The following is a 228,893-nucleotide window of genomic DNA, read 5'->3' as shown; positions in this document are numbered from 1 at the left end:
GCGACTCTGGCTTTTGTCTTGCGTTTGAATGCCTCAGAAAACTACTGGGACTACCTGATCGACCCCTTACTGGCCTTCTACAGCCTGGGGGCGTTACTGAGCGCCGCCCTGGGCTGGCTGCTGGCACGCCGCCGGGCCGCTCTCGTATCTGACATAAGGACCACCGCATGAGTTGGCTGGGATCACGCCGCCTGCATTACCTGGTAGGCCTCACCGCTTTGTTGCTGGTTGTTTTCGTCAGTTTGCGGGCGCTGTTCGTGTTTGGGTTCTCTGGGGTGGAGAACCTCAGCGATCCGGACGTATTGCGCACCCTCGCCATTGGTGTGCGCTTTGACCTGCGCCTGGCTCTGCTGTTGATGCTGCCGGTTGGCCTGCTGCTGGCCCTGCCCAAATTGCGATTGGCACGCTTTCGCGCTGTGCGCTGGTTGATCCGCGGTTATCTGGGCCTGGCCATTGCAGCGCTGGGCCTGCTGTACATTATCGACTTTGGCCATTACGCCTACCTCGGCGTGCGCCTGAATGCCACCGTGCTGCGCTTTGTCGGCGATGCACAGACGTCAGCAGGCATGCTCTGGCAAACCTACCCGGTGCTCGGGATTACGGCAGCCTGGTTCGCGGGCGTGGCGCTTTGGCTATATGCCTTGCTGCGCCTGGAGCGCGTCACGCTGGATCGCCCCCAGGCGCGACAGGTTGGCGTATTGCCGGCGCTGGGGGAGCAGCGCTGGTGGGTGTGTTGGTGTTCTTTGGCTTGCTTGGCCGAGCGGCCGCGCTGAACCTGGAAAATCCGGTGCCACTGCGCTGGAGTGATGCCTTCTACAGCGGCAACAGTCAGGTCGCGGCCGTGGGCCTCAACCCGGTGCTGTTTTTCTACGACACTCTCAAGCTGGAACCCACCGCCTTTGATGAAGCCGCTACACGCGAGCATTACGATGTGGTGGCCGAATACTTGGGGGTGACTGCGCGCGACCGCGAGGCGCTGAGCTTCGTCCGTGAGCAAGGCGTGCAGCCGCACCGTCTGGTCACCGAGCGTCAGCCCAACGTCATTTTCGTCATGCTCGAATCGCTCGGTACCAGCGCCGTGGGGGCCTATGGCAACCCGCTTAATCCCACCCCCAATCTGGACCGTCTGGCTCAGGAAAGCTGGTTCTTCCGCCACTTCTACGTGCCCGTGACCGGCACTGCGAAAACCGTGTGGGCAAGCATCACCGGCATTCCAGACGTGTCGCGCCAGGAGACCGCCACACGCAACCCGTTGATCGCCCGCCAGCGCACGCTGATCAACGCGCTACAGGGCTACGAGAAGTTCTACATGATCGGCGGCAACGCCGGCTGGGCCAATATCAACGCGCTGATCCGCCAGAGCATCGATGGCGTGCAGCTCTACGAGGAGCGCCACTGGCAGTCGCCGCAGGTGGACGTGTGGGGTATCTCAGACTTGGACTTCTTTAAAGAGAGCAGTCGCATCCTCGGTGGCCTGCCCAAGGACCAGCCGTTCTTCGCCTACCTGCAGACTTCCGGCAATCACCGCCCCTTTACCATCCCCAAGGATAACGACGGCTTTGAGGCGCTCGACCTGCCGCTGGAGCAGGTGCAGCAGGCCGGTTCGCGTAGCGTGGAGCAGTACAACGCGGTGCGCTTGCTTGACTTCAACATAGGCCGCTTGATGGAGCTGGCCAAGGAGCAGGGCTTCTACGACAACACGATCTTTGTGTTCTTTGGTGACCACAACACCCGTATCAGCCAGATCCCGCACATGGCGCCAGCCTTCGAGCAACTTGGGCTCGAGAGCAACAACGTACCGCTGCTGATCCATGCGCCGCAGTGGTTGAAGCCACACACGTTTGATGAGGCTGTTGGGTTGTCTGACCTATTGCCTACTGTGGCTGGACTGCTGGGTGTGCCGTTCGAGAATGGCAGCCTGGGCCGCGATGTGCAGCAGCCAGCGCCGGAAGGCGAGCGGGTGGTACCGCTGGTGCTGCAAGAAGGCAGCTTCCCGGTAATTGGCGCGGTGACCCGTGAGTTCCTCTTGCAGATGCAGTACGACGGTGCGTCGCCGACGCTGCACGACCTGCGCTCGGTCACGCCGCGCGATAACGTGGCTGCCCAGCATCCTGCGGAGTTCCAGCGGCTGCTCGCTTTGAGTCGTGGTCTACACGAAGCCTCACGGCTGCAAATGTACCGTAACGTACGTGATGAAGACGGGCTCGCCAGTAGCGCGGACTAACGCTGCCACGTGGTGTTGGCGTGCGCAGGGCTCCTGAGCGCTGAGCACTGTCTCATCAGGCTCGAAAGCGACTGGGTGCTACACCGCTCCAGCGCTGGAAGGCATGGCGGAAACTGGCGGTTTCGCTGAAACCGAGGTGCTCGGCGATCCGGCAGATTGGCCAGTCTTCCTCGCTTAACAAGGTTTTTGCCCGCTCGAAGCGCAGCTCATCAAGCAGTTCCTGGTAGTGCGTGCCCTGCGCCTGCAGGTGCCTGCGCAGGGTGCGCGGCGAGCAATGCATCTGCTGCGCCAGCTGTTCTAAGCCGGGCGGTGCAGTGACTTGCTCAGCCAGCAATTGGTGGATGCGCCCGAGCCAGGCCTGGCGAGTGGTGAACTCGGTATTCTGCTTGCGGCAGCGGCTGAGCATTTCCCGGTGAGTGACCGCGTCGGCCAATGGCAAGGGGTGCTGCAGCAGATGCGCGGGGAAGGCGAACGCGTTGCGCGCGGCATTGAATTGCAGTGGGCAGGCGAAACTGTGTGGGTAGCGGTCGCTGTAATTCGGCTCGCTGTAGCAAAACTGCGCGGCACTCAGCTGTAGCGGCTGGCCGAGTAGGTCATCACTGATCAGTTTGAGCGAGGCCAGGCACATCTCCAGGTTGAACATCTCCAATTCAGGGCTGTGCTGGTAATCGCTGGCGCAGACCCAGGCCAGCTCGCCTTCGATGCACAAGTCCAGCTTGAAGTAGGTGCCGAGCAGTGCAGGGTACTGCAGCATCAGCCGCCAGGCGTCACCAAAGGTGGCACTCGACAGGGCGGCGTAACCGACCATGCCATAGGCTGATACATGCATGCGCCGGCCCAGCTCTAGGCCCAGGTCACTGCGCAGGTGCAGGGCATTGGCGCAGACTTGCAACTCCTGGGTGCGGGTGATGCGTGTATCGGCGCACGCCAGATCACTGGCCGCAATGGCACTGCCAGCCAGCAGTTGCTCGGTTAGCTCGGGCTGCTCGGCAAAGATCTCGAGAATTTGTGAGACCACATGCAGAGTGGTCAGGTGGGCATGCAACATCGTGATCGCTTCAGCAAGTGAGATGCCTGAGTAACGCAAAAACTATGCCGCATCATCGCGTTGGTCAGTGAGCAGTCGCCGTGTTGGCGCAGTGATTAGCTGCGCCGGTAAGCATGTTGAAAGATCGTTGGCGCGCTGAGTCGTTGTTGCACTTACGATGGCCTCAGGTGATTTATAAAAATAATAAATTATCATGGGCTAATAGTTCTGGCCTATTGAATTCATCCCTTGCTCTGCACATAGGCACGCCAGCCACCGTAGGCGCTGATATCTGTGGCACCTTCCAGCCCGTATGGCTCACAGATAAAACCGCTTTCCCAGACGCCGCTAGCCAGCTGTACTTTACCCAAGCCCAACGGTGCGGGAATGCCGGTGAGGAAGGAGCCCAACTCGCTGCTCGGTAGCTCCCAGACCTCCACGGGGATGGCCACGCCGTCCGCCGCGACGCGCACCATGCCCGGCCGAAACGGCGGGCCGCCGGCGAGGGCATACAGCTTGTAATCCGGCGAGCTTAGGGTCGCCTCGACCAAGTAGCCGCCGCGTTGCTTGAGTTGCCAGTTGAGCGGTAGGCCATCCAGATGCGCGCCGCAGACCACCACGCGGGCCATGTCGTTGCGTGCACTGCTGGCCGGTGCAGGCCCATTCAGGGTGCGTTCGCCGATGAGCGGCAACGCCTGCTGACGTTGCAGGGCATCAGCCAGACTCAGCAGGTATTGATCGGTAAACACCCGACCCAATAGGGTTACGCCCCACGGCAGGCCATTAGCCATAAAGCCGGCCGGCACCGCGACGGCGGCGTAATCGAGCATGTTCATAAAGTTGGTGTAATAACCGAGGTCGGAGTTGCGCTGCACGGGTTCGGCTTCTAGTTCGGCCAGGCTCACCGGGCGCGGATAAGCGGGTGTGAGTACACAATCCAATCCGGCCATGAGTTGATCGCATTGGGCTTTGAGGGCTTGCAGCTGGTACTGCGCCTCGAAGGTTTGCACGGCGCTAAAGCCGGCGGCTTTGCTCAACACATCTTTGATTACGGGCAATACAGCCTCTGGGTGCTGTTCGATCAGCGTCCCGGCCACGCTGTAGCGCTCGGCCACCCACGGCCCGGCATAGAGCAGGCGGGCGGCGGCGAGGAACGGCGCGAAGTCGATCTCCACTGGCTCACCGCCAAGGGCTTTTAGTTGTTCAATGGCATGGGCAAACAGCGCCGGGCTTTCTGGGCATCCAAGAAACTCCAGCTGCTCAGGCACGCCGAAACGAAAGCCTCGACGCGGCGCGCCAAAGGCGCTGGCATCGTTCCACAGTGGGTTGCTACGGCTGTATTGGTCTTGTGGGTCGAGCTTGGCGGTCAGGGCCAGCAATTGGCTGGCTTCCACTGCGCTGGCGGTGAAATAGGTCACGCAGTCTAGGCTGCGGCAGGCCGGTACTACGCCGGCGGTGGAGAGCAGGCCTTTACTGGCTTTGAGGCCGACTAAGTTGTTCAGCGCGGCCGGCACCCGGCCGGAGCCGGCGGTGTCGGTACCGAGGGCAAAGCTGGCCACGCCCAGCGCGACGGCCAGTGATGAACCAGCGCTGGAACCGCCAGATGGATAATCCGGGTGCACGCTGTTGCGGCAAGCGCCGTAGGGTGAGCGGGTGCCATTTAGGCCGGTGGCGAACTGGTCGAGGTTCGTTTTACCCAGCGGCACGGCTCCAAGTGCAATCAGTTGTGCGACCAAGGTGGCGCTGCGCTCGGGCGTATAGGCGTAGGCCGGGCAGGCCGCAGTGGTCGGGATGCCAGCCAGGTCGATATTGTCCTTGATCGCAAAGGGCACCCGAACAGCGGCAACTCGACCGGCGACTTGCCGTCCAGCGCGGTCAGATAGGGTTCCAGCTCGGCGGCGCTGAGCAGATGAATAAACAGATTGAACTCAGGATTCAGCGCGACGGCCTGTTCACGCAGGGCGAGAATCAGCTGGCGCGGGGTCAGGCTGCCGTCTGTGTAGGCGGTTTTCAGCGCGCCGAGGCGCAGGTCGAATGCGTGTTTCATAAACGCTTCCTTATGTAGGGTGGATGGCGCTTTATCCATCCACTGTCGATGCCGTGGTATCGCATATGGGTCGGCACGTTGGCCGAGTGTTAGGCCGGTCTGCGACCGGTTGGTAGGTCGGTAGAGCGTGACCCTCCCTACGATTTAACGCTCCTCCAATACCAACATCCGCTGGCCAGCACGGACCGGCGAACCGGGTTGCACGCGCACGTCGCGGACGATGCCGTCGCGCGGCGCGAGCAGGGGGATTTCCATTTTCATCGACTCGAGAATCACCAGCACATCGCCGGCTTTCACCACCGAGCCTTCCTCGACCTGCACCTGCCAGAGGTTGCCGGCGATATGGCTTTCGATGCTGTGCTGGCCGGCGCCCAGCGGGCTGTCTTCACCGATTTCCGCCGCTATTTCTTCGCTGTCGAAATGCGCTTGGCCGGAGGCGATCCAGCGTTGGCGTTCGGCGTCGAAAGCGCCCCGTTGCTGCCGGCGGAAGGCGTCGATAGCGTCCGCTTCCTTATCGAGAAAGCCTTGGTAGTCAGCCAGCGCCAGTTCGCTGTGTTCAATGCGCAAGTCATAACGCCCCAGCGGAAAGTCGCGGCGAATGTGCAGCAACTCTTCGGCAGACACCGGATAGAAACGAATCTGATCGAAGAAGCGCAGCAGCCACGGCTTGCCGTCGAACGCCGCGACTTCGCGGTAGCGGTTCCACATCTGCAGGGTGCGGCCGACGAATTGATAACCGCCGGGGCCTTCCATGCCGTACACGCACATATAGGCGCCGCCGATGCCCACCGAGTTTTCCGCAGTCCAAGTGCGCGCGGGGTTGTATTTGGTGGTGACCAGGCGATGACGCGGGTCCAGTGGCGTGGCCACGGGTGCACCGAGGTACACATCGCCCAAACCCATCACCAGATAACTGGCGTCGAACACGGTCTTGTAGACCTCATCGAGATTGGGCAGGTCGTTGATACGGCGGATGAACTCCAGGTTACTCGGGCACCAGGGCGCGTCTTTGCGCACCGTGATCATGTACTTGTCGATGGCAAGCTGGCAGGCCGGGTCGTCCCAGGACAGCGGTAGATGGACGATGCGCGAGGGCACGCGCAGGTCCTGGGCGTTGCACACGGCGTCCCACTCGCCGGCAACGATGCCGAGCAGTGCATTCAGGCTGAGGGTTTCCGGTTGATAGTGGACTTGCAGCGAGCGAATGCCGGGCGTCAGGTCGATCACGCCGTTGAGGCTCAATGCCTCCAGCGCCTGCATCAACGCGTGGCCACGAAAGCGCAGCACCAAGTCCAGCTCTGGCGCGCCGATTTCCAGCAGCAGGTGAGTGTCGCCGGATAGGCGAGCGACCAGGCGTTTATCGGCTTCACCGATGTCGAGAATGATCGGTGAGGTGAGGGCGGTCGTGGCTTTTGTGGGAGGGGCTTTAGCCGCGACATTGGTGGTGTCTGGATCGGGGCTGAAGCGGAGCGTCGCCCGGCTCCTCCCACAGAGATCGGCGCCCTCGAGATTTTTGGCTTTCGCCAACTGCCGTGCGACTTCGATGCTAACGGGGGCAAACCTGACTTTATCCCCAGCCTTAAGCTGCCCCAACTGCCACAGATCAGCCTCGATGATGGTCACCGGACAAACGAAGCCGCCCAGACTGGGGCCGTCGGGGCCGAGGATTACCGGCATGTCACCGGTAAAGTCCACTGCGCCAATCGCATACGGATTGTCATGGATATTGGAGGGGTGCAGGCCGGCTTCGCCGCCGCTGTCGCGCACCCACTCTGGTTTGGGGCCGATCAGGCGTACGCCGGTGCGGCTGGAGTTGAAGTGTACTTCCCAGTCGGTGGCGAAGAAGGTCTCAATGTAGTCCTCGGTGAAGTATTCAGGCGCGCCATGGGGGCCGTAGATCACGCGGATTTCGCGGACGGCGGGCAGGGCGCTGCACAGTTCGGCAGGTAGTTGCGCGCCGCTATCGAAGTTGTTCAGCGCCGGGATATGCAGCACATCACCGGCGCGCAGGGCACGGCCGCCGTGGCCGCCGAACTGGCCGAGGGTGAAGGTGCTTTTGCTGCCCAAATAGTCCGGCACTTGCAGGCCGCCGCGCAGGCACAGATAGCTGCGTGCGCCGCTGCCGGCGATGGTGCCGAGGCCCAGCGTGCTGCCGGCCTTGATCAGCAGCGCGCTGTTCATTGGTTGCTCGACGCCGTCCACACTGAGCGGAATGACTGCGCCGGTGACCGCAACCACCGCATCGGTGTTGAAGCGCAACAGCGGGCCGCTCATGGTGATTTCCAGCGCAGCGGCGCCTTCGTCATTACCCAGCAGGCGATTGCCTAGGCGCAGTGCACGATCATCCATCGGCCCCGATGGCGGTACGCCGACTGCCCAATAGCCGAGGCGGCCTGGGAAGTCTTGCACGGTGGTTTGGGTGCCGGCGCTGAGCACTTCGAAGGTGTCGGCCTTATACACCAAGCCTTCCAGGCAACGGGTCCAAGGGTTGCCGCTGGCGAACGGTGCATCGAGCAGAATCTGCCGCAGGTAATCACGGTTGGATTCCACGCCGTACAGCACTGAGTCAGCCAGTGCTTGGCCCAAGGCGGCGCTGGCTTGTTCGCGGGTCGGCTGCCAGCTGATCAGCTTGGCGATCATCGGGTCGAAGTAGGGTGGAATCTCGCAACCGGCTTCGACCCAGGTGTCGATGCGCAGGCTCTTGCCATCGGCAGTGGGGAAGTCCACGGCAGTCAGCAGGCCGGGGCTCGGCTGGAAGTCGCGGCCCGGGTCTTCAGCGTACAGCCGCGCTTGGATCGCGTGGCCGCTGGCTTTCAGGCCTTTGCCCAGCTCGCTCAGCGGGGCTAGATCGCCGGCCGCCAGTTCGATCATCCAGCGCACCAGATCGACGCCCCACACCTGCTCGGTGACGCCGTGTTCCACTTGCAGGCGGGTGTTCATTTCCAAAAAATAGAACTGGCAAGCGGCGCTGTCGTAGACAAATTCGACGGTGCCGGCGCTGCGGTAATTGACGGCCTTGGCCAGCTTGATTGCCGCCGCGCAGAGCTCTTCGGCCATACCGGCTGGCAGGTTCGGCGCTGGGGTTTCTTCCAGCACTTTCTGGTTGCGCCGCTGCACCGAGCAGTCACGCACGCCAAGGGCCAGCACGTCGCCCTGGCCGTCGCCAAACACCTGCACTTCGAGGTGGCGGGCGCGCTGGATGTACTTCTCGATAAACACGCCGCTGTCGCTGAAGTTGTTCTGCCCGAGGCGTTTGACTGCGTCGAAGGCCTCGCTCAACTCGGCAGCGCTGTTGCACACGCGCATACCAATACCGCCACCACCGGCAGTGCTTTTCAGCATCACGGGGTAGCCGACTACCTCGCCGGCGACCAGGGCGGCGTCGAGGTTTTCCAACAGCTCGGTGCCTTCCAGCATCGGCACCCCGTGTTGTTTGGCTAAGGCGCGGGCGGTGTGTTTGAGGCCGAAGACGCGCAGCTGCTCCGGCGTCGGGCCGACGAAGGCGATACCGGTGGCTTCGCAGGCTTCGGCAAACGCGGCGTTTTCCGATAGAAAGCCGTAGCCGGGGTGGATGGCGGTGGCGCCGGTTTGCTTGGCGATGGCGAGGATTTTCTCGACCACCAGATAAGTGTCAGCGGCCGGGCCTTCGCCGAGGCTGAAGGCTTCATCTGCTTGCTGGATATGCAGGCTGGCGGCGTCGGCCTCGGAGTACACGGCCACGCCACCTACGTGCAGTTCACGCAGCGTGCGCAGGATGCGGCAGGCGATGGCGCCACGGTTGGCGATCAGCAGTTTGTCGAACATGGATTTGCCCTCGGAAGGCAAGGCGGGCCGTCCCGCAGTATTCGGTCTGCACCACGGTCGTCCGTGGTCATGAATGTGTGCACGGTGCTGTTATGTTCTTCGTAGGAAGGGCTTTAGCCGCGATGCCTTCGTTCTAAGAACTCGCGGCTGAAGCCCCTCCTACGGTGTTGTGTCGCGCTTAGGCTTATCTTCCAACACCTGCCCCGAGCGGCTCTGGCACAGGTGAAACAGCCATGTGCGCAACGTGCGCAGGGCGGATAACCGCGAAGCGTTATCCACCGGGTGATCGATCAGTCCCATACCAGCACCTCGGCCGGGGTTGGGTTCCAGCCGTTGCACGGGTTGTTCAGTTGCGGGCAGTTGGAGATCAGTACGATGACGTCCATGTGCGCGACCAGTTCGACGTACTTGCCCGGTGCAGAGATGCCGTCCTCGAAGGTCAGGCCGCCGTCCGGCGTGACAGGTACGTTCATAAAAAAGTTGATGTTGGCGCCGATGTCACGCTTCTCCAGGCGGCCGTCGTGCAGGCTGGCGCGCAGGAAGTTATCGCGGCAGCTGTGCATATAGCGCTTATCCAGTGCGTAGCGAACGGTGTTGCTCTCCTGGGCGCAGGCGCCGCCGAGGGTGTCGTGGCGGCCACAGGTGTCGGCACTGATGGTCAGCAGCGGGTTGCCCAGGTTGGAGTAGAGAACGGTGCCGCTGGTTAGGTAGACGCTGTTCTGTTTGCGCAGGGTGCGTTGCGGGTCGAAACGCTCGCGTGGGTTGCGGGCGCTGAAGAACAGCGTATCGACCGCCTGATTACCTTCGAGGTCGAGCAGGCGTAAGGTTTGTCCGGCTTTGACTTCGCAGAGGAACGGTTCGCCGGCTGGGATTTCGTGGCGGTACAAAGCGGCTTCAGGCTGCAGAGGGCTTTCAATTAAATTCATGTGCGCAGCCCTCAGAGATACTGACGTTCGGTGTTATGGAAGCCACGCGCGTTTTCCGGGCGCGAAGTGCGGCAGAGCACGCTGATGCCGTCGCTCTCGACGCGGCTCCAGCGCAGTTGCACTGGCTTGGGCGCGTATTCGGGGTTGGGGTCCATGGGGTGTTGCAGGGCGGTGAGTACCACCAAGGTGTCCATCGGCGCGTATAGCTCGATGTAGTCGCCGGCCTTGGAGTTGCCGGGTTCGAAATGGAAGCGCCCATCCGCGTCGACGCTGACCTTGCTGAACAGGTTGAGGTTCATCAGCAGGTCTTGCAGGTTGAGGTTCCACTTGCCCATTTCCACCAGCAGGTTGTCCACGCCATTGCGGAAGAAGCCGTTGCGCAGTTCCTGGTAGCGCCCGGCGCCATATTTCTCGGCAACTTCAGCGGCGTTGAGTATGCCGCCGAAGCTGTCATGCCAGCCGCAGGTGTCAGCGGTGATGGCGGCCAGTACGCGGCCCATATCCGAGTACAGGCAATGGCCGGCGGTGAGCTTGGCGGTGTGTTGGCACTTGAGGGTGTCCGGTAGATTCAGCCGTTCGCTTTTCTCGCAGGCATTGAGCAGCAGCAGGCTGACGTTGGCGTTGCCTTCGAGGTCGGTGATGCGCAGCAGTTGGCCGCGCTTGAGGACGAAGGAGGTGTGGCCACCGCCGGGAACGAGTTCTTCATAAAGCGTGGGGCGCAGGCTAAGTGCGGCAGTCATGGGTTAACTCCTTGCAGGTGCGCGCCGAGATGCGCCGGCAGGCTGGCGACGGCGGCGCGGCGGTCGCTGTTCAGGGGAATGTCGTAGGTGATGCGCGCACCAAAGGCATTCGGTGCGTGCGGGTCGATGCGAGTCTTATCGAATACCAGTAGGCGCGTGCCTAGGCTGAAGCCTTCACTCAGGTCGTGGGTGACCATAAACACGGTCAGTTTGGTTTCGCGCCACAACTCCAGCAGCATTCGGTGCATGTCCTTACGGATACCCGGATCGAGCGCGCCGAAGGGTTCGTCGAGCAGCAGCACACGCGGCTGCATGATCAGCGCCTGGGCAATGGCCAGGCGTTGCTGCATGCCGCCTGAGAGTTGGCTGGGGTATTTATCCAGCGCGTGGCCGAGGCCGACTTTCGTGAGGATTGCTGCCGCCTGCTCGCGCGCTTCGCGTTTGGCGCTGCCGAACAGACGGCCGAGAAGCGGTGAGCGCGGCAGCTCCAGGCCGATGGTGACGTTGTTCAGCACGCTTAAATGTGGGAACACAGAGTAGCGCTGGAACACCACGCCGCGGCTGCTATCGGGTTCGCCGGCCAGCGGCTGTCCGGCGAGTAGAATTTCGCCACGGCTGGCGCGCTCCTGCCCCAGCAACAGGCGCAGGAAGGTCGACTTGCCGCAGCCGGAGGCCCCAACAAGCGTGCAGAACTCGCCTTCATTGATGCTCAGGTTCAGGCGCTCAAGTACCACTTGGTCGGCGTATTCCTGCCAGACGTTTTTCACTTCGATAAACGCGCTGCTTTTTAGAGTGCTCATGCCTTGCTCCCCTCAAACCAGGGGAAGCACAGCTGGGTCAGGCGGCGCAGCCCCAAGTCCATCAGCCAGGCGAGCAGGGTGATCCACGCCACGTAGGGCAGGATCACGTCCATCGCCATATAGCGACGTACGAGGAAGATGCGATAGCCGAGACCGTCCGTGCTGGCGATGGCTTCGGCGGCAATCAGGAACAGCCATGCGGAGCCCAGTACCAGGCGCAGGGCGATCAGCAGGCGCGGCAGCAGTTGTGGCAGTACCACACGCAGAATCAGGGTCCAGGTGCTGGCGCCGAGGGTCTGCGCCTTGATCAGGATTTCGGTAGGGATCTCGCGGGCGCGTTGTTCTAAGTCACGGGCCAGGATGGGGGTGATGCCGATCACGATCAGCATCACCTTAGACAGTTCGCCGAGGCCGAAGGTAATGAACAGAATGGGTAGAATCGCCAGCGGTGGGATCATTGATAACACGGTGAGTAACGGCGAAAGCGGTGCACTGAACAACGGCAAAATACCGGCGGTGATGCCTAGGCACAGCCCGGCTAGAGCAGCGATGCCGATGCCCATGCCGAGGCGCTTGAGGCTGGAGGCGCTGTCTTCCCAGAACAGGTACTTGCCGCTGCGCTTGTCCTCGGTGAAGGCCAGGCGATCAATTGCGCTGACCATTTGGCCGGCGCTGGGCAGCAGTTTGTCGTTGGGGTTTTCCGCCAAGCGCGCTGTTGAGCCTGCGAAGTAGGCAAACAGCAGCAGGGCGAACGGCAGCAGGATCAGCAGCAGGCGGCCGCTGCGATCCGGGTGGCGGTTGATCAGGCGCATAGTTATCTCGTCGTACGTAGTGCGTAGGGTGGATGACGCTTTTTTCATCCACCGTGGGGGCACCTCGTAGGGTGGATGGGGGAGGCGTCAGCTACGCGCCCCGATCCACCCTACGGGGTGCCGTTTACGCAAAAGCGCCTGGTTACAGCGTGCCGTCAGCCGCCATCTGCATATAGCTCGGGTCAAAGCGCAGCTTGAGGTTGGCCTTGTCGCCGGTGGCCACGCCTCTGGCAAAGCTCATGCCGATGGCGTCGGCACTCTTTGCACCTTCGCCGAGCAGGCCGTGGCCGAAGGAAAATTCCGCCACCTTGGTCATAGTCGCCGGCAGTTTCGGGCTGTTGGCGAAGGCCACGGCATCCTTGGCGCTGTAGAACATCTTGGTTGCGGCCAGTTGTGCGTCGTAGCCCGCGAGGTCGGTACCGGAGGCCTTGGCCATCTGCTCGCGCGCAGCAATGCCGGCTGGGGTATCGGCGCTCATGGTGGCCATGATTTCGTACCAGGCGCCGGTCAGCGCTTTGCCGAAAGCCGGGTTGTCCTTGAGTGTGTCGCTGTTGACCACCATCAGGTCGATGATTTCACCGGGGATCTGGCTGGAGTCAAACACCTTGGTGACGTTTGGGGTGGCTTCGATTTCCGCCAGCAGTGGGTTCCAGGTGGTCACAGCGGTGACGTCGTCGGTAGAGAAAGCAGCGACCAAGTCGGCGTCCGAGGTGTTGACCACGGTCAGGTCTTTTTCGCTGAGCCCGGCTTTTTCCAGGCCGCGCGCCAGCAGATAGTGCGACACGGACAGTTCGACCAGGTTGACGTTTTGGCCTTTGAGATCGCCCAGGGTTTTCTTCTCGCCTTTGACCACAATGCCGTCATTGCCATTGGAGAAGTCACCGATGATCAGTGCGGTGCTGTCCACGCCACCGGCCGCTGGAATGGTCAGGGCGTCCATATTGGTCATGGTGCAGCCGTCGAACTGCCCGGCGCTGTACTGGTTGATCGATTCGACGTAATCGTTGATCTGCACCACATCAATGTTGATGTCGTACTTTTTCGCCCACTTGTCGACAATGCCTTCTGCTGCGCCATATTCCCAGGGCATCCAGCCGGCGTAGATGGTCCAGCAGACGCTGAAGTCGGGCTTCGGCGCGGCGTGGCTATTGAGGCTGATGGCGGCAGCGAGGCCGGCGGCGAGCACTGAACACAGACGGGTCTTACGCATGGTGGAACCTCCAGTTCGAAATGAGCGGGCAGGAGTGCACTGCGGATCCCCACAAATGGGGCGCGTTCTCCCGGGCTTTTATCCCGCCGTGTAACCTCGAAGGAGGTCGCCAACTCTCGGACCAGTCATCCGCAGATCATTTGATCGCGGACCGGAACCCTAGTCGGCTATTGCAAATTGTGGTGCCGCTACCCCGAAGGGTTACTCCTGCATGTGGGAGTGGAAGCGAATTGCGTGCCAGTTCAATACATACCAGTTCTGTATCGTTTATCGCGTGAGCGGGGTGTGTGTAGAACGGAAGATGTGCGCTTTACTGGTGCGGTGCGCGATGCTTTGGTGCGTGTAGCGGGGCTGTAAGGTAGCCGCACCCGTGGTGAAGCTTTAAAAAGCTTTCGAGCTGTACCGCACCCTTTGCCTTACCGGAGGCAGAGTGGGAAGCCGGGACGACCAGCACGACGTGAGCGCCACCCAAGGAGGCTTTCGGCGGCACGGCGTAACAGACCATGCCATAGAGCGATACATGCAGTGTGGTCAGGTGGGCATGCAACATCAGTACGGCCGTAACGGTTCAGAATGCTCAGAACGGCGCAAGAATTATGCTGTGGGGTTGGCAGCGGCCCGTGATGCAGGCCACTGCCGGGGAAGGCCTAGCGGTTGCGCAGGAACGCGTTGATAAAATCGCCTTGGTTGGGGGCTTTTTCATGGGTGGTAAACACCAGGTTTGCATCCTTCTCGCGCAGCTTTAACGCGTCAGCAAAGCTGCACTGCACGCTGCTGAGCTGTTTGGCTTGGGTCTTGTAGTCAGCATTGTTTTCGCAGAGGTACGCCATCTGCCGCACGACTTCACCGCAGAAGCTCGGCACGCTGAGGCGTTTGAGCTTCTCGTCATCAAGCGCCTGCCAGTCAACCTGGGTGTGCAGCGCAGTGCCGCAGGTTTTCGAGGCGTCCTGATCGATTTGTTGCAATTGCGCGGTGAAGTCGGCCACGCGTTGTTCACGGTCAAAGCGGCTCAGCTGCTCCTGAATACCTTGTTTTTTCTGCTGCTCATAGAGCGCCAATAGGCTGGCCGGCTTGGCTGTCTTGCTCTTGTCTGCATCGAAGCCCAGCTCGAAACCGTCGGTATTCGGCAGGTAGAGTTTGACGCGCTCGCCACCCCAGTCTTGACGTTTGACCAGCATGTTGTAAGCGCTGCCATTGAGGGTGGTGCTGTAGTCGCGGTCATCGTTGCCGCGATCCTTGATGGTGGTGAGGATGACCACTTCATCAAGGGGGTGATTGATGCCGCTGACCTGAACCAGCGCCTGTGCGTTGTCGCTGCTGGGCGCCACGATGACGCTGATACCGTTGCCGGCATTGAACGCCTGCGGGTACTTGGCCAGTTCCATCGCGCTGGCGTTGAGGGTGAGCAGTGATGCACTGAGTAGCAGTGACAGCCTTGTCATGGTGGCGTCCTTGTTGGATGAAAAGGGCGCCCAGTATAGCCAGAGTCGTGCTGTCGATTTGTGCGCGGAGTCTGCTCGTGGTGCCTGCAAACGGGTGGTTTAGTGCACTGTGATGGGGTTCGGCGTGTGCTTCGACAAACGGTTGGCAGGGGTGCGCGCCTGCTGGGGCTTTACGGTATACTGCGCGGCCTTTGGCCGGTCGCACCGGTCGGAATTCGCACACAAGCCACGCCGGTTTTCCCGCGTGGCTTGTTGGTTTTTGCCGCGCCTGCGGGCGCATTTGAGAAGAGGCACGACGATGAGCGCACTGGTTGGCGTGATCATGGGCTCCAAGTCCGATTGGTCCACCCTTAGCCACACCGCCGAGATGCTGGATAAGCTAGGCATTCCGTACGAAGTGAAGGTGGTTTCTGCCCACCGCACCCCGGACCTGCTGTTCCAGTATGCCGAGCAAGCAGACGAGCGTGGCATTCAGGTGATCATCGCCGGTGCCGGCGGCGCGGCGCACCTGCCGGGCATGTGTGCGGCCAAGACCCACCTGCCGGTACTCGGCGTGCCTGTGCAAAGCGCTGTGCTCTCGGGTGTCGACTCGTTGCTGTCGATCGTGCAAATGCCAGCCGGTATTCCAGTCGCTACCTTGGCCATCGGCAAGGCAGGCGCGGTGAATGCGGCGCTGCTCGCGGCAAGCATTCTCGGTCACCAGCATCCGCAGTTCCACGCGGCGCTCAAGCAGTTCCGCCAGGAACAGACCGAAACCGTATTGGACAACCCGGACCCGCGTGAGGCCTAACCCATGAAGATCGGCATAATCGGTGGCGGCCAACTGGGCCGTATGATGGCGCTGGCAGGCACCCCACTGGGGATGAACTTCGCCTTCCTCGACCCCGCGCCGGACGCCTGCGCGCAAGCGTTGGTGAGCATATCCGCGCCGATTATGGCGATCAGGATCACCTGCGCCAGTTGGCTGACGAAGTCGACCTGGTGACCTTCGAGTTCGAGAGCGTACCGGCCGAAACCGTGGCCTTCCTCTCGCAGTTCGTCCCGGTCTACCCGAGCGCCGAAGCCCTGCGCATCGCCCGTGATCGCTGGTTTGAAAAGTCCATGTTCAAGGACCTGGGCATTCCCACCCCGGACTTCGCCGATATCCAGTCGCAAGCCGACCTGGATGCTGCCGTGGCCGCCATCGGTTTACCGGCGGTGATGAAGACCCGCACCCTGGGTTACGACGGTAAGGGCCAGAAGGTTCTGCGCAAGCCTGAGGACGTCACCGGCGCCTTTGCCGAACTGGGCAGCGTGCCGTGCATTCTTGAAGGCTTTGTACCGTTCACCGGCGAAGTCTCGTTGGTAGCGGTGCGCGCCCGTGGTGGTGAAACGCGTTTCTACCCGCTGGTGCACAACCGTCACGACAGCGGCGTGCTGGCCTTGTCGATCGCCAGCACCGATCACCCGTTGCAGGCGCTGGCCGAAGATTACGTCGGCCGTGTGCTGACTAAGCTCGACTACGTCGGCGTGCTGGCCTTCGAGTTCTTTGAAGTCGATGGCGGCCTGAAAGCCAACGAAATCGCCCCGCGCGTCCACAACTCGGGGCACTGGACCATCGAAGGCGCCGAGTGCAGCCAGTTCGAGAACCACCTGCGCGCCGTCGCCGGCCTGCCGCTGGGCTCGACCGCCAAAGTTGGCGAGAGTGCGATGCTCAACTTCCTCGGCAGCGTGCCGCCAGTTGAGCAGGTTATCGCTATCGATGGCTGCCGCTTGCACCACTATGGCAAGGCCTTCAAGGCCGGGCGCAAGGTTGGCCACGCCACCCTGCGCTGTGCGGATCGCGCCACCCTCGACAAGCAAATTGCTGCCGTCGAGGCGTTGATCACCAAGGCCTGAATCCGACTGACGCCGCCAGCGCGGCGGCGTCAGATGGAACCTTGGCGCATGATTTTCGTCTGATTGCCTAACGCCATTATTGGCATCCCTGTAACAGACGTGGAGTACAGCGTCATGAGCATTCTCGGCATTATCTTTATCGGCCTGATCGTCGGCTTGATCGCGCGCTTTATCAAACCTGGCAACGACAGCATGGGCTGGATCATGACCATCTTGCTCGGTGTCTGCGGCTCAATCGCTGCCACCTATGGCGGCCAGGCGCTGGGCATCTACAAAGTCGGTGAGTCTGCCGGCTTTATCGGCGCGGTGATCGGCGCAGTGGTGTTGCTGGTAATCTACGGCGCAGTCAAAAAGGGCTGATGCCCTTTCACTCCGCCGCCCTGTGAGCCCATCGATGCGTTATCTGTTGTTACCCTTGCTGTTTATCAGCACCCTGGCCTGTGCCGAGCTGCCGGAAACCGATTGGCTGGAGCTGATGCCGCCGCAAGACCGGGCGGCATTGGAAGCCATGCCGGAAATCGACCACCAGGGCGCCGAGCAAGACAGCGCGTTCTACAACCCCGGCGGCCTCAAACAGCAAGATAACAACCTACCCGCGGTGATGTACTCGACGAGCACCGTCGCCGCCCTGAATGGCAAAACGCTGCGCCTTGGCGGCTACCCCGTGCCGCTGGAAACTGACCGAGAAGGCCGCAGTACGCTGTTCTTTCTGGTGCCCTATCCTGGCGCTTGTATCCATGTCCCGCCACCGCCACCGAATCAGCTTGTACTCGTTCGCTACCCCAAAGGTATCGAACTGGAAGACATCTACGCACCGCTGTGGGTCAGCGGCACGCTGAAGGTCGAGCAGGTCAACAATGAACTGGCGGACGCCGCGTATGCCATGCAGGCGGACGCGGTCAGAGTGGTAACCGATGACGACCTATAAGCCTGGAGTTCCATCCATGAAAGCTGCTCTTGTTCTGCTGCTGTTCCTGATCTCTGCCAGCGCCATGGCCCTGGAAACCGGCGAGCGCCTAGCGCCCTGGACCCTGTTGGACCAGCATGACCAGGCCTACACCCTCGACAACCAACTGCAGGTGCTGCTGGTGGCTCAAAGCATGGGCGCCGCCAAACTGGTCGACGCCGCCTTGCAAGGCAAGCCCAAAGGCTATCTGGAACAGCGCCACACCGTCTTTCTCGCCGATATCAGCCGTATGCCCAAGGTGATTGCGACTCTGTTCGCCCTCCCCAAAATGCGCGACTACAACTACCGCATCCTCCTCGACCGCGACGCCCGCATCACCCCGCGCTACCCAGTAGACACCGCCAGCGTGCTGTGGCTCGACCTGCGAGACGGCAAGTTGCAGGGGCAGCGCAGCTTTACCGATGCTAGTGAGTTGGCGCAGGCGCTTGAAGCTGTAGCGCCGCAGTAAGCGTGGGCGGTCTTTGGCGTGTCATGTAGCTGACTACTTCAGCCCTCCAGCGGTTCAGCCCAGATACTGACGTTGAGCTGATGCTGTGCGCCTGCGGCCAGTAGGCAGATGTCGTCCATGACATTGGCGTGTTCGATACACAGCATGCCTTGCCAGGCATCGGCGGCAAATTGTGAGAGTCGTTGTGCCTTGTCGATCCAGGGGTTCCACAGCACCGCCGATTGCGAGCCGTGGCTATGCAGCTGAATGCGCCGTTGCCAGGTGGGGTCGAGGATGCTCAGTGATTCTGGCGTGTCTAGGTAGATGCGGTCGGTTTCGCGGTTGAACTGCAGCGGTCCCTCTTGCTGGCGAGTCTGCCAGTCTTCCAGGGTTTCGATATAGCGGCAGCCGTGCAGGCCCTCGACGCTGACCTGACGAATATCGCTGACGGCAAAATAGCTGTGCAGCGCCTGGCTGATGGCCAGTGGTGTGTCGCTCAGGTTGCGGCTAGTGAGTTCGAGGTGCAGGCGGCCATCCAGGCGAATACGCAGGTGCAGTTCAGCTGCGTGGGGCCAGTCAGTCAGTGGCTGATCTGCTGTGTTGAAGACAAAGTCGAGGCAGATACCGTCCTCGTTGCTATCAATCCCCTGTAGTTGCCAGTCGAGGCCTCGTATCAGGCCGTGGGCGGGTGCGTGTGCAGGTTGGCGGTGCATGGCCTGTACGGCCTGTGGATTGCGTTGCAGGCTGCCAAACCATGGCCAGCAAACGGGCACGCCGCCGCGTACGCCCTGGCCGCGCTTATAAGCGGCTTGCTCACTGAGCCAGATCAGCGGTGGTTGATCATCCTCCTGGTAGCTGAGGATCTGCGCGCCTTGCTGGCTGATCAGCAGTTCGGTACCCGCGTAGCGCGCGCGCCAGCCGGTCAGCTCATCCAGTTCGAGGCGTTCAACGTGGGACCTGGCCATTGGCATACTCGCATCAGAAGAAATAAAGACGGCTATTGGAGCCCAGCTTGCGCGCAGAAAGCAAAACGCCCGTCAGCGACGGGCGTTTTGTGATGGCGCATAGATTACTTACCGTAGACCTGCTCTGGCAGCCAGGTGATCAACCCTGGGAACTGGTAGGCGAGCACGAGCAGAAAGATCTGGATCAGGATAAATGGCAGCACACCCTTATAAATGGTGCTGGTTGGTACGGAGGCCGGGGTGACGCCACGCAGGTAGAACAGCGCGAAGCCGAACGGCGGGGTGAGGAAGGAGGTCTGCAGGTTAAGCGCGATCATCACGCCCAGCCATACCGGGTCCAGGCCCATGGCCAGCAATACCGGGCCGACAATCGGCACCACCACAAAGGTGATCTCGATAAAGTCGAGGATAAAGCCGAGCAGGAAGATCACCACCATCACCAGGAAGAACGCGCCGAGCACGCCACCGGGTAATTGGGCGAATACATCTTCGATCATCGCCTCGCCGCCGAAGCCGCGGAACACTAGGGAAAACAGTGACGCGCCAATCAGGATCATAAAGACCATGGCGCTGATTTCCGTGGTGCCAGAGGCCACTTCACGCAGTTGGCCGAAGTTCAGCTTGCCCTTGCAGAACGCCAGCACCATTGCGCCCAATGCGCCCAGCGCGGCGGCTTCGGTCGGGGTGGCGTAACCGGCAAGGATCGAGCCGAGTACTGCGCCGATCAGCAGCAGTGGTGGTACCAGCGCGTTGATCAGCTTGCCCCACTCAATCGGCCCGAGCTCCTCCTGTGGCAAGGCGGGCAGCTTCTTCGGCTGGAAGATCGCGACACCGATGATGTACACGATATACAGCCCCACCAGCAGCAAGCCGGGCAGCAGCGCGCCGACAAACAGGTCGCCCACCGAGACGGTCTTCGGCGAGAAAATACCCATCTTCAGCTGGGCTTGGGAGTAGGCGCTGGACATCACATCACCCAGCAGTACCAGCACGATAGACGGTGGAATGATCTGCCCTAATGTGCCGGTAGCCGCCAGGGTGCCGGTGGCAATCGCCGGGTCATAACCGCGCCGGAGCATGGTTGGCAGGGCCAGCAGGCCCATGGTTACTACGGTGGCGCCGACAATGCCGGTACTGGCGGCGAGCAGGGCGCCCACCACGCAGACGGAAATGGCCAGGCCGCCGCGCAAGGTGCCGAACAGCCGCGACATGGACTCCAGCAGGTCTTCGGCGACCCTGGACTTCTCCAGCATCACGCCCATAAACACGAACAGCGGCACCGCCAGCATCGTCTGGTTGTTCATGATGCCGAACAGCCGGTTAGGCAGCGCGCTCAGGTAGCTGCCATCGAAGGCGCCGATGAGGATGCCGATGCCGGCAAACAGCAGCGAGACGCCGCCGAGGGTGAAGGCCACCGGGTAGCCCGCCATCAAGGCTGCGCAGATACTGATAAACAGCAGAATTGCCATTAATTCAGCCATGGGTCACCTCCTCGGTAGGTAGGCGGCCGAGGAGGATATTGGCGAATTTGATCAAATCTGAAATGCCTTGCAAGACCAGGCTGATGATGAGGACCAAGATGATGCTCTTCTGCAAATAGACGAATTTCAGGCCACCAGATTCGCTGGAGCCTTCTAGGGTCGCCCACGAATTGCTGACGTAACCCCAACTGGCCCAGCCCAGAAACAGGCAGACCGGCAGCAGAAATAACAGCGTGCCGAGGCTGTCGACCAGGGCTTTACGGCGTGGGCTGAAGTTCTGATAGAAGATATCGACACGCACATGGCCGTTGCGCTGCAACACCCAGGCGGCGGCGCCCATAAAGACCAAGGCGTGGGCATACAGCACGGCTTCTTGCAGTGCGGTTGCACCGATGCCAAAACCGTAACGCAATACCACCACGATGGCGGTGCCGAGTACCAAAAACAGGGTCAGCCAGGCACAGGCTTTACCTAAATTGGCATTGAGTGAATCGATCAGACGAGCAAGGCCGAGCAGCAGAGGCGGTTTGTCGGACATCATAAGTCCTTATGGTTATGAGCTGTTTAAGCAGGCGGGGCGGCGATTTTAGGCAGGCCCGGGTATGTGCGGCAATGGCCCTGCAACTTTAGTCGTATCCGCTAGGCTTGAGAGGTTCTTAGGCCTATTTTAGTCAAGCGTGGTGGGTCCGCAGTGATCCTGTGGTCAAACCAATACAACAATAAAGGAGCATTGCATGAAACGTCGTCAAATTCTCGCAGCAGCAGGCGTAGGCCTCGCAGCCACCGCCCTGGCTGGCTGCAAGCAAGAAGCTGAAACTGCTGGTAAGCCCCAGGCAGGCGCTGACACTGAAACGTTTAACTGGAAAATGGTCACGTCCTGGCCGAAGAACTTCCCTGGCGTGGGTGTGGGTGCCGAGCGTTTCGCCACGCTGGTCAATGAAATGAGTAATGGCCGCTTGAAGGTCAAGGTGTATGCCGCGGGTGAGCTGGTGCCGGCGCTGGAAGTGTTTGATGCGGTCAGTCGCGGTACGGCCGAGATGGGCCACGGTGCACCTTATTACTGGAAGGGCAAAGTCCCGGCCGCACAGTTCTTCTGCGCCCTGCCATTTGGCCCGAATGCCCAGGAAATGAACGCCTGGCTGCACAAGGGCGGTGGTATGCAGCTGTGGGAAGAAACCTACAAGCCCTTCGGCGTACTGCCGATTGCCTGTGGTGCGACAGGCGTGCAGACCGCTGGTTGGTTCAATAAGGAAATCAACGGCGTTGATGACTTCAATGGCCTGAAGATGCGTACCCCAGGGCTGGGCGGCGAAGTGTTGACCAAAATGGGCGGTACGGTGGTTAACATGCCAGCGGGTGAAATCTTCACTGCGCTGCAAACCGGTGCGATCGATGCCACCGAGTGGATTGGCCCCTACAACGACCAGGCGCTGGGCCTGCACAAAGCCGCCAAGTACTACTACACCCCGGGCTGGCAAGAGCCGAACGTGACCTTCGAGTTGGATATCAACATCAAGGCCTGGGAAACCCTGCCGGCTGACTTGCAGGCCATCGTCCGTGCTGCTGCGCGCGATGTGAACGGTGACATGCTCGATGATTACAACGCCAAGAACATGGAAGCCATGGAGCAGCTCAAGAGTGAGGGCGTAGAGGTGCGCCGCCTGCCGGATGAAGTGTTGGCCAAACTTAAAGTGGTCGCCGCCGAAGTGGTCGACGCCAGCGCCGCAGCCGATCCAGTGGCGAGCAAGGTGTGGGCGCAGCAGAAGGCTTATCTGCAGCGTCTTTACGACTACGCCGAGTCGAACGAGAAGGATATCTACAACATTCGTGGCTGATTCTTAGCGCACAGCAAAACGCCGGCTCATAGCCGGCGTTTTTGTTTGCCATCTGCGCTCAGCGCCGTGCCGGAACTGGACGGGTACGGCCACTGCCATCGATGGCGACAAACACGAACACCGCTTCGGTGACCTTGCGCCATTCACTGGATAGCGGGTCATCGCTCCACACTTCAACCAGCATCTGGATCGAACTGCGGCCTACTTCCACGGTTTGCGTATAGAAGGACAATTGCGCACCCACCGCCACCGGCACCAGGAAGGCCATGCGGTCAATGGCCACGGTGGCCACGCGTCCGCCGGCCACTTTGCAGGCCATGGCGGTGCCGGCCAGGTCCATTTGCGAGACCAGCCAGCCGCCATAGATATCGCCAAAACCGTTGGTTTCGCGCGGCAGAGCGGTGATTTGCAAAGCCAGGTCGCCTTGCGGGATAGGGTCTTCCTGTTCGAAATCGTGCATCAGATAGGCTCACGGCGCGGTTGTTGTTATTGGCGCGGTGCGGGGCTTGGCGGTGGCGGCGAGTCAGGCTCTGCGGCTATCGCGGGGTCGCCCGCAGGCCCGCGGGACTGCGGGCGCAGCGAGTATAACGACTCAGCAGTCGCAGGGCGACCATCGCGCTTTGCTATTGGGTATCTGGTCTTTTCATCGGCACGGATAAAACATCGTGTCATTCATCTAACTGTCATATTGATTACATACAGTCGTCATGCGGCCTACAGATACTTGGCCCCGTTCAATCCAACACTAGTTTTTCAGGAGTAAGGCATGAAACTTAAGCGTTTGATGGCGGCCATGACTTTTGTCGCCGCTGGCGTGGCTACTGCCACTGCGGTTGCTGCTGTCGACCCGGCTCTGCCGAGCTACACCAAGACTTCCGGCGTATCGGGCAACTTGTCCAGCGTCGGTTCCGACTCCTTGGCCAACCTGATGACGCTGTGGGCTGAAGAGTTCAAAAAGGAATACCCAAACGTCAACATCCAGATTCAGGCTGCCGGCTCCTCTACCGCGCCACCTGCGTTGACTGAAGGCACCGCCAGCATGGGCCCGATGAGCCGTGCGATGAAGGATGCCGAGATCCAGGCGTTTGAAGAAAAGTATGGTTACAAGCCGACTGCCGTACCGGTGGCCATCGATGCCCTGGCGGTCTTCGTGCACAAAGATAACCCGATCAAGTCCCTGGACATGGCTCAGGTTGACGCCATCTTCTCCAGCACCCGTCTGTGCGGTGGCGCTACCGATATCAAAACCTGGGGCGATGTGGGCATGACTGGCGAGTGGGCGACCAAGCCGATCCAGCTGTTCGGTCGTAACTCGGTATCCGGTACCTACGGTTACTTCAAAGAAGAAGCCCTGTGCAAAGGCGACTTCAAGGCCAACGTCAACGAGCAGCCAGGTTCGGCTTCCGTGGTGCAGTCGATCTCCAGCACCATCAACGCCATCGGTTACTCGGGCATCGGCTACAAGACGTCCAGCGTGAAGACTGTGCCACTGTCGAAGAAAGGCGGCGAAGCTTTTGACGCCAACGAAGAAAACGCCCTGGCTGGTAAGTTCCCGCTGGCTCGCTTCTTCTATGTTTACGTTAACAAGGCTCCGAACAAGCCGCTGAGCCCGCTGGACGCTGAGTTCATCAAGCTGGTGCTGTCCAAGCAAGGCCAGGAAGTTGTCGTAAAAGACGGCTACATCCCGCTGCCGAGCAAAGTGGCTGCGAAAACCATGAAGGAACTGGGTCTGTAAGGACCGCTTAACTGGCAAGGACGCCAACAAATGGTCGCAAACCCTTTTTAACGTCGCGCAGCGACGGCCCGAAGGGTGATCGCCAGGGACGGCAGACCATTAAGTAATTCGCACGCCCACCTTCGTTTACGACAGGTGGGCGTTGCTTTGTCAAAGCGCTGTAACTTTTCTGTCATACAGTGGCGTTAGAGTTGGCGCCTCGTATAGCGACAGAACTCACTATGGCGCGCTCATGGCTGCGCAGAGGCGCTCTTACCTATGAATGACTTGGCTAGTGAAACCATGACCGCCACCTCTAAATCCCTCGGGCTGGACTTCAATACTCCGGCCTTGCAACGTAAGCGCCGTATCCGCGCGCTGAAAGATCGTTTCGCCCGCTGGGCGGTTTCCATCGGTGGTATGGCCGTGCTCGGCGCCATCACCCTGATCTTCTTCTACCTGGCCTATGTGGTGCTGCCAATGTTCCAGGGCGCCAGCCTGGACACTCGCAAGCCCGTGCAGGTTGCCTGGCTGAATGAAGCCGCCGCGCCGCTGCTGTTGACCCTGGAAGAGCAGAACCAGATGGCCATGCGCCTGGACCAGAGCGGCAAGGTGCAGTTCTTCGACGCGAAGAAGATGCAGCCGCTGAGCAGCGTGCAGCTGCCAATCCCTGCGGATGTGCGGATTGCTTCAGTCGGCCAGGACCAGCCCGGCAGCAACCGCGTCGCGCTGGGCCTATCCAACGGCCAGGTGCTGGTGTTCCAGCATGTTTACAAGCTCAGCTACCCGAATGATGTGCAAACCATCACGCCGAGCATCGAGTATCCGTTCGGCGAAGCGCCAATTGAACTCGACCCGCAGGGCCGCGAACTGGATCACGTGGGCGTCAGTCTGAACAGCGGTACCTTGATGCTCACTGGTTCCACCGGCACCGAGCTGCATGTGCTGAAGCTCGGTCGTGAAGAAAACATGATGACCGGCGAGGTAACCCTCAGCGAAGAGCGCGTTACCCTGCCGCAGATCGCCGAGCCAATCAAGGCGCTGATCATCGACCCTCGCCACCTGTGGCTTTATGTCGTCAATGGCCGCGCCACGGCCGATGTCTTCGACATGCGCAGCAACAGTCTCAACGGCCGCTACAAGCTGCTCGCTGATGCCAAGCTGGAAGTCAGCAACGCCACCTCGCTGCTCGGTGGTATCTCGCTGATGATCGGCGATAGCAGCGGCGGCATCGCCCAGTGGTTTATGGTGCGCCAGGAAGATGGCAAGACCTCACTGACCTCGATTCGCAGCTTCCAGCTGGCCGACAGTCCGATCGTGCAGATTCTCCCGGAAGAGCGCCGCAAGGGCTTCTTCGCCCTGGACGCCAAAGGCAACCTGGGTATCTTCCACAGCACCGCGCACCGCACCCTGCTGGTTGAGCCAGTAGCCGAAGGTCAGGCTCTGGCGGCCCTATCGCCGCGCGCCAACCGCTTGCTGGTGGAGAGCGATGGCCAGCTGCAGCGTTTGATCATCGACAACCCGCACCCGGAAATTTCCTGGAGCTCGTTGTGGGGCAAGGTTTGGTACGAGAACTATGACGCGCCTGGCCACGTCTGGCAGTCGACCTCTGCCAGCACCGACAACGAACCCAAGCTAAGCCTCGCGCCGCTGGCCTTCGGCACCCTGAAAGCGGCGTTCTACGCCATGCTCCTGGCTGCGCCGTTGGCCATTGCCGCCGCGCTCTACACCGCCTACTTCATGGCTCCGGTGCTGCGCCGCAAGGTCAAGCCGGTGATTGAGCTGATGGAAGCGCTGCCGACGGTGATTCTCGGTTTCTTCGCCGGCCTGTTCCTCGCGCCTTATGTCGAAGGGCACCTACCCGGCATTTTCAGCCTGCTGATCTTTACCCCGATTGGCATCATGTTGGCCGGCTACCTGTGGAGCCGCCTGCCAGAGTCGATCCGCCTGAGCGTGCCGGATGGCTGGGAGTCGGCGCTGCTGGTGCCGGTGATCCTGCTGGTGGGCTATGTCTCGCTGGCCATGAGTGGGCATCTGGAAAACTGGCTGTTCGACGGCAACATGCGCATGTGGCTGAGCAATGATCTGGGCATTCCGTTCGACCAGCGCAACGCCCTGGTGGTCGGCCTGGCCATGGGTTTTGCGGTGATCCCGACCATTTACTCGATTGCCGAAGACGCCGTGTTCAGCGTGCCGAAGAGCCTGACCTTTGGCTCCCTGGCCCTAGGTGCGACGCCCTGGCAGACCCTGACCCGCGTGGTGATTCTGACTGCGAGCCCGGGCATCTTCTCGGCGGTGATGATCGGCATGGGTCGCGCCGTTGGTGAAACCATGATCGTGCTGATGGCCACCGGTAACACCGCCATCATGGACATGAACATCTTTGAAGGTCTGCGCACCCTGGCCGCCAACGTGGCGGTGGAAATGCCTGAGTCGGAAGTCGGTGGTACTCACTACCGCGTGTTGTTCCTCTCGGCGCTGGTGCTGCTCGGCTTCACCTTTGTCATGAACACCCTGGCAGAACTGGTGCGCCAGCGTCTGCGCGTCAAGTACGCCTCGCTCTAAGGCTTGGGAAGGTATATGTCCGTGAAACAGAACAACCTGAAAACCTGGTTCAAGAGCGGTACGCCGTGGATCTGGATGAACGCCGGCGCGGTGTCGATCGCCGTGATCATGACCCTGGGCCTGATGATGGTGATCGCCGTGCGCGGCCTTGGCCACTTTTGGCCGGCGGATATCGTTGAGGCCGACTACCAGATCCCTGGTCAGCAAGCCAAGGTGATGGCCGGCGAGGTCACCCAGATCGAAGAAGTGCCGCGTGCGCGTCTGGCGGCTTCCGGCTTGCCGGTGGAGGCTGAAGGCGGCGAGTTTATGACCCGCGAGCTGTTCAAGGTGGGTAACCGTGACGTATATGGCGCGGACTTCACCTGGGTGGTCGGCGAATGGCTGAGCAACCTGCGCACCCCGGAAAACCTTACGGCCATTGAGCGTCGCGAGTGGGGCAACTTCTACGGCTATCTGGTCAACGTCAAAGAGGCGGGTGAGCTGGTGGCTGAAGGTGATGCCAGTTGGCCGGCCCTGCAAGAGCGCATCGAGCGTGTCGAGCAGCTGCACAGCCAGCTGGTGCGACTGGAGAAGAAGGACATCGGGCGGATCAACGCCGGGCTCGAACGTATTCGTCTACAAACCCGCCGGCTGGAGTTGCAGGGCAAGTTGGACGAGGTCGCCCAGGCCGAGCTGGATGCCGAGCGCGCGCAATGGGATGCTGAATATAAGGTCTTGGAAACCGAGTTGATCGCCCTCAACCAGGCGTTCAACCGTGACAGCGTGACGCTCAAGACGGTTGACGGTCGCGAAATCACCATCAGCCTGGGTAAAGTGGTGCGTGCCTTCCAGCCTAACGCCATGAGCAATCTGGACAAGCTGGGCTTCTACTTCATCAAGTTGTGGGAGTTTGTCAGCGACGACCCGCGTGAGGCCAACACCGAAGGCGGCATTTTCCCGGCCATCTTCGGTACCGTGATGATGACCCTGATCATGGCGGTGATCGTCACCCCGTTTGGTGTGGTGGCGGCCATCTACCTGCGTGAATACGCCAAGCAAGGGCCGCTGACCCGGGTGATCCGCATTGCGGTGAACAACCTGGCAGGCGTCCCGGCGATTGTTTACGGCGTGTTTGGCTTGGGCTTCTTCGTTTACGTATTGGGCGGCTCGCTGGATCAGATGTTCTTCCCGGAATCGGCACCGGCGCCGACCTTCGGTACGCCGGGCCTGCTCTGGGCCTCGCTGACCCTGGCGATTCTCACGTTGCCGGTGGTGATTGTCGCCACCGAAGAAGGCCTGGCACGGATTCCGCGTGCGGTGCGTGAAGGCTCGCTCGCCCTCGGTGCCACCAAGGTGGAAACTCTCTGGCGTGTGGTGCTGCCCATGGCTAGCCCGGCGATGATGACTGGCCTGATCCTCGCCGTAGCCCGCGCGGCCGGCGAAGTGGCGCCGCTGATGCTGGTGGGCGTAGTCAAGCTGGCGCCGAGCCTGCCGTTGGATGGCAACTACCCGTACCTGCACCTGGACCAGAAGATCATGCACCTGGGCTTCCATATCTACGACGTCGGCTTCCAGAGCCCCAACGTCGAGGCTGCGCGGCCGCTGGTGTACGCCACCGCGCTGCTGCTGGTGCTGGTCATCGTGGTGCTGAACTTCGCTGCGGTTTATATCCGCAACCACCTGCGCGAGAAGTACAAAGCGCTGGATCATTAATCACTTGTGCCCGCCCGGTCATTGCCGGGCGGGCAGGTACGAATTGTTAGCGTAGGGAGCATCCCATGCAGCACGAAGCACATACACACGGTATCGACATGGCGGCCCTGGGCCGCGAGCGCCAGGGCCTGAGCATGGCCAATGAGCAGGTGGCCATCGATGTGCCCGGCCTGAACCTGTTTTACGGCGACAAACAGGCGTTGTTCGACGTCAAAATGAGCATTCCCAACCAGCGCGTAACGGCGTTTATTGGTCCGTCCGGGTGCGGTAAGTCGACCCTGCTGCGCACCTTCAACCGGATGAACGACCTGGTCGATGGCTGCCGCGTAGAAGGCGAAATCAACCTCGACGGCAAGAACATCTATCGCAAGGGTGAGGATGTGACTGAGCTGCGTCGCCGCGTCGGTATGGTGTTCCAGAAGCCCAACCCGTTTCCCAAGAGCATCTACGAGAACGTGGTGTATGGCCTGCGCATTCAGGGCATTAACCAGAAGCGTGTGCTCGACGAAGCCGTCGAGTGGGCGCTGAAAAGCGCGGCGTTGTGGGACGAAGTTAAGGACCGCCTGCACGACTCAGCCCTTGGTCTGTCCGGTGGTCAGCAGCAGCGCCTGGTGATCGCCCGTACCGTGGCGGTTCAGCCGGAAGTGTTGCTGCTCGATGAGCCGTGCTCGGCCCTCGATCCGATTTCCACGCTGAAAGTCGAAGAGCTGATCTACGAACTGAAATCCAAGTACACCATCGTTATCGTGACCCACAACATGCAGCAGGCGGCGCGGGTATCGGATTACACGGCGTTTATGTACATGGGCAAGCTGATCGAGTTCGGTGACACCGATACGTTGTTCACCAACCCAGCGAAGAAGCAGACAGAAGACTACATCACCGGTCGTTACGGCTGATGGCCATGTCGGAGTGCGCTGGCCTGTGTCGGCGGAACTTGCCGTACTGATATGTACTGTCTGCGTTCCGCCTCCTTGGCCAGCACCTCCGCCAAAGTCCATCCACCTGAAAATTAGTAGGGTGCGCTGTGCGCACCATGGCCACCTGAGCCGGCAGCTTTCGCGGAGCGAATCATGATCAACAAAGAAAACCTCACCCAGCACATTTCCCAACAGTTCAACGCCGAGCTGGAGGAGGTGCGCAGCCACCTGCTGGCCATGGGCGGCCTGGTCGAGAAGCAGGTGAACGATGCGGTGACCGCGCTGATCGATGCCGACTCCGGTCTGGCTCAGCAGGTGCGTGAGATCGATGATCAGATCAATCAAATGGAGCGCAACATCGACGAAGAGTGCGTGCGCATTCTGGCTCGTCGTCAGCCGGCCGCGTCCGACCTGCGCTTGATCATCAGCATTTCCAAGTCGGTCATCGACCTTGAGCGCATCGGCGACGAAGCGACCAAGATCGCCAAGCGCGCGATCCTGCTGTGCGAAGAAGGCGAGGCCCCGCGTGGTTATGTGGAAGTGCGGCATATCGGTGATCAGGTGCGCCGCATGGTGCGCGAGGCGCTGGATGCCTTCGCACGCTTTGATGCCGACCTGGCGCTGTCCGTGGCGCAGTACGACAAGACCGTCGACCGTGAATACAAGAGCGCACTGCGTGAGCTGGTGACGTTCATGATGGAAGACCCGCGTTCCATCTCGCGCGTGCTCAACATCATCTGGGCCCTGCGCTCGCTGGAGCGCATCGGCGACCACGCGCGCAATATCGCCGAACTGGTGATCTACCTAGTACGTGGCACCGACGTGAAACACATCGGCCTGACGCGGATGAAGGAAGAAGTACAGGGCACTAAAAAAGACGACTGAGTGCAGCGGCTTTGGCCAGCGCGGGTACGCCCGCGCTGAACAATCTAGGTGGGCGCGACATTAGTTGTATTTGGGTTGGCCTTTGGCCAGTCGCCATGACTATGCTTAAAGGCATCAGAATGGGAGTGGCCGATGAGCAAAGTCAGTGTGCTGGTAGTGGACGACGCAACTTTTATCCGTGATCTGGTGAAAAAGGGGTTGCGCGACCACTTCCCCGGCATCCAGATCGAGGAAGCTATTAACGGGCGCAAAGCCCTGCAAATGCTGACACGCAAGCCGGTAGACCTGATTCTCTGCGACTGGGAAATGCCGGAAATGTCCGGCCTGGAACTGCTCAGTTGGTGCCGCGAACAAGACAGCCTGAAAATCGTCCCGTTTATCATGGTCACCAGCCGTGGCGACAAGGAAAATGTCGTGCAGGCGATTCAGGCCGGCGTCTCTGACTTTATCGGCAAGCCATTTTCCAACGAACAGCTGATCACCAAGGTAAAAAAGGCCCTGAGCCGCGCCGGTAAACTGCAAGCACTTGCCGCCAGCGCACCGCCGAAAATGCTCAGTACTGGCGCTTACGCCAACGATTCTCTATCGGCTCTGACTGGGGGTAAGGCCGATGCGCCCAAACCTGCGTCAGCCCCTGCCGTCCAAACTGTCCCTACGCCGGCAGCCAGTAAAACCGCAGCGCCAAGCGCGAGCAGTGGCCGTGGTCAGGGCCAGTTGCGTTTGCCGAGCGGCACCATGAGTTGCGTGATCAAGGCACTTAGCCTTAAAGAGGCCCTGCTGGTTGTGAAGCGCACCGAGGTACTGCCGCAGGTATTGGAAAGCGCGGTGCTCGATCTGGAGCAGGGCGAAGCGGCGGAAACTGCCCGGCTCAACGGTTATTTGCATGCGGTTGCTGCATTTGAGCCAAAGCCCGACAGTGAGTGGCTGCAGCTGACCTTCAAGTTTGTCGACCGCGACCCACAGAAGCTCGATTACCTCTCGCGGCTGATTGCTCATGGCACCGTACAGAAGCACTTCGTCCCTGGGGCTTGAGCGCTTCGCCATAACGACAACGGCGCCCTAGGGCGCCGTTGTGCATTCCGGGGTGCTGCTCAGCTCGCCAACATGCGCCCGCACTCTTCCAGGTTGATATGCCACTGCATGGCTTCGCGCAGGATATGCGGGGTATGGCCGCCCTTGGCACAGGCGCGCTCGAAGTAGTCATTCAGTTCGGCGCGGAAGTCCGGATGGACGCAGTTGTCGATCACCGCCCGGGCGCGTTCGCGCGGTGCCAGACCGCGCAGGTCGGCGAGGCCGATTTCGGTGACCAGGATGTCAACGTCATGCTCGGTGTGGTCGACGTGGCTGACCATCGGCACCACGCTGGAAATCGCCCCGCCCTTGGCGATCGACTTGGTGACGAAGATGGCCAGGTGCGCGTTGCGGGCGAAGTCACCGGAACCACCGATGCCGTTCATCATCTTGCTGCCGCCGACGTGCGTCGAATTGACGTTGCCGTAGATATCGAACTCCAGCGCCGTGTTGACGCCGATGATGCCCAGGCGGCGAACGATTTCCGGGTGGTTGGAAATTTCCTGCGGGCGTAGGACCAGCTTGTCTTTGTACTGCTCCAGGTTGCCGAACACGCGTTCGTTGCAGCGCTCCGAAAGGGTGATGGAGCAGCCCGAGGCGAAGCGCATCTTGCCCGCGTCAATCAGATCAAAGGTCGAGTCCTGCAGCACTTCGGAGTACATCACCAGGTCTTCGAACGGCGAGTTGAGCAGGCCGCACATCACCGCGTTGGCAATCGAACCGATGCCCGCTTGCAGCGGACCAAGGTTCTTCGGCAGGCGACCCAGCAGCACTTCGTTCTCGAAGAAGGCGATCAGGTGGTCGGCAATCCCCTGGGTCTCACTGTCCGGCGGGGTGGCCGTGGAGTAGGAGTCCGGCTGGTTGGTGATGACGATGGCAGCAATCTTCTCCGGCGGGATCGGAATGGCACCGCTGCCAATGCGCTGATCGGTCTGAACCAGCGGAATAGGCGTGCGGGTCGGCCGATAGGTCGGGATATAGATGTCGTGCAGCCCTTCCAGATTAGGGTTGTGCGCCATGTTGATCTCGACGATCACCTGGTCGGCGAAGATCGCAAAACTGGCGGAGTTGCCCACCGAGGTGGTCGGCACGATGTGCCCTTCTTCGGTGATGGCCACGGCTTCAATCACCGCGATGTCCGGCTTCTTCAGCTGCAGATTGCGAATCTGCTCGACGGTATCGGACAGGTGTTGGTCGATAAACATTACGTCGCCGGCGTTGATAGCCTTGCGCAGGGTGCTATCGACTTGGAATGGCATGCGCCGTGCCAGTACGCCGGCTTCGGTCAGCTGCTTGTCGAGGTCGTTGCCCAGGCTGGCGCCAGTCATCAGGCTGATCTGCAGCGGTTGGGTCTTGGCGCGTTCGGCCAAGGCGCGGGGTACAGCTTTGGCTTCGCCGGCGCGGGTGAAACCGCTCATGCCGACGGTCATGCCGTCTTCGATCAGGGCCGCAGCGTCGGCAGCACTCATGACTTTGCCCAGTAAAGCAGGCAGGCGAATGCGATCACGGTACATGGGGATCCTCGGGAAGGGGGTAGAGCGGCGCAAGAGTTTAGGCGTTGAACCGCGTGAGGCCAGTTCGACTAAGGTCGTATAGAGCTTGATTGAGCACTCCAGCCTGAACTCGGCTTAGACCGAAGCTGCTTCTGCGGCCTAGGCCACAGACCATTTCAGAGACGCTCGCGGAGAACAGGCTGGACTGCTAGTCTCGTTAGGTCAGCCATTGCACAAAAAATTAAAATTGAGTCGTTATGTTGGGGCGTTTATTGATCATTGGGACGTTGCTGTTTGCCAGTCAGGCCAGCGCGTTAACTATTTATAAGTACACCGACGCCAACGGTGTGGTCACTTATAGCGATCAGGCCGCGCCCGGTGCGCAAGTGTTTGTGTTTCGCGACCGCATGGTTGAGCGCCTGGATAACCAGGTAAAGCTGGAAACCAAGAAACACGAAGCTGGTGAAACGCTGCTGGTGCGCAACGACTTGTTCGCCCCCGTGCAGATCGAGTTACGCCTGCAAGCCACTGACAATATCACCGGTATTCCGGACGAGCCGATCAGTTGGGTGCTGCCGCCGCGCAGTAAAATTCGCTTGGTGACTCTGGCCCCGCGTGATGCCCGCAAACCCATGCGTTATACCCCCAAGCTGCGCTACGCCATGGGCGATCCGCGCTTGTTACCGACCCAGCAGCATTACCCGCTGCCTTGGCGCGGTGGACCCTTCCGTCTGACCCAGGGCGCTAACGGTAAATACAGCCATTTCACCCCCAAAGGCCGTTACGCCATGGATATCGCCATGCCTGAAGGCACGCCAATTGTCGCGGCGCGTGGCGGAATGGTGGTGAAAACCGAGAATCGGCAGAGTGGGCGCGGCAATAATCCGTCCGGCAACTATGTGCGCATCCTGCACGACGACGGCACCATGGGCGTCTACCTACACTTGATGCAAGGTTCGGTCGTCGTGCGCGAGGGCAGCCGAGTCAATGTTGGCAGCCTGCTCGCGCGCTCCGGTAACACCGGCAACAGCACCGGCCCGCACCTGCACTTTGTGGTGCAGCGCAACGTCGGATTAGCACTGGAATCGATCCCCTTCGACTTCGCCAAACCGGTTAACAGCCTGCCCAACTTTGCGGTAGGCGGCGAATAAACAACCTGTTGCCGACCTGCTTATAGTCGAGTGGGCAGCAGGTTTTTTATTGCCGGTGGCTCTGCGCGCTAACGGAAGGCCAGGTCGCGCAGCGTCGGTTAAATGCTGCGAGACCCATTATCTGCGCCTTAATCCAGCTTGAGCACCTTGGCCAGCACGACCTTCGGGCCTTTCATCTTTTTCACGATGATGCGCAGGCCGTCGACTTCCAGCACTTCCTCTTCTTCAGGCATGCGCTTGAGGGTTTCGTAGATCAAGCCGGCCAGGGTTTCTGCCTCGACATGATCAAGGTCGACCCCGAGCAGGCGCTCGACTTTGGCCAGCGGCGTGTCGCCGCGCACCAGCAGCTTGCCTGGCTGATAGGCGAGGATGCCGCGTTCGGTCTTGCGGTGTTCGTCCTGAATATCACCGACCAGGGCTTCCAGCACGTCCTCCATGGTCAGGTAGCCGATCACCTTGCCGTCCGCCTCTTCAACCAGGGCGAAGTGCGAGCCGCCCTGACGAAACTGCTCCAGCAGATTGGACAACGGCATATGTCGACCCACGCGCTCGATTGGGTGCATCAGGTCGGCCAGTTTCAGCGCCGAGGGCAGCATTTCCAGCAGGGACAGGTGCAGCAGCAGGTCTTTGATGTGCAGCACGCCGACAAATTCGCCGCTGGTGTCGTCATAGATCGGGTAGCGGCTGTACTTGTGCCGGCGGAACACGCCGAACACCTCATCCAGCGCGGCGCTCAGCGGTAGGGACACCAGGTCCTCGCGGGAGTTGGCCCAGTCCACCACTTCCAGTTCACCCAGTTCGACGGCCGAGGCGAGTACGCGCATGTCCTGATCGTTAGGGTCGCTGGCGCGCCGGGAATGCAGGATCAGTTTGAGTTCATCACGGCTGTAGTGGTGCTCATGGTGCGGCCCTGGCTCGCCCTGGCCGGCTACGCGCAGGATGGCGTTGGCGCTGGCGTTTAGCAGGAAGATCGCCGGGTACATTGCCCAGTAAAACAGGTACAGCGGCGCGGCTGTCCACAGCGACAGCAGCTCGGGTTTGCGGATGGCCCACGACTTGGGCGCGAGTTCGCCAATCACGATATGCAAGTAGGAAATGATAAAGAACGCGGTGAAGAAGGCGATGCCATGCACCAGCTTCGGCGACTCGATGCCGATAGCGGCCAGCAGCGGCTCGAGCAGGTGAGCAAAGGCCGGTTCGCCCACCCAGCCAAGGCCGAGGGAGGCCAGGGTAATACCCAGCTGGCAGGCGGAGAGGTAGGCGTCGAGCTGGTTGTGCACGGTGCGCAGGATATGCCCGCGCCAGCCATTCTTGGCGGCCAGGGCTTCAACCTTGGTGGCTCGCAGCTTGACGATGGCGAACTCGGCGGCGACGAAGAAGCCGTTGAGCAAGACCAGAAACAGGGCAAATAAAACCAGGCCGAAATCGGCGAAGTAAGTGGTAGCGGTGTAACTCGGGGAGGGGTCCATACAGGGTTCGGGTAGTGGATGAGCGCTACAAGGTGGGGGTTGATTGCCGGCTTTGCAAGTAGGGCGCGGCTACTGACCGCGGCGCACCATCTGCAAGGGCGGGAAGTGGCAGGTAAAGGTGCTGCCCTTGCCCAGCTGGCTGGTAATCGCCAAGCGGGCGCGATGGCGCAGTAACACATGCTTGACGATGGCCAGGCCCAGGCCGGTGCCGCCGGTGTTGCTGGCGCGGCTGGAGTCTACACGGTAGAAGCGTTCGGTCAGGCGCGGCAGGTGTTTGGCCTCGATGCCCAGGCCGGTGTCCTGCACGCTGAGGTGCGCGCCCTGTTCATCACTCCACCAGCGCACATGGATTTCACCTTCGTCGGGGGTGTATTTCACCGCGTTGAACACCAGGTTAGAGAACGCGCTGCGCAGCTCGGCCTCGCTGCCCTTGAGTTTGAGGTGCGGGTCTGCCTCCAGGCTAATGCGGTGGTGGCGCTCGCCGGACAGTGCTTGGGCATCGTTCTTGATGCTCAGCAGCAGCAGGTCAACCGCTATCGGTTGGTTGTCCGAGGGGTAATCGGTGGCTTCCAGCTTGGCCAGTAACAGCAGGTCGTTGAGCAGGTTCTGCATCCGCCCTCCTTGCTGCTGCATCTGTTGCAGGGCGCGCAGCCAGCGTGGATTAACGTTCTCGACGTTATCCAGCAGGGTTTCCAGGTAGCCGCTGATCACCGTGAGCGGGGTGCGCAGTTCGTGGGAGACGTTGGCCACGAAGTCTTTGCGCATTTGCTCCAGCTGATGCAGCCGGGTGATATCGCGCACCAGCATCAGGTGTTCACGGTTGCCGTAGCGGGTGATATGAAATTGCAGGCGCAGGTGGTTATTCACCGGCGATGGCAGCTCCAGCGGCTCGTTGTAATTGTGGTTGTCGAAATAGTCGATAAAGCGCGGGTCGCGTAGCAGGTTGGTGATTTGCTGGCCGCTGTCCTGTGGCGTTTGCAGGCCCAGGAGTTTCTCTGCGGCGATGTTCCACCACTCCAGGTTGCCGTCGCGGTCGAGCATTATCACCGCGTCTTTTAGCGCGGCCGTGGATTCTTGCACGCGGTCGATCACCGCCTGCAAACGCGCCCGGACTTTCTGGTCGCGGCGCTGCAGGTGATAAATGCTGTCGAGTACCTCGCCCCACAGGCCGTAGCCCTCCGGCGGTGCCTCATCACCCTCGCGGGTGCGCAGCCATTTGTGCAGGCGCAGCAGTTGCTGCAGATGCCAGCCGAGGTAGCCAGCCAGGCCGATTACCAAGGGCCAGGCGTATTCGCCGGTGATCAAGCCCAGTAGCAGGCAAACACCGCCGAGCAGTAACAATTGACGTATCAGGGAGCCGCGCCAGTCTTGATTCAATTCAAACTCATCCGCCAATCAATCCATGGTTGCCAGGTGCGAGTAGCGGCGCTGCCTAGCTTTTGGTGGAAAAACGGTAACCCGTGCCGCGTACAGTCTGCACCAGATTCTCGTAGACCTCGCCGAGGGCTTTGCGCAGGCGACGAATGTGCACGTCGACCGTGCGTTCTTCAACATAGACGTTGCCGCCCCACACCTGATCGAGCAATTGACCGCGGGTGTAGGCGCGTTCTTGGTGGGTCATAAAAAATTGCAGCAAGCGGTATTCGGTGGGGCCCATTTCAGCGGGTTTACCGTCGATGGTCACGCGGTGGCTGATTGGGTCGAGCAGCAGGCCGCCAACTTCGATCGGCCCTTCACTGTCAACGGGGCCTGCGCGGCGCAGCACGGCTTTCAGGCGCGCGACCAGTTCGCGCGGGGAGAACGGTTTGGTGATGTAGTCATCGGCACCGACTTCCAGGCCCTGGATCTTGTTGTCCTCTTCGCCCTTGGCGGTGAGCATGATGATCGGGATATCGTTGGTCAGCTCATCGCGCTTGAGCCGCCGCGCCAGCTCGATGCCGCTGGTGCCGGGCAACATCCAGTCGAGCAGAATCAGGTCGGGCTTGCGGTCGACAATGATGGCGTGGGCCTGCTGGGTGTTCTCCGCTTCCAGGCACTCGTAGCCGGCCATCTCCAGGGCCACGGCGATCATTTCACGGATCGGTGCTTCGTCATCGACGATCAGGATGTTCTTGCCAACCATGGATCAAACCTCAAGTCATCTCGCTGTAATGCACTGCATTAGATAACGGAATTATTGCAGCCATATGACAGTCGCGCGGCACCGCCTTGTAACGCGGCCCCTGCAGCGCGGTGTGCGCCCTCCTAGCCGCGCAAGGCGTAGTCGAGCACTAGGCCAAGAAAGATCGCCAGTCCGGCCCAGTGGTTGTGCAAAAAAGCATTGAAGCAGGCCATGGGTTGGCGGTTACGGGTGGCGTGGAATTGCCAGGCAAAGCAGCCGGCCGCTACAACTAGGCCGAGATGGAAGTACAGCCCCAGCTCAAAGCGCGCCGCCGCCAGCAGCAGGCAGAGCAGCGCCAGGCCTTGCAGGGTGAGGATGATTAAACGGTCGGCATCGCCAAACAGAATGGCGGTGGACTTCACCCCGATCTTCAGGTCGTCTTCGCGGTCGGCCATGGCGTAGTAGGTGTCATAGGCCACCGTCCACAGCAGGTTGGCGATGTACAACAGCCAGGCCTCGGGCGGCGGCATCTCTCCAGTCACCGCGCTGAAGGCCATCGGCATGCCCCAGGAAAACGCCGCCCCCAACACCACCTGTGGATAGAAGGTGTAGCGCTTCATAAAGGGGTAGCAGGCCGCCAGCGCCAGGCCGCCAAACGACAGCCAGATGGTCGTGGCATTGGTAAACAGCACCAAAACAAAGCTGGCCGCCACCAGGACGGCGAAGAGGATCAGCGCCTCGCGCGGCGTGACCTTGCCACTGGCCAGGGGCCGCGCTTGGGTACGGCTGACATGACCGTCGAAGTTGCGGTCGGCGTAGTCGTTGATCACGCAGCCGGCGGCGCGCATGAGGAATACACCGACGACGAAAATAACCAGGTTTTTTGCGCTCGGCACGCCTTCAGCCGCTACCCAGAGTGCCCACAGCGTTGGCCATAGCAGCAGATACATACCGATGGGTTTTTCCAGGCGCATCAGCTGGATAAAGTCCCAGGCGCGTGGGTGCAGGCGGTTGAGTGAGTGCAGCAGCTGGGTATACATCGAGCGCGTCTCCGTGCGGGTTGCGGCGGATTATACGGAGTCGGCGCGCGGGATGGGGTCAGGGTTGAGCTGTAGGATGGGTGGCACTGCTTATTGATGGGTTTTGCCTGCGGCTAAGCCCGCTTACGGCTCGATGGTCGCCGCTGCCCAGAAGGCTGGCAAGAACACTTCGGCCACCAGCACGTTCAGCGCGCCACGGCTAAAGCACGAGCGGCGCGCCCATAGGTTTTCCTCGCGCACCTGTTGCGGCAGCCAGGCGGCCGGGTAGTGGCAGGCTTGCAGCGGCCCTCGGGCGAAGGCGCGGTCGCTGAACAACAACTCGCCGAGGGAGCGGCTGCCAAGCTGGTCGAGGCTCATCTCGGAATCTTCCAGTGCGCTGCGTGCGGCCACGCTGCGGGCAAATACCCACGGCTGTTGATGGCCGCGCAGAAACACCTCGCGCACCCAGCCTTGGCTGCCTTCGGCAACATTCAAGGCGGCGCATTCATCACTGCGCAGGACCTGCCAGCCTTCGTTCAGCGGCAAGACGCTGAAGTGCTTGGCCGACAGTTCGACCAGGCGCTGGGTGAGCGAGTCCTGGTTGACGAACAACCAGCCGTAAACGCCTGCCGCCGGGGTCGGTTGCAATTGGCTGGCGCTGAGCCAGTGCGGCGGATAAGCGAGAGAGGCATCGGGCACGGTCGGGAAGTCACCACAAATCAAAGCGCGCGAGTGTAGCAAATGCCAGCGGCCATCCAGAGGGCCGCCATCAGCTGCTTGGCTCGATGTCGCTGGCGGGCCTGTTGGAACCGGGTCCTATGCCCAGCCTTCAAGGCGCATGGTCGCCCGAACCAGGCGTTGTTCTTCCTCTTCGATCTCCTTGAGGTTGTCGCGAATGCTGTGAATATGCTCGCGTGCCGCGCGTTGCGCCTGTTCTGGCAAGCGTTCGATCACCGCGTGGTAGAGCCGCGTGTGCTGGCGGTCGATCTGGCGTTTCTGCATGGGCCGGTGGTAGAGGTTGTTGACCGAGGCAAACACCGTACTGAGCATCAGGTCGGTCAACGATTGCAGCGTGTGCAGCAACACCGGGTTGTGTGACGCCTCGCAAACCGCCAGGTGGAAGGCGTGGTCGAGGCGTGCATGCTCGCGCGGATCGACCGGCACGGCCTGGCTGTGGGCGGCGAGCATTTCTTCGTAGCGCCGGGTGAGCAGAACGAAATCTGCCTCGGTGCCGCGCAAGGCGGCCAGGCGCGCCGATTCGGCTTCGAGCAGGGCGCGCACCTCAAGCAGGTCGAAGAGGGTGCGCGGCTGCGAGTTGAACAGGTGCATCAGCGGGCTGGCGTCGCGTGGGCCGTTGAGCGTGGCCACCCGCGAGTCGCGGCCCTGGGCGGTCTCGATGATGCCGCGACCGCGCAGCACCTTGAGCCCTTCGCGCAGGGCGGAGCGCGAGATCCCCAGTTTCTCGCACAGGCGGCGCTCCGAAGGCAGCGCTTGGCCGACCTTGAGCACGCCATCGACGATCAAACGTTCGATGCGTTCAGCGACCACATCACTGACCTGGCGGCGAATATCAGGTGTCTTTTCGAGCATGCTAAGTGCCTTTAATAACTGGTAGTACCAGTTGGTACGGGTCAACCATGTGCGTCTCAATATAGGTGTAAAGCGCCCTGTATGTAAGCCTCTTGGGCGGTTTTAGCTCGGTTGTGAATTTAAGAAACTGGTCATACCAGTGTGTTGATCGATAGACGTTGGGCGTGTAGGCCTCTACAACTACTGGATAACAAGCAGACCGGGTCGCTACCGGTGCTGCACAAGTTAGACAAAAGACAACGTCACGCGAGAACGCCTGCCATGAGTATTCTGTACGACGAGCGCGTCGATGGGCCGCTGCCCAAAGTCGATAAGCCAGCTTTGCTGGCTGCATTGCGTGAGCAGCTCCCCGATATGGAGGTTCTGCACACCGCAGAAAACCTCAAACCCTACGAATGCGATGGCCTTTCGGCCTACACCACCACGCCGATGCTGGTGGTCTTGCCTGAGCGCATTGAGCAAGTCGAGCAGCTGCTCAAGCTCTGTTATGAGCGCAATGTGCCTGTGGTCGCACGCGGCGCCGGCACCGGTTTGTCGGGCGGTGCGTTGCCGCTGGCGCAAGGCATTCTGCTGGTGATGGCGCGCTTCAAGCACATCCTCGAAGTGAATCCAGAGGGGCGTTTTGCGCGCGTCCAGCCGGGTGTGCGCAACCTGGCCATCTCCCAGGCCGCCGCCCCGTATGACCTGTACTACGCACCGGACCCGTCCTCGCAAATCGCCTGCTCGATCGGCGGCAACGTCGCCGAGAACGCCGGGGGTGTGCACTGCCTTAAATACGGTCTGACTGTGCACAACCTACTCAAGGTGGAGATTCTCACCGTCGAGGGTGAGCGCATGACCCTTGGCAGCGATGCCCTGGATTCACCGGGTTTCGACCTGCTCGCGCTGTTCACCGGCTCCGAAGGCATGCTCGGCATCATCACCGAGGTGACGGTCAAGCTGCTGCCCAAGCCGCAGGTGGCCAAAGTGTTGCTCGCCAGCTTCGACTCGGTGGAGAAAGCTGGTCGCGCAGTAGGTGAAATCATCGCGGCCGGGATCATCCCCGGCGGCCTGGAAATGATGGACAACCTGGCGATTCGCGCCGCCGAAGACTTTATCCACGCCGGCTACCCGGTAGAGGCCGAGGCCATTCTGCTGTGTGAGCTGGATGGCGTGGAAGCCGATGTGCATGACGAGTGCGTGCGCGTTGAAGCTGTGCTGACCCAGGCCGGCGCCACCGAAGTGCGCCTGGCCCGCGACGAGGCGGAGCGCATCAGATTCTGGGCCGGGCGCAAGAACGCCTTCCCCGCGGTGGGACGCCTGTCGCCGGACTATTACTGCATGGATGGCACCATCCCGCGCCGCGAGCTGCCGGGTGTGCTCAAGGGCATCAGCGACCTGTCTGAAGAGTTCGGTCTGCGCGTAGCCAACGTGTTCCATGCGGGTGACGGCAACATGCACCCACTGATCCTGTTTGATGCCAACCAGCCCGGCGAGCTGGAGCGCGCCGAGACCTTGGGCGGCAAGATTCTCGAACTCTGCGTCAAGGTCGGCGGCAGCATCACCGGCGAGCACGGCGTGGGCCGCGAGAAGATCAACCAGATGTGCTCCCAGTTCAACAGTGACGAGCTGACGTTGTTCCACGCGGTGAAAGCGGCCTTTGATCCACGCGGCCTGCTCAACCCCGGCAAGAACATTCCGACCCTGCACCGCTGCGCCGAATTCGGTTCCATGCATGTGCACCACGGCAAGCTGCCTTTCCCTGAACTGGAGCGTTTTTAATGGTTATGCGGCATGACGCAGATGCCAGTGCGGCGCTGCTGGAACAAGTCAATCACAGCCTCAACAGCTCGACTGCACTGCGCATTCAGGGCGGCAACAGCAAGGCGTTTCTCGGCCGTAAGGTTGAGGGCGAAGTGCTCGATACCCGCGCCCACCGTGGCATCGTCAGCTACGACCCGACCGAGCTGGTGATCACCGCGCGCGCCGGCACACCGCTGGCTGAGTTGGAAGCAGCACTCGATGAGGCCGGGCAGATGCTCACCTGCGAGCCTGCGCAATTCGGCGGTGCGGCGACCCTGGGCGGCATGGTGGCCGCCGGCCTGTCGGGGCCGCGTCGGCCCTGGTCCGGCGCGGTACGCGACCTGGTGCTGGGTGCGCGTCTGATCACCGGTATGGGCAAACACCTGCGTTTTGGTGGCGAGGTGATGAAGAACGTCGCCGGCTACGACCTGTCGCGCCTGCTCGCCGGCAGCTTCGGCTGCCTGGGGGTGATCACCGAAGTGTCGCTCAAGGTGCTGCCCAAGCCGCGCCAGTGCCTCAGCCTGCGTCTGGAAATGGACGCCGCCTTGGCCCTGCAAAAACTCGCTGAGTGGGGCCAGCAGCCGATTCCGCTGAGCGCCGCCAGCCACGACGGCCGGGCGCTGCATCTGCGCCTGGAAGGGGGCGAAGGCTCAGTCGCCGCCGCCCGTGAGCGCCTGGGTGGTGAGCTGCTCGACAGCGCATACTGGGCAGGCCTGCGCGAGCAGCGTTTGAGCTTCTTCGCCGATCCACGGCCGCTGTGGCGGTTGTCGGTGCCGAGCAGCACTGGCGTGCTGACGTTGCCTGGCGAGCAGTTGATCGACTGGGGCGGCGCACAGCGCTGGCTGAAATCCGATGCCGATGCGGCGCTGATCCGCCAGACCGTCGCCGCCGTCGGTGGCCATGCCACCTGCTTTACCGCCGGTCACTGCGACAGCCCCTTCCAGCCACTGGCCGCGCCGCTGCTGCGCTACCACCGCCAGCTGAAAACCCAGCTCGACCCCCAGGGCATTTTCAATCCTGGCCGCATGTATGCCGAGGTATAGCCGTGCAGACTAATCTGAGTGAACACGCCAAAAGTCTGCCGCGCGCCGAGGAAGCCGAACGCATCCTGCGCAGCTGCGTGCATTGTGGCTTTTGCAACGCCACCTGCCCGACCTATCAACTGCTCGGCGATGAGTTGGATGGGCCGCGAGGGCGTATCTACCTGATCAAGCAAGTGCTGGAAGGCAACGAAGTCACCGCCAAGACCCAGCTGCACCTGGACCGCTGCCTGACCTGCCGCAACTGTGAAACCACCTGCCCGTCGGGCGTGGAGTACCACAACCTGCTGGATATCGGCCGCGCCGTAGTGGATGCCGCCGTACCGCGCCCTTTGGCCCAGCGCGCGCTGCGTGAAAGCTTGCGCGCCGTGGTGCCGAACGCGGCTCTGTTCAAGGGGCTGGTTCAGATCGGCCAGGTGTTCCGTCCGATGTTGCCGGCGAGCCTCAAGAGTAAGCTGCCGCGCATCGCAAATGCCGCAAAGCCACGTCCTGCGCCGCGCCACGAGCGCCGTGTGCTGATGCTCGAAGGCTGCGTACAGCCTGGCCTGGCGCCCAACACCAATGCCGCCACGGCGCGGGTGCTGGATCGCTTGGGCATTAGCGTTACGCCGATCAATGAAGCCGGTTGCTGCGGCGCGGTGGACTACCACTTGAATGCCCAAGAGCAGGGGCTGCAACGTGCCCGGCAGAACATCGACGCCTGGTGGCCTGCCATCGAGCAGGGCGCCGAGGCCATCGTGCAAACGGCCAGCGGTTGCGGTGCCTTCGTCAAGGATTATGGGCACCTGCTGGCGCAGGATCCGGCCTATGCCGAGAAAGCCCAGCGCGTCAGTGAGCTGGCCAAGGACCTGATTGAAGTCTTCAGCGCCGAGCCCCTGGAGCAGCTCAATGTGCAGGCCGACAAGCGTTTGGCCTTCCATTGCCCCTGCACGCTGCAGCATGCGCAGAAGCTCGGCGGTGCGGTCGAGGGCGTGCTCGCGCGCCTGGGCTTCAACTTGACGGCAGTACCGGACAGCCACCTGTGCTGTGGTTCCGCCGGCAGCTACTCGCTGACTCAGCCGGAGCTGTCCAAGCAGCTGCGCGACAACAAATTAAATGCCCTGGAAAGCGGCAAGCCGGAGGTGATCGTCACCGCCAACATCGGCTGCCAAACCCACCTCGACGGCGCCGGTCGCACCCCTGTGCGGCACTGGATCGAACTCGTCGAAGAAGCCCTGAATTAATTGGAGAACAGCATGCTTAGCAAAGCCGTATTGAGCCAAACCGAAGTCAGCCGCATGCTCGCTGCTGCCCGCAGCGAGGCCGAGAAGAACCAGTGGGCCGTGACCATCAGCGTGGTCGATGACGGCGGTCACCCGCTGGCCTTGGAGCGCCTCGATGGTTGCGCGCCGATTGGTGGCTACATTGCCAGCGAAAAAGCGCGCAGCGCCGCCCTCGGCCGTCGTGAGACCAAGGGCTTTGAAGACATGGTCAACGGTGGGCGCACAGCCTTTTTGTCCGCACCACTGGTGACCTCGCTGGAAGGCGGCGTGCCGGTGATTGTTGACGGCCAAGTGGTTGGCGCAATCGGTGTGTCTGGGGTCAAGGCTGACCAGGACGCACAAGTGGCCAAAGCCGGCGTTGCCGCACTGAGCTGATTCGCCTCGCGAGGCGGTTCCTCAGTGAGCCGCCAGGCGCCTAGCGCCACACCTGTACTGATTTTTGGAGAGTGGGAAAATGACCGATCGCGTGAACTGCCAGCGCCTGCAAGTGGCCACCAATCTGCAACGTTTTGTCGACGAGGAAGTGCTGCCGGGCAGCGGTATTGAGCGCGAGGCGTTCTGGGCGGGTTTCGACGCCCTGGTACATGACCTGGCGCCGCAGAACCGTGCACTGCTGGCCGAGCGTGATGCCCTGCAAGTCCAGCTGGACACCTGGCACCGCGAGCATCCAGGGCCGATTAGCGACATGCCGGCGTATCGCACCTTCCTCGAATCCATCGGCTACCTGTTGCCGCAACCCGACAGCGTGCAAGCCAGCACCGCCAACGTCGACAGCGAAATCAGCAGCCAGGCCGGCCCGCAGCTGGTGGTGCCGGTGATGAATGCCCGCTACGCGCTGAACGCCGCCAACGCGCGCTGGGGTTCGCTGTATGACGCCCTGTACGGCACCGATGCGATCAGCGAAGACGGCGGCGCGCAGAAGGGCCCAGGCTACAACCAGGTGCGTGGTGACAAGGTGATTGCCTTTGCCCGTGCCTTCCTCGATCAGGCTGCGCCGTTGGCCAAAGGCTCGCACGTCGATTCGACCGGCTATCAAGTGGTTGCTGGTCAGCTGCACGTCAGTCTGAAAGACGGTAGCCAAACGGGCCTGGCTGAGGCTGCTAAGTTTGTCGGCTATCAGGGCGAGGCCAGCGCGCCGACCGCTGTGCTGCTGAAGAACAACGGCCTGCATGTGGAAATCCAGATCGATGCCAGCAGCCAGATTGGCGCCACCGACGCCGCTGGGGTCAAAGACCTGCTGATCGAGTCAGCGCTGTCGACCATTCTCGACTGTGAAGACTCCGTGGCCGCGGTCGACGCCGACGATAAGGTGGTGATTTACCGTAACTGGCTCGGCCTGATGAAGGGCGATCTCAGCGAAGAACTGGAGAAGGGCGGCAAGCGCATCGTCCGTCGCCTCAACCCGGACCGCACCTACACCGCCGCCGATGGTGGCGAGTTGACGCTGCACGGCCGTTCGCTGCTGTTCGTGCGTAACGTCGGCCACCTGATGAGCAACCCGGCGATCCTCGACGGCGAGGGTAACGAGATCCCAGAGGGCATTCTCGACGGCGTGATGACCAGTCTGTGCGCCCTGCATGACCTGCAGCGTCACGGCAACTCGCGCACTGGCAGCGTCTACATCGTTAAGCCGAAGATGCACGGGCCGGCCGAAGTGGCCTTTGCCGATCAGCTGTTCGGGCGTATTGAAGACCTGCTGCAGCTGCCGCGTCACACCCTGAAAATGGGCATCATGGACGAAGAGCGGCGCACCAGTATCAACCTCAAAGCCTGCATCGGCGCTGCCAGCGCGCGGGTGGCGTTTATCAACACCGGCTTCCTCGACCGTACCGGTGACGAGATGCACACCGCGATGGAAGCGGGCGCCATGTTGCGCAAGGGCGACATGAAAAGCAGCGCCTGGATTCAGGCCTATGAGCGCAACAACGTGCTGGTGGGTTTGAGCTGCGGCCTGCGTGGCCGGGCGCAGATCGGTAAGGGCATGTGGGCCATGCCGGACCTGATGGCCGCCATGCTGGAGCAGAAGATCGGCCACCCCAAAGCCGGTGCCAACACCGCCTGGGTACCGTCGCCGACGGCCGCCACCCTGCATGCCATGCATTACCACCAAGTGGATGTACAAGCGGTGCAGCGTGAACTGGAAGCCATCGACCTCAATAGCCAGCGTGACAGCCTGCTGAATGATCTACTCAGCGTGCCGGTGGCCGCCGAGCGTAACTGGAGCGCCAGCGAGATTCAGGAAGAGCTGGACAACAACTGCCAGGGCATCCTCGGTTACGTGGTGCGCTGGGTGGAGCAGGGCGTGGGTTGCTCCAAGGTGCCGGATATTCACAACGTGGGCCTGATGGAAGACCGTGCGACGCTGCGCATCTCCAGCCAGCACATTGCTAACTGGCTGCACCATGGGGTTATCGACGAGGCTCAGGTGCGCGAAAGTCTGGCGCGGATGGCCAAGGTGGTCGATCAGCAGAATAGCGGCGATGCGGCTTACCGGCCGATGGCAACCAACTATGCTCAGTCTGCAGCCTTCCAGGCCGCCAGTGATTTGGTATTCAAAGGGCGTGAGCAGCCGAGTGGCTACACCGAACCACTGCTGCATGCTTGGCGTCTGCGTTTCAAGCAATAAGAGGGCTGGCTAGACTCGATTAATTAACCGCCCCGTCAGGCTCAACCTGCCGGGGCGATTGAGCATTGATGCAGGTACGAGTTACTGCGTACCGGCATCAGGGGGGCTGCTTAGGGTTGGCTGAGCGTTGCTCGACCAACTCGGCAGGTCTACGTGCGTGGCGCCGGGTTTCCCGGGATATTCTGGTTCACAATAAAAAATAGGAACCAACACATGAGTCAAACACTGCTGTCGATACTGGCCTTTGTGCCGTTGGTGCTGGCGGGTGTGCTGCTGATCGGCTTTCGCTGGCCAGCCAAGTACGCCATGCCGGTGGTCTTTCTGCTCACCGCAATCATTGGCCTGACGGCCTGGGATATGTCCTTCAATCGGGTGCTGGCGTCCAGCCTGCAAGGCCTGATTCTCACCGCCGCGATCCTCTGGATCATCTTCGGCGCGATCCTGTTGCTCAACACCCTTAAACATTCCGGTGGCATTGCCGCCATCCGTCGTGGCTTCGCCACCATCACCCCGGACCGTCGGGTCCAGGCGCTGATCGTGGCCTGGCTGTTCGGCTGCTTTATCGAGGGCGCCTCGGGCTTTGGTACGCCGGCTGCCGTTGCGGCGCCGCTGTTGGTGGCCTTGGGGTTCCCAGCGCTGGCGGCAGTGGTGTTGGGCATGATGGTGCAATCCACACCGGTGTCTTTCGGCGCGGTGGGTACACCGATCCTGGTCGGCGTTGCTGGCGGTCTGGATCAGGCCGGTATGAGTGCGCAACTGGCCACAGTGGGCAGTAGCTGGGAGGTGTTCTTCCACCTGATCTTCTCGCGCGTGGCGATCACCCACGGCTTGATCGGCATCTTTATGCCACTGATCATGCTGTCGATCATGACGCGCTTCTTCGGCAAAAATCAGTCGTGGAAAGAAGGCTTGGAAATGGCCCCGTTTGCCATTTTCACCGGCTTGGCTTTCGTCATCCCTTACATCGCCGCCGGTGTCTTCCTCGGTCCGGAGTTCCCGTCGATGATCGGTGCGATGGTTGGCCTGGCGATTGTGATTCCAGCCGCCAAGGCAGGCTTCCTGCTGCCTAAGACCACCTGGGACTTTGCCCCGGCCAGCGAGTGGCCAGCCGAGTGGATGGGCAAGATCGAGATGAAGCTCGAAGACATCGCCGGTAAAACGCCGATCTCCGTGCGCATGGCCTGGGCACCTTACGTGCTGCTGGCGATCTTCCTGGTGGCGTCGCGGGTCTTCCCTGAGCTGAAGGCGGCCCTGCTGTCGGTCAGCATCGGTTGGATCGACATCCTCGGTGAGACGGGTATCTCCGGCAAACTTGAGCCGTTGTACCTGCCGGGCGGCATCCTGTGCATGGTGGTGCTGGTCACCGCACTGCTGCACCGTATGCGTCTGTCCGAGCTGGGGGCTGCGATCAATGAGTCGAGCCGTACCTTGCTGGGCGCGGGCTTCGTGCTGATCTTCACCATTCCGATGGTGCGGATTCTGATCAACTCCGGTGTCAACGGTGCGGACCTGGTGTCCATGCCAGTGGCCATGGCGCAGCTGGTGGCAGACAGCGTGGGCGGGGTTTATCCGTTCTTCGCGCCGGCCGTGGGTGCCCTGGGGGCCTTTATCGCCGGCTCCAACACCGTGTCCAACCTGATGCTGTCGCAGTTCCAGTTCAACGCGGCAGGCCTGCTTGGGGTTTCGGGCGCGATGATGGTGGCCGCGCAGTCGGTGGGTGCGGCGGCAGGTAACATGATTGCCATTCACAACGTGGTAGCGGCTTCGGCCACTGTGGGTCTGCTGGGGCGCGAAGGGATCACCCTGCGCAAAACCATTCTGCCGACCCTCTACTACCTCGTAGCGGCTGGCAGCATCACCATGATTGCCATGTACGGCATGGGGATTGGTGATCCGCTGATGCACGCGGCGGGTTAATACCCCATGTTCTGCCCGTCATGTGGCGGGCAGACGCTTATTTTGATTGGCCGCCCGCGAGGCGGCCTTTCTCGTCCTGCGGCTTGGCGCACCTGCGTATATACGGTAGTTTCCGCAGCGCGATAGCCGTGTGATCTCCTGAGGTAGTTATGAAGAAGTGGCAATGTGTAGTCTGTGGACTGATTTACGACGAGAGCCAGGGTTGGCCGGATGACGGCATCGCCGCCGGTACGCTGTGGCAGGATGTCCCCGAAGACTGGCTGTGCCCTGATTGCGGCGTCGGTAAGCTGGATTTTGAAATGATCGAAATCGGCTAATAGCCCTCTTCGATCTGCTGCGCGTCGGCGCTGCAGCGTTAGGAATGGCCTCGCGCGGGTTCGCGAAATCTGAAGCAGGTTCTAAGTTAAGGCTGCGCGTCGGCGACCTAAGGGTCGCCGTTTTGTTTAGTGAGTGCCCATACTGATTACCTCGAACGAGCTGGATGAGCGGCGAGGTGGTTATGCGTCAGTGGCAGTGTGTGGTGTGCGGTTTTTCTATGACGAAGCCCTCGGTTTACCCGCAAGGGCATCGCCCCTGGCACCGCCTGGCAGGACATTCCCGCCGACTGGCTGTGCCCCGATTGCGGCGTCGGCAAGCAGGATTTCGAGATGATCGAAATCGCCTGATAGCCCGTGCATGATCCGCTGTGCGTCGGCCTGCGGCCTTAACAACGAACTTGCAGGACTCTCGCTCGCCAGATCATGAGCAGAGTTTGATCGGCACGTTCGAAAATCAATTATGGCCGCCGCCCTGCGCCGGTCCGTGTGAGGAATGCAACATGAGCGCACCTGTCGTCATCGTCGGTACCGGCCTGGCCGGCTACAACCTGGCCCGTGAATTTCGCAAGCTGGACAGCGAAACCCCGCTGTTGCTGATCACCGCCGATGATGGCCGCTCGTATTCCAAACCGATGCTGTCCACCGGCTTTGCTAAAAACAAGGACGCCGATGGCCTGAGCATGGCCGAGCCGGGCGCCATGGCCGAGCAGCTCAAGGCGGAAGTGCGCACCCACACCCGCATCAGCGGGATCGACCCCGGCCACCAGCAGCTGTGGATTGGTGAAGAGGCTGTACCGTACCGCGACCTGGTGCTGGCCTTGGGGGCCGAGGTGGTTCGTGTGCCGGTGCCCGGTGATGCTGATGATGCGATCTTCTCGATCAATGACTTGGAAGATTACGCGCGCTTTCGCACGGCCGCGGCCGGCAAGCAACGGGTGCTGCTGCTGGGTGCCGGGCTGATCGGCTGCGAGTTTGCCAATGACCTGACCCTAGGCGGCTATCAGGTTGAGCTGGTGGCGCCTTGCGAGCAGGTCATGCCCGGTTTGCTGCATCCGTCTGCTGCCGCCGCCGTGCAGGCCGGGCTGGAGGGCTGGGCGCGCGCTTTCACCTTGGCCCCGTGCTGGCCAGCCTGAATCACCAGGGCGATGGGCTGGCAGCGCACCTGTCCAACGGCACGCTGATCAACTGTGATCTGGTGCTGTCGGCGGTGGGTTTACGACCACGCATCAACCTGGCGGCAGCTGCCGGGCTGGCAACCAATCGTGGCGTGGTAGTCGATCGCCAACTGCGCACGTCCCACGCCAATATCTATGCCTTGGGCGACTGCGCCGAGGTGGATGGGATCAACCTGCTCTATGTCATGCCGCTGATGGCCAGCGCCCGCGCGTTGGCCCAAACCCTGGCCGGTAACCCCAGTGCGGTGAGCTATGGCCCCATGCCGGTAACGGTTAAAACCCCGGTTTGCCCATTGGTGGTGTCGCCGCCACCGCAGGGCTTGCAAGGCGAGTGGAGCGTTGAAGGCAGTGGCGCGGACATCAAAGCGCTGTGCCATGACAGCAGCGGCGCACTGCTTGGTTACGCGCTCACCGGGGCGGCCGTTCAGGAAAAATTGGCCTTGAATAAGCGCCTGCCGGCGCTATTGGCTTAAACGGCGGCTGTTCTGTCGGGTATGCCATAAAGTTGCGCGGCTTAACTGTCTGACAAGGCTGGCGCAGGGCCCAATGCCATGCCATTCTCCCTCAGTCTGCCGCAGCCTAGAGCTGTTGCGGCGCCTTGGTATCTGCTCGCGCAGAGCAGCCCGGACACAACAACAAAAAACCGTAAAGAGGCATTTATGCGTAAACCGGAACTCGCCGCCGCCATCGCCGATAAGGCGGATCTGACTAAAGATCAGGCAAACCGTGTACTTAACGCGGTACTCGAAGAAATCACCAACGCCCTGAACCGTAAGGACAGCGTTACTCTGGTGGGCTTCGGTACATTCGTGCAACGCCACCGCGGTGCTCGCACCGGTAAAAATCCTCAAACGGGTGAACCGGTACAAATCAAGGCCAGCAACACCGTCGCTTTCAAACCGGGTAAGTCCCTGAAAGATGCTGTAAATTAAACAGAGAGTGTTTCATTTTCTGTGGATAAGTTCTGCAAAGCCCCGTGATTCGGGGCTTTGTACTATCTGAGGTAAGTGAAAATATCGAAACAGTGTTTCATTAAGTATTTAAAAGAAAAAGTGACCGCATTGAAGCAGTAGCGTTTCATTATTGACGCCCATTTAGCCTGTCTATAGGCTTCCGTGCTCGTGAAAAAAGCGCGGTGTTTCATTTGAAGAATTCAGTCTTTTCGCTCACTACCGTCGTCTTCGATAAATTGGGCGGGGCGGTTGCAGGGGCTGAGTGCAACACGGTTATTGAATTGAAGCAGGCGCATCATGCCGCATAGCCATGGCTTCCTGCATCACTTTGCCCATAACTTCAATTGGGCATTTGAAGTCGAAGCGCTTACGTGGGCGCATGTTCAGTTGCAGTGCGATGGCATCCAGTTCTTCCTGGCTGTGTACCGACAGGTCTGTGCCTTTGGGCAGGTACTGGCGGATCAAGCCATTGATGTTTTCGTTGCTGCCGCGCTGCCAAGGGCTGTGCGGGTCGCAGAAGTAAATGGCCACCCCGGTCTGCTGAGTGATTTCAGCATGCCGCGCCATTTCTCGGCCCTGGTCGTAGGTCATGCTCTTGCGCATCGCCAGCGGCATGCCATTGAGCGCTGCACTGAAGCCTTCCATCGCCGAGGTCGCCGTCGCGTCGTTCATCTTCACCAGCATCAGGTAGCCACTGGTGCGCTCCACCAGCGTACCTACAGACGAGGCGTTGGCCTTGCCCTTGATCAGGTCGCCTTCCCAATGCCCTGGCATCAGCCGGTCTTCGATCTCCGGCGGACGTACATGAATACTGACCATCTCAGGGATCTGACCGCGCCGATCCACACCGCCAGAGCGCGGCCTGCGCGTCGTCTTGCTTTGGCGCAGGCAGATGATCAGCTCCTTGCGCAGTTCACCGACCGGCAGGGCATAGATCGCGTTATAGATCGTCTCACGACAGACGTAGGCCTCTCTGAGGCTGGGAATGTTCATGCTGCGCAGCTTGCCGGCAATCTGCTCGGGAGACAAACGCTCACGCAGCATATGAACCACCAGCTCAAAGCGCTCGCTACCCGGCAACAGCTTTCGCATCGGTCGACACACCTGGCGGCGGGCTTGCATCTGCTGTTGGGCTACACGGGCCGAGTAGCCACCACAGGCATCTCGATTGCGGCGCAGCTCCCGGCTGATGGTCGAAGGGGATCGGTTGATCAAGCAGGCAATCCCACGCAGGCTGAAACCTTGGGCATGACCGATTTGAATGGTGGCGCGCTCTTCAACGCTGAGTTCGGTATAAGACATGGGGGCAGCACCGTACCGGAAAGGTCAGGTGTTGCACTCAGTTTTTGCCGCCGCCCGGTATAAAACTAAAGTTAGTAACTGAAAGTAGCCAGGTTGATATATTTGCCGGCGCGTATGCTTTGCAACGATTCGACAATGGCTCGAAGCCAAATACCATACGAGTTGATCAGAGTTCAATTCTGATCCTATATCGGTTCTGTGAAATTCAAAAAGTAGATTTGATTGAGCGCATCGCAAATCTTAATCCGCTTACTATCGGTGAAATTGAGTCTTTCTCATCGTATTGCGGCTTTGCTCAGCAGAGCGGCGAGCAGGTTAATCCGAATTGGTATGGTGCCCGCATGCGAGGCGCTAAAAAATTTATAGATTACCTATGGCTGTTCTATGAGGGGCGGTGCGCTCGAAACTTGGAGCAACTTAAAATTGCTAAGCGTTCGTATGAGAGGATGACTGCCGGCTTCAAGTTGTATATGAAAGCCCCTTACAGGGGCGATAAAAAAGACAGGGTCGGCCTTACTCCTGCGCTTCAGGCTAAGTTCATTGCTATTATTGACCCTGATGAGAGCAATAATTTAAATCCTTGGAAGATTTATAAGGTGCGATGGAGAAATTATATTCTCCTGCTTCTATTGATGTTGGGCGGAAATCGTAAAGGTGAGACGTTACTGTTGAAGCTGAATAATTTCCAGCTTACAGGAATGCGAAAATATTACGACATCGTCAAGAACAAAGATGTGATTGATTATCCTCGCGCTGAGTCCCCCTCAGTTAAAACACTCGGCCGGCAGGTGGTGTTGCATGATCAACTGGCCGCATTAGTTGAACACTACATTGTGAATGTCAGAAAAGAATTCATCGGCTGGCAGTCAACAAGCTATGTCTTCCTGTCTTACCGGGATGGGCGTCCTCTCTCAGTGCAGACTCCTAATTCAATCCTGAATGAACTTATAAAACAATATCCAGAGTTTGTGGGTCTTCTCAGCCCCCATCGCCTTCGCAATACGTTTCATGATCTTTTGAATCAGGCACTGGATAGAAAGTTTAAGGGTGAAAGTGGTTTAAGTCGTAAGATTTTAAAAGCACCTATTCAGGAAGCGGCAGGCGGTTGGGCTAAGAATAGTAATATGCCTGAGCATTATGCTAAAGGATCGATACAAGCCAAAGTTGCCGAGTTACAAGCCCTACTCCAGCAAGAAGCCCTTAAGCCACAACTGGTTGATTAAATGAAAGAACTCCAGATTCAGAGGGTGTTGTCCGGCAACGATGAACATTCATATTTTTTGCCGGGAGGCACTTTTGTAAAAAGTCGATTGGGCTATGACATCGAATTATTTGATGAGTATGGTGGCTTTCGATCTGCAATAAAATTGCCGGATGATACGGGTGAGTTTGTTTATCTTACATCACAGTATCTTAATCTGTTGGATTTTGAGTTAAGAGAGATTGCGAGGAGTTATCTAAGATATATCTTGGAGAGATATCACGCTTCAACTGTTAGAATTAAATATAAATTTCTTGATTTGTTTGCCCGTGAGATGTCCAAAGGAGTTCATATCAACGACTTCTTGGAAAGTCTTTCTGTGCTTGAAAATAAAGAAAAGGCAGCATATATCTCTGCTTGTAAGGAATTTTTGAAGTTTCTATTGCTTTGCGGCTATGAAGATCTTTCACTTGAAGTGTATGAGGATTTCCATAAGCTTCGAAATTATTCAGGTAAAGAAAATGCCTATTTAGCTCTATTTGTAATGGATGATGCCAGAGGACCATTTACTAGAGAGGAAGTTTCCGTACTGTCAGGTCAGGTTAATAACCAGGCACTTCCGTTGGAATTTCGCTTGGTGTTAGATCTGTGTTTGTGTTTTGGGTTGAGACCAATACAAATTTCTTTATTGAAAAGAAAAGATTTTATTAAAGATAGTAAGAGCGGATTATATTATCTTAACGTGCCGCGTGTGAAGCAAGATTCGCGAAATCGGCGAGTTCAATTCAGCTCTCGAATACTCACGGAAAGAACTGCAAGTCTTATTCAGTCTTACATAGATTCTGCAAAAAATCCCGATGGTATTGATCCTGCAGAGCTACCACTTCTTATTAACTCAAAATCGATAGATTTAGAAAGAGACGGAAATTCCTTAGGAAGTCACTACTGGGAAGATGCAGAGCGGTTGTCAAGTGACTATTTCTCAGATGAGTCAAAGCGGGCCATACTCTACCAAAAGTCGAGTGGCAAAATTAATTATATCCTTTGGGGAAATGAACATAGGCTGCCATTATCCCCTCGTACCGGAAAGAAATTCAGTTTATGTGCATATAGATTTCGTTACACGGTTGGCACGCAAGCAGTAATGTCCGGTTGTTCGCCAGAAGAGCTTGCCGATTTACTCGATCACAATGATACGAATAGCATTAAACACTACTTCAGGTTCACTCATGAAATGTGGGAGATTCTAGAAAATGCCACGTTGAGTCGCATTGAACAGAAGCAATTCACAGCTGCTTGGATGAGAGAAGGTGACCTTGTAAATAATATATATAGTCACGTATGTGAGCCAAGAAATTTCAATGTCATAGGAAAGTGTGCGTCTCAATCTATATGCTTCGAGGAACCGGCGGTATCTTGCTATTCGTGTGACAGATTTTGTCCTAATAAAGATGTTGTAGCACATGAAAGTGCTTTGGAGGGTTTGGTAGAGCGAAAAGATCGCTTGCTAACCGTCAGCACCGCTAATGTGGTTTCAGTTATAGACCAAGCCATAGCTGGTTGCCGTGCTGCAATCGCCTACTCTGAAGGGCAGGACGTGGTTCTAATTAATGTGAAGGAAGTCTGAGTGCAAAATATAATGGCACAGGATATTTTGCATGAGGAGCTTCGGATTAAGCTAAGCCGCCTTGCCAGCAAAGCCGAGCAGAGATTCTCAAAACTCAGTTGTTTCAATGGGTCAAAGTGGGAGGATTTATCTTGGTTATATAACGGAAGGCATAATATTTATTTGCTGGCTCGTGGAGAAACTAATGCAGAGTTAATGTTGCTTAATAAGGTCTTCTTGGTAAGTTATCTCTGGGACAGAAGGGCGGACCACAAGATGGTATCAGCCGGTCGAGTTATGGACTTATCGGCTGCGATAAAGTATATGGCTGCCCAGGGTGTTGTTAACCTTAGAGGGCTTGATCAATCTTCCTACATGACAACTTTTAAATACATTAAAACACGCTATAAATCACCTGCTAGTGCATGTAGATCGCTAAATTATTTTATCAGATTCATCTTTAATTCTTCCTTGGCCGTTAGCAATTTTGACCTCATCGGTACGCAGGATCTTCAAGAGAAAGATAAGTATGGCCGTGTTGCCCTTGGAGATAAACTGCCGCTTCCAGAATTGGTCAAAGCAATCATAGCGTTGAAGTGGGCAGTGCAAGACCAGTGGGATGGCAGCTTTCGTGCTCAGATGGATATGTTGTCGGTTCTGACTCAGGCATTTCAATATGGATTAGGCCTAAGAATCGGGGAGGTCCTGCGGTTACCTAAGAACTGCTTAGTTACAATAAACGGTGAGTTATATTGTCGAGTATGGACAGAAAAAGGTGCGGAGCCAATCGCTAGGTATGTCCCTACGATCTGGAGAGCCGCCCTCTGTGAAGCGGTTCTCCGAATTGATGCCATCTGCGAACCCTACAGAAAAAGGGCTTTGAGCATTGAAGATGGTTCCTATGCCGAGACTCTCGATTATCGCTTTCAGGGAAGAATAGAAGCAATTGGTCGGCATGTTGAATCTGCCCTAGACTGTCTATCTAAGAAAATAGAGTCTAATGTTTCAGCGTCTGAAAGACATTTGCGCCTCCTGAAGTATCTGCCGGATGAAGAACTTGTTGAGCTCAAGAATTTGCGTGAGTACTTACCATTTGCCTCAAATTCACACGACTCAACCTCACTCCTTAAGTTCTACAAAAAAAACGGTTTTAAGATAACTTCAAAATCACTCGGAAAGGTAAAGTGCATTTATTATGTACGAGGATTTGATGTTAAGCAGCGACTTGCTCAATTGATAGAGTTTCGCCGCAATATTGTTTTATATTCTGAGTTTTTTGAAGTGCTCCATAATCGACCACCTGTAGGAAGTCGTTCTAAGGATGTACATGCTCTAAAAGATAGGTTGCAGTCGCAAAGTCTGGCTTCTTTGGAAGCCTTTGCCTTGACGGGGGAGTCGTGTCTTTATGGCGCGAGGATAGTATATCTTAGTCGTGAAGATGCAGTTGCCGCAATAAGAACTATTGTCAGTGGTGGGTATAATTATCGCGCTTACATTCCGATATTAGATGCTGAGGAGCTTTATCCAGAGCTGTTCAACCAGAAGACCATGACCTACATTGCTAATGCAAATGCAGCTGGGTTCTACTCATTTCTTAGAATCTCGGAAGAACGAATCAATTTTTATAGACCGGTCACGAAAAGCAATAGAGTTAAGCATTCTGGCGTATCTGGGTTCTTAGTTGAACAGGCCAGCATTAAAAGTGCCGTCGTAGATGCTTTTGTTTCAGTTAATACGAAAGTTAAGTCTGAACTAATTCAGGAAATTAAAGAGGAGCTTCTAGCGGATGGAGTAGAGATTGGTTCGGCCACATTTGGGATAAATCAAAAGGTCTCTGATTATTTATTTGTTGTTCCAAGCAATCTTGGTGGTGTGTATAACGAACAAATTCCATCTATCCTTGGTTATTTCTCTGTTCTATATGCGATAAAACCAGCTAAGCAGGGGCAGTCAGCGTTTCTCCGTTACGGTGTTGTAGCCAATGAAGAGACTGTAAGTACGTTTCAGACCCACAAGGGACGACATTGGCAAACTAATTCACTTTTTCGGGCCGGCTTAGCTGCAAGTATTGTGAATAAGTGGATGGGAAGATCTGATAGTCAAGGTGATCATTACGATCATCAGACTGCTAAAGAACGTGCTGAGAAAGTCGGTGAGCTTATGCTCTCTGAGCAGTCCCGCTTTATTGGTGATCTGGCGAATAAGGTCAAGGCTTGGACTGACAACGATATCCCGACCCAGAATGTGCAGACCTTGTTGACTGATATGCTGCAAACCGTACATTACGGTCCGCTTGGACATTGTTTTCGTGATATTAATTTGAAGCCCTGCGAATTTCATCTGAAGTGTCTGACCGGAAATTCAGGAAAGGGCTGTAGAGAGTTCGTTGTAGATCTCTTAGATCCAGTTCAAATAAAGCAAGTCGAGTCAGAGCGTAATAGATCAGAAATTGAGTTGGCGCGGCTTTTTGAAGCCTTGAATAGACCCGGTATCCCGGTAGAGTCTGTTGAAATGCATATCGAACATCAAATGGCGATTTTTAGAAATTCTTCTTATATTTTAGATAATTCTGAGGTGGTGCTTAACGACATTCAAGTTGAAAAGAGTAAGGACTATCAGCCATTTAGGACCGATGGCTCTGTTCCAAGCGACTGTGTATTCCAATGTGGAGTAGCTTGATTGTGACTACGTCTACTGAGCAATGGGATAAAGCTTTTTCGGTATTGCAACAATTTGAAAGGCAGCTGATAGATCCTTCAAACTTTGGGTGGAAGTATATTACCGATAAGTCTGGTGTGTCTAAGCCGACTCTGTGGCGAAACAAAGAATTTGAAAAAGAGTTTCAACGTATTAAGGAAGTTGTCAAAAGTTATGCTCGTGGTGAGAAACAGTTCGATCAAGAGACTTCACTGAAAGCGGCCAGAGATCGTGATCGAGATCACCAGATCGAGGTGCTCAAGGCACAGGTTCAGGAGCTGACGAAGCAATTAAATAGGGAGCGAGAAAGACTCATTTACGCCTCTATGATTGCTCGCCGTAAGAATATCGATCCTGCGGAATTCTTAGATGAGAGCCCAGTGTTTCGTAAGCCTGCCAAAGGCGGCTCGGTGGTCAAGCTGCCGTCAAAGGGGGGCTAGCCAATGTCGGTTGCTATCAACTGGCGTTGTACCGGCTTTTAATGCCTGCATGAGCCGCCGCCGAATTGACTGGCATCAATTTACCGATTGATGATTCTAGGTAACATGAGAGGATTCAGTTATCGTTCGGCCAGTCTCCAGAGTGGCATATCGCATGCGTCGACTTGGTTTTGTTCTAGCCCTGATTGTCAGCTTTATGCTCCCTTCTTTTGGCAGCATGGCTTCTGGCATCACGATGGAGCCTTGTCCGATGCAAAGCGCCATGGCCGATATGGATCATGCCGGCAGTGAGCCCCCTTGCTGTGAGGACATGAGCGACACTTCCAGTTCAGGCAACAAATCCCCCTGCAAGTCCGGCCAGGAATGCAAAACCAGTGGTCTCCTGCAAACGGTGGCGATCAAACCCTTCGCTCAATTGCATGCTTCCCCGCAAACAGCGCTGATCCAGCGGCTACTTCAACAAGAGTCTGCCGGTCTTTGGCGTCCACCCCGCGTCTCCTGATGCTCTGATCTGAAATGCGCTCCGCTAAGTGAGCGCTTTATTGCCGTCTGCATTTAGGCGGCATCGATCAACGTCATTGGAGACGAAAGCATGCCTGCTTTCCTTTTCGCACGCCGTGGTTGTTCGGGCGTGCTGGTTGTCGTGCTGTGGGTGAGTTCCTTTCTCACCGCGCAGGCGGAGCCACTTACGTTCGCCCGTGCTCAAACCCTGGCCGAACGTGCGGCCCCAGAGAATGTTGCCAGGCAGGCCCAAGTCGAGTCGGCACAACAGGCTGTGCTGCCGTCGGATGCCCTGCCCGATCCCAAGCTGATCCTGGGCGTGGATAACCTGCCGATTGAAGGCCCGGATCGCTACTCGCTTAATCGCGACTTTATGACCATGCGCCGCATTGGCCTGATGCAGGAAGTGCCTAACAGTCATAAGCGCCAGGCTCGCCGGCAACTGGCTGAGGCCACTGTTACCCGTGCCGAAGCGGAGCAACGCGCGATGCTCTTGGAGACCAAGCGGCAGACGGCGCTGAGCTGGCTCGATGTCTATTACGCCGAGCGCCGTGTTGAACTCTTCCATCAGTTGGATGAGCAGATCACCCTGCTGCGCTCAGCTGTTCAGGCCTTGATCGCCGGCAGTTCCGCGCGATCCAGTGAGCTTCTTCAGGCCGATCAGGACGCCTTAACGCTTGAGGACCGACGCGATGAGTTGGACCGTGATGTTGCGATTGCACGCGCCACGTTACGCCGCTGGGTAGGCGATGATGCGAGTCAGCCACTGGCCGGGACTCCACCTGTGCTTAGCTTGGAAGTACCGCACCTGCAGCATCGTCTGGGGGAACATCCAGATCTGCGGGCTGCGGCCGCCCGTGTGGGCGAAGCTAATGCTGAGCTGGCCGAGGCAGTTTCCGAGAAGAAGCCCGACTGGGGTGTGGAATTCGCCTACAACAACCGCGATAACCAGTTCGGTGACATGGTGATGCTGCAGTTCACCTTTGACCTGCCCATGTTCGTCGGCACTCGTCAGGGACCCAAGATCAACGCCAAGCAACACAGCGTGGCCCAGGTGGAGGCCGAACAGGAGGTGCTGCGGCGCACTCACCAAGCCGAACTGGAAAGCGGCCTCGCCGAGCTGGAGCAACTGCGCAAGACGTTGAACCGTACCGAACAACACCTTATCCCTTTGTCGAGTAAGCGCGTGGATCTGGAGCTTGCTGCCTACAAAGCGGGCAACAGTCAATTGGCAGCTGTGATCAATGCCCGTCGTGACTTGATTGAGGCAAAACTGCGGAAAATCGAACAACAGCGCCAGCTCAGCCAGCTCTCCGCAAGTTTGTATTACACCTATGTGGAGGGCCTGAAATGAAAGCGTCCGCTCTGAAGTATTGCCTAGTCGGGCTGGCCATTGCGGCAGCTGGAACCGCTGGTGGATTCTGGCTGGGCCAGCAAGGCTCATCCCATGATCAGATGCCAGCAGCAAAATCAGAAGATCGTCAGGTGCTCTACTGGTACGACCCGATGGTGCCGACTCAGCGCTTCGAGCAGCCAGGCAAGTCTCCCTTTATGGACATGGAACTGGTGCCCAAGTATGCCGGCACTGAGCAGGATACGACTGCTCTCAGCGTGCCTACGCAAGCAATTCAGAACCTAGGCATGCGCACTTCGACGGTCGTACGGCAGTACTACCGTCCGGTATCGATGCGGTAGGTTCACTGGCCTACAACCAGCGCGAAGTCGCTACTTTGCAGGCGCGCTCTGCCGGCTTTGTCGAGCGGGTATATGGCCGTGCCCCCGGAGATGTACTGCCTGCAGGAACTCCGTTGGCTGACCTGCTGATACCCGAGTGGTCTGCTGCCCAGCTTGAGTTCATCGCGGTATTGCAGAGCGGTGATGCTCGGCTGGTCGACGCCGCGCGTGAACGCCTGCGCCTGCTGGGTATGCCCAAAGGGTTGATCGATCATGTGCAACATACCCTTAAACCGAAGGCATTGCAGACATTGGTCACCCCAATTGGCGGTGAGTTGCTGTCCCTGGAGGTACGCGCTGGCATGGCGGTTTCGGCAGGCCAAGACCTGGCACGCCTCAATGGGCTGTCGAGCATCTGGCTCGACGCGGCCATCCCTGAGTCCCAGGCCGCAGCGGTTCAGCTTGGCGCGCAGATCAGTGCAAGCCTGACTGCTTTTCCAGGCCAAACTCTCAAAGGCCGAGTGATTGCACTATTGCCGAGTGCCGACGTGCAGACACGAACGCTGACCGTGCGCAGTGAGCTGCCCAATCCAGAAGGCAAGTTACGCCCCGGTATGTTTGCATCGGTGCGGCTCAATAGCGCAGACGAGCAGCCGGTGCTGCTTATTCCTAGCGAGGCGGTGATTCGCACCGGTAAACGCGCTCTGGTCATGCTAGCTGAAGGTGAAGGACGATACCGTCCTCATGAGATCCAGGTCGGGCGGGAAGCCGATGGCCGCTTCGAAGTGCTTGCGGGCCTCTCTGAGGGGCAGGCGGTGGTGACTTCAGGGCAGTTCCTGATTGATTCGGAAGCCAGTTTACAGGGGGTGATGGCACAGGTAGGCGACCCTGTTCCCGTGCAGGCCCCGCTGCATGAGTCCCAGGGTGTGATCCGCGAACTTGATGATCAAACGGTCACGCTGGAGCACGGCCCTTTCGAGAGCCTCGGTATGCCAGGCATGACCATGGTTTTTGATTTGGCCAAGCCAGAAGTCGCGGTTGGATTGAAGATAGGCGACGCCGTCCGCATTGGAGTACGACAAAGCGATGCCGGATTATTCGTTGAGCAGCTCAATAAACAAGGAGCGAGCCAATGATCGCGCGCTTGATCCATTGGTCAATTGGCAACCGCATTCTGGTCTTGTTGGCGACCCTGTTTATCACTGCCTGGGGCATCTGGTCTTTACGTAGCACACCGCTAGATGCCTTACCGGATCTCTCCGACACTCAGGTGATCATCCGCACCAGCTTCCCAGGCCAGGCCCCTCAGATCATCGAGAACCAGGTGACCTACCCGCTGGCTAGCACCATGCTTTCTGTGCCTGGGGCGAAGACCGTGCGTGGTTATTCGTTCTTCGGCGACTCGTTTGTCTACGTGTTATTCGAGGACGGCACAGACCTTTATTGGGCGCGTTCCCGCGTACTGGAGTACCTCAACCAGGCGCAGGATCGACTGCCTGAAGGGGTCACCACCACCCTTGGTCCCGACGCCACTGGCGTGGGCTGGATCTACCAATACGCCTTGGTGGATCGCAGCGGCAAACATGACCTCTCGCAGTTGCGCTCAATCCAGGATTGGTTTCTTAAGTACGAGCTGAAAAGCCTACCTAGCGTAGCGGAGGTCGCCACGTTAGGCGGCATGGTCAAGCAGTATCAGGTCGTGCTCGATCCGCAGAAGATGGTTGCCTACGGTGTGACTCAGCGGGAGATCGAGGTGGCGTTGCAGGGGGCGAATCAGGAAACCGGGGGGCCGTCCTTGAGTTAGCCGAGCGTGAATACATGGTGCGTGCCTCTGGCTATCTCGAAAGCCTGGAGGACTTTCGCAATGTACCGTTGCGTACGTCACAGACCGGCATACCGATTTTGCTTGGCCAGGTAGCAAGCATTCAGCTCGGCCCGGAGATGCGCCGTGGCATAGCCGAGCTAGATGGTGAAGGCGAAGTGGTCGGTGGTGTGGTGATCATGCGCTCGGACAAGAACGCTCGCGAGGTGATCAGCGCAGTAAAAGAGAAGCTGGACAGCTTGCGCGCAAGCTTACCCGCGGGCGTCGAGTTGGTGACAACCTATGACCGCTCCCAGTTAATTGACCGGGCCATAGACAACCTCAGCTTCAAGCTGCTGGAAGAGTTTGTGGTCGTCGCCCTGGTCTGCCTGATCTTTCTCTGGCACCTGCGCTCCTCGCTGGTGGCGATCATTACCCTGCCGCTCGGCATCCTTATGGCTTTTATCGTCATGCGTCATCAGGGCATCAACGCCAACATCATGTCCTTAGGTGGCATCGCCATCGCCATTGGTGCCATGGTCGATGCGGCCGTGGTGATGATTGAGAACGCCCACAAGCACATCGAAACGTGGAAAGAGCAGCATCCGAACGAGCGCCTGCAAGGCGACACGCATTGGCAGGTGATCGGCAAGGCGGCTGCTGAGGTTGGCCCTGCGCTGTTCTTCAGTTTGCTGATCATTACCCTGTCGTTTCTCCCGGTGTTTACCCTCGAAGCCCAGGAGGGCCGGCTGTTTGGTCCGCTGGCATTTACCAAAACCTATGCCATGGCTGCTGCTGCCGGGCTGTCAGTCACTCTGGTACCGGTGCTAATGGGCTACTGGATACGCGGACATATACCCAATGAGCAGAAAAACCCCCTGAACCGTTGGCTGATCGCGGCCTATCGGCCTGTACTTGAAGCGGTGCTGGCATGGCCGAAGACCACTTTGGCATTGGCATTACTGGTCTTCGTCTCCAGTCTCTGGCCGCTAAGTCGGCTTGGCGGTGAGTTTCTGCCAGCGATGGACGAAGGCGACCTGCTCTACATGCCCTCGGCATTGCCCGGCCTTCCAGCAAGTAAAGCAACTGAGCTGCTGCAACAGACTAACCGCATGATTCTCAGTGTGCCGGAAGTGGCGCAGGTGTTCGGCAAAGCAGGCCGAGCAGAGACCGCCACCGACCCCGCGCCACTGGAGATGTTCGAAACTACGGTGCAGTTCAAACCACGCGATCAGTGGCGCGATGGCATGACAGCGGAGAAGCTGATCGATGAGCTTGATCAAGCGGTAAAAGTCCCCGGGCTTTCGAACATCTGGGTACCACCGATCCGCAACCGCATCGACATGCTCGCCACCGGTATAAAGAGTCCTATCGGGGTGAAGGTTGCCGGCACTTCGTTGGTCGATATTGAGCGCATCACCCGTGAGATCGAAGGGGTGGCCAAACAGGTGCCGGGGGTGAGTTCGGCGCTGGCTGAACGACTGACTGGCGGGCGTTACGTGGATATAAAAATCAATCGCCTGGCCGCAGCGCGTTATGGCCTCAACGTCGATGAAATCCAGGCGGTGGTGTCAGGTGCTATTGGTGGCAGCAACATCGGTGAAACCGTAGAAGGGTTGGCGCGCTATCCGATCAATCTGCGTTATCCCCGCGAGTGGAGAGACAGCCCCGAGGCGTTGCAACGGCTGCCCATCCTTACGGCGGCAGGCCAGCAGATCACGCTCGGTTCTGTGGCCGACATAAGCCTGAGCGAAGGACCACCGATGCTGCGCAGCGAAAACGGGCGTCTTTCCGGTTGGGTCTATGTCGATGTCCGCGACCGTGACCTGGCGTCGACCGTACGTGAGCTCCAGCAGCGGGTGGCCGAGTCTGTGCAGCCCGATGCGGGCATGACCATTTCCTACTCCGGGCAGTTCGAGTTTTTGGAACGCGCCAATGCACGCCTAACCTGGGTGGTTCCGGCGACACTGCTGATTATCTTCGTGCTGCTCTATCTGACCTTCAATCGTTTGGCCGAGGCCTTGCTGATCATGGCCACCTTACCGTTCGCCCTGACAGGCGGTGTCTGGCTGCTCTACTGGCTGGGTTTCAACCTCTCGGTGGCCACTGGCGTCGGCTTTATTGCGCTGGCGGGAGTTTCGGCAGAGTTTGGGGTGATCATGCTGATCTATCTGCAGAACGCCTGGCATTCCCGAGTTGAAGCAGGGCGCACAGATAATCCTGCTTTGCTTGAGTCCATTCGAGAGGGGCGGTACTGCGCGTGAGGCCGAAGGTGATGACGGTCGCGGTGATCATTGCCGGACTATTGCCGATCCTCTGGGGCGATGGAGCGGGATCTGAAGTCATGAAGCGAATTGCCGCACCGATGGTCGGCGGGATGATCACCGCACCGTTGCTGTCGATGCTGGTGTTGCCGGCTGCCTACTGGTTGATGCGGCGCAAAGGGGAGGAGCATGATGTAGCAGGTCTGGGGATGACTCGGGGTAACTGGAGAGGAAGTCTGAGTTGCCCCTGTCATTTAATATTTTTGGGTATACGGATTTAATGGTTGATGGGGCACCTTCACCCCATCAATCTGATACCACCCTCAGATGGTTGATAGATCGACTCCGTAGTTGAGTTCCTCTGCGAAGTCCGGCAGTCCGTAACCGATGGTTTTCTTGTAGAAAGGAGAGACCTTCGCAGTCGGTGCCTTCTTCTTGTGCTTCGTGGTGTAGAGCATTCGTGCCCGCATCACCTCGAAGGAGTAACCGCGCCCTTCACGGTTCTTGTCCTTGGCCAGTCGGTTGATGGACTCCGTGTAAGCGTTGGTGACGGGCATGTCCGTCTCGAAGTAGGTCATGGTCTCTTCGCGCCAGTTTCCCACTGCCCTGACCAGATCGCTCCAGACTTCCTTTTGGCCCTTCGGGATGGTGGCTATCCACTCGTCCAGGGCGGCTTCTGCCTGGAGCCGTGTGGTGGCGTCCCAGATGCCGTAGAAGCGCTCCTTGTGCTCGTAGGCGGCCAGCAGTTGCGGGAACGCGCCTGTCCAAGTCTCCATGATGAGGCGCTCCCGGTCTGAGACTTCGTGAGCGCGTTTCAGCAGGATTTTCCGGTCTCCCTTGAGAGTCCGGCTCTGGGACGGTTTCAGCTCCTTTCTGAGGCCCTTGCGCACTCTCTCTAGGGCATCGTTGGCCATGCGCACCACATGGAACTTATCGACCACGATACGGGCCTGGGACAGCACAGCCTTGACCGCTGCCCGGTAGGGGTTCCACATGTCCATGCTGACGATCTCGACCTTCTGCCGGTCTTTCAGCTTCATCAGGTAGTTGGTCACCACGTCCTGGCGGCGGGTGGCCAGCAGGTCGAGCAGGGTTCGCTCCTCAATGTTGGTCAGAATGCAGCGGTAGCGCTTGTTCAGGTATAGCTCGTCAATGCCCAGGATGCGGGGCGTCTCGAAGCGGTGCCAGCGCCCCAGGAACTCGGCGCGGGCGTTGAAGATGTCGCGCACCGTCTTCTCGTCCAGGCCGGTCTGTGCCGCCACAAAGGTGTAGGGGTGGTTGAAGGATTCCTTCTCCACGTACTCATGCAGCCGCAGTGTCATACGGAATCCGTCCACCATCTCCGGTAGCTGGGGCCTGAATGTTGTCTTGCAGGCCCGGCAGGTGTATCGGCGGCGGACCACCCAGAGAGTGACCCGCTTGCCGTGGATGGGCAGATCACGATAGGGAACGTCACGCTTGCCGAACCGTACGAACTCACCCTGCACGCCGCATTCCTCGCAGGCGATGGGATCGGGCACGTCCACCTGGAAGTGCATTTCGTCGTCGGTAGATTTGCAGCCCAGTACTTGGTATTGCGGCAGGTGAAGGATGTTGTCGGGAAGTTCGGTCATGGTGTTGTATAGGCGTAGGTGTCAGTCAGATCCATCCGACTCGGCATTGGTGTTTGCTTTTTTACCCAACAAGCTGCTGGAAACTAAAAGTAAGGCACCGAGGACAATTGCAATATCAGCCAGGTTGAAGGCCGGCCAATGCCAGTCTCGCCAATAGAAATCAAAGGAATCCACAACATAGCCGCGAAAGACCCGGTCAATCAGGTTGCCCATGGCGCCACCGAGGATAAGACTGTAAGCGATGGCTTCTCCTTTATGACGATTTTCAAGGATCAGCTTGATCAGAAAAATCGAGACCACTACCGCGATTCCGATAAAAAAGTAGCGCTGCCAGCCTCCACCATTCGCAAAAAGACTGAATGCGGCACCGGTATTCCATACGTGTACCCAGTTAAAGAATGAGGTCACTGAAATAGACTCGCCATATGCCATTGATTGTTGCACCAGCCATTTTACGGCCTGATCAGACGCTGCCAGCAGGCCGGAGATGGACAACAGAGCGTACGGTGACAGATGTTTGCCAAAAATGGACATTGCTTAATCCTTGAGCGCCAGAATGCGTCTAGCACCGTTAAGCACAATTACCCCCGCGATGGTGCCGATAATCAGATCCGGATAATTGGACCCGGTCCACGCGACCAGAGCGCCGGCGGTGATGACCCCCAGGTTGATCACCACGTCGTTGGCCGAGAATATCCAGCTTGCCTTCATGTGCGCCCCGCCCTCCCGATGTTTGGATATGAGCAGCAGACAACTGGTATTGGCAATCAATGCGACGAATGCGATAGCCATCATCACCAGCGATTCAGGCTCACTACCGAATACAAAGCGTCTCACCACCTCTATGAGTACGCCCACAGCCAAGATCAGTTGCAGTACACCAGCAAGATGCGCGGCACGGGTAATCCCCCCTGAAATCAGTGCTCGTCAGAAGTAGAATTTTCTCCTAATCGGATCAAGGAAATTTTGCGTGAAGACATCGCGTTTTTCGGACAGCCAGATCATCGCCATCCTCAAGCAGGCCGAAGCCGGCAGCCCAGTTCCGGAGCTGTGCCGCGAGCATGGCATCAGCTCGGCGACCTTTTACAAGTGGCGCGCCAAGTTCGGCGGCATGGACGCCTCGTTAATGGCCCGGCTGCGTGAGCTGGAGGAGGAGAACCGCCGTCTCAAGAAGATGTATGCCGAAGAGCGCCTGAAGGCCGAGATCATTCAGGAGGCGATGGCAAAAAAGTGGTGAAGCCATCTCGGCGGCGAGAGATGGCGCAGCGTGCAGTTCGCTCGGGCCGGATCAGTATCAAGCAGGCGTGTCTGGCCTTCGAGGTCAGCGTCACCTGCTATCGCTACCAACCGCGGTTGTCCTCGGAGAATGCCGAGATCGCCGATCATCTGATCCGGCTTACGCACAGCCAGCGCAACTGGGGTTTCGGTCTGTGCTTCCTGTACCTGCGCAACGTGAAAGGTCACCGCTGGAATCACAAGCGGGTGTACCGGATCTATCGGGAGCTGGAGCTGAACCTACGAATCAAGCCGCGCAAGCGCATCGTGCGTGAGAAGCCCGAGCCACTGGCGGTGCCGGAAGCGATCAATCACTGCTGGTCGATGGACTTCATGCATGATCAGTTGGCCGATGGTCGCAGCTTCCGCCTGTTCAACCTGATCGACGACTTCAACCGTGAAGCCCTGGCCATGGATATCGACTTGTCTCTGCCGGCGGAACGTGTGGTGCGCGCACTGGATCAGGTCATCGAGTGGCGTGGCAAACCACGGGCCATTCGCAGCGACAACGGGCCGGAATACATCAGCAGCAAGCTCGTGCTGTGGGCAGAAAAGCATGGCATCCGTCTGGAACATATCCAGCCCGGGAATCCCCAGCAGAATGCCTACGTCGAGCGCTACAACCGCACGGTGCGTTACGACTGGCTTGGGCATTACCTGTTCGAATCCATCGCCGAGGTGCAAGAGCACGCCACTCGATGGGTCTGGACATACAATCACGAACGGCCAAATATGGCCCTGGGAGGCATCACCCCCAAACAGAAGTTGGCTCTCGTGGCCTGACCTCTACTTCTGGCAAGTACTAAAAATGGGGGGATTACCCACGTACCTGCATTTTCACGCTATGTCCAACCGCATAAAGGGCAAGCCCGTACACCGCCGCATCGGCAAAATTGTCCAGGGATTCTCCAATCAGGCCGGTGGACCGGGCGATCAGACCGGCAGTCATTTCCACCACGAACAGAAGTGCATTGATGCCGAGCAACCAGCGCAGGGTCCCGGATTCTTGCTTAGCAGAAGCTGCCGAAAACTCGGCGGCCTTGATGGTCTCCGGATTTGCAGCGACGGTTTCCTGAAGCGAGGCGCCTAGCCCCAAGGTCTTCAGTTTCGAGGTGACGGGCTCGACCTCGCCGTCATGCACGACCTTCAGCCGGCGGTTCGACAAGTCGAAGGACAGTGCCCGAATCCCCTCAACGCCGTTCAGGGCCAGGCGAATCATGCGCTCTTCTGATGGACAGTCCATCTTCGGCACGGCATAAACACTGACCCATCTCCCTGGCGCCTCGGAGGAGGCCTGTATATCGGTATCCGCTGCGGACGTTGCATCACCGCCACAGGCGCCACCACAGGATTTGCTCATGATACGACTCCACTTGAACAATGTTGTGGTGCCATTTAAAACTATAAAGCTACTATAAGGTCAATAGAGTAAAGAATCCGTTGGGGAGGAGGCTGATGCGCATTGGTCAGTTGGCGCAGTTGGTAGGGGTCGAAACACAGACGATCCGCTTCTATGAACAGCAGGGCTTGTTGCCGCCGCCTGATCGGCAGGACAACGGTTACCGTGTCTATACCGAGAAGCATGGTGAGGGGCTGGCCTTCATCCGTCGCTGCAGAATCCTGGGCCTGTCACTGGCTGAGATTCACGAACTACAGAGCTATCAGGACGACCCTCATCAGCCTTGTACCGCCGTCAACGCCTTGCTCGATGATCACATCTCTCATGTGCGGTCGCAGATAACCGCTCTGCAAGCGCTTGAGAAACAACTCGTTTCACTGAGAGCGAGTTGCAACGATGACCGGGAAGTTGAGGCGTGTGGGGTTCTTGCTGGAATTAGCGAAGGAAACATGCACCAGCAGTAGGTGAAGCATCAACCAGATAATCCGATGAGATGCCGGTCTGTCTCACTCTCATGCAAAGGTAAGATCAACCATTTAATCCGCTTACCCATATTTTTGAGCTACTAAAAAGCTCCCTAATACTGCAATTACGAAGATGTAATTTTCGCTTCACTTTGATGACAGGTGCCTACGTTTATATTTTCACTACAACCTAAGTAGAGGAATTAAACGTGAACATTCTTAAAGCTGTCTTGGCGGTATCTATTCTTTCTGCATCGTCCCTGGTTATGGCCGAAGGCGGCGGTGACCGCGTCTATGGTCGAATGATTCAGGATAATGAAAGAGCGATGCAGGAATACGCTGCTGCTCGTGGCAAGACTCCACCCGAGGTGACTCACTATCGCTACGGCATGAAGCTGGACATCGCGAAGGTTGTACATACGAGTCCTACAGGCTCTGGTTGCGAGGTAATGCCGGCTCAGATGACCTATGAGGACTCCAGCGGCGATTTGCAGACTATTGAATATCGGGCAATGGGTACAGCCTGCCGGAATCAAAACTGAGCTACATAGGAGCTTACAGGTCACTGACTTAAAAGTAATTTTCAAGTCACCCTGACGTTATTTGGCGTGTGGAAGTATGGCGTGAGCGCGCACGGGCGATGCCTGGCGCGCTACGGCAACTACTACAAGAAATCTCACCGAGATAAAACTGCCAAATAATTCAGGAGTGTCACATGAATAACCCCTTTTTTGCTTATCGCTGATAGCTCTGAGTATCGGCACCGGACAGGCTGCAATTGCCGCCGAAGAAAAGGCCGAAGGCTTCGTCGAGGGCAGCAGCCTCACTATTCTGAATCGCAACCTCTATTTCAATCGCGACTTTCGTAAGGGTCAGTCGAGCGGCACAGGTAATGGTTACTCGGAAGAGTGGGCCCATGGAATCATCGGGCAGTTTGAGTCTGGATTCACCGAGGGTACCGTTGGCTTTGGTATCGACGCGTTTGCGATGCTGGGCCTGAAACTCGACTCTGGTGATGGGCGATCTGGCGCAGGTGGCTCCGTTGATGTGATGCCTTACAACAGTGCAGGGCAACCCGAGGATGACTACTCCAAGGTGGGAGGTGCGGTTAAAGCCAGGTTCATGGATACAGTTATCAAAGCTGGCGATGTTTTCCCTGTCAGCCCCGTCGTTCAATACGGCGACTCGCGACTCCTGCCCGAAAGCTTCCGCGGTATCACCGTGGCCAACAACAGTATTGACGGCTTGGCCCTGCAAGGTGGCCGCCTGCATTCAATGAGCGAGCCCAACTCAAGCAGCATGCGCGATGGCTTCGCAACGTTCTATGCGGGCTCCGTCGACGCCCCCTGGATTGCCTATTTTGGTGGTGATTACTCGGTCAACGACAACGTCGGCATCAGCCTCTATACCAGCCGTCTCAAAGATGCTTGGAACCAGTACTACGCTGGTACCACGTTGAGCTATCCGCTCTCCGACGATGTTGCCTTGATCGGTGGACTTAATTACTACAAAGCTGTCGATGAGGGAAAACAGCATCTGGGCAGCTTCGATAACAACATCTGGAGCGGTAAGGCTGGAGTACAATTTGGTGCCCATACCGTCATGGTTGGCATTCAGCGCAATAACGGCGATGACGATTTCGATTACCTGCGTCAATCCGACTCGATCTACCTGGATAATTCCATCCAGTACAGCGACTTCAACTCGCCCAAGGAAAAGTCCTGGCAGGTGCGCTATGACTTGGACATGGAGCCTTTTGGTGTACCCGGCCTGAGCTTCATGACCCGCTACGCGCAGGGCTGGGATGCTGACTACACCAACGCCAACGAGGTTTACATGCGGCGCGGCGATGATGGTAATCCGCTGACCGATCAGAAACGGTGGGAGCGCGACATCGAAGCCAAGTACGTCGTGCAAGCCGGATCACTGAAAGACATGTCCTTCCGCATTCGCCAGGCAACGACCCGTGCAACCGACTTCGAGTCAGATTTGGATGAGGTTCGTCTCATCGTCGAGTACCCACTCGAAGTGCTTTAAAGCGTCATCGGCAAGTGCCCTGCGGCCCTCGCCTCGCTTCACTGCTGTCCCCTGTATTGCTCCTTTGGTTTGGAGACAGCCTTCGGCACCCTCGGGTGCCTTTTTTCATACGGATCTATGCGGCTAGTTGTGTTGCTAGTCGTAAAGGGCTGTATTGAGGGGAACAGAGGGCGCAGGAGTGAGAAATCGTTATTCCGAGCACTCACCTTTAAATGAAAAGTCTGAGTGCTCGGTTCTAGCTGGGAATATTACTGCGCGGGGTAGTCGGCAATAACTTGGTCAGTACCCGCCTTGGTCAACCCGATAACCTGATAGGAATGCTGCGTACCACCAACTTCCATACCAGGTGAGCCTGCCGGCATGCCGGGAACGGCGATACCAGCCAGATCATCACGTTTGGATAGTTCGATGATTTGCGCTGCTGGTACGTGACCTTCGACGAATTTGCCGTCGATCACGGCGGTGTGGCAGGACGCCAGTCGTGGTGCAACACCGAGTCGTTGCTTCACCGAGGTCATATCGCGCTCGACATGGTCGATGACGTTGAAGCCGTTCGCTTCCAAGTGCGAGATCCACTTCTTGCAGCATCCGCAATTTGCATCACGGTGTACGTCGATTGTCAGGGCATCAGCTGAATGAACTGCCGAGGTCATAAACAAGACGGCCAGCACCGTCACTCGCGCTCCGTTACGTTTAGCTGTCATGAAGGTGCTCTTTGCCATCGGCATGGGTGTGAGTGTTGGGAGTAGCGGCCGGGATCTGCTCCTTTTGAGCTGGCTCTGTTTCGTGATGACCAGCGCCACCTTCGGCTGTTGGGCCATCCGTCGCATGATGGTCTGCGCCGCTGCCTGATGGCGTCATATCTGCTGCGTGATGATCTGCACTGCTCGACGAATCACCGTGATGATCGGCACCTGCGTTCGCCTTTGAACTATCCGAAGCATGATGATCTGTCGCAGCCTCAGGCTCGGCGTGATGATCCGCCTTGGCGCTTCCATGTTGACCTTCGTGGTTATGCATCTGGGTCTCACCGCCGCCATGATCGTGACCGCCGCTCGATGCAACTAGGGCTTGATACTGCCCGGCATCCATTTTCGGCAGTTGATCGAGGAACGCGACCATGCCCCAGATGTACTGATCACCCATGCTCTTACCCCAGGCCGGCATGCCTGTGGCCTTGATACCGTGCTTGATCACCCAAAATGCAGCGGCTGGATTGCCATCGATGCCAACCTTGGTCAGGTTCGGCGGAGCGGGATACAGCGATTGGCTAAGTTCTGTTTCAGCAACACCCGGTGCCAAATGACAGCCGATGCACATAGAGTTGTAGTTGCCAGCCCCGGCTTTGATAAGCGCGTCATCATTGAGGTTGGGCACTTCTATATCTTTGGACCGCACTTCGATAGAGCGGTCTCTGGCCATTGTCAGGAAAGCATGTACTGCCGGGAAGTGAGGGTCATCGGCACCCACGTTGACCAAGCCCAAGTAGGCACCACCAACTAATGCAGCGCTTCCGACGACACCTGCTGCCACTAAGGTTTTAATTGTTCTTTTCATGTCAGGCTCTCAAAACCACATCCGAATACCGGCAACGAAGCGTGCCTCCTCAACATCATCACCCTCATCTCGCACCAAATCGGCCGTGTTGCCGAAGGAGCGACTCCAGGAAACGCCGATGTAGGGTGCGAACTGGCGAATGATCTCGTAACGCAGTCGCAGACCGACCTCGGCATTGGCCAGGCCGGAGCCGATGCCTCGCTCGGGATCGTTCTTGCCGTAGAAATTCACTTCAGCGGTCGGCTGAAGGATTAGGCGATTGGTCAGCAGGATGTCGTACTCGCCCTCTACGCGCGCAGCCGTCTGGCCGTTCTCGCCGACAAAGGCAGTGGCCTCCGCCTCGAAGGCATACAGCGCCATACCCTGGATGCCGAATGCGGCCCAAGTCTGTGGCGACTCTGGCTTGAAGTCTTGGCGAACGCCCGCGACTACATCCCACCAGGGACCAATCGAGCGGCCGTACAAGGCCTGCAATTCAGCATCCTCAGTGACGCCATTGGTGCGTTCACCTTCGGAGCGAAGCCAGAGACGATTGATGTCTCCGCCAATCCAGCCGGACGCATCCCAAGCCAAGGTGCTGCCTTCATCGGCATCTTGGTATTCGAGCTGGTCGAGCAGGAAAAAGCTGTTGATGGCGCTGTCGTGAACCTTGTGGCCTGGCAAAGGCGGGAACGCTGCTTCACGATCCGCATCTGTCAGCACTGGGATAGGCGTGCGACTGGTCGTTCTTGGGGCTTCAGCGGAGCCATGGTTCATCTTTGAATGATCCATACCTCCCATCTGCCCCTGCATAGCGCCGTGACCCATCTTGCTGTGGTCCATTGCCGGAGCCTTTTCTTGGCTCTGGCTATGGCCCATCTGGCTATGATCCATGCCCTCCATCGGCTCTTTGGCAGAACCGTGGTTCATCTTGCTATGGTCCATCGGCATGGAACCGTGGCCCATTGCCGAATGATCCATTTCTTCCGCAGCGAGGGTGAGCCCGCTGCCAAGCATGCTCAGCGACACTGCCAGTGCTGTTAGGGACGGACGTAAAAACCTAGTGGTCATGGTTCGAACCTGCTTCGGCTTCGGTGCCGCCATGCTTATCCATCATGCTTTCATGGTCCATGCCGCCATGGTTCATGTCCCCGTGATCCATCTGCTGACTAGCAGCCGTTTCCTTCGCTTGTGCGGCCTTCTTGTCAGGTACCGATTTGGGAGCCTGTGTCTCAGTAGCATGTTGTTCGTGCTCACTGTGATCTTTACCGGCCAACAACACCGGAGCATGCAGGGCAGCCAAAAGGCTCAACACGGTAGCGCTGCCAACCAGGGCCTTCCGCTTCATAAAAGTGCTCATCAAATATCTCCTTTACTCATCCACACGAACTTCACGGAACATGCCCATTTCCATGTGGAGTAGTAGGTGGCAGTGGTAAGCCCAGCGCCCCAATGCATCGGCAGTTACTCGATAACTGCGTTTGGAACCTGGCGGCATGTCGATGGTGTGTTTACGAACCATGAAGTTGCCGTTCGCATCCTCCAGATCACTCCACATGCCGTGAAGGTGGATGGGGTGAGTCATCATGGTGTCGTTGACCAGCGTGATGCGGACACGCTCGCCGTACTTAAGGCGCAAAGGCTCGGCATCCGAGAACTTGATGCCGTCGAAGGACCAGGAGAACTTCTCCATGTGCCCGGTGAGGTGCAGCTCAATAGTTCGGCTGGGTTCGCGGCCATCTGGGTCGGGGAAGATGCTTTTCAAGTCTGAATAGGTCAGCACGCGACGACCATTGTCGCGTAGGCCGATACCTGGATCGTCCAGCTTGTGGGTCGGAGTCATGGTTTGCATGTCGACCAGCGGGTTATTGGTTTCAGAGGCCGGATGCGATTGCATTGCTGCGCCCATACCCGCCATACCTGAATGGTCCATGCCGGCCATTTTGCTGTGGTCCATACCGGCCATATCACCTTGCATTCCGCCAGCGTCCATCCCGGCCATCTTGCTGTGATCCATGCCGCTCATGCCGCCTTGCATGCTGCTGTGGTCCATGCCCGCCATGCTGCCGTGATCCATACCCATGTCGCCCATGGCGATCAGGGGACGAGGATCGGTTTCGGGTACTGGCGCGCTCAAACCTTCACGTGTAGCCAAAGTGCCGCGGGCATAGCCGGTGCGATCCATGGACTGGGCGAAAATCGTGTAAGCCTCTTGGTCCGCGAGCTCGACAATCACGTCGTAGGTCTCGGCCACGGCGATGCGCAGCTCATCGACGCTGACTGGCTTGACGTGCAGGCCATCGGCCGCAACCACCGTCATCTTCAGGCCTGGAATTCGCACGTCGAAGTAGGTCATGGCCGAGCCGTTAATGAAGCGCAAACGGAGTTTTTCACCCGGTTTGAAGATACCTGTCCAGTTCCCATTAGGTGCCTGGCCATTCATCAGGTAGGTGTAGGTATAGGCACTGACGTCGGCAAGATCGGTGGGGCTCATCTTCATCTCGGCCCACATCTTGCGATCAGCAACTGCTGCCGACCAACCTTGCTCGCTCACGTCATTGATAAAGTCGCCTACGGTGCGCTTGTGCTGGTTGTAGTAGTCCGACTGCTTCTTGAGCTTGGCCAATAACCGGGTTGGGTCTTCATCCGTCCAATCAGTCAGCATCACCACGTAATCACGGTCATAGCTGAACGGCTCAGGCTCTTTGGCATCGATGACCAGGGCACCGTAAACGCCGATTTGCTCCTGCAATCCGGAGTGGCTGTGGTACCAGTAGGTACCATTTTGATTGACCTTGAATTTGTATTCGTACATGCCATCGGGCGCGATGCCGTGGAAGCTCAAGCCAGGCACACCGTCCATGTTCGCGGGCAAAATGATGCCGTGCCAGTGGATCGAGGTGTCTTCGGCTAAACGGTTTTTCACGCGCAGCGTGACGGTATCGCCTTCCCGCCAGCGCAAAATTGGCCCTGGAATGGACCCATTAATAGCCATCGCGGTCCGGGCTGCTCCGGTAATGTTCACTGGCGTTTCACCAATGAATAAGTCGAAGTCGGTGCCAGTCAATACGTTGGGCTGACCTGGGCTGGTCACCGCCCAAACGGGAGTGCGCCACAAGCCAAGGCCTCCGAGAATGCCGGTGGCGGCCAGGCCTTTAACGAAGGTTCGTCTTGAGGTTTTGCAGTGCATACCGTTATGTCCAATCAGTTGGAGGAACCAGGGTAAACAACCGTGAATTCAGGATGATTGTCAGCTTCATCCTGGGAGGGTTTCCCTATTAGCCTTGCCCACTGCCGTGACTTTTCAAATCGGTTCGACAGCGAGCTTGAGAAATTGCCATATCTCAACCGGCTAAGTGATTACATTTCTGTCAGGTTGGCCGTGTACTAGCAGTCGGCGTGGTCGGCTGTTTGGGTTTTATTACTTGCAACCGGCGACTCTTTTTTCTGTTGCTGGGCCAATTGATAGGCTTCCATCGATACCTTGCTGGCCTGTTCCATGCGAGCAAAAGTACGGTCGGCACCGCCTTCGGCCATCGCCAAAGAAGAAGCGGTAAGCGCGATAACCACGAACAGGGTTTTGATTGATTTCATCTGGAAAGTCCTCGATTTAGTTCAGTTAGCCTAGTGACCCTGAGTGGGTCGCCATCAGGCATTGAGCTTCAGGCTCGAAGTAACCTTAACCAGAGTGCCCTGTCATAAACCTGAGCTGAACATTACAGTTCTGTCAGGTTGCTACTTCTTTCTTGTGGAGACTCTGCAGGGCTCTGTAGTGTCTGTTCATGCCCGCTAATGAAGCCTGTGCGGATTCGTTTTATGGCATGCCTGGCAGCGATGCCTACGCTTCTTCGGGTCAGAGGCACTAAATAGTCCTGACCTCCACATAACGCTCAAGAGAGATTGCCACTATGTCGACCAAAAATACCGTTGCTACCGGTGCTGCATTGGCACTCGTTGCCGCCAGCCTATTTGCCACCCTGCCTGCACAAGCGGCTCAGGATGCAAAAACTGCCGAAGTAAAATGCTTTGGTGTGAATGGCTGCAAAGGTCAAAACGATTGCATGACTGCCAAGAACGCCTGCAAAGGCCAGGGAGAATGTAAAGGTCAGGGCTTCAACTTGATGACCCAAGAAAAATGCGATGAGGCCGGCGGTAAAACCAGCGAGTAAGCCCATCCAAGGGAGTGCAAGTCACTCCCTTGACTCGGAGTCCTAATGAGTAAAAGCAACATGCTGGGCTTTGGCCTGGGCTTGCGTAGCGACTACTACCAGCAGATTCTGGAGCAACGCCCCGCAGTCGACTGGTTCGAGATCATTTCCGAGAACTACATGGTCGGCGGGGGAAAAGCCCTCTACTTCCTCGATGCGATCAAAGAGCAATATCCGCTGGTCATGCACGGGGTTTCCCTGTCGATTGGCGGTCCTCATGAGATCGACGCTGAGTACTTACGCCAATTGAAAAATCTAGCCGACCGAGTTCAGCCCCGCTGGGTAGCTGACCATCTGTGTTGGAGCCGGGGTAGTGCTCACCAGCTGCATGATCTACTTCCAATGCCATTCACCCAGGACAGCCTGCTGCATGTGGCATCAAGGGTTCGGCTGGTTCAGGATGTGTTGCAGCGGCCCTTGGTGCTTGAGAACGTGTCGGCCTACGTGCAGTGGAAAACGTCCTGCATGAGCGAGTCTCAGTTTCTAGCCGAACTGAGCAGCCTGACCGGCTGCGAGCTGCTGCTCGATGTGAACAACGTCTACGTCAGTTCAAAAAACCAAGGGTTCGACCCTTGGCAATTCATCATGGAGTTACCCCGTGAGCGGATTCGCCAGATCCACCTGGCCGGCCATAGCGACTACGGCCACTACCTCATTGATACCCACGATCAGCCGATTGCTGACCCGGTCTGGACCCTGTATGGCAAAGCACTGAGCTACCTAGGTGCTACTGCCACCTTGATTGAGCGAGATGATCATTTCCCGCCCTTTGACGAGCTATTAGCGGAGCTGTCCAAGGCGCGCTCTATCTCCGCCAATGCTCTAAGGGCTGCCGCACCATGCGCCTGAGTGCTCAGCAGGAAGCGCTGGAGCGTTACCTGACCACAGGCGATACCGTTATCCCTCCTGAGCTGTTGGAGCAGATTCAAGGTAGCAATACGCTGCCTGCCGCAGATGGCCTGATGATTTACCAAAACGCTTATCGCGCCAGGCTTCTTTCCGTCATGAGGGAAGACTTCCCAGCGTTGCATCGCTGGATGGGTGATGAGTCATTTGCACAGTTGGCCATGGCTTATATCAGCGCGTGGCCATCGAGACATTTCAGTTTGCGCTGGTTAGGCGAGAAGCTGCCGGAGTTCATCCGCGGCTATATTGCCGAGCCGCAACGTTCCCCGATGATAGAACTCGCCACACTTGAATGGGCCTTTACCCTGGCCTTCGACGCACCTGATACAGAGCCACTGTCGCTGGAAGTGATGAGTCGTTTTTCAGCTGATGACTGGGTCAATCTGCGGGTATACCTCACACCCTCGGTTCGTTGGTTGCAGCTACAGTACAACACCGTGGGCATGTGGGTGGCTGCCAAGGCCGAGGCCGATATTCCTGCTGTCGTTACGTTATCCGCGCCCCTGGATTGCTTGGTTTGGCGACATGAGTTGGTCTGTCAGTACCGTACTCTGGAGCCGGATGAAGCTTCGGCTTTGCGGTTACTTAGCGATGGAGGCTCGTTTGCTTCAATGTGCGAGAACCTCGTGGGTCAACACGGTGAACAGGCACCTCTGCGAGCGGCTACCTGGCTGAAGCAGTGGGTCGGTGAGGGACTGCTTCAGCGTCGATAAATAGTGCCGTGGATGTGCAGGGCGTGGTGCCATTGGCTGAGAGTTGCCTCTTCCGCCAGCTGACGGAAGAGGCAAAAACCTTAAATCACGCGTTTGACGCTCAGGTACTCGCCCTTGGTCTTCAGCGTGATGGTCACGTCGCTGTTGCTGCGGTTGCGCCAGAACCAGCCGTGGGTGCCGTCAAAGATGGCGGTGAACTCGCCTTTATCCCCCTTGATCTGTTTACCCTTGCTGTAGCTGTGGTAGTAGCCCTTTGGGCCGTTGTAGGGCTCGCCGTGGGTGTCGTGGTTGACCGGAATACCATTGGTCGTCCACTCGTAGCTGACAGTGGCCTTGTCCAGCATTTCCAGCTTGATTTCACTGGCTTCGCCCGGCTTCAGCGTGACAGTCACTTCATCCGACTTCAGGGCTGGCTCAGGCTCAGCTACGGGTTCGGCCACAGGTGCTGCTGCAACAGGCTCTTGAACTACCGGCTGAACAGGCGCGGGAGCTTGAGCGACTGGAGCCGCAGCTGGCTGAACCGCTGCATCCGCTACCGCTTCTTCGGCCAGGGTTATCTTCATTTCGCCCATCTGGGTCAGGCCGAGTACGCGACCAACACCCGTCGGGTCGATGGCGTACTCCGAAGGCATCACCACGGTGACCAGTAATGCTGCGGCAACACCCACGGCAATCACAGTGGAGCGCAGCAGTTGGCGGCTGGTCGGCAATTCATTGATGGTCGGAAGCTTGGTATTGAACATGCTGAAAATTCCTTACTGAGAGACGATCAGGCCGGTGAGCTGGTAACCCATCAAGAGGAAACCGGCGCTCATCATGGCGACGTTGGCGGTGTAGGCATGACGCCAGAAGCTGGCGGTGCGTCGCCAGTAGCCCATGACAATCAGGATGGCGCTCAGGGCCAGGAGCTGGCCGATTTCGACGCCGACGTTGAAGGCGATCAGGTTGGTGATCAGGCCGTCTGCCGAGATCTCGTACTCCTGGATCTTGGTCGCCAGACCAAAGCCATGCAGCAGGCCGAAAATCAGCGTGGCCGCTTTGGTGTTCGGCTGGTGGCCGAACCAGCGCTGGAATGCGCCTAGGTTATCCAGCGCCTTGTACACCACCGAGAAACCGATGATGGCGTCGATCACATAGGAGCTGATGTTGATTTCCGCCAGTACGCCCAATAGCAGCGTCACGGTGTGACCCAGGGCGAACAGGGTGACGTAGAGCCCCACGTCCTTCAGGCGGTAGAGAAAGAAGATCACCCCGAAGAGGAACAGCAGGTGGTCGTAGCCGGTGATCATGTGCTTAGCGCCCATGTAGATGAACGGCAGCACCATCACCCCGGAGCTTTCCTGGATAAAGCCCTTGTCGCCCTCGGCAACAGCGTGGGCCAGCGCATCAGGCATGCCGAGAAACAGCAATGCCGTGAACAGCAGCAGCAGTAGTAACGAGCGATTCGGGCGCACGACAGATGCGTCCATTGCGCCCATAGATAGCGAATGCATGGTTGAGTCCTAAATTAAAGGGGTCTTGGGCCGCACAGCGGCCTGTGTCAGAGCACGAATGTGGCGCGCGGTGGCCGCTCGATCAGAAAGATCGGGCTTGGAGGAATGGAGTAGCGAGGGGCGGGTATCGGCTGCGCACGTTCTGGCAGCGTGCTGATGCTCAGCAGCGCAGTCAGGTGTGGTGTTTCATGCAGATGGTCGGCGGTCAGCGGCGAGTGGCAGTGATCCCCGTACGCAGCACAGGCCAGCGTCTCGTCACCATGCGCATGCGAATGAGCACCGTCATTGCCACTCAAGGAAGGCTGGCTCGATCCCATAAACAGCGCAGAGGTATGTCCAGCCCAAGCCATCAATATGGCGAGAGCAAGGGCAAAAATCACCTTGGTGCTGATGGGATTGCTGAGCATGTTGTGGTTCTTTCGATGCCTAAGCGGGTGGCTTTTCTGGAGGGGTGGTCGGTTTGACCATATCCCCCCTGGGGGATAGCATGCGAGCGTAATTCATCGACGCACGAGACTCAAGACATGAGCGATCACGAACACGGCCACCAGCACCAAAGTCATGGCGACATCATCAAAAGGTTGAAGCGTGCGGAGGGCCACCTGCGCAGCATCGTCACCATGATCGAAGACAGCCGTGCCTGCGTAGACATCGCCCAGCAGCTGCATGCCGTGGAAAAAGCCGTCTGCCAGGCCAAGCGTGTGCTTATCCAAGACCATATCGACCACTGCCTGGAACATACGGTCGAAGCGCTTGCGATAGGCGAGCGCGCATCACTCGAAGACTTCAAGCAAATCACCAAGTACCTCTAGGCCCCTCCCATGTCGAGTTTCGCCGAACTGCTGCAACAGGGGGCCTCGCAGGCCTGGCTGTACTTCCCCAGCGCCATCCTGCTGGGTGCCTTGCACGGCCTGGAGCCTGGGCATTCGAAGACCATGATGGCGGCGTTTATCGTGGCCATTCGTGGCACGGTGAAGCAGGCCATTCTGCTGGGACTGGCCGCAACGCTTTCGCACACCGCCGTAGTCTGGCTGGTGGCCATGGGCGGCATGTACCTAGGGCAGAATTTAGATGCCGAAACTACCGAGCCTTATTTCCAGCTCGCGTCCGCCGCCATCATTATCACCATCGCCCTGTGGATGCTCTGGCGCACCTGGCGTGGCGAGCAGATGTGGCGCTTCGAGGAAGGTGATGAGCATCAACACGAGCACCACCACGATGAAACGCAGCGCATCGATACCGGGCACGGGCGTATCGAGCTGTCGATCTTCGAAGAAGGCATCCCTCCGCACTGGCGTCTGAAGGCCTTGAGTGGCCATGTCTGGCCGGCTGCCGAAGTGAGCCTGCTGACGACTCGCCACGATGGGTTGGCCCAGCAGTTTCGCTTCGTCGACCGGGGTGACTACCTGGAGTCACTGGACGAGGTTCCCGAGCCCCATGAGTTCACTGCGCGCCTGAGCCTCGGCCATGCTGATCACTCCCACGACTATGACCTGGAGTTCCGCGAGCACAGCCACGGTCATGAGCATGATCATTCCGAGTTGGAGGGACTGGAACTGTCGCTGGAGGGCTACCAGGATGCCCATGAACGGGCGCATGCCAACGACATCCGCAAGCGCTTCAGCAACCGCAATGTCACCACCGGCCAGATCATCCTGTTCGGTTTGACGGGCGGACTGATTCCCTGCCCGGCAGCGATCACCGTGCTGCTGCTCTGCCTGCAAGTGAAAGAAGTCGCCCTGGGTGCCGTCCTGGTGCTGTGTTTCAGCATCGGCCTGGCCATAACTCTGGTTACCGTTGGTGCTGCCGCTGCTATCGGCGCACGCCAGGCATCCAATCGTTGGCCCTGGCTGGGTGCTGTGGCGCGTCGCGCCCCTTACCTATCCAGCGTACTGATCATTGGTGTGGGGATTTACGTCGGCTTCCACGGCTGGGTCGGCCTGAACGCCTAGCCGATGTGGGCGTTATCCGGTTATTTCGGCCTGTTCCTCGCCGCCTTCGTTACTGGCATAGGACTGCTGGTACTTGGTTTTACTGGTAGTGCCCGCCTCGCTGGAGAACTTTGATTTTGTAGCCGTCGGGGTCCTGAATAAAAAAGGAGCGGGCCAGCAGCTCGTCTCCTCTTTTAAACTCCTTGATGGGTGCAGGCTTTAAACCGAGGTTGCAAAGCTGTTTGAAATGCAGGCCCAGATCGTCGACGACGAACGCGACCTGACCGTAACAACTGCCGTGGCTGTATTCGGCCTGTCCGCTGCTCCAAGTGAGTTCGATTTCAGCCTCGCTCTCGAAATTGCGCAGATAGACGAGGGAGAAATCGTCAAACTCAATGCGATGGGTTTCCTTGAGTCCAAAGGCTTGCTGGTAGAACCGCAGTGAAATATTGATATCCGTCACCCGGATCTCCGTGTGAATAAGTTTCGGCATGCAGTTCCTTCCTTAACCTGTATTGGTGTTCAGTGCAGAGGTGCTTCGGGCCAAGATCAGTGCTCGGACACCCGGCGTGACTTGGTCGATACCGCCAGGTTTACTGAGTTCGCGGTGCTGGTTTCGACCGTCATAGGTGCCCGGAAACGTTTGAGTCGGAGCGCGTTGCCGAGCACGAAGACACTGGAGAAGGCCATCGCGGCAGCAGCGAAGATCGGCGAAAGCAGCGTGCCGTTCACCGGGTAGAGCGCGCCCGCCGCGACCGGAATCAGCACGGCGTTGTAGGCGAAGGCCCAGAACAGGTTCTGCTTGATGTTGCGGATCGTTGCCTGGCTGATCGCGATGGCGTTCGGCACGCCACGCAGGTCGCCCGACATCAGTACTACGTCAGCTGCCTCGATCGCCACATCGGTTCCCGTTCCGATGGCCAGCCCAACGTCCGCTTCTGCGAGTGCCGGCGCGTCGTTGATACCGTCACCCACGAAGGCGACTCGCGCGCCATTGATCCGGAGCTTCTTCAGTGCTGCGACCTTGCCGTCGGGCAAGACCTCGGCAGCGACTTCATCGATGCCGAGCTGCTTGGCGATCGCCGCGGCTGTAGCTGTGTTGTCACCGGTGATCATCGCGACTTTGAGGCCGAGCGCGTGCAGCGCCTTAATCGCCGCGGGCGTCGTTTCCTTGATCGGATCGGCGACCGCGATAACCGCCGCCAAGCGGCCGTCGATCGCGGCATAGAGCGGACTCTTGCCTTGCTCGCCAAGACGCCGGGCGGTTGGCAGGAAACTCGACACATCAAGGCCGAGCTGCGTCATGAACCGGTCCGCGCCGACAGCTACTGTCCGACCGGCGACCTTTGCCGACACGCCGAAGCCTGGTGTCGCGTCGAAGCTCTCGATGGGTGCGAGCGTGAAACCCGCCTGCTTTGCGGCTGCGACGATCGCTTCGGCGATTGGATGCTCGGAGCGGGTCTCGACCGCCGCAACGAGAGCCAGCACTTCGTTGTATTCGAAACCCTCGGCGGGAACGAGGTCGGTGAGCTCGGGGCGTCCTTTAGTCAGTGTGCCGGTCTTATCGAGAGCGATCACGCTCACATCGCGCAGCGCCTGCAAGGCTTCGCCCTTGCGGAAGAGAATGCCGAATTCGGCCGCGCGGCCAGTACCGACCATGATCGAGGTCGGCGTGGCCAGCCCCATGGCGCAAGGACAGGCGATGATGAGAACCGCGACCGCATTCACGAGCGCGAAGGTCAGCGCCGGGTCCGGACCGAAGATCAGCCAGATCAGGAAAGTCAGCGCGGCCGCCGCCATCACGGCCGGGACGAACCACATGGTCACCTTGTCGACCAGCGCCTGTATCGGCAGCTTGGAACCCTGCGCTTCTTCGACGAGGCGGATGATCTGCGCGAGCATCGTGTTCGCGCCGACCTTGGTTACGCGGAAACTGAAAGCGCCCGTCTTGTTGATCGTGCCGCCGACGACCTCTGCCCCCGCTCCCTTCGACACGGGCACCGGCTCGCCGGTGATCATGCTCTCGTCAACATAAGAGGTGCCCTCGACGACCTCGCCGTCGACTGGAATCTTCTCGCCCGGACGAACGAGCACGACGTCACCTGTCGCCACTTGATCGAGCGCTATTTCGATCGTCTCGCCGTTGCGCTCGACGCGCGCGGTCTTGGCCTGAAGTCCGATTAGCCGCTTGATCGCCTGCGACGTTCGCCCCTTGGCGCGCGCCTCCAGCGTTCGTCCGAGCAGGATCAAGGTCACGATGACCACGGCAGCTTCGAAATAGACGTTGGCGGTACCTTGCGGGAGTACTTTGGGGATAAAGGTCGCGACCACCGAATAGCCGTAAGCAGCCGCAGTGCCGAGCGAGACCAGCGAGTTCATGTCGGGTGCAATGCGCAGCAACGCCGGTACGCCCTTGCGGAAGAAGCGCAGGCCTGGACCGAACAGGACCAGGGTGGCAAGAGCGAACTGGATATACCAGCTCGCCTGCTGACCCAGGACCCCCATCACCCAATGGTGCAGGGCGGGAATGAGGTGAGAGCCCATCTCAAGGATGAAGACTGGCAGGGTGAGGATGGATGCAACAAGCAGATCGCGCCGCAGCGCCCGAGCCTCACTCTCGCGACGCTCGGCGTCCTGATCGCCCGCAGTCGGCGTTTCGGCGGACAAGCGTCGGGACTTGTAACCCGCCTGTTCGACCGCTGCTTCAAGGTCGGCCGTGGAGGCGACACCGGCAAGGTGGCGCACCCGCGCGCGCTCTGTCGCCAGGTTGACAGTGGCCTCAAGCACGCCAGGGACTTTTGCGAGCGCCTTCTCAACCCGGCCCACACATGATGCGCAGGTCATGTCCTCGATCGCGAGCTCGGTGGTCTCTTCGCGAACGGTGTAGCCGGCGCTCTCGATGGCGTGTACAGCCGCCTGCGGGTCGGCCAACCCCGTGAAAGTGATGTCGGCGCGCTCGGTGGCCAGATTGACCGAGGCCATCTGCACGCCGGTGACCTCTTTCAGCGCGCGTTCGACGCGGCCGACACACGAAGCACACGTCATGCCTTCGACGGGCAGGCTCAGGCGAGTGACTGAGGACATGGATGGATTGACGTCTTGTTGGGCAACGGAAGCCATTGAAATATCCCTTGAATGTTTCTGTTGAAGAGAAGTTTCAAGCTTCCCTGTGTGGGAAGGTCAAGGCCTGTGGGCGATTTATTTCACGACGCTCCAGTTCGAACTGCCGCCGGCACTGTCGCAACCCGTATCAGCCTCTGGGCTGAGCCCGCACGCTAAGAACTTTTGGGTGACAGCTGCTCGCGCCTGTTCCACATGCGCGAGCAGCTATGCCGCTTTAGCCGTCGCACCGTTGTGACGTTCAGCGCGGCCTGGAACACCAGTAGCTCAATGAGAAAGAGCCGGTTAGCCCAACCCTGGGGATAGAAGATGAACGGCTGTTGCTCAAATGTCAGAAATATAATTAAATATCTGACATTGATATGAGCCGAGCTTTCATATGCGATCGATCCCGCAAGCGATCTTGGAGCGCAGCCAATCCCTAAGCGAGGGTGGAGTTCTTGCGCCCAAGGAATTTCTTCACCTTGGTAGTCGTGCGGCGGTTGATCAGGCGTTTTGTCGCTTGGCTAAAGCCGGGCAACTGATGCGAATAGCGCGCGGTATTTACGTTGCGCCGGTGCGTGAAAAAGACCAGGCCAGAGCCCCGTCGGCAGAGTCATTGGTGAAATCAATCGCCGCTCAGGGCAAGCAGTGCATCTCGCTCGATGGCGCACAGGCCGCGAAATCAATGGGGTTGACGCGAGTTGCTTCGAGTAAAGAGGTGTACCTCACCACAGGACGCAGTAAGCGGTTGGTAGTCGGCTCACGGACAATTTACTTCCAGCACGCACCCTACTGGCTGTTCTCCTTGGGGGCGACGCCAGCTGGGGATGCGCTCAGGGCGATGGCCTGGGTGGGTGAAGATCAGGCTGAAAATTCGGCCCAGAAACTTCGGCGGCACTTAGCGAAGGTGGAGTGGGAAAGCCTAGGTTCGGTCCGTGCGAGCCTTCCCAGCTGGATGGCCACCGCCCTTGGCAGGGCCGCGGTGTTAAATGAATTGCGTTGAACTCAGGCCAGACACTGATTGCTTGTGTGAATAAAAGTTGACGTATTCAAGGTCAGAAGCGGGTCTTAACGATTAAACTAACCCCTACGGGAAGGTAGAAACCATGGCTAGCGGCGAACAACTGAAAGCGCTTCTGCGCTCGCATATCAAGGGAGATGACACGCATTTCCTTGCCGTTGCTATGCAGATGGCGGCCCATGAGGCTAAGCAGGGTCACGGGAAGCTTGCAGAGGATTTGCGGGCCATAATTGATTCGGCCAAGAAAAATCGTCTGCCTTCCGGGCAGCCGGTGCCCATCGGCCAGCCTCGCGGCGAGCTGAGTAACCTACTGTCAGTAGCTCTTCCAAAGACCCGCTTCTCGGAAATGATTCTGGACGAGGCCACTCATGCCCGTCTTGGAAGAATCATCAATGAGCAGCGCAACTTCGAGAAGATTCGTGCACACGGCCTCTCCCCTCGCCGCAAGCTGCTTTTGGTTGGGCCACCTGGTACCGGCAAGACCATGACCGCCTCGGCGCTTGCCGGCGAGCTCGGGATTCCGCTGTACATCGTCCGCCTTGATAGCCTCATCACCAAGTACATGGGTGAAACCGCAGCCAAGCTGCGTCAGATTTTTGATGCCATTCGCGATACTCGCGGCATTTATTTCTTCGACGAGTTCGATGCCATCGGTTCCCAGCGTGGTCTTGCCAACGACGTGGGCGAAATCCGTCGCGTCCTGAACAGCTTTCTGCAGATGATCGAGCAGGACCAATCCAACAGCCTGATCATCGCTGCCACCAATCACCCTGAAATTCTTGACTACGCCTTGTTCCGACGCTTCGATGATGTTATCGAATACGGACTGCCCAATCAGGAACAGACCAAGGCTGTGCTCAAGAATCGACTAGCGAACTTTTCCAAGTCGATTCGCAGCTGGGACAAACTCTGCAAGGTCGCAGAGGGGCTCAGCCATGCAGAACTTGCGAGGGCGGCAGACGACGCGATCAAGGACACGATCATTCATGACCGTACCGAGATGGCGGTCAAGGACGTGGAAAGGCACCTTGAAGAACGGAAGACTTTCCACGGGAGACGGCACTCCTAACGTAGTTGAGCATTTAGATGACGGAATCGATCAACGGACAACGGCCTCACTTTCATCTCCAGGGACAGGGACTACCCGAACGGTTCCGATCCACAGCATCAGCAACACGAGACCCTCGCTACCCCACGCCAAATCGAGGGGCTCATGGCGGAAAGCTACTCGCTCAACTCCAACATGTAAGCGGTCAGATGGCCTCTGCAGTTCAGCTGCAGCGCGAAGCATCTGAAAGGCAAATGCGACAAGGAGACAGGCCCGAAGGTGGGTACGGCCTGCAAATCGAATTTCGGAGTGAGCCGGGTTACGCGCTTGCATTCGAAGGCCTTGCCCGAGGCGCTCAGCGCATTGAGCTCATGAACCTGCGTCATGACCCCGCCACGAATACTGACTTCGCCACGGTATTCGTTCCAGATGGTCAGCTCAAAGCCTTTGAGAACCTCGTCAGGCAATACCTGGAGGTGGAGACCTCCAAGGGGAGTCCGCGCAACGCTCCGCTCCTGAATCCAATCCAAGAAATCCGAGTCGCAGCTTTCAACGCCCTGTGGACTGATGATCCCGCAGTGTTGCCGCCAGATGAAAACGAAACCATTTGGTGGGAATTCTGGTTGCCTATCAGGGAAGGCCGTGAAGCAGTGCTGAACCGCTTTAAGTCGGTTGCCGAAGCATGTGGCTTTCATACATCCGAAAAAGTGCTGAAGTTTCCTGAGCGGACAGTCCTCAACGTCTACGCCTCGCGAGCAGCCATCACTCGGTCACTCTTGCTGCTCAACGAAGTCGCCGAGATTCGTAGAGCCAAGGACACCGCCGAGTTTTTTGATGCCCTTGCGCCGCTAGAACAAAGAGAATGGGTCGAGAACCTGCTTGAGCGAACCACCCCCGCAGGGGACGACAGTATCCGCGTCTGCCTTCTAGATACCGGCGTCAATCGGGGCCACCCACTCTTAGCTCAGCACATTGACGCGAATGACCTTTACACCGTCAACCACAACTGGGGTGTTGCGGATACTACGGGTCATGGCACACAGCTCGCAGGAATCGCCCTTTATGGTGATCTGTTTGACCCTCTCAATGGGCAGAACCCGATTTCGATCGAGCACCGCCTTGAGTCGGTGAAATTGCTCCCCGCTGCCCAGGGAAATCAAAAGGAGCCCTACGGCGCGTTGATGACCGACGCCGTAACCCAGCCGGATACCGCCAAGCCGGAAGTGCGCAGGGTCTACAGCATGGCGATCACCAGCCTCGACGACCGAGATCGCGGCCGCCCTTCTGCATGGTCAGCTGCAGTTGATGAACTCGCATCCGACGTATTGGGAGAGAGAGCTAACCCTCGACTGATCGTCGTGTCCGCCGGCAATGCGGACAAGAACCAGGCCACGCACTACCCGCATAACACCACCACCGACGGAATCCATGATCCGGCCCAGGCCTGGAACGCATTGTGCGTAGGCGCTTACACCCAGAAGGTCACTATCGACCCTCCCAACCCTGGGTTGCGCCCGATCGCTGCCGCAGGCAGCCTCAGCCCATACAGTACGACTTCGGGGACCTGGAGCAACTCGGCTTGGCCCTTGAAACCCGATGTAGTGTTCGAAGGAGGCAACCTGGCCACAGACGGGCAACAAGCCTACACCGAGCCTTGTCTTTCCCTTGTCACCACGGCACACGAACCAGAACAACGGCTTTTGACGACGACCAGCGCCACCAGCGCAGCATCCGCGCTAGCAGCTCGCATGGCCGCACAAGTATCGACGAACTACCCACAGTTATGGCCCGAGACTGTACGAGCTCTAATCGTGCACTCAGCTGAGTGGCCTGATCGTATGAGGCAGGATTTCCTTGCTGCTGGCACCAAGGCAGGCTACGAGAATCTGGTTAAACACTGCGGCTTTGGCGTACCAGATCTGAGTCGTGCCCTATGGAGTGCCGGCGACTCTTTGACCATGATTGTCGAGGACCATCTCAGGCCGTTCATGAGGCAGGGAACCAAGCCGCCCACCGCGCGGGATATGCATCTTCATCTGCTTCCCTGGCCGCAGGAGGAACTGCTCAACCTAGGCAACATCGAGGTGGAAATGCGAGTGACACTTTCCTACTTCGTAGAGCCAAACCCCGGCATAGCCGAGCGCGGTATCAAGGGGCGCTATCGGTACGAGTCGCACGGCTTACGCTTCGATGTCAGCCGCCCAAACGAAGATCGTGACCAGTTCCGCCAGCGCATCAACAAGCGTGCACGGGATGAAGAGGAAGGTGGTTACCAGGGCGGCGGCTCAGATCCGAACTGGCTGCTCGGAACCCAGACACGGCATCGAGGCTCTCTACACTCGGACATCTGGCGAGGCACTGCAGCTGAACTGGCAGGACGGGGAATGCTTGGTATCTATCCCGCACTGGGGTGGTGGAAAACGCTTGTTAAGCAGCAGCGATATGACGACACCGTAAGGTACAGTCTGGTGGTCTCGATCAAAACTCAGCAAACGGAAGTTGACCTCTATGCGGCAGTTGAAACTCTGATCGAGGCACAGACAGCGGTACTGGTCTGAGATCAAGGGTTTCAAATGAGGTCATGGCCCTGAAGCCATGACCTCATCGCTCGCAAAAGCTCGGATTGAGGGTGTCAAAAGGAGTCGATCACAACTCAGTCGGCTCTTACGGGCTGACCTGCGCGGTATAGCCCAGATCCTGAATCACCTTGCGGATAGATTCCGCGGGTTCTTGGCTGTCTACCGATACCTTACCGGCAGCACGGTCAATCTCCACTTTTGCGGTTTCATCTACCGCCTGAATTGCCTTTGTGATCTTGCTGACGCAACTGCCACAACCCATTCCTGATACCTGTAGAGCGAACATAAATCACCTCGTTGGTTAGGCGGCATAGATGCCGTAACCTGAGCATCGACCTTGACACGATGGTAAGGTCAAGCTTGTTTTTTAGCGCTGGTAGATGTCCTTTCGGAGTTGATGGAATTACTGATACCTGTCAACTGGCTTTAGATTCACGTTCATTTCAGTCGATGCGGATTTTCCGCAGTCTCAATGCGTTGAATACAACCGATGCTGAACTGACGCTCATAGCCAATGCCGCAATCATGGGCGACAGCAAGTGGCCAGTCAGGGGATAAAGCACCCCTGCTGCTAGTGGAATTCCCATGGCGTTATAGATGAAGGCAAAGGCTAGGTTCTGCCGCATGTTTTTTACCGTGGCCACGGACAATGTTCTTGCCCGTAAGATGCCCATCAGATCACCTTTGACTAAGGTCACCTGAGCACTGTTCATCGCCACATCTGTACCGGTTCCCATCGCGATACCCACATCGGCACGAGCCAGCGCAGGGGCGTCGTTGATGCCATCGCCAGCCATGGCTACTCGGCGGCCATAGCTCTGCAGATCGGCAACCAACTTTTCCTTGTCCTGAGGTTTAACCTCGCCATGGACTTCTTCGATACCCAACTCCCTGGCTACAGCCCTTGCGGTTGTAAGTCCATCGCCAGTGGCCATGATGACTTTCACATCGACCTCTTGAAGCCTGGTGACTGCTTGTTTGGAGGTTGGTTTGATCGGATCGGAGACCGCCAGAAGTCCTGCTAGAACGCCATCCACCGCCAAGAAGACAATGCTGATGCCCTCCAGGCGGAGCTGCTCTGCCCGGTTACTCAGAGGTGTGGCATCTACTCCGGCGTCTGCCATCAATGCTGTATTACCCAATTGCAGCTGCCGACCTTCCACTTGGCCGCGCACACCGATGCCGGAGCCCGACTCGAAAGAGTCCGGCTTGGCCAACTCAATACCCTGGGTGCGGGCGTAATCAACGATCGCATGGGCCAGCGGATGCTCACTGCCTTGATCAAGGCTTGCAGCCAATCGCAGCACCTCGTTCGGTTCGAATGGGCCGGCACCCTCTGCGCTGTGGAATACAGGCCGTCCCTCGGTCAGCGTGCCGGTTTTGTCGACGATCAGCGTATCGATCTTGCACAGGTTCTCTATGGCACTGGCATCGCGGAACAAGACACCACTGGTTGCAGCCTTGCCAGTCGAAACCATCACCGACATAGGGGTCGCAAGACCCAGTGCACAGGGACAGGCGATGATCAGTACGGCAACCGCGTTGATCAGACCAAATACCCAGCCCGACTCCGGACCGAACAAGCCCCAGCTGAAGAAGGTGAGGATCGCTATAGCGATCACGCCAAGCACGAAGTAGCCCGCCACGGCATCAGCCATACGCTGCATGGGTGCCTTGGAGCGCTGTGCTCTGGCGACCATCTGCACGATCTGGGACAGCATGGTATCGGCGCCCACCTTCTGCGCTTGCATGACCAGGCTGCCGTGGGTATTCATGGTCGCGCCAATCAGCGTATCGCCAACGCGCTTGGTCACCGGTAGCGGTTCGCCGGTCAGCATGGCTTCATCGACGGCGCTTTCGCCTTCGAGAACAGTACCGTCCACCGGGACTTTCTCGCCGGGGCGTACTCGCAGATGGTCGCCCAGGTGCACATGGGTCAATGGAATATCTTCTTCCTGGCCGTCAGGCTTGATGCGCCGCGCGGTTTTGGGTGCCAGGCCCAATAGCGATTTAATAGCGGCTGAGGTTTGTGAGCGAGCCTTGAGTTCGAGCATCTGGCCCAATAACGTCAGGGAGATGATTACCGCCGCAGCCTCGAAGTAGACACCAATGCGCCCGTCTTGGAAGAAGGCTTGGGGGAACAGCTGTGGGGCCAGGGTTGCGGCAACGCTGTAGAGGTAAGCTGCCGCTGTACCCAGGCCAATCAGTGTCCACATATTGGGGCTGCGATGACGGACTGAGTCGATGCCTCGGGCAAAGAATACCCAGCCGCCCCACAGCGTTACAGGCGTTGCCAAGGCAAGCTCCACCCAGTTCTGCGTTGCGCCATGGAATAGCGTTAACGAGTGGCCGGCCATAGCCAATACAGTCACGATGATCGTGAGAGGGAGCGTCCACCAGAAGCGCCGGGAGAAATCCTTGAGTTCTGAATTCTCCTCTTCCTCTAATTCCGGGATCACTGCCTCCAGGGTCATGCCGCAGATGGGGCAATTGCCAGGTTGTGGCTGACGTATTTCCGGATGCATCGGGCAGGTGTACTCCGCAGATCCAGAGGCTCCAGGTGCGGTAAGCGGTGTTTCATGATGTATATGTTCATCATGCTGGGGACGGTGCACGTAGCGGGTAGGGTCTGCGCGAAACTTCTCCTGGCATTTCGCGCTGCAGAAACGGTATGTCTGACCTTCGTGGCTCTCACTGAATGGGCTGTCTGGTTTGACGGCCATGCCGCACACCGGATCGTGCTGACTTCCATGCTGGTCTTCCTGATGCTTGGAATGCTCATGGTCGAGATGGCACTGGGTGGTGGGCATTAGGCTTACTTCCTATTGTCGTCCTTGGGAATATCGGTCTCGCTGCGATGGGAATGCCCGCCGTGGTTGTGGCCGAACATGTGCATCAGCGGGCACAGCAGCAGAATCAAGTAAGGCAGTACCTGGGAGATGTGGCCAAAATGCTCGCGGGCCACATAAAAAACGCCGATGACAGCCAGCATGATCAGCGCAATGCCAGTTTTGCGTTTCCAGAATGGCAATTCAGAGCCTGGGTGGTGGGAGTGGTCCATGGCTCGATCCTCGTTTGAGTTGAGGCAGTATTGGTGGGACAGCAAATGACAATAGTCTCTACTGCGTCCCAGCAATTGACGTATATCAATCCGAACTCAATGATTAGCGTACGTTCACTTTGCCGACCATTCCCGATTGATAATGGCCTGGGATGTTGCAGGCGAACTCAAGCCCCGTTGCGTTGGTAAAGGTCCATACCAGTTCTTCAGTGGCCCCCGGCTCGATCAAGACGCTGTTTGGATCGTCGTGTTTCATGCCGACCATCTTCATCCCGCCCATGGCATGATCCATGTTGCTCATGTCCTGTGCTCCAGTTGGAGAAAGCGTGCCGTTCTGAAACATTGCTGCCATTTCTTTTTGATGGGCGGCATGTGCGGCTGCCATGCCCAAGTTGAACTCGTGCAGCAGCGAGCCCTCATTCTTGAGTACGAAGCGGACGGTTTCTCCTGCTTTGATATCAATACTCTTCGGCTCGAAAAAGATATCGCCCATCCTGATTTCGATGGTTCGATCCGCTTTTGTGGAGCCCCCAGGCTGACCGATATCGCTTTTACTATGGTTCGGGCTAGCCATGGCTATAGAGGCGGAAAAAACCAGGGTTGTGGTAATAAACAAAGAAGCGAGTTTGGCTTTCATAATAAATCTCGAAAATGGAGTTGTTGGGAACGAGATTGATGTTAATCAGGCGGTGCTGTTAGTAGCCTTACGCGAAAACTACATATCTGAAAGATTCACTAAAGCCAGGTGCGGCCCGGCATTTGCCGGGGCACCGGCTTTTGATTCAACGCATGACGAACTCACCGACCATCCCTGCCTGATAATGTCCTGGGAGGGTGCAGGCGAAGTTGAGGTTAGCCGTGTCGTGGAAGGTCCAGACAAATTCCTTGGTAGTTCCGGGCTCAACAAGGATGGCGTTGGGATCATCATGTATCGCTTGAACGACTTCAGGAATGCCCGGTGGATTGGAGTCCCCTAAGCCTGATCGTTCACGCCAGACAATTGACGTTGCTTTGCCTGTTGGCGTCAGTGTGCCGTCTTTGAACAAAGCAGCCATTTCGCGTTGATGCTCCAGTTGCGATACGGCTTTACCGATATTGAATTCGTGCATCAGCGCTCCTTCATTCTTCAACACGAAGCGGACAGTTTCGCCAGGCTTCACATCGATAGATTTCTGGCCGTAGCTGATGTCATCCATCTTGATGAAAACGGTACGCGTAGCGGGGGTCGCTTGGGCCTGCTGGCCAATGCTGGGTGCGCTGCTGGAAGTTTGCGCAGAGGCTTGAGCTACAGCTGCGAAGAGAAGTGCTGTGACCAACAGTTGTGGGCGTGAACGTTTCATGATGAGACCTCACTGAGGTGGTTGGAAACCTCATGCTATTCCCCGCATCCTGCCGGGGGGCTTACCCCAAAACTACAAATTAGTCAGCTTGAAAAAAATGCGGCACCGTCAAGGTGCCGCTAGGCCAAAGGAGCAATCATGAAGGCCTTGAAGATGGGGAATCCTATGGATGGCACTCTTTATCAGCCATCATCAGCTTGTGCTCACGCATCATTTGCGCGAGGACGTCATCAACCAATTTGTCGTGCCGTTCCATCCACGCGAGATGTTCCTCCGTAGATATGCCGGGAGCAGGATGCTCGTTGTGAAGCTGGCTCATCATCTCGTCGAGCATTTTCATGTGCTCCTTCATATGCACATGGCGCTCGCTGGCGGGAGCCTTTTCCGCCTGAATCAGCACCGCTTCGGCTTTGTCGCGCATGCTCTCGATGCGTTCGAAGATGCGGTCGCTCCCTCCCTCTGCCAGAACAGCTGAAGAAAGCAGGAGCGAACCAGCCAGAAATAAGGGTTTAAGCAGTTTCATAGGGCAGTCTCCTCAGTTGACGCTGTGACTGGGCACCTCTGGTTGTTATTCATTCGAGGGCCAAGAGCACAACCTAGTGCTCATGTCTGCACCCTAGACAAGGCATCCTGACAGAGAGCTGAGGCTAGGATTACATTTGCGTAAGCTTCTGGTTGGGAGGGGGATTTGACTGCACACTCAGGCCACTCAAAATTTGGGAACAGCCCGCATGAAACTTCTGGTCGCTGAAGACGAACCAAAAACAGGCATTTACCTGCAACAGGGTCTCACTGAGGCTGGATTCAACGTCGACCGTGTTATGACGGGAACGGATGCGCTTCAGCATGCACTGAGCGAAGCCTATGACCTGCTGATTTTGGACGTAATGATGCCGGGTCTGGATGGCTGGGAAGTGCTGCGGATGATCCGGGCCGCAGGGAAGGATGTCCCGGTGTTATTTCTGACGGCACGTGACGGTGTTGAGGATCGTGTCAAAGGTCTAGAGCTGGGGGCGGACGATTACCTAGTCAAGCCATTCGCCTTCTCTGAGCTGTTAGCCCGCGTCAGGACATTGCTCCGCCGCGGTAATAGTTCGCCCACGCAGACCACCATGAAAATAGCCGACCTTGAGGTTGATCTGCTGAAGCGCCGTGCCGTACGCAGTGGCAAGCGAATTGACCTGACGGCGAAGGAGTTCGCGTTGCTCGAACTACTGCTGCGCCGGCGCGGCGAAGTCCTTCCGAAATCGTTGATCGCTTCCCAGGTTTGGGACATGAATTTCGACAGCGATACCAATGTTATCGAAGTTGCTGTCCGGCGCTTACGGGCGAAAATTGACGATGAATTCGAGCTGAAACTGATTCATACCGCTCGTGGCATGGGTTACATGCTTGATGCTCCGGAGTCGGAATGAAGCACCTGTCACTGACCGCGCGCATGAGCTTGATGTTCATGCTTGCGGTGATTGCAGTCCTCACAGTGGCAGGCCTGAGCTTCAATGAGCTCAGTCGACATCACTTCATGATGCTCGACCAGCAAACACTGGATGAGAAGCTCGAATCGACTCAGCAGATTCTGAGTAATACACGGAGTCATGCAGACCTTGAAGGAGTGCTGCCTCAGCTGAAAGCGCTATTAGGGGCTCACCACGATCTGGCGGCAGTCATCTTTGCAAACGACGGCACTGTACTTTTTGCCGAGCCACAGGCGTTCAATGTTCCAGAAAAGTACCGCCTCAACCCTGATCACGGTATGTGGGAGTGGGAGGAGAACGGGCACATGTACAGAGGTATGACTGCGCAGGTTTCGACCCCTGATCAGCCCGCGTTCCTTACGGCCCTATTGATCCTTGACGTGACCAATCACGTGCATTTCTTTGAAACGCTGCAGCGGTGGTTCTGGCTTGGCTTGGTCATTAGCGCATTGGTCAGCGCTGCGTTGGGCTGGGTTGTTGCGCGTAGTGGTTTGAGACCCCTGCGACAGGTGACCCTGGTTGCTACGTCAATGTCGGCGAGGTCGCTGAAAGAGCGTATCCCACTGGAGCCCGTCCCCCTTGAACTTCAGCAGTTGGTTACTTCGTTTAATGCGATGCTTGCCAGGCTCGACGACGCATTTGTTCGACTCTCAAATTTCTCTGCCGATATCGCTCATGAGTTACGCACACCTCTCAGCAACCTGATGACGCACACCGAAGTGGTACTCACCCAAAAACGCAACCTCGAAGCCTATGAAGAGAACCTCTACTCGAATCTAGAAGATCTGAAACGCATGTCGCGCATGATCGATGACATGCTGTTCCTGGCTAAATCGGACAACGGCTTGATCATTCCCGAGCAGACGCGCATTGAGTTCAGCGAGGTAGTCACCAAGCTGTTTGAGTACTACCACCTAATAGCTGATGAGCATGGCATCCAGTTGGTTGTGACCGGTTCAGGCAGCGTGCTGGGTGACAAGCTGATGCTGGATCGGGCGATCTCGAATCTGTTGTCGAATGCACTGCGCTATACACCTGCCGGGAAAACGATCTCGGTAACGATCAAGTCGACTGCAAGTGCTATCACGCTCATCGTCGAGAACCCCGGCGAAACCATCAAGCCGGAGCACCTGGATAAACTGTTCGATCGTTTCTATCGAGTAGACCCGGCTCGCCGTGAAGGCAGTCCGAGCAATGCCGGGCTTGGCTTGGCCATTACTCGATCAATTGTTGAGTCCCACAAAGGAAAGATCTGGTGTACCTCCGGCAATGGCATCACTGCCTTCCACATGGAATTTCCCCAGCAACCATCATAGGGGCGTCATGACCAAAGACGAGTTAAGAGCCGAACTTGAGCGACAAGCACAACGCTTTGTCGCTACCGCGGGCGGTGAAATTGTGTTGTACGCCGCGCAGCGCAAGCCTGACCGCCAGCCATGGCGCAAGAAGCCGAGCCTGCTCGATGAGGCTTTTCAGGCCGAAATCCGCAAAATCGAACATCAGCACGACACAAAGGCCTGAGGCGCTTAAATGGCCATTCCCGAGGGTGTCTGCTGGCGTGGAAAAGCTTGGGTGTCGCCAGGGCTGGGGATCTTCTTGGGGCACGCCGGCAGCCATGACCTACATCGACACATGGCGCACCAAGTGACCATTGGCCTTAGCGGTCAAGTGACGGTGCGTGGGCCGTGTCAGGCGCTTACTGCTCCGGCCATCTGCATACAGGCCGGCACGCTGCATCAGATTGAGGGCGCTGAAGTGCTTTCGATATACCTTGATGCGCTGTCGGAAGAGGCACGCGCCATGAGCTGTATATCGGCCGCTCAGTTGGTCTCGATTTCTGTCGGCAATACGTTTGCCATCGAGCGGGTACTTGAAACGCCGGAGGTATCTGCTCATCTGGTTCGTGAGGAGGTTAGGCGACTGCTGGGCCTGAAAACACCGCAGGCAGCTGAACCGCGTATGCGGGCAGTGCTTCAGGCGCTGGAGGAGCGACACGATGATCGGATACGACTGGCCGAGCTTGTGCATCTGTCGCCCACCCGGTTTTCTCATTGGTTCGTTGAGCAAACTGGTCTTCCACTGCGTAGCTATCGCAAGTGGAGCCGGCTAGTCGTGGCGCTACGGTTTGTGTCTATCGGCCACAATCTGACAGAGGCTGCCCATGCTTGCGGATTCCACGCCATTCGGACACTCAGCCCACGCTGATCCGGACACCTGTTCCACGATCATTCGGACAGGCAGTCGGAGCGCAGCGACGCAGGGGTTGCATTGTTAGTCTGAGGCGCCCGGCGCCGTCAATTTCTTCACCCGCTTTCTCATCGACTCGCCCTTGAGGTTGATCCGGTAGGCGTTGTGCACCAGGCGGTCGAGGATGGCATCGGCCAGGGTTGGATCGCCGATCAGTTCGTGCCAGTTGTCCACGGGCATTTGGCTGGTCACGAGGGTCGAGCGCTGGCCGTAGCGGTCGTCCAGTAGCTCCAGCATGTCGCGGCGCTGTTCGGCGGTGAACGGGGCCAGGCCCCAGTCATCAAGGATCAGCAGGTCGGTCTTGGCATAGCCGCTCATCAGCTTGGCGAAGCGCCCGTCGCCATGGGCTAGGCCCAACTCTTCCAACAGGCGCGGCAAGCGCAGGTAACGCACGCTGTAACCCTCTCGGCAGGCCTGGTGTGCCAGGGCGCAGGCCAGCCAGGTTTTACCCACGCCGGTGGGCCCGTTGATGATCAGGTTGAGTCCGTCGCGTAACCACTGACCGCTGCTCAGCTGGAGGATCAGCGCTGTTGCCGCTGACCGAAAACTGACCCAGTAGAGGCTGTTCTGCCGACTGAAAACTGACCCAGGTGTTCAACTGCTTCTGCTCAATTTTTGAGCAGGAGAACACAGGGTGATCAGTATGGAAATGATGGGCAAAATCCGCCGGATGTATTTCCGCGACAAGCTGTCGCTGCATGAGATAGCCAAGCGCACCGGGTTGGCGCGCAACACGATTCGCAAGTGGGTCAGAGCACCTGAGGCCAAGCCGCCGGTCTACCAACGCCGCGCGATCTTCAACAAACTCAGCCCTTTTCACGCCACGCTGGAGCAGGCGCTAAAAGCCGATTCGCTGCGGCCCAAGCAACAGCGGCGCAGTGCCAAGGCGCTGTTGGCGCAAATCAAAGCCGAAGGTTATGACGGTGGCTACAGCCAGCTCACCGCGTTTATCCGTGCCTGGCGAGGGGGACAGGGCAAGGCGTCGCAGGCCTTTGTGCCGCTGACCTTTGCTCTTGGCGAGGCGTTTCAGTTTGACTGGAGCGAGGAAGGCTTGCTGGTCGGCGGCATTTACCGGCGTATGCAGGTGGCACATCTGAAGCTGTGTGCCAGCCGTGCGTTCTGGCTTGTGGCGTATCCGAGCCAGGGCCATGAGATGTTATTTGACGCCCATACACGCTCGTTCGGCTCCTTGGGCGGCGTGCCGCGCCGGGGCATCTACGACAACATGAAGACCGCCGTCGACAAGGTCAATAAGGGCAAAGGCCCCCCGGTGTCAGGCTAGTTGTCGCCTGAGCTGATTTATCAAAACGATAGATCGGGGGCGTCAAAGAGAGCTGTAATGTCGAGCTATTCACCTGAGCGTAAAGCGGCCCTTATCCGTAAATTACTGCCGCCGCAAAACATGTCCGTGGCCGAGTTGTCGCGCCAAGAAGGCATCTCCCAAGCCACCCTGTATGCTTGGCGCACAAAGCTCAAAGCAGGAGGCGCGGTAGTGCCCGGAGACAAGAACAACGCCGATGACTGGCCGGCCGAAGCTAAGTTTGCGGCTGTGCTACATGCCGCTGCCTTGAGCGAGATCGAGCTCAGCGAATACTGCCGCAGCAAGGGCTTGTACCCCGAGCAAATCAGCGCGTGGCGCCAAGCCTGCATCACGGGCCAGATGTCCGCCAAAGCGCAGCTCAAGGCAGAGCGAGATCAAGCACGGGCCGACAAGAAACGCATTACCGAACTGGAGCGCGAGTTGCGGCGCAAGGACAAGGCGCTGGCGGAAACCGCCGCCATATTGGTACTGAGAAAAAAGATGAATGCCTTCTGGGGAAACGACAGCGAGGACGTTTGACCTCGCTGCCAGAACGGCAACAACTCGTTGAACGCTTTAACCATGCCGTCGCCTCTGGCGCGCGCAAGGCGGTGGCCTGCGCAGAGATTGGCCTGTCGCTGCGCAGCCTGCAACGCTGGGCGCTGATGCCTGTTATACAGGCCGATGAGCGCACGACCACGCTACGTCCACGGCCGCTCAACGCCCTGAGTCCTGATGAGCGCCGCGCCATTCTGGAGGTGTGCAACAGCCCGCCATTCGCCAGCTTGCCGCCGAGCCAGATCGTGCCAAGGCTGGCCGACCAAGGCCGTTACCTGGCCTCAGAGGCCACCTTTTACCGTGTCCTCAAGGCCGCCGATCAGCAGCACCAACGCGGCCGCAGCCATGCGCCGCAGAGGCACGCCGCGCCGACCACGCACAGTGCAACGAAGAGTAACCAGGTCTGGTCATGGGACATCACCTATCTGCAATCGCCGGTGCGCGGGCAGTATTACTACCTGTATTTGATCGAGGACATCTACAGCCGCAAGGCCGTGGGCTGGGAGGTTTACGAGCAAGAAAGCGGCGAGCGTGCGGCCGAACTGATGCAGCGTACCGTGCTCGGCGAGCGCTGCGTGGGCCAACCCTTGGTGCTGCACTCGGACAACGGCGCGCCGATGAAATCGGTGACACTGCTGAGCAAGTTGTACGATCTGGGCATCACCCCCTCGCGCGGACGACCGCGGGTGAGCAACGACAATCCCTACTCAGAATCGCTGTTTAGAACCCTGAAATACTGCCCGCAATGGCCGCAGGATGGCTTTGCCGATTTGGACGCAGCACGCAGCTGGGTGCGCGACTTTATCCGCTGGTACAACCATGAGCACCGCCACAGCCGCATCCGCTTCGTGACCCCGGCGCAGCGCCATCGTGGAGAGGATCAAGAGGTGCTGGCCAAGCGTCATGTGCTGTATCAGCAAGCCCGTTTTAAACACCCGCATCGCTGGTCAGGTGCAACGCGAAATTGGCAACCAATCGGCACCGTCACACTCAACCCGGAAAGGGAGCAGCCGGCACTGAAAATAGCAGCTTAAAAACACGGCTGACGCGACAACTACCTTGCAAAACGCCGAGGCCGGGCGGTGAATGCGCGCTTTGCGGTGATGTGCGCGCATTACCTGTTCGATCCGGACTTCTGCAACGTCGCCGCTGGTTGGGAAAAGGGCATCGTTGAAAAGAACGTGCAAGACAGCCGCAGGCGTATCTGGCTAGACGCCCAGGACTGCCAGTTTCACTCCTTCGAGGAACTCAATGCCTGGCTGGGCCAGCGCTGCCGCGCGCTTTGGAACGAGCTGACGCACCCTCAATACAGCGGGCTCAGTGTGGCCGAGGTACTGGAGTTGGAGCGCGCCGAACTGATGCCTGTGCCAGCGCCATTCGACGGTTACGTCGAGCGGCCTGCGCGGGTCTCCAGCACCTGCCTGGTCAGCGTCGGGCGCAACCGTTACTCGGTGCCGTGTGAGTACGCGGGTAAGTGGGTCAGCAGCCGTTTGTATCCGACCCGCATCGAGGTGGTGGCCGATGATGCGCTGATTGCCAGCCATGCGCGCTTGCTGGATCGCGAACAGGTCAGCTACGACTGGCAGCACTACATCCCGCTGATTGAGCGCAAGCCCGGCGCGCTGCGCAACGGAGCGCCCTTTACTGATCTGCCAGCGCCGCTGCGTCAGCTTAAGCACGGTCTGGGGCGTCATGCCGGCGGTGACCGGATCATGGCGCAAGTCCTGGCTGCCGTACCGGTCGCCGGACTCGATGCCGTGCTGGTAGCCGTTGAGCTGGTACTGGAGAGCGGCAGCCTGAGCGCCGAACACATCCTCAATGTCGTGGCACGGCTGACAGCATCCGAACCACCACCCAGCGTCGAAACCCACTTGTCGCTCAAGGAAGCCCCCGTCGCTAACACGGCGCGCTACGACCGCCTGCGTGGCCAGGCCGAGGAGGTCGGTCATGCGTGATTTGATGGCGGAACTCAAGGAGCTGCGCCTGCACGGCATGGCCACGGCCTGGGCGGAGTTAACTGCACAGGGTGAGTCGAACACAGCCTCGTCCAAGTGGCTGCTCGAACACCTGCTGGAACAAGAGCACACAGATCGCGCCATGCGCTCGGTGAGCCACCAGATGAACATGGCCAAGCTGCCGATGCACCGCGATCTGGCCGGCTTCGACTTCAGCGCCTCCAGCGCCGACGCTCGCTTGATCAGCGAGCTGGCCAATCTGAGCTTTACCGACACCGCGCAGAACGTGGTGCTGATCGGTGGGCCAGGCACCGGTAAAACCCACCTAGCCACCGCGCTGGCCGTGTCCGGCATCACCCGGCACGGTAAGCGCGTGCGCTTCTACTCCACGGTCGATCTGGTCAATCTGCTGGAGCGCGAAAAACACGACGGCAAAGCCGGGCGGATCGCCCAGGCACTGCTGCGCATGGATCTGGTCATCCTCGACGAACTGGGTTATCTGCCGTTCAGCCAGGCTGGCGGTGCGTTGCTGTTTCACCTGCTGTCCAAGCTGTACGAACACACCAGCGTGGTGATCACCACCAACCTGAGCTTCGCCGAATGGTCGAGCGTGTTCGGCGACGCCAAGATGACCACCGCCCTGCTGGATCGGCTGACCCACCACTGCCACATCGTCGAAACCGGTAACGAGTCCTATCGACTGCAACACAGTAGCTTGGCGGCCCAGGCCAAGATCAAATCACGGGAGCGAAAGCGTAAGGGCGGCCAAGAACCGGAGGACGATGAGCCGTTCTGATTTCATGGCGACGACGGCCTGCTACATGGCTGCATGTGGCAGGTCTTAAACAACTGAACTGGGCTAGCGAAGGAGTGGGGGCAACAGCAGCTGCGCTGGTAGACTTATCCACAGTTGCTGGTAACAAAATCAGCAATCCGCCCTGGGTCAAATTTCAATCGGCAGGGTGGGTCAATTTTCCATCAGCGCCAACAATCTGTAGTGTTTCAAGTTGAGGCTGTCCCGCTTGAGTCGTCAGCCAGTGCGGATCAGCATCTGGAAGCGCTCCACAAAGAAATCCGCTTGGACTTCCTGTCTTCAATGGGAGAGGCGGAGCGATTCAAGCTGCTCCTAGAAGACATGCCGCATTTGCGGGATAAGGTCGAAGACGAGTACCTGGAGGCCAGGGATCGCAGTTCACGTCTACTCGGACATCTTCGGGCCATCGAAAAGACCCTCAAGACGCTTGCTGCACGATGACCAGATCGCTACGAGACTGGCAACTCAGCTGCATCGACACGGCATTGGAGCACTTTGCCACTACACCGCACTTCTTCTGCCAGGCGACGCCGGGAGCTGGGAAGACACGCATGGCGGCAGAGTTAGCTAGTAGGTTGCTTAAGCAGGACAAAATCGATCTGGTGATGTGCTTCGCGCCATCCTGCCAGGTTGTCGATGGCTTCCGCTCAACCTTTGCAGAGGTACTTGGCAGGCGGCTGGATGGCCAGATAGGCGCTGTGGGAACGGCGTTTACCTACCAGGCCATGGAGCACCGAGATGAGGGGTTCTGGCAGCTTCTTGATGATTACCGTGTGCTTGTGGTCTTCGATGAGATTCACCATTGCGCTGGCCATGATCCGCTTCTCAGCAACGCCTGGGGGCAGCAGATATTGCATCGGATACAAGACCGCGCAGCCTTCACCTTGGCGCTCTCCGGTACGCCATGGCGCTCAGATGACCGGGCTATTGTCTTGGCCCGGTACTCGACGCCAGAAGGGCACTTGATCTGTGACTACCGATACGGACTGAAAGAGGCCATTGCCGATGCGGTATGCCGTTCTCCTCGTATTGTCTTGCTCGACAATCAGAAGGTAAAACTGACCGAGGAAATGGGTCCTGAGAGTACAGTCAGGATGTTTCCCAGCATTGCCAAACTCTTGGGGGAATCGCCTGTCACCTACGAAGAATTGCTGCGCCATGACGACGTGATCAATCAGCTACTCGATCTTGGCTGTAACAAGCTCAATGAGCTTCGCCAAATCAAGCCGAATGCTGCCGGTTTGGTTGTTGCCACTGACATTGAGCACGCTCAGCAAATTGCCCAGGCTCTGGAGTCCAGGGGTGGGGTTTGCTGCATTGTGACCAACAAAATCCCGGATGCGCAGCAGGTGATCAATGCCTTTAGGCAGAGCGCCTCTCCCTGGATTGTCGCTGTCGGAATGATCAGCGAAGGAACGGACATCCCCCGGCTTCAGGTGTGCTGCTATCTCAGCCGCATTCGCACCGAGTTGCATTACCGGCAAGTGCTTGGGCGAGTGCTTAGGCGTACAGGTGAGTCCGATGATCAAGCTTGGCTGTTCATGTTGGCGGAGCCGACGCTGCAGTGTTTGGCTGAGAGAATTGCGGATGACTTGCCGGAGGACTTGGCGGTACTAAACGAGGTACAGATGCCAGCTTCCACTTCAGGCTCAACGCCGAGCTCGATCGAGGCTGCGGACAATATCAATAATCTAGATAACAGTATTGGATGTGGCAAAGAGCAGGCTATTGGGGCTGGAGCTACGAGCACCATTTCACTAGAGGGCTTTTCAGTCGAGCCAAGTCATCAGGTGAGTTTTTCCCAGCATTACAGGCAGCAGTTGTTGGCTTGTTTTTGAAGTGTTGACGCCTAATGGGTCAGGTGAAGTGGGAGTTGCGAGTGTGTGGTTGACCATGTCATCGACTAAGAAATTAGGGGGCGTGGGCATTGATGTTAGGACTCAGACGTTGAGGCATGACTGATAAACGGATCTGCGACGGTTGCAGCGCTGTTGCGCGTGTTGCTTCGATCGGGTGCATGTACCGATTGCGAGGCTTGGTAGATGTTTACGCGCGCACATATGCCGAGGATTAACCTGATGCAAAAGAGAAAGACCCACAAGTATGCCTTGATAGCTAAGCTCTCAGACGAAGCGGTACGCTTGATGACGCCCACGCCAGAGTGGCAGCACAATATGTTCCGCGTTGCGGCGACTAAAGGACGGGAAAATGAGCCTGTTGGCTTCTTGGCCGAGGGCGCTCACCCAGGCAATATGGACACGCCCGGTCGTTAGGGTCGTCATCGTTCATAACGATCATGGGCAGTTTGACAGCCTTCACCTCATTGAGAAGGGCATCCCGGTCAGAAGAACCGTCTAAGCACTTCCTGCCCTCAGCGTATTAAGTAACGAACAAGTCATCGTTAAATTCGAAGAAATACCTTCATCACCAAGTCCGGCACCCATAGTCGGTGATAGGTGTACTAGGATGTTTTAAACGTTTAATTTGATAAAGTAAATCCGGTAAAGACGCGGCTTTCAATCCCGATATTTCGTAGAGGCTGGATTTTTAGAGCTTCAGAAAATTAACATTTTTTATCGAATTCTGTATTTGGTTAATGGAAGCTCTATACCCAACGCCTCGAACAGATTTTATACTCACATTTGATTCTTCGGCGCGTAGTCTTTTACGTAAATGAAAAACTAAGGACTCTACCGCATTATAAGGATTTATTGGCGGGCTCTTGTGTGAATATAGAACGTCTACGAAACATGCTTTGCTCACAACGCGAGGTGAGTTGCTGACAAGAGCATGAAGCACAATCATCTGTTTAAAAGGAAGGTTGAATTTTGTGAGGTTAATTCCTGTTGTCCCTGCCAATGCGTAGGCTGCGGGGCATACAAGCCTTAAATGCTCGATCTCAACAGAGGTCTTTATTAATTGATGTACATGCTTGGCTAGAGCGCTAGGTTTGAAAGGCTTATACAAGTAATCATCTAAGGCTGTGTTGAAATCTTTATCCGGCTTTCGAATAACCCGAGTTGTTGCAAGTACTATGCACGGGATATTAGAGTTTCCAGTAGCGCTCCGAGCGGAAAGTGGAGATGCAGCCTCATAATCAGCCATATCGTTATCGACAATTATTCCTGCGAAGGTGCAGGTATGCATGATTGCGATAGCCTCTCTACAGCTACCTGCTTCAACCACCGTGTATCCGGATGACTCCAGATGCTTGCGAGCCTGGGCGCGGAGGACGGGATGTTCGTGTATTACAAGCAGCTTTGGAGGCACCGATTTATCAAAACGTATCATTTTCTGGCAGCTCATAGATCGTGTTGGGGGAGTCACCGAGCGGTCGCTGTTTCAAAATCACGGCGATCCTGATCCCTCCGCAACGAATCTAGGGGGCTGAGGGGTTGAATTGAAACGATTAGCGCAGTAGCATGGATTTATACATTGTAAGTGCATGATTATGAATAAATAAATTGCAAAACGTGAATTTTGAAACGGTTTTCTGCGGGTTATTGAAAGACGCGGTTAACTGAGACCTCGAACCCGGGGCCATCGGCCCCGGACGACTGCGCCCAAGCCCGCGTGCTCACGCCCTTCTTGCGGCCAGATGTAGTCCCTGCGACAAACCGCTACAATGCGCCGCCTTTTCCTGACTCTTTGCGAGGCCTCGCGCATGAAATTCCGTTTTCTTCTGTGGATGCTGGGCCGCCTGATGGCTAAGGCCAGCCGTGAAAACCCGGCGTTCCAACAGCAATTGGTTGACCGCGACATGGTCTTCCAGCTGCACACCCTGGACGGCAAAGTAGCCCGTCACTTCATCGTTAAAGATCAGCGCATCACCAGCAAGCGTGGCCCTGTCAGCGAGCCAGCATTCGCCCTCGGCTTCAAGGATGCGGCTTATGGTTTCGCCACCATGAGCGCGAAAAACAAGCAGCTGGCCTTTATGCAGGGTATTCAGAACAAGGACATCCAGATCCAGGGCAACCCGGCGCTGGTGATCTGGTTCCAGGGCTTGACCAAATACCTGATGCCGAAGAAGAAAGACGCCGCCAAAAAAACTGCCTGATCCGCAGCTGTGCGCGTCGGCACTGGCCGCCGCGCATGCCTTTCGCTAGGCTGGGCGTAGCCATAATGAGAGCTTGCCCATGCGTTTGTTGCTGATCGCCCTGTTGTTTTCCTCCCTTGCCCACGCCGCGCCCCAGAAAACTGCAGCCTTTGCAGCGGTATTTGAGCTGGCCGGTATCCGTTTGCTCTGCGAACAGGCTGCGCCGCTGGTGCAGCGCGGTCTGCCGGATAAACAGCACGCGCAGTTGGCCAAGGTGTTTGCCGCTGATGGGCTGTGCTTGGACCTGGCCAAGCGCCTGGCCGATAAGCTCGAACAAGCCCAGTTGCAACAGGCTAAGAACCTACTCGAAAGCCCACTGGCGCAGGGTTTTACCGCCGCCGAGCGTTCTGTCGGGGAGGGCGGTGCAGAAGGCCTGGCGGCCTATCGCAAACAACTGGGCGAGCGTCCGCCGCGCGAGGAACGCATGGCTCTGGTACGGCGTCTGGATGCTGCCGCACACACCACCGCCCTGGCCACCCTGTTGCGCTATGAAGCCGGTAAGACCCAGGCGTTTCTGGCCTTGCAAGGCCGTGGCGAAAGTATCGACGAAAAAGCCCTGAGCACTCAGACCAAGACTCAGCAAGACGCGCTGCGCGCCTCCAGTGCCGAAGCTGTGGGGTCTTTTATGCTCTACGCCTACCGGCAGATGCCCAGCGAGCAACTGGCTGAATATGCGGCGTTATATGAGCAGCCCGCCGTAGCGCAGTTGCTTGATAGCAGCGCGCAGATATTGCCTGAGCTGTTCGCCGCACGACGTGCGCAGCTGAAAAAGTAGTCCTCGACTGAAACGGAAAAGGGGCCCGTAGGCCCCTTTGTGTTTTCTGCCGCTTTAGTGCGCGGGATGAAATTGCGCCGCCAGTTCGCGCAGCGCGACTTCGGCGGCCAGCACCTTGCTCACCGCGTCTTCGGCTTTTTCACGGCTGATCCCCAAATTATCGAACAGACTTTGCGGGATCTCGCTCTGCGGGCCGGCGCCGATGCCGCGGTTGCGCAGCAGGCTGACCGACAGGCACACCAGGTTTGGATAGGCCGCATGTGCGCCGGTGTACTCCGGGTCGTGCTGGAAGCGCAGGGCACTGACCAGCTCTTCCGGCATGTCCCAGTAGCGCATCAGCCAGGCGCCGATTTGCTCGCGGCTGATACCCAGCAGATGTTGCTCGATATAGCTGTGCGACAGGTGCGGGTTGACCTCCAGGTGGCGACAGATCAGCGAAAAATGTGGCGGGAACACATGCGCCAAGACCAGGTAGCCGAAATTATGCAGCAGGCCGGCGAGGTAGCTCAGGCCTGCTTCCGGGCGTTGCGCGCGAGGGATGGCGCGGGTTAGGCCTTCGATTACGGCAGCGCTATAAATCGCCTGTTGCCAGTAGGGCGTAGCGTGTTGTGGCTGGTCTTTGGGCAGGCTGAGGGTTTTACCCAGGGCCAGGCCCAGGGCCAGGTTGATCACCAGGTCAAAGCCCAGCACGCGGACGATGGCGTCTTCCACCGAACGGATTTTGCCGGGTGCGGCGTAGTAGGGCGAGGCTGCCCAGCTGACCACCTGAGCGGCCAGTGCCGGGTCGGTTTCGACCACGCCGGTGATGTCATCGACGGTGGCGTCCGGGTCGACGCGCAGCTTGATGATCTTCTGCGCGGTTTCCGGCAACGGTGGAATCTCGATGGTTTCTTCCAGCCGTTGCTGGATCCGCCGGGCGGTAAACGCCTGGACCGCCTGGGTGATTTCCGCACGGTCGTCGTCCGGGCGGTCGAGGTTCAGGTGAATATTACTCAGCGGCTCGCCGAAGCGTGCGGCGCTGGCCTTGCTCAGCAGGCTCTTGAACGTGTCGCTGGCGAGTTCGAGAAGAACCCCGGGCTGGCCTGAGGCGATATACAGGCTGGGGACGTCTAGCAGGCGCTCGTCATACAGGCACGGCGAGCTGGTCAGCGGCGGCAGGCCGGGTAGCGTTTTCAGGTTGTGCTTGCCGAGCATGCGCTCCAGGCGATCCGGTTTAACCGCCACCAGCTGGCGCCCGGTGAGTTCGGTCAGACGGTTGAGATCGAGCAGCTGATTTTGTGGATAGAGCACCAGCAGCGCACCCACGGCATCGTCGAGCAGCACCGCCTGCAAGCGTTGCGCGCTCGGTAGGCTCGGCTGGTCGTGGCAGATGCGGTACGGCAGGCCAAGCTTATCCAGCAATTGCAGAATCACCGCAGGCGGGTGCGGAGCAGTTTCGGGGGCAAGGGCAAGTTCAGTCATGGCGGTTTCCGGCAGAGGCGGCATTAAGGCGAGTATAAACAGCCGACTGGCGAAAATGCGGCACAGGTAGCAGTTGTCTTGTGCGCTGGGTCACACTTGCCCGTATTGTTGGCCGTGCCGTAGCCAGCGCTCAAGTAGCGGGCTGACATGCTGCGGCCAGTGTTCCAGCAGTGCTTGTGCGGCGTCGCGCACGGCGGGCAGCAGGTCGGCATCGCGCATCAGGTCTGCCACCTTGAACTGCAGCAGGCCGGTTTGGCGGGTGCCGAGCATCTCGCCGGGGCCGCGTAACTCCAGGTCTTTTTCGGCGATGACGAAGCCATCGCAGGTCTCGCGCATGATCGCTAGGCGCTGGCGACCCAATTGTGACAACGGTGCGTGATAGAGCAGCAAGCAATGGCTGGCGGCGCTGCCACGGCCGACCCGCCCACGCAGTTGGTGCAGCTGCGCCAGGCCCAGACGCTCAGGGTTTTCGATGATCATCAGACTGGCATTCGGTACGTCGACGCCCACCTCGATCACCGTGGTGGCGACCAGCAGCTGCAGCTGCCCCTGTTTGAACTGGTCCATCACTGCGGCTTTTTCCGCCGGTTTCATCCGCCCGTGGATCAGCCCGACATTCAGCCCGCCGAGCGCGGCGGTCAGATCTGCGAAGGTGGTTTCGGCGGCTTGGCAGGTCAGTTCTTCGGATTCCTCGATCAGCGTACACACCCAGTAAGCCTGGCGGCCTTCATTACAGGCCAGGCGCACGCGTTCGACCACTTCCAGGCGGCGGCTGTCGGCGATCACCAGGGTATTGACCGGGGTCCGGCCGGGCGGCAGTTCGTCGAGGATTGAAGTGTCGAGGTCGGCGTAGGCGCTCATCGCCAGGGTTCGCGGGATGGGCGTGGCGGTCATGATCAGCTGGTGCGGGCACATGCGCCCGCCGATACCTTTTTGGCGCAGGGCCAGGCGCTGCTGCACGCCGAAGCGGTGCTGTTCATCAATGATCACCAGGGCGAGCTTTTGGAACTGCACTTCATCCTGAAACAGCGCGTGGGTGCCGACCACCATAGGCGCGCCGCCAGCGATCTGCTCCAAAGCGCTGGCGCGGGCCTTGCCCTTGAGTTTGCCGGCCAGCCAAGCAACCTCCAGGCCCAGCGGCGCCAGCCATTTGCTGAAGTTGATAAAGTGCTGCTCGGCAAGAATCTCGGTAGGCGCCATCAGTGCCACCTGATAACCCGCTTCCAGCGCTTGCAGGGCGGCGAAGGCGGCGACCACAGTTTTGCCGGCACCTACATCGCCCTGCACCAGGCGCAGCATGGGCTCGTTCTGGCTGAGGTCGTAGGCGATTTCCGCGCCGACTCGCTGTTGCGCACCGGTGGGCGTGAAGCCCAGGTTGGCCAGGTATTGCTGCGGCAGGTTTTGCGCCAGGGGCAGTGCCGGTGCCTGCTGTGCACGCACGCTTTCGCGCAGGCGTTGCAGTGACAGTTGATGGGTCAGTAATTCCTCGAAGGCCAGGCGGTGTTGCGCCCAGTGACGGCCTTCGGCGAGTTCTTCCAAGTCGGCATCCGGTGGGGGGCGATGCAGGTAGCGAATGGCCTGGTCCAGTGGGCTGAGCTGGTAATCGTCAGCCAGTTCGCGCGGCAGCCAATCCGGCAGGCTGTGTGGGCCGAGGCGCGCCAGGGCCTGTTCGCTGAGCTGGCGCAGGCGCTGCTGGGTCAGGCCTTCGGTGGTCGGGTAGATCGGTGTCAGGGTCTGCTCGACGGCAATCGGCTCGCTGCCGGATAGCGCGCGGTATTCCGGGTGGTAAATCTCCAGCCCGGAGGAGCCGGGTCGTACTTCGCCGTAGCAACGCACCTGGGTGCCGCGCTTGAGGCCTTCTTTCTGCGCCTGGCTGAAATGGTAGAAGCGCAAGGAGAGGGTGCCGCTGCCGTCCTGCAGGCGCACCAGCAGACTGCGGCGGCGACCCATGACCACATCTGCGCCAGCAACTATGCCTTCAACCACCGCGTCCTGACCGGGGCGCAGGGCGCCAATCGGCACAATACGGGTACGGTCCTGGTAGCGCAGCGGCAGGTGGAACAGCACATCCTGCAGGGTTTCCAGGCCGACCTTGGCGAGCTTTTCGGCCAGGGCCGCACCCACGCCTTTCAGCGCTGTGACAGAAACCGCCGCCAGCTCGGTCATGGCCTGCCTTAGCTGCTCTTGGGCAGTGGTTTGGCCACCGAACAGAGGCGGATCGAGTCGGTCAGCACTTCGATGGCATTCGGGCGTGGGAAGCTGGCGCGCCAGGCGATGGCTACGGTGCGGAATGGTGCGGGCGGGCTGAGCGGGCGCACTTCAATCACGCCGGGAGCGTAATGGTGGCTGTCGACTGCGGAGAACGGCAGGATCGATACGCCAAGGCCCGAGGCGACCATATGGCGGATGGTTTCCAGTGAGCTGGATTCCACCGTGGTGTGCTTGGCGCTGTCTTCGCCACCCTTGCGCAGGGTCGGGCAGGCTTCCAGCACCTGATCGCGGAAGCAGTGGCCTTCGCCGAGCAGCAACAGGCTCTTGTCATTCAGTAGCTTGCTGTCGATTGTCTTCAGCTCAGCCCAGGGGTGGCCGGCCGGCAGTAGGGCGTAGAACGGCTCGTCATACAGTGGCTTGGTCAGCACATCGGCTTCGTGGAAGGGCAGGGCGATGATGATCGCGTCCAGCTCACCATTGCGCAGCTTGTCGCGCAGCACGTGGGTGAAGTTTTCCTCGATATACAGCGGCATCTCGGGTGCGACGCGGTGCAGTTGTGGAATCAGATGCGGGAACAGGTAAGGGCCGACGGTGTAGATCGCGCCGATTTTCAGCGGCGCAGCCATCTGGTTTTTACCGGCTTGGGCCAGCTCACGGATGCCCTGAGCCTGCTCCAGCACTTTCTGCGCCTGGGTGACGATGCCTTCCCCGACTGGCGTCAGGCGCACTGCGCTCTTGCTGCGCTCGAAGATCAGCACACCCAGTTCATCTTCGAGTTTCTTCACCCCGACCGACAGTGTCGGCTGGCTGACATGGCAACGTTCGGCCGCGCGGCCGAAGTGCTGCTCTTGAGCGAGGGTGACTATGTAGCGCAGTTCGGTGAGGGTCATAGTCTTTATCCATTGAGATGCAGCCAAGCATAGCGGCTGTCTTCAATGGAACCAACTGTTGATCCGGTTCCATGGCTGTGGCTGAGGGGTTAGAATGGTTTGGGTAATTGTCTACAAGTTAATGTCGCTTTGTAGACAAAAAATAATTAGTTACTAATGTGTTGTGCGCATAGAATTGCGGCCATACTTTGTCGGCGCCCCCAGTTGGGTTTTGCACGCGCCTCAATAAAACCATACAAGCCGTCCCTTTACCCAAGGAGTACCGGCATGCCTGATGCGGTAACGACCATGTCCCATAACTGGGCTTTTGCTGTGTTTTTGCTCGGAGTATTCGGGCTTATCGCCTTTATGCTCGGCCTGTCCAGCCTGCTGGGAAGTAAAGCCTGGGGGCGCAGCAAGAACGAACCTTTTGAGTCCGGTATGTTGCCCGTAGGCAGCGCGCGCCTGCGCCTGTCAGCTAAATTTTATCTGGTCGCGATGCTCTTCGTGATCTTCGATGTTGAAGCCCTCTTTCTCTTTGCTTGGGCCGTCTCGGTGCGCGAAAGCGGCTGGGCTGGGCTAATCGAAGCTACAGTCTTTATAGCAATTCTGTTGGCAGGTCTTGTCTACCTTTGGCGGATCGGGGCGCTCGATTGGGCACCTCAGGGACGTCGCGAGCGGCAGGCGAAGCTAAAACAATGAGGCTTTGGCAATGCAATACAAACTTACTCGGATCGATCCGGATGCGCCCAATGAGCGCTATCCGGTCGGCGAGCGGGAGACTGTTTCCGACCCGCTGCTAGACGATCAAGTCCACAAGAACATCTACATGGGCAAGCTCTCGGATGTTCTTAATGGCGCAGTGAACTGGGGGCGCAAGAACTCCCTATGGCCCTATAACTTTGGCCTGTCCTGCTGCTATGTGGAAATGACCACCGCCTTTACCGCGCCGCATGACGTTGCGCGTTTTGGTGCGGAAGTGATTCGAGCCTCCCCGCGCCAGGCAGACTTTATGGTCATTGCCGGCACCTGCTTTATCAAGATGGCGCCGGTCATCCAGCGTCTGTATGAACAGATGCTGGAACCCAAGTGGGTGATCTCCATGGGTTCGTGCGCCAACTCTGGCGGCATGTACGACATCTACTCGGTGGTCCAGGGTGTCGACAAGTTTCTGCCGGTCGACGTCTATATCCCCGGCTGCCCACCGCGTCCTGAGGCATTTCTGCAAGGCTTGATGCTGTTGCAGGAATCCATTGGCCAGGAGCGCCGGCCGTTGTCCTGGGTGGTTGGCGATCAAGGTGTTTACCGTGCCGACATGCCTTCGCAGAAAGAGCAGCGTCGCGCCGAGCGCATCGCCGTAACCAATCTGCGCAGCCCCGACGAAGTGTAAGCCTGGGCTCGCTTGAGCCCGCCTACTGACGCCGTTGACCGATAGCGACCGAGACCATGACTGCAGACAGCATTCTGTCCATACCGCCGTACAAGCCTGATGACCAAGATGTGGTCGTCGAACTGAATTCCCGTTTTGGCGCTGACGCCTTTACCGCGCAAAGCACTCGTACCGGCATGCCGGTATTGTGGGTGGCCCGCGAGCGGCTGGTCGAAATCCTGACCTTCCTGCGCCACCTGCCACGCCCTTACGTCATGCTGTATGACCTGCATGGCGTCGATGAGCGCCTGCGCACCCAGCGCCGTGGCTTGCCCGGTGCGGATTTCACCGTGTTCTACCACCTGATGTCGCTGGAGCGGAACAGCGACATCATGCTCAAGGTGGCGCTCAGTGAGCGTGACCTGAATATGCCCAGCGTCACCAGCATCTGGCCCAACGCCAACTGGTATGAGCGCGAAGTCTGGGACCTCTACGGCATCCATTTCACCGGTCACCCGCACCTGACCCGGATCATGATGCCGCCGACTTGGGAAGGTCACCCGCTGCGCAAGGATTACCCGGCGCGCGCAACCGAGTTCGACCCGTTTAGCCTGACCCTGGCCAAACAGCAGCACGAAGAAGAAGCGGCGCGCTTCAAGCCGGAAGACTGGGGCATGAAACGCGGCGGCGAGCACGAGGACTACATGTTCCTCAACCTTGGCCCGAATCACCCATCGGCCCACGGTGCGTTCCGCATCATTTTGCAGCTCGATGGTGAAGAGATCGTCGATTGCGTACCGGAGATCGGCTACCACCACCGTGGCGCCGAGAAGATGGCCGAACGGCAGAGCTGGCACAGCTTTATTCCCTACACCGACCGCATCGATTACCTCGGTGGGGTGATGAACAACCTGCCGTACGTATTGGCCGTGGAAAAGCTCGCGGGCATCACCGTGCCGCAGCGAGTCGACGTGATTCGCATCATGATGGCCGAGTTCTTCCGCATCACCAGCCACCTGCTGTTCCTCGGTACTTATATTCAAGACGTCGGTGCGATGACGCCGGTGTTTTTCACCTTCACCGACCGCCAGCGCGCTTATAAGGTGATCGAGGCCATTACCGGCTTCCGTCTGCACCCGGCGTGGTATCGCATCGGCGGCGTCGCTCACGACCTGCCGCGCGGCTGGGATCGTCTGGTCAAGGAATTCGTCGACTGGCTGCCCAAGCGCCTCGACGAGTACGAGAAAGCCGCGCTGAAGAACAGCATTCTCAAGGCGCGGACCATCGGTGTGGCGCAGTACAACACCAAAGAAGCGCTGGAGTGGGGCACCACCGGTGCCGGATTGCGTGCCACCGGCTGTGATTTTGACCTGCGCAAAGCGCGGCCGTATTCCGGTTACGAAAACTTCGAGTTCGAAGTGCCGCTGGCGGTCAATGGCGATGCCTATGACCGTTGCATGGTGCGAGTGGAGGAGATGCGTCAGAGCATCAAAATCATCGACCAGTGCCTGCGCAACATGCCGGCTGGCCCATACAAGGCGGATCATCCGCTGACCACGCCGCCGCCGAAAGAGCGCACGCTGCAGCACATTGAAACCCTGATCACCCACTTCCTGCAGGTTTCCTGGGGCCCGGTGATGCCGGCCAACGAGAGCTTCCAGATGATCGAGGCGACCAAGGGCATCAACAGTTATTACCTGACCAGCGACGGTAGCACCATGAGCTACCGCACGCGCATTCGTACGCCAAGCTTCCCGCACCTGCAGCAGATCCCTTCGGTGATTCGCGGCAGCATGGTGGCTGACCTGATCGCGTATCTGGGCAGTATCGACTTCGTTATGGCTGACGTGGACCGCTGATATGACCCAGACAACCAACAGCAGCACACTTATTCAGACTGACCGTTTTGCCCTGAGCGAAACCGAGCGCTCGGCCATCGAGCATGAAATGCATCACTACGAAGACCCGCGCGCGGCGTCGATCGAAGCGTTGAAAATTGTGCAGAAAGCCCGTGGTTGGGTGCCGGACGGCGCGGCGGATGCTATCGGCGAGATCCTCGGCATCCCGGCCAGCGACGTCGAAGGTGTGGCCACCTTCTATAGTCAGATCTTCCGCCAGCCGGTGGGGCGGCACATCATCCGCGTGTGCGACAGCATGACCTGCTATATCGGCGGCCATGAGTCGATTGTCGAGAGCATTCAGCAACAACTGGGTATTGGCCTCGGCCAAACCAGTGCAGACGGCCGCTTTACCCTGCTGCCAGTCTGCTGCCTAGGCAACTGCGACAAGGCGCCAGCGGTGATGATCGACGATGACACCTTTGGCAATCTGCAGGCCGACGGCGTCGCCAAACTGCTGGAGGCTTACGCATGACTACGCTGACGTCCATGGGGCCGGCTAACACCATCGCCCGCAGTGAAGAAACTCACCCGCTGACCTGGCGCCTGCGTGACGACGGCCAGCCGGTGTGGCTGGAGGAGTACCAGCAGAAGAACGGCTACGCCGCTGCGCGCAAAGCGCTGAGCGAAATGGCCCAGGCCGATATCGTGCAAACGGTGAAAGACGCCGGCCTCAAGGGTCGCGGTGGTGCGGGCTTCCCCACTGGGGTGAAGTGGGGCCTGATGCCCGCCGACGAGTCGATGAACATCCGCTACCTGCTGTGCAACGCGGATGAAATGGAGCCCAACACCTGGAAAGACCGCATGCTGATGGAGCAGCTGCCACACCTGCTGGTAGAAGGCATGCTGATTTCTGCGCGCGCGCTCAAGGCCTATCGCGGCTATATCTTCCTGCGCGGCGAGTACGTCGATGCGGCGGCGAATCTGAATCGCGCTATCGAGGAAGCCAAGGCCGCCGGCCTGCTGGGCAAGAACATCCTCGGCAGCGGTTTCGATTTCGAGCTGTTCGTCCACACCGGCGCCGGCCGTTATATCTGCGGTGAAGAAACTGCGCTGATCAACTCCCTTGAAGGCCGCCGCGCCAACCCGCGTGCCAAGCCGCCGTTCCCGGCCGCCGTCGGCGTATGGGGCAAGCCGACCTGCGTAAACAACGTCGAGACCCTGTGCAACGTGCCGGCCATCGTTGGCAATGGTGTGGATTGGTACAAGAGCCTGGCCCGCCCGGAAAGTGAAGACCACGGCACGAAGCTGATGGGCTTCTCCGGCAAGGTGAAGAACCCCGGCCTGTGGGAGCTGCCCTTTGGCATCAGCGCCCGGGAGCTCTTCGAAGACTATGCCGGCGGCATGCGCGATGGCTACACCCTCAAGTGCTGGCAACCCGGCGGTGCCGGCACCGGCTTTCTGCTGCCCGAGCACCTCGATGCGCTGATGTATGCCGGCGGTATCGGCAAGGTCGGTACGCGCATGGGCACCGGCCTGGCATTGGCGGTGGACGACAGCGTCAGCATGGTTTCGCTGCTGCGCAATATGGAAGAGTTCTTTTCGCGTGAATCCTGCGGCTGGTGCACCCCGTGCCGTGACGGCCTGCCGTGGAGCGTGAAGATTCTGCGTGCCCTGGAGCGCAAGCAAGGCACGCAGCAGGACATCGACACGCTGCTCGGTCTGGTCAACTTCCTTGGCCCCGGCAAAACCTTCTGCGCCCATGCACCGGGTGCGGTTGAGCCGCTGGGCAGCGCGATCAAGTATTTCCGTTCGGAGTTCGAGGCTGGCGTGGCCAGCTCGGCGGCTCCGGCAACGACGGGGCAATTCGTCCCCGCGTAAAAATTGGCGCTCTGGCGGCCACTGACCTGGCCCCGCAGCACACCGTGATTCCATTAGCCAAGCCCGCTTCGGTGGGCAAAGAAGAAACCTGAACCATGGCCACTATCCACGTAGACGGCAAAGATTTCGAAGTCGATGGGGCGGACAACCTGCTGCAGGCCTGCCTGTCCCTCGGTCTCGATATCCCTTACTTCTGCTGGCACCCGGCGCTCGGTAGCGTCGGCGCCTGCCGCCAGTGCGCGGTCAAGCAGTACACCGATGAAAACGATACGCGCGGGCGCATCGTCATGTCGTGCATGACGCCGGCCACCGACAACACCTGGATCAGCATCGACGATGAAGAATCCAAGGCGTTCCGCGCCAGCGTCGTCGAGTGGCTGATGACCAACCACCCGCACGACTGCCCGGTGTGTGAAGAAGGCGGCCATTGCCACCTGCAAGACATGACGGTGATGACCGGCCACAACCAGCGCCGTTATCGCTTTACCAAACGCACCCACCAGAACCAGCAGCTCGGGCCGTTTATTTCTCACGAGATGAACCGCTGCATCGCCTGCTACCGCTGTGTGCGTTATTACAAAGACTACGCCGGCGGCACTGACCTCGGTGTCTATGGCGCGCACGACAACGTGTACTTCGGCCGGGTCGAAGACGGCGTGCTGGAAAGCGAGTTCTCCGGCAACCTGGTCGAGGTCTGCCCGACTGGCGTGTTCACCGACAAAACCCACTCCGAGCGCTACAACCGCAAGTGGGACATGCAGTTCTCCCCGAGCATCTGCCACGGCTGCGCCAGCGGCTGCAACATCAGCCCCGGCGAGCGCTATGGCGAGCTACGGCGCATCGAGAACCGCTTCAACGGTGATGTGAACCAGTATTTCCTCTGTGACCGTGGCCGTTTCGGTTACGGCTATGTCAACCGCGCTGACCGTCCGCGTCAGCCGCTGCTGATCAGCGCCGATGGCAATCAGCAACTGGGCCTTGATGCGGCCCTAGACAAGGCCGCCGAGCTGCTCAAGGGCAAACGGCTGATCGGCATCGGTTCGCCGCGCGCCAGCCTGGAAAGCAACTTCGCCCTGCGTGAGCTGGTTGGTGAGGCCAACTACTTCAGCGGTATCGCCGCTGACGAGCTGGAGCATATTCAGCTGATCCGCGACATCCTGCAGAACGGCCCACTGCCCGTGCCGACCCTGCGTGAAGTGGAACAGCACGACGCGGTGTTTATTCTCGGCGAAGACCTAACCCAGACTGCTGCACGCCTGGCCCTGGCCCTGCGCCAGACGGTCAAAGGTAAAGCCACCGAGATCGCCGCCGGGGCGAAGATTCAAGAGTGGCATATGGCGGCGGTGCAAAACGTCGCGCAGGACGCGCTGAATCCGCTGTTTATCGCCAGCGTTACGACGACTCGCCTGGATGATATTGCCGAAGCGTGCGTGCATGCAGCGCCTGCCGATCTGGCGCGTATTGGTTTCGCTGTGGCCCATGCCATCGATCCGAGCGCCCCGGCTGTTAACGGTCTGGATGCAGACGTGGTCGAGTTGGTGGAGCTGATTGCCGAGGCCTTGCTCGAGGCCAAGCGTCCGCTGATCGTCTCTGGAGCCTCGCTGGGCAGCCGGGAAATCATCGAAGCCGCGGCCAATATCGCCAGCGCGCTGAAAAATCGCGAGAAGAACGCTTCCATCAGTTTGGTCGTGCCGGAAGCCAACAGCATGGGCTTGGCCCTGCTGCTAGGCGAAACCTTCGCCGGTAAGTCCGTCGATGACGCGCTGCAGGCGCTGACGACTGGTCAGGCTGACGCCGTGATCGTGCTGGAAAACGACCTCTATCGCCGCGCCGATAGCGCCAAGGTGGATGCCGCACTGGCCGCCGCCAAACTGGTAATTGTGGCGGATCACCAGATGACCGCCACCAGCGCCAAAGCCCATTTGCTGTTGCCTGCGGCCAGCTTTGCCGAAGGCGATGGCACCTTGGTCAGCTTCGAAGGCCGCGCCCAGCGCTTCTTCCAGGTGTTTGAGCCGAGCTACTACGACGGCAGTATCCTGATCCGCGAAGGCTGGCGCTGGCTGCATGCGCTGCACAGCACCCTGCAGGGCAAGCCGCTCGACTGGACCCAACTGGATGCGGTGACCGCTGCCGTTGCTGCCAGCAACAGCTTGCTGGCCCGCATCGGCGAAGCCGCGCCCAACGCCACCTTCCGCATCAAGGGCCTCAAGCTGGCCCGTGAGCCGCACCGTTACAGCGGTCGCACCGCCATGCGCGCCAATATCAGCGTGCACGAGCCGCGTCAGCCGCAGGACCAGGATTCGGCGTTTGCCTTCTCCATGGAAGGCTATTCCGGCAGCAAGGAAGACCGTCAGCAGATTCCATTCGCCTGGTCGCCGGGCTGGAACTCGCCGCAAGCCTGGAACAAGTTTCAGGACGAAGTCGGCGGCCACCTGCGTGCCGGCGACCCTGGAGTGCGCCTGCTCGCAGGCAACGGCGTTGCGCTGCCCTGGTTCAACATACCGCCAGCCTTTAACCCGGCTCCTGGCACGCTGCAGGCTGTAGCGTTGCATCATCTGTTTGGCAGCGAGGAAACCTCGGCTGGGGCTGCGCCGCTGCAGGAGCGCATTCCCGCCCCTTACGCATTGCTGGCCAAGGCCGAAGCGGATCGCTTGGGCGTAAATGACGGTGCGTTGCTTAGCCTGACAGTCGCTGGGCAGACTCTGCGCCTGCCGCTGCAGATCACCGAAGAGCTGGCCATCGGTGTGGTCGGCCTGCCAGTCGGTTTGGTGGGCATGCCGGCGCTGATCGCAGGTAGCGTGGTCACCCGCATTGAGGAGGCCGCGCAATGAGTTGGCTGACCCCCGAAGTGCTGGACGTGCTGATCGCCGTACTCAAGGCCATCGTGATTCTGCTGGTGGTGGTGGTCTGCGGCGCGCTGCTGAGCTTTGTCGAGCGGCGTTTGCTCGGTTGGTGGCAGGACCGCTACGGCCCGAATCGCGTCGGCCCGTTCGGCATGTTTCAGATCGCGGCTGACATGATCAAGATGTTCTTCAAGGAGGACTGGACGCCGCCGTTCGCCGACAAGTTCATCTTTATCCTGGCGCCGATGATCGCCTTCGCCGCCATGTTGATGGCCTTTGCGATCATCCCGATCACCCCGAACTGGGGCGTGGCTGACCTGAACATCGGCATCCTGTTCTTCTTCGCCATGGCTGGGCTGTCGGTGTATGCCGTGTTGTTCGCCGGCTGGGCGAGTAACAACAAGTTTGCCCTGCTCGGTGCGCTGCGCGCCTCGGCGCAGACGGTGTCCTACGAGGTGTTTCTGGCGCTGGCGCTGATGGGCATCGTCGCCCAGGTTGGCTCGTTCAACATGCGCGATATCGTCGATTACCAGGCGGAAAACCTCTGGTTCATCATTCCGCAGTTCTTCGGCTTCTGTACCTTCTTTATTGCTGGCGTGGCTGTGACTCACCGTCACCCCTTCGACCAGCCGGAAGCCGAGCAGGAGCTGGCGGACGGTTACCACATCGAATACGCCGGGATGAAATGGGGCATGTTCTTCGTCGGTGAATATGTCGCCATCGTCACCGTATCGGCGTTGCTGGTAACGCTGTTCTTCGGCGGCTGGCACGGCCCGTTCGGCATCCTGCCGCAGATCCCGTTCTTCTGGTTCGCTCTGAAAACCTGCTTCTTCATCATGATCTTCATCCTGCTGCGCGCCTCGATTCCACGGCCACGGTATGACCAAGTCATGGCCTTCAGCTGGAAGTTCTGCCTACCGCTGACCCTGATCAACCTGCTGGTGACCGGCGCAGTTGTGCTGGCTACGGCCCAGTAAGGAGAACCACAGAATGTTCAAATACATATGGGATGTGCTGGTCGGTACTGGCACCCAATTGCGCAGCATGACCATGGTGTTCAGCCACGGCTTCCGCAAGCGCGACACCCTGCAATACCCGGAAGAGGCGGTTTACCTGCCGCCGCGCTACCGCGGCCGCATCGTGCTGACCCGCGACCCCGATGGCGAAGAGCGCTGTGTGGCGTGCAACCTGTGTGCGGTGGCTTGCCCGGTGGGTTGCATCTCGCTGCAGAAAGCCGAAACCGAAGACGGTCGCTGGTATCCGGACTTTTTCCGCATCAACTTCTCGCGCTGCATTTTCTGCGGTTTGTGTGAAGAAGCCTGCCCGACCACGGCGATTCAGCTCACCCCGGATTTCGAGATGGGCGAGTTCAAACGGCAGGACCTGGTGTACGAGAAAGAAGACCTGCTGATTTCCGGTCCAGGCAAGAATCCGGACTACAACTTCTACCGCGTCGCCGGTATGGCCATTGCCGGCAAGCCGAAAGGCGCTGCGCAAAACGAAGCCGAACCTATCAACATCAAAGGCCTACTGCCCTAAGGAGCCCGTTTAATGTCTGCTGCGCTTGCTGATACTGCGTTGAAAACAGACTCGGAATGCTCATGTACAAAAGTACACTGCGCTTCCTCGCCTGTTTTCGCCTTGTCTCACCTGCGCTCGCGACGCCCTTAAACAGACTCCTGCGGAGATAAAGGATCTATATGGAATTTGCTTTCTACCTCGCCGCCGGCGTTGCCGTGGCGGCCACATTCAGGGTGATCACCGCGAGCAATCCGGTACACGCCCTGTTGTATCTGATTCTCTCGTTGTTGGCCGTGGCCATGACCTTCTTCGCCCTCGGTGCGCCGTTTGCCGGGGCGCTGGAAATCATTGTCTACGCCGGCGCGATCATGGTGCTGTTCGTGTTTGTGGTGATGATGCTCAACCTCGGCCCTCCAGCGGTCGAGCAAGAACGTCAGTGGCTGACGCCTGGCATCTGGACTGGCCCGGCAATTCTCTCGGCGCTGCTGCTGGGGCAATTGCTCTATGTGCTGTTCCAGTCGCCCAGTGGTGCGGCCCTCGGTTTGCAGACCATTGATGCCAAGGCCGTCGGCATTGCCCTGTACGGGCCTTACCTGCTGGCGGTGGAGCTAGCTTCGATGCTGTTGCTTGCCGCGTTGGTCGCGGCCTATCACCTCGGCCGTCACGATGCCAAGGAGCCAACTGCATGAGTGCGATTCCCATGGAACACGGCCTGGCATTGGCCGGCGTGTTGTTCAGCCTTGGCCTGATTGGCCTGATGGTGCGGCGCAACATCCTGTTTGTGCTGATGAGCCTAGAAGTGATGATGAATGCCACCGCCCTGGCCTTTGTGGTGGCCGGTAGCCGTTGGGCTCAGCCTGATGGCCAGGTGATGTTTATTCTGGTGATCACCCTGGCAGCCGCAGAGGCCAGTATTGGCTTGGCGATCCTGTTGCAGCTGTATCGCCGCTTCAACACCCTCGATGTCGACGCTGCCAGCGAGATGCGCGGATGAACCTTCTATTTCTGACTTGTGTGTTCCCGCTGCTGGGCTGGTTTCTGCTGGCCTTTTCGCGCGGGCGTTTCTCCGAAAACCTCTCCGCACTGATCGGTGTCGGCTCGGTGGGCCTATCCGCCCTGACTGCGGCTTGGGTGATTGTGCAGTTCAACCTCAACCCGCCGGAAAACGGCGTGTTTACCCAGGTGCTATGGCAGTGGATGAGCGTGGCCGGTTTTGCGCCGAGCTTCACCCTGTACCTGGATGGCCTGTCTGTGACCATGCTCGGTGTGGTGACTGGCGTAGGCTTCCTGATCCACCTATTCGCCAGTTGGTATATGCGCGGGGAGGAGGGCTATTCGCGCTTCTTTGCCTACACCAACCTGTTTATCTTCAGCATGTTGCTGCTGGTATTGGGTGACAACCTGCTGATGCTCTACTTCGGCTGGGAAGGCGTGGGGCTGTGTTCTTACCTGCTGATCGGCTTCTACTTTAAGCACACCGCCAACGGCAATGCGGCGCTCAAGGCGTTTATAGTCACCCGCATCGGCGATGTGTTTATGGCCATCGGCCTGTTTATCCTGTTCCTGCACCTAGGCACCCTGAATATTCAGGAACTGATGGTCCTGGCCCCGCAAAAGTATGTAGAAGGGGACAGCTGGCTGTGGATCGCCACCCTGATGCTGCTCGGCGGTGCGGTGGGTAAGTCCGCCCAGCTGCCGCTACAGACCTGGCTGGCGGATGCGATGGCCGGCCCGACCCCGGTGTCCGCCTTGATTCACGCTGCGACCATGGTCACTTCCGGTGTCTACCTGATCGCGCGGACCCACGGCCTATTCCTGCTGACCCCGGACATCCTCGAACTGGTCGGCATCGTTGGTGGCGTTACCTTGGTGCTGGCCGGCTTTGCCGCGCTGGTGCAGACCGACATCAAGCGCATCCTCGCTTACTCGACCATGAGCCAGATCGGCTACATGTTCCTTGCTCTGGGCGTGGGTGCCTGGGATGCGGCGATCTTCCACTTGATGACTCACGCCTTCTTCAAGGCGCTGCTGTTCCTTGCCTCCGGTGCGGTGATCAATGCCTGTCACCACGAGCAGAACATCTTCAAGATGGGCGGCCTGTGGAAAAAACTGCCACTGGCCTATGCCAGCTTTATCGTCGGCGGCGCGGCTCTGGCGGCATTGCCGTTGATCACTGCGGGCTTCTACTCGAAGGACGAAATCCTCTGGGAGGCCTTTGCCAGTGGTCACCAATGGCTGCTGTATGCCGGTTTGGCGGGCGCTTTCCTGACCTCGCTCTATACCTTCCGGTTGATCTTTGTCGCCTTCCATGGCGAGCAGAAGACTGAGGCCCATGCCGGTCATGGCATCGCCCACTGGCTGCCGTTGGTAACCCTGATTGTGCTGTCGACCTTTATCGGCGCGCTGATCAGCCCGCCGCTGGCCGGTGTGCTGCCGCAGAGCGTCGGGCATGCCGGTGGTGAAGCCAAACACAGCCTGGAGATCGCTTCCGGGGCCATCGCTATCATCGGCATCGTCCTGGCCGCGCTGCTGTTTCTCGGCAAGCGCCGGTTTGCCACAGCGGTGGCGCAGAGTGCGCCGGGGCGCTTCCTGTCGGCCTGGTGGTTTGCTGCCTGGGGCTTCGACTGGCTCTACGACAAGCTGTTTGTGCAGCCGTACCTGTTGCTTTGCCGGTTACTCGGGCGTGACCCGATTGACCGCAGCATTGGCTTGATTCCGTTTCTCGTGCGCGGTGGCCACGCGCTGCTGGCCAGTAGCGAGACGGGCCAGGTGCGCTGGTATGCCACTTCGATTGCCGGGGGCGCCGTGCTGGTGCTCGCCGTCCTCCTGTTTCTGAATTAAGGAAAATAGCCCGTCATGATTCTGCCTTGGCTAATCCTGATCCCCTTTATCGGTGGCCTGCTGTGCTGGCAGTGCGAGCGCTTCGGCAACCTCCTGCCGCGCTGGATCGCCCTGCTGACCATGGGCCTGTTGTTCGGCCTGGGCCTGTGGCTATGGGCCACGGGTGACTTCAGCCTGGCCCCGGCGCCTGGCGCGGCGCCGCAGTGGGCGGCCGAGTTCCAGGTGCCGTGGATCGAGCGTTTCGGTATCAGCATCCACTTGGCGCTGGATGGCCTGTCGGTGTTGATGATCAGCCTCACCGGTCTGCTTGGTGTGCTCTCGGTGCTTTGCTCGTGGAACGAGATCCAGAACCGCGTCGGCTTCTTCCACCTCAATCTGATGTGGATTCTTGGCGGTGTGGTCGGGGTATTCCTCGCCATCGACCTGTTCCTGTTCTTCTTCTTCTGGGAAATGATGCTGGTGCCGATGTACTTCCTCATCGCGCTCTGGGGGCATAGCGGCAGTGATGGCAAGACGCGTATCACTGCAGCGACCAAGTTTTTCATCTTCACCCAGGCCAGTGGCCTGATCATGTTGCTGGCGATCCTCGGCCTGGTCTTTGTGCACTTCGACCAGACTGGCGTGCTGACCTTCAACTACGCCGATTTGCTCAATACCAAGATGGCTGCCGGCACCGAGTACATCCTGATGCTCGGCTTCTTTATCGCCTTCGCGGTGAAGTTCCCGGTGGTGCCGTTTCACTCCTGGTTACCGGATGCGCATGCTCAGGCACCGACCGCCGGCTCGGTGGATTTGGCCGGTATCCTGCTGAAAACCGCAGCCTACGGCCTGATGCGCTTTGCCCTGCCGCTGTTCCCCAATGCCTCGGCCGAGTTCGCGCCGATTGCTCAGTGGTTGGGTGTTTTCGCCATCATCTACGGCGCGCTGCTGTCGTTCGCACAGACCGATATCAAGCGCCTGGTGGCCTACTCCAGCGTGTCGCACATGGGCTTTGTGCTGATCGCCATCTATTCCGCCAGCGAGATCGCCCTGCAGGGTGCGGTGGTGCAGATGATGGCTCACGGTCTTTCTGCGGCGGCGCTGTTTATCCTCTGCGGCCAACTGTATGAGCGCCTGCACACCCGTGACATGCGCGAGATGGGCGGCATCTGGGCGCGCATGCCCTGGCTGCCGGCGCTGAGCCTGTTCTTTGCCGCTGCGGCACTGGGTCTGCCGGGTACGGGTAACTTTGTTGGTGAGTTCCTGATTCTGGTCGGCAGCTTCCAGGCCGCGCCATGGGTCACCGTGTTGGCCGCCACGGGCCTGGTGTTTGGTTCTGTCTATTCGCTGATCATGATTCACCGCGCCTATTTCGGCCCGGCCAAGGCGGATACCGCATTGCCAGGCCTGCAGTTACGCGAGCTGAGCATGGTGCTTGGCCTTGCTGTACTACTGATCCTGCTTGGGGTTTACCCGCAGCCGGTGCTCGACACCTCTGCCGCCAGCATGCAAGGCGTGCAGCAGTGGCTGGGTAACGCCCTCAATCAACCTGTTCTGGCCCGGTAAGCGGCTTAATGGAAAGTCATGCTATGCAACTGACGACTCAACATTTCATCGCGCTGCTGCCGTTGCTGATCACCAGTGCCACGGTGGTGCTGGTGATGCTGGCCATCGCCTGGAAGCGCAATCACACCCTGACCTTCGGCCTGTCGGTGCTGGGCCTCAACCTGGCCTTTCTGTCGCTGCTGCCGGCTTTGGGGGTAACGCCTATCGAGGTTACGCCGCTGTTGCTGGTGGATAAATTCGCCTGCTACTACATGGCGCTGGTGCTGGCCGCGACGCTGGCGTGCGTCACGCTGACTCACGCCTATTTGGGCGGCGAGTCGGGCAAGGGTTATCCGGGCAACCGTGAAGAGCTGTACCTGCTGATGCTGCTGTCCGCTGCCGGTGGGTTGGTATTGGTCAGCGCGCAGCACCTAGCGGGGTTGTTTATCGGTTTGGAGCTGTTGTCGGTGCCGACCTACGGGATGATCGCCTACGCCTTTTTCAACAAGCGCTCGCTCGAAGCCGGTATCAAGTACATGGTGCTGTCAGCCGCAGGCTCAGCGTTTCTGCTGTTCGGCATGGCGCTGTTGTATGCCGAGTCGGGCAACCTGACCTTCGCCGGCATCGGCGCCCAGCTGGCCGCTGATGGCCTGCCGAGCATGCTCGCGCAGTTAGGCGTGGGCATGATGCTGATCGGCCTGGCGTTCAAGCTGTCGCTGGTGCCGTTCCACCTGTGGACGCCGGACGTCTACGAAGGCGCACCGGCGCCGGTGGCGGCGTTCCTCGCCACGGCCAGTAAGGTCGCGGTGTTCGCTGTGCTGCTGCGTTTGTATCAAATGTCGCCGGCTATGGCTGGCGGCTGGCTGAGTGACCTGCTGACACTGATTGCCATAGCCTCGATCATCTTCGGTAACCTGCTGGCATTGTTGCAGAACAACCTCAAGCGCCTGCTCGGTTATTCCTCCATCGCCCATTTCGGCTACCTGTTGGTGGCGTTGATTGCCAGTCAGGGCTTGGCCGTGGAAGCGGTTGGCGTGTACCTGGCGACCTATGTGCTGACCAGCCTCGGCGCGTTCGGCGTGATCACCTTGATGTCGACGCCCTACAACGGTCGTGATTGCGACGCGCTGTACGAATACCGCGGGCTATTCTGGCGCCGTCCGTATCTGACGGCCGTACTCACGGTGATGATGCTTTCGCTGGCCGGCATTCCGCTGACCGCCGGCTTTATCGGCAAGTTCTACGTGGTCGCTGCCGGCGTGCAATCGCAGCAGTGGTGGCTGCTCGGCGCGCTGGTGATTGGCAGTGCCATTGGCGTGTTCTATTACCTGCGGGTGATGGTCACCCTGTTTATGGTCGAGCCAAACCTGCGTCGTCACGATGCCCCGTTTGACTGGGCGCAGCGTGCCGGGGGCATCATGCTGCTGGTGGTGGCCGTGTTGGCCTTCGCCCTTGGCGTGTATCCGCAACCGCTGCTGGAGCTGGTGCAGCAGGCTGGATTAGTCGCCGTATTGCCATGATCGAGCTCAATAAGGAATGCGCATGACGCTGGGTAAAACGCTGCTAATCGCCGGCTGCGGTGATGTCGGTGGCCGTCTGGGGCAGCAGCTTAATGCTGATGGTTGGACGGTTTACGGTCTGCGCCGCAGCGTCGCCTTGCTCCCTGAAGGTATTCGCCCGGTTGCCGGTGATCTGCAGACGGATGCTTGCCCCTCTGCCTGGCCGAGTGAGCCGCTGGATTACCTGGTGTATTGCGCGGCAGCCACCGAGCGCGACGAAGCGGGCTATCGCGCCGCCTATGTGGACGGCTTGCGCCGTGTGCTGGGCTGGCTTGCGCAGCATGGGCAACAACCCAAGCGTGTGCTGTTTGTCTCCAGCACGGGTGTATACGGCCAATTGCAGGGCGAGTGGGTGGATGAAGCATCCCCTGCCGCAGCCGACAGCTACTCAGGCCGCATCATGCGTGAGGCGGAGCAGGTGGCCTTGCACAGTGGCCTGGAGGCCAGCGTGGTGCGCCTGACCGGGCTTTATGGGCCGGGGCGCGAATGGTTGCTGGGCCAAGTTCGTCAGGGCTATCGGGTCGCCAGCGAGCCGCCGCTGTACGGTAATCGCATTCATGTTGATGATGCCGCCGGGCTCTTGGCCTTTCTGCTGCAGGCTGATGCCCGCGGGGTGGCGTTGCAGGACTGCTATATCGGCGTCGACGATGAACCTGCGCCGCTGCACGAGGTAGTGGCCTGGTTACGTCAGCAGCTGGCGATCGAGCACTGGTCTGAGACCGCCACTGTGCGCCGCGCTGGCAGCAAGCGTTGCAGCAACGCCCTCGCCAAAGCCCTGGGCTGGCAGCCTCAGTACCCAAGTTATCGTGAGGGTTACCGGGCGATTCTGGCGCAGCTGTAAAGATGAGCGGCAATCGACTGCTCGCCAAAGCGTGGCTACCCGGTGTCGAGCTATTTCATGCCGATTTTTCCGGGCAGGCCTTCGGTCGCCATAGCCACGACGCCTTTGCTATTGGTGCCATTTTGCAAGGCGTAGGGGGTTATCAGTGCCGTGGTCAGCGCCATGCTCTGCCGGCCGGTACGCTGTCGCTGATGAATCCGGAGGAACCGCATACCGGTCATGCTGACTCCGCGCGACTGGTCTATCGCATGCTCTATGTCGAGGAGTCGCGCCTGCCGGCGTTGCTCGGGCGAAAACGCCTGCCTAGTGGCTTCCGGGCGCTTAATCCGAACGACGATGGTCAGGTGGCTGCGGGCCTGGCGCGCCTGGCGACTGAGTTCGAGCGTGGCGATGCGTTGACCCTGGAAAGTGAATTGCTCGCCGTGCTGGAGCTGGTATTTGTGCGCCATGGCGGGCTTCGCATCGCCTGTCCTGCCGCGCGTGATGGCGGCGTGACAGCCTTCTTGCGTGAATATCTGGAGGCGCACTACACGCAGGCGGTTAGCCTGGAACAGCTGGCCGGTTTGGTTCAGCGTCATCCGCGTCACGTGATTGAAGCTTTTCGCCGTGCCTATGGCGTGCCGCCACATACCTATCTGCTGCAGCGTCGCGTGCGCGAAGCTAAACGCCTGTTGTTAGGTGAGCAGGCTCCGCTGGAGGTGGCGCTGAGCTTGGGTTTCTATGACCAAGCGCACTTCTCCGGCACGTTCAAACGTTTCACCGGCGTCACCCCAGGCCAGTTTCGCCGTGGCGCGGTGACCTGAGTTTTCTCCAAGACCTTACAAGGCTGCTGCAGGGAAACTGACCTCCACCTTGGATGGAGGTCGATTGCCGATGCTTGGGTTATTTTTGCTGGTCGCCAGCACTCACTTTGCGGCCCTGCTGTCGCCAGGGCCGGATTTCTTTCTGCTGATCCGCACGGCGCTGACCCAGGGCAGGCGACAGGCTGACGGCTGTGCCGGAGGCATTACCCTGGCCAATCTGCTGAGCATGCTACTGGTGTTACTGGCGCTGGGGTTGCTGCCGGGCGACGGAGGTGTGTTGTGGCCGCTGCTACAGCTAATAGGTGGCGCCTACTTTGCTTGGATTGGGTTGCAGGCACTGCTGTCGCAGCGTGATCTTAATCTGCCTGTGGGCGAGCAAAGCATGACGGGGAGTTGGTGGTACGGGCTGCGCCAGGGGTTGCTGGCCAGTAGCTTCAACCCCAAGTTGCCGCTGTTCTATGCCGGGCTGTTTGGCGTCCTGCGTGAGGCGGCCGTGCCGAATTGGGGGCTGGCGCTGGCAATGCTGTGGATGACGATGGTGGTTTGGGTGTGGGACTTGGCGTTGGTGCGCCTGCTGGGTCATCGGCGCTGGCGTGCCTGGTTGCAACAGCAAATCCGCTGGTTGGATCGGGGCTGCGGCGCGTTGCTGCTGGCCCTGGGTGGCTGGTTGCTTATAAGTGCGCTGAAGGCCCTCGGGTGATGCGGACCCTTTTAACGCGTCAGCTTAGCGACGCTTGAGTAGCCAGCGCTGCTGACCCTTATAGAAGTCGGGCATTTCATCAATCTGCGCACGATTCAGGGCTTCAAAGACGCGCAACTGGTTACCTTCGCGCTCGAAAATCCAGCTCTGTCCCTGTTCGCCCAATTGCAGCCAAAGGCTATCGAACTCGCCGCTCATGGCGGCACAGTCGCCGGCCAGGCACAGGGCATAGCGTTCTGCGCCTGGTAGGCCTTGCACGCTGCCATCAGCGTTGAATAGCACCAGACCGCCTTCGCCCAAGCCTTCTTCGATCAACCAGGTGCCGCCTAGGTAGGCGCTGTACAAGGCGTGTTCGAAGCTGCTGCCGAGTGGCGCAAGCGGTGCGGGTGCTGCAGGTGCGCGGACAAAGCGTTGTTCCGGCCAGGTAGCGCTTTGTGCCTGCACCAGTTCGCTGCCGCTAAGGTTAAGAAACTCCTGAACATCACCGTAGTAATCTACGCGTAAGCGGCCGTCGGCCTGACGTTCAAACGTGCCCTCATCGCGCTCATAACCGTTGCTGAAACTGGCTAAACGGTGCTGGCTGTCAATCTGCCATTCCAGATTGGGCCCATAGGCGAGCAGGGCTTCGCGAAGGTTGCCACCTGCAGTGGCGGCATCAATGGCCGCTTGGTTGATCCACGTACCGCTAGGGTCGGACGGAGGGCTGGCGCAGCCACTGAGTAAGGCGCAGAACAACAGAGCAGCAGATAGGCTACGCATAGCGCGTCCTCGCAAGGAGAGGGCGGGGCAGCGGCCCCGCCAAGGGACTTATTCAATAACCAGAATAGCGTCCATTTCTACCTGCGAGCCGCGCGGCAAGGCGGCAACGCCGATGGCGGCGCGGGCTGGGTAAGGCTGCTCGAAGTAACGGCCCATGACTTCATTCACTTTGGCGAAGTGCGAAAGGTCAGTGAGGAAGATGTTCAGCTTGACGATGTCTTTGAACGAGCCGCCGGCGGCTTCGGCAACGGCTTTGAGGTTTTCGAATACTTGCACGGTCTGGGCTTCAAAGCCTTCCACCAGTTCCATGGTTTTTGGGTCCAGTGGAATTTGCCCGGACATGTAAACAGTGTTGCCCGCTTTGATGGCCTGGGAGTAAGTGCCGATAGCGGCCGGTGCTTTGTCGCTGGTGATAACGCTCTTGCTCATGGGTGCTCCTAAAGACGGTTGAGGGAAATCATGGGCGGCGCATGGCTCGCGCTGCCTGTTAGGCCGCCTAGGGTGGAGGAAAGCCACAGGCACTGTCAAAGTTCAGCTAACAGGCGTTGGGTGTGATCAGTTTTGCTCGCGCATCAACCGCGGGCGCGGGTGATGCGGATGACCCCGATCAGGCCGCGCAGCTTCCTGATCACGCGGGCCAGGTGTACGCGGTCATGTACGCTGACGACCAGCTGAACCACGCTGATGCGACCATCGCGTTCATCCATGCTGATTTTCTCGATATTGCCGTCGGCTGCATTGACGCTGCCGGCCAGTAGCGCAATCAGGCCGCGCTGGTGCTCCAGTTCGACGCGCAATTCGACATTAAACTCGCCGGTGACATCCTTGGCCCAGGACAGTTGGATGCATTTTTCCGGGTTATGGCGGATTTCGCCGATGTTCTTGCAGCTATCCAGGTGAACCACCATGCCTTTACCGGCAGACAGGTGACCAACAATCGGGTCGCCCGGAATCGGTGTGCAGCACTTGGCGTAACTCAACACCAAGCCCTCGGTACCACGGATTGCCAGCGGGCCTTCGCTGCTCGGCTGGGCTTCGCCATTGTCACTGAGCAGGCGGCGCGCCACCACGTAGGCCATACGATTGCCCAGGCCGATGTCTTCGAGCAGGTCTTCGAGCACGTCCTGATGGTATTCGGCGACGACGGCCTGAATCCGCTCAGCGGGAAGTTTGTCGAGATGGCTGTCGAAGCTGACGAGTACCTTGTTCAACAGGCGCTCGCCGAGGCTGATGGATTCCGAGCGACGCTGCAGTTTGAGCGCATGGCGGATGTGCGTACGGGCCTTGCCGGTGACCACGAAGTTCAACCAGGCCGGGTTAGGGCGGGCACCTGGCGCGCTGACGATTTCCACGGTTGAGCCGCTTTCCAGGGCTTGCGACAGCGGGGCCAGGCGGCGGTTGATACGACAAGCAATGCAGGTATTACCGACGTCGGTGTGCACCGCGTAGGCGAAATCGACCGCGGTAGAGCCTTTCGGCAGCTCCATGATACGGCCCTTGGGCGTGAACACGTAGACCTCGTCGGGGAACAGGTCGATTTTCACGCTTTCGATAAATTCCAACGAATTGCCGGCGCGTTGCTGCATTTCCAGCACACCCTTGACCCACTGGCGCGCGCGCGCGTGGCTGCCCTTGGGTTGGTCTTCCTCGTTGGATTTGTACAGCCAGTGTGCGGCAATACCGTTGTTGGCCAACTCTTCCATTTCACGAGTACGGATCTGGATCTCGATCGGTACGCCGTGCATGCCGAACAACGTGGTGTGCAGCGATTGATAGCCGTTGGCCTTGGGGATCGCGATGTAATCCTTAAAGCGCCCCGGCAGCGGTTTGTACAGGTTATGCACGGCGCCTAGCACGCGGTAGCAGGTGTCGACTTTGTCGACGACGATGCGGAAGGCGTAGACGTCCATGATTTCGTTGAACGCCCGGCGCTTGCCGCGCATCTTCTGATAAATGCCGTAGAGGTGCTTCTCGCGGCCCGAGACCTCGCCTTCCATGCCTTCGCGAGTAAGGCAGTGGGTAATCGACTCTTCGATCTTGTTGACGATTTCCTTGCGATTGCCCCGGGCGCGCTTGACCGCTGCGCGGATACGCTCGGAGCGCATCGGGTGCATGGCCTTGAAGCCCAGGTCCTCGAACTCGATGCGCATGCTGTGCATGCCCAGACGATTTGCGATCGGTGCGTAGATTTCCAGGGTTTCCTTGGCGATGCGCCGGCGTTTCTCGCCGGACAGCACTTCCAGGGTGCGCATGTTGTGCAGGCGGTCGGCCAGTTTTACCAGGATCACGCGGATGTCGCGCGCCATGGCCATGGCCATCTTCTGGAAGTTTTCCGCCTGCGCTTCGGCCTTGGTCTCGAAGTTCATCTGGGTCAATTTGCTGACCCCATCGACCAGCTCGGCCACGGACTCACCAAACTGGGTGTCCAGGGCTTCCTTGGCAATGCCGGTGTCTTCGATTACGTCATGCAGCATTGCGGCCATCAGGCTCTGATGGTCCATGTGCATATCAGCCAGGATGCATGCCACCGCGAGGGGATGGGTGACATAGGCTTCGCCGCTGCGGCGGCGTTGGCCGTCGTGGGCTTGTTCAGCGTAGAAATAGGCGCGACGAACCAGGTTTACCTGGTCGTCGTCGAGGTAGGTCGAAAGCCTCTCGGCGAGTACATCTATGCTCGGCATGGGAAACTCCCCTGCCGGTTCAGATGACCTTGCGCCTGACGACGTCGACCCGGCATAGGCTTACAGAGGCTCGTTAGCCTCTTCCTCGAATGCAGCAAACAGTGGCTCTTCCTCGACGATATCGTCTTGAGCGATGACGTCATAGCTCATCAGGCCCGCGGCGATTTCACGCAGCGCAACGACGGTCGGCTTGTCATTTTCCCAAGCGAGCTTCGGCTCTTTGCCACCGGTAGCCAGTTGGCGCGAGCGCTTGGTGGCGAGCATGACCAGTTCAAAGCGGTTATCAACGTGATCCAGGCAATCTTCGACTGTAACGCGGGCCATGGTGTTCCTCGTAGCAAATGCGTAATAGAGCTGGGCCCAAATGGGCGAGCGGACTGAATAGTCTAAAAAATCACCAGCCTTAAGGGAAGCATTGATTTACCAGTGCACGGTAAGTCAGACCAGTAACTCACTGAGCAACCCGCTGTGGCGTTGCTGTTGTGGGCCTTGCAGCAGCTGATTAGAGCGGAAAATAGCCTTTAGGTCGCTCAGCGCATGGGCAAAGTCATCATTGATCAGCAGGTAGTCATATTCGACGTAGTGGCTCATCTCGCTGACGGCTTCACGCATGCGCTGTTCGATGATCTCGCCGCTGTCCTGGCCACGATTGGTCAGGCGATGGCGTAGGGCTTCCTGGGTCGGCGGCAGAATAAAGATCGATTTCGACTCGGGCATCAGGCGGCGTACCTGTTGTGCGCCTTGCCAGTCAATCTCCAAAATCAGGTCGAAGCCTTCGCGTAGCGTTTGCTTAACCCACTCCTGTGAGGTGCCGTAGAGGTTGCCGAATACTTCTGCGTGTTCGAGGAATTCAGTCTTGTCGAGCATGGCGTGGAACTGCTCACGGCTGGCGAAGTGGTAATTCACCCCGTCCACTTCACCCGGACGCATGGCGCGAGTGGTGTGCGAGACGGACACGCGAATCTGCGCCTCGCTGTCGATCAGCGCCTTGACCAGGCTGGTTTTGCCCGCGCCGGAGGGGGCGGAAATAATGTACAGGGTACCGGTGGTGATGGTCATGGATCAGTCCTGAAGCGCGTTGTTCGAAGAGTAGCAGTAGCGGTTTGGCTTATTCGATGTTCTGTACTTGTTCGCGCATCTGTTCAATCAGCACTTTCAGGTTAACGGCGGCCTGAGTGCTGCGCGTGTCAAAGGCCTTGGAGCCGAGGGTGTTGGCTTCGCGGTTGAGCTCCTGCATGAGGAAGTCCAGGCGTCGGCCCGCTGCGCCGCCACTTTTTAGTACGCGGCGAACTTCACTGACATGGGTGACCAGTCGATCGAGTTCTTCTGCCACGTCGCTTTTCTGCGCGAGCATCACCAGCTCCTGCTCCAGGCGCTGCGGGTCGAGGTCGGCCTGCATCTCGGCGCAGCGGTCGAGAATCTTCTGGCGCTGGGCGGCGAGCATCTGCGGTACGAGTTCGCGCAGGGCGACGACTTCGGCAGCAATGCTGTCCAGGCGCTCGTTGAGAAGCTTGGCCAGTTCTGCGCCTTCACGTAAACGGCCTTGTTTCAGCTCGTCCAGTGCTTGGGTGAAGAGCGCCAGTGCGGTTTTATTGAGCGCCTGCGGGTCTGCGGCATCAGCGACCAGCACACCGGGCCAGCCCAGTACTTCTAGCGGGTTGAGTGCTGCGGGTTGCTTGATCAGGCCGGCAATGCTTTCGGCGGCGGCGACCAGCTGTGCGGCGCGCTCTAGGTCGACTTGCAGGGCTTTGCCGGCATTGTCATCACTAAAACGAAGGGTGCATTCGACTTTGCCACGGGAAAGACCATTGCGCAGCGCTTCGCGCACCGCGCCTTCGAGGTCACGGAAGGCTTCCGGCAGGCGCAAGTGCGGTTCCAGGTAGCGATGGTTGACCGAGCGCAGCTCCCAGCTCAGGGTGCCGTTGGCGCCTGCCTGTTCGGCGCGGGCGAAGGCAGTCATGCTGTGGATCATGGGGCGAACCTCGCGAAAAGTCGTAACGAAAGGCGCAGGATTGTAGCGCAGTGCGTCAGTGGCTCCCAATTCGGCATGTCACCACAGGCTTACGCCCCTATAATGGGCGGCAGATTTTTATTCAGAGTAGGTATTCCTAGATGAAACGTCCCAGTGGCCGCGCCGCCGATCAGTTGCGCTCGATTCGTATCACCCGCAACTACACCAAGCATGCCGAGGGTTCGGTGTTGGTGGAGTTTGGCGATACCAAAGTGATTTGCACGGTCAGTGTTGAGTCGGGCGTTCCGCGCTTCTTGAAAGGCCAGGGCCAGGGTTGGTTGACCGCCGAATACGGCATGCTGCCGCGTGCCACCGGTGACCGTAACCAGCGTGAAGCCAGCCGCGGCAAGCAGGGCGGTCGTACTCTGGAAATTCAGCGTTTGATTGGCCGTTCGCTGCGCGCGGCGCTGGATATGTCGAAACTGGGCGAAAACACCCTGTATGTCGACTGCGACGTGATCCAGGCCGATGGCGGCACCCGCACTGCCTCTATTACCGGTGCCATGGTGGCGGTTATTGATGCGCTGAAAGTGATCAAGAAGCGTGGCGGCCTGAAAAACGGTGATCCGCTCAAGCAGATGATTGCTGCTGTCTCGGTGGGCATGTATCAAGGCGAGCCAGTGCTGGACTTGGATTATCTGGAAGACTCCGCCGCTGAAACTGACCTCAATGTGGTGATGACCAACACTGGTGGTTTCATCGAAGTGCAAGGCACCGCCGAAGGCGCGCCCTTCCAGCCGGCTGAGCTGAACGCCATGCTGGCGTTGGCGCAGAAAGGCATGACAGAGCTGTTCGAGCTGCAGCAAGCGGCTCTGGCTGGCTGACTGATTGAGCTTTGCTGTAAGTCGATAACGCAAGGAGAAGCATCATGAGTGCCGAGACCCAAGTGCCACAGCCGGTTCCCGGCCCTGAAGCCCGCCAGTGGGCCATGTTGTGCCATTTCGCAGCTTTTGCTTGGGTTCTCGCGCCTATGGTCGGCAATGTTATCGGGCCGCTTATCGCTTGGCAGCTGAAGAAGGATCTCGACCCGTTTGTCGATCAGCAGGGCAAGGAGGCGCTGAATTTCCAGATCACTGTGAGCCTTGCATTGATGATCTGCGGTTTGCTGGCCTGGATACTGATCGGCTTTCCATTGATGCTGCTGGTCAGCATTGCTGCGCTGGTGTTGACCATCATCGCTGGAATCAAGGCCAATGAAGGCCAGGCCTATCGTTACCCCTTTGCCTGGCGCTTGGTGAAATAGGCGCTCCACAGCGGCTGCCATGGATGGCAGGCCACAAAAAAGCCGGCAGTTAGCCGGCTTTTTTATGTTTGCTGATCAGGCTATACGCTGAGAGTCCAGTCGTAATCGACGATCAAGGGCGCATGCTGCGAGAAGCGCGGCTGATGCGGCAAGCGGGCGCTGCGAATGCTGCGGCGCATGCCGGGGGTGAGCAATTGATAGTCGAAGCGGTAGCCCAGGTTGAGCAGCTCGGCCTGCTCGCTGTCTGGCCACCAGCTGAACTGGTCGCCTTCGCGGCTGACTTCGCGCAATGCATCGACATAGCCCATGGAGCCAATCACTTCATCCAGCCAAGCCCGCTCTGGGGCGAGGAATCCCGGTGATTGCTGGCAGTCGCGCCAGTTCTTCACGTCGAGCTTCTGGTGCGCCACGTAGAGTGAGCCGCAGTAGATGTACTCGCGGCGCTTGCGGCGCTGCTTGTCCAAATAATGGGTGAAGTCGTCCATAAACTTGAATTTCTGATTCAAGTTCTCGTCACCCTGCTGTCCCGAAGGCATCAGCAAGGTTGCAATACTTACTTTGTCAAAATCAGCTTGCAGGTAGCGCCCATAGCGATCAGCCATTTCAAAGCCGAGACCGCTGATTACCGCCTTGGGTTGCAACCGCGAATACAGCGCCACACCACCTTGGGTTGGCACTTCTGCATCGCAGGCATAGAGGAAATAGCCATCCAGTTGGAAGGCTTGGTCATCCAGTTCAAAGGCGGAGGCGCGGGTGTCCTGCAGGCAGATGACGTCGGCATTCTGTGCTTGCAGCCAACTGAGCAAACCGCGCTCGACTGCCGCATGAATACCATTCACGTTCACACTGATGATCCGCATAAATGGCCCCAAAAATCACGTGCGTGTATGATACCCGAGCTCGTGTCTAATGAGTAACTTCCTAGTAAAACCGTGCCGTTCGGGACTTTTTCATGCAAGCGTATCAGCGCGATTTCATCCGTTTTGCCATCGAGCGTGGGGTTCTACGCTTTGGTCAGTTCACGCTGAAATCCGGGCGCGTCAGCCCTTATTTCTTCAATGCAGGCTTGTTCGACAGCGGCCTAGCGCTGGCGCAACTCGGGCGGTTTTATGCTGCCGCAGTAGTGGACAGTGGTATCGACTTCGATGTGTTGTTCGGTCCGGCCTATAAAGGTATTCCGTTAGCCGCCACCACCGCCGTGGCGCTGGCTGAGCATCATCAGCGCGATATGCCTTGGTGCTTTAATCGTAAGGAGGCTAAGGATCACGGCGAAGGTGGTACGTTAGTCGGTGCACCCCTGGCCGGTCGCGTACTGATCATCGATGACGTGATTACCGCAGGTACTGCGATTCGTGAGGTGATGCAGATCATCCAGGCGCAGGGTGCACAGGCGGCTGGCGTGCTGATTGCGCTGAACCGTCAGGAGCGCGGCAAGGGTGAGCTGTCGGCGATTCAAGAAGTTGAGCGTGATTACGCGATGCCGGTGGTGAGCATTGTGTCACTCGAACAAGTACTGGAATATCTGGCAGAGGATGCTGAACTCAAGCAGTATCTCCCAGCGGTACAAGCCTATCGTGCCGAGTACGGAATCTAACCTGCTGATAAAGGTGCTGCATTGTGCATAAATCTGCCCTGACCCGCTGTTCGCTGTTGCTTGGCCTACTGTTGCCGGTTGTGGCAGGTGCAACTGAGTTGTACCGCTATGTTGATGACAGGGGCACCACGGTGCTCAGTCGCCAGGGCGTGCCGCCAGAGCACATCGGCAAAGGCTATGAGGTGCTGAACGATCAGGGGCGGGTGGTAAAAGTTATCCCGCCGGCCCCCAGCGCCGAAGAGATGAAGCACATTTTGGCGGAGAAGGCGCGGGCCAACTCTGATGCACAGCTGTTGCGCTTTTACAGCACCCCGGAAGACGTCGAGCGTGCGCGCCAGCGCAAGTTGGCCGAGCTGGATGGCCTGATTGGCGTGGCACGCGGCAACCTGCAGTCCGTTCGCACTCAGCAAGCCAACTTGCAAAGCCAGGCGGCCAATCATGAGCGCGCCGGGCGTGCAGTGCCGGCGAGCCTATTGGCGCAAATTGACAGCCAAAAGGTTGAGCAAGAACGCCTCAAAAGCGACATCTTGCGTTATCAAGCCATGCGCAAAGCGGCGGACAGCAGTTTCAATGCGGACCGTGATCGACTCAAGGTCCTGATGGGTCGCAATTAAAAGCCTATGTTTGCGGCGCGCAGCGCTCAAAGGCCAAAATCCTGTCTCTCAGCCATGCCGGCAGTGGGCTGCTGCTGCGGGTTATGTTGTCTGCGTGTACGTAAATCACTTCTCCGGCGGTCAGCGCCTGCTCCCCACACCAGATGCCCATGGCAAAGCTCAAGCTAGAGCCGCCCAGGCGGGCGACACGAATGCCAATCTGCAGTTCATCATCAAAACGAGCGGGAGCTAGGTACTCGAGCACGGTCTTGATCGCGAAGAAGTCGCCGCCGTCACGGCTTAAGTCATCAGGATAGCGAATGCCCAGCGCGCGGAAGTATTCGGTGATGGCGACATCGGCATAGGTCAGGTAATGACCGTTGAATACGATGCTTTGCGGGTCGACCTCTGCCCAGCGCACACGCAGCATATGGAAAAAACTGAAAGCTTCGCGAGAAGGCGCAGCTGGCATGGCGTACACCTCGGGCGTGCAGTGTGGGTTCACTGAGCTTCGGGCTAAGGCAGCCTGCTGCAAGGCTTGCAGCAGGCTATCACACGGGCGAATCAGCCTCGATCAACGGGGTGAGTCGCCCTGCGCATAGGTGCTAGGGGAGTTCGCGGTTGCAGATCAGGGTGCCTACGCCGCTGTCGGTGAAAATTTCCAGCAGTACGGCATTGGGCACTCGACCGTCAATAATGTGCGCGCTGGTTACGCCACCTTGTACCGCTTCTAGCGCGCAGCGAATTTTCGGCAGCATGCCGCCGTAGATGGTGCCGTCGGCGATCAGGCTGTCGACTTGCTCGGTGGTCAGGCCGGTGAGCACTTCACCCTGCTTGTCCATCAGGCCGGCGATGTTGGTCAGCAGCATCAGTTTTTCGGCCTTCAATGCTTCGGCAACTTTGCCAGCTACCAAGTCGGCATTGATGTTGTAAGACTCGCCGTTGGCACCGACGCCAATCGGCGCGATGACGGGGATAAAGTCGCCCTTGACCAGCATGTTGAGCAGGTCGGTATTGATTCCGGTGACTTCACCCACATGACCAATGTCGATGATTTCCGGCTGGGTCATCTCCGGTGTTTGTCGGCTGACCTTGAGCTTCTTCGCGCGGATCAGCTGAGCATCTTTACCGGTCAGGCCGATGGCGCTGCCGCCATGCTGGTTGATCAGGTTGACGATGCTTTTGTTGACCTGGCCGCCGAGCACCATCTCCACCACGTCCATAGTGGCGGTGTCGGTGACGCGCATGCCGTCGATAAAGTGGCTCTCGATGGACAGGCGTTTGAGTAGGTCACCGATTTGCGGGCCGCCGCCATGCACCACCACGGGGTTAATGCCCACAGCCTTCATCAGTACGATGTCACGGGCGAAGCCTTGCTTGAGTTCTTCGCTTTCCATGGCGTTGCCGCCGTATTTGATCACCAGGGTCTTGCCAACAAAGCGGCGGATATAGGGCAGCGCTTCGGACAATACCTTGGCGACGTTGGTGGCGGCATCACGTTCGAGGGTCATGCGGGGCTCCAGTAGAAAATTCACACATCAATCAGAACGGCAGGTCGAGGTCAGGTACGGCGCTGTAAAGCTGGGCGCGGAATACTTCTTTAATCCGTTCGAGTTCCTGTTCGGTTTCCGCCTCGAAGCGCAATACCAGCACTGGTGTGGTGTTGGACGCGCGCACCAGACCCCAGCCTTTGGGGTAGTCGACGCGTATGCCGTCGAGGGTGGTGATATTGCCTTCACCCCATATGCCATCGCGCTGCAGCCGTTCGATGATGCTGAACTTGCTCTGCTCGGTCACCTCGATATTGATTTCCGGGGTGGAAATATCATTGGGGAAGGCGCTGAACACGTGATCGGCGTCACGACGGTCCTGGCTGAGAATCTCCAACAGGCGGGCGGCGGCGTAGATGCCGTCGTCGAAGCCGAACCAGCGCTCCTTGAAGAAAATATGGCCACTCATTTCGCCTGCCAGCAGTGCGCCGGTTTCCTTCATTTTTTTCTTGATCAGTGAGTGGCCGGTTTTCCACATCACTGGACGACCACCGTAGCCGCTTATCAGTGGGGTCAGGCGGCGCGTACATTTGACGTCGAAAATGATGTCGGCACCTGGGTTACGCGAGACCACATCCTTAGCGAACAGCATCAGCAGTCGGTCTGGGTAGACGATGGCACCGGTATTGGTCACCACACCGACGCGGTCGCCATCGCCATCGAAGGCCAGGCCGATATCGGCGTTCTCGCTTTTCACCTTGGCGATCAGGTCTACCAGGTTTTCTGGCTTACCGGGGTCCGGGTGGTGGTTGGGGAAGTTGCCGTCGACTTCGCAGTACAACGGGATCACCGAACAGCCCAGCGCTTCGATCAGTTGTGGGGCAATCACCCCAGCTACGCCATTGCCGCAATCGACCACCACGCGCATGGGCTTGGCCATGGCGATGTCGTCGCGGATCTGCTTGAAGTAACGATCCAGCACATCAACCTGCTCGACCGTACCAACGCCGCTGGCCAGGTCGTTGTTGTCGATGCGTGCTTTCAGGGCCTGGATTTGTTCATTGGCGAGGGTGTCGCCGGCGATCACGATCTTGAAGCCGTTGTAGTCGCGCGGATTATGGCTGCCGGTGAGCATCACCGCTGATTTACCGGTGAGGATATGCCCGGCGTAATACACCACGGGCGTTGGAACCATACCTACATCGCTGACGTAGCAACCGCAATCGAGTAGGCCTTGGATCAGTTGTTGCGCCAGCTCTGGGCCGGACAGTCGACCATCACGGCCGACGGCGATGTTTGGTTCGCCCTGGGCAATGCTCTGCGAGCCGATGGCGCGGCCGATCCAGTAGGCGGTTTCGGCGTTCAGGGTGCGGCCAACCACGCCACGAATATCGTAGGCGCGGAAGATGTCAGCCGGTAATTTTGGCGCAACTTGCGGAGTATTCATCACGGGGGGTTGCTCCAGTCCCAGGAGATCCTGGTCTTCATCGAGAATATCGATATCGAGAATATCGGTGTCTTGAAACAGTGGATCAACCAGGCCTGCCGGTGTCGTTTGCAGCATATCGGGGTTGTTATTGGTGGTTTCCGCGGGTGGGCGGGCGATATTGTCACTGGCCCGGCGCGGCATTCGCGCCAGTGCGTGGGCCAAGCTGTCGAGTGCTGGAAGGCTCAGGCTGAAAGCTTTGACTGCTTTGCCCGCGGAGAGTTCTTTGATCAGTTGTGCCAGCTGGTTCACGTCCTGGAGCAGGCGCCGCTGCAGTTGGCCCTGCACTAAATACATGCCCAGCAATGCGCCGACCAGTACGATTAATCCGGCAACGGCCAGCAGCAGTGGCGAGAACACCGGGTTGGTCAGTGACGGGCCGGGGGTAAAGCTGACCGTCCAATTGGGGTTGCCGGTGTTGAATGATTGCGCTGCTGCACCGTCGGCCTGGCCGCGTTGGGCGAGCACCTGTGGGGCGGTGTTGTTGAACTGCTGGATCAGCTGAATCTGGCCGATTTCGGCGGGCATCACCGGCAGGCTGGCGAGCAGGCGCTCAAGGTCCACGGCCAGTAGCAGCGTGCCATGCAGCGGCTCACCGTCGCTCAGGCGCAGCGGCGCTGCGCTGTAGACCAGCCAGCGTTGGCCGACCTTGTAGGCTTCAGGCGCTGGCATTTGACCGTTTTCGGTGCGGCGCAGCATGTCCAGTGCGGCAAAGTTCATGGGCGCGCTGCGGCTCGTGTCTTGCACCGCCTGGTTGCGCGGATTGAGGTGGGCGTCGACTACACCGTGCCAGTAGGTGAGATTACGTTCGGCCGCACGAATTTGATTGATGTCCTGGCTTTGCAGGGCTTGCAGAAGTTGTGGGTTGCGCGCTGCTGCTTGAGTGTCAGCGCTGAGTTGTTGCAAGGCTTTCTGCAGTACGGTCGCCTGGCCGCCGCCCCAAGCCTGGCTGAGTTGCCGCAATTGCTGCTGATAGGCGCTGTCGAGCGGGCCAAACCAGAGCAGTGCGCCGGCCAGGATGATGCCGGCAACAGCCGCCAGTAACCCTGGTAGCAGGTTGTTGAGGTTGCTTTTGGCCGTTTTCGGTTCGGCGGGAGCACTGCTCATTTGGGCGCTAGGGGTTAGTACGTCAGCGTCCTTGGCCGTGCGGGTGAAGAGTTTCATGCCGCGTCTCCTCGAAATTCATCCTGGTACTAGGTTAGGGCGATCAATGGTTGCCGGAGTGGCCGAAGCCGCCTGCGCCGCGCTGGCTCTCATCAAATTGCTCGACCAGCTCGAAGTGTGCCTGCACCACCGGTACGAGGACCAGTTGGGCGATACGCTCACCGATGGCAATGGTGAAGGCGTTTTGTCCTCGGTTCCAGCAGGACACCATCAGTTCGCCCTGGTAGTCCGAATCGATCAGGCCGACGAGGTTGCCGAGAACAATGCCATGTTTGTGGCCCAGGCCCGAGCGCGGCAGGATCATCGCTGCGAGACCGGGGTCGCCAATGTAAATCGACAGGCCGGTGGGGATCAGCACGGTTTGCCCAGGCTCGAGAACCAGCTCTTGTTCAAGCATGGCGCGTAGATCGAGGCCCGCAGAGCCTGGGGTGGCGTAGTGCGGCAAAGGGAATTCGTTGCCCAGGCGTGGGTCGAGGATCTTGGCTTGTAAGGCGTGCATATCAGGCTCTGTAGTCGGTGAGTATGGCGTCAGTTGTGCGCCATGCGTTCGGCAATAAAACTCACCAGTTGGCGAGCAATCTTGCTTTTGCTGGTCTGCGCGAAGCTGCTCTGCTGGAGCTCACGGTCGATAATGGTGATGGCATTTTCTTCGCTGTTGAAGCCGATGCTGGGGTTAGCCACGTCATTGGCGACGATCAGGTCGAGGTTCTTGTCGCGCAGCTTGCGCGAGGCATATTCCAGTAGGTTCTCGGTTTCGGCGGCAAAGCCGACGCTGAACGGGCGGTCGCTGCGGCTTGCCAAGGTGGCGAGGATATCCGGGTTGCGCACCATTTGCAGGAGTAGACCGTCACCGCTGGCGGGGTCTTTTTTCAATTTGTGCTGGGCGACCACTTCCGGGCGGTAATCGGCCACCGCGGCGGCGGCAATCAGCAGGTCGCACGGCATCTCAGCCTCGCAAGCCGCGAGCATATCGCGCGCGCTGATCACGTTGACGCGGGTAACCCGCTCGGGCGTGGGCAAGTGCACCGGGCCACTGATCAGGGTGACCTTGGCGCCGGCTTCGGCGGCGGCTTCAGCGAGGGCAAAGCCCATCTTGCCGGAGCTGTGATTGGTGATGTAGCGCACCGGGTCGATGTTTTCTTGGGTTGGGCCGGCGGTAATTAGCACGTGCTTGCCGGTCAGCGCTTGATGCTGGAAACAATCCGCTGCGCATTGCACCAACTGCTCGGCTTCAAGCATGCGGCCCAGACCGACATCGCCGCAGGCCTGGCTGCCAGCCGCCGGCCCGAACAGGTGCAGGCCGCGGCTGGTGAGCAGTGCGGCGTTAGCTTGGGTGGCCGGGTCGCGCCACATCGCCTGGTTCATCGCTGGGGCCAGGGCAACGGGTGCATCGGTGGCCAGCACCAGGGTGGTCAGCAGGTCATCGGCCACGCCTTGGGCCAGGCGCGCCATCAGGTCGGCGGTGGCGGGAGCAATCAGAACCAGATCGGCCCAGCGCGCCAGTTCAATATGGCCCATAGCCGCTTCGGCCTCGGGGTCGAGCAGGTCAAGGTGAACCGGGTGCCCGGAGAGCGCTTGCAGGGTGAGCGGGGTAATGAACTCACGGCCGCCTTTGGTCATGACCACACGCACATCGGCGTCTTGGTCTTTGAGTCGGCGAATCAGCTCTGCACTTTTATATGCGGCAATACCGCCGCCTACGCCAACAATGATGCGTTTCCGATACAGCCGCTGCATAGGCCTGCCTTTTATAAAAATGGATTCACCGCCGCGCCGGCACCTCCCCAGGCCAAGCGCAGCGCAAAAGTTGGGCTACGATAGCACAGAGCCTGCACTCGAGTAGTACTGCCAAACGCTTGCCAGGCTTGGCTTTGCGGTGCATAGGTGAGGCGGTTTGCCGCGTCTGATAACACAAGGAGGTGTGATGAGTATTCGTGACTGGCCGGCGGCAGAGCGCCCGCGGGAGAAACTTTTGGCTCAGGGTGCCGGTACCCTGACCGATGCGGAATTGTTGGCCATTTTCCTGCGCACGGGGGTGGCCGGCCAAAGTGCGGTCGACTTGGCGCGCCATCTGCTCGGCGACTTTGGCAGCCTGCGCGCGTTGTTGCAGGCGGATTTGCCCTCGTTCAGCCAGCGTCTGGGATTGGGCCCGGCCAAGTTTGCCCAGTTGCAGGCGGTGCTAGAGATGGCGCGCCGACATCTGGCCGAACAGTTGCGCCGCGATTCGGCGCTGGAAAGCCCGCAGGCCGTGCGTGATTACCTAAAAGCGCTGTTACGCCATGAGCCCCACGAGGTGTTCGGCTGCCTGTTTCTCGATGCCAAGCACCGCGTGCTAGCGTTTGAGGCGCTGTTCCATGGGTCCGTTGACAGCGCCAGCGTCTATCCCCGCCAGGTGGTTAAGCGCGCGCTTGCACACAATGCGGCGGCGCTGATCTTGACCCATAACCATCCGTCAGGCGTCGCCGAACCCAGCCAGGCCGACCGGGTGCTGACCCGGCGCCTGAAAGAGGCGCTGGAGCTGGTGGATGTGCGCGTACTCGACCACTTTATCGTCGGCGATGGAGAGCCGCTGTCGATGGCCGAATACGGCTGGCTCTAAGTGTCAGGGGGTTAGGCGTACCTTGGCAAAGTCCTGGCGTCCGAAGGGGCTGACTTGATAGCCCTCGACCTGTTTGCGCGTTAGCGCGTAGGCCGTTGGATGAGCCAACGGTAGCCAAAGCGCTTGCTGCTGGATGATCTGCTGCGCTTGCTTGTACAGCTGGCTGCGTTGCGCCTGGTCGCTGGTGCGTTTGCCATCACTGATCAGCTTATCCAGTTGCGGGTCGCAATAGCGGGCGAAGTTCAGTCCGGACTCGACCGAAGCGCAGGAAAACTGTGGCGTGAGGAAGTTATCTGGGTCGCCGTTGTCACCCGCCCAGCCCATAAACAGCAGGTCATGCTCGCCGGCTTTGGCGCGGCGAATCAGTTCGCCCCACTCGATCACGCGGATCTCAGCCTTGATGCCAACATTGGCTAAATCGGCCTGCAGCAATTGCGCGCCGAGGCTTGGGTTGGGGTTGAGCACACTGCCGCTGGGGCGCGTCCAGATGGTGGTGCTGAACCCGTCGGCCAGACCGGCTGCGTTAAGCAGTTCTCGGGCCTTTTGTGGATCGTAAGCGTAGCCAGGTAGCTCGGCGGCGTAGCTCCACGTATTAGGCGGGTAGGGGCCATTGGCAGCCTCGGCGCTGTTTTCAAACACCGCTTGCAGGTAGCTGTTTTTATCAAAGGCCAGGTTGATCGCCTGGCGAACCGCAGCCTGGTCGAGTGGCGGGTGCTGGCTGTTGATAGCCACGAAGGCGCTCATAAAGGCGGCCGTGTGCACGCTCTTTAGGTTGTTATCACCGGCGATTGCCGTTACATCCTGCGGTTTGGGTGACAGGGCGATATGGCACTCGCCGCGTCGCAGCTTTTGCAGGCGTACGTTGGCGTCTGGGGTGATGGCAAAGATTAGGTTGTCGACCGCCGGTTTGCCGGCGAAGTAGGCTGGGTTGGCGCTGTAGCGCACGCTGGCATCTTTCTGGAAACGCTTGAAGATAAATGGACCGCTGCCAATTGGCTGGCTGTTGAGCTTTTCTGGCGTGCTGGCGGCCATGAGCTGCGCCGCGTATTCGGCAGAATAAATAGAGGCGAAGCCCATGCTGAGTGTCGCGAGGAAGGTCGCGTCGGGACGGTTTAGGGTAAAGCGCAGGCTGTGCTCGCCGGTTTTTTCAAGGCTTTTGATCAGGCTTGGCAGTTGCATTGACTGCGCATGCGGATAGCCACTGGGGGCGACCTTGTACCAGGCATGGCTCGGATCGAGCATGCGCTGGAAGCTAAACAGCACGTCATCGGCATTCAGCGTACGGCTGGGGGTGAAATAGTCAGTGCTGTGGAGGCTCACATCGGGCCTAAGGGTAAAGCTATAGCTCAGGCCGTCCGAGCTGACTTCCCAGGTTTGTGCGAGGCTTGGCTGCAGGGTGCCGCTGGCTGCGTCGAAATCCACCAGGCGATTCATTAGCACGTCAGCCGAGGCGTTGGTGGTGGTCAGGGAGTTGTACTGCACCACGTCGAAGCCGTCTGGGCTCGCTTCGGTGCAGACGCTGAGTGTGCTGGCCTGGGCCAGCGCAGGAGCCAATAGCGGGGCAAGCAGCAGCGGGAGAACGGCGAGGCGCATAACAAACTCCAGAGTCAGGTGGCGCGTTGGCGAAGGCTTTACCCTAGGCCATTACTCGGCAGCAGGGCAATGGATCTTGGCGACGAGCGGTTGATCTCTGCAATCCCTACCAATAGCTGGCTTTGCGGGGGTAAACGACGGCACAGCTTGGTTGAGGAAAGAACGTTTATTCTTGTTGCGCCTTAGGGTTTCTGGTATAAAGCAGCGCTCTTTTGTAGGGGCCCGGTTCTTGCGCTTTCAGGTACGGCCGGTAAGACCCTCGAGATACGCGGCGCTGCGCGCCAAGATTGAATATTAGCGGCCAACCCATGCCGGGTTGGGCATGTGGTTTTAGAGGGCTGAGGCATGTCGAGAGTCTGTCAAGTTACCGGTAAGGGTCCGGTAACTGGGAATAACATTTCCCACGCAAACAACAAAACCCGTCGTCGTTTCCTGCCGAACCTGCAGCATCACCGCTTCTGGGTCGAGTCTGAGAACCGTTTTGTCCGTCTGCGCGTTTCTGCTAAAGGCATGCGTTGCATCGACAAGCGTGGTATTGACGTCGTTCTGTCCGAGCTGCGTGCTCGCGGCGAAAAGGTTTAAGGGGAAAGTCATGCGTGAATTGATCCGTTTGATCTCGAGTGCCGGTACTGGTCATTTCTACACTACCGACAAAAACAAGCGCACCACTCCGGACAAAATCGAAATCAAAAAATTCGATCCGGTTGTGCGTAAGCACGTGATCTACAAGGAAGGCAAGATCAAGTAATTGATCAAGCGCCTTGTCGAAAAAGCCCGCCTTCTGGCGGGCTTTTTCTTGCCTGGGATTTAACCGAGTAAGCACCCAGGCATTAAAAGATTGCCTAGAGCTATTTTTAACCGCGCGTGGCGACGCCCTAAGGGTACGCCATGGAGGGCAGGCGATAAAAAGCCCGCGCAAGGCGGGCGAAGGGAGGGCGTATAAATTGCGCTTAGTGACTGGCTTGCTCGAAGATCACATAGACCTTGCGGCACGTTTCCAGTACTTCCCAGGTGCCGGAGAAGCCGGCTGGGATGACGAAGCGGTCGCCGGCGCGCAGGGTCTTGGCGTTGCCGTCCTGGTCACGTAACACCGAGACGCCTTGCAGAATTTCGCAGTACTCGTGCTCGGTGTAGTTAATGTTCCACTGGCCAACTGCACCCTCCCATATCCCCGCGTTGAATTGCCCGCATGGGCTGCCGTAGTGGTTACGCACGCTCTGTTCAGGGTCACCCTTGAGGACTTTTTCCGCGGCTGGGCGGTAGTGCTCTGCTGGGGTGGTGGCTTGGGCGAAGTCGACGATCTGCTCGATGTTCATAGGAGGGTCCAGTCAGGCGTGTGGTCAGTTGAGTGGCAATTTCGGCAGTCTATGTTTAATAAAGCGCACATAACAAGGTGGCTTTGCCGCTATTTGTAAAAAATATTGGAACTGTGCAGGCCGCTGGTTTAGTGTTGCCGGCACGATTGGGTTTGCTGACCCATGCACAATAATTGATAGCGCGTGCGGCCAAACTGCGGCGCCTTACTTGCGATAGAGGATGTTCGAATGACTAGCCTGACTCGTGCCGATTGGGAACAGCGCGCCAAAAACTTGAAGATCGAAGGGCGCGCCTTTGTTCATGGCGAGTACCGTGCGGCGGTTTCGGGTGACACCTTTGAGTGCATCAGCCCGGTTGATGGCCGTGTGCTCGGCCAGGTGGCCAGCTGTGATCTGGCCGATGTCGAGCTGGCTGTGGCAGATGCTCGGGCCACCTTCGAATCGGGTGTTTGGTCACGCATGGCACCGGCGCAGCGCAAGCGTGTGATGATTCGTTTCGCTGACTTGATGGATGCCCACGCCGAAGAGCTGGCGCTGCTGGAAACCCTGGACATGGGCAAGCCAATCAGCGACTCCCTGGGTGTTGATGTGCCGGGCGCTTCCCGCGCGATTCGCTGGAGCGGTGAAGCGGTCGACAAAATCTACGACGAAGTCGCGGCCACGCCGCATGACGAGCTAGGCCTGGTGACCCGTGAGCCGGTGGGGGTTGTCGCGGCCATCGTGCCGTGGAACTTCCCGATGATCATGACCTGCTGGAAGCTTGGTCCTGCGCTGTCCACGGGCAACTCGGTGATCGTCAAACCGTCCGAGAAATCGCCACTAACCGCGCTGCGTCTGGCCCAGTTGGCCCTTGAGGCCGGTATCCCGGCTGGCGTACTCAACGTGCTGCCAGGTTATGGCCACACCGTGGGTAAAGCGCTGGCGCTGCACATGGATGTCGACACCCTGGTGTTTACCGGTTCGACCAAGATCGCCAAGCAGCTGATGATTTACGCGGGTGAATCGAACATGAAGCGCGTATGGCTGGAAGCGGGCGGCAAGAGCGCTAACATCGTCTTCGCCGATGCACCAGACCTCAAGGCCGCAGCCGAGGCGGCCGCAGCGGCCATCTGCTTTAACCAGGGCGAAATGTGCACCGCCGGCTCACGCCTGCTGGTGGAGCGCTCGATCAAGGATCAGTTTATGCCCATGGTGGTTGAAGCCATGCAGGGCTGGAAAGCCGGCCATTCGCTGGACCCCGAGACCAAGGTTGGCGCGCTGGTCGATGCCGGCCACCTGAATGCCGTGCTCGGTTACATCGACGCCGGTCACAAGGATCAGGCCAAGTTGCTCTGCGGTGGTAAGCGTACCTTGGAGGAGACCGGTGGCCAGTATGTGGAACCGACCATTTTCGATGACGCGCACAACGCCATGCGCATTGCTCAGGAAGAGATCTTCGGCCCAGTGCTGACCGTCATTCCATTCGACAGCACCGAAGAAGCCATCCAGATCGCCAACGACAGCATCTATGGCCTGGCCGCCGCCATCTGGACCAGCAACCTGTCCAAGGCACACCTGGCCGCTAAAGCCCTGCGCGTTGGCAGCATGTGGGTCAACCAGTACGACGGTGGCGACATGACGGCGCCGTTTGGCGGTTATAAGCAGTCGGGCAACGGCCGCGATAAGTCGCTGCACGCCTTCGACAAGTACACCGAGATCAAGGCGACCTGGATCAAGTTGTAAGTCGAGAACACTCGGTCGGCCAGTGGCCGGCTTAGCAGAAGCAAGCCTGCGGCCGGGCTCCTCGTCAGGAGTCCGGCCGTTGCTTTTCTGCCGTGTTGCAGTGAGCCATTAGCGCCAAGGGATGGGGGTTGAGTAAATGAAATGGGCAACCTATTTCGCCGTCAGTGCGGCGGTGGTCGTTGTCGGGCTGGCGCTGGGGGTGACCCTGCCACTGGTGTCGTTTCGCCTAGAGTCGTGGGGCTATGGCCCCTTTGCGATTGGCGTGATGGCGGGCATGCCGGCTGTCGGTGTGTTGCTCGGTGCGCGCTTGACCGGGCACCTGGCCGGCTGGTTCGGTACGCCGCAGACGCTGCGGCTGTGCCTGCTCGCCAGTGCTGCATCGGTGGCTTTGCTCAGTGTCATGCCCAGCTATCCGTTGTGGCTGCTGTTGCGGTTGTTGATCGGCATCTCCCTGACCGTGGTGTTTGTACTCGGCGAAAGCTGGATTAATCAGCTGGTCGAGGACCGTCTGCGCGGCCGTTTAGTGGCCCTGTATGGCACCGGTTTTGCGCTCAGTCAGCTGTGTGGGCCATTGCTGCTGACCTTGCTGGGCACCGACAGTGACCGCGGCTTCTGGTTTTCGGCAGGCTTGTTGATCTTCGGCAGCCTGCTCCTGCTCGGTCGCGACGGGGCGCCCAAGGTTGATGCGCAAAGTGCCTCCGGGCGCGGTGTGCTGGCGTTTTGCCGAGCGTCGCCGGCGATTGCCTGGGCGGTGGTGCTGTTTGCCGCTTTCGAGGCCATGGTGCTGACCCTGCTGCCGGTGTACCTGGTGCGCGAAGGCTTTGCTCAGCAACTGGCGTTGATCATGGTCAGTGTGGTGGTGGTCGGCGATGCCGCGCTGCAGTTGCCGCTTGGCTGGATGGCCGACCGGGTGCCGCGGCAGATGCTGTTCCGCTGTTGTGGGGTGGTGTTGCTGATATCCAGCCTGAGCATTCCGCTGCTGCTGCACACGCCGCTGATCTGGTCTGTGTTGCTGTTGTTCGGTGCGAGCGCTGGCGGGTTGTACACCCTGTCGCTGATTCTGGTCGGTCAGCGCTACCGTGACGATGCCCTGGTGCGGGCCAATTCGCATATCGCCCTGCTCTGGGGGGCGGGCTGCCTGCTGGGGCCGCTGTCGACCGGGGCTGCTAGTCAGTGGGGCAGCGGCCATGCCTTGCCGATGCTGATGGCAATAGGCGCGGCTGGGTTTGTTTGGCTGGCATTTCGGCGGGGGGCGTTTAGCGAGGTGGCGGTGACGCGCTGAGCTGTTGGAAAGGGGCGTGACGATGGGTGTCGTCACGCCCCTTGGTCGTTAGACCAGTTCTTTCAGGCGGTGCCAGAGCATGCCTAGGGCCAGCAGGGGCGAGCGCAGGTGTTTGCCGCCCGGGAAGGTCATGTGCGGCACCTTGGCGAACAGGTCGAAGCCATTGCTTGCTTGGCCGGCAATGGCCTCGCCCAGCAGCTTGCCCGCCAGGTGCGTGGCGTTGACGCCGTGGCCCGAGTAAGCCTGGGCGTAAAACACGTTGGGCTGGTCTTTGAGGCGGCCGATTTGTGGCAGGCGGTTGGCGCCGATGCCGATCATGCCGCCCCACTGAAAGTCGATGCGCACGTCTTTCAGGTGCGGGAACACAGCCAGCATTTTTGGTCGCATATAGCCGGCGATGTCTGCCGGATCGCGACCAGAATAGTGGCAGGCACCACCGAATAGCAGGCGGCGATCGGCCGACAGGCGGTAATAATCGAGCGCCACGCGCTGGTCGCACAAGGCCATGTTCTGCGGGATGATCGCCCGCGCTTCGGCCTCGGACAGCGGTTCGGTGGCAATCACATAGCTGCCCGCAGGTAGCACTTTGCCGCCCAGGTTGTTGTTCAAGCCATTCAAATAAGCGTTACAACCCAGTACCAGGTTGGCCGCGCGCACCACGCCCCGGGCGGTGTGCACCTTCACCTCGTTGCCGTAGTCGATGCGCATAACTGCGGAATCTTCAAACAACTGCACCCCCAGGCTCTGCGCTGCTGCGGCTTCGCCGAGCGCCAGGTTGAGCGGGTGCAGGTGGCCGGAGCCCATGTCGATCATGCCGCCGACATAACGGTTGGAGCCGACCACTTCATGCATTTGCTGGGGTTGCAGCAGGCGCATTTCGTGGCGATAGCCCAGTTGCTTGAGTTCGGCCATGTCCTCGGCGAAATCGTCGAGGTGGCTGGGTTTGTTGGCCAGGTCGCAATAGCCCCAGGTCAGGTCGCAGTCGATATTGAAGTGCTCGATGCGCTGGCGGACGATTTCCACCGCTTCCAGGCCCATCAGTTTCAGGTCGCGTACGCCTTGGCTGCCGATCACCGACTCGAATTGTTCAACGCCGTGGCCGACGCCGCGAATTAGTTGCCCGCCGTTGCGCCCGCTGGCGCCCCAGCCAATTTTGTGGGCTTCCAGGAGCACCACCGAGAGGCCTTTCTGCGCCAGTTCGATGGCTGTGTTGAGGCCAGAGAACCCCCCGCCGACAATGCAAACATCAGCACGCAGCTCGCCCTCCAGGGTGGGGTAGGCCAGTTGGCGATTGCTGCTGGCGGCGTAATAGGAGTTGGCGTGTTGGCTGCTATGAGCGGGCTGGTGAACGCGGGCGTTCATGTGTGGAATCCTGATTATTATGTTTGGAAAATTTTACGAAGAATAAGCGCGGGGTTTAGCAAACGCCAAGAGGTAATCGGCAATTAACCGGCTTTTTGTCGATTAATCGGCCCCGCTTCCTCGAAATGGGCTGTCGTGCGGTTACTATGCCGGCCACTGTTTTAGGACCCTGCCCATGAGTTGCACCCGCCGCAAAATCGACCAGCTGCGTTTGCAGATTCCCAGTTTCGCCTGTGTGCCGGGTTGTCACGACTGCTGCGGTCCGGTGACGGCCTCGTCCGAAGAAATGTCGCGCCTGCCGGTAAAAAGCGACGCCGCGCACGACGCCGCCTTGGCCGAATTCAATTGCGTGCACCTGGGCCCGCAAGGCTGCACGGTATATGACCAGCGGCCGCTGATCTGCCGGCTGTTTGGTACCACGGCCAGCCTGCCGTGCCCGCGCGGCCAAGGCCCGGAGCAGATGATTGAGCCTGCAGTAGAGCGGCAGGTGCACAACCTGATTGCCAGCACGCGCCAGGTGCTGGTGTAGGTTGGGTTGAGCACAGCGATAGCCAAAAGCGCTAGATGCAACTTTGCAGGGGCGGCGCTACTCGGCAATCGGCAGGCTCAGGCTCTCTTTCACTTCTTCCATGACGATGTAGCTCTTCGACTCGCGCACGTGCGGCAGCTTGAGCAGGATGTCGCCGAGTAATTTGCGGTAGCTGGCCATTTCGTTGATCCGTGCCTTCACCAGGTAGTCGAAATCCCCGGACACCAGGTGGCACTCCAGCACGTGCGGCAGCTTCAGCACGGCGCGGCGGAACTCCTCAAAGGTATCGCCAGATTTGTAATCTAGGCTGATCTCGACGAACACCAGCAGGCTGGCCTTGAGCTGCTGTGGGTTAAGGCGGGCGTGGTAGCCCATGATGATGCCTTCACGCTCCAGACGGCGCACACGCTCGGTACAGGGCGTGGTCGACAGGCCAACCCGCTCGCCCAGCTCGGTAAAGCTGATACGCCCATCTTCCTGCAGGATGCGCAGGATGTTGCGGTCGATTTTGTCCAGTTCACGACGGCTCTGATGCTGAGTGCGCACGGTGGATACCCCTCTGTAGAAGGCGATATTACCAAGAATTGTCGCCAAATATAGCTATTTATATAGTGAAAAGCACTGCTGATCTCTTCCTATACTGCGCTCAATTATGATCTCAAGAATTATCCGTCGCGCTGGGTCGCGGCGAGGAGAGCGGCATGCGGGTTCTAGTTCTCGGTAGCGGTGTGATCGGTACAGCCAGTGCGTATTACCTGGCGCGTCAGGGCTTTGAAGTGGTGGTGGTCGATCGGCAGAACGCGCCGGCCATGGAAACCAGCTTCGCCAACGCCGGCCAGGTGTCCCCAGGTTACGCCTCGCCGTGGGCTGCGCCTGGCGTGCCGCTGAAAGCCATCAAGTGGTTGCTGCAGAAGCATGCGCCCCTGGCGATCAAAGCCACCACCGATATCGATCAATACCTGTGGATGGCGCAGATGCTGCGCAACTGCACTGCCAGCCGCTATGCGGTGAACAAAGAACGCATGGTGCGCCTATCCGAGTACAGCCGCGACTGTCTCGACGAACTGCGTTTTGAAACCGGCATCGCCTACGAAGGCCGTAGCCTGGGCACCACCCAGCTGTTCCGCACCCAGGCGCAACTGGACAACGCAGCGAAAGACATCGCCGTGCTGCAGCAATCCGGTGTGCCTTATGAAATGCTCGATCGCGCGGACATTGCCCGTGTTGAGCCGGCCCTGGCGGCTGTGACCCATAAGTTGGCCGGGGCGCTGCGCTTGCCCAACGACCAGACCGGCGACTGCCAGATGTTCACCACCAAACTCGCCGAGATGGCCAAGGCGCTGGGTGTGGAGTTCCGTTTCGGTCAGGACATTCAGCGCATTGAGGCCGTGGGCGACCGGGTTAATGGCGTTTGGATCGACGGCAAACTGGAAACCGCCGACCGTTACGTGTTGGCGCTCGGCAGCTTTAGCCCGCAACTGCTCAAACCGCTGGGGATCAAGGCGCCGGTGTACCCGCTCAAGGGCTACTCCTTGACGGTGCCGATCACCGACGCAGCCATGGCCCCGACCTCGACCATCCTCGATGAGACCTACAAAGTCGCCATCACCCGTTTCGACAACCGTATTCGCGTGGGCGGCATGGCGGAAATTGCCGGTTTCGACCTGAGCCTTAACCCCGTCGCCGTGAAACCCTGGAAATGATCACCGCCGATCTTTACCCACAAGGTGGCGATCTGACCCAGGCCGAATTCTGGACCGGTTTGCGGCCGGCCACCCCGGATGGCACGCCGATCATTGGGGCCACCCGCCTGCGTAATTTGTTCCTTAACACCGGTCACGGCACACTGGGTTGGACCATGGCCTGCGGCTCCGGCCGCCTGCTTGCTGATCTGATGGCGAAAAAACGTCCGCAGATCAGTGCCGAAGGTCTGGATATTTCCCGTTACAGCCGTTCCCAGGAGACTCACAAGCATGTCAGTACAGCGCCTGCTCACTGAAACCCGTCACAGCGAAATCGTTATCCATAACGGCACGGTCTACCTGGCCGGGCAATTGGCCGACGATTACAGCGGCGACATCGTGCAGCAAACCCGCGAAACCCTGGCCAGTACAGACCGTTTTTTGGCTGAGGCCGGCAGCGACAAGTCGAAAATCCTCTCCGTGACCATCTACTTAAAGGATATGGCGCGCGACTACGCGGGCTTCAATCAGGTCTGGGATGCTTGGGTCGCCCCTGGCGCTGCGCCAGCCAGGGCATGCGTGGAGGCGAATATGTACAAGCCTGAGGTGTTAGTCGAAATCACCGTGGTGGCAGCGCTATAGCGCCTGTTGCCCGAGACCGCCTTACGGGCCATTGCGGCGCAACGCTAAAATGGCTCCCGATCATTTTTAAGTCTGAAACCTGCTGACAGCCGAGAACCCCATGCGCCCCGCCCGTGCCCTGATTGACTTGCAAGCCCTGCGTCACAACTACCAGCTGGCCCGGGAGCTGAGCGGCGCGCGCGCCCTGGCAGTGATCAAGGCAGATGCCTATGGCCATGGCGCGGTGCGCTGTGCACAGGCACTGCAGGCGCAAGTGGATGGCTTTGCCGTAGCCTGTATCGAAGAGGCACTGCAGTTGCGCGAGGCCGGTATTGGCGGGCCGATTCTGTTGCTGGAGGGTTTTTTCGAGGCCGACGAGCTGCCGCTGATTGAACAACACGGGCTTTGGTGTGTGGTGCATTCGTGGTGGCAGCTTGAAGCGATTGAGCGCAGCACGCTGAGCAAGCCGCTGACGGTCTGGCTGAAAATGGACAGCGGCATGCACCGGGTCGGCTTTCACCCGGCGGAGTATCAGGCGGCGTATCAACGCCTGTTGGCCAGCGGCAAGGTGGCGAAGATCGTCTTGATGAGCCACTTCGCCCGCGCCGATGAGCTGGACTGTCCGCGCAGCGAGGAGCAGTTGGCGGTGTTTCAGCAGGCGCGCGAAGGGATTGCGGCCGAAGTCAGCCTGCGCAACTCGCCGGCACTCTTGGGCTGGCCAAGCGTGCCAAGTGATTGGGTGCGTCCCGGCATCATGCTCTACGGTGCCACCCCCTTTGAGCAGGCGCAGGCCGTGGCGGCGGGTTTGCAGCCGGTAATGACCCTGGAGTCGAAGGTGATCAGCGTGCGCGAACTGCCGGCCGGCGAGCCGGTGGGTTATGGCGCCCGCTTTGTTAGCGAGCGGCCGACCCGGGTCGGGGTGGTCGCCATGGGTTATGCCGATGGCTACCCGCGGCATGCGCCGACGGGCACGCCAGTGGCCGTGGACGGTCAGCTGACACGGCTGATCGGCCGGGTGTCGATGGACATGCTCACCGTTGACCTTACCGACTTGCCGCAGGCTGGCCTGGGCAGTCGGGTTGAACTCTGGGGCAAACAGGTGCTGGCCAGCGACGTGGCTACCCAAGCTGGCAGCATTCCCTACCAGCTGTTTTGCAATCTACGCCGGGTGCCGTTGCTTTACCTCGGGGACTAAGCGCCTGTTCAAAGGCTGCTGCGCGTCGGCCCTGCTGCTGTCCTCTAAACAGGCTCGGCAAGCCGCTAGTGGCTTGCGCACTCCGGTGCGGCCCAGCTGTTGCGCCAGGTTTCTCGCCTGTCTTTGCCGTGCATGGCTCTGCTCGCGAGCCTTTGAATAGGCTCTAACGCGTGCGCTGTAGACGAGTTTGAACGCGAGTGTTGTAAATTCTGAACGCTATGCCATGATACGGCCACATTTCCGTATCTTCCCGAGGGGGACTCCAGCATTGGACGTCGGTGTTCGACTGCAATCCATTCGTAAACTCAAAGGCCTTTCCCAGCGTGAACTCGCCAAGCGGGCAGGCGTCACCAACAGCACCATTTCGATGATCGAGAAGAACAGCGTAAGCCCCTCGATCAGTTCGTTGAAAAAGGTGCTGGCGGGTATCCCCATGTCGCTGGTGGAGTTCTTCTCCCTGGACGCGGAGCAGGATACCCAGACCCAGGTGGTCTATCGGGCCGCTGAACTCACTGATATCTGCAGCGGTGCCATCACCATGAAGTTGGTGGGTAAGGCGCACCCGAGCCGGGCCATTTCCTTCCTCGATGAAACCTACCCAGTGGGTTCAGATACGGGCGACGAGATGTATGCCCACGAAGGTGAGGAGGCGGGCATGCTGGTCTCCGGCCAGTTAGAACTGACCGTCGGCAGTGAGGTATTTATCCTCGAGCCGGGTGACAGTTACTACTTCGAGAGCAGTAAACCGCATCGCTTCCGTAATCCGTTCGAGCAGCCTGCGCGGTTGATCAGCGCGACTACGCCGGCCAACTTCTAAATAACACTGCGGCAATCTGGGCTGTTTCAGCGTTCGCGGCTTGCCGTTATACTGCGTTCTGCTCGCGAAACCGTGGCCGCGAGCGTGACTAGCCACGAAGAGGGTGTACCGTGAACCTGATTAAAAAAATCCTGGTAGCCCCTGCTACCGTATTGGCCCTGTGGGCAGTGACTGCTCAGGCCACGACCGACGATGCCATTGCCGAGCGACTGAAGCCGGTTGGCCAAGTCTGTGTGATGGGTGAAGAGTGCAAAGGTGTGGGTGCTGTCGCTGTTGCCGCTGGCGGCGGCGCGCGTACTGCCGATGACATCATTGCTAAGCACTGCGGTGCCTGCCATACCCCAGGTATTCTGGGCGCGCCGAAAATTGGCGATACCGCTGCATGGAAAGAGCGTGCTGACACCCAGGGCGGCCTCGACGGCATCCTGGCTAAGGCAATTTCCGGCATCAACGCCATGCCGCCTAAAGGCACCTGCGCAGATTGCTCGGATGACGAGCTGCGTGGTGCAATCCAGAAGATGTCTGGCCTGTAATACGCCTGACACTGCTGTAAAAAAGCCGCCTGATCAGGCGGCTTTTTTGTGCGTGCCATCCATGGCGGGTCATCCTGCAAGCCGTCGCACGCGACGGCGAAAATGACGCTCGGCCACGTTTATGGCGCGCAGTTGTTACTCGATAAAACTGACCTGACCATCCTTGAGCGAGCCGATGCGGGCCAGTGACTCAATGCGATAACCTTTTTCGTCCAGTTCAGCGCGGCCGCGCTGGAACGACTTTTCAATCACCACGCCAATGCCGGCGATGCTTGCGCCCGCCTGACCGATCAGGTCGATCAGGGCGTGGGCTGCATGGCCGTTGGCGAGAAAGTCGTCGATCAGCAGCACGTGATCATCGGCGCTCAGGTGCTTGGCCGAGATCGCCAGGGTGCTTTCGGTCTGCTTGGTGAAGGAAAACACCTTGGAGGTGTAGAGGTTGTCTGTGAGTGTCAGTGATTGGTACTTGCGGGCGAAAATCACCGGCACGCCCAGTTCCAAACCAGCCATAACCGCCGGGGCAATGCCGGAGGCTTCGATGGTGACAATCTTGGTGATGCCTAGGCCGGCGAAGCGCTTGGCAAACTCGTGACCGATCTGTTGCATCAGTGCCGGATCAATCTGGTGATTGAGAAAGGCATCGACCTTGAGTACGTGCTCTGAGAGCACGGTGCCTTCATCGCGAATCTTCTGTTTCAGCGCTTCCACGCGGTAACCCTCTTCAGTGATGTGGTGCCCGATGTGTCGAGCTGTATAGGTTGGCTTGAGCCGCGCCGCGGCGAAGCTCACGCTAAAAATTGACAGGTCGGTGAGCTTCGCGGTGCTGCGCGCCAACTGACCTGGTGGTTAATTACTTGTTTAACAGTGCGCGCATATTGGCCAATGCCGAGTTGCCGGTAGCCGCTTTAACCTCTGGGGGCGCGTCTTCCAGGCCCTCCCAAACCAGGTCTTCGGGCGGCAGTTCATCGAGAAAACGACTCGGTGAGCAGTCGATGATTTCGCCGTACTGCTTACGCTTGGCGGCGAAGGTCATGGTCAGGTTGCGCTTGGCGCGGGTGATGCCCACATAGGCCAGGCGCCGTTCTTCTTCGACCGTATCGGCCTCAATGCTGGAGCGGTGCGGGAGGATTTCCTCTTCTACGCCGAGGATATACACCGAGGGGTATTCCAGACCCTTGGAGGCGTGCAGCGTCATCATCTGCACACCCTCGGCGCCGTCTTCTTCCTCCTGCTGGCGTTCGAGCATGTCGCGCAGCACCAGTTTGCCGATGGCGTCCTCGATGGTCATGTCGCCGTCTTCGTCGCGCTCCAGAGTGTTCTTCAGCGCCTCGACGAGGAACCAGACGTTGCCCATCCGCGCGTCAGCGACTTTGTCGTTGGAGGCGTTCTGCCGCAGCCAGTTCTCGTAGTCGATGTCCATCACCATGCTGCGGATCGCGGCAATGGGGTCGTTCTGCGCACATTCCTGGCGCACCCGGTCCATCCACTTGGTGAAGCGTGCCAGGCGTTCGGTGTAGCGCGCGTCCAGGCTCTCGCCCAGGCCGATTTCGCCGGCGGCAGCGTACATGCTGATCTTGCGCTCGGTGGCGTAGTTGCCGAGCTTTTCCAGGGTGGTCGAGCCGATTTCGCGGCGCGGTACGTTGATCACCCGCAGGAAGGCGTTGTCGTCATCCGGGTTGACCAGCAGGCGGAAGTAACTCATCAGGTCCTTCACCTCCTGGCGGGCGAAGAAGCTGGTGCCGCCACTCAGGCGATAGGGAATCTGATGGTGCTGAAGCTTCAGCTCCATCAGCTTGGCCTGGTAGTTGCCGCGATAGAGGATCGCGTAGTCGCTGTAGGGGCGCTCGGTGCGCAGGTGCTCGGTGAGAATTTCCAGGGCTACGCGCTCGCACTCGGCGTCTTCGTTGCGGCAACGAATCACGCGGATCTCGTCGCCCATGCCCATTTCGCTCCACAGCTGCTTTTCAAACTCATGCGGGTTGTTAGCGATGAGGATGTTGGCGCACTTGAGGATGCGGCTGGTCGAGCGGTAGTTCTGCTCCAGCATCACCACCTTCAGCGACGGGTAATCCTCTTTCAGCAGCATCAGGTTTTCCGGGCGCGCGCCCCGCCAGGCGTAGATCGACTGGTCGTCGTCGCCAACCACGGTGAACTGATTGCGCATGCCCACCAGCAGCTTGACCAGCAGGTATTGGCTGGCGTTGGTGTCTTGGTATTCGTCGACCAACAGGTAGCGGATGCGGTTTTGCCACTTCTCCAGGATGTCTCGGCGTTCCTGGAACAGCTTCACCGGCATCAGGATCAGGTCGTCGAAATCCACCGCGTTATACGCCTTGAGCGTGCGCTGGTAGTGCAGGTAGACGATGGCCGCCGTCTGCTCTTTGGGATTGCGCGACTCGGCGAGGGCCTGTTCAGGTAGGACCAGGTCGTTTTTCCAGCTACCGATGTAGTTCTTGATCTCATCGATGCCGTCGTCGCCGGCATATTCCTTTTGCATGATGTCCGACAGCAGCGCCTTGATATCGCCCTCGTCGAAAATCGAGAAACCCGGCTTGTAGCCCAGCGCCGCATATTCCTTGCGGATGATGTTCATGCCCAGGTTGTGGAAGGTCGATACCGTCAGGCCGCGCGCCTCAGGGCCTTTGAGCAGCGTGCCGACACGCTCCTTCATCTCGCGCGCCGCCTTGTTGGTAAAGGTCATGGCGACGATGTGGCGGGCCTGGATGCCGCAGTTCTGCACCAGGTGAGCAATCTTGCGGGTGATCACGCTGGTCTTGCCGGAGCCAGCACCGGCGAGCACCAAAAGAGGGCCGCCGACATAATTCACGGCTTCCTGCTGCCGGGGGTTCAGTCGGGACATCAAATCATTCGTCAGGGGAAATGGGCGGGCATTTTAACAGGCCTGAGGCTTTCTGCCGTGACCATCTGGAAGTGTGTTGCAGTGCACGTAATGGCTAACCGCCAGGCTTGGCTAATTTGTGCAATCCAGTACTCTGGTGCCACTTCTGGCACCTTGCCTGGCCGCAGGATGCGCCGCAGACACATGGATGTGCGTAATTAGACGTCGATTACGACGCATTCGAGCGTTATTACTGCTCTTTATTTGTGCTGTGGGGGAAGTTGTTTGTCCGTGTTCGTCGAACCATTACGCCTGCTCCTGTTGGCGGAAACGCCCGCCTGGGCGCAGACCCTGCGCGAGCGCCTGAGTGCCTTGGGCAGTGGCTATGCGTTGATTACCGCGCCGTCTTGGGATGCGGCCAGCGCGCTGTTCGATAACCCCCATAACGCGTTGCTGCTGACCACTGCCGCCTGTCTGCCGGCCGCAGGGCACTGTGCCCTGCCCATTATCCTGCTGCTGGATAGCGAACCCAGTGCTGTGCCTGAGGGCGTGTGCGATTGGCTGGTGCACGACCAGCTCAGTGTCGAGGTGCTGCGCCGCTGCCTGCGCTATGGGCGCGAACGCGGTCGCCTTAACGCCGCCGTGCAGCGACTGGCTGAACAGGATGCACTGACCGGGATTGCCAATCGTCAGGGGTTTCAGGCCCTGCTCGCCGCTCGCTTGAGTGAGCAAGGTGGTCAGGGGCTAACCCTCGGCCATCTCGACCTGGATAACTTCCGCCGCGCCAACGATGCGCTTGGCTATCAGGGCGGGGACAGTTTGATTCTGCAGGTGGTGGCGCGGATCAAGGCGCAGCTGCAAGACACTGATCGGGTGGCGCGCCTGGGCAGTGATGAATTTGCCTTGTTGCTCGACAGTCGCCGCGACCCGCAGCGCGCCGAGCGCCTGGCCATGCAGCTGACTGAAGCCCTCGGCGAGCCTTACTGGATCAATGGCGAAAGCCTGCTGATTGGTTGCAGCTTGGGTCTGGCCCATTCCCGCCCCGGCAGCAGTGCGGACACGTTGATGTGGCATGCACACATCGCCATGCAACAGGCCAAAAGTCAGCAAGGCTGCAGCTTTTATTTATATGACGAGCGGGTCAACCGCAGTGCACGCAACCAGGCCGACCTGGAAAGCGAGCTGCGCCGTGCGCTGCGTCGCGATGAGTTGGAGCTGCACTACCAGCCGCGTTTGTGTTTGCAGAGCGGGCGCATCGTCGGCCTAGAAGCGCTGGTACGCTGGCAGCACAGCGAGCATGGCCTGTTGGCGCCCAACGAATTTATCCCGCTGGCCGAGGAAAGCGGGCTGATTGTGCCGCTGGGTTACTGGGTTATTTCGCGCGCCTTACGTGACATGCAATGGCTGCTCGGGCGGGGTGTGCCGCCGCTGCACATGGCGATCAACCTATCATTCCATCAGTTTCAGGACAGCCAGCTGCTACCCACGCTCAGCCGTCTGATCGAAGAGCGTGGCGTCGACGCACAATGGTTGGAGTTCGAACTGACGGAAACCGCCGTGATGCGCCGCAGCGATCAGGTGCAGCAGACCATGCTGGCCCTCGGGCGCCTCGGTGTGCGGTTCTCGCTCGACGATTTCGGCACCGGCTTCTCCTCCTTCGTGCACCTCAACAACCTGCCCATCACCTTGCTGAAAATCGACAAGAGTTTTGTCGGCGGTATGGATGAACGCGCAGAGAACCGTCAGCTGGTGCGGGCGATGATCAACCTGGCGCACAACCTTAATCTGCAGGTGGTCGGCGAGGGCGTGGAAAACGCCGAGCAGCTGGCGCTTCTGCGTGAGTATGGCTGTGATCAGGCGCAGGGTTATCTGATCAGTAAGGCCTTGCCGCTCAGCGAGCTGGCGCGGTTTTTGGTGTTTGGCCTGCGCCAGCCCCTGCTGGGTGGCATCTTGTAGGCTAACTGCTGCTACAAAGTTGCCCGCTTTTCGGTTACGCCATGCACCCAAGAGCACCAAAAGACCTTCCTGAACATTCAACGTCTGCCCAGTAGAAAGGCCAGGTATACGTTGCAGCGCTATCCCCATCCGTGAGTTTAAGGTGCCTGGCTGCCTCGGCGAGATGTAACGACAGTGCTTGTTGAGGGCTAAACGCTGCTCCCTCGCGCATTGTGCAGCAAGCGCTAGACTTCGCATTAGATTGCTCGTTGCTTTGTTTGGTCGGGGTGGCGGCGCTGCCAACGCTCTCCCTGAGGGTGAATATTTATAGCCTTAGTAATTTGCTCAAGTATTCTCCGCGTTCGCCGAATTAACCAAGACGAATACGCCGTTTATTACCCCATAACAGCCACTTTATGCCTTTGGAGGCATGTATGACCTCCCCACGTTCTCGAATTGCCTGGCAGTTGGCCACGGCATTGGCTCTGGTGCTGGTCCTTTTGATCAGCGTCAGCACCTTATTCGCTCTGCGCTCGTTGAGCGATGCCAACCTGGCCACACGGCAAGAGCATCTGGGCAGTGAAGCGCGCCTATTAGCCGATCAATTGAGCACCTTTCACGACAGTCTGCGTGAGAGCACCCAGCGTCTCGCGGGTTTGTTCGAGCGGCGTTTCAGCGGTGGTTTGAGTGTTCAAGCTGCCGAGCGGATAGCCGTGGCAGGCATGCAGACACCTGCGCTGTACCTGGGTCCTGCCCTGCTAAACAACAATTTTGACGAGGTCGATGAGTTTCGCCAGCTGACCGCAGGCGTGGCCACGGTCTTCGTGCGCGATGGCGATGAGTTCGTCCGTGTCAGCACGTCGCTGACCAAGCCAGATGGCACGCGTGCTATTGGCACGGTACTCGACCATCAGCATCCAGCCTATAACCGCCTGCTCGGAGGTGACGGTTATGTGGGGCGTGCGTTGCTGTTTGAGCGCTTCTACATGACTCAGTACACACCCGTGCGTGACGCCAGTGGCCGAGTGATTGCGGTGTTGTTCGTCGGCTTCGACTACACGGACGCACAGAACGGGCAGTTTGATAACCTCAAACGCTTTCGCATTGGCGCCACTGGCTCTTTGGCGCTGCTCGATGAGCAGGGCAAATGGTTGGTGCCTCCGGCTGGGGCGCGTGAGCCTGAAATAATCGTTGGCGGGCTGACTGATGTGTTGGCTGAGCCCGGTCGTGGGGCGTTCTGGAGTGACGGTGTCGAGGAGTTCTTCAGCGTAGCCATGCCATTTTCCGGCGGACCCTGGCAGGTGCTGGCGAGCATGCCGCGCGAAGAAATTCAGGCGGTGACCTGGCGCGTGGGCAGTCAGTTGGCTATCGGTAGTCTGGTGACGTTGTTGCTGGCTGTAGCGGCCGTGATCTGGTTGTTGCGGCGCAAGCTGCGCCCACTTGGTGATTTGGTGGCGCAGGTGCAGGCGTTAGGCGCTGGTGATTTGAGTGCGCGCCTGGACGTTACCAGCCAGGATGAAATCGGTGAGCTGGCGCGCAACTTCAATCAGATGGGGGACGCATTGTCGACCATGGTGGCGCGCATTCGCGGCGCCGCGCACAACGTCAGCAGCCGTGCTCAGGCTTTGTCTGGTTTGGCCAGTGGTGCCTATGAAGGCATTGAGCAGCAGTCTGGCGAGATCAGCAGCATGGCGGGTGCTGTGGAAGAGTTCAGTGCCACGTCGCTAGATATCGCCGATAACATGCGTAATACCGAGCGCTTGGCCAGCGACAATGCTCAGCAGACGCGTATTGGCCGCAGCGCGATGAGTGAAGCCTCTGGCGCCCTGGAGCAGATTGCCAACTCTCTCAATGACACGTCCGTCGTGGTCAACACCCTCGGTCAGCGCTCGCAGGAAATCGGTGGGATTGTCAGCGTGATCACCTCGATTGCCGACCAGACCAACCTCCTTGCACTCAATGCCGCTATTGAGGCCGCCCGCGCGGGTGAGCAGGGCCGTGGTTTTGCAGTGGTCGCCGATGAGGTGCGCAGCCTGGCTTCGCGCACCCGTGAGGCGACCAACGAAATCTCTGCAATGATTGGCAGTATTCAGGGTGAGACCAACAGTGCGATCAGCACCATGGAGCAGGGCAAACTGCTGATGCAGGATGGCCTGCAGCGCAATGCCAATGTTGCTGCTGCGCTGGGGCAGATCGCTGAGCAGAGTAATGCGGCGGGTGAGCAGTTCACTGCCATCACCACAGCCACCAGCGAGCAGAGCAGTACTGCGACGTTGCTCAGCAGTAACTTGCAAAGCATCGCACTGGCCAATAGCGAACAGCGCGAAGTGGTTGCCAATCTGGCACAAACTGCCCGCGAGCTTGATCAACTGGCTGAAGAGCTGCGCCAGGAGGTCGGGCGCTTCCAGTAACTCAATGGATACTAAAGCTGCGGTTACTCTCTGCTACGTACCGCTGCGTCACGAGCCGTGTGTCCACCTACGGAATCAACGTGTCGTCGATCACCCCGTAGGTGTACACCACTAGATGCAGGGTATTTCGTCTGGATCAAAACCACTGGGTGCGGTGCCGAGCGGCTGTGTTTATCCAGAGCACCCTACTGCGCCGCCATGGCCTTGCGTTGTGCCAGTTTCTCCTGGCGGTAGCTGATAGCGGCCGGCGGCACGGCGGTGACTTTGCCGGTTTCCAGCCAGCGCTTGAGGCGGTTGGCGTCGGCCATGTGGGTGTATTTGCCGAAGGCATCGAGTACCACGAACGCTACGGGGCGCTTGTTCATAACGGTGTTCATCACCAGGCAGCGGCCGGCCTCACCGGTGTAGCCGGTCTTGCTCAGCTGCACGCTCCAGCCGGGCTTACGCACGAGGTTGTTGGTGTTGCGAAACCCCAGGGTGTAGTTGGGTTTGCGGAACGCCTGGGTTTTTTCCGAGGTGGTGGTGAACTGGCGGATCAGCGGATATTGGTTCGCGGCCTTGAGCATCAGCACCAAGTCGCGGGCGTTGGAGACGTTGTGCTCCGAAAGCCCGGTCGGCTCGACGAAGTGCGAATGAGTCATGCCCAATGCTTTGGCCTTGGCATTCATCGCCGCGACAAAGGCCGTGTGCCCACCCGGGTAGTGGTGCGCCAGGCTCGATGCAGCGCGGTTCTCCGAGGCCATCAGGGCCAGCAGCAACATGTCGTGGCGGCTCAGCTCGCTGCCAATGCGCACGCGGGAGAACACCCCACGCATTTCCTGAGTATCGCGGATCATGATCGGCAGCATTTGCTTCAGCGGCAGCTTGGCGTCGAGGGTAACCATGGCGGTCATCAGTTTGCTTACCGAGGCAATCGGCACCACGCTGTCGGCATTCCGCTCGTAGAGCACCTGATTGGTCTGCAGGTCGACCAGCAGGGCACTGCCGGCTGCCAGGTCCTGTTGTTTTGGCGCGGCGGCCTGGGTATTCGATGCAACTACAACGCTGCTGCAGATCAGCAGCAGGCTTACGAGCGAATGGCGGATTTTCACGGAGGGCTTCACGGGCAGTTTGAGGGAGCGTAGCGCTGCCAAGTATACGGAAATCCGTGCCTGCGCTTGAGTGGCAGCAGCGTTAAATTGTCATCCGTGCGCGTTATAGTGCGCGCGCTTTTATGTGTGTGAGTTGCCCCCATGTCCGAGTCATCAGCCCCTACCCTGCCACCCGCGGTCAGCCTGCGCGAAGCCTTCTGGTTTTGGCTCAAGCTCGGCCTGATCAGCTTCGGCGGGCCGGCCGGGCAGATCGCGATCATGCACCAGGAGTTGGTGGAGAAACGCCGCTGGCTGTCCGAGCGGCGTTTTCTGCATGCGCTGAACTACTGCATGTTGCTGCCGGGGCCGGAGGCGCAGCAGTTGGCCACTTATATCGGTTGGCTGCTGCACCGCACCTGGGGCGGGGTGATTGCCGGGGTGCTGTTCGTGCTGCCGTCGCTGTTTATCCTCATCGGCCTTTCGTGGCTGTATATCGCCTTCGGCGATGTGCCGCTGGTGGCGGGGATTTTTTACGGGTTCAAGCCGGCGGTTACCGCGATTGTGCTGCAGGCGGCCTGGCGTATTGGTTCGCGGGCACTGCAGAACAACTGGCTGTGGGGGATTGCCGGGGCGTCTTTTGTGGCGATCTTTGCCTTCAACCTGCCGTTCCCCTTGATCGTGATTGGCGCGGCGCTGCTCGGCTACCTTGGTGGTCGTTTGCTACCTCAGCAGTTCAGCCTGGGTGGCGGGCATGCAACTCAAAACACGTCGTCCGGCCCAGCGTTGATTGATGACAACAGCCCGCCGGCGGCGCACACGCGCTTTAGCGCTTCGCGGCTGGCGCTGTTGTTGCTGAGTGGTGCGCTGCTCTGGTTGCTGCCGATGGGCCTGCTGACCTGGCTGTATGGCTGGGACGGCACGCTGACGCAGATGGCCTGGTTCTTTACCAAGGCCGCATTGCTGACCTTCGGTGGTGCCTATGCAGTGTTGCCCTATGTGTACCAGGGGGCCATCGACCATTACGGCTGGTTGACGCCGACGCAGATGATCGATGGGCTGGCGCTGGGGGAAACCACGCCGGGGCCGCTGATTATGGTGGTGGCGTTCGTGGCGTTTATCGGGGCGTATTTGCAGCCGGTATTCGGTGGCGATTCGGGCTTTGTCAGCGGCGCGCTGGCCGCGGCGCTGGTTACCTGGTTTACCTTTCTACCGTCGTTTCTGTTCATCCTCGCTGGCGGGCCGCTGGTGGAGTCGACCCACGGTGAGCTGAAATTCACCGCGCCACTGACCGCGATTACCGCTGCCGTGGTGGGGGTGATTCTTAATCTGGCGCTGTTCTTTGCCTACCACGTGCTGTGGCCGCAAGGCTTTGCTGGCGTTTTTGACTGGCCCTCGGCGCTGATCGCCTTGGCCGCGGCGCTGGCGTTGCTGCGCTTCAAACGTGGGGTGATGGAGGTGCTGCTGTTGTCGGCACTGGCTGGTCTGGCGGTGCATCTGCTGCGGTGAAGTCGCACAGGCACGAACTCCCCGTAGGGTGGGTTAGGCGCTTGTTGCGATTGGGGGCTATACGATCGACGCTGCGCCGTAACCCACCAAGACCACAACGCCAGCTAACGCCGGTGGGTTTGAGCCGCCGCGCCTGAGGGTGCGAAGCAGGGTGTCGCTAACCCACCCTACGAATTTTCACTACGACATGGCTGCGCTATCCGTTACAGAAACCAGCGGTACTCCCGCGCACTGACTTCCTGCATAAAGGCCAGGTGGTCTTGGCGCTTGTTCTCGCAGTAGACCATCACAAACTCTTCGCCTAGCCCTTGGTTGACCACTGGGTGCTCGCGCATGGCGGTGACGGCGCTGAGCATGTCCTGGGGGAAGTCGATGCCACTGCTGCGGTCGTCGTTAAGTGGGGTGATCGGCTCGTTGCCGGCAGCCAGGCCATGTTCCATGCCAATCAGAATCGCGGCGAGAACGAGGTAGGGGTTGGCATCGGCGCCGGCCAGGCGGTGTTCGATGCGCAGGTTTTTACCGTCCGATTCGGGGATACGGATGCACGCATCGCGGTCCTCATAACCCCAGCTGGCACGGCTGGCGGCGTTGACCATGGCGCCGTAGCGGCGGAAGGCATTGTGGTTGGCAGAGAAGATCGGCATGCAGTGCGGCAGTAACTCCAGGCACCCGGCCACCGCATGGCGCATTGGGCGCTGCTCGTCGGCGGCCAGCAGGTTGTTGCCGGCGGCGTCATACAGGCTGACGTGCACATGCATGCCGCTGCCCGGTGCGTGCAGGTAGGGCTTGCTCATAAAGCTGGCGCGCTGGCCGTGCTTGAGCGCCACGCCACGGGTGCTGCGGCAGAATAAAGCGGCCCAGTCGGCCGCGCGCAGGCCGTCGTCGCTATGGCCGAAGTTGATCTCGAACTGGCCGGGGCCGAGTTCGGCGGTGATCACGTTGGCGTCCACACCCTGTTCGTTGGCTGCATCGACAATCTCGTGCAGCACATCGGCGAAACGCGACAGACGTTCGATGTGCATATTCGGCTGGTCGTCTTCATCGCCGCACAGCGGGTCGCGGGGGAACTGCGGCAGGCCGTCTTGCAGCTTGCGGTCGAACAGGTAGAACTCCAGCTCGAAGGCTACCACCGGGCGAATGCCGCGTGCTTCGAGGCGTTTGAGCACACGGGCGAGCACTTCACGTGGCTCGAATTCGATCGGTGCCTCGGTGCCGTCGGAGCTGATCAGCATTTGCCCCAGCGGCTGGCTTTCCCAGCGCACCGGCTTCAGTGTGCCGGGGATCAGTCGGCGTGGCGCATCCGGGTCGCCGTCGTTGAAGCAGTAATCGCCAATCGGGTGCAGGCCGCCCTGTACGCCGAGCAACACACAGTTTTGCGGGATTTTCAGCGGGCTGCCGGCGGCCACTTTTTCGAGCATGTCGATGGGGTAGCGCTTGCCGTAGAAATGCCCGGGTATATCCAGGCTGATCAGGTCGACATAACGCACGTCTGGGTGCGCGGCGCGGAAGGCGCGGACTTCGCTAAGCAGGTCGGGGAATGCGGTTGTTATTGTCATGGCGGTATCTGCGCGGGTCAGTTGAAGACCCAGAGCACTCTGGTGAGGGAATCGGTTAGGTTGGCGTAGCGGAACTGCGCATGCGGCGGTAGCTGAAAGCTGTCATTGGGGCCGAGGGTGACCGGCTCGGCGTTGTCGCCGTACCAGATTGTCAGTTCGCCTTCGAGGACAAAGCCGCCTTGCTCGTCGCTGTCGTTGAGGTGGCCTTCGCCGCTGCTCGCCCCCGGTTGCAGGAAGCTTTCGAGCATGGAGAAACCGGCCGAGATGCTGGGGGAGGCCAGCACGTCGGTGATGCCGCCGGCGTAGTAGAGGGTACGGCGCTCATCTGGGCGGGTTACCCAGGGCACGGCGCGGGGTTTGCTCAGGCTGTAGAAATAGGTGGTCGGCACGCCCAGAGTTTCGCTGATGGCGGTGAGGTCGGCCACGGTAGGGCGTGACAGGCCGCGCTCGACTTGCGAGAGAAAACCCACCGAGCGGTCGATGCGTGCGGCCAGGTCACCGAGGGTGAGGTTTTTGTGCTTGCGCAGGTCGCGGATCAGGATCGCCAGACCTTCGACTTCTTCCTGCATGTCCATGGGTGTTCCTTATGGCGTAGCCCGGATGTAATCCGGGGAGGGTGGTCCCGGATTGCATCCGGGCTACGGGTTCAAATCACATCGCGCAGGCGATACCAGGCTTTGCCCACGGCTTCGATTGGCGCAGCCAGCAGGTCGCCACCCGGGAAGCGTGGGTTGCTCAGGCCCTGATACAGCTCAAGCAGGTCGCTGTCGCCGAGGATTGCATCGCTGACTGCGCGGGCGGCGGCTAGGGTCGGCAGGATGCCGTGGCCGGAGAAGCCCTGCAGCCAGTATTTCTGCCCATTGCGGCCGACATCCGGGGTGCGGTGCATGGTGCAGTCGATATGCCCGCCCCAGCCGTAGTCGATCTGCACGCCGCGCAGTTGCGGGAACACCCGCTCTAGGTAGGGGCGGGTAGCAGCGGGGACGTCGCTAGGGATGCCGCCGAGGTAAGTGCAGCCGCCGCCGAACAGCAGGCGGTTGTCCGGGGTGACGCGGAAGTAGTCCGGCACAAACTGGTTGTCGATGGTGCAGGTGCCGCGCGGGAACAGCGAGCGGGCCAGCTCAGGATCGAGTGGCGCGGTGGCCACTTGATAAGAGCCCACCGGCAGCAGGATTTTCGCCAGCGGCGGGTCGAGGCGGTCGATATAGGCGTTGCAGGCCAGTACCAGCACGTCGCTGCGAATCTCGCCTTCTTCAGTGCGGGCCACATAACCCCCAGCGGCCTCGTGGTAGTCCAACGCTTTGCTCTGCTCGAAAATCTGCCCGCCCGCCGCTTCGATGGCTGTCGCCAGGCCCTGAGCCAGTTTTAGCGGGTTGAGGTGGGCGGCACCGCTGTCATGCAGGGCGGCCAGGTAGCGCGGGCTGGCGATCCACTCGGGCAGTTCGTGCTTGGGGATAAAGCTCAGCTGCGAGTAGCCGTATTTCTGCTCGGCTTCTTCGAGGCTTTCTTGCAACTGCTTCACGCGGCGCGGCAACACGGCGGTGTAGATCGCGCCGGTGCGGTAATCGATATCGAAGTTGTGGCGCTGAGGCAGTTCGCGCATTTCCTCGGCGGCCCAGACCATGCTGTCCCATAGGCGGCGGGCGCGTTCCAAGCCCAGGGCCTTCTCGAAGGGCGGCATATCGCAGGACCAACCCGGCAGTGCCTGCCCGCCGTTACGCCCGGAGGCGGCCCAGGCCAGGCGGCTGGCTTCTAGTACGACGATCTTCTTGCCGGCCAGCGCCAGGCGCAGCGCGGTGTGCAAACCGCTGAAACCACCACCGATAATCAGTACATCGCACTGCAAGGCGGCCTGCAGGCGCGGGCGCAGCGGGATCGCCCCGGGGTAGGTGGCGGCATAGTAGGTGCCGATATGCTGGGCGGATTGCTTGAACATGGCGCGCCTCGTGAAATTATATTTAAATATTTTCATGAAAACTTACGCTATAAATTTCACAAAGCCAAGCTTGAGTGGTGTTCAGGGCTCACCCAATAAAAAGGCCGCCCCTAAAAGGGGCGGCCTTCGTGTGTTTCGCGAATGGCTAAGCCAGCTGTTACTTGGGCAGCACCACCGAGTCGATGACGTGAATCACGCCGTTGCTGGTCTCGATATCTGCCGCGACGACCGAGGCACCATCGACGCTGACGCCGTTGCTGGTATCCAGCATCAGCTCACCGCCTTGTACAGTTTTTAGCGCGGACTTACCGGCCAGGTCAGCCGCCATCAGCTTGCCTGGGACGACGTGGTAAGTGAGCACGGCCGTGAGCTTTTCCTTGTCGGCCAGCAAGGCGTCGAGGTCAGCCTTGGGAATCTTGGCGAATGCCGCATCATTGGGTGCGAAGACGGTGAAAGGCCCCTCGCCCTTGAGGGTTTCAACCAGGCCCGCGGCGGTTACGGCGGTGACTAGGGTGTTGAACTGGCCGGCGGCGACAGCGGTGTCGACGATATCTTTTTTATCACCGTGCATATCGGCAAAGGCCGGCATTGCCGCAACGGTAAGGGTGGCTGTCGCCAGCATCAGCGTGCGCTTAAGGCGTTGGGTGGTCGAACTGAGTTGAGCAAACATAAAAATCTCCTGATACAGGGTTATTTGTTTTGCACAACGTTTGTACAACAATTTTGCGCTGAGTTCCGGCTTCGACATGATTTGTAAAGCTTGAATGGCGCGCGCAGATGCCGGCAAACACTTTGCCAGCAGTCTTATGGGGCGCGGATTTAGGCTCGGCAGGCCGTTGGTTATAGGCCTAACGCACCTGATTACGGCCGCCATGTTTGGCGGCGTAAAGCGCTTGGTCGGCCTTTTCCAGCAGTTCGCTGGCGCTCGCGGGTGCAACTTCGGTGGAGGCGATGCCGGCGCTGAGGGTGACCGAGAATTCACTGCCGCCGGCGATAAATTTCAACTCGGCGAAGCGCTGGCGAATTTCATCGAGCACTCGTAGGGCTTGCTCTGCCGTGCAGTCAGGCAGCACCACGAGAAATTCCTCGCCGCCATAGCGGCCCAGGCTGTCGATACGGCGTAGGCGTTGGCGCAGCAGGTTGGCCAGAGCACGGATGACGTTGTCGCCGGCGGCATGGCCATGGCTGTCGTTGACCTTCTTGAAGAAGTCGATATCCAGCATGGCCACGCTGGCCGGTTTGCCGCTGCGCAGTGCGCGCTCCAGTTCGATGGCCGCTTGCTCTTTGATGTCGGCGTGTTTGAGCAGGCCGGTCAGGCTGTCGCGGGACAGGGCGTTGCTCAGCAGCCGTGCGCGTTGTGCGCGGGAGAATACGGCGGCGACCAGGGCGTTATCGGAAATGGGCTTGGTGACGAAATCATCGCCGGCTTTGATCAGGGCATTCATCTGCCGGTTGATATCGGTTTCCGCCGACAGGTAGATGATCGGCACGCGCAGCCAGTCGTCATTCATGCGGATGATCTGCGCCAGCTCGGGGCCGGTGCAGTTGGGCATGTTGACGTCCAGCAGGATCACTTCAGGGTTGAAGCTGCGCATATGGGTGAAGATTTCTGCTGGGTCATGCTGCATCTCCACCAGCATGTTGGCGCCACGCAGAATCAGGCTGAAACGGCTGGCCAGCTCGCGGTCATCATCGATGATCAGCACCCGGTAGGGTTCGCCTTGCTGCTGGGCGAAGCAGCGCTCCAGGCGATTTTCCAGCTGCGGGATGTCCACCGGTTTGGTGAAAAAGCCCATGGCACCGACCCGGACGGCCTCCAAGTGGGTGGCAAAGTCGTCTTGGGTGGTGGTTACCAGCAGGGGGAGCGGCTCGTCCAGGCGCTCTTGCAGGCTGGCAGCGTATGCCAGGCCAGTGAGGTTTTCGTCAGGCAGGTTAACGTCGAGGATCAGAGCGTCCGGGCGTTGCTGTTGCAAGGCATGATCGAGCTCGGCAATGCGGGTGAAGTGTTCGGCCTGGTAACCAAAGTTATTCAGGGTCAGGCGCATCGTTTCGCCGACAGCGTATTGATCTTCGAGGATGTAGATGCGCCGCTCACTCTGTGCTGATTTGCTCGGTGATGCGGTGGTGGGCGCGGGGCTTGGCTCCGGTTCGGGTTGGTACACCTGGCCGGCCAGTTGCTGCAGGCTCTTGCTGAAGTCCTGCAGGCTCTGTTGCTCTTGTTGCAGGGTAGTCAGCCATTGCTCGGCCTCCTGCTCCAGCTCGCGGGCGCGTTGGCCAAGGCGGCTGAAACCGAAGGTGCCAGCGGCGCCGGCGAGCTTGTGCAGTTGCTCACGTATGGTCTGCAGGCAGTGCAGCTGTTCGTGCGGATCAACGGCGTGTAGCAGGTGTTCGGCGTCCTGCCCCAGTGCGGGCAAGTCTTCCTGCAGGCGCAAGGCGAAGGTCTCACTGAGTCGCTGCAGGTGTTGCTGCAGCTCTTGCGCCGGCGTTTTGATTTTACTCATGGGCCCGATTCCAGATAGTGCGCACCTGCGACGCCAGTTGCATGGGGTCGAAGGGTTTGATGATCACGTCACGGGCGCCAAGGCTGCAGTAATAGGCGATCTCTGCCGGCTGTACTTTGGCCGTCATAAAGGCCACGGGCACCTGGTTGATATCGATCAGCCGGGCGATTTGCGCCAGGGTTTGTGGGCCGTCCATGCCCGGCATCATCACGTCCAGCAGGATAAAGTCCGGCGCAAAGCCTTGCAGTTGGTCCAGGGCGTCCTGGCCGGAGGCGCAGCTGAGCACCTGAAAACCGCCTACAACCTCCAGGGCCAGCTTGGTCACTGCCTGGATCGAGGGGTCATCTTCCACATGCAGGATGCGTCGTAGGTCAGGCATGCGGGGCGTCCTCGGGGCGGGGCGGTAAGTCGAGCGTGGTTGCCAGTGGCAGAGTAGTCAGTTCAAACCAGAAAGTCGCGCCATGACCGGGGCTTGAGTCGAAGCCAATCTGCCCGCCCATGCGCTCGATGATTTCCTTGCTGATCGCCAGGCCCAGGCCCGTGCCGCCTTTTTGCCGGGTGTCGGTGGCGTCGGCTTGGGAGAATTTGCTGAAGATCCGCGCCTGGAAGTTCTCCGGCACACCGGGGCCATGGTCGGTCACGCTGATGCGCACACGGTCGTCGTGTTGCTGCACGCGCACCTCCACTGTCTGCCCTTCGGGCGAGAGCTTGGCCGCGTTCGATAGCAGGTTGGCCAGCACCTGGGCCAGGCGCAATGTGTCGACCTTTACCCGGGCCTGAGTGGCTGGGCCAAGGAGCTGCAGCTGCACGTGGTAATGGTTGGCGTACGGCTGGTTTTCTTTGATGGCTTGGTCAAGCAGGGGTTGCAAGGCGGCATCGTGCAGCTCGAAGAGCATCTTGCCGGCGACCAGTTTTTCCATGTCGAGCAGGTCATTGATCAGCAGGTTGAGGCGTTGGCTGTTGTCCTGGGCGATCTGCAGCATCTGCTGCATGCTGGCGGGCACTGCGCCCAGGGCGCCGCCGTTAACCAGGCCAAGGGAACCGGCGATGGCCGTCAGCGGGGTGCGCAGCTCATGGCTGACGGTGGAGACGAACTCGTCTTTCATCCGCTCAATGCGTTTGCGTTCTTCGATATCGCGGATCACCGCAATAAAGCGCCGTTCGCCCTGGTGGCTGATCTGCGAGACGGCCAGCTCGATGGTGAAGGTTTCGCCGTTTTTGCGCCTGGCGGTGAGCTCGATGTCCTTGCCAAGCATCTGCTGGATGCCGGTTTTCAGGAAATGGCTGAGGTAGCGGGCGCGCATTGAACGTTGCGGTTCAGGCAGCAGCAGGGTGCGCGGTGCCCGGAGACTTCCAGGTGGCTGTAGCCGAAGATGCGTTCGGCGGCATGGTTGAAGGTTTCGATATAGCCCTGCTGGTCGATGGTTATGATGGCATCGAGCACGTTGTCGAGCAGGGTGCTCAGGTAATCCTCGCGTTCGCGGATGGCCATTTCGCTGGCGATACGCTCACTGAAGTCTTGAATCTGCGAGACGAAATGCACGGGGTGGTTATTGCTGTCGCGTACCAGGGCCACGCTGAGCAACACCCAGATGATCCGGCCCTGGCTGTCCAGGTAGCGTTTTTCCATCTGATAGCTGTTGATCTCTCCGGCGACGAGCTCCTCGATATTGTGCAGGTCGGCATCCAGGTCATCAGGGTGGGTGATCTGCTGAAAGTCGCAGCACAGCAGCTGTTCGCGGCTATAGCCGAGCATCTCGCAGAGCTGATCGTTAACTACCAGCCACTGGCCTTGCAGGGACACCAGCGCCATCCCCTGGGGGGCCAGGCTGAAGGCGTTGCTGAAGCGTTGTTGGCTGACCCGCAGTTGGTCTTCCACCGCCTTGCGGTCGCTGATATCCCAGATAAACCCGGAGATCCACTGCAGTTTGCCGTCGCTGTCGTATTCGCCACGACCCTTCTCGCGCACCCAGACACTGTGGCCGTTGGCGTGTTGCAGGCGGTAGGTCAGCTCGAAGGATTCCTGGTGCTCGATGGCGGTCACGGCCTGGTAGGTGATGGCCAGGTCATCGGGGTGTATCACACTGGAGAAACTGCGTACGCGGTTGTTGATAAAGTCGCTGGCCGGATAGCCGCTGAGGGCCAGGATCTCCTCGCTCAGGTAGCTCATGCTCCAGTCGGCATCGTTGCGGCAGCGATAGACGGCACCGGGTAGGTTGGCCACCAGGCCGCGAAAGCGACTCTCGCTCTTTTGCAGGGCGCGGGTGGTTTGCTGTAGGTCGTTGATGTCGCTGGCGATACCCAGGTAGCCGTTGATGGCGCCATGGCTGTCACGCATGGCGCTGACGGTGAGGTTGATGGTGCGCGGTTCGCCGTTCTTGCACACATAGGTCCACTGGCGGGTTTCTGGCTCGCCCTTGGCGGGTATCCAGGTGAATACGGCCCAACCGCTAATCTCGTGGCCTTCCTCGCGGCTGAGCTCAGCGCCGCGGGCCTGGATTTCATCGGCCCGGTGGAACAGTGCCGGGCTGTGTTGACCAATCACTTCCGCGCTGCGGTAGCCCAGCAAACGCTCGGCCCCGGAGTTGAACAGGGTGATCAAACCATCGGTGTCACTGGTGATGATCGACACTCCGGTCGCGGAGTCGAGTACGGCCTGCAGAAAGCGCCGCGCCTCAAGGGTTTGTTCTTCGTGCTGCAGGCGCTCCAAGGTGGCGCCGACCCAGCGGGCGAACAGCCGCAGGAATTCTTCATCGGCCTCATCGAAGGCGCTCGGGCGTGCCTCGCTGGAGGCATAGCACAGGGTGCCGAAACGCCGGCCGGCGACCCAGATGCTGGTGCCGATATAGCTTTCCAGGGCAAACAGCGGGTAGCAGGGGTGCGCGGCATGGTCACTCTCGGCCATGTGCGCAATGGCGAGTACATCGTTGCCGCGTAGGGCGATGCTGCAGTAGGTGTCACCCAGGGCAAAGCACTGGTCGTCCTGCAGGCTGTCGGGCGGTGATACCTGGGCCATCACCCGGTAATTTTGCGCCTCGATCTGGCTGATGATACCGATCGGCATGCCATAGAAATCAGCCCCCAGTTGCAGGGCCTGACGTAGCTGTTCTTTCGTGCTCAGTTTAGGCAGCGCGGCGATTTCGTTGAGTGCGCGCAGGGCCGCCTGTTGGCGCTGCATGCGTTGTTGGGTGAGTTCCCGCTGGCTGTCACGGCGCAGCGCGTCAAGCACTTGGCCCAAGGTGGTCAGCAGCGGTTGCAGCTGGGTGAAGAAATCGGCGCTGTAACCGCCCTCGCGGTTGGCCAAACCGAGCATGCCGAGCAACTCGCCGTTGGCGTGAATCGGTAGGCCTGCAAACGCCAGCAATGGCGGGTGCCCCGGTGGGAGGCCAGCGCTCTTGGGGTGGTTGGCGGGGTCATTGGTGATCAGCGGCTGGCCGCTGCGAATCACTTGGCCAAACAAGCTGTCGAGGTTGCGAAACTCCAGACCCTGCGGCGCGTGGGCGTCATAGAAGGCGCGGGTGTCTGCGTCCCAGGCGATATTGCTGATGGCGAAGGTGCGCAGAAAGCGCGCGCCGCGATCGTCGAGGAGAATTTCACCGACAAAGCCGAACTGGCTGGCGCTGACCTTGAGTGGCGCACTAGCAGCTTGTCGAACGCTTCGCGCTGGTTGTCTGCGTTGATGTAAGCCGCTTGCGCCTCAGCGATTAGCGCCAGCAGTTGGCGCGATTCTTCTGTTTGCTGATTTTGCTCTTGTAAGTCGGCGTTGTGCCGGCGTATCACCTTCAGGCTGCTGTGCCGGGTGGCTTGCAGCAGCAATAGCAGCAGCGCTTCGGCGGCGAGCCAGGCCAGCAGCCATTTACCCACCAGCCAACGCTTGTCGCTTTGGTGCTGGCTGTGCAGGGGGCTGATATCACGCCAGGTCAGGGCCCGTATTGGGCTATCGATACCGCCCGCGCCGGGCGGGTAGCCACTCAAGCTGACCTGGTTGAGCAGGTAGGTGCGGCCTTGGTCGTCCAGTAACTTAAAGGTATCGCCGGCCTCGGGCGCCGGCAGGCGTTGCTGCGCTTGCCAGTGCTGCACCTGAACCTGGGAGAAGCCTGCCAGATGCCAGTAATCAGCCGCTGTAGAGAGGGCGTGCAGCCGCTCATTGCTGCCTGACGCGCGCAGCGGACGTTTGAGCAGCAGGGCAACCCCGGCATCCAGTTCGTGGTCCAGCTGTTGCAAGTTCTTCAGCACGTCGAGGCTGACTTCCAGCGCGCCGACGTTGGTCGGCCCCTCAAGGCTGTCTACGCGCAGCGGCACGATGGCGCGCATGCTCAGGCTTTGCTCATTACTCACCAAGCCGGCGGTCGTGGCGGATTGGCGCAGGCTGTCGAGCAGCATGGGCCGCTGCGTTGCGGGGCGGTCGCCAAACCATTGCGGCTTGTGCACCCGCAGCAGCACCTCGGCGGCCGGGGCCAGATGCACGTATAGGCTAAACGCGCGTGTGCCCTGCAGGCTGCGCCAGCGTGGAGCAAGGCGGGTATAGAGCTGGTTGCGAATGGCGTTAAGGCTCTGTATGTCGGGCTGCTCACGGCTTTGCAGTGCATAAGCCTGGCGCACCAGTTCGACCAGCCAGGCGTCGGCGGCGATGGTCTCGGCGAGCAATTGCGCCTGTTGCTGCAGCTCTTGCTGGCTGTTGCGCAGGGTCAGGCTTTGCAGCTCATGCTGCTTGGCAATTTGCAGGGTCCAGAGGGTTTGCTGCTGGTTTAACGCAAGGCCGCCCAGCACGCTGAAAAAGATCGCCAAACCGAGGCTGCCGAGGCCGACAACCCAGTTGATTGCGCTGGGTTTGCTCTGCTTATCCATTTATCAGCACCCTTGCGCGCTTACGCCTTAATACAGGCATTTAGGCGAGGCCTGCCAATCTGCGCAAGCGGGCCAGCTCGGGGCTGTCGTCGGCGCTGTTGAGCTCGCAAGCGGCTAAGCGCATGAGGATATTCTCGCGTTTGACGTTACTGCTGGACAGGCTGTAGCACGCACCGATCAGCTCGCGCAGGTGCATCGGCAGTTGCCATTGGGCCTTGATGCTGATGGCAAAGGGACCGCTGAACTGGTCGAGGGCCTGCATAATTTGGTCTTCGCTGAAGCTCTGGCCGCTGTCCTGCCACACCTGTGTCTGGTACAGCACACACAACTCACCCATGCGGTGCAGCAGGGCGGCACAGTGGAAGGGCGCCGGGTCCATGGCGCATTGTCGGGCGAGGCTGGTGCTGCGCTCGATCAGCTGTTCGGTGCTGTCCAGGTGCGCCTGGGCAAACAGGCTCAGCATGGGGTTCTCCAGTGCACTGGATTGGCGCAGCGCCAGGCCCATGGCCAGGTTGAGGCTGTTGTTCGCACCCAGTTTTTGCAGGGCTTCGAGCAAATTGGAACAGGGCTTGCCGCCTGGGTTGTAAGCGCTGCTATTGGCGACGCCAAGCAGGCGGCCGCTGAGCGCCGGGTCGTGTTGCCATTCACTGGCCAGCTTGCGCAGATCAATTGGCTCGCCTTTGAAGCTTTGCAGGAGGCGGTCGCGCACATGCGCCTTGAGCGGTAATTGCAGTTCGCTACCGGACAGGCTGTGCAGGTGGGCAAGCAAGTCGTTCTGCGTGTCGCTGGCCCGCGGCGGTTGCCCGTCAATATCGGGCGGCAGCAGGGTTTCCAGGCTGGCGGCAACGTGCGCCGCCTGGAAGGGCTTGCTGATAAAGGCGCTGATCTTCAGGGCACGCACGGCCAGTACGCTGGCGCGGTCGGAGCGCCCGGTAATGACCACCAGCGGGGTGCTGCTGTTATCGCGGCGTACCTGCTCAAGCAATCGGGTGCCGGGTCCGTCGGGCAGGTTCCAGTCACTGATCACCACGTCAGCCGGGCGTTGCTGCCATTCCTGTAGGGCGGCGCTAACACTGTCCAGGCAGACCACTTGGCAGCCGGGCCGCAAGCTGAGGACGATCTGTTTAAGCAGATCGGCGATCCAGCTGTCGTCTTCAAGAATCATTACAAGCATGCGTTAGGCCTAAGTGTGTGGCGTGTCAGAGCGGGATGCTAAACGTGCGGCCAGTTGGTCTGCAGGTTGAGGACGCCCGAAATAATAGCCTTGGGCATGGTCACAGCCGAGTTGTTGCAGTAATTCGACTTGCTCGACCTGCTCAATGCCCTCGGCCAACACCTTAAGCCCAAGGCTATGGCCAAGGGCAATTACTGTACGGGTGATCGCGACATCGCTCGGATCGTGCGGCAGACCGCTAATAAAGCTCTGGTCGATTTTTAGCTTGTGCACTGGCAGGCGCTTGAGCCGCGCCAGGGAGCTGTAGCCGGTGCCGAAGTCATCGATGGCCAGGCGTATACCGAGTGCGCGTAAACGCTGGAGCAAGGCCAGCGCCGCATCGGGGTTATCTATCACCGCGCTTTCGGTCACTTCCAGCTCCAGGCAGGCGGGGTCGAGGCCGGTATCGCGCAGCACCTCGGCCACTCGTTGGTCCAATCCCCCGCGGCTGAACAGCCGGCTGGAGACATTCACCGCCACAAACTTCAGCGCGTAACCGGCGGCTTGCCAAGCCACCATCTGCCGGCAACTGTGCTCCAGCACCCAGGCATCGATAGCACTGATCAACCCTGTTTCTTCGGCAACCGGAATAAATTCGCCCGGCGCGACTAGCCCGCGCTGCGGATGCTGCCAGCGCACCAGGGCTTCGACGCCGATGACGTGCTGGTTGCGCAGGCAGATTAGGGGTTGGTAATAGACGCGCAGCTCTTGGTGATCCAGGGCGTGGCGCAGGGCACTGGCCAGTTCGACACGCTGATGCGCGTGAGCGGTCAGTTCCTGGCTGTAAAATGCATAGCTTTCTCGGCCGCTGTTCTTGGCCTTGAACAGTGCCGAATCGGCATTGCGCAGTATCTGCCCTACATCGTCGGCGTCGTGGGGGTACAGGCTGATGCCGATGCTGGCGGTGATAAACAGCTCTTGCTGATGAATCTTGAAGGCCGCACCCATGCACGTCTGCAGGCGCTGCGCCAGCACTGCCGCCTGCTCGGCGCTGCCGCAGCTTTCGTCGAGCAGGCCGAATTCGTCACCGCCCAGGCGCGCCAGGGTCATGCGTTTACCGAGTTGCTGGCTAAGGCGCTCACCGACATCCTTGAGCAGCAGATCACCGATGTTGTGGCCGAGGCTTTCATTGATGTGCTTGAAGTGATCAAGATCGATCAGCAGCACCGCACCCGAATACCCGTCAATGCGCCCACGCTCCAGGGCATGCTCGACGCGTTCGGTAAACAGTAAGCGGTTGGGCAGGTTGCTCAGCGGGTCGTGGTGCGCCAGGTAGTCCAGCTCCTGTTGCGAACGCTTCAGGGCGGTGATGTCGGAGAACACGGCCACGTAGTGGCTGACTTCGCCCTGTTCGTCGCGAATCTCGCGGATGCATTGCCACTGCGGGTAGATTTCGCCGCTCTTGCGCCGATTCCACACCTCACCGCTCCAAGCACCGCGATTTTTCAGGGCTTGCCAGAGGCTGCTGTAGAAATCTTTATCGTGGCGCCCGGATTTAAGGATGCTCGGCGACTGCCCTAGAATTTCCGCTTCGCTGTAGCCGGTGATGCGAGTGAACGCCGGGTTGCAGTGCACAACATGCTGCTGGGCATCGGTGACCAGAACGCCTTCCTGAGTGGCGTCGAACACGACAGCGGCCTGGCGCAGGCTGTCTTCGTCCTTGCGCCGCTGGGTGATGTCGCTGGCCGTGCCGATCAGGCGCTCAGGCTTACCGTGTTTGTCGAGCAGCAAACGCCCGCGCGCTTGAATCCAACGGTAGCTGCCGTCCTGGTGTTGCAGCCGATAGCTGACCTCGTAAGGCGCTGTGCTGAGCGAGCTTAGGCGGCGCTGGAAATTACGCTGGAAGATCTCCCTATCATCTATATGCAGGCGTTGTTGCCAATCCTGCCGGTCATCGAGGGCACTCGGGGGAAGACCCAGCAATGCGTTGTAGCCGGGAGAAAAGTAGATGTTGTGGTGTTGCAGGTCCCAGTCCCAAATCCCACCCTCGGCGGCCTCCAGCGCTTGGTGTAGGCGCTTTTCACTGCGCTGCAGGGCGCGATGCCCTTGCTGCTGGTGCTGCTGATGGCTACGCAAGATCGAATACAGCAGGGCCGAAGTCAGCAGTACAAACGCCAACCCTTTGAGCAGCTGCACGCGCTCCTGTTGCACCGCTGAAAGTTCCAGGGTCATCAGAAGTCCATCGCTTAACAGCACCCAAATAGCTGCGCCAAACGCATAGCTGAGGGTCAGGCGCCAAGCGCCTTGTGGAGCATTCATGGGATAAAAGTCAGTCCTTTTTCTAGGGCTGGGATTATAGATGCTAAGAAGGGGGCGGCATTCTTATGCAAAAGACCAACTGGTTTTCTGATCCGGGTCAGGGATAATGCGAGTCGACGTGTGCTAATAATGGGCGGCGTCTTTACTTCTGCACGAGGCACACAGTCCATGTGGTACAACGGTTTTCTTGATCTGTCGGTCTGGCAGTTGGTCGCAGTCACCCTGCTGATGACGCACGTTACCATCGTTAGCGTCACGGTTTATCTGCATCGCTACTCGGCGCACCGCGCGCTGGAGTTGCATCCGGCACTGAAACACTTCTTCCGCTTCTGGCTGTGGCTGACAACTGCGCAGAACACCCGCGAATGGACGGCCATTCACCGCAAACACCACGCCAAGTGCGAAACCGTCGATGACCCGCACAGCCCAGTGATTAAAGGCTTGGGCACCGTGCTGCGTACCGGTGCTGAGCTATACGCCGAAGAGGCGAAGAACCCGGAAACCCTGCGCATTTATGGCAAGAACTGCCCGGAAGACTGGATCGAGCGTAATCTCTATTCGCGGTTCCCGCTTGCCGGCGTGATGCTGATGGGCTTTATCGACCTGGCCTTATTCGGTGTTGCGGGTATCACGATCTGGGCGATCCAGATGATGTGGATCCCGGTATGGGCCGCGGGCGTAATCAACGGCCTCGGCCATGCGGTCGGTTACCGCAACTTCGAGTGCCGCGATGCCGCGACCAACCTTGTGCCGTGGGGCATCTTGATTGGCGGCGAAGAGCTGCATAACAACCACCACACCTACCCGAACAGCGCCAAGTTGTCGGTGAAGAAGTGGGAGTTCGATATGGGCTGGTTCTGGATCAAGCTGTTCAGCCTGTTCGGTTTGGCCAAGGTGCAGCGTGTTGCGCCCATCGCCCACCGGGTGGCCGGCAAGCGCAGCCTGGACATGGACACTGCCATGGCCATCCTTAACAACCGTTTCCAGATCATGGCGCAGTACCGCAAGTTGGTGATCGCACCGCTGGTGCAGCAGGAGCTGGCCAAGGCCGATGCCTCCGTGCGTCACCACTTTCATCGCGCCAAGCGCTTGTTGTCGCGTGAGCCGAGCCTACTCGATGACGGCCACCATGCACGCATTCAGCGCATGCTGGAGCAGAGCCACGCGCTGAAGGTGATCTACGAGAAGCGCCTGGCCCTGCAGCAGATCTGGGTCAAGACCAGCAGTAATGGCCACGACATGCTTGAGGCCATCAAGCTCTGGGTTAGCGACGCTGAGGCCAGCGGTATTCAGTCGCTGCGCGAGTTCGCCGAGCAGCTGAAAACCTATTCGCTGCGTCCGGCTAACGCCGCTTAATCTGCCGCCGAGCTCCTCATTCTAGCCACTCGGCGGGTATGAGCAGGCTTGGTATTAAAGGTGGAATACCTCCGGGCTGCTGGCGGTAATCCGCCTTTTTGTATTTTCAGGTAGGCAGAAAACCGCTTATTGCGGCCTCCGCGGCCCTTTCAGCGTCACCTTAATTGCCCGCAGCGCTCAGTTATATGAGGCTTCGCGCGCGGCTTTAGAGTAGCTGGCACAGTATCTGCCTAGGACTCAGCGCATAACGGCTGGGACCACCGGCTGATAATAAAAATGAAGAGACCTGCACCATGATCTGCACCTGCCTGTTGTTCTGTCCTCATTCCCCGGCTCGCGCCGAGTGCTTTCACGCGCTCACCTAATTTTGGTTATTGCACGGTCGGCCCTTGGTCGCAGCGCGCGTGCGCCTGCCTGCCCCCGACCCTGCAATAACCCCCGAATTCGGTGCGCACCTGCCGCTTCACGTGTTGAAGTCTGTTAGCGCGCCGATATGCAACCCACACACCACTGGAGAAATATAATGAGAAAGACCTCCCTGGCACTGGCTGTTGCGGCCAGCACCTTGGGCTTGTCCCTTAGCCAAGCTGCGTTTGCCGACTTTATCGGTGACAGCAAAGCGACAATTGAAGCGCGTAACTTCTACTTCAATCGCGATTTCCGTCAGGGCAATAGCAACACCCCGACCCCGAGCCAGTCTAAGAGCGAAGAGTGGGCCCAAGGTTTTATCCTGCGTGCTAACTCGGGCTTCACCGAAGGCACGGTAGGCTTTGGCGCCGATGCCATTGGCATGTTCGGTTTCAAACTGGACTCCGGTGACGGTACTGCCGGCAGCGGTCTGTTGGTTCCCGATGCCTCCTCAAAAGGCTCGCAGGACAATAATTCTGATTTAGCTGTTGCCGCCAAGGTGAAAGTTTCCAATAGCACCCTGCGTGTTGGTCAAATGCAGTTCAAGAACGCTGCCATCGCCTCCAGCGACGGTCGCCTGCTGCCGCAGGTGTTTGAGGCAGGGCACTTGGTCTCCCAGGAAATCGACGGCCTGATGCTTGAAGCGGCGCACATCCGCGAGGTGAATAACCGTAACTCCAACGATTACGAAGACATCTCTATCATCAGTGGCGGTCAGCGTGGCATTAAAACCACAGGCGGCACTACCAGCGATTCGTTCGACTTTATCGGTGGCACCTACAAGGTCAGCAAAGACCTGACCGCCGGCTACTACTATTCCAACCTGGACGAGCTGTACAAGCAGCACTCCTTCAACGCTGTGCATGTATTGCCGCTGGGCGACAAGCAAAGCCTGAAGACCGACCTGCGCTACGCCCGCTCCACTGACGATGGCCGCCGCAGCAACGTCGACAACACCGCCATCGGTGCCATGGTCACCTACGGTCTGGGCGGCCACGCCTTCGGTCTGGGTTACCAGAAGATGAGCGGCGACACTGGCTTTGCCTATCTCAACAACACCGATCCGTTCCTGGTCAACTATGTGCAGATCAGCGACTTTGGTAACAAGGACGAGAAGTCCTACCAGGCTCGCTACGACTACAACTTCGCCTCTATCGGGATTCCGGGTCTGACCTTTATGACCCGTTACCTGACCGGCGACAACGTCGATCGCGGTCGTAACCTGTCCGAAGGCAAAGAGTGGGAACGCAACACCGAGCTGATGTATGTGTTCCAGGAAGGCGCGTTGAAGAACCTCGGCGTGCGCTGGCGCAACGCGTCTGTGCGTTCGAACTTCGCCAACGATCTCGACGAAAACCGCCTGATCGTCAGCTACACCCTGCCGCTGCTTTGATCGCACGGTAACAGGCTAAGCGGTTATCCCCGCGCAGCCTAAGCAGAACAAAAAACCCGGACCTTGTTCCGGGTTTTTTGTGCGTGTCATTCAGTCATGAGCAGGCTGCGTAGCGGCACGGCTCAGGGTTCGGGTGGATGTACATAGGCTTGGCGGAAGGGGCTTGCTATTCAATATATAAAAGAATAGATTGTTTTTATCTTAATTGAGTTGCACGCCATGAACGCAGACCAAGCCCCATTCGATATTCAGCAGTTGCGCGCCAATGCAGATGCTGCAGGGCAATTACTCAAAGCCCTGGGCAATCCGGATCGGCTGTTGTTGTTGTGTCAGCTGTCCCAGGGCGAGCGCAATGTCAGCGAGTTGGAGGCGCTGCTCGGTATTCAGCAGCCCACCTTGTCGCAGCAGTTAGCCGTACTGCGCCGTGAGGGCCTCGTGGAGACCCGTCGCGAGGGCAAGCTAATCTACTACTGCATCAGCAGCCCGGCGGCGTTAGCGGTGATCAATACCCTTTATCAATTGTTCTGCGCAGGTAACGAATAATGACGATTGACTGGTACAACTTCACGCCCTGGAGCGCCTTGGCCGGCGGCGCGCTGATCGGCCTGGCGGCGAGTCTGTTTGCCGTGATGAATGGCCGGGTAGCAGGTATTAGCGGTCTGCTAGGCAGCCTGCTGGGCGCCGGTGAGGGGCGCGGCGAAAAGGCCCTGTTTCTGCTCGGCATCCTGCTTGCGCCGTTGCTTTGGCAGCTGTTTAGCGTGCTGCCTGCCATTGAGATTCATACGGGCTGGTTGGCACTGATAGTCGCTGGTTTTCTGGTCGGCATCGGCACCCGCTATGGCTCAGGTTGCACCAGTGGCCATGGCGTTTGCGGCTTGTCGCGGTTATCGCCACGTTCATTGGCGGCCACTCTGAGTTTTATGGCGGCGGGCTTTGCCACCGTGTTTGTCTTACGTCACCTGCTAGGAGCCTGAGCATGCGCAAATTGATGGCGTTTCTCGCCGGTGTGATTTTCGGCATCGGCCTGCTGACAGCGGGTATGGCTAACCCGGCCAAAGTACTGGCCTTTCTCGACTTGGCTGGCGCTTGGGATCCTTCGCTGGCGCTGGTCATGGCGGCGGCCATTGGCGTGGCTTTTTTGCCCTTCAGCTGGGCGCGCATGCAGCGCACCAGTCTGCTTGGTGCGCCGATGCAGTTACCCGGCAAGCGCGAGTTGGACCGCCGGTTGATCGGCGGCAGTCTGCTGTTTGGCATGGGCTGGGGGGTTGCTGGGATCTGCCCAGGGCCCGCCGTGGCACTGCTGTTGACCGGGCATTGGCAGGTGCTGGTGTTCGTGGCCGCGATGCTGGCGGGAATGATTGTGTTTGCTGCGCTGGAACGCCAGCGCAGCTGAGTGAAGATCGGGAGATCACGATGAAAACAAATATTGGCACCTTCGACCGCGCCCTACGCATTGCCGTAGGCCTTATTCTAATCGGCTTGGGCCTGAGCGGCGTGATTGGCTGGCGGGGCCTGATTGGCCTCGTACCGCTTGCCACTGGGCTGTTTCGATCGTGTCCGGCGTATTCGCTGTTAGGCATCAATACCTGCACGACCAAGCGTTAACCCACCGCGATACTGACCGGCTTAGCCGGTCGGGCTGGAGTTGCCATGTCACCGCTTATCCAGGCTTTTTTCGACCCCAGTACATCCACTTACAGCTATATCGTCAGCGACCCGGCCACCGCGCAGTGCGCGATTATCGACTCGGTGCTCGACTATGACGCGGCTTCCGGGCGTACCGACTATGCCAGTGCCGATAAGCTGATCAGCGTCGTGCGCGAGCAGGGCCTTAGTGTGCAGTGGCTGCTGGAAACCCACGTGCATGCCGACCACCTGTCGGCTGCGCCCTATCTCAAGGCGGCTCTGGGCGGCCGCTTGGCGATTGGCGAAGAGATCCGCACCGTGCAAAACACCTTCGGTAAGTTGTTCAACGCCGGTAGTGAGTTTGCCGTTGATGGCCGCCAATTTGATCAATTGCTCCAAGATGGCCAGACCTTTCAGATCGGCACACTGCACGCCCGCGCCCTGCATACGCCTGGGCACACGCCGGCCTGCATGACCTACTTGGTCGGCGATGCGGCATTCGTCGGCGACACCCTGTTTATGCCGGATTACGGCACCGCTCGATGTGATTTCCCCGGTGGTGATGCGCGCACGCTGTACCGCTCGATAGCCAAGCTGTTTGCCCTGCCGGGCAGCACTCGGCTGTTTATGTGCCACGATTACCTGGCCCCCGGACGTGAGCAGCACTGTTATCAAACCACAGTGGCTGAGCAGCGCGAGCACAATGTGCATGTGCATCAAGGTATCGATGAAGAGGCATTTGTCGCCATGCGCCAAGCGCGCGATGCCACCCTGGGGATGCCGGCGCTGATGTTGCCGGCGGTGCAGGTGAATATGCGCGCCGGCCACTTGCCGCCTGCCGAAGACAATGGCGTGCGTTACCTCAAGGTACCGTTGAATGTTTTATAAATGGCCGCTGCTGAAAACCCTGCGTGAATACGACCGCAGCCAGGCGGTTCGTGATCTATTGGCGGCCTGCCTTGTTTGCCTGTTATTGGTGCCGCAGGCGTTGGCCTATGCGCAGTTGGCCGGGTTGCCGGCCGTGGCGGGGATGTACGCGAGTATTTTGCCGTTGGTGGTGTATGCGCTGATTGGCGCAAGCCCTGGTGTGGCCCTGTCATTCGGGCCGGTGGCCGTCTTGGCGTTGATGACGGCGGCAGCCCTGGCACCGATCGCGGTCGCCGGCAGTGCGGCCTACAGCGCCGCCGCCGTGGGGCTAACCCTGTTGGTGGGGGCGCTGCTGCTGTTGATGGGGCTATTGCGTCTGGGCTTTGTGGCCAACTTTCTCAGCCATCCGGTGATCTCCGGGTTTGTCAGTGGTGCCGCGGTGCTCATAGCCGTGAGCCAGCTGCGCTATATCCTGGGCGTATCAGCCGATGGCCTGACCCTGCCGCAGGTGCTGCCGGCGTTGTATGCCCAGCTGCCAGCCGTCCATCGCCCGACGCTGTTATTGGGTGTGCTGAGCCTGGTGCTGCTGGTGCTGCTGCGAAACCTCAGTGTGTTAGGCGTGCCGACCGCTTGGGCGTTGCGGGTCAAACAACTGAGCGCCTTGCTGGTGATGCTGTTAGCGATGGCCTTGGGGGCGCTGCTGCAGCTGGAAGAGCACGGGGTCAAAGTGGTGGGGCAGGTGCCGGTCGGGTTGCCGACCTTGGGCCTGCCAAACTTGCAGCTGGGCTTGTTGCGTGAACTGCTGCCCGCCGCGCTGCTGATTGCTCTGGTGGGGTTTGTTGAGTCAATCTCGATTGCCCAGAGTTTAGCCATGCGCAAGCGTCAGCTGATCAGCCCTGATCTGGAGTTGCTCGGCCAGGGCGCAGCCAACGTGGCCTCGGCTTTCAGTGGCGGGATGCCGGTGGCAGCGAGCTTTTCCCGCTCGGCGGTGGCGCGGCAAAGCAATATGGCCACGCCGCTGGTGGGGATTTTTGCTGCGGGCTTGATGCTGGCAGCAGTGTTGGGCCTGGCTCCGGTATTGCGCCACCTGCCGCAGGCGGTTTTGGCGGCGAGTATTCTGGTGGCGGTGATCGGCCTGGTGGATGTGTCGACCCTGCGCCACACCTGGCGTTACTCAAAAGCCGAGGGTGGGGCGCTGTTGGCCACCTTTTTCGGTGTTCTGCTGCAAGGGGTCGAGGCTGGCATCATGCTCGGCGTCTGCCTGTCGCTGTTGTTGTTTCTGTGGCGCACCAGCCGGCCGCACATGGCGGTGGTTGGGCAGGTGCCGGGGAGCCAGCATTTCCGCAATGTTCAGCGTTATGACACGGTGCAGAGCCCGAGCGTGCTGTCGTTACGGGTTGATGAAAGCCTGTACTTCCCGAATGCCCGTTATCTGGAAGCGCGCATCGGTGAGCTGATTGCCGTGAGCCCTGAAGTGCGCCATTTGGTGTTGATCTGCTCCGGGGTCAACCAGATTGATGCCAGTGCGCTGGACGCGTTGGAGGCGATCGCCGAGCAACTGAAGAGTGCCGAGGTGCAACTGCATCTGTCTGAAGTCAAAGGCCCGGTAATGGATCGCTTGCAGCGTTCGGACTTTCTAGAACGCTTTGGCGGGCAAGTGTTCCTCAGTCAGTACCAAGCGCTCTGTACCCTTGATCCGGAAAGCGTCCTGCGTGCCCTAGAGTCTTAGTGAAACTGGGCTACATATTATGAGTGGCCGGTCGATAGCTTGATTAACTGCGGGCTGTGACCAAGCGCCACCGTGTCCTGCAGGACTTTTGTTCTTCTTGAGGTCGATATGTTCGGATCGCGTCTTCGCGGTGAGTTACAGCAGTGCCAACAGGACTTGGTAGTGAGCAAAGAGGTAATAGGTGCGATCCGCCGCACCTTTGCGATGATCGAATTCATCGTTCACGGTGAGATTATCGATGCCAATGAGCCTTTTCTTGCCGTCATGGGCTATCGCCTGGAGGAGCTGCGCGGCCAGCATCATCGTTTGTTCTGTTCCAAAGAGCAGCTGGGCAGCCCGGCCTACACGCAGTTCTGGCGGCGTTTGGCCAATGGCGAGAGTTTCAGTGATCGCTATCTGCGAATTGCCAAGGATGGGCGCGAAGTCTGGCTGGAGGCCAGCTACCTGCCTGTGCGCAATGCTCAGGGGCAGGTGAGCAAAGTGATTAAGTTGGCCGCCGATATCACCGCGCGCATGCACGCCGAGCATCAGCACGAAAGCTATCTGAATGCGATCAACCGCTCCACCGCCGTGGTCGAGTTCAACCTGGCTGGCGAGGTGCAGCATGCCAATGATAATTTCCTCGCCACCATGGGCTATCGCCTCGAAGAGATCCGTGGCAAGCACCATCGCCAGTTTTGCGACCGTGAAGAGGCCGGCAGCGAGGGCTATAAACGCTTCTGGCAACGCCTGAATCGCGGTGAGTTTATCTCTGACCTCTTTAAGCGGGTGTCCAAGAGCGGGCGGGTGGTGTGGTTACGCGCGACCTACAACCCGCTGTATGACGCCGCTGGCCGGCTCTATGGGGTGGTCAAGTTTGCCAGTGATGTCACTGCTCAGATTGAGCACCGGGAGGCGGAATCGGCAGCAGCCCAGTTGGCCTTCGATATTGCCCAGGAAACCGATGCGAGTGCGATCAAAGGCTCGGAAACGGTAGAGCAAACCGTACAGATGGTGCGCGGGATTGCCGATGAGCTGGCGCGGGTTGCCAGCAGCATCGAAGCCCTGAGTACGCAGTCAGAACGTATCGGCAGTATCGTTCAGGTGATCCGTGGGATTGCCGAGCAAACCAATCTGCTGGCGCTAAATGCGGCCATCGAAGCGGCACGCGCGGGTGAGCAAGGCCGTGGTTTTGCGGTGGTGGCCGATGAGGTGCGTAACCTGGCGGCGCGAACCAGCCAGGCCACCGTCGAGATCAATGAGGTGGTGCGCCTGAACCATGAGCTGGCCCTGCAGGCAGTTGAGGGCATGGATGGCAGCAAGCAGAGGGCGGAACAGGGGGTGCTGCTGGCCAGCAAAGCCGGTGAGGTGATGCTGGAAATCCGCGATGAAGCGCAGCGTGTGGTTGACGCCATCGGCCAGTTTACCCAGGCCATGAAGGACTAAAGAAAACGCCCAGCATAAGCTGGGCGTTTTCTTGTGGGGGCGTTACTGGCCATGGCGGCGTCCGGCTAGAGCAGCAACACCGTGGCCAGGCCGAGAAAGGCGAAGAAGCCGACGACATCAGTCACCGTGGTCAGAATCACGCTGCCAGCCAAGGCGGGGTCGATGCCCATGCGATCCAGCAACAGCGGTATCGCCCAGCCCGCGAGGGCGGCGCACAGCAGGTTGAGCAGAATGGCCGCGCCGAGTACGGCGCCAATCCCCCAATTGCCGAACCACCACACCGACAGCAGGGCGATGACGATCGACCACAAGATGCCGTTGAGTATCGAGATGCCCAGTTCGCGGTTGAGCAGGATGCGGATATTGCCTTTCTGCACTTGGCCGAGGGCCAGGCCGCGGATCACCAGGGTCAAGGTCTGGCTGCCGGCAATGCCGCCCATGCTGGCGACAATCGGCATCAGCACGGCCAGGGCCACGAGTTGTTCAAGGGTGGCCTGAAACAAGCCAATCACCCAGGCGGCACTGAACGCGGTGAGTAGGTTGATACCCAACCACACGGCGCGGCGGCGTGAGCTGACCAGCACCGGGGCGAAGATGTCGGCTTCATCGTTCAAACCGGCCATGTGCATCAGGGCGCGGTCGGAGTCTTCGCGGATCAAGTCGATGACATCGTCCACGGTGATGCGCCCGAGCAACCGGTTGTGTTCATCCACCACGGGTGCAGAAAGCAGGTCATGGTCCTGGAACAGCTGGGCCACCTCATTGCCGCTGGTGGTCACGGCAATGCCGGCGATGTCGGGGTGCATCAGCTCGCTGACCCGTTGCTCAAGATCGGCCGTGACCAGTTCGCTAAGGCGCAAGGCGCCTTGGTAATGGCCCTTGCGGTCAACCACCATCAACAGGTCAGTTTGCGGCGGTAAGCGCTCGAGCAGGCGCAGGTAGCGCAGCACTGCGCTGGCGGTAACATCGGCGCGCACCTGAATCGGGTCGGCGTTCATCAGGCCGCCGGCCGAGTCCTCGGGGTAGGACAGCATCGACTCAAGCTGCTGGCGCTGCGCCGTGCTACTGGCATGCAGCAACTGGTTACCCAGATCGGCAGGCAAGGCCTGGATCAGGTCGACGCGGTCATCCAGCTCAAGCTCAGCGGTTGCGGCGATCAGGTCTTCCGGGTCGAGTTCCCGGGCCAGTGCGGTGCGGATCTCGTCATGCAGGTAGGTGAGGACTTTGCCCGCCCGCTCGGTCTCTACCATGCTCCAGGCGTGATGGCGCTCTACCGGGGGCAAGGCTTCCAGCAAGCCGGCGACTTTGGCGGGGTGCATGCGGTGCAGCACTTTGCCCAGGCGTTTGAGTTTGCCCTGAGCCAGCGCCTGGCGCACCGCTTCCAGTTGGCTGCTCGCGGCGCTGTCAGTTTCGTCGTGGGGGTTCATGGCCTCAGCCGAGTCGCCGGCTAACTGCGCCCGCAGGCTGGGGCTCAGGTGCTGCAGGGTGCGCTCTTCCAGCTCGGGGCCGGTTTGTTGCCAGAGCTTCTGGCGCTGCTCAGTATCAAGCAGCTCCAACAGCGCCGCGATTTTGCCGGGGTGCATACGCACCAGCAGTTTACGCACGCGTTTATTCTTGCCGCTGCCCAGCGCCTGAATGATGGCGTTGGAGTCTGTGAGGCTGGAGTGGGACGCGTTGTCACTGGAAGGGGGCGAGGGTGATTTCATGCGTGTGAGAATAACACTCACATTGTGACGCAGGCATTTGCTTGCGCAACGGCTGCCCATCGGCCTTTACCAAACGCCCGGCCTAGACCGGGCGTTTGTGCTTAGCCGTGTTGCGGCGCAGGTTGCTGCTGGGTAATGCAGTGGATATTGCCGCCGCCCAAGAGGATCTCCCGGCCCGGAACCATGACGACCCGGTGCTGCGGGAACAGGCGCTGCAGGATCGCTTCTGCTTCGGCGTCCATCGGGTCGTCAAAGCTGGGCGCGATGATGCCGCCGTTGACGATCAGGAAGTTGACGTAGGAACCCGCAAGGCGGATTGACGGGTCGCGTTCCTGGCTGCCTGCGACCAGATCGACACCTTCACATTCTTCGGCGCTCGCATGCAGCGGCCCAGGAATCGGCATCTTGTGCACGATCAGCTGGCGGCCCTTGGCATCACGGGCGCTCTCCAGCACGCGCATGGCGGCCTGGCAGCGCGGGTAGTTGGCGTCGTTTGCATCGTCAGTCCAGGCCAGCAGCACTTCGCCGGGGCGCACGTAGCAGCAGAAGTTGTCGACGTGGCCGTCGGTTTCGTCGTTGAACAGGCCGTCTGGCAGCCAGATCACCGTGTCGATGGCCAGGTGATCGGCCAGGTACTGTTCAACCTGTTCGCGGCTCAGGTGCGGGTTGCGGTTCGGGTTGAGCAGGCATTCCTCGGTGGTGATCAGGGTGCCTTCACCATCCACGTGGATGGAGCCGCCTTCGAGGATCAGCTCATCGGTGCGGTAGCGCGCGCAGCCTTCGAGCTGCAGGATCTTGCGCGCCACTTGGTCATCACGTACCCAGCTGGCGTACAGGCCGCCATTCAGCCCGCCCCAGGCATTGAACGCCCAGTCCACGCCGCGCACGCCGCCGCTGTTATTGGTCACGAAGGTCGGCCCGGTGTCACGTACCCAGGCGTCGTCGGTGGTGATTTCCACTACGCGGATATTGCTGTGGCTCAGGCGCTCGCAGGCGTTTTCGTACTGCCCGGCGGATACACCAACGGTCACCGGCTCGAATTCGGCAATCGCTCTGGCTACGGCGGTAAACGCGGCTTGCGCCGGCTTGCCGCCCAGGCGCCAGTTGTCCGGGCGTTCGGGCCAGACCATCCACGTCTGGCTATGGGGTTCCCACTCGGCAGGCATGCGGAAACCGTCGGCGCGTGGGGTGCTGTTCAGGGTTGTCATTGGTTCACCAAAACATTGAGCGTAATCGGATGGGGTTAGCTTAGCGCTAGCCATCGTGGGTCATCATGGGTATCGCGCGCTGCGCGGCTGGGTCCATCCTACAGTGTGGTCTTAGTCGCAGGCCAGGTGGCCGTCGAGGGTCTTCAGCGGGCCATAGAGGTTGGGCCGACGGTCGCGGAAGCTGCCCCAGGCGCTGCGGATATGCTCCAGCTGATCCAGGTCAAAACTGTGCACGAGCACCGCCTCGTCGGTTTCGTAGGCCTCCTCAACCTTGGCGCCGAACGGGTCGGCAATAAACGACGAACCGTAGAAGGTGATGTGCGAGTCGTTTTGCTCTTCGCGGCCAATACGGTTGCTGGCAATCACCGGCATCAGGTTCGCCCCAGCATGGCCTTGCTGCACACGCTGCCAATGATCGCGCGAGCTGATGCTCGGGTCATGTGGCTCACTGCCGATGGCGGTCGGGTAGAAGAGGATTTCCGCACCGAGCAGCGCCATGCTGCGCGCGCACTCGGGGAACCACTGATCCCAACAGATGCCCACGCCAATCTTGGCGTAGCGGGTGTCCCACACCTTGAAACCGGTATCGCCGGGGTTGAAGTAATACTTCTCGTGGTAGCCCGGGCCATCTGGGATATGACTTTTCCGATAAATCCCGAGGTTGCTGCCGTCGGCGTCGATGATTGCGATGCTGTTGAAGCGTGCGCGACCGGCCAGCTCGTAGAAGCTGATTGGCAGTACCACCTGCAATTCCTTGGCGACTTTCTGGAAGTGCAGAATCGCCGGGTTGCGCTCGGCCGGGGTGGCCAGTTGCAGGTAATCCGGGTTGGGCTTCTGGCAGAAGTACGGGGTTTCGAACAGTTCCTGCAGCAGGATGATCTGCGCGCCCTTGGCGGCGGCTTGGCGCACCAGCTGCTCGGCCTTGGCGAGATTCGCGGCACTGTCCCAGGAGCAGGCCATTTGGGTGGCGGCGACGGTAACGATACGGGGCATTTCTTACACCTCAGGAGCCGTTGGGGCGTTTATCTGACGCTAGCGCAGGCCTGCGGCGGCGAAATAGCGCGCGGTGAGGCACTGTGGCTGGCGGGCTATTTATAGCCGATAAAAATCGGCTATAAAAGTGTTATTAATGCGTCTTGTCGCTTTTTTAGCGATTTATATCGAATAAAAATCGAGATAAGCCGACACCGAAGGCTGCTGAGCGCTAGTGTGGGTGTGTGGGGGCGTGTTGTGGCGGGACGTTCAGGCGCTGTGGCGTTTATGCAGCTCGAATTGTTCGTGGCCGTCATCCCAGCCCGCTTCCCAGGCGGCGATCAGCACATCGGCAGCGAGTGCGCGTGGGACATTGGTTTGCCCGGTCAGCCCTGCCATATAGCCCTGTTGGTACGCCTTGTTGAGGCTTTCCAGGCTCCAGTGCTGGTCATCTTCCGTGTTGAGATCGGTGCAGCCCATGGTGGCAGCTCGCAGTGAATTGACCTGGCTAATGCTAGTCGGATCACTCCGGTCGGACTGTGCCGCCGATCCTGCTTTTGCCACCGCTGGCAGCTTATGTGAGGCAGTTGGCGAAACGCTGGCGGCAGGCCGGCCAGCGTGTCTTCATGGCCGCAGGCTAGTTTGTCGGCGCGAGGATGCTGGCTTGATAGGCCGCGGCAAAACTGTCGAAGTCGCCTTCGTCCTGGGCCTCCAGCTCGGCTTGGTCTTGCAGTGACTGCGCTGCGCGGGCTTCGAAGGCCGCTTGCTGTTCAGCGCTCAGCGGCTGGCTGCGGAAGTACTCGGCGTGCTGCTTGCTTTGGCGCAAGGCAAACTCGCTAAAGCTCAGGCCCTGTTGCAGCTGCGCGAGCACCTGCGCAGACGGCGTCAGGCTTGGGTCGGCGACTTTGGCCTGTTGCACCTGCAACGCTTGGCTGTGAGCGTTGCTGCCCAGGTTTTGATCGAGCAGCTCGGCCAGCGGCAGAATCTGCTCAAGCAGTTCGCTGGCCCAGCTCTGTAGCGCCACCGGCTGGCCGTTGCGCTGCAGTTGCAGGCCTGGGAGGCGGCCTTCCTTAACCACACTGAGGAAGTTGTCGGTGCAGGCATGGCACTCGTCACTTTCCAGCAACGGGCTGTCCTGCAGGGCACAGAACAGCAAGAAGGCATCCAGGAAGCGCGACTCCGTCAGGTCGATACCCAGCGGCAGGAAGGGGTTGATGTCCAGGCAGCGCACTTCGACATATTGCACGCCACGCGCCACCAGCGCCTGGATCGGCCGCTCGCCGCTATCGGTCACGCGCTTGGGGCGGATATTCGAGTAGTACTCGTTTTCGATCTGCAGGATATGGGTGTTGAGTTGCAGCCACTCGCCATCCTGCTTCGCGCCGATCTCCACATAGGGCGGGTAGGGCGTGCCAACGGCTTGCCGCAGGCTGTCGGTATAGCTGTGCAGGTCGTTGTAGCAGGGCGTCAGGCCAGCCTGGGCGCTGCTCTGGTAGCCCAGGTCGCTCATGCGCAGGCTGGTGGCATACGGCAGGTACAGGGTCTCTGCGTCCAGTTCCTGAAGCTGATGCGGGTTACCGCGCATAAAGCCTTTGTGCAGTGCCGGTGAGGCGCCGAACAGGTACATCAATAACCAGCTGTAGCGGCGGAAGTTACGGATCAACGCGATATAGCGGGCCGATTGATAATCCTGCGCGCTGCGTGTATCGCCTTCGGCCTGTTGCAGGCGCTGCCACAGCGCATCCGGCAGGGAGAAGTTGTAATGGATGCCGGCGATGCATTGCATGGTCTTGCCATAACGCAGGGCCAGGCCTTTGCGATACACGTACTTAAGTTCGCCGATATTCGAGTGGCCGTAACGCGCGATGGGGATCGTTTCTTCGTCCGGCAGGGCGCAGGGCATCGACGCGCTCCACAGGTATTCGCCGTCGAGCTTGTTGTAGGCGAAGCGGTGGATCTGTTCCAGGTCTGCCAGGGTCGCCGTTGGGTCAGCCTCGGCCGGAGTAATGAACTCCAGCAACGATTCAGAATAGTCGGTGGTGATCTGTGTGTGGGTCAGCGCCGAGCCGAGCGTCGCTGGGTGCGGGGTCAGCGCGAGCTGGCCATCACCATCAACACGCAGGCATTCACGCTCAATACCGTGTAGGCATTTTGACAGTAGAGAAAGGTTGGCCGGCTCAGCCAGGAGGGTCATGCGGCGGGTAAGAAGATCGCTCAAGGTACTTTCCTAGCTGGCAGACGCCGCAAAAAATGGGGCAATTTCCACAATATGGGGTGCAGTTGCGCACTCTTCAAGTGGGCGGCGTTCTCCCGCAGTGTTCAGGATCGATTAGCCGGGGCGTACTCGCCCCGGCCACGGCTCAGATACAGGCGAAGGTGCCTTGCGCCTTGGCGATCAGCTTGTCTTCCTGCCATACCTCGGCTTCGACCACCTGGGTGCGGCGCCCGGCGTGCAGCACTTTGGCATGGCACAGCACGCTGCCATCAGCCACCGGGCGGATGTAGTTGATCTTGCACTCCAGCGTGACACTGCTGGGGCCGCCGTCGCCCAGGCTATGGCTGGCCTGGCCCATCGCGGTATCAATCAGCGAGAACAGTGCGCCGCCATGCAATTTGCCGTGCAGGTTACGCAGGTCATTGGTGAGGGCCAGGCGCACGCGCGCTTCGCCGCCACCGACCTGGAGAATATCCAGGCCGAGCAGGCGGGAGAAGGCGCTGCTGGCGCCGGTCGAGGTGGTTTCGTTCATTTCTTCAACTGCTTGGCATTGGCGAACAGGGCGGCCATACCGCCGCTGGCGGGTGCGGGTTTGTCCTGGCTGGAATGACGCTCGCTACGCGGTGCATTGCCGGCTGGCTTGCCGCCACGGGATTGCCCGCCACGCGGCCCTTCGACTTTTTCGCCTGGGGTGTCGCCCATGCGCATCGACAGGGCGATACGGTTACGCGGGATGTCCACTTCCATGACCTTGACCTTGACCACATCGCCGGCCTTGACCGCCTCATGCGGGTCTTTGATGAACTTCTCCGACAGCGCCGAGATGTGCACCAGGCCGTCCTGGTGCACGCCGATGTCGACGAAGGCGCCGAAGTTGGTGACGTTGGTCACCACGCCTTCGAGCATCATCCCCAGTTGCAGGTCGTTGAGGGTTTCTACACCTTCCTGAAACTCGGCGGTCTTGAACTCCGGGCGTGGGTCGCGGCCGGGTTTTTCCAGCTCGCTGAGGATGTCGCCGATGGTCACCAGGCCGAATTTGTCGTCGGTGAACTGCTTGGGGTCGAGGCGTTTGAGGAAGCCCGAATCGCCGATCAGCGAGCGAATATCGCGGCCGGTGTCGGCGGCGATGCGTTGTACCAGCGGGTAGGTTTCCGGGTGCACGGCGGATGCGTCCAGCGGGTTGCTGCCGTTCATTACACGCAGAAAGCCAGCAGCCTGTTCAAAGGTTTTATCACCCAGGCGCGGCACTTTGAGCAGCTCGGCGCGGCTGTTGAACGCGCCGTTGGCATCGCGGAAGGCGACAATATTCTGCGCCAGCGTAGTGTTAAGGCCGGAGATGCGCGCCAGCAGCGCGGCGGAGGCGGTGTTCACATCCACGCCGACGGCGTTTACGCAGTCCTCGACCACCGCATCCAGCGAGCGCGCCAGCTTGAGCTGCGACACGTCGTGCTGGTATTGGCCGACACCGATGGATTTCGGGTCGATTTTCACCAGCTCGGCCAGCGGGTCTTGCAGGCGGCGTGCGATGGATACGGCGCCGCGCAGCGACACGTCCATGTCCGGAAACTCTTTGGCGGCCAACTCGGACGCCGAGTACACCGAGGCGCCGGCCTCGGAGACCATGACCTTGGTCAGATTCAGGCCCGGCAGCTTCTTGATCAAGTCAGCAGCCAGCTTGTCGGTCTCGCGGCTGGCAGTGCCGTTGCCGATGGAGATCAGGTCGACCGCGTGTTTGGCGCACAGCTTGGCGAGGATCGCCAATGTGCCGTCCCAGTCATTGCGTGGCGCGTGCGGGTACACCGTGGAGGTTTCCAGCACTTTGCCGGTGGCATCGACCACGGCCACCTTGCAGCCGGTGCGCAGGCCCGGGTCCAGCGCCAGGGTGGCGCGTGGGCCGGCCGGCGCTGCCAACAGCAGGTCGTGCAGGTTGCGGGCGAAGACGTTGATCGCCTCGTCCTCGGCGCCTTCGCGCAGCTCGCCGAACAGGTCGGTTTCCAGGTGGGTGTAGAGCTTGACCTTCCAGGTCCAGCGCACCACTTCGCCCAGCCATTTATCAGCGGCGCGGCCACGGGCGCTGATGCCGAAGCGCTCGCCGATCATGCCTTCGCACGGGTGCATGGCGCCAGGCAGCTCATCGCCGACTTTCAGGCTGGCACTGAGGATGCCTTCGTTACGGCCACGGAAGATCGCCAGGGCACGGTGTGAGGGCGCGCCCTTGAGCTTCTCGTCGTGCTCGAAGTAATCGCGGAATTTGGCGCCTTCGTTCTCTTTGCCGGCGACTACGCGGGCGCTGAGGATGGCGTTGTCCTTGAGGTAGCTGCGCAGGCTGGCCAGCAGGTTGGCATCCTCGGCGAAGCGCTCCATGAGGATGTACTTGGCGCCTTCGAGCACGGCCTTGATGTCGGCAAAGCCTTTTTCCGCATCGATAAAACGCTCGGCTTGGCTTTCCGGGGTCAGTGTTGGGTCGTTGAACAGTGCATCGGCCAGTTCGCCGAGGCCGGCTTCCAGGGCGATCTGGCCCTTGGTGCGGCGCTTCTGTTTAAACGGCAGGTACAGGTCTTCCAGGCGGGTCTTTGTTTCGGCCAGGTTGATCTCACGGCTCAGCTCAGGCGTTAGTTTGCCCTGCTCCTCAATGCTGGCGAGGATGCTGACGCGGCGTTCGTCGAGTTCGCGCAGGTAGCGCAGGCGCTCTTCCAAGTTACGCAACTGCGTGTCATCCAGGCTACCGGTCACCTCTTTGCGGTAACGGGCGATAAACGGCACGGTTGAGCCTTCATCGAGCAGCGCCACAGCGGCGGCGACTTGTTGCGGGCGTATGCCCAGTTCTTCGGCGATGCGGTTGTTGATGCTGAGCATATGAAAAGCTACCCACACTGAAACGAAAAACCAGCCACGCAGACCACGGGCCAGACACGAAAGACGCGCATTATAAACACTGCCCAGCAGCGCGCCGGGAACCACTCGGGGAAAAATCTGCTAACAATGGGCTGCACGTCGGATTCGACAGCTGAGCCATAATGCTGGTAATTGCACTGCCCGCGCTCGCCCGAGCCCGGTGGGTGCCTGGCCAAGGAGCCCTGAATGAGCAGCACTGCACTTCCCGCTGAAGGCGAAAAAATCCTCATCGTCGACGATGATCCCGGCCTGCGCCGCCTGCTTGAGCGTTTTCTCGACGAGCAAGGCTACCGCGTGCGCACCGTGGAAAACGTTGAACAGATGGACCGTCTGCTGGCTCGCGAGTTGTTCCAGCTGGTGGTGCTGGACTTGATGCTGCCCGGCGAAGACGGTTTGTCCGCCTGCAAACGCCTGCGCGAAGCGAACAATCAGGTGCCGATCATCATGCTCACCGCCAAGGGTGATGAATCCAGCCGGATTCTCGGGCTGGAGCTGGGTGCCGATGATTACCTGGCCAAGCCGTTTAACCCGCGCGAGTTGTTGGCGCGGATCAAGGCGGTGCTGCGTCGGCAGGCCCCGGTAGTGCCAGGTGCGCCGGGCAGTGAGGACGAAAGTGTGAGCTTCGGCGAGTACGAATTGTCCCTGGCCACCCGCGAGCTGAAGAAGGGTGATGAGGTGCATATGCTCACCACCGGCGAGTTCGCCGTGCTCAAGGCGCTGGTGCAGCATGCGCGTGAGCCGCTGACCCGCGACAAGCTGATGAACCTGGCCCGTGGCCGCGAGTGGGATGCGTTGGAGCGTTCCATCGATGTGCAGATATCGCGCTTGCGCCGGCTGATCGAGCCGGACCCGTCCAAGCCGCGCTATATCCAGACGGTCTGGGGTGTGGGTTATGTGTTCGTCCCGGACGGCAACAAATAGCCTGCGGGTGGATGACGCTGTTTGCATCCGCCTGAGTCCTTTGTGGGTCGTGCTGAACGACCCAGCCAGCGCTTGGTGCTTCTGCCGCGCGCGCCTCTTACAGGTGTTGTGCCCCTCCGAATGAATATCCCGTTGTGGTTCCCGCAAAGTTTCTTCGCTCGCACCCTCTGGCTGGTGCTGATCGTGGTGCTGTTTTCCAAGGCGCTGACCTTGGTTTATCTGATGATGAACGAGGACGTGCTGGTCGACCGCCAGTACAGCCATGGCGCGGCGCTGACCCTGCGCGCCTATTGGGCGGCGGACCCCGAGGACCGCGAAACCATTGCCGCCGCTGCCGGACTCAAACGGGTACCCAAGGCAGCAGTGCCCCCCAACGAGCAGCATTGGCCCTACAGTGAGATTTTTCAGCGGCAGATGCAGACCGAATTGGGCCCGGACACGGAGGTGCATGTCAGCGCCAAGAGCCCGCCGGCGCTGTGGGTGCATGCGCCAGCGCTGGGCGATGACTGGCTGCGGGTGCCGTTGTACCCGCACCCGTTGCGTGGGCAGCGGATTTGGAGTGTGCTCGGCTGGTTCCTGGCCATCGGTTTGTTGTCGACGGCCGCCGCGTGGATTTTCGTGCGCCAGCTCAGCGCGCCACTGAAGCGCCTGGTGTTCGCCGCCCGGCAAATCGGTAAGGGCCGTAGCGTGCGCTTGCCGGTCAGTGATACGCCGAGCGAGATGGCTGAGGTGTACCGCGCCTTTAACCAGATGGCCGAGGATGTTGAGCAGGCCGCTCGCGAACGCGAGTTGATGCTCGCCGGGGTGTCGCACGATTTGCGCACGCCGCTGACTCGTCTGCGTCTATCCATGGAGTTTTTGCACACCGATTCGGAGCTGACTGAAGACATGGTGCGCGACATTGAGGACATGGATGCGATCCTCGATCAGTTCCTGGCCTTTATTCGTGATGGTCGCGACGAGCCACTGGAGCAACTCGATCTGCTTGAGCTGGTGCGTGAAGTAGTCGCGCCCTACAACCAGAAGCAGGAGGTGGTGCGCTTGTGCCTGGAGCCGGTGCCGGCGTTTCCCCTGCGGCGGGTGTCGCTTAAACGATTGCTGGTCAACCTGATCGAAAACGCCCTGCGCTATGGCGGCAGTGCGGTTGAGGTGGCAGTTTCCCTGTCGGGCGATCACAGCGCGCCTTATGTAGTGCTCAGTGTGCTGGACCGCGGTGCGGGCATCGACACGGCGGAACTGAGCAGCGTCTTCAACCCGTTCATGCGCGGCGATCGCGCCCGTGGCGGTCAGGGGGCTGGGCTGGGGCTGGCCATCGTCAAGCGTATCGCCGCGTTGCATGGCGGCAGTATTGAGTTGCGTAACCGCTCGGGCGGTGGCCTAGAGGCCAGGGTATGTTTGCCACTGGGGCTGCTGTTGCCGCGCGACGCGGCTTAGCGAGCACTGGCATACTGGCATCACTGCGTTGAACTATGCTTTATCAGCGCCATGACATGAGGTCAGCATGCCTGTAGTTCCGCACCGCCTCCCTTTATGGACTTGGTTGCTGCCGCTGCCATTGCTCCATCTGACCACTTGGCTTTCCTTGGCGACTCAGTTCGCCGCTGGGGCGGCGCTCTGGTACCCGCCGTTTGCCTTGGCGCTGGTCTGTACCCTGTGGTGGGGCCCGCGCGTGCTGTTGGCGGTGTACCTCAATGCGATGTTGTCTGTTCCACTGTGGGGGTTGGAGTGGCAGTGGGCACCCTTGTATGCCTTGCCGGAAACCTTCGGTGTAGCGCTGGCCTGGCTGCTGTTGCGCCAGCGCCCGTTTGACCCGGCCTTGCCCGACCTCAGCCATTTGCTGCGTTTTGTGCTGCTTGGCGTGCTGCTGCCCATCATCCCCATGGCGCTTGGGGTGCAAGGCAACCTCTGGTTACTCGGCCACGCCCCCTTGCAGGATGTGCCAGCGGGCAGCGCGACCCTGTGGCTGGCCGACAGCCTGACCGCTTTGGCCATCACTATCCCGTTGCTGGTTTATCTGACCCCGTGGCTGCGTCGTCGCGGTTGGTTGGCTGCGCCAGCCCTCAGCGGCTACCAGCAGGTGCCCGAGGTGTTGCGGCGGTTACCGCCCTGGCCATTGTTGCTCATGCTGTTAGGCGGCTTGCCCTGGTTACTCGGGTTGCTGCCACTGACCCTGAACCTGCCGTTGGTTGGCGCGATGATGCTGGCTCTGGCACTGGTTTGGGGCTTTGCCGGCGGCATCTGCGGTGCACTGCTCTGCATGGTGTTGGTGTTGATCCTGCCGTTGCTGCGTGGCTTGGAAGGGGCCGGGGTCTGGCTTGATCTGCAGCGCATGGAGCTGCACGTCAGCGTGCTGCTATTTATGCTCGCCACGCTGTTGGTGGGGCGTAGCCTCAGTGACTTGCGTCAGGCACTGGCGCGTAGCGCGCAGATGCAGCAGCAGCTGGCGCTGGCCAACTTGGCTCTGGAGGCCAGCCCGCTGGGTGTGGTCATTGCCGATGCCCGCCAGCCTGAGTTGCCGCTGATTTACGGTAACTCGGCCTTCGCCTCGATTAGCGGCTACAGCCGCGAGGAAACCCTGGGCAACAGTTGGAACTTCCTGCTGCGCGATGACCAGCAGCAAGTGGGACTCAACCGTCTGCAACAGGCAATGCGCGAGGGCGTGGGCTGTGATGTGGTGCTGCGCAATTACCGCAAAAACGGCCAGCAGTTCTGGAATCAGATCACCCTCGCGCCCATGCGGGATGAGCAGGGCATCAGCCACTTCGTTGCCTTGCAGACTGATGTGACTGCCCGCGAGCAACTGGCCACCCAGGTGCGCTCGCAGAGTAATGAACTGCTCAAACAGAGCTACCTGTTTAGCCAAACCGAGCACATCGCCAGCCTGGGTGGCTGGGTGTTGAATATGCCGCAACAGGATATGGACTGGAGCGCCGGCTGCTTTCGGATCTACGAGCTGGACCCGAAAAGCGGTGCGCCTGATTTAAGCGGCGCCCTAAGTTACCTGGATGCCAGTGGCCGGTTATTGGTCGAGCAGGTGTTGCAGCAGCTGCTTGATGGTGAGGAGCAATTCGACATCGAGGTGCGCCTGCTTACCGCCAAGGGCAAGACGCGCTGGATACGCATCCGCGGCATTACCGAGCGCGACGGCACTCAGCTGGTGCGGGTGTATGGGGCGGTGCAAGATGTCACTGCGCGCCGATATACCGAGCAGCAGCTGCGTGAGCGCGACGAGCACCTGCGCCTGTTCTTCGAGGCCCCGTTAATTGGCATGGCGATGACCAGTCCGGCCTTCGCCTGGGAAGAGGTCAACCACAAACTCTGCAGCATTCTTGGGCGCAGCCGGGAGCAACTGTTGGCGTGTAGCTGGCAAGAGCTGTCGTTGGAGGACGACCTGCCCGTCGAGCAGGCCCTGCTTGATCAGGTGCTCAGCGGCAGCCGTGAAGGTTTCGAGCTGGAAAAGCGCTTTCGCCGCGCCGATGACAGTCTGGTGTACACGCGGGTCAGCCTGCGCGCGGTGCGCCACAACAATGGGCGGATACGCATGTTCCTGCTCTTGGTCGAGGACATCAGTGAGCGTCTGCAGGCTGAGGCGCGCTATCGCACCATTGTCGAAAATGCCCCCGAGGCCATTCTGCTGTTTGACCTGCGCGGCACGCTGGTCGAGTGCAACGACAACGCCCTGCGTCTGCTGCGCTATAGCCGCGAGGAGATTGCCAGCAAGCAAGTATTTGACCTGAGCCCGAATAAACAGGCTGACGGTCAGTTGACCTCCGAGGTGGGACCGCTCTATCTGCAACGCGCGATGAACGGCGAGACTCCGGTATTCGAGTGGCTGCACCGTGATAGCAAGGGGCGGCAGATCCCCTGTGAGGTGCGGTTGGTACGCATGCCCGGTGAGCCGGTGCTGATTCGCGGCAGCGTTACCGATATTTCCGAGCGTCAGCGCTATCAGCGCGAGATCGAACGGCTGGCCTTCAGTGACGAACTGACCGGCCTGCCCAACCGCCGCTTGTTGCTTGACCGCCTGCAGCACGCGATGAATCGTGAGCAGCGCGAGGACACCCTCGGCGCGCTGCTGTTTATCGACCTCGATCACTTCAAAACAGTCAACGACAGCCTTGGTCACTTAGTCGGCGATGCTTTGTTGCGTGAGGTCACTACGCGGCTGGGCAGCGGCTTGCGTGCTGAAGACACCCTGGCGCGGATGGGCGGTGACGAATTTGTGGTGCTGCTGGAAGGGCTCGACAGTAACCCGCAACTGGCCGCCGAGGCGGCGGCGAGCACGGCGGAAAAACTGCTGAAAAGTCTGGTTGGCAGCTGTTGGGTTGATGGTCATGAGTTGTCGATCAGCGCCAGTATCGGCATCGCCTTGCATCCGTTTGGCAGCCCGCTGGCCGCCGATGTGCTGAAGCAGGCGGATACCGCCATGTACCGGGCCAAACAGGGTGGGCGCAATGCCTTGCACTTTTTTGCGCCGGAGATGCAGGTGGCCATCGACCAGCGTTTGCAATTGCAGAGCGAGCTGCGCCAGGCGGTGCAGCGTGACCAGCTGTACCTGGTGTTTCAGCCCCAGCTGACCCTGGCCACCGAACGTATTACGGGTGCGGAAGTGCTGCTGCGCTGGGTACACCCGGAGCGTGGCGAGATCATGCCTGGCGATTTTATCCCGCTGGCGGAAGAAACCGGGTTGATCGAGGAGCTAGGTAGTTGGGTACTGGAGCAGGCCTGCGCGGCGCTCGCACGTTGGTTACCGCAGCGGCCGCAACTGGTGTTGGCGGTCAACCTCAGCCCGCGCGAGCTGCGTCAGCGCAGCTGCGTGGCGCGTATCAGTGAGTGTCTACAGCGGCATCAGGTGCCGGCCACGGCGTTGGAGCTGGAGATCACTGAGGGCGTGTTGCTGGAGGATGTCGAGCAGTGCATCAGCAATATGCAGGCGCTCAAGGCGCTCGGGGTGCGCTTTGCCATCGATGACTTTGGCACCGGCTACTCCTCGCTGACCTACCTCAAGCGCTTGCCACTGGACCGCCTGAAAATCGACCGCAGTTTTACCTGGGATATTGACGGTGCAGATGGCAGCGGCCTGATGCTGGTGCAGACTATCCTCGTGATCGCCCGCAACCTGGGCCTGGAATGCATTGCCGAAGGCATCGAAAGTCAGGCGCAATTTGATTGCCTGCGCGAGCATGGCTGTTCGTTGGGGCAGGGCTATCACTTCAGCCCGCCGCTGCGCGAGGCGGAGTTTCTGGCCTGGATGCAGCAGCGCGGTTAGCGGCGCCGGCGGAGTGCTTGAGTCTGCACATCGGCATCCTGAGCGTGGCCAGTGGTTATCGACACCCAGGCCCGGCCAGTTCTGGGCCGGCGCTCATTGGGATGAAACCGGCGCTTGTGTTTCAGCCCTTGCCTTTGGTGCGGGTCAGGTGCGGACCGCCGTTCTTCTCGATGTACTGGATGATGATCCCGGCGACATCTTTACCAGTGGTGGTCTCGATGCCTTCCAGGCCTGGTGAAGAGTTGACCTCCATCACCAGTGGGCCGTGGTTGGAGCGCAGGATATCCACGCCGGCAACACTCAAACCCATGACCTTGGCCGCCCGGATCGCGGTCATGCGCTCTTCCGGGGTGATCTTGATCAGGCTGGCACTACCGCCGCGGTGCAGGTTGGAGCGGAATTCGCCGGGCTTGGCCTGGCGCTTCATTGCCGCGATCACCTTGTCACCGACCACGAAGCAGCGAATGTCCGCACCGCCGGCTTCCTTGATGTACTCCTGCACCATGATGTCCTGCTTGAGGCCCATAAAGGCCTCAATCACCGACTCGGCAGCGGTGGCGGTTTCACATAGCACCACGCCGATGCCTTGAGTGCCTTCCAGTACCTTGATCACCAGCGGTGCACCGTTGACCATCTGGATCAGGTCCTCGATATCGTCCGGGGAGTGGGCAAAACCGGTGACCGGCAGGCCGATGCCGCGGCGTGACAGCAGTTGCAGTGAACGCAGCTTGTCGCGCGAGCGGGCGATGGCCACCGATTCGTTGAGGGGAAATACCCCCATCATTTCAAACTGGCGCAACACCGCGCAGCCATAGAAAGTTACCGATGCGCCGATGCGCGGGATCACCGCATCGAAACCTTCCAGCGGTTTACCGCGGTAATGGATTTGCGGCTTGTGGCTGGCGATGTTCATGTAGGCGCGCAGTGTGTCGATCACCACCATCTCATGGCCGCGTAACTCTCCGGCTTCAACCAGGCGGCGGGTGGAATACAAGCGCGGGTTGCGCGACAGCACAGCGATCTTCATGGGGCACCAAGGGAGTCAGCAAGGGTAGGTTTGTTTTGTACGTAGGTCAGCGCCGGATTGACCAGCCACTGGCCGGTGATCAGCGCTTTGGAACCAAGCAATACGCGGTAGCGCATGGTTTTACGGCAGGTCAGGGTGAATTCGACCGGCCATTCACGCTGGCCCAGGGTCAGCTGAGTGCGGATCACATAGCGTGACTGGCTGTGGCCGTTGGAGCTTTTGATGGTCTTCACTGAGACCACCTGTGCTTCGCAGCTGTGGCGACGTTGCACCAGGGTGCCGAGGTGCGCGGTAAAGCGCACCCAGGGCTGGCCATCGCGGTCGAACGGCTGGATATCGCTGGCGTGCAGGCAGGACGTGCTGGCCCCGGTGTCGATCTTGGCGCGCAGGCCGATCATCCCCAGTCCTGGCAGGTTGATCCATTCACGCAGGCCGATGACGCCGAGTTGGTCGAAGGCATTCAAAATAGCGGGCTTCTCTGATTTGCGGGCATTCTAGTTGGCCCGTGAGACAACTGCATCAGGCAAAATGTCCGTTAATCAGTTGGCGGGTTGAACAGGCGATGAACAGTAAAGACGACGACAAGGTACGCCTGGATAAGTGGCTGTGGGCGGCGCGCTTTTACAAGACCCGGGCGCTGGCCAAGGCGGCCATTGAAGGCGGCAAGGTGCATTGCCGGGGCGAGCGCTGCAAGCCGAGTAAGGAGCCGCGAGTCGGTGACGAATACCTGATTCGCAACGGCTTTGACGAACGCACAGTGACGGTACTGGCCTTGTCTGGGGTGCGCCGGGGTGCGCCTGAAGCGCAATTGCTCTACGCGGAAACCGCCGAGAGCATCGAACGCCGTGAACAGGCAGCCGCGCAGCGCAAAGCCGGAGCCCTGGGCGTGCAAACGGATGGCCGGCCCAGCAAGAAACAGCGTCGCCAGCTGCATCAGTTTCGCGGTAATCAGGGCGAATAATCGCGCCACGTTTGCCGGTCCAGGCCTGTATCTGCTGCTGCCTCCTCCGCCAATGTCCATGTTGGCGTGCTGAGCGGCTGTTACTTACGTCGCGCCTTGCATGGCTCTAACCGTGAGCCTGTAAACAGGTTCTAAGCCTTGCTACCTCCTGCATTCCTGCGGGCAGCTATCTGTTACCGCTGCCAGCGGAGACCCACGCATCCGAAATAAATTCCCTCTACCTATCTAAATCGACGGGGCCAGCATTTGGCCGCCATGGAAAGATTGACCGGGTTCACAGATTGCGCTGATACGCCGCACCTCTGTCCCGCGCTGCAAGGTGGGCATGTTGAAGCTGGTAGAGCGACGTCGGCGGTTCTCTTCCATGACTCCACATTCGCTGCAAAGGTAGTTCCGTATGAAGGATCTCAAACAGTTTTCGAGTAGCCGCCGGCAGGCAGGTTTTACCCTGGTCGAAATGGCCGTGGTACTGGTCATCATTGGCCTGATTCTGGGAGCCGTGATGATTGGCAAGGATGTGCAACGCAACGCCGAGTACACCAAGGTTAAGCAGAAATTCGTCGACCAGTGGGCGGTAGGCTACAACGCCTTTCACCAGCGCACAGGTGCTCCGTTGGGCGACAACCAGACCGCACCACGGCTGATGGTCAATGGCGCCAGCTACACGGTGGCGGTCAACCAGCCGCTGTCCGGCGGCAATATGACCGGCATTACCGGTCCCGCGCCAATCTGTCGCGGCAGCGCGCCAGCTGGTGTCACGGCGATGCAGGTCGGGGCCGAGTTCGACTTGCGCGGCATCATGCAGCGCGCCGGTATCCGTATGCCGCCGGGCCGTGGCGAGGGCATGGAAGATCGCTACGTGTATCTGGACAGCAACGGCAACCCGCAGGAAATCCAGGTGTGCTTTCAGTGGAATGCACCAGGTTCGCCCTCGGGCTCCGGCAACGTCATGGTTATCAGCGGCCTAACGCCAGATCTGGCGCGTTCGTTGGATCAGATGGTTGACGGTAAGCCGGATGCTCAGGAGGGGCTGTTCCGGCAGTCCACCGTGGTCAACGGTACGGCCAATGCTCCGGGCGTCGAGTGGGCGGCCAACAACACCTTTGCTCAGGGTGCAACCAGCCCCGGCGGCACCGGTGTTGGTGCTGGGTTGGACGAAGATCAGGTGATCACCGTAATCGCTCACTACAAGATGAATCAGTAAGGATCACTCCCATGAATAGTTCCAATCGCCTGGCGGCGCACCGCCAGGGCGGCTTCACCCTGGTCGAGATGGCGGTGGTGCTGGTAATCATCGGCCTGATTCTGGGGGCCGTGATGGTCGGCAAAGACGTGCAGCGCAACGCCGAGTACCAGAAGGCGGCGAATAAGTACGCCTTCGAGTGGAAGAAAGCCTACGACCACTACTACCAGCGCGCCGGCGTGGTGCTGGGCGATAGTCAGGTGGCACCGACCTATATGGTCAACGGCAACGAGACCTCGATCGGCGGTGCCCTGGCCTCCAGCGGCAACCTCAATGGCACCCTGGCCGGGATTCCAGAGAACTACAGCAACACCGGGCTGCGCATCTGCAACGGTCAGGGCTACACGGCCAACAGCGTGGGCGCCGGCGACAGCAACCTGGCGGTGCAGAACCTGCGCGAGCTGATGCAGCGCATCGGCATCCGTATGCCGGCCGGTCGCGGTGAGGGCAAGGAAGACCGCTATGTCTACAACGACACCAACGGCAACGCCACCGAGTTGCAGGTGTGCTTCCAGCTGAACCCGCCGGGCACCATCAGCGGTGCCGGCAACGTCATGGTGATCCGCGGTCTGACCCCGGATCTGGCACGCTTTCTCGACCAGATGGTGGACGGCAAGGCCGACGCTCTGGAAGGACGTTTCCGTGCGCAGAACAGTGGCAATAACAGCGCTGAGCTGAGCAGTCAGCGGCCGGGCCACGAATGGGCGGCGAACAATACTTTCGCCCTCGGCCAGGCACCGGGTGTCGGCACCGCTGGAGGCCAGGGTACCGGGCAAAACCGTGACGAAGACCGGGTGATCCTGCTGACTGCGCATTGGGTAATGGACCAATGACCGCTCGACAGCTCGCGTCGACTCGCCAGCACCGCCATCTGCTGCTGTTCGGTGGTGCCGGCCTGGCTCTGCTGGCCGCGCTGTCCTTTGCCGGCTACGCCCAGGCCCGGCTGAACGCCGCCCAGCAGGCCGGGTTACAGGCCCAAGTGCAGCAGCAACAGGCTCAGCAGCACCTGCAGCAGGTCCAAATGCAGGTCCAGGCGGCTCAGGTCGGTGTGCAGTTGTTGGCTGAAGCCGCGCGGCTCGGCGTACAGCCGGCTGCCTGGGCCGAGCGCCGTACCAACCTGCGGCAGGCGTTGTTGCCGCGTGAAGCGGCCGAGGCCTTGTTACTGACCAGTGCTCGTCATTCGGGCCGGGTGTTCGGTGCCGAGGAATTCGAACTATCAGTCACTCGCCCCGATGAGGGGCTGTTCACTGTGCCCGGCGAGCAGGCGGCACCGCTGCGCATGACCCTGCGCGGCCTGGCGTTGTTGCGTACGGAGGTGGCCCCATGACGGCCGTGGTATTGCATGTCGAAGACGGTTGGTTTGCCTTTGAGGGCGGCCGGCTGACGCCGCTGCCGGCCTATCCGGAACTCAGTGCGGCAACTCTGGTGATCAGTGATTTCCATGGTGCCAGCAGCGATGTCATGGCCCTCGACGAGAAGCCGGCGTTTGCGGAGGCTGTGATCGAGCGGCGCTTGCGGCGCGAGGGTCAAGTGGATGGTGAATGCAAGGTCCTGATCCATCAACAAGTGGCAATTGGCGAGGGCTTTCAGGCGCTTTACACCGCGGTGCCGATTGAACAATGGCAGCGTTTGCTCAACTGGTCGCGGCAGCAGTCCGAGTCTTGCTTGATCGTACCGCTGGCCTCGCTGCTGTGGCGCAAATTGGCCAATGGCCAGGGTGTGGTGCTGCACAGCAGACGGCGTTTGATTTTTAGTGCCCGTGTCCAGAATCGCCTGCTGTATGCCACCACGGTGGTGTTCAGCGACCGACAGCAAGACCGCCTTGATGCAGTCAACACTTTAGCCCTGCGGGTTGCCGAGCAGCGTGGTAGTAACAACAAAGTGCTGAGCCTCGGTTGGTGCGCGTTGCAGGAGCAGGCCGCTGATGAGCTGGAGCAACTGACCAGCCAGTTTGTCGCCCGTTGCGGCTCAGGTGTGTTGGTCGAGCCGGTTCAGCCAGGAGCCACGCAGCATCTGAGCCAACTATTGGGCAAGGTCTCGGTGCGCGATGCGGTTAATCCGCTACCGGCACGTCTGGCTTTCGTGGCGCAACAAGCCTTACCGGCGCTGGCGGCGGTAAGCGCCGGCTTGTCCCTGCTGTTGGTGCTACTTGGTGGTTACTGGTGGGCTCAGGCCGCCGAGGCCGATCGGCAGGCGCAGGACTACCAGGTGCGGGCGCAGCAGTTGTTGGCTAGCGCCACCCAGTTGAACGCTGAGCAGGTTCCTGTGGCCGAGGTGGAACCGGTGCGTCAGTTGGTCGCGCGGCTGCACGAGGTGCAAGCCCTAGCGGACCCCCATGGCGAGTTGCAACTGATCCGTCAGGCGGCGGCCGATGTGCGCATCCTGCGTTTGCGCAGTGGTCTTGAACCGGCGGGTGTGTACCTGCGAGTTGAAGGTGTGGCACCGCACGGCGACCGCCAGCTCAGTGGCTTCTTGCAGGGCCTGCGCCGAGCTGGCTACGCAGTGACCGCCATCGACTCTGCAGACAACAGTCAGCCGGCCGGTTTCTTTAGTTACCAACTTAATCCTATCGGAGCGCGCCCATGAAGCATGCCGCTAGCCTGTCTATCGCCCTGTGGGTCATGGCGCTCGCTACAGGCCTGGTGTGGTTGGGTCAATACGCTCAGCCGCGTCTGCTCTTACCCTACAACGAGCCATCAGATGCTACTGCAGGGGCCATTGAACTGGCTCAACTGCAGGCTGGCCTGAGTCAGCTGCGCGCGTTGGTCGGGCCGCTCAGTCAGGCGCCGAGCGCCGGTGCGCTGCTCGCCCTGGCGCCCGGTGCAGGCTCAGCTTCCTTGGCCACATCGGCAGCGCAGACTCAAGGCGCAGTGCCACTGCGAGCGGTGTTGCCGAAGCGCAACGTATCCCTGGTGTATGTCGCAGCGGGCTTCAGGCGCGCAGTGATTGATGGCCTTTATGTGCAACCGGGCTCGGTTTTGCCGGGCAACGCTCGGGTGTTGGAGATCCAGCGCGAAGCGGTGGTGATCACTGAGGGCGGCATGCGCCGCGTGCTCAAGGTCGATGTACAAGCCAACGCGATCGGCCACGTCAGTCCGGCCGGTTCCTGATGCTCTGTTTGTCTGTTTTCTGGAGTTGCTATGCGTAATCTCACTCTGCCTCTGACCTTCGTCGCGGGTCTTGCGCTGAGCGCCGCCATTGCTTGGTGTCTGTGGCCGGTCACGCCGCTGCATGTACCTGCGGCCTCACCGTCGCTGCCCAGCGCGCCAGCGAGTTTGGCTGAGACGCCGGTGCTAACCAGCTCGCCGCAGAGCGAGGCCAGTCCACCTTGGGCCGGAGCACCAATCTCCGGCGCCCCTGGCGTTGTGCCGCCCGCGACATCGACCGTAACGCCGAGTCCGGATCGACCGCAAAACATTGCGCAACTGGACGCAATGCTTGATGCGATGCAGCGTGAGAATGGCAGCAGCGTGGTCGGAGGGGTCAAGATTGACGTGCTCCGCGCCAACCTGGCCAAGGCCGAACAACTACAGGCGTTGGCTAAGCAGATTGAGGCCGAGAGCCTCAAGCCAAACGGCGGCGATCTGCAGGTCATGCAGGGTTATCTCAAGCAGTTGCAGGCGTTGCAGGGCCAGTTGCGCATGGACTTTATGGCCGAGCCTGCGCCCGCTGCCGAGGAGCCATGAGTCGTTGCCGTCTGCCCCAGGCTTCAAGGCAGCAGCAAGGCTTTAGCCTGCTGGAGCTAAGCCTGTGCTTGGTGGTGGTAGGGCTACTTGGTGTGTTGGTCAGTAATGCTTATGGCACTGCCGCCAACGACCAGGCCCACCAGCAAGCCCGTGCCGCCGGTGCACAGCTGCAGCAGGCGGTGCTGACTTTTAGCCTGCGTCAGCGCCGCCTGCCGTGCCCGGACAGCTCCGGTGACGGGCGCGAAGGTGATGCCAATGGCAACTGCCCGGCCGGCCTGGTTCTGGGCCGGGTGCCCTATCTGAGTCTAGGGCTGAGCCTGCCAGTGCCGGCTCAGCGCGGCTTGCTGGGGGTGTACCGCAGTGCCGCTGTGGACCTGGCGCAGAACGTTGAGCGCTCTGGCGATGCCCCCACTTCACCCCGCTACCACAGCCTAGGTGACCTGATGCTGGGCTTGGTGTTGGCGGCGGCGCAGCCGGTCACGCAGGCCGCCCCTTTTCTCACCGGCAACGATGCCGAAGCTGGTGCGCAGGACTGCGCAGGGCGACATCTGAGTAATCCAGCCTTCGTCCTGGTGCTGCCGGCCAGTGACCGCAACGCGAGCGGGCAGGGCTTTGAGGGGCCGCATGCTGACCTGTTGGCGGGGCAGACGTGTGTGATTTCACCGGGGCGCGCGAGCGACTTGGGCTACGACGATGTGGTGCTAGCGCAGAGCCTGCACTCCCTGATGGGCTGGCTAGCCCCTTACAACCATTGATTCGGAATTGTTTATGAGCAGTCAGACTTCAGCCGTTGTTTTCCCTTCCCGCACCCGCCGCTGCAGCGGTTTTGCCCTTGGTCTGCTGGGCCTGGCGATCCTCGCCGGCTGCGGCACTACGCCGCCTAGTGTCAAGCACCTGCAACCGGAGACTGGCGAGGCACTGACAGCCTTGAGTGAGCACCTGGAAAACAGTTCCCAGCTGCTGACCGCCAACCAGGATCGCCTCAACCGCAACCTCAACCGACCTGCACCGGCTAAGCCCCCGAGCTTGGTGGCCCCCGCCTATGACCCGTTGGAAGACAAACTCATCAACATCAACATGAGCGACGCCGATGTTGGCATGTTTCTCTGGGCGCTGGCCGATCAGTTGGGGATGAACCTGATTGTCGAGCCTGAGGTGTTGCAGCTGAACAAACGCGCCAACTTGTCACTGAAAAACGTTACCGCTCGCGAGGTGTTCGACAACATCCTGCGCGCCTTCGACCTGAGCGGCAAAGTCACCGGCACCACTTTGGTGGTGGGGCTGATGGATGAGCAGATCTTCAACGTCGACTTCGTCAACGCGCACATGGCGGTAGACATCAGCACCGGCGGCAACGTGTTCGGCTCTGAAGGCAGTAACACCGAAGGCAGCGGCGGTGGTAATCAGTTGCAGGGCAACTTCAGCCTCAGTGGTGGCAGCGGCAAGGAAAACGACCCTTACGAATTTCTCGAAAAATCCGTGGAAAGCATCCTCGGCCAGGAGAAGGGCCAGCGCGGATCGGCGCAGAGCGGGGAGGGCGAGGCGAAAACTGCCTTCAGTCTGAACCGGGTCACCGGCGGCCTGTTTGTGCGCGGCCGGCCGTCTCAGGTGCGCGCCGTGGAGGAGATGATCCGCTACAGCCGTGCGGTGATGACCCGTCAGGTCCAGATTGAGGCGCAGATCATCGACGTTAGTCTCAACGACGGCTTCGAATACGGGGTGGACTGGAAGCTGTTGCGCAGCCAGGTAGCCGGCACCGTCGGTACCAGCCCGCTAGAGTTGGGGCCAGCCACCGGCACCCTGCCGGGTGACAATGCCCTGTCGCGGGTATTGACCATTCCCCAGCAATTGCTCGGCTCGGCGACCGGAAACTCGGCCGGCCTGGGTTATTTCGATGACAGCTTCAGCGTTGCGCTGACGGCTCTGCGTTCGTTTGGCGACCTCAATGTGCTGTCCAACCCGAGCGTGCGGGTGCGTAACGGCGCGCCGGCCATGCTCAGCGTTGGTACCAGCGTGCGCTATGTGTCGAAAATCTCCTCGACTCTGACGAACCCGGGTGGTGGGGCATCGACCACCAGCTCCGACGTGCAGACCGATTCGCTGTTTGCCGGTGTGGTATTCGGCGTGATTCCGCGCATCGACAAGGACGGTCGCGTCGAGCTACTGATTCACCCAATGCAGACGGATGTTGAGCCCGCCAGTCTGGCGCTGACTGATGTCGGCAACGGCAATCGGGTGACCCTGCCGGTGATCAATTACAAGGGCATGACCACCACCCTCAACCTCGCTGATGGCGACACGGTGTTGATCGGTGGTCTGATCGACCAGCGTGTGAGCAACAACAATGGTGGTATCCCCTTCCTCTCCGACATCCCTGGCCTGGGCCTGCTGTTTGACCAGCAGAATGACAGCAAGGGCAGCCGCGAGTTGGTTGTCGTGCTGCGGGCCACCGTGTTGTGAGCCTGATCTACGCTGCGCTCAAGGAGCTTGATCGCCAAGAGCAGACCCCTGACGTAGCGGCCGCACCGGCCCCGCTGCCGGCGCGCGTGCGCCCGGCTTATGGCCGGTATTTGGCACTGGCGCTGTGTGTTGGAGTCGGCACCAGCCTGCTTTGGCCTCGCGTTGGCGTAGAGGTGGACGCGGTCCTGGCGGTGAGCGAGGGCGAGCCGACAGTGCCTGAGCGAGCGGTGTTAGCGCCGGTGATCGTTGAGCCGATAGCCGAGCACACGGCGGTCAATCCGGCAGCCGCGTTGGCAACAGCGGTGCCAGTAGCTGTTGACTCGGTCGCTGTAAAGGTAGCGCTGCAGCCTGAGCTGGCGACCCCTACAAATGAGCCAGAAGTGACGCCGCTCGCGGCACGGCCGCTGCCAGCAGTCGTGCAGCCAGCATCAGCTAACCCACCGAGCACGGTGACCCAACTGGCAGCGGTCAGCCAGCCAGTCACCGTAGCCCTCGACCACCTGCCGTCGGACCCACCGCCTGAGAGTGTCAGCCCTCTGTCGGCTGACGCACCGAGCCTAGGCCTGCCGCAGGTGCTCGCCACTGCGTCAATACCGAGCGCGCCGCCCGCGATCAGTCGCGAGCAGCGCCTGCAGGCCGCGCGTGATGGCATCCAGGTGCAGGCGCGCCGCGAGCCGGCCAGCACCACAGTGGAGGCCGAGCGCGCGGTGGAACAGGCCGTTGCCCGTTTTACTGCCGCGATGCAGGCCCAGGACCCTACAGCCGCCGAGCCCCAGTTGCTGGCGCTGGAGGCCTTGTTGCCGGCCCAGAGCCTGACCCGCTTGCGCATGCGCGCCTGGTGGTTGAGTACCAGTGCGCGTGCCGAGGAAGCGGCTGGCCTCTACGAACAGATCTTGGCGCGGCGTCCAGGTGACGCCGGTGCCAGTATCAACCTGGCGCTACTGCAGGCCGATATTGGGCACTTCGGGCAGGCTCGCCACACTCTGGCGCGACTGCCCGACAGCCACCCGGAGCAACTGCGGGTCGAACGCTATATCCGCACCCGTGAAGGGGGGCGCTGATGGACGCCGAACGCCATTTGCAGCATTTGGGTTTGACGCGGCATCCATTCCCGCCAACCCCAGACGCTGGCCGTTACTTCTATACGGCGCACCTAGAACAGGAATTTGCCGAGGCGCTGCACTGCCTGCTGGCGCGCAAGGGTTTCGTGTTGCTCAGTGGCGAAGTGGGTCTGGGCAAGAGCACCTTTCTGCGCCACCTGATTGAGGCTTTGCAGGGCCAAGGTGCGAGCGTGGCGCTGGTGCTTAACACCTTTCTGCAGGGGCTCGACTTACTCAATGCGATCAACCGTGATTTCGGCCTGGTGCCGGGCGCGGACTTCGCCGAGAGCCTGGAGACCCTCAACCAGTTTTTGCTGGAGCGCCATCAAGCGGGCAGCACCTGTGTATTGCTGATTGACGATGCGCAGAATCTCAGCCTGGAGAGTCTGGAGCTGGTGCGGCTGCTGACCAACCTGGAGACGGGGCAGCACAAGCTGTTGCAAATCGTCCTTGCCGGTCAGCCGGAACTGCAAGACAGCCTAGCGCGCCCGCAGATCCGCCAATTGGCCAGTCGCATCGTCAAGCACTTGCAACTGGGACCGTTGAGCGCCGAGGAACTGGGGCGTTATGTGGACTTTCGCCTGGGCGGTGACGCGGCCGGCGTGCGTTTGACGGCCGCCGGGCTGCGCGAGCTGCGTGCTTGCAGCGGCGGCAACCCGCGGCGCATCCATCTGATTATGGATCGCTGCCTGTATGGCGTGCTGCTGCGCAACGACAGCCTGATCGATGCCGCTCTGGTCGGCAAGGCTACGGCGGAGGCTGGCTTTCGCCGCGCGCCGTCGCGGCGCCTGCACCTGGTGGCATTGGTGCTGCTCGCGGGCGTGCTGCTGAGCGGCAGCGGGCTGCTGGGCTGGTCGCAGTTAGTCGCGGCGACCCAGGTCACCCAGGCGGTCGCCTTCGCTGAACCGGCCCAGGCTCCGGACCAACTGGACCTTTCGGTGGGCTCGGCTTGGGCGCGCTGTCAGACGCAGCTGGCCGTGAGTGAGCCCGCGCCGGCGCTGCGCAGTCTGCGTGTCCCCCAAGCGCAGCTGGCCGCTGTGTTGGCTGGCGGTGCCTGCCTGCTGGATGCTCAGGAGCCGGCCCTGGTGCTGTGGCGCCCGAGCTTGCGTGGCGAGTGGATCAGCAGCCCGCAGGCCAACCCCGAGGCGCTACACCTACAAACTCTGCTCAGCAGCCTGGCCCTTTATCACGGCGAACTGGATGGTCGCTGGGGGCCCTTGACGCGCACTGCCCTGAGCGAATTCCAGACCCGGATGGGGTTGAGCCCCAGCGGTATTCCCGATGATTTAACGCTTAGCCTGCTACCGGCGTTTGTCGCCTCGGTCGCGTCTGAGCGCAGTGAGGAGCAACAGCATGGCGAAGGTTGAACTGGTAGTGGTCGACAGCGCAGAGAGCCCTGTCCGGCTAGGCGAGGCGCTGTGTGAGCGCGGTCAGTTGACGGCGGTACAGCTCGAATACGCAGTGCAGAAGCAGCGGGTCGAGTCGGGCAAGTTAGGCCAGATTTTGTTGCGCCACGGTTTGACCTCCGAGCTCAACCTGGCGCTGCTGTTGGCCGAGCAAATGGACATTGGTTTCGTCGCGGTGGACAAGTGCCCGACACCCGAGCTGGCGCTGCTGGAGCTGTTCAACCGTGAGCTGTGCCTGATGCACGGCTTCCTGCCACTGAGTCGGGCCGATGGCGAACTGCACGTATTGCTGGGCGACGGCTCAATCGAGCGGGTGGCCGAACTGGTGTTCCAGCGCACCGGCTGGCGCTGCAGTTTCGTGCAGGGCGAATTTACCAAGGTCGCCCAACTGATCCGGCAAACCTACTACTTCGCTAGCCACCCCGTGGAGTCGCTGATCGAGCGTGAAGTACGCCGCCTGTCCGGTGACAGCGACCACGCCTATGGCCCGCAGCAACTGCTGGAGTACTTGCTGCACCTGGCGGTGCGCGAGCGCGCCACCGACATTCACATCGCTCCGGCCAGTGACAGCCTGCACGTGCTGTTCCGCATCGACGGCGTACTGCGTCCGATGTTCGGCCTGCCACCACAACTGGCGCGCTTACTGGTGTTTATCAAGCTGGAAGCCGAGATGAACATTTCCGAGCAGCGTCTACCCCAGGACGGCAGTTTTTACACTCGGGTGCTGGACCAGGCGTTTACCTTGCGCGTCTCAACCCTGGTCAGCATCCACGGCGAGCGCATGGTGTTGCGCTTGCTGCCCGAACGCAGCGAATTCGGCGGACTGGTCGAGTTGGGGTTTCTGGAAAAAGATGTGGTGGTGCTTGAGCAACTGTTTGCCCGGCCGGCCGGTATGGTGCTGATTACCGGCCCCACCGGCTCGGGTAAGAGCACCAGCCTGCATTCGGCGCTGCGCATGCAGTCGCTGATCGAGCGTAACGTACTGACCGTCGAGGACCCGGTGGAGTACCGGGTGCCCACCGCCGGCCAGACCGAGGTCAATCGTCGTGCCGGTTACGATTTCGGTAACGCCCTGCGGCACTTTCTGCGTCACGACCCAGATGTGTTGCTGATCGGCGAAATTCGTGACGAGGAAACCGCCCGCGCGGCAGTCGACTCGGCATCCACCGGCCACCTAGTGCTGTCCACCCTGCACGTGAGCAACGTGTTCGGTGCAGTGCCGCGCCTTAATGTGCTGGGTCTGGATCGTCAGACCATCGCCGATAACCTGCTGGCAGTGATCAACCAGCGCCTGCTGCGGCAAAACTGCCCGTTCTGTAGCACTGCGGTGGCGTTCAGTGCCGCTGAGCGGCGTTGGTTGGCTGCTGACGCGCCGAGCCATGGCCGCCGCGGCCAGGGTTGCCCGCGTTGTGCTGGGACCGGTTTCTACGGCCGTCTGCCGGTCTACGAGGTATTGCTGGTGTCGGCGGCGGTGGCCGAGGGTATTACTGAGGGCGAAGGACGCAATAAGTTGCTGGAGCGAGTGGCCGCTAACAGTTTCACCGACATTGCCCAGCTGGCGCGGTGGCGGGTAGCTCAGGGCCAGACCACCATGGACGAGGTAATTCGCACCTTAGGCGGGGAGGTGCAGGCGTGAGTACCTACTTCTATCGCCTGCTGGGTGACGATGGACGGGTAAGTCGTGGCTTTGTCAGCCTGAGTGTGGGCAAAGACTTCTCCGCCAAGTTGTGGCTGGAGCGCCGCCATGACGCCGTGGTGCTAAGTCTGCACCGGCTGCCGAGCTGGGCCGCGCCGCTGCAGTGGCTGAGCGCGCAGCTGCAGCGTAATCGCGTCACCCAACAGGATGTCAGTGCCTTTCTGCGTGACATGTCGGTGATGCTGGGCAGTGGCGTGCCGATGTTCGATGCCCTACAGACCCTGGCCGAAGAAGCCGAGCTGGGCGAGCAGCTGCGTATCGGCGCGATCGCCCGCGCGGTGCTGGAGGACCTCAATACGGGGGCCTCGGTCAGCGAAGCGTTCGAGCGTCACTCTGACCTGTTCCCTGAGACTATCCGCAACTTGGTGCTGCTGGGCGAGGAGAGCGGTGAGCTGCACCGCATGTTTCTTGAGGGGGCCTTGCACCTGGAGCGTGTGCACAAGATGAATCAGGACGCACGCGCGGCCATGATCTATCCCAGCTTCGTGCTGTCGGCGATCTTTGCGGCGGCGGCGTTCTGGGTGTTTTATGTGATCCCCAGCATGACCCAACTGTTCGCCCAGATGAACGTCAAACTGCCGGCCATCACCCTCGGCGTGCTGGCGGCGGCCGACTGGCTGACCGAACACCTGGGCCTGACTCTGCTGTTGCTGAGCCTGCTGCTGGTCGGCGGTTGGCTGACAGTCAGTCGTAGCCGCTGGGCCCGTCGCCACCTGCACCTGCTGCTGCACAAGTTACCAATCGCCCGGGTACTGATGCACTCGTCCGGTATGGCGCGCCTCACCGAACACCTAGCGCTGCTGATCCGTGCGGGGCTGGATACGGTGCGCAGTTTGGAAATTCTAGAACGCTCCACCGGCGACGAATATTTTCGTGAGCGCTTGGCCGCTTTGCGCACTGCAGTGGCTCGTGGCGAGCGTATCGGCACGGCTATGCGCCAGGTCGGCGGCTTCCCGCCCATGGCGGTACGCATGATCGCTGTCGGCGAAGAGACCGGTACCTTGGACAAGCAGTTGGCGCACCTGGCCGGTGAGTATCGCGGCCGGCTTGATCACCTTATTACCTCCCTGGCGGAGGTGATCAAACCGGCGGTGATCCTGCTGGCTGGCGCGTTGTTCATGCTGCTGGTGGTGGCACTGTTTCTGCCGGTCTACGACCTGGTCAAACAGGCGGTGGCGATATGAGTGGTAGGCAAAACCGGCGCGCCAGGATAACGGCGCGCATGGCCGGTTTCGGCCTGCTGGAGAGCATGCTGCTGGTGCTACTACTGGGCGGCCTACTGATGGCCGGCTACACCTGGCTGCTGGCCGAGCAGACCCGCGAGCATGCCGAGCAGCAGGCGGCCTTCCTCGCCCTGGCAGACCGCCAGGTGGCCGGCTTTGCCGAAGTGCAGCAGCGCCTGCCGTGTGTAGATGTGGATGGCGACGGTTATGAAGACTGTGCCAACCTGAGCAACAAGGGCTGGTTGCCCGTACATACCCTAGGTTTGACGAGCGAGGGTGCTCAGCCTGGTATGCCGCGTCTGCGTTATATCGTTTACCGCAGTGGCAATGACCTGGCGCTGCTGACCAACAATTTCAACCCGGGCAACTGGGATCATTCCGAGGTGTATCCCTTCACCGCGGCCAACGCCTTCGACTTCTGCAGCGTGCTGGATGGGGCCATGGTTGCCTCTGCCGCTACAGCAGCGCAGAACGCGGCGCATTTCAATACCACCGCCGGGGTGCGGCGTAACGTCGCTTATGGCCTGGCCCTGGGCGGTGATGTCGATCGTAGCGGCAGTGGTGAGTTATTTGATGGCGACAACGCTGTTACCGCCGATCCGCTGTTAAGCGCACCCTACCGGGGAGCGGACGCCAACTATGACGATGCGGTGCGCTTGCGCACCTTCTCCAGCCTGGCAGGTGCTCTCAATTGTCCCGGTAACCTTGGCGCCCTGCGCGCCATGGCCCTGGCCGCCGACGTGATCGTCGAGGTCAACAGCGATCTGGAAGAACTCAAGGGCAACGCGACCATGGCCAGCATCACTACCGGCCTGCAGTTGGCCAAGAGCATCGTCGACGTGGTAATCGCCGGCATCGGCATGACCAAGGCCATCACCAGCCTGACCATCGCCAGTGCGCAGCTGGCGGCGGCCATCGCCCTGTGCGCGATCCTGATCGGCTGCGCCGACATTCCCCGGGCGGCGGCCGCGGTGGGGTTTGCCACTGCGGCGGTGGTGTTGCAAGGGGTGACCATCGGCCTCAACGTGGCCGCCACCGTGGCCGTCACCGTGGCCTTCGCTAAGGTGGTCAATGTCGCGCGCAAGCTGGGGGCCATCGTCGACCCCGATGTGCAGGCCGAGATCGACCAGATCACCGAGGGCAAGAACCTGTATCAGAGCGCTCTGGACGAGATCAACGCCTCCCTGGCCAAGGCCCGGGCCGACCTGGCCACGGCGCAGAACAAGGAGGCCGCGGCGCTCAACAAGTACAAAACCAGCGTCAATGATCGTAACAATTGGACCACGGATGCCTATGCCAATGTCGATGCCTTGCATAGCGACGCCGATGCCCGCGCGGCCGGCCGCGCGGCCTTGCTGGCCTACACCCAGGCGGTCGACTTCCGGGTGCTGCGCGATGCCACGCTGGCCAAGGCGGAGAACGAGCTCAGCAGCCTGAACGATCAGAGCACGATGTTGACCAACAACCGTGAGGATCTGGTGACTAAACGCGCCGGCGAAAGCAATCCAGACAAACAGAAGTCGTTGGACCGGCAGATTGCCATCCTGCAAGAGCAGCTCACTGAGCTGACGCCCAAGGTGACCAGCGCCACCAGCGCGGTCAACGCGGCGCTGAGCGCGAAGAACACGGCGGACGCGGTCGAGTCGGCGGCGTTGAGCGAGGCCTACAACAAGAACCCCAGCTTGTGGTTTGCTTTCAACCTGAGCGCCTACGGGAGCCGGGCCGACAAGGTGCAGGTCAATCTGTACGCGCTGCAGCAGGCCCAGGAGGAGACTCGGGCGCTGAACAAGTTGATCAACGATCCGGACGACGGCCTGCTGGCGGCCAAGGCGCAGATGGAGGGGATCATCGCCGGCACCGTGCCCGACGCGGGAGGTTCGCTGGTGGAGGTCTGGGGGGCGCGGTGGACATCCTCCGGGCGATGGACGCCAAGGGGGTGACGCGATGAACCCGCTCGCTCGCAGCCAGCGCGGCTTCTCCCTGCTCGAGATGGCGGTGGTGCTGTTGATCGCCGGCCTGCTGGGCGCGGCGCTGTGGAAGTTGCTGCCCCTGCTGCGCCCGCTGGAGAGCCGCGCGGCGGTGCAGGCCCAGCTTACAGCGGCGGAGCAGGCACTCGGCGGCTTCGCCCTGACCCAGCACCGTTTGCCCTGTCCGGCGACGCAGCCCGGCGGGCTGGAGACCTGTGCCCAGGCCGGCCGCTGGCTGCCCCAGGCAACCTTGGGACTGAGCGGCCCGCCCCTGCGTTATGGGGTCTACCGGGCGCCGGGCGCCACGGCCCTGGCTGATGCCGATCTGGCGCTCAGCCTGGATCGCTTCGAACCCCGCCTGCCGCCAGATGGCCCGCGCGCGCTCACCGCGGTCAACGGCCTGGACCTGTGCAAGGCGCTGCACAACGGCCAACTGAACCCCCAGTCCGGCCGCGTGGACGGCGGCAGTCCGGCGGTGGCGGTGGCCTTCGCCCTGGCCCATCCCAGCGGGGGGGATGCCGACAACGACGGCGATGCCTTCGACGGCCTGAATGCCGGCGTCGGCTTCGAACCGAGCGATCGACCGCAGCGGCTGGACTACGACGACGCTACCTTGCTGGTCGGCTTTGCCGAGCTGGCAGGACGCCTGGGCTGCCCCGCAGCGATTAGCCGCGCCGATGGTGCTGCGCGCAGCGCCTATGTGGGCTACGACAACCGGCGTTTCGCTGAGCTGTACCACGAGTTCCGCATCCTGGGGCATCACGTGCGTCGGCAGAACACCGTGATGGCCACCGCGGCCCTGGGCCTGGCCACCGCCGAGCTGGTCATCACCCTAGGTACCACGGCCTCGGCGGTCTACCAGGCCGCGGCTACCGCGGGTATCGGCGCGGTGGTGGTAGTCAAAGCGGGGGTCGCCGTGGGCCTGGCGATCAAGGGCGTGCAGAGCGCGACCTCGAAGCTGCTGGGTGCGCAGGAGGCGGAGGAGCTCGCTCAAGAGCAGAAGGCGGCAGCGGTTCTCGAACTGGCCCGGTTTGTCGAGGCAGAGACTCTGGCGCTGGCCGCGGCCGTGCTTCAACACAATCGAGGGTTGCTGCCATGAGGCGTAATGAGCGTGGTTTTTCCCTGCTGGAGCTGGCCATCGCGATTGCGGTGATCGGCGTGATGGCGGTCCTGCTGCTGACCTTCGTCCAGCGCCAGAACCTGCAGGCCCAGGCCAGCGCCCAGCGCAGCCTGTTGGAGCGGGCGGACCAGGCCCTGACGGGCTTCGTGCTCACGCACAACCGTCTGCCCTGCGCCGACACCGATGGCGACGGCCTGGAGAACTGCGGGGCCGCTGGCGCCGGGGTGAGCAAGCGCCTGCCGGCCCGCACCCTAGGCATGGCCAGCTTCCAGGCCGCCCAGGTGCGCTACCAGGTCTACCAGGCCCCGCTGCCGGGAGCCCTGGACCGTGACCTGGGCGTGGCCAAAGACCGCTTCTCGCCCCTGGTCGCCCAGGTGGTGCCGGGCGCGGTGCTGGCCACCGCGACGCTGCTGGGGCAGAACACCCTGTTGGACTTTTGCAGCGGTCTGAACACCGGCGCCCGCGCGCCCTTCTCCGCCGCCCAGGTGCACACGGTGGGGCCGGCGGGCTCGACCAACGTGGCCTACGGCCTGGCACTGGGTGGGGTGCGCGACCGCGACGGCGATGGCACGCCGGCCGATGGCCTGCAGGCCCAGGGCGTCGGGTTCGATGCGCCGACCCAGGCCCACAGTCTGAACAACGACGATCGGGTGCGCGCCGTGGGCTTCGCCCAGCTGTACGCGCGACTGGCCTGCAGCGAGGTGCTGGCGGCGGCGGGCAGCGCGCACTTCAACGTAGGCACTGCCGCCCTGACCCTGCAGCGTGGCGCCATTGATTACGCGGTGTTGCAGGATCTCAACGACGAACTGGCCGAGGCCAATGTCGCCATGGGTACCGCCAGCACGCTCAGCGCGGTGGCCGGGGTGTCCCAGGCCGCCACCGACATGCAGATCGCCCTGGCCGACTCGCTGATCACCTATGGCCTGATGGGCGTCAACGTGCCCATCGCTGTCATCGATATCGTCACCAACGCCGCCGGCGTGCCGGGGGCAGCCACCGGGCTGGCCTTCGCCGTCTGCGCCAAGATCGGCACCGAGGCGCTCAAGGACCACTCAGTTCATTACCGCGATCTGGCCATCCGCTACACCGATGCGATCCAGGCCAACGCGGTGCGCGGCGACCGCGCACAGTGGTGGAACACCGTTGCCGAGGTCGACATGCCGCCGCAGGTCATCGCCCCCATCGCCGTGAACCCCTTTAGCCTCAACTTCTGCTCGGTGGAGGACATCGATGTGCCGGACGATCCGCGCTGAGTCCCCCGACACCACGCCCGGGGCACCGAATGCTCCGGACCCCGCTTCCATAGGAATTGCCATGCCTTCGTCTATGTCGTCCCCCCGCGTCCAGCGCGGTTTCTCCATGCTGGAAATGTCAGTGGTGTTGGTGGTTATCGGCCTGATCCTCAGTGCGGTCAGCATCGGCCGCAATGTCTACCAGGCTGCACAGATGCAGCGGGTCGCCAGCGACTTTGTGCAGGGCTGGGCGTTGGCCTACGATGCCTATCTCAGTGGCAGTGGCCATGTTCCCGGTGACCAACCGGCTTCGCCCAGCGGGCGTGTCAACAATGGCGGCGTGGCGCTATGTGGCCAGGCCCTACGCGATGCCATGCAGGCCGCGGGCGTGGACTTGCCGGCCGGTCGAGCTGAGGGCCTGGAAGACCTGTATGTGTATCAGGACGGTAATGGCAACCCGCAGCAGTTGGCGGTGTGCTTTCAGAGTGTGGCTTGGGCTGAGCCGGGTGCGACCTCTGGCAGCTACCAATTACGTAACCGTAACGTAATGACCCTGGATGGCCTGACCCCGGCCATGGCCAGCACTCTGGATCAGTATTTCGACGGCCATATCGATGCCAGCTTTGGCCGCCTGCGCGAGACGCTCCAGGCCAGCCAGGCCGCGCCGCGCTCGAGTCTGTGGAGCGCGGACGAGCGCGACGGCATGACCGGGCTGGGGCGGTCCTTCGACGAAGATCAGATCGTGGTGCTTAATGGCTTGCTGTTGATGGTGCGTTGAGTCGACGTCTTGGGGCGATAGTCATGACCCCGCGCGGCCGATAGACAAGAGGCGCTTGGTCATGCGGGCATTTGCGCCTAAAATCACGGGCCGAGTCACCTTTAGTGAAGTTGGCATGCCTGATTTTTCCCAGCGTTTTTTGTTCGATGACAGTGATATTCGTGGTGAGTTGGTCGGCCTGACCGACAGCTACACCCATGTCCTGGCTAAGCACACCTACCCACAACCTGTCGCCCAGCTGTTGGGTGAGCTGCTGGCGGCCGCCTCCCTGCTGATTGGCACGCTGAAGTTTGAGGGGCTGCTGGTTCTCCAGGCGCGCTCCTCCGGTGCCGTGCCGTTGCTGATGGTCGAGTGCTCCAGTGAAGGTGAGTTGCGCGGCATTGCGCATTATCACGCCGAACAGATTGGCGCCGATGCCAGCCTGCGTGAGCTGATGCCCGATGGCGTGCTGGCGATGACGGTTGAGCCGAAATCCGGGCAGCGTTATCAGGGCATCGTTGACCTGGAAGGCGACACCCTGGCTGACTGCCTGAGCAATTACTTCGCCACCTCCGAGCAGTTGCCGACGCGCTTCTGGCTCAGCGCCGATGGCCAGCGTGCCCGTGGCCTGTTGTTGCAGCAGTTGCCGGCGGATCGGATCAAAGACGATGAAGAGCGAGCAGCGAGCTGGCAGCATGCCCTGGCGTTGGCCGATACCTTGAAGGTCGAAGAGCTGCTGGGCCTGGATAACGAAACCCTGCTGCACCGTCTGTATCACCAGGACCCGCTGCGACTGTTTGACCCGCGTGCGCTGCAGTTTCGTTGCAGCTGCTCGCGTGAACGCTCCAGCCGGGCGCTGATCAGTCTGGGCCAGGCGGATGCCGAAGTGCTGGTGCAGGAACACGGTGGTCACGTGGAAATCGATTGCCAGTTCTGCAACGAGCGCTACCTGTTCGATGCCGCCGATGTGCTGCAGTTGTTTATCGATGGCAGCAGTGACGCACCATCGGATACGCGTCACTGAGGCAAATAGCCGCAAACCACGCCGTGATGATTTGATCAGAGGCTGCACTCGCAGCCTGCTTTTTCTGGCATAATCCGGCGCACTTTTTTCTCTGTAGTAGAGCTTTGTTTCTACTACAAAACGTTCGGAGACTCGGCCGTATGGCCGATGGGGACCCACATGACGCAAGCCAAAAACGCCGTGTACACCGACATCAGCGCCGCCCAACTGGTCGAAGAAGCTCTTCGTCGCAGTGAAGGCGAGCTGGCCGCCAACGGCTCGCTGGTTGTCCGTACTGGCCATCGCACGGGTCGCTCGCCGGCTGACCGGTTCATCGTGCAAGAGCCGAGCACCGAGGCGAAAATCGCCTGGGGCGCGATCAACCGTCCGTTCCCAGCCGACAAGTTTGATGCCCTGTGGGACCGCGTACAGGCGTTCTCCGATGCCCAGGACAGCTTCGTTTCCTATGTACATGTAGGGTCTGCCGACGCGCACTACCTGCCGGTTAAGATGACCACCGCCACCGCTTGGCAGAACCTGTTCGGCCGTTGCCTGTTTATCAACCCAGAGCAGTACAACCCGGCTGGTAAAGACCAGTGGCAGATCCTCAACGTGGCCAACTTCGAGTGCGTGCCCGAGCGTGATGGCACCAACTCCGACGGTTGCGTGATCCTCAACTTCGCCGCCAAGAAAGTCCTGATCGCCGGTATGCGTTACGCCGGTGAGATGAAAAAGGCCATGTTCAGCGTGCAGAACTTCCTGCTGCCGGACGCCGACGTGCTGCCGATGCACTGTGCCGCCAACATCGGTGAAGAAGGCGACGTGACCCTGTTCTTCGGCCTGTCCGGTACCGGCAAGACCACCCTGTCCGCCGACCCGAGCCGTTACCTGATCGGTGACGACGAGCACGGCTGGGGCGTGGGCGTGGTGTTCAACATCGAAGGCGGTTGCTACGCCAAGTGCATCGACCTGTCCGAGAAGAACGAGCCAGTAATCTGGAAAGCCATTCAATTTGGTGCTGTGCTGGAGAACGTCGTTCTCGATGAGAACCGTGTACCTAACTACGCCGATGACAGCCTGACCCAGAACAGCCGGGCGGCTTACCCGCTGGAGCTGATCGAAAAGCGCAGCGAGAAGAACCTCGGTGGCGAGCCGAACGCGGTAATCTTCCTGACTTGCGACCTGACGGGCGTGCTGCCACCGGTGTCGATCCTCAACGAAGAGCAAGCGGCCTACCACTTCCTCTCCGGTTACACCGCGCTGGTCGGTTCCACCGAAATGGGCAGCGGCGGCGGCATCAAGTCGACCTTTTCCACCTGCTTCGGCGCGCCATTCTTCCCGCGTCCGGCTGGCGAGTACGCTGAGCTGTTGATCAAGCGTATCCGCGGTTTCGGCTCCAAGGTCTATCTGGTCAACACCGGTTGGACTGGTGGTGGCTACGGCGTCGGCAAGCGCTTCAATATCCCCACCACCCGTGGCGTGATCGCGGCGATTCAGAGCGGCGCGCTGATCGGTGCCGAAACTGAGCAACTGCCGATCATCAACCTGAGCGTGCCGAAGTCGGTGCCTGGTGTTGAAACCAATCTGCTCAACCCACGCAACACTTGGGCAGATCAGAGCGCCTACGATGAAGCGGCCAAAGGCCTGGCTGGACTG

The 228,893-nt window shown here is 59.8% G+C and carries 194 protein-coding genes, 16 pseudogenes and 1 riboswitch (2 of these 211 only partly in view); of the genes and pseudogenes, 124 read left to right on the top strand and 86 right to left on the bottom strand.

The genetic code is table 11. From position 1 onward, the window contains the following. On the top strand, positions 1–171 hold the final stretch of the coding sequence (locus tag ACEPAJ_RS21400; protein ID WP_425917723.1) for a hypothetical protein. Its footprint begins 441 nt before the window's first position; only the last 171 of its 612 coding nucleotides appear in the window; its start codon lies beyond the left edge, outside the window; its stop codon occupies positions 169–171. After that, a pseudogene (locus tag ACEPAJ_RS21395) lies at positions 168–2,224 on the top strand (LTA synthase family protein). Before ACEPAJ_RS21400 ends, ACEPAJ_RS21395 begins: the two are co-directional and overlap by 4 nt. A gap of 55 nt (positions 2,225–2,279) precedes the next feature. Here the strand turns inward: ACEPAJ_RS21395 and ACEPAJ_RS21390 are convergent. The 10 genes and pseudogenes from ACEPAJ_RS21390 to ACEPAJ_RS21345 form a co-directional block, all read right to left on the bottom strand. Continuing rightward, on the bottom strand, positions 2,280–3,272 hold the full coding sequence (locus ACEPAJ_RS21390) for an AraC family transcriptional regulator (RefSeq protein ID WP_425917721.1): 993 nt from the start codon (positions 3,270–3,272) through the stop codon (positions 2,280–2,282). A 221-nt stretch (positions 3,273–3,493) separates the two neighbouring features. Continuing rightward, positions 3,494–5,298, bottom strand: a pseudogene (gene atzF, locus ACEPAJ_RS21385) (allophanate hydrolase). A 144-nt stretch (positions 5,299–5,442) separates the two neighbouring features. After that, positions 5,443–9,102 (bottom strand): urea carboxylase, encoded by a 3,660-nt coding sequence (gene uca, locus ACEPAJ_RS21380; RefSeq protein ID WP_425917719.1) that lies wholly within the window; start codon positions 9,100–9,102, stop codon positions 5,443–5,445. 159 nt (positions 9,103–9,261) lie between these two features. Next, on the bottom strand, positions 9,262–9,402 hold the full coding sequence (locus ACEPAJ_RS21375) for a hypothetical protein (protein WP_425917717.1): 141 nt from the start codon (positions 9,400–9,402) through the stop codon (positions 9,262–9,264). Next, positions 9,393–10,028, bottom strand: a complete 636-nt coding sequence (locus tag ACEPAJ_RS21370) for an urea amidolyase associated protein UAAP2 (RefSeq protein WP_425917715.1) — start codon at positions 10,026–10,028, stop codon at positions 9,393–9,395. The genes ACEPAJ_RS21375 and ACEPAJ_RS21370 overlap by 10 nt, the downstream gene beginning before the upstream one ends. An 11-nt stretch (positions 10,029–10,039) precedes the next feature. Further along, complete coding sequence (locus ACEPAJ_RS21365; RefSeq protein ID WP_425917713.1) at positions 10,040–10,768, bottom strand: urea amidolyase associated protein UAAP1; 729 nt, start codon at positions 10,766–10,768, stop codon at positions 10,040–10,042. Continuing rightward, positions 10,765–11,568: an ABC transporter ATP-binding protein gene (locus tag ACEPAJ_RS21360; RefSeq protein WP_425917711.1), complete on the bottom strand. Its 804-nt coding sequence runs from the start codon at positions 11,566–11,568 to the stop codon at positions 10,765–10,767. Before ACEPAJ_RS21360 ends, ACEPAJ_RS21365 begins: the two co-directional genes overlap by 4 nt. After that, positions 11,565–12,380, bottom strand: coding sequence for an ABC transporter permease (locus ACEPAJ_RS21355; RefSeq protein ID WP_425917709.1), 816 nt, complete (start codon positions 12,378–12,380; stop codon positions 11,565–11,567). The genes ACEPAJ_RS21360 and ACEPAJ_RS21355 overlap by 4 nt, the downstream gene beginning before the upstream one ends. 142 nt (positions 12,381–12,522) lie before the next feature. Beyond that, complete coding sequence (locus tag ACEPAJ_RS21350) at positions 12,523–13,590, bottom strand: putative urea ABC transporter substrate-binding protein (protein ID WP_425917707.1); 1,068 nt, start codon at positions 13,588–13,590, stop codon at positions 12,523–12,525. Positions 13,591–13,655: 65 nt separating this feature from the next. Next, positions 13,656–13,764: riboswitch (guanidine-I (ykkC/yxkD leader) on the bottom strand. Positions 13,765–14,237: 473 nt separating this feature from the next. Further along, entirely contained in the window at positions 14,238–15,032 is a 795-nt protein-coding gene (locus tag ACEPAJ_RS21345; RefSeq protein ID WP_425917705.1) for a hypothetical protein, read from the bottom strand. A 298-nt stretch (positions 15,033–15,330) separates the two neighbouring features. Here ACEPAJ_RS21345 and purE point away from each other — a divergent pair, with 298 nt between their 5' ends. The 5 genes and pseudogenes from purE (at position 15,331) to ACEPAJ_RS21320 (ending at position 18,325) form a co-directional block, all read left to right on the top strand. After that, the gene (gene purE, locus ACEPAJ_RS21340; RefSeq protein ID WP_397492081.1) at positions 15,331–15,822 is read left to right on the top strand and encodes a 5-(carboxyamino)imidazole ribonucleotide mutase; all 492 of its coding nucleotides are present in this window, start codon (positions 15,331–15,333) and stop codon (positions 15,820–15,822) included. Positions 15,823–15,825: 3 nt separating this feature from the next. Further along, positions 15,826–16,910 (top strand): annotated as a pseudogene (locus ACEPAJ_RS21335) (5-(carboxyamino)imidazole ribonucleotide synthase). Between the two features lie 114 nt (positions 16,911–17,024). After that, the gene (locus tag ACEPAJ_RS21330) at positions 17,025–17,270 is read left to right on the top strand and encodes a GlsB/YeaQ/YmgE family stress response membrane protein (protein WP_411183432.1); all 246 of its coding nucleotides are present in this window, start codon (positions 17,025–17,027) and stop codon (positions 17,268–17,270) included. Positions 17,271–17,304: 34 nt separating this feature from the next. Then, positions 17,305–17,838 carry a DUF3299 domain-containing protein gene (locus ACEPAJ_RS21325; protein ID WP_425917702.1) on the top strand — a complete coding sequence of 178 codons (534 nt, stop codon included), beginning with the start codon at positions 17,305–17,307 and terminating at the stop codon, positions 17,836–17,838. A 16-nt stretch (positions 17,839–17,854) separates the two neighbouring features. Then, a complete protein-coding gene (locus ACEPAJ_RS21320; RefSeq protein WP_425917700.1) occupies positions 17,855–18,325 on the top strand; it encodes an FAD/FMN-containing dehydrogenase in 471 nt (156 codons plus the stop codon). 38 nt (positions 18,326–18,363) lie between these two features. On the opposite strand, the gene ACEPAJ_RS21315 is transcribed toward ACEPAJ_RS21320, so the two are convergent. The 3 genes from ACEPAJ_RS21315 to ACEPAJ_RS21305 all read right to left on the bottom strand — a co-directional run bounded on the left by ACEPAJ_RS21315 (position 18,364) and on the right by ACEPAJ_RS21305 (position 21,288). Next, on the bottom strand, positions 18,364–19,269 hold the full coding sequence (locus tag ACEPAJ_RS21315) for a D-hexose-6-phosphate mutarotase (protein ID WP_425917698.1): 906 nt from the start codon (positions 19,267–19,269) through the stop codon (positions 18,364–18,366). Between the two features lie 104 nt (positions 19,270–19,373). Further along, on the bottom strand, positions 19,374–20,750 hold the full coding sequence (locus tag ACEPAJ_RS21310; protein WP_274088037.1) for a TRAP transporter large permease: 1,377 nt from the start codon (positions 20,748–20,750) through the stop codon (positions 19,374–19,376). Beyond that, positions 20,743–21,288 carry a TRAP transporter small permease subunit gene (locus ACEPAJ_RS21305; protein ID WP_425917696.1) on the bottom strand — a complete coding sequence of 182 codons (546 nt, stop codon included), beginning with the start codon at positions 21,286–21,288 and terminating at the stop codon, positions 20,743–20,745. Before ACEPAJ_RS21305 ends, ACEPAJ_RS21310 begins: the two co-directional genes overlap by 8 nt. 196 nt (positions 21,289–21,484) lie before the next feature. Between ACEPAJ_RS21305 and ACEPAJ_RS21300 the strand changes: the two genes are divergently transcribed. Beyond that, the gene (locus ACEPAJ_RS21300) at positions 21,485–22,585 is read left to right on the top strand and encodes a TRAP transporter substrate-binding protein (protein ID WP_425917694.1); all 1,101 of its coding nucleotides are present in this window, start codon (positions 21,485–21,487) and stop codon (positions 22,583–22,585) included. A gap of 58 nt (positions 22,586–22,643) precedes the next feature. On the opposite strand, the gene ACEPAJ_RS21295 is transcribed toward ACEPAJ_RS21300, so the two are convergent. Then, positions 22,644–23,045, bottom strand: a complete 402-nt coding sequence (locus ACEPAJ_RS21295) for an acyl-CoA thioesterase (RefSeq protein ID WP_090250791.1) — start codon at positions 23,043–23,045, stop codon at positions 22,644–22,646. Between the two features lie 306 nt (positions 23,046–23,351). On the opposite strand from ACEPAJ_RS21295, the gene ACEPAJ_RS21290 reads away from it, so the two are divergent. The 6 genes from ACEPAJ_RS21290 to ACEPAJ_RS21265 all read left to right on the top strand — a co-directional run bounded on the left by ACEPAJ_RS21290 (position 23,352) and on the right by ACEPAJ_RS21265 (position 31,393). After that, the gene (locus tag ACEPAJ_RS21290) at positions 23,352–24,320 is read left to right on the top strand and encodes a PstS family phosphate ABC transporter substrate-binding protein (protein WP_425917692.1); all 969 of its coding nucleotides are present in this window, start codon (positions 23,352–23,354) and stop codon (positions 24,318–24,320) included. 258 nt (positions 24,321–24,578) lie between these two features. Beyond that, positions 24,579–26,864: an ABC transporter permease subunit gene (locus ACEPAJ_RS21285; RefSeq protein ID WP_425917690.1), complete on the top strand. Its 2,286-nt coding sequence runs from the start codon at positions 24,579–24,581 to the stop codon at positions 26,862–26,864. Positions 26,865–26,879: 15 nt separating this feature from the next. Next, positions 26,880–28,556, top strand: a complete 1,677-nt coding sequence (pstA, locus tag ACEPAJ_RS21280; protein WP_425917688.1) for a phosphate ABC transporter permease PstA — start codon at positions 26,880–26,882, stop codon at positions 28,554–28,556. A gap of 65 nt (positions 28,557–28,621) precedes the next feature. After that, the gene (gene pstB / locus ACEPAJ_RS21275; RefSeq protein ID WP_425917686.1) at positions 28,622–29,455 is read left to right on the top strand and encodes a phosphate ABC transporter ATP-binding protein PstB; all 834 of its coding nucleotides are present in this window, start codon (positions 28,622–28,624) and stop codon (positions 29,453–29,455) included. Between the two features lie 174 nt (positions 29,456–29,629). Then, entirely contained in the window at positions 29,630–30,361 is a 732-nt protein-coding gene (phoU, locus tag ACEPAJ_RS21270; protein ID WP_425917683.1) for a phosphate signaling complex protein PhoU, read from the top strand. A gap of 132 nt (positions 30,362–30,493) precedes the next feature. Beyond that, a complete protein-coding gene (locus ACEPAJ_RS21265) occupies positions 30,494–31,393 on the top strand; it encodes a response regulator (protein WP_425917681.1) in 900 nt (299 codons plus the stop codon). Between the two features lie 59 nt (positions 31,394–31,452). Here ACEPAJ_RS21265 and ACEPAJ_RS21260 read toward each other — a convergent pair whose 3' ends face one another. Next, positions 31,453–32,946, bottom strand: coding sequence for an acetyl-CoA hydrolase/transferase family protein (locus ACEPAJ_RS21260; protein ID WP_425917679.1), 1,494 nt, complete (start codon positions 32,944–32,946; stop codon positions 31,453–31,455). A 236-nt stretch (positions 32,947–33,182) separates the two neighbouring features. Between ACEPAJ_RS21260 and ACEPAJ_RS21255 the strand changes: the two genes are divergently transcribed. Then, the gene (locus ACEPAJ_RS21255) at positions 33,183–34,076 is read left to right on the top strand and encodes a peptidoglycan DD-metalloendopeptidase family protein (protein WP_425917677.1); all 894 of its coding nucleotides are present in this window, start codon (positions 33,183–33,185) and stop codon (positions 34,074–34,076) included. Between the two features lie 128 nt (positions 34,077–34,204). On the opposite strand, the gene ACEPAJ_RS21250 is transcribed toward ACEPAJ_RS21255, so the two are convergent. The 6 genes from ACEPAJ_RS21250 to glcC form a co-directional block, all read right to left on the bottom strand. After that, entirely contained in the window at positions 34,205–35,545 is a 1,341-nt protein-coding gene (locus ACEPAJ_RS21250; RefSeq protein ID WP_425917675.1) for a hemolysin family protein, read from the bottom strand. A gap of 69 nt (positions 35,546–35,614) precedes the next feature. After that, positions 35,615–36,922, bottom strand: coding sequence for a phosphate regulon sensor histidine kinase PhoR (gene phoR, locus ACEPAJ_RS21245; protein WP_425917673.1), 1,308 nt, complete (start codon positions 36,920–36,922; stop codon positions 35,615–35,617). Between the two features lie 55 nt (positions 36,923–36,977). Further along, positions 36,978–37,667 (bottom strand): phosphate regulon transcriptional regulator PhoB, encoded by a 690-nt coding sequence (gene phoB, locus ACEPAJ_RS21240; RefSeq protein ID WP_274088024.1) that lies wholly within the window; start codon positions 37,665–37,667, stop codon positions 36,978–36,980. Positions 37,668–37,789: 122 nt separating this feature from the next. After that, positions 37,790–38,686 (bottom strand): 4-hydroxybenzoate octaprenyltransferase, encoded by an 897-nt coding sequence (gene ubiA / locus ACEPAJ_RS21235; protein ID WP_425917671.1) that lies wholly within the window; start codon positions 38,684–38,686, stop codon positions 37,790–37,792. A gap of 123 nt (positions 38,687–38,809) precedes the next feature. After that, positions 38,810–39,364 carry a chorismate--pyruvate lyase family protein gene (locus ACEPAJ_RS21230; protein WP_425917669.1) on the bottom strand — a complete coding sequence of 185 codons (555 nt, stop codon included), beginning with the start codon at positions 39,362–39,364 and terminating at the stop codon, positions 38,810–38,812. A gap of 117 nt (positions 39,365–39,481) precedes the next feature. Then, positions 39,482–40,255, bottom strand: a complete 774-nt coding sequence (gene glcC, locus ACEPAJ_RS21225; protein WP_425917666.1) for a transcriptional regulator GlcC — start codon at positions 40,253–40,255, stop codon at positions 39,482–39,484. A 261-nt stretch (positions 40,256–40,516) separates the two neighbouring features. Here glcC and glcD point away from each other — a divergent pair, with 261 nt between their 5' ends. The 10 genes and pseudogenes from glcD to ACEPAJ_RS21175 all read left to right on the top strand — a co-directional run bounded on the left by glcD (position 40,517) and on the right by ACEPAJ_RS21175 (position 51,306). Beyond that, on the top strand, positions 40,517–42,016 hold the full coding sequence (gene glcD / locus ACEPAJ_RS21220) for a glycolate oxidase subunit GlcD (RefSeq protein ID WP_425917664.1): 1,500 nt from the start codon (positions 40,517–40,519) through the stop codon (positions 42,014–42,016). Positions 42,017–42,021: 5 nt separating this feature from the next. Next, complete coding sequence (gene glcE, locus ACEPAJ_RS21215; protein ID WP_425918141.1) at positions 42,022–43,080, top strand: glycolate oxidase subunit GlcE; 1,059 nt, start codon at positions 42,022–42,024, stop codon at positions 43,078–43,080. A gap of 2 nt (positions 43,081–43,082) precedes the next feature. Next, positions 43,083–44,300 carry a glycolate oxidase subunit GlcF gene (glcF, locus tag ACEPAJ_RS21210; RefSeq protein WP_425917662.1) on the top strand — a complete coding sequence of 406 codons (1,218 nt, stop codon included), beginning with the start codon at positions 43,083–43,085 and terminating at the stop codon, positions 44,298–44,300. 12 nt (positions 44,301–44,312) lie between these two features. After that, positions 44,313–44,714: a heme-binding protein gene (locus ACEPAJ_RS21205; RefSeq protein ID WP_425917660.1), complete on the top strand. Its 402-nt coding sequence runs from the start codon at positions 44,313–44,315 to the stop codon at positions 44,712–44,714. Between the two features lie 79 nt (positions 44,715–44,793). Continuing rightward, complete coding sequence (locus ACEPAJ_RS21200; RefSeq protein WP_425917658.1) at positions 44,794–46,965, top strand: malate synthase G; 2,172 nt, start codon at positions 44,794–44,796, stop codon at positions 46,963–46,965. Between the two features lie 213 nt (positions 46,966–47,178). Then, the gene (locus ACEPAJ_RS21195; RefSeq protein ID WP_425917656.1) at positions 47,179–48,882 is read left to right on the top strand and encodes an L-lactate permease; all 1,704 of its coding nucleotides are present in this window, start codon (positions 47,179–47,181) and stop codon (positions 48,880–48,882) included. Positions 48,883–49,031: 149 nt separating this feature from the next. Beyond that, entirely contained in the window at positions 49,032–49,199 is a 168-nt protein-coding gene (locus ACEPAJ_RS21190; RefSeq protein ID WP_090250760.1) for a rubredoxin, read from the top strand. Between the two features lie 182 nt (positions 49,200–49,381). Then, a pseudogene (locus ACEPAJ_RS21185) lies at positions 49,382–49,547 on the top strand (rubredoxin). Positions 49,548–49,699: 152 nt separating this feature from the next. Next, positions 49,700–50,847, top strand: a pseudogene (locus ACEPAJ_RS21180) (NAD(P)/FAD-dependent oxidoreductase). Positions 50,848–51,033: 186 nt separating this feature from the next. Further along, positions 51,034–51,306: an HU family DNA-binding protein gene (locus ACEPAJ_RS21175; protein ID WP_136663630.1), complete on the top strand. Its 273-nt coding sequence runs from the start codon at positions 51,034–51,036 to the stop codon at positions 51,304–51,306. 294 nt (positions 51,307–51,600) lie between these two features. Here ACEPAJ_RS21175 and ACEPAJ_RS21170 read toward each other — a convergent pair whose 3' ends face one another. After that, positions 51,601–52,629: an IS30 family transposase gene (locus ACEPAJ_RS21170; RefSeq protein ID WP_038661402.1), complete on the bottom strand. Its 1,029-nt coding sequence runs from the start codon at positions 52,627–52,629 to the stop codon at positions 51,601–51,603. 44 nt (positions 52,630–52,673) lie between these two features. Between ACEPAJ_RS21170 and ACEPAJ_RS21165 the strand changes: the two genes are divergently transcribed. The 8 genes and pseudogenes from ACEPAJ_RS21165 to ACEPAJ_RS21130 all read left to right on the top strand — a co-directional run bounded on the left by ACEPAJ_RS21165 (position 52,674) and on the right by ACEPAJ_RS21130 (position 65,094). Continuing rightward, positions 52,674–53,852: a tyrosine-type recombinase/integrase gene (locus tag ACEPAJ_RS21165; RefSeq protein WP_425917654.1), complete on the top strand. Its 1,179-nt coding sequence runs from the start codon at positions 52,674–52,676 to the stop codon at positions 53,850–53,852. Continuing rightward, positions 53,853–55,457, top strand: a complete 1,605-nt coding sequence (locus tag ACEPAJ_RS21160) for a site-specific integrase (protein ID WP_143003808.1) — start codon at positions 53,853–53,855, stop codon at positions 55,455–55,457. It begins immediately after the preceding gene. Beyond that, positions 55,458–58,115, top strand: a complete 2,658-nt coding sequence (locus tag ACEPAJ_RS21155) for a hypothetical protein (RefSeq protein WP_339731866.1) — start codon at positions 55,458–55,460, stop codon at positions 58,113–58,115. Between the two features lie 2 nt (positions 58,116–58,117). Then, positions 58,118–58,573, top strand: coding sequence for a hypothetical protein (locus ACEPAJ_RS21150; RefSeq protein ID WP_170050759.1), 456 nt, complete (start codon positions 58,118–58,120; stop codon positions 58,571–58,573). Between the two features lie 154 nt (positions 58,574–58,727). After that, positions 58,728–59,075, top strand: a complete 348-nt coding sequence (locus ACEPAJ_RS21145; RefSeq protein ID WP_425917651.1) for a hypothetical protein — start codon at positions 58,728–58,730, stop codon at positions 59,073–59,075. Between the two features lie 90 nt (positions 59,076–59,165). Continuing rightward, positions 59,166–60,428: a TolC family protein gene (locus tag ACEPAJ_RS21140; RefSeq protein WP_339731862.1), complete on the top strand. Its 1,263-nt coding sequence runs from the start codon at positions 59,166–59,168 to the stop codon at positions 60,426–60,428. Beyond that, positions 60,425–61,884 (top strand): annotated as a pseudogene (locus ACEPAJ_RS21135) (efflux RND transporter periplasmic adaptor subunit). The gene ACEPAJ_RS21140 and the pseudogene ACEPAJ_RS21135 overlap by 4 nt, the downstream one beginning before the upstream one ends. Continuing rightward, positions 61,881–65,094: pseudogene (locus tag ACEPAJ_RS21130) on the top strand (efflux RND transporter permease subunit). Before ACEPAJ_RS21135 ends, ACEPAJ_RS21130 begins: the two co-directional pseudogenes overlap by 4 nt. 42 nt (positions 65,095–65,136) lie before the next feature. On the opposite strand, the gene ACEPAJ_RS21125 reads toward ACEPAJ_RS21130, so the two are convergent. From ACEPAJ_RS21125 to ACEPAJ_RS21115, 3 genes and pseudogenes are all read right to left on the bottom strand, one after another. Continuing rightward, positions 65,137–66,426 carry an ISL3-like element ISPpu12 family transposase gene (locus ACEPAJ_RS21125; protein WP_023628798.1) on the bottom strand — a complete coding sequence of 430 codons (1,290 nt, stop codon included), beginning with the start codon at positions 66,424–66,426 and terminating at the stop codon, positions 65,137–65,139. 21 nt (positions 66,427–66,447) lie between these two features. Then, positions 66,448–66,960: a signal peptidase II gene (lspA, locus tag ACEPAJ_RS21120; RefSeq protein ID WP_004813174.1), complete on the bottom strand. Its 513-nt coding sequence runs from the start codon at positions 66,958–66,960 to the stop codon at positions 66,448–66,450. Between the two features lie 3 nt (positions 66,961–66,963). Then, positions 66,964–67,326 (bottom strand): annotated as a pseudogene (locus tag ACEPAJ_RS21115) (cation transporter); the annotation flags it as partial. Between the two features lie 70 nt (positions 67,327–67,396). Here ACEPAJ_RS21115 and ACEPAJ_RS21110 point away from each other — a divergent pair. Then, positions 67,397–68,484, top strand: a protein-coding gene (locus ACEPAJ_RS21110; RefSeq protein ID WP_425916331.1) for an IS3 family transposase whose coding sequence is annotated in 2 segments (ribosomal slippage) — positions 67,397–67,649 and positions 67,649–68,484 — 1,089 coding nt in all. Because the reading frame shifts where the segments join, the coding sequence is not laid out codon by codon here. A 40-nt stretch (positions 68,485–68,524) separates the two neighbouring features. Here the strand turns inward: ACEPAJ_RS21110 and ACEPAJ_RS21105 are convergent. Next, positions 68,525–69,061: pseudogene (locus ACEPAJ_RS21105) on the bottom strand (cation transporter); the annotation flags it as partial. A 95-nt stretch (positions 69,062–69,156) separates the two neighbouring features. On the opposite strand from ACEPAJ_RS21105, the gene cadR reads away from it, so the two are divergent. The 3 genes from cadR (at position 69,157) to ACEPAJ_RS21090 (ending at position 71,601) form a co-directional block, all read left to right on the top strand. Further along, the gene (gene cadR, locus ACEPAJ_RS21100) at positions 69,157–69,564 is read left to right on the top strand and encodes a Cd(II)/Pb(II)-responsive transcriptional regulator (protein ID WP_004364961.1); all 408 of its coding nucleotides are present in this window, start codon (positions 69,157–69,159) and stop codon (positions 69,562–69,564) included. 209 nt (positions 69,565–69,773) lie between these two features. Next, the gene (locus ACEPAJ_RS21095; RefSeq protein ID WP_090250716.1) at positions 69,774–70,106 is read left to right on the top strand and encodes a DUF2790 domain-containing protein; all 333 of its coding nucleotides are present in this window, start codon (positions 69,774–69,776) and stop codon (positions 70,104–70,106) included. A gap of 199 nt (positions 70,107–70,305) precedes the next feature. Next, positions 70,306–71,601 carry an OprD family porin gene (locus ACEPAJ_RS21090; protein WP_425918139.1) on the top strand — a complete coding sequence of 432 codons (1,296 nt, stop codon included), beginning with the start codon at positions 70,306–70,308 and terminating at the stop codon, positions 71,599–71,601. A gap of 248 nt (positions 71,602–71,849) precedes the next feature. On the opposite strand, the gene ACEPAJ_RS21085 is transcribed toward ACEPAJ_RS21090, so the two are convergent. The 6 genes from ACEPAJ_RS21085 to ACEPAJ_RS21060 form a co-directional block, all read right to left on the bottom strand. Further along, positions 71,850–72,305, bottom strand: a complete 456-nt coding sequence (locus ACEPAJ_RS21085) for a DUF411 domain-containing protein (RefSeq protein WP_305253697.1) — start codon at positions 72,303–72,305, stop codon at positions 71,850–71,852. After that, positions 72,295–73,158: a c-type cytochrome gene (locus ACEPAJ_RS21080; protein WP_305253698.1), complete on the bottom strand. Its 864-nt coding sequence runs from the start codon at positions 73,156–73,158 to the stop codon at positions 72,295–72,297. The genes ACEPAJ_RS21085 and ACEPAJ_RS21080 overlap by 11 nt, the downstream gene beginning before the upstream one ends. Before the next feature lie 9 nt (positions 73,159–73,167). Next, on the bottom strand, positions 73,168–74,208 hold the full coding sequence (locus tag ACEPAJ_RS21075) for a copper resistance protein B (RefSeq protein WP_305253712.1): 1,041 nt from the start codon (positions 74,206–74,208) through the stop codon (positions 73,168–73,170). Next, positions 74,198–74,497, bottom strand: coding sequence for a hypothetical protein (locus ACEPAJ_RS21070; RefSeq protein ID WP_305253699.1), 300 nt, complete (start codon positions 74,495–74,497; stop codon positions 74,198–74,200). The genes ACEPAJ_RS21075 and ACEPAJ_RS21070 overlap by 11 nt, the downstream gene beginning before the upstream one ends. Before the next feature lie 12 nt (positions 74,498–74,509). Next, positions 74,510–76,327, bottom strand: coding sequence for a copper resistance system multicopper oxidase (locus ACEPAJ_RS21065; protein WP_170050641.1), 1,818 nt, complete (start codon positions 76,325–76,327; stop codon positions 74,510–74,512). Between the two features lie 197 nt (positions 76,328–76,524). Continuing rightward, positions 76,525–76,731: a co-regulatory protein PtrA N-terminal domain-containing protein gene (locus ACEPAJ_RS21060; RefSeq protein WP_170050642.1), complete on the bottom strand. Its 207-nt coding sequence runs from the start codon at positions 76,729–76,731 to the stop codon at positions 76,525–76,527. Between the two features lie 314 nt (positions 76,732–77,045). On the opposite strand from ACEPAJ_RS21060, the gene ACEPAJ_RS21055 reads away from it, so the two are divergent. Genes ACEPAJ_RS21055 through ACEPAJ_RS21045 form a run of 3 tightly spaced genes read left to right on the top strand, consistent with a single transcriptional unit; the run spans position 77,046 to position 78,964 of the window. Then, positions 77,046–77,306 carry a hypothetical protein gene (locus ACEPAJ_RS21055; protein WP_090503982.1) on the top strand — a complete coding sequence of 87 codons (261 nt, stop codon included), beginning with the start codon at positions 77,046–77,048 and terminating at the stop codon, positions 77,304–77,306. 45 nt (positions 77,307–77,351) lie between these two features. Next, on the top strand, positions 77,352–78,194 hold the full coding sequence (locus tag ACEPAJ_RS21050) for a DUF692 domain-containing protein (RefSeq protein WP_170050643.1): 843 nt from the start codon (positions 77,352–77,354) through the stop codon (positions 78,192–78,194). Further along, the gene (locus ACEPAJ_RS21045) at positions 78,185–78,964 is read left to right on the top strand and encodes a DNA-binding domain-containing protein (protein ID WP_170050644.1); all 780 of its coding nucleotides are present in this window, start codon (positions 78,185–78,187) and stop codon (positions 78,962–78,964) included. The genes ACEPAJ_RS21050 and ACEPAJ_RS21045 overlap by 10 nt, the downstream gene beginning before the upstream one ends. Before the next feature lie 80 nt (positions 78,965–79,044). On the opposite strand, the gene ACEPAJ_RS21040 is transcribed toward ACEPAJ_RS21045, so the two are convergent. From ACEPAJ_RS21040 to ACEPAJ_RS21030, 3 genes are read right to left on the bottom strand one after another with little or no spacing between them, the layout of a single operon-like run. After that, complete coding sequence (locus tag ACEPAJ_RS21040) at positions 79,045–79,707, bottom strand: transmembrane anchor protein (RefSeq protein WP_170050645.1); 663 nt, start codon at positions 79,705–79,707, stop codon at positions 79,045–79,047. Positions 79,708–79,719: 12 nt separating this feature from the next. Further along, the gene (locus ACEPAJ_RS21035; RefSeq protein WP_425917646.1) at positions 79,720–80,457 is read right to left on the bottom strand and encodes a HupE/UreJ family protein; all 738 of its coding nucleotides are present in this window, start codon (positions 80,455–80,457) and stop codon (positions 79,720–79,722) included. Between the two features lie 47 nt (positions 80,458–80,504). Continuing rightward, positions 80,505–80,864, bottom strand: a complete 360-nt coding sequence (locus ACEPAJ_RS21030) for a hypothetical protein (RefSeq protein WP_425917644.1) — start codon at positions 80,862–80,864, stop codon at positions 80,505–80,507. 117 nt (positions 80,865–80,981) lie between these two features. Here ACEPAJ_RS21030 and mreA point away from each other — a divergent pair, with 117 nt between their 5' ends. Together mreA and ACEPAJ_RS21020 are read left to right on the top strand one after the other, a co-directional pair. After that, complete coding sequence (gene mreA, locus ACEPAJ_RS21025) at positions 80,982–81,269, top strand: metal-sensing transcriptional repressor MreA (protein WP_045733414.1); 288 nt, start codon at positions 80,982–80,984, stop codon at positions 81,267–81,269. Positions 81,270–81,278: 9 nt separating this feature from the next. Further along, positions 81,279–82,409: a nickel/cobalt efflux transporter gene (locus tag ACEPAJ_RS21020; RefSeq protein ID WP_305589377.1), complete on the top strand. Its 1,131-nt coding sequence runs from the start codon at positions 81,279–81,281 to the stop codon at positions 82,407–82,409. 79 nt (positions 82,410–82,488) lie between these two features. On the opposite strand, the gene ACEPAJ_RS21015 is transcribed toward ACEPAJ_RS21020, so the two are convergent. Beyond that, complete coding sequence (locus tag ACEPAJ_RS21015) at positions 82,489–82,881, bottom strand: VOC family protein (RefSeq protein WP_170050649.1); 393 nt, start codon at positions 82,879–82,881, stop codon at positions 82,489–82,491. A 56-nt stretch (positions 82,882–82,937) separates the two neighbouring features. Beyond that, a complete protein-coding gene (locus ACEPAJ_RS21010) occupies positions 82,938–85,508 on the bottom strand; it encodes a heavy metal translocating P-type ATPase (RefSeq protein WP_425917640.1) in 2,571 nt (856 codons plus the stop codon). A gap of 379 nt (positions 85,509–85,887) precedes the next feature. On the opposite strand from ACEPAJ_RS21010, the gene ACEPAJ_RS21005 reads away from it, so the two are divergent. The 3 genes from ACEPAJ_RS21005 to ACEPAJ_RS20995 all read left to right on the top strand — a co-directional run bounded on the left by ACEPAJ_RS21005 (position 85,888) and on the right by ACEPAJ_RS20995 (position 90,117). Further along, positions 85,888–86,493: a DUF6088 family protein gene (locus tag ACEPAJ_RS21005; RefSeq protein ID WP_257776581.1), complete on the top strand. Its 606-nt coding sequence runs from the start codon at positions 85,888–85,890 to the stop codon at positions 86,491–86,493. A 103-nt stretch (positions 86,494–86,596) separates the two neighbouring features. Then, positions 86,597–87,580, top strand: coding sequence for an AAA family ATPase (locus tag ACEPAJ_RS21000; protein ID WP_170050652.1), 984 nt, complete (start codon positions 86,597–86,599; stop codon positions 87,578–87,580). Between the two features lie 188 nt (positions 87,581–87,768). Continuing rightward, on the top strand, positions 87,769–90,117 hold the full coding sequence (locus tag ACEPAJ_RS20995; protein ID WP_425917637.1) for a S8 family peptidase: 2,349 nt from the start codon (positions 87,769–87,771) through the stop codon (positions 90,115–90,117). A gap of 106 nt (positions 90,118–90,223) precedes the next feature. Here the strand turns inward: ACEPAJ_RS20995 and ACEPAJ_RS20990 are convergent, their stop codons facing one another. From ACEPAJ_RS20990 to ACEPAJ_RS20965, 6 genes are all read right to left on the bottom strand, one after another. Next, positions 90,224–90,424 (bottom strand): heavy-metal-associated domain-containing protein, encoded by a 201-nt coding sequence (locus ACEPAJ_RS20990; RefSeq protein WP_305589374.1) that lies wholly within the window; start codon positions 90,422–90,424, stop codon positions 90,224–90,226. A gap of 157 nt (positions 90,425–90,581) precedes the next feature. Further along, complete coding sequence (locus ACEPAJ_RS20985) at positions 90,582–92,948, bottom strand: heavy metal translocating P-type ATPase (protein ID WP_090250662.1); 2,367 nt, start codon at positions 92,946–92,948, stop codon at positions 90,582–90,584. A 5-nt stretch (positions 92,949–92,953) separates the two neighbouring features. Then, positions 92,954–93,199: a DUF2933 domain-containing protein gene (locus tag ACEPAJ_RS20980; RefSeq protein WP_090250659.1), complete on the bottom strand. Its 246-nt coding sequence runs from the start codon at positions 93,197–93,199 to the stop codon at positions 92,954–92,956. A gap of 103 nt (positions 93,200–93,302) precedes the next feature. Then, positions 93,303–93,836: a cupredoxin domain-containing protein gene (locus ACEPAJ_RS20975; protein WP_090250657.1), complete on the bottom strand. Its 534-nt coding sequence runs from the start codon at positions 93,834–93,836 to the stop codon at positions 93,303–93,305. 145 nt (positions 93,837–93,981) lie between these two features. Then, complete coding sequence (locus ACEPAJ_RS20970; protein ID WP_090250655.1) at positions 93,982–94,539, bottom strand: cupredoxin domain-containing protein; 558 nt, start codon at positions 94,537–94,539, stop codon at positions 93,982–93,984. Between the two features lie 163 nt (positions 94,540–94,702). Then, positions 94,703–95,062 carry a co-regulatory protein PtrA N-terminal domain-containing protein gene (locus ACEPAJ_RS20965; protein WP_090250653.1) on the bottom strand — a complete coding sequence of 120 codons (360 nt, stop codon included), beginning with the start codon at positions 95,060–95,062 and terminating at the stop codon, positions 94,703–94,705. Positions 95,063–95,270: 208 nt separating this feature from the next. Between ACEPAJ_RS20965 and ACEPAJ_RS20960 the strand changes: the two genes are divergently transcribed. From ACEPAJ_RS20960 to ACEPAJ_RS20945, 4 genes are read left to right on the top strand one after another with little or no spacing between them, the layout of a single operon-like run. Further along, complete coding sequence (locus tag ACEPAJ_RS20960) at positions 95,271–95,954, top strand: heavy metal response regulator transcription factor (RefSeq protein WP_090250649.1); 684 nt, start codon at positions 95,271–95,273, stop codon at positions 95,952–95,954. Next, positions 95,951–97,330, top strand: a complete 1,380-nt coding sequence (locus tag ACEPAJ_RS20955; protein ID WP_090250646.1) for a heavy metal sensor histidine kinase — start codon at positions 95,951–95,953, stop codon at positions 97,328–97,330. Before ACEPAJ_RS20960 ends, ACEPAJ_RS20955 begins: the two co-directional genes overlap by 4 nt. 7 nt (positions 97,331–97,337) lie before the next feature. Further along, a complete protein-coding gene (locus ACEPAJ_RS20950; protein ID WP_339732995.1) occupies positions 97,338–97,535 on the top strand; it encodes a hypothetical protein in 198 nt (65 codons plus the stop codon). A gap of 9 nt (positions 97,536–97,544) precedes the next feature. Next, on the top strand, positions 97,545–98,219 hold the full coding sequence (locus tag ACEPAJ_RS20945; protein WP_425917631.1) for a helix-turn-helix domain-containing protein: 675 nt from the start codon (positions 97,545–97,547) through the stop codon (positions 98,217–98,219). Between the two features lie 66 nt (positions 98,220–98,285). On the opposite strand, the pseudogene istB (ACEPAJ_RS20940) reads toward ACEPAJ_RS20945, so the two are convergent. Continuing rightward, a pseudogene (gene istB, locus ACEPAJ_RS20940) lies at positions 98,286–98,804 on the bottom strand (IS21-like element helper ATPase IstB); the annotation flags it as partial. 100 nt (positions 98,805–98,904) lie between these two features. On the opposite strand from istB (ACEPAJ_RS20940), the pseudogene istA reads away from it, so the two are divergent. The 6 genes and pseudogenes from istA to ACEPAJ_RS20910 all read left to right on the top strand — a co-directional run. Further along, positions 98,905–99,537 (top strand): annotated as a pseudogene (gene istA, locus ACEPAJ_RS20935) (IS21 family transposase); the annotation flags it as partial. A 63-nt stretch (positions 99,538–99,600) separates the two neighbouring features. Further along, positions 99,601–101,153 (top strand): IS3 family transposase gene (locus ACEPAJ_RS20930; RefSeq protein WP_236299687.1). Its coding sequence is split into 2 segments (ribosomal slippage): positions 99,601–100,063 and positions 100,063–101,153, totalling 1,554 coding nucleotides; the frame shifts between segments, so codons are not numbered across the junction. A gap of 30 nt (positions 101,154–101,183) precedes the next feature. Then, positions 101,184–102,074, top strand: a pseudogene (locus ACEPAJ_RS20925) (Mu transposase domain-containing protein); the annotation flags it as partial. Beyond that, positions 102,067–102,870 carry an IS21-like element ISPst3 family helper ATPase IstB gene (gene istB, locus ACEPAJ_RS20920; protein WP_003459721.1) on the top strand — a complete coding sequence of 268 codons (804 nt, stop codon included), beginning with the start codon at positions 102,067–102,069 and terminating at the stop codon, positions 102,868–102,870. The pseudogene ACEPAJ_RS20925 and the gene istB (ACEPAJ_RS20920), both read left to right, overlap by 8 nt. A 195-nt stretch (positions 102,871–103,065) precedes the next feature. Then, positions 103,066–103,329 (top strand): annotated as a pseudogene (locus ACEPAJ_RS20915) (hypothetical protein); the annotation flags it as partial. After that, entirely contained in the window at positions 103,326–104,726 is a 1,401-nt protein-coding gene (locus ACEPAJ_RS20910; protein ID WP_339732979.1) for a DEAD/DEAH box helicase, read from the top strand. The pseudogene ACEPAJ_RS20915 and the gene ACEPAJ_RS20910, both read left to right, overlap by 4 nt. A 709-nt stretch (positions 104,727–105,435) precedes the next feature. Here ACEPAJ_RS20910 and ACEPAJ_RS20905 read toward each other — a convergent pair. Beyond that, entirely contained in the window at positions 105,436–106,179 is a 744-nt protein-coding gene (locus ACEPAJ_RS20905; protein WP_274087005.1) for a response regulator transcription factor, read from the bottom strand. Positions 106,180–106,552: 373 nt separating this feature from the next. On the opposite strand from ACEPAJ_RS20905, the gene ACEPAJ_RS20900 reads away from it, so the two are divergent. After that, on the top strand, positions 106,553–106,945 hold the full coding sequence (locus tag ACEPAJ_RS20900; RefSeq protein ID WP_425917628.1) for a helicase: 393 nt from the start codon (positions 106,553–106,555) through the stop codon (positions 106,943–106,945). 79 nt (positions 106,946–107,024) lie between these two features. Beyond that, entirely contained in the window at positions 107,025–107,759 is a 735-nt protein-coding gene (locus ACEPAJ_RS20895) for a hypothetical protein (protein ID WP_425917626.1), read from the top strand. 54 nt (positions 107,760–107,813) lie between these two features. On the opposite strand, the gene ACEPAJ_RS20890 is transcribed toward ACEPAJ_RS20895, so the two are convergent. The 3 genes from ACEPAJ_RS20890 to ACEPAJ_RS20880 all read right to left on the bottom strand — a co-directional run bounded on the left by ACEPAJ_RS20890 (position 107,814) and on the right by ACEPAJ_RS20880 (position 112,321). Continuing rightward, positions 107,814–109,220 carry an HDOD domain-containing protein gene (locus ACEPAJ_RS20890; protein WP_425917624.1) on the bottom strand — a complete coding sequence of 469 codons (1,407 nt, stop codon included), beginning with the start codon at positions 109,218–109,220 and terminating at the stop codon, positions 107,814–107,816. 90 nt (positions 109,221–109,310) lie between these two features. Beyond that, the gene (gene recG, locus ACEPAJ_RS20885; RefSeq protein WP_425917622.1) at positions 109,311–111,386 is read right to left on the bottom strand and encodes an ATP-dependent DNA helicase RecG; all 2,076 of its coding nucleotides are present in this window, start codon (positions 111,384–111,386) and stop codon (positions 109,311–109,313) included. Positions 111,387–111,394: 8 nt separating this feature from the next. Next, positions 111,395–112,321 (bottom strand): LysR substrate-binding domain-containing protein, encoded by a 927-nt coding sequence (locus ACEPAJ_RS20880; RefSeq protein ID WP_425917620.1) that lies wholly within the window; start codon positions 112,319–112,321, stop codon positions 111,395–111,397. Positions 112,322–112,588: 267 nt separating this feature from the next. Here ACEPAJ_RS20880 and ACEPAJ_RS20875 point away from each other — a divergent pair, with 267 nt between their 5' ends. From ACEPAJ_RS20875 to ACEPAJ_RS20800, 16 genes are all read left to right on the top strand, one after another. Next, positions 112,589–113,002, top strand: a complete 414-nt coding sequence (locus ACEPAJ_RS20875; RefSeq protein WP_090379694.1) for an NADH-quinone oxidoreductase subunit A — start codon at positions 112,589–112,591, stop codon at positions 113,000–113,002. Positions 113,003–113,012: 10 nt separating this feature from the next. Beyond that, positions 113,013–113,690: a NuoB/complex I 20 kDa subunit family protein gene (locus tag ACEPAJ_RS20870; RefSeq protein WP_274087011.1), complete on the top strand. Its 678-nt coding sequence runs from the start codon at positions 113,013–113,015 to the stop codon at positions 113,688–113,690. A gap of 56 nt (positions 113,691–113,746) precedes the next feature. Then, the gene (gene nuoC / locus ACEPAJ_RS20865) at positions 113,747–115,528 is read left to right on the top strand and encodes an NADH-quinone oxidoreductase subunit C/D (RefSeq protein ID WP_425917617.1); all 1,782 of its coding nucleotides are present in this window, start codon (positions 113,747–113,749) and stop codon (positions 115,526–115,528) included. 1 nt (position 115,529) lies between these two features. After that, positions 115,530–116,042: an NADH-quinone oxidoreductase subunit NuoE gene (gene nuoE / locus ACEPAJ_RS20860; protein ID WP_425917615.1), complete on the top strand. Its 513-nt coding sequence runs from the start codon at positions 115,530–115,532 to the stop codon at positions 116,040–116,042. Next, entirely contained in the window at positions 116,039–117,388 is a 1,350-nt protein-coding gene (gene nuoF / locus ACEPAJ_RS20855; RefSeq protein WP_425917613.1) for an NADH-quinone oxidoreductase subunit NuoF, read from the top strand. Before nuoE ends, nuoF begins: the two co-directional genes overlap by 4 nt. A gap of 95 nt (positions 117,389–117,483) precedes the next feature. Continuing rightward, positions 117,484–120,219: an NADH-quinone oxidoreductase subunit NuoG gene (gene nuoG, locus ACEPAJ_RS20850; RefSeq protein ID WP_425917611.1), complete on the top strand. Its 2,736-nt coding sequence runs from the start codon at positions 117,484–117,486 to the stop codon at positions 120,217–120,219. Beyond that, a complete protein-coding gene (gene nuoH, locus ACEPAJ_RS20845) occupies positions 120,216–121,208 on the top strand; it encodes an NADH-quinone oxidoreductase subunit NuoH (RefSeq protein ID WP_425917609.1) in 993 nt (330 codons plus the stop codon). Before nuoG ends, nuoH begins: the two co-directional genes overlap by 4 nt. Before the next feature lie 13 nt (positions 121,209–121,221). Continuing rightward, positions 121,222–121,770: an NADH-quinone oxidoreductase subunit NuoI gene (gene nuoI, locus ACEPAJ_RS20840; protein ID WP_425917607.1), complete on the top strand. Its 549-nt coding sequence runs from the start codon at positions 121,222–121,224 to the stop codon at positions 121,768–121,770. A 161-nt stretch (positions 121,771–121,931) separates the two neighbouring features. Continuing rightward, positions 121,932–122,441 (top strand): NADH-quinone oxidoreductase subunit J, encoded by a 510-nt coding sequence (gene nuoJ, locus ACEPAJ_RS20835; protein ID WP_274087017.1) that lies wholly within the window; start codon positions 121,932–121,934, stop codon positions 122,439–122,441. Next, entirely contained in the window at positions 122,438–122,746 is a 309-nt protein-coding gene (gene nuoK / locus ACEPAJ_RS20830) for an NADH-quinone oxidoreductase subunit NuoK (RefSeq protein WP_411184023.1), read from the top strand. The genes nuoJ and nuoK overlap by 4 nt, the downstream gene beginning before the upstream one ends. Continuing rightward, positions 122,743–124,593 (top strand): NADH-quinone oxidoreductase subunit L, encoded by a 1,851-nt coding sequence (gene nuoL / locus ACEPAJ_RS20825; protein ID WP_425917604.1) that lies wholly within the window; start codon positions 122,743–122,745, stop codon positions 124,591–124,593. The genes nuoK and nuoL overlap by 4 nt, the downstream gene beginning before the upstream one ends. Before the next feature lie 15 nt (positions 124,594–124,608). Continuing rightward, on the top strand, positions 124,609–126,138 hold the full coding sequence (nuoM, locus tag ACEPAJ_RS20820) for an NADH-quinone oxidoreductase subunit M (protein WP_425917602.1): 1,530 nt from the start codon (positions 124,609–124,611) through the stop codon (positions 126,136–126,138). Between the two features lie 23 nt (positions 126,139–126,161). Continuing rightward, positions 126,162–127,637 (top strand): NADH-quinone oxidoreductase subunit NuoN, encoded by a 1,476-nt coding sequence (nuoN, locus tag ACEPAJ_RS20815; RefSeq protein ID WP_425917600.1) that lies wholly within the window; start codon positions 126,162–126,164, stop codon positions 127,635–127,637. 22 nt (positions 127,638–127,659) lie between these two features. Further along, on the top strand, positions 127,660–128,517 hold the full coding sequence (locus ACEPAJ_RS20810; RefSeq protein ID WP_425917598.1) for an SDR family oxidoreductase: 858 nt from the start codon (positions 127,660–127,662) through the stop codon (positions 128,515–128,517). Between the two features lie 2 nt (positions 128,518–128,519). Continuing rightward, positions 128,520–129,320 (top strand): AraC family transcriptional regulator, encoded by an 801-nt coding sequence (locus ACEPAJ_RS20805; RefSeq protein WP_425917596.1) that lies wholly within the window; start codon positions 128,520–128,522, stop codon positions 129,318–129,320. A 70-nt stretch (positions 129,321–129,390) separates the two neighbouring features. Then, positions 129,391–130,020: a LysE family translocator gene (locus ACEPAJ_RS20800; protein WP_425917594.1), complete on the top strand. Its 630-nt coding sequence runs from the start codon at positions 129,391–129,393 to the stop codon at positions 130,018–130,020. 24 nt (positions 130,021–130,044) lie between these two features. Here the strand turns inward: ACEPAJ_RS20800 and ACEPAJ_RS20795 are convergent, their stop codons facing one another. From ACEPAJ_RS20795 to ACEPAJ_RS20770, 6 genes are all read right to left on the bottom strand, one after another. Then, the gene (locus tag ACEPAJ_RS20795) at positions 130,045–130,779 is read right to left on the bottom strand and encodes a hypothetical protein (protein WP_425917592.1); all 735 of its coding nucleotides are present in this window, start codon (positions 130,777–130,779) and stop codon (positions 130,045–130,047) included. Positions 130,780–130,827: 48 nt separating this feature from the next. Continuing rightward, positions 130,828–131,208 carry a RidA family protein gene (locus ACEPAJ_RS20790; protein ID WP_322948902.1) on the bottom strand — a complete coding sequence of 127 codons (381 nt, stop codon included), beginning with the start codon at positions 131,206–131,208 and terminating at the stop codon, positions 130,828–130,830. A 143-nt stretch (positions 131,209–131,351) separates the two neighbouring features. Then, entirely contained in the window at positions 131,352–133,460 is a 2,109-nt protein-coding gene (gene spoT, locus ACEPAJ_RS20785) for a bifunctional GTP diphosphokinase/guanosine-3',5'-bis pyrophosphate 3'-pyrophosphohydrolase (RefSeq protein ID WP_425917590.1), read from the bottom strand. Positions 133,461–133,520: 60 nt separating this feature from the next. After that, entirely contained in the window at positions 133,521–133,784 is a 264-nt protein-coding gene (rpoZ, locus tag ACEPAJ_RS20780) for a DNA-directed RNA polymerase subunit omega (RefSeq protein WP_090250565.1), read from the bottom strand. Positions 133,785–133,898: 114 nt separating this feature from the next. After that, positions 133,899–134,519 carry a guanylate kinase gene (gene gmk / locus ACEPAJ_RS20775; RefSeq protein ID WP_425917587.1) on the bottom strand — a complete coding sequence of 207 codons (621 nt, stop codon included), beginning with the start codon at positions 134,517–134,519 and terminating at the stop codon, positions 133,899–133,901. 49 nt (positions 134,520–134,568) lie between these two features. Continuing rightward, positions 134,569–135,432: a YicC/YloC family endoribonuclease gene (locus ACEPAJ_RS20770; RefSeq protein ID WP_425917585.1), complete on the bottom strand. Its 864-nt coding sequence runs from the start codon at positions 135,430–135,432 to the stop codon at positions 134,569–134,571. A 140-nt stretch (positions 135,433–135,572) separates the two neighbouring features. On the opposite strand from ACEPAJ_RS20770, the gene rph reads away from it, so the two are divergent. Together rph and ACEPAJ_RS20760 are read left to right on the top strand one after the other, a co-directional pair. Beyond that, entirely contained in the window at positions 135,573–136,295 is a 723-nt protein-coding gene (rph, locus tag ACEPAJ_RS20765; protein WP_425917582.1) for a ribonuclease PH, read from the top strand. Positions 136,296–136,339: 44 nt separating this feature from the next. Continuing rightward, positions 136,340–136,714, top strand: a complete 375-nt coding sequence (locus ACEPAJ_RS20760; protein WP_425917580.1) for a DUF4870 domain-containing protein — start codon at positions 136,340–136,342, stop codon at positions 136,712–136,714. Positions 136,715–136,794: 80 nt separating this feature from the next. Here ACEPAJ_RS20760 and ACEPAJ_RS20755 read toward each other — a convergent pair whose 3' ends face one another. Next, positions 136,795–137,574 (bottom strand): exodeoxyribonuclease III, encoded by a 780-nt coding sequence (locus tag ACEPAJ_RS20755; RefSeq protein ID WP_425917578.1) that lies wholly within the window; start codon positions 137,572–137,574, stop codon positions 136,795–136,797. A gap of 92 nt (positions 137,575–137,666) precedes the next feature. On the opposite strand from ACEPAJ_RS20755, the gene pyrE reads away from it, so the two are divergent. Beyond that, complete coding sequence (gene pyrE / locus ACEPAJ_RS20750; RefSeq protein ID WP_425917576.1) at positions 137,667–138,308, top strand: orotate phosphoribosyltransferase; 642 nt, start codon at positions 137,667–137,669, stop codon at positions 138,306–138,308. A gap of 23 nt (positions 138,309–138,331) precedes the next feature. Further along, on the top strand, positions 138,332–138,922 hold the full coding sequence (locus tag ACEPAJ_RS20745) for a DUF4124 domain-containing protein (RefSeq protein ID WP_425917574.1): 591 nt from the start codon (positions 138,332–138,334) through the stop codon (positions 138,920–138,922). A gap of 4 nt (positions 138,923–138,926) precedes the next feature. On the opposite strand, the gene ACEPAJ_RS20740 is transcribed toward ACEPAJ_RS20745, so the two are convergent. From ACEPAJ_RS20740 to coaBC, 5 genes are all read right to left on the bottom strand, one after another. Then, a complete protein-coding gene (locus tag ACEPAJ_RS20740; protein WP_425917571.1) occupies positions 138,927–139,373 on the bottom strand; it encodes an acyl-CoA thioesterase in 447 nt (148 codons plus the stop codon). A 133-nt stretch (positions 139,374–139,506) separates the two neighbouring features. Then, positions 139,507–140,412 (bottom strand): acetylglutamate kinase, encoded by a 906-nt coding sequence (argB, locus tag ACEPAJ_RS20735; RefSeq protein ID WP_425917569.1) that lies wholly within the window; start codon positions 140,410–140,412, stop codon positions 139,507–139,509. A gap of 31 nt (positions 140,413–140,443) precedes the next feature. Then, positions 140,444–143,041, bottom strand: coding sequence for a phosphomannomutase/phosphoglucomutase (locus ACEPAJ_RS20730; RefSeq protein WP_425917567.1), 2,598 nt, complete (start codon positions 143,039–143,041; stop codon positions 140,444–140,446). Between the two features lie 43 nt (positions 143,042–143,084). After that, complete coding sequence (gene dut, locus ACEPAJ_RS20725; protein ID WP_425917565.1) at positions 143,085–143,540, bottom strand: dUTP diphosphatase; 456 nt, start codon at positions 143,538–143,540, stop codon at positions 143,085–143,087. Between the two features lie 29 nt (positions 143,541–143,569). Beyond that, on the bottom strand, positions 143,570–144,778 hold the full coding sequence (gene coaBC, locus ACEPAJ_RS20720) for a bifunctional phosphopantothenoylcysteine decarboxylase/phosphopantothenate--cysteine ligase CoaBC (RefSeq protein WP_425917563.1): 1,209 nt from the start codon (positions 144,776–144,778) through the stop codon (positions 143,570–143,572). A gap of 187 nt (positions 144,779–144,965) precedes the next feature. On the opposite strand from coaBC, the gene radC reads away from it, so the two are divergent. Then, positions 144,966–145,640, top strand: a complete 675-nt coding sequence (radC, locus tag ACEPAJ_RS20715; protein ID WP_425917561.1) for a RadC family protein — start codon at positions 144,966–144,968, stop codon at positions 145,638–145,640. 3 nt (positions 145,641–145,643) lie between these two features. On the opposite strand, the gene ACEPAJ_RS20710 is transcribed toward radC, so the two are convergent. Continuing rightward, positions 145,644–147,233, bottom strand: a complete 1,590-nt coding sequence (locus tag ACEPAJ_RS20710; protein ID WP_425917559.1) for an ABC transporter substrate-binding protein — start codon at positions 147,231–147,233, stop codon at positions 145,644–145,646. Positions 147,234–147,578: 345 nt separating this feature from the next. Between ACEPAJ_RS20710 and rpmB the strand changes: the two genes are divergently transcribed. Continuing rightward, entirely contained in the window at positions 147,579–147,815 is a 237-nt protein-coding gene (gene rpmB / locus ACEPAJ_RS20705; RefSeq protein ID WP_090240685.1) for a 50S ribosomal protein L28, read from the top strand. 10 nt (positions 147,816–147,825) lie between these two features. Next, on the top strand, positions 147,826–147,981 hold the full coding sequence (gene rpmG / locus ACEPAJ_RS20700) for a 50S ribosomal protein L33 (RefSeq protein ID WP_007894709.1): 156 nt from the start codon (positions 147,826–147,828) through the stop codon (positions 147,979–147,981). 202 nt (positions 147,982–148,183) lie between these two features. On the opposite strand, the gene ACEPAJ_RS20695 is transcribed toward rpmG, so the two are convergent. Further along, positions 148,184–148,549 (bottom strand): cupin domain-containing protein, encoded by a 366-nt coding sequence (locus tag ACEPAJ_RS20695; RefSeq protein WP_425917556.1) that lies wholly within the window; start codon positions 148,547–148,549, stop codon positions 148,184–148,186. A 228-nt stretch (positions 148,550–148,777) separates the two neighbouring features. Here ACEPAJ_RS20695 and ACEPAJ_RS20690 point away from each other — a divergent pair, with 228 nt between their 5' ends. Together ACEPAJ_RS20690 and ACEPAJ_RS20685 are read left to right on the top strand one after the other, a co-directional pair. Continuing rightward, complete coding sequence (locus tag ACEPAJ_RS20690; RefSeq protein WP_425917554.1) at positions 148,778–150,271, top strand: aldehyde dehydrogenase; 1,494 nt, start codon at positions 148,778–148,780, stop codon at positions 150,269–150,271. Between the two features lie 136 nt (positions 150,272–150,407). Next, positions 150,408–151,553 (top strand): MFS transporter, encoded by a 1,146-nt coding sequence (locus ACEPAJ_RS20685; RefSeq protein ID WP_425917552.1) that lies wholly within the window; start codon positions 150,408–150,410, stop codon positions 151,551–151,553. A 48-nt stretch (positions 151,554–151,601) separates the two neighbouring features. On the opposite strand, the gene ACEPAJ_RS20680 is transcribed toward ACEPAJ_RS20685, so the two are convergent. Next, positions 151,602–152,915, bottom strand: a complete 1,314-nt coding sequence (locus ACEPAJ_RS20680; RefSeq protein WP_425917550.1) for an NAD(P)/FAD-dependent oxidoreductase — start codon at positions 152,913–152,915, stop codon at positions 151,602–151,604. A gap of 175 nt (positions 152,916–153,090) precedes the next feature. Between ACEPAJ_RS20680 and ACEPAJ_RS20675 the strand changes: the two genes are divergently transcribed. Beyond that, positions 153,091–153,444, top strand: a complete 354-nt coding sequence (locus ACEPAJ_RS20675) for a YkgJ family cysteine cluster protein (RefSeq protein WP_425917548.1) — start codon at positions 153,091–153,093, stop codon at positions 153,442–153,444. A 57-nt stretch (positions 153,445–153,501) separates the two neighbouring features. Here the strand turns inward: ACEPAJ_RS20675 and ACEPAJ_RS20670 are convergent, their stop codons facing one another. After that, positions 153,502–153,990, bottom strand: a complete 489-nt coding sequence (locus ACEPAJ_RS20670) for an Lrp/AsnC ligand binding domain-containing protein (protein WP_090240673.1) — start codon at positions 153,988–153,990, stop codon at positions 153,502–153,504. A 155-nt stretch (positions 153,991–154,145) separates the two neighbouring features. Here ACEPAJ_RS20670 and dadA point away from each other — a divergent pair. The 5 genes and pseudogenes from dadA to ACEPAJ_RS20645 all read left to right on the top strand — a co-directional run bounded on the left by dadA (position 154,146) and on the right by ACEPAJ_RS20645 (position 158,292). Further along, positions 154,146–155,443, top strand: a pseudogene (gene dadA, locus ACEPAJ_RS20665) (D-amino acid dehydrogenase). Then, on the top strand, positions 155,418–155,768 hold the full coding sequence (locus tag ACEPAJ_RS20660) for a RidA family protein (protein ID WP_274087044.1): 351 nt from the start codon (positions 155,418–155,420) through the stop codon (positions 155,766–155,768). The pseudogene dadA and the gene ACEPAJ_RS20660 overlap by 26 nt, the downstream one beginning before the upstream one ends. 100 nt (positions 155,769–155,868) lie before the next feature. Further along, positions 155,869–156,942 (top strand): alanine racemase, encoded by a 1,074-nt coding sequence (gene alr, locus ACEPAJ_RS20655; RefSeq protein ID WP_425917545.1) that lies wholly within the window; start codon positions 155,869–155,871, stop codon positions 156,940–156,942. A 268-nt stretch (positions 156,943–157,210) separates the two neighbouring features. Beyond that, positions 157,211–157,759, top strand: a complete 549-nt coding sequence (locus ACEPAJ_RS20650) for a cupin domain-containing protein (protein ID WP_425917543.1) — start codon at positions 157,211–157,213, stop codon at positions 157,757–157,759. Between the two features lie 110 nt (positions 157,760–157,869). Then, positions 157,870–158,292, top strand: coding sequence for a c-type cytochrome (locus ACEPAJ_RS20645; RefSeq protein ID WP_425917541.1), 423 nt, complete (start codon positions 157,870–157,872; stop codon positions 158,290–158,292). A 135-nt stretch (positions 158,293–158,427) separates the two neighbouring features. On the opposite strand, the gene ACEPAJ_RS20640 is transcribed toward ACEPAJ_RS20645, so the two are convergent. Further along, positions 158,428–159,000, bottom strand: a complete 573-nt coding sequence (locus ACEPAJ_RS20640) for a xanthine phosphoribosyltransferase (protein WP_274087048.1) — start codon at positions 158,998–159,000, stop codon at positions 158,428–158,430. A gap of 142 nt (positions 159,001–159,142) precedes the next feature. Beyond that, entirely contained in the window at positions 159,143–161,152 is a 2,010-nt protein-coding gene (rep, locus tag ACEPAJ_RS20635) for a DNA helicase Rep (protein WP_425917538.1), read from the bottom strand. A 264-nt stretch (positions 161,153–161,416) separates the two neighbouring features. Here rep and ACEPAJ_RS20630 point away from each other — a divergent pair, with 264 nt between their 5' ends. The 3 genes and pseudogenes from ACEPAJ_RS20630 (at position 161,417) to ACEPAJ_RS20620 (ending at position 165,477) form a co-directional block, all read left to right on the top strand. Beyond that, positions 161,417–163,087: a putative bifunctional diguanylate cyclase/phosphodiesterase gene (locus tag ACEPAJ_RS20630; RefSeq protein WP_425917536.1), complete on the top strand. Its 1,671-nt coding sequence runs from the start codon at positions 161,417–161,419 to the stop codon at positions 163,085–163,087. A gap of 395 nt (positions 163,088–163,482) precedes the next feature. Next, positions 163,483–164,622, top strand: a pseudogene (locus ACEPAJ_RS20625) (Cache 3/Cache 2 fusion domain-containing protein); the annotation flags it as partial. After that, positions 164,617–165,477, top strand: a complete 861-nt coding sequence (locus ACEPAJ_RS20620; RefSeq protein ID WP_425918137.1) for a methyl-accepting chemotaxis protein — start codon at positions 164,617–164,619, stop codon at positions 165,475–165,477. The pseudogene ACEPAJ_RS20625 and the gene ACEPAJ_RS20620, both read left to right, overlap by 6 nt. 185 nt (positions 165,478–165,662) lie before the next feature. Here ACEPAJ_RS20620 and pbpG read toward each other — a convergent pair whose 3' ends face one another. Beyond that, complete coding sequence (gene pbpG / locus ACEPAJ_RS20615; protein WP_425917534.1) at positions 165,663–166,568, bottom strand: D-alanyl-D-alanine endopeptidase; 906 nt, start codon at positions 166,566–166,568, stop codon at positions 165,663–165,665. Positions 166,569–166,709: 141 nt separating this feature from the next. Here pbpG and chrA point away from each other — a divergent pair, with 141 nt between their 5' ends. Next, entirely contained in the window at positions 166,710–168,053 is a 1,344-nt protein-coding gene (gene chrA, locus ACEPAJ_RS20610; protein WP_425917532.1) for a chromate efflux transporter, read from the top strand. 203 nt (positions 168,054–168,256) lie between these two features. Here the strand turns inward: chrA and ACEPAJ_RS20605 are convergent, their stop codons facing one another. The 10 genes from ACEPAJ_RS20605 to dibA all read right to left on the bottom strand — a co-directional run bounded on the left by ACEPAJ_RS20605 (position 168,257) and on the right by dibA (position 182,366). Further along, on the bottom strand, positions 168,257–169,603 hold the full coding sequence (locus tag ACEPAJ_RS20605) for a glutamine synthetase family protein (protein ID WP_425918135.1): 1,347 nt from the start codon (positions 169,601–169,603) through the stop codon (positions 168,257–168,259). A gap of 23 nt (positions 169,604–169,626) precedes the next feature. Next, a complete protein-coding gene (locus tag ACEPAJ_RS20600) occupies positions 169,627–170,184 on the bottom strand; it encodes a helix-turn-helix domain-containing protein (protein WP_425917530.1) in 558 nt (185 codons plus the stop codon). Between the two features lie 71 nt (positions 170,185–170,255). Then, positions 170,256–171,545 (bottom strand): NAD(P)/FAD-dependent oxidoreductase, encoded by a 1,290-nt coding sequence (locus tag ACEPAJ_RS20595; protein ID WP_425917528.1) that lies wholly within the window; start codon positions 171,543–171,545, stop codon positions 170,256–170,258. A gap of 157 nt (positions 171,546–171,702) precedes the next feature. Continuing rightward, positions 171,703–172,215, bottom strand: a complete 513-nt coding sequence (locus ACEPAJ_RS20590) for a fasciclin domain-containing protein (protein WP_425917526.1) — start codon at positions 172,213–172,215, stop codon at positions 171,703–171,705. 178 nt (positions 172,216–172,393) lie between these two features. Next, entirely contained in the window at positions 172,394–174,046 is a 1,653-nt protein-coding gene (locus tag ACEPAJ_RS20585; protein ID WP_425917524.1) for a diguanylate cyclase, read from the bottom strand. Continuing rightward, positions 174,039–174,425 carry a response regulator gene (locus ACEPAJ_RS20580; protein WP_425917522.1) on the bottom strand — a complete coding sequence of 129 codons (387 nt, stop codon included), beginning with the start codon at positions 174,423–174,425 and terminating at the stop codon, positions 174,039–174,041. The genes ACEPAJ_RS20585 and ACEPAJ_RS20580 overlap by 8 nt, the downstream gene beginning before the upstream one ends. Beyond that, positions 174,418–175,350, bottom strand: coding sequence for an ATP-binding protein (locus tag ACEPAJ_RS20575; RefSeq protein WP_425917520.1), 933 nt, complete (start codon positions 175,348–175,350; stop codon positions 174,418–174,420). Before ACEPAJ_RS20575 ends, ACEPAJ_RS20580 begins: the two co-directional genes overlap by 8 nt. Then, positions 175,320–177,638 (bottom strand): PAS domain S-box protein, encoded by a 2,319-nt coding sequence (locus ACEPAJ_RS20570; RefSeq protein WP_425918133.1) that lies wholly within the window; start codon positions 177,636–177,638, stop codon positions 175,320–175,322. Before ACEPAJ_RS20570 ends, ACEPAJ_RS20575 begins: the two co-directional genes overlap by 31 nt. Positions 177,639–178,934: 1,296 nt before the next feature. Further along, entirely contained in the window at positions 178,935–180,068 is a 1,134-nt protein-coding gene (locus tag ACEPAJ_RS20565; protein WP_274087058.1) for an HDOD domain-containing protein, read from the bottom strand. A gap of 9 nt (positions 180,069–180,077) precedes the next feature. Continuing rightward, on the bottom strand, positions 180,078–182,366 hold the full coding sequence (gene dibA, locus ACEPAJ_RS20560) for a phosphodiesterase DibA (RefSeq protein ID WP_425917517.1): 2,289 nt from the start codon (positions 182,364–182,366) through the stop codon (positions 180,078–180,080). A gap of 168 nt (positions 182,367–182,534) precedes the next feature. Here dibA and desA point away from each other — a divergent pair, with 168 nt between their 5' ends. The 10 genes and pseudogenes from desA to ACEPAJ_RS20510 all read left to right on the top strand — a co-directional run bounded on the left by desA (position 182,535) and on the right by ACEPAJ_RS20510 (position 191,170). Then, complete coding sequence (gene desA / locus ACEPAJ_RS20555; protein ID WP_425917515.1) at positions 182,535–183,722, top strand: delta-9 fatty acid desaturase DesA; 1,188 nt, start codon at positions 182,535–182,537, stop codon at positions 183,720–183,722. A 523-nt stretch (positions 183,723–184,245) separates the two neighbouring features. Continuing rightward, the gene (locus tag ACEPAJ_RS20550; protein ID WP_425917513.1) at positions 184,246–185,523 is read left to right on the top strand and encodes an OprD family porin; all 1,278 of its coding nucleotides are present in this window, start codon (positions 184,246–184,248) and stop codon (positions 185,521–185,523) included. Between the two features lie 219 nt (positions 185,524–185,742). Next, on the top strand, positions 185,743–186,066 hold the full coding sequence (locus ACEPAJ_RS20545) for an ArsR/SmtB family transcription factor (protein ID WP_425917511.1): 324 nt from the start codon (positions 185,743–185,745) through the stop codon (positions 186,064–186,066). Beyond that, complete coding sequence (locus tag ACEPAJ_RS20540) at positions 186,066–186,497, top strand: YeeE/YedE family protein (RefSeq protein WP_425917509.1); 432 nt, start codon at positions 186,066–186,068, stop codon at positions 186,495–186,497. The genes ACEPAJ_RS20545 and ACEPAJ_RS20540 overlap by 1 nt, the downstream gene beginning before the upstream one ends. 2 nt (positions 186,498–186,499) lie before the next feature. Beyond that, positions 186,500–186,916, top strand: coding sequence for a DUF6691 family protein (locus ACEPAJ_RS20535; RefSeq protein ID WP_425917507.1), 417 nt, complete (start codon positions 186,500–186,502; stop codon positions 186,914–186,916). Positions 186,917–186,936: 20 nt separating this feature from the next. Next, a complete protein-coding gene (locus tag ACEPAJ_RS20530; protein WP_425917505.1) occupies positions 186,937–187,128 on the top strand; it encodes a YgaP family membrane protein in 192 nt (63 codons plus the stop codon). A 45-nt stretch (positions 187,129–187,173) separates the two neighbouring features. Then, positions 187,174–188,037 (top strand): MBL fold metallo-hydrolase, encoded by an 864-nt coding sequence (locus ACEPAJ_RS20525; protein ID WP_425917503.1) that lies wholly within the window; start codon positions 187,174–187,176, stop codon positions 188,035–188,037. Next, positions 188,027–189,745 carry a SulP family inorganic anion transporter gene (locus tag ACEPAJ_RS20520; RefSeq protein ID WP_425917501.1) on the top strand — a complete coding sequence of 573 codons (1,719 nt, stop codon included), beginning with the start codon at positions 188,027–188,029 and terminating at the stop codon, positions 189,743–189,745. Before ACEPAJ_RS20525 ends, ACEPAJ_RS20520 begins: the two co-directional genes overlap by 11 nt. A 108-nt stretch (positions 189,746–189,853) precedes the next feature. Then, positions 189,854–190,630, top strand: a pseudogene (locus tag ACEPAJ_RS20515) (PAS domain-containing protein); the annotation flags it as partial. A 30-nt stretch (positions 190,631–190,660) separates the two neighbouring features. Next, positions 190,661–191,170 (top strand): methyl-accepting chemotaxis protein, encoded by a 510-nt coding sequence (locus ACEPAJ_RS20510; RefSeq protein WP_425918131.1) that lies wholly within the window; start codon positions 190,661–190,663, stop codon positions 191,168–191,170. A gap of 65 nt (positions 191,171–191,235) precedes the next feature. Here the strand turns inward: ACEPAJ_RS20510 and mgtE are convergent, their stop codons facing one another. From mgtE to ACEPAJ_RS20475, 7 genes are all read right to left on the bottom strand, one after another. Next, positions 191,236–192,897 (bottom strand): magnesium transporter, encoded by a 1,662-nt coding sequence (gene mgtE, locus ACEPAJ_RS20505; protein ID WP_425917499.1) that lies wholly within the window; start codon positions 192,895–192,897, stop codon positions 191,236–191,238. An 80-nt stretch (positions 192,898–192,977) separates the two neighbouring features. After that, complete coding sequence (gene aguA, locus ACEPAJ_RS20500) at positions 192,978–194,084, bottom strand: agmatine deiminase (protein WP_425917497.1); 1,107 nt, start codon at positions 194,082–194,084, stop codon at positions 192,978–192,980. Between the two features lie 111 nt (positions 194,085–194,195). After that, a complete protein-coding gene (aguB, locus tag ACEPAJ_RS20495) occupies positions 194,196–195,077 on the bottom strand; it encodes an N-carbamoylputrescine amidase (RefSeq protein WP_425917495.1) in 882 nt (293 codons plus the stop codon). 249 nt (positions 195,078–195,326) lie between these two features. Further along, positions 195,327–195,536, bottom strand: a complete 210-nt coding sequence (gene rmf, locus ACEPAJ_RS20490; protein ID WP_425917493.1) for a ribosome modulation factor — start codon at positions 195,534–195,536, stop codon at positions 195,327–195,329. A 157-nt stretch (positions 195,537–195,693) separates the two neighbouring features. Continuing rightward, positions 195,694–197,274 (bottom strand): glutamate--cysteine ligase, encoded by a 1,581-nt coding sequence (gene gshA / locus ACEPAJ_RS20485; protein WP_425917491.1) that lies wholly within the window; start codon positions 197,272–197,274, stop codon positions 195,694–195,696. Between the two features lie 142 nt (positions 197,275–197,416). After that, on the bottom strand, positions 197,417–197,803 hold the full coding sequence (locus tag ACEPAJ_RS20480; protein WP_425917489.1) for a PaaI family thioesterase: 387 nt from the start codon (positions 197,801–197,803) through the stop codon (positions 197,417–197,419). Then, positions 197,800–200,127 carry a Tex family protein gene (locus ACEPAJ_RS20475; protein WP_425917487.1) on the bottom strand — a complete coding sequence of 776 codons (2,328 nt, stop codon included), beginning with the start codon at positions 200,125–200,127 and terminating at the stop codon, positions 197,800–197,802. Before ACEPAJ_RS20475 ends, ACEPAJ_RS20480 begins: the two co-directional genes overlap by 4 nt. 225 nt (positions 200,128–200,352) lie before the next feature. Between ACEPAJ_RS20475 and ompR the strand changes: the two genes are divergently transcribed. The 3 genes from ompR to ACEPAJ_RS20460 all read left to right on the top strand — a co-directional run bounded on the left by ompR (position 200,353) and on the right by ACEPAJ_RS20460 (position 206,356). After that, complete coding sequence (ompR, locus tag ACEPAJ_RS20470; RefSeq protein ID WP_425917485.1) at positions 200,353–201,087, top strand: two-component system response regulator OmpR; 735 nt, start codon at positions 200,353–200,355, stop codon at positions 201,085–201,087. A gap of 120 nt (positions 201,088–201,207) precedes the next feature. Next, on the top strand, positions 201,208–202,521 hold the full coding sequence (locus ACEPAJ_RS20465; RefSeq protein ID WP_425917482.1) for an ATP-binding protein: 1,314 nt from the start codon (positions 201,208–201,210) through the stop codon (positions 202,519–202,521). A gap of 67 nt (positions 202,522–202,588) precedes the next feature. Next, complete coding sequence (locus ACEPAJ_RS20460) at positions 202,589–206,356, top strand: EAL domain-containing protein (RefSeq protein ID WP_425917480.1); 3,768 nt, start codon at positions 202,589–202,591, stop codon at positions 206,354–206,356. A gap of 121 nt (positions 206,357–206,477) precedes the next feature. Here the strand turns inward: ACEPAJ_RS20460 and rimK are convergent, their stop codons facing one another. After that, complete coding sequence (gene rimK / locus ACEPAJ_RS20455; RefSeq protein WP_425917478.1) at positions 206,478–207,383, bottom strand: 30S ribosomal protein S6--L-glutamate ligase; 906 nt, start codon at positions 207,381–207,383, stop codon at positions 206,478–206,480. Then, positions 207,380–207,847 carry an ATP-dependent zinc protease gene (locus ACEPAJ_RS20450; protein ID WP_425917476.1) on the bottom strand — a complete coding sequence of 156 codons (468 nt, stop codon included), beginning with the start codon at positions 207,845–207,847 and terminating at the stop codon, positions 207,380–207,382. Before ACEPAJ_RS20450 ends, rimK begins: the two co-directional genes overlap by 4 nt. 98 nt (positions 207,848–207,945) lie before the next feature. Between ACEPAJ_RS20450 and ACEPAJ_RS20445 the strand changes: the two genes are divergently transcribed. From ACEPAJ_RS20445 to ACEPAJ_RS20355, 19 genes are all read left to right on the top strand, one after another. Beyond that, a complete protein-coding gene (locus ACEPAJ_RS20445; RefSeq protein ID WP_425917474.1) occupies positions 207,946–208,344 on the top strand; it encodes an RNA-binding S4 domain-containing protein in 399 nt (132 codons plus the stop codon). 397 nt (positions 208,345–208,741) lie between these two features. Next, positions 208,742–209,548, top strand: a complete 807-nt coding sequence (locus ACEPAJ_RS20440; RefSeq protein ID WP_425917472.1) for a type II secretion system protein — start codon at positions 208,742–208,744, stop codon at positions 209,546–209,548. An 11-nt stretch (positions 209,549–209,559) separates the two neighbouring features. Then, positions 209,560–210,420 (top strand): type II secretion system protein, encoded by an 861-nt coding sequence (locus tag ACEPAJ_RS20435; RefSeq protein WP_425917470.1) that lies wholly within the window; start codon positions 209,560–209,562, stop codon positions 210,418–210,420. Beyond that, positions 210,417–210,914, top strand: coding sequence for a hypothetical protein (locus ACEPAJ_RS20430; RefSeq protein WP_425917468.1), 498 nt, complete (start codon positions 210,417–210,419; stop codon positions 210,912–210,914). Before ACEPAJ_RS20435 ends, ACEPAJ_RS20430 begins: the two co-directional genes overlap by 4 nt. Further along, entirely contained in the window at positions 210,911–212,173 is a 1,263-nt protein-coding gene (locus tag ACEPAJ_RS20425; RefSeq protein ID WP_425917466.1) for a hypothetical protein, read from the top strand. Before ACEPAJ_RS20430 ends, ACEPAJ_RS20425 begins: the two co-directional genes overlap by 4 nt. Continuing rightward, on the top strand, positions 212,170–212,697 hold the full coding sequence (locus ACEPAJ_RS20420; protein WP_425917464.1) for a hypothetical protein: 528 nt from the start codon (positions 212,170–212,172) through the stop codon (positions 212,695–212,697). Before ACEPAJ_RS20425 ends, ACEPAJ_RS20420 begins: the two co-directional genes overlap by 4 nt. A gap of 30 nt (positions 212,698–212,727) precedes the next feature. After that, the gene (locus tag ACEPAJ_RS20415; RefSeq protein WP_425917462.1) at positions 212,728–213,273 is read left to right on the top strand and encodes a hypothetical protein; all 546 of its coding nucleotides are present in this window, start codon (positions 212,728–212,730) and stop codon (positions 213,271–213,273) included. Further along, positions 213,270–214,028 (top strand): prepilin-type N-terminal cleavage/methylation domain-containing protein, encoded by a 759-nt coding sequence (locus ACEPAJ_RS20410; RefSeq protein ID WP_425917460.1) that lies wholly within the window; start codon positions 213,270–213,272, stop codon positions 214,026–214,028. Before ACEPAJ_RS20415 ends, ACEPAJ_RS20410 begins: the two co-directional genes overlap by 4 nt. A 13-nt stretch (positions 214,029–214,041) precedes the next feature. After that, on the top strand, positions 214,042–215,733 hold the full coding sequence (gene mshL / locus ACEPAJ_RS20405) for a pilus (MSHA type) biogenesis protein MshL (RefSeq protein WP_425917458.1): 1,692 nt from the start codon (positions 214,042–214,044) through the stop codon (positions 215,731–215,733). After that, positions 215,730–216,794 carry a tetratricopeptide repeat protein gene (locus ACEPAJ_RS20400; protein ID WP_425917456.1) on the top strand — a complete coding sequence of 355 codons (1,065 nt, stop codon included), beginning with the start codon at positions 215,730–215,732 and terminating at the stop codon, positions 216,792–216,794. Before mshL ends, ACEPAJ_RS20400 begins: the two co-directional genes overlap by 4 nt. Next, positions 216,794–218,200 (top strand): AAA family ATPase, encoded by a 1,407-nt coding sequence (locus tag ACEPAJ_RS20395; RefSeq protein WP_425917454.1) that lies wholly within the window; start codon positions 216,794–216,796, stop codon positions 218,198–218,200. The genes ACEPAJ_RS20400 and ACEPAJ_RS20395 overlap by 1 nt, the downstream gene beginning before the upstream one ends. Then, positions 218,187–219,875 (top strand): GspE/PulE family protein, encoded by a 1,689-nt coding sequence (locus ACEPAJ_RS20390; RefSeq protein WP_425917452.1) that lies wholly within the window; start codon positions 218,187–218,189, stop codon positions 219,873–219,875. The genes ACEPAJ_RS20395 and ACEPAJ_RS20390 overlap by 14 nt, the downstream gene beginning before the upstream one ends. After that, on the top strand, positions 219,872–221,119 hold the full coding sequence (locus ACEPAJ_RS20385; protein WP_425917450.1) for a type II secretion system F family protein: 1,248 nt from the start codon (positions 219,872–219,874) through the stop codon (positions 221,117–221,119). Before ACEPAJ_RS20390 ends, ACEPAJ_RS20385 begins: the two co-directional genes overlap by 4 nt. Beyond that, the gene (locus tag ACEPAJ_RS20380; protein WP_425917448.1) at positions 221,116–223,098 is read left to right on the top strand and encodes a hypothetical protein; all 1,983 of its coding nucleotides are present in this window, start codon (positions 221,116–221,118) and stop codon (positions 223,096–223,098) included. Before ACEPAJ_RS20385 ends, ACEPAJ_RS20380 begins: the two co-directional genes overlap by 4 nt. Before the next feature lie 4 nt (positions 223,099–223,102). Beyond that, positions 223,103–224,224, top strand: a complete 1,122-nt coding sequence (locus tag ACEPAJ_RS20375; protein WP_425917446.1) for a type II secretion system protein — start codon at positions 223,103–223,105, stop codon at positions 224,222–224,224. Further along, positions 224,221–225,498, top strand: coding sequence for a type II secretion system protein (locus ACEPAJ_RS20370; protein WP_425917444.1), 1,278 nt, complete (start codon positions 224,221–224,223; stop codon positions 225,496–225,498). The genes ACEPAJ_RS20375 and ACEPAJ_RS20370 overlap by 4 nt, the downstream gene beginning before the upstream one ends. A 61-nt stretch (positions 225,499–225,559) precedes the next feature. Then, positions 225,560–226,255, top strand: coding sequence for a type II secretion system protein (locus ACEPAJ_RS20365; RefSeq protein WP_425917442.1), 696 nt, complete (start codon positions 225,560–225,562; stop codon positions 226,253–226,255). A gap of 115 nt (positions 226,256–226,370) precedes the next feature. Then, positions 226,371–227,258, top strand: coding sequence for an Hsp33 family molecular chaperone HslO (gene hslO, locus ACEPAJ_RS20360; RefSeq protein WP_425917440.1), 888 nt, complete (start codon positions 226,371–226,373; stop codon positions 227,256–227,258). A 159-nt stretch (positions 227,259–227,417) separates the two neighbouring features. Next, a protein-coding gene (locus tag ACEPAJ_RS20355) for a phosphoenolpyruvate carboxykinase (RefSeq protein ID WP_425917438.1) crosses the window boundary here: on the top strand, positions 227,418–228,893 show its 5' portion. Its footprint extends 66 nt past the window's final position; 1,476 of the gene's 1,542 nt are visible here — the first part of the coding sequence; the start codon lies at positions 227,418–227,420; its stop codon lies beyond the right edge, outside the window.

Origin of the sequence: Pseudomonas sp. GWSMS-1 (assembly GCF_049847425.1) — a bacterium.
Lineage (GTDB): Bacteria > Pseudomonadota > Gammaproteobacteria > Pseudomonadales > Pseudomonadaceae > Aquipseudomonas.
Note: the sequence above shows the minus strand (reverse complement) of the source record. Positions and strands in the feature narration are given on the sequence as shown.

Coding starts and splice junctions, on each gene's coding strand:
- ACEPAJ_RS21390 (WP_425917721.1), bottom strand. CDS start 3,272: ATGTTGCATGCCCACCTGACCACTCTGCATGTGGTCTCACAAATTCTC.
- uca (WP_425917719.1), bottom strand. CDS start 9,102: ATGTTCGACAAACTGCTGATCGCCAACCGTGGCGCCATCGCCTGCCGC.
- ACEPAJ_RS21375 (WP_425917717.1), bottom strand. CDS start 9,402: ATGGGACTGATCGATCACCCGGTGGATAACGCTTCGCGGTTATCCGCC.
- ACEPAJ_RS21370 (WP_425917715.1), bottom strand. CDS start 10,028: ATGAATTTAATTGAAAGCCCTCTGCAGCCTGAAGCCGCTTTGTACCGC.
- ACEPAJ_RS21365 (WP_425917713.1), bottom strand. CDS start 10,768: ATGACTGCCGCACTTAGCCTGCGCCCCACGCTTTATGAAGAACTCGTT.
- ACEPAJ_RS21360 (WP_425917711.1), bottom strand. CDS start 11,568: ATGAGCACTCTAAAAAGCAGCGCGTTTATCGAAGTGAAAAACGTCTGG.
- ACEPAJ_RS21355 (WP_425917709.1), bottom strand. CDS start 12,380: ATGCGCCTGATCAACCGCCACCCGGATCGCAGCGGCCGCCTGCTGCTG.
- ACEPAJ_RS21350 (WP_425917707.1), bottom strand. CDS start 13,590: ATGCGTAAGACCCGTCTGTGTTCAGTGCTCGCCGCCGGCCTCGCTGCC.
- ACEPAJ_RS21345 (WP_425917705.1), bottom strand. CDS start 15,032: ATGACAAGGCTGTCACTGCTACTCAGTGCATCACTGCTCACCCTCAAC.
- purE (WP_397492081.1), top strand. CDS start 15,331: ATGAGCGCACTGGTTGGCGTGATCATGGGCTCCAAGTCCGATTGGTCC.
- ACEPAJ_RS21330 (WP_411183432.1), top strand. CDS start 17,025: ATGAGCATTCTCGGCATTATCTTTATCGGCCTGATCGTCGGCTTGATC.
- ACEPAJ_RS21325 (WP_425917702.1), top strand. CDS start 17,305: ATGCGTTATCTGTTGTTACCCTTGCTGTTTATCAGCACCCTGGCCTGT.
- ACEPAJ_RS21320 (WP_425917700.1), top strand. CDS start 17,855: ATGAAAGCTGCTCTTGTTCTGCTGCTGTTCCTGATCTCTGCCAGCGCC.
- ACEPAJ_RS21315 (WP_425917698.1), bottom strand. CDS start 19,269: ATGGCCAGGTCCCACGTTGAACGCCTCGAACTGGATGAGCTGACCGGC.
- ACEPAJ_RS21310 (WP_274088037.1), bottom strand. CDS start 20,750: ATGGCTGAATTAATGGCAATTCTGCTGTTTATCAGTATCTGCGCAGCC.
- ACEPAJ_RS21305 (WP_425917696.1), bottom strand. CDS start 21,288: ATGTCCGACAAACCGCCTCTGCTGCTCGGCCTTGCTCGTCTGATCGAT.
- ACEPAJ_RS21300 (WP_425917694.1), top strand. CDS start 21,485: ATGAAACGTCGTCAAATTCTCGCAGCAGCAGGCGTAGGCCTCGCAGCC.
- ACEPAJ_RS21295 (WP_090250791.1), bottom strand. CDS start 23,045: ATGCACGATTTCGAACAGGAAGACCCTATCCCGCAAGGCGACCTGGCT.
- ACEPAJ_RS21290 (WP_425917692.1), top strand. CDS start 23,352: ATGAAACTTAAGCGTTTGATGGCGGCCATGACTTTTGTCGCCGCTGGC.
- ACEPAJ_RS21285 (WP_425917690.1), top strand. CDS start 24,579: ATGAATGACTTGGCTAGTGAAACCATGACCGCCACCTCTAAATCCCTC.
- pstA (WP_425917688.1), top strand. CDS start 26,880: ATGTCCGTGAAACAGAACAACCTGAAAACCTGGTTCAAGAGCGGTACG.
- pstB (WP_425917686.1), top strand. CDS start 28,622: ATGCAGCACGAAGCACATACACACGGTATCGACATGGCGGCCCTGGGC.
- phoU (WP_425917683.1), top strand. CDS start 29,630: ATGATCAACAAAGAAAACCTCACCCAGCACATTTCCCAACAGTTCAAC.
- ACEPAJ_RS21265 (WP_425917681.1), top strand. CDS start 30,494: ATGAGCAAAGTCAGTGTGCTGGTAGTGGACGACGCAACTTTTATCCGT.
- ACEPAJ_RS21260 (WP_425917679.1), bottom strand. CDS start 32,946: ATGTACCGTGATCGCATTCGCCTGCCTGCTTTACTGGGCAAAGTCATG.
- ACEPAJ_RS21255 (WP_425917677.1), top strand. CDS start 33,183: ATGTTGGGGCGTTTATTGATCATTGGGACGTTGCTGTTTGCCAGTCAG.
- ACEPAJ_RS21250 (WP_425917675.1), bottom strand. CDS start 35,545: ATGGACCCCTCCCCGAGTTACACCGCTACCACTTACTTCGCCGATTTC.
- phoB (WP_274088024.1), bottom strand. CDS start 37,667: ATGGTTGGCAAGAACATCCTGATCGTCGATGACGAAGCACCGATCCGT.
- ubiA (WP_425917671.1), bottom strand. CDS start 38,686: ATGTATACCCAGCTGCTGCACTCACTCAACCGCCTGCACCCACGCGCC.
- glcC (WP_425917666.1), bottom strand. CDS start 40,255: ATGCTCGAAAAGACACCTGATATTCGCCGCCAGGTCAGTGATGTGGTC.
- glcD (WP_425917664.1), top strand. CDS start 40,517: ATGAGTATTCTGTACGACGAGCGCGTCGATGGGCCGCTGCCCAAAGTC.
- glcE (WP_425918141.1), top strand. CDS start 42,022: ATGCGGCATGACGCAGATGCCAGTGCGGCGCTGCTGGAACAAGTCAAT.
- ACEPAJ_RS21205 (WP_425917660.1), top strand. CDS start 44,313: ATGCTTAGCAAAGCCGTATTGAGCCAAACCGAAGTCAGCCGCATGCTC.
- ACEPAJ_RS21200 (WP_425917658.1), top strand. CDS start 44,794: ATGACCGATCGCGTGAACTGCCAGCGCCTGCAAGTGGCCACCAATCTG.
- ACEPAJ_RS21195 (WP_425917656.1), top strand. CDS start 47,179: ATGAGTCAAACACTGCTGTCGATACTGGCCTTTGTGCCGTTGGTGCTG.
- ACEPAJ_RS21190 (WP_090250760.1), top strand. CDS start 49,032: ATGAAGAAGTGGCAATGTGTAGTCTGTGGACTGATTTACGACGAGAGC.
- ACEPAJ_RS21175 (WP_136663630.1), top strand. CDS start 51,034: ATGCGTAAACCGGAACTCGCCGCCGCCATCGCCGATAAGGCGGATCTG.
- ACEPAJ_RS21170 (WP_038661402.1), bottom strand. CDS start 52,629: ATGTCTTATACCGAACTCAGCGTTGAAGAGCGCGCCACCATTCAAATC.
- ACEPAJ_RS21160 (WP_143003808.1), top strand. CDS start 53,853: ATGAAAGAACTCCAGATTCAGAGGGTGTTGTCCGGCAACGATGAACAT.
- ACEPAJ_RS21145 (WP_425917651.1), top strand. CDS start 58,728: ATGCGTCGACTTGGTTTTGTTCTAGCCCTGATTGTCAGCTTTATGCTC.
- ACEPAJ_RS21140 (WP_339731862.1), top strand. CDS start 59,166: ATGCCTGCTTTCCTTTTCGCACGCCGTGGTTGTTCGGGCGTGCTGGTT.
- ACEPAJ_RS21125 (WP_023628798.1), bottom strand. CDS start 66,426: ATGACCGAACTTCCCGACAACATCCTTCACCTGCCGCAATACCAAGTA.
- lspA (WP_004813174.1), bottom strand. CDS start 66,960: ATGTCCATTTTTGGCAAACATCTGTCACCGTACGCTCTGTTGTCCATC.
- cadR (WP_004364961.1), top strand. CDS start 69,157: ATGCGCATTGGTCAGTTGGCGCAGTTGGTAGGGGTCGAAACACAGACG.
- ACEPAJ_RS21085 (WP_305253697.1), bottom strand. CDS start 72,305: ATGACAGCTAAACGTAACGGAGCGCGAGTGACGGTGCTGGCCGTCTTG.
- ACEPAJ_RS21080 (WP_305253698.1), bottom strand. CDS start 73,158: ATGAAAAGAACAATTAAAACCTTAGTGGCAGCAGGTGTCGTCGGAAGC.
- ACEPAJ_RS21075 (WP_305253712.1), bottom strand. CDS start 74,208: ATGACCACTAGGTTTTTACGTCCGTCCCTAACAGCACTGGCAGTGTCG.
- ACEPAJ_RS21070 (WP_305253699.1), bottom strand. CDS start 74,497: ATGAGCACTTTTATGAAGCGGAAGGCCCTGGTTGGCAGCGCTACCGTG.
- ACEPAJ_RS21065 (WP_170050641.1), bottom strand. CDS start 76,327: ATGCACTGCAAAACCTCAAGACGAACCTTCGTTAAAGGCCTGGCCGCC.
- ACEPAJ_RS21060 (WP_170050642.1), bottom strand. CDS start 76,731: ATGAAATCAATCAAAACCCTGTTCGTGGTTATCGCGCTTACCGCTTCT.
- ACEPAJ_RS21055 (WP_090503982.1), top strand. CDS start 77,046: ATGTCGACCAAAAATACCGTTGCTACCGGTGCTGCATTGGCACTCGTT.
- ACEPAJ_RS21050 (WP_170050643.1), top strand. CDS start 77,352: ATGAGTAAAAGCAACATGCTGGGCTTTGGCCTGGGCTTGCGTAGCGAC.
- ACEPAJ_RS21045 (WP_170050644.1), top strand. CDS start 78,185: ATGCGCCTGAGTGCTCAGCAGGAAGCGCTGGAGCGTTACCTGACCACA.
- ACEPAJ_RS21040 (WP_170050645.1), bottom strand. CDS start 79,707: ATGTTCAATACCAAGCTTCCGACCATCAATGAATTGCCGACCAGCCGC.
- ACEPAJ_RS21035 (WP_425917646.1), bottom strand. CDS start 80,457: ATGCATTCGCTATCTATGGGCGCAATGGACGCATCTGTCGTGCGCCCG.
- ACEPAJ_RS21030 (WP_425917644.1), bottom strand. CDS start 80,864: ATGCTCAGCAATCCCATCAGCACCAAGGTGATTTTTGCCCTTGCTCTC.
- mreA (WP_045733414.1), top strand. CDS start 80,982: ATGAGCGATCACGAACACGGCCACCAGCACCAAAGTCATGGCGACATC.
- ACEPAJ_RS21020 (WP_305589377.1), top strand. CDS start 81,279: ATGTCGAGTTTCGCCGAACTGCTGCAACAGGGGGCCTCGCAGGCCTGG.
- ACEPAJ_RS21015 (WP_170050649.1), bottom strand. CDS start 82,881: ATGCCGAAACTTATTCACACGGAGATCCGGGTGACGGATATCAATATT.
- ACEPAJ_RS21010 (WP_425917640.1), bottom strand. CDS start 85,508: ATGGCTTCCGTTGCCCAACAAGACGTCAATCCATCCATGTCCTCAGTC.
- ACEPAJ_RS21005 (WP_257776581.1), top strand. CDS start 85,888: ATGCGATCGATCCCGCAAGCGATCTTGGAGCGCAGCCAATCCCTAAGC.
- ACEPAJ_RS21000 (WP_170050652.1), top strand. CDS start 86,597: ATGGCTAGCGGCGAACAACTGAAAGCGCTTCTGCGCTCGCATATCAAG.
- ACEPAJ_RS20995 (WP_425917637.1), top strand. CDS start 87,769: ATGGCCTCTGCAGTTCAGCTGCAGCGCGAAGCATCTGAAAGGCAAATG.
- ACEPAJ_RS20990 (WP_305589374.1), bottom strand. CDS start 90,424: ATGTTCGCTCTACAGGTATCAGGAATGGGTTGTGGCAGTTGCGTCAGC.
- ACEPAJ_RS20985 (WP_090250662.1), bottom strand. CDS start 92,948: ATGCCCACCACCCAGTGCCATCTCGACCATGAGCATTCCAAGCATCAG.
- ACEPAJ_RS20980 (WP_090250659.1), bottom strand. CDS start 93,199: ATGGACCACTCCCACCACCCAGGCTCTGAATTGCCATTCTGGAAACGC.
- ACEPAJ_RS20975 (WP_090250657.1), bottom strand. CDS start 93,836: ATGAAAGCCAAACTCGCTTCTTTGTTTATTACCACAACCCTGGTTTTT.
- ACEPAJ_RS20970 (WP_090250655.1), bottom strand. CDS start 94,539: ATGAAACGTTCACGCCCACAACTGTTGGTCACAGCACTTCTCTTCGCA.
- ACEPAJ_RS20965 (WP_090250653.1), bottom strand. CDS start 95,062: ATGAAACTGCTTAAACCCTTATTTCTGGCTGGTTCGCTCCTGCTTTCT.
- ACEPAJ_RS20960 (WP_090250649.1), top strand. CDS start 95,271: ATGAAACTTCTGGTCGCTGAAGACGAACCAAAAACAGGCATTTACCTG.
- ACEPAJ_RS20955 (WP_090250646.1), top strand. CDS start 95,951: ATGAAGCACCTGTCACTGACCGCGCGCATGAGCTTGATGTTCATGCTT.
- ACEPAJ_RS20950 (WP_339732995.1), top strand. CDS start 97,338: ATGACCAAAGACGAGTTAAGAGCCGAACTTGAGCGACAAGCACAACGC.
- ACEPAJ_RS20945 (WP_425917631.1), top strand. CDS start 97,545: ATGGCCATTCCCGAGGGTGTCTGCTGGCGTGGAAAAGCTTGGGTGTCG.
- istB (WP_003459721.1), top strand. CDS start 102,067: ATGCGTGATTTGATGGCGGAACTCAAGGAGCTGCGCCTGCACGGCATG.
- ACEPAJ_RS20910 (WP_339732979.1), top strand. CDS start 103,326: ATGACCAGATCGCTACGAGACTGGCAACTCAGCTGCATCGACACGGCA.
- ACEPAJ_RS20905 (WP_274087005.1), bottom strand. CDS start 106,179: ATGATACGTTTTGATAAATCGGTGCCTCCAAAGCTGCTTGTAATACAC.
- ACEPAJ_RS20900 (WP_425917628.1), top strand. CDS start 106,553: ATGAAATTCCGTTTTCTTCTGTGGATGCTGGGCCGCCTGATGGCTAAG.
- ACEPAJ_RS20895 (WP_425917626.1), top strand. CDS start 107,025: ATGCGTTTGTTGCTGATCGCCCTGTTGTTTTCCTCCCTTGCCCACGCC.
- ACEPAJ_RS20890 (WP_425917624.1), bottom strand. CDS start 109,220: ATGACTGAACTTGCCCTTGCCCCCGAAACTGCTCCGCACCCGCCTGCG.
- recG (WP_425917622.1), bottom strand. CDS start 111,386: ATGACCGAGCTGGCGGCGGTTTCTGTCACAGCGCTGAAAGGCGTGGGT.
- ACEPAJ_RS20880 (WP_425917620.1), bottom strand. CDS start 112,321: ATGACCCTCACCGAACTGCGCTACATAGTCACCCTCGCTCAAGAGCAG.
- ACEPAJ_RS20875 (WP_090379694.1), top strand. CDS start 112,589: ATGCCTGATGCGGTAACGACCATGTCCCATAACTGGGCTTTTGCTGTG.
- ACEPAJ_RS20870 (WP_274087011.1), top strand. CDS start 113,013: ATGCAATACAAACTTACTCGGATCGATCCGGATGCGCCCAATGAGCGC.
- nuoC (WP_425917617.1), top strand. CDS start 113,747: ATGACTGCAGACAGCATTCTGTCCATACCGCCGTACAAGCCTGATGAC.
- nuoE (WP_425917615.1), top strand. CDS start 115,530: ATGACCCAGACAACCAACAGCAGCACACTTATTCAGACTGACCGTTTT.
- nuoF (WP_425917613.1), top strand. CDS start 116,039: ATGACTACGCTGACGTCCATGGGGCCGGCTAACACCATCGCCCGCAGT.
- nuoG (WP_425917611.1), top strand. CDS start 117,484: ATGGCCACTATCCACGTAGACGGCAAAGATTTCGAAGTCGATGGGGCG.
- nuoH (WP_425917609.1), top strand. CDS start 120,216: ATGAGTTGGCTGACCCCCGAAGTGCTGGACGTGCTGATCGCCGTACTC.
- nuoI (WP_425917607.1), top strand. CDS start 121,222: ATGTTCAAATACATATGGGATGTGCTGGTCGGTACTGGCACCCAATTG.
- nuoJ (WP_274087017.1), top strand. CDS start 121,932: ATGGAATTTGCTTTCTACCTCGCCGCCGGCGTTGCCGTGGCGGCCACA.
- nuoK (WP_411184023.1), top strand. CDS start 122,438: ATGAGTGCGATTCCCATGGAACACGGCCTGGCATTGGCCGGCGTGTTG.
- nuoL (WP_425917604.1), top strand. CDS start 122,743: ATGAACCTTCTATTTCTGACTTGTGTGTTCCCGCTGCTGGGCTGGTTT.
- nuoM (WP_425917602.1), top strand. CDS start 124,609: ATGATTCTGCCTTGGCTAATCCTGATCCCCTTTATCGGTGGCCTGCTG.
- nuoN (WP_425917600.1), top strand. CDS start 126,162: ATGCAACTGACGACTCAACATTTCATCGCGCTGCTGCCGTTGCTGATC.
- ACEPAJ_RS20810 (WP_425917598.1), top strand. CDS start 127,660: ATGACGCTGGGTAAAACGCTGCTAATCGCCGGCTGCGGTGATGTCGGT.
- ACEPAJ_RS20805 (WP_425917596.1), top strand. CDS start 128,520: ATGAGCGGCAATCGACTGCTCGCCAAAGCGTGGCTACCCGGTGTCGAG.
- ACEPAJ_RS20800 (WP_425917594.1), top strand. CDS start 129,391: ATGCTTGGGTTATTTTTGCTGGTCGCCAGCACTCACTTTGCGGCCCTG.
- ACEPAJ_RS20795 (WP_425917592.1), bottom strand. CDS start 130,779: ATGCGTAGCCTATCTGCTGCTCTGTTGTTCTGCGCCTTACTCAGTGGC.
- ACEPAJ_RS20790 (WP_322948902.1), bottom strand. CDS start 131,208: ATGAGCAAGAGCGTTATCACCAGCGACAAAGCACCGGCCGCTATCGGC.
- spoT (WP_425917590.1), bottom strand. CDS start 133,460: ATGCCGAGCATAGATGTACTCGCCGAGAGGCTTTCGACCTACCTCGAC.
- rpoZ (WP_090250565.1), bottom strand. CDS start 133,784: ATGGCCCGCGTTACAGTCGAAGATTGCCTGGATCACGTTGATAACCGC.
- gmk (WP_425917587.1), bottom strand. CDS start 134,519: ATGACCATCACCACCGGTACCCTGTACATTATTTCCGCCCCCTCCGGC.
- ACEPAJ_RS20770 (WP_425917585.1), bottom strand. CDS start 135,432: ATGATCCACAGCATGACTGCCTTCGCCCGCGCCGAACAGGCAGGCGCC.
- rph (WP_425917582.1), top strand. CDS start 135,573: ATGAAACGTCCCAGTGGCCGCGCCGCCGATCAGTTGCGCTCGATTCGT.
- ACEPAJ_RS20760 (WP_425917580.1), top strand. CDS start 136,340: ATGAGTGCCGAGACCCAAGTGCCACAGCCGGTTCCCGGCCCTGAAGCC.
- ACEPAJ_RS20755 (WP_425917578.1), bottom strand. CDS start 137,574: ATGCGGATCATCAGTGTGAACGTGAATGGTATTCATGCGGCAGTCGAG.
- pyrE (WP_425917576.1), top strand. CDS start 137,667: ATGCAAGCGTATCAGCGCGATTTCATCCGTTTTGCCATCGAGCGTGGG.
- ACEPAJ_RS20740 (WP_425917571.1), bottom strand. CDS start 139,373: ATGCCAGCTGCGCCTTCTCGCGAAGCTTTCAGTTTTTTCCATATGCTG.
- argB (WP_425917569.1), bottom strand. CDS start 140,412: ATGACCCTCGAACGTGATGCCGCCACCAACGTCGCCAAGGTATTGTCC.
- ACEPAJ_RS20730 (WP_425917567.1), bottom strand. CDS start 143,041: ATGAAACTCTTCACCCGCACGGCCAAGGACGCTGACGTACTAACCCCT.
- dut (WP_425917565.1), bottom strand. CDS start 143,540: ATGCACGCCTTACAAGCCAAGATCCTCGACCCACGCCTGGGCAACGAA.
- coaBC (WP_425917563.1), bottom strand. CDS start 144,778: ATGCAGCGGCTGTATCGGAAACGCATCATTGTTGGCGTAGGCGGCGGT.
- radC (WP_425917561.1), top strand. CDS start 144,966: ATGAGTATTCGTGACTGGCCGGCGGCAGAGCGCCCGCGGGAGAAACTT.
- ACEPAJ_RS20710 (WP_425917559.1), bottom strand. CDS start 147,233: ATGCGCCTCGCCGTTCTCCCGCTGCTGCTTGCCCCGCTATTGGCTCCT.
- rpmB (WP_090240685.1), top strand. CDS start 147,579: ATGTCGAGAGTCTGTCAAGTTACCGGTAAGGGTCCGGTAACTGGGAAT.
- rpmG (WP_007894709.1), top strand. CDS start 147,826: ATGCGTGAATTGATCCGTTTGATCTCGAGTGCCGGTACTGGTCATTTC.
- ACEPAJ_RS20695 (WP_425917556.1), bottom strand. CDS start 148,549: ATGAACATCGAGCAGATCGTCGACTTCGCCCAAGCCACCACCCCAGCA.
- ACEPAJ_RS20690 (WP_425917554.1), top strand. CDS start 148,778: ATGACTAGCCTGACTCGTGCCGATTGGGAACAGCGCGCCAAAAACTTG.
- ACEPAJ_RS20685 (WP_425917552.1), top strand. CDS start 150,408: ATGAAATGGGCAACCTATTTCGCCGTCAGTGCGGCGGTGGTCGTTGTC.
- ACEPAJ_RS20680 (WP_425917550.1), bottom strand. CDS start 152,915: ATGAACGCCCGCGTTCACCAGCCCGCTCATAGCAGCCAACACGCCAAC.
- ACEPAJ_RS20675 (WP_425917548.1), top strand. CDS start 153,091: ATGAGTTGCACCCGCCGCAAAATCGACCAGCTGCGTTTGCAGATTCCC.
- ACEPAJ_RS20660 (WP_274087044.1), top strand. CDS start 155,418: ATGTCAGTACAGCGCCTGCTCACTGAAACCCGTCACAGCGAAATCGTT.
- alr (WP_425917545.1), top strand. CDS start 155,869: ATGCGCCCCGCCCGTGCCCTGATTGACTTGCAAGCCCTGCGTCACAAC.
- rep (WP_425917538.1), bottom strand. CDS start 161,152: ATGTCCCGACTGAACCCCCGGCAGCAGGAAGCCGTGAATTATGTCGGC.
- ACEPAJ_RS20620 (WP_425918137.1), top strand. CDS start 164,617: ATGGGGGACGCATTGTCGACCATGGTGGCGCGCATTCGCGGCGCCGCG.
- chrA (WP_425917532.1), top strand. CDS start 166,710: ATGTCCGAGTCATCAGCCCCTACCCTGCCACCCGCGGTCAGCCTGCGC.
- ACEPAJ_RS20600 (WP_425917530.1), bottom strand. CDS start 170,184: ATGGACATGCAGGAAGAAGTCGAAGGTCTGGCGATCCTGATCCGCGAC.
- ACEPAJ_RS20595 (WP_425917528.1), bottom strand. CDS start 171,545: ATGTTCAAGCAATCCGCCCAGCATATCGGCACCTACTATGCCGCCACC.
- ACEPAJ_RS20590 (WP_425917526.1), bottom strand. CDS start 172,215: ATGTTTGCTCAACTCAGTTCGACCACCCAACGCCTTAAGCGCACGCTG.
- ACEPAJ_RS20585 (WP_425917524.1), bottom strand. CDS start 174,046: ATGAGTAAAATCAAAACGCCGGCGCAAGAGCTGCAGCAACACCTGCAG.
- ACEPAJ_RS20580 (WP_425917522.1), bottom strand. CDS start 174,425: ATGCCTGACCTACGACGCATCCTGCATGTGGAAGATGACCCCTCGATC.
- ACEPAJ_RS20575 (WP_425917520.1), bottom strand. CDS start 175,350: ATGCGCGCCCGCTACCTCAGCCATTTCCTGAAAACCGGCATCCAGCAG.
- ACEPAJ_RS20565 (WP_274087058.1), bottom strand. CDS start 180,068: ATGCTTGTAATGATTCTTGAAGACGACAGCTGGATCGCCGATCTGCTT.
- dibA (WP_425917517.1), bottom strand. CDS start 182,366: ATGAATGCTCCACAAGGCGCTTGGCGCCTGACCCTCAGCTATGCGTTT.
- desA (WP_425917515.1), top strand. CDS start 182,535: ATGTGGTACAACGGTTTTCTTGATCTGTCGGTCTGGCAGTTGGTCGCA.
- ACEPAJ_RS20550 (WP_425917513.1), top strand. CDS start 184,246: ATGAGAAAGACCTCCCTGGCACTGGCTGTTGCGGCCAGCACCTTGGGC.
- ACEPAJ_RS20545 (WP_425917511.1), top strand. CDS start 185,743: ATGAACGCAGACCAAGCCCCATTCGATATTCAGCAGTTGCGCGCCAAT.
- ACEPAJ_RS20540 (WP_425917509.1), top strand. CDS start 186,066: ATGACGATTGACTGGTACAACTTCACGCCCTGGAGCGCCTTGGCCGGC.
- ACEPAJ_RS20535 (WP_425917507.1), top strand. CDS start 186,500: ATGCGCAAATTGATGGCGTTTCTCGCCGGTGTGATTTTCGGCATCGGC.
- ACEPAJ_RS20530 (WP_425917505.1), top strand. CDS start 186,937: ATGAAAACAAATATTGGCACCTTCGACCGCGCCCTACGCATTGCCGTA.
- ACEPAJ_RS20525 (WP_425917503.1), top strand. CDS start 187,174: ATGTCACCGCTTATCCAGGCTTTTTTCGACCCCAGTACATCCACTTAC.
- ACEPAJ_RS20520 (WP_425917501.1), top strand. CDS start 188,027: ATGTTTTATAAATGGCCGCTGCTGAAAACCCTGCGTGAATACGACCGC.
- aguA (WP_425917497.1), bottom strand. CDS start 194,084: ATGACAACCCTGAACAGCACCCCACGCGCCGACGGTTTCCGCATGCCT.
- aguB (WP_425917495.1), bottom strand. CDS start 195,077: ATGCCCCGTATCGTTACCGTCGCCGCCACCCAAATGGCCTGCTCCTGG.
- rmf (WP_425917493.1), bottom strand. CDS start 195,536: ATGGGCTGCACCGATCTCAACACGGAAGATGACCAGCACTGGAGCCTG.
- ACEPAJ_RS20480 (WP_425917489.1), bottom strand. CDS start 197,803: ATGAACGAAACCACCTCGACCGGCGCCAGCAGCGCCTTCTCCCGCCTG.
- ACEPAJ_RS20475 (WP_425917487.1), bottom strand. CDS start 200,127: ATGCTCAGCATCAACAACCGCATCGCCGAAGAACTGGGCATACGCCCG.
- ompR (WP_425917485.1), top strand. CDS start 200,353: ATGAGCAGCACTGCACTTCCCGCTGAAGGCGAAAAAATCCTCATCGTC.
- ACEPAJ_RS20465 (WP_425917482.1), top strand. CDS start 201,208: ATGAATATCCCGTTGTGGTTCCCGCAAAGTTTCTTCGCTCGCACCCTC.
- ACEPAJ_RS20460 (WP_425917480.1), top strand. CDS start 202,589: ATGCCTGTAGTTCCGCACCGCCTCCCTTTATGGACTTGGTTGCTGCCG.
- rimK (WP_425917478.1), bottom strand. CDS start 207,383: ATGAAGATCGCTGTGCTGTCGCGCAACCCGCGCTTGTATTCCACCCGC.
- ACEPAJ_RS20445 (WP_425917474.1), top strand. CDS start 207,946: ATGAACAGTAAAGACGACGACAAGGTACGCCTGGATAAGTGGCTGTGG.
- ACEPAJ_RS20440 (WP_425917472.1), top strand. CDS start 208,742: ATGAAGGATCTCAAACAGTTTTCGAGTAGCCGCCGGCAGGCAGGTTTT.
- ACEPAJ_RS20435 (WP_425917470.1), top strand. CDS start 209,560: ATGAATAGTTCCAATCGCCTGGCGGCGCACCGCCAGGGCGGCTTCACC.
- ACEPAJ_RS20430 (WP_425917468.1), top strand. CDS start 210,417: ATGACCGCTCGACAGCTCGCGTCGACTCGCCAGCACCGCCATCTGCTG.
- ACEPAJ_RS20425 (WP_425917466.1), top strand. CDS start 210,911: ATGACGGCCGTGGTATTGCATGTCGAAGACGGTTGGTTTGCCTTTGAG.
- ACEPAJ_RS20420 (WP_425917464.1), top strand. CDS start 212,170: ATGAAGCATGCCGCTAGCCTGTCTATCGCCCTGTGGGTCATGGCGCTC.
- ACEPAJ_RS20415 (WP_425917462.1), top strand. CDS start 212,728: ATGCGTAATCTCACTCTGCCTCTGACCTTCGTCGCGGGTCTTGCGCTG.
- ACEPAJ_RS20410 (WP_425917460.1), top strand. CDS start 213,270: ATGAGTCGTTGCCGTCTGCCCCAGGCTTCAAGGCAGCAGCAAGGCTTT.
- mshL (WP_425917458.1), top strand. CDS start 214,042: ATGAGCAGTCAGACTTCAGCCGTTGTTTTCCCTTCCCGCACCCGCCGC.
- ACEPAJ_RS20395 (WP_425917454.1), top strand. CDS start 216,794: ATGGACGCCGAACGCCATTTGCAGCATTTGGGTTTGACGCGGCATCCA.
- ACEPAJ_RS20390 (WP_425917452.1), top strand. CDS start 218,187: ATGGCGAAGGTTGAACTGGTAGTGGTCGACAGCGCAGAGAGCCCTGTC.
- ACEPAJ_RS20380 (WP_425917448.1), top strand. CDS start 221,116: ATGAGTGGTAGGCAAAACCGGCGCGCCAGGATAACGGCGCGCATGGCC.
- ACEPAJ_RS20375 (WP_425917446.1), top strand. CDS start 223,103: ATGAACCCGCTCGCTCGCAGCCAGCGCGGCTTCTCCCTGCTCGAGATG.
- ACEPAJ_RS20370 (WP_425917444.1), top strand. CDS start 224,221: ATGAGGCGTAATGAGCGTGGTTTTTCCCTGCTGGAGCTGGCCATCGCG.
- ACEPAJ_RS20365 (WP_425917442.1), top strand. CDS start 225,560: ATGCCTTCGTCTATGTCGTCCCCCCGCGTCCAGCGCGGTTTCTCCATG.
- hslO (WP_425917440.1), top strand. CDS start 226,371: ATGCCTGATTTTTCCCAGCGTTTTTTGTTCGATGACAGTGATATTCGT.